Consider the following 224639-nt stretch of genomic DNA (forward strand, 5'->3'; position numbering starts at 1 on the left):
GCAAGCCGTATCGATTTCGCGCGACACGAATGTGAGATTCATATCGCGCGACAGATATTCGCGCGGTTGCCACAATCTTCTCGCGCCATATTTCTACCGAGAGCAGATCTGTCGCGAATTCCTGGTTCCTAGGATCACGAGCGCCGCTGTTTCGAAGCAATTGGAAGAATAAGCCACTGACTTCCGTTTACACAAAGAGCGCGACACAGATCCATGCGGAGGACGTCCGATGCATGCCGGCTTCCGAGGAAGCGTACTCGTAGCGGTGTTGGGCACCGTCATGGCAAGCTGCGCTGGCATTCCGGCGCAAAAAACCAGGGCAATAACCGGCTATGGCCCCAACCCCACTTTACCGAAACCAAGACCGACGCTGATCCCGACTGTTAACATCGCCGAGGCGAAAGGCTGGCAGAAAGAAGGTATGCCGACCCCGGCGAAGGGGCTGACGGTGAACGCCTTCGCTACAGGCCTCGACCATCCGCGCTGGCTACATGTGCTTCCGAACGGCGACGTGCTGGTTGCTGAAACCAATGCCCCTGCCAAGCATGATGAAGGCTTCAGTCTTAGAAAGGTCTTCATGGACCTGGCTATGAAGCGGGCTGGCGCCGCGACCAAAAGCGCCAACCGCATCACGCTCCTGCGCGACACCGATGGCGACGGCATTGCGGATGTGCGCACGACGTTCGCGGAAGGCCTCAATTCGCCCTTCGGCATGACGCTGTCCAAAGGCAAACTCTTTGTCGCGAATACCGACGCGCTCGTCGCTTTCCCCTACTCCAATGGCCAGACCCGAGTCAGCACGTCGCCGGAAAAGATCATCGACTTGCCGGCCGGGGACCTCAACCATCATTGGACCAAGGACGTGATCGCAACTCCGGATGGACGCAAGCTCTATGTCACCGTTGGTTCCAACAGCAACGTTGGAGAAAACGGCATAGCCGCGGAGAAGAACCGCGCCGCTGTCCTTGAAGTGGATCGGTCTACCCGCCGCACTCGGGTCTTCGCCTCGGGCCTGCGCAACCCGAACGGGCTCTCCTGGAATCCTGAGACTGGCCAGCTTTGGGTCGCCGTGAACGAGCGTGACGAGATCGGCGACGACCTTGTGCCGGATTATATGACCTCGGTTCGTGACGGCGCTTTCTACGGTTGGCCCTACAGCTACTACGGACAGAACGTCGACGAACGTGCCAAGCCGCAGCGCCCCGATCTCGTGGCGGCAGCGATCAAGCCCGATTACGCCCTGGGCTCTCATACCGCCTCGCTGGGACTGACCTTCTCCAAAGGCGCGCGGCTCGGTCCGGCCTACGGCAACGGCGCCTTCGTCGGCCAGCACGGCTCGTGGAATAGAAGCGTGCATAGCGGCTACAAGGTCATCTTCGTGCCGTTCCATGGTGGCAAACCGAGCGGTCCTCCGGAAGATGTGCTCACTGGCTTCATCGGGCGTAATGACGAGGCGATGGGCAGGCCGGTCGGCGTCGCTATCGATCAGACTGGCGCACTGCTCGTCGCCGACGACGTCGGTAATGTCATCTGGCGGGTCCGCCGGGCGAATGGCCGTTGAGCGCAGGTGGCCTTTCTGATTCCGATCTCACCAGCCTTCGGCTACATTCGGCGGAGGCGGATATCCTAAACAATTAGCTAGCAGCACGCCCGAAGATAGTCGTGTCAAACATGCTTGCGCCCGCCTGCCTCGCGGAACCAGCTGTCAGGATAGGGATACCACCAGCCCTGAATCTCCGGTCTGTGGTCGATGATGACCATCTTCGAGCGGCGGAATGCATCCAGACCCTGGCGGCCGAGCTCGCGGCCGAGGCCCGAAGCCTTCCAGCCCCCGAACGGCAACGCGTCATTGTCTATCAGCGGATTGTTGACCCAGACCATGCCGGCCTCGAGCCGCTCCGCGGCCTCATGCGCTTCGGCTAGATCGGTGGTGAAGACCGAGGCGCCGAGACCGAAGGGGCTGTCGTTGGCAAGCTCTATCGCCTGGTTGAAATCCTTGACCCGGCAGATTGCGGCGACCGGCCCGAAACACTCTTCGCGCACGATTGCCATATCGGCGGTGATGCCGGTCAGGATGGTCGGCTCGTAGAACCAGCCTACATTATGTGCCGGCGGAATGCGTCCGCCGGTGATCGCTTTGGCACCGCTGCGGATTGCATCGTCGACCAGCCGGATGACCTTCGCACGCGCGGCCTCGCTGACCAGCGGTCCGATCTCGGTTTTGTCGAGGCCGTTGCCGATACGCAGCGCGCGCGTTTTCTCGGCAAACAGATCGACGAAGCGGTCGTGAACGGCATCAACCACGAAGAACCGTTCGGCCGAAGTGCAGACCTGGCCAGTGAGATGGAAGGCAGCCGTGACGCTGCCGGCAGCCGCCACGTCCAGTGGGGCGTGTTGGCTGATGATCAGGGGATCGCTGCCGCCGGCCTCGATAACGCAAGGCTTCATGCGCTCTGCACATGCGACGGCGACAGCCTTGCCGGCGGCGACCGAACCGGTGAAAGCAACCGCATGCGTGCGGTCCGAGGCGATCAGCGCCTGCGCCGTTGCTGCTCCGCCTGGCATGCAGGAAACCAGGCCCTTCGGCAGGGAGCGGAACACGGTCATGTAATCCAGCGTCGACAATGTTGTCGCTTCGGCGGGCTTGATCACGCAGGCATTGCCGGCGGCAAGCGAGGCGGCGACGGTCCAGCACATCAACAGGATCGGAAAATTGTAAGGCATGATGTGCACCGACGTGCCGTAGGGCTCGTAGCGGGCATACTGGAACGAACCGGCCTGCGTCGTGCCGGCGATCTTGCCGGCGTCGTCACGCGCCATTTCGGCGTAATAGCGGAAGATCGGCGCGCAATTGGCGATCTCGCCGATCGCCTCCGGATAGGGTTTGCCCATCTCGCGCACCATCAGCTCGGCGCAGTGCGTGAAGTCGGCCGCCTCGATGGCGTTGGCGACGGCGTGCAGATGCCGGGCACGGCTCTTGGCGTCGAGCTTTTTCCAGGCCGTTTGCGCCTTGGTCGCTGCGGTGAGCACGGCGTCGATCTCGCCGTCGCTGGCTGCGGTGATCGCGCCGACGGTTTCGAGCGTCGCCGGATCGATCACCGGTTTTGCCGCACCGGTCATTGGCCGATAATCCGGATTGACGAAGAAGGTCGGCCGGTCAGGTGAAAAGTCCATTCTGTCCTCCCGTGTGCACGGAACCTTTTTGAGAATTCACCCTGCCGAGACAGGCGGCGTGGTTTTCGAGAACCGAAGCGGAGCGGAGATTAAAGTCCATGAGCATCGGAAGCGGAGAAAACGGCGTCAGGTGTCCGGTAGGGTAGAATTATCGTGAAGGTTCAGCGGATCATGTAGACTTTCTTGATGGTCTCGTGGACGGTGCAGACGCCTTTCCAGTCCTGCGGAAAGAACGCTGCGGTGTCCGGTTCGATCTCGATCACCTCGCCGGATTCGTGGACATAGGTGCAGCGTCCCTCGAGGAAATGGCAGAACTCATCGCGGGTGACGTGGCAGTGCCATTTGCCCGGCGTGCAGACCCACAGTCCGCATTCGGAGCGGCCCTCCGGCCCCTTGTGCAGCAGCTTGCCGGAACTGCGGGATTCGCCGTCGATCAGGGTGGGGATGACGCCCCAGTCGACCAGGTCGGTGAGGGCGAGCGGCGATTTCATGATCGGTGTCGGCATGCCGGGAGCTCCAGTGGCCGGCTTTAGGCCAGCATGTAAACGTTGCGGATGGTCTCGTGGACGGTGCATTCGCCGGTCCAACCGGCCGGGAACATGACAACCGTGGCGGCGGATACCTCGATCACCTCGCCGTCGACCGATCTGTAGGTCGCACGGCCGGCAACGAAATGGCACAATTCGTCGCGCGGAATCGCCAGCCGCCAGCGACCGGGCGTGCAGACCCAGATGCCGGATTCCGGCTGGTTGTTCGGCCCTTTGTGCACCAGCCTGCCCGTGGAGTGCGAAGCGCCTTCCAGCGCGTCGGGCTGGGTGCCCCAGTCGACGAGGTCGGTGCGGGTCGACGCTTGGTGGAGGTGTGGGGCAGAGATCACAGCAATTTCTCCAGCAAAGCAGCCGCTTTCTCCGGGCCGTTCTGCGACTGCATCTGTGCCGACGTCTTGGCCAGCTTGGCCTTGATTGCCGGGTCGGTCAGGCAGGTTTCGATCCTGGCGATGAGCTCGGCGTCGCTCCAGTCGTAGCGCGGCATGCCGAAGCCGTGGCCGGTTTCCTCGACCCGCGTGGCATTGTCGTGCCCGTCCCAGACGTAGGGCATGATGATCGCCGGCTTGCCGAAATACAGGCACTCGGTGAACGAGTTGTTGCCGCCATGATGGATCACCGCATCGACCTGCGGGATGACCGATGGCTGCGGGAACCAGCTCTCGACGATGACGTTTTCGGGCACTTGCGCGTACTGCTCCTTATAGCCGCCGACATTGACCAGCGCCCGGTAGCCCGTCTTGCCCAACATTGCGACGATGCGCTTCAGCAGATCGACATCGCCGGCGCCAAGGCTGCCGAAGGAAACATAGAGCAGCGGCCCGTCATTATTCTTCGCAAAAACCGGCACGGTGTAGGGCTTCTCCTGCCGCACGCAGCCTTCCAGATATTGGAATTTTGCCGGGTCAAGCGGATAGCGGCGCTTGAACTTCGCCGCCTCGGGATAGAGCAGCAGATTGAGGTACGGCGAGGCCTCGAAAAACTGGCCGATCGGATACGGCGCTTCGTTGTTCGCTTTCAAAAACGCATTGAAGTCGTCATGGATCGGCTTGATGACGGCGTTGAAACGGTCGCGGTAACGCCGATGGCAGGCGTGGTCGTTCTCGCCGCAGCCGGACAGATGTGGCGGGATGTCCTCGTCCTCGATCTCGTTTTCCGAGCAGGAGATGACGCGCACCCAGGGCTTGCCATACTGCTTGATCGCCGGGAACAGGATGACGTTGTCGACGCAGATGACGTCAGGCTTGATCGTCGCAAGCACGCCAGGCAGATCCTTCTCAGCCCATTTGGCGCTATCGACGATCGCCGTCCAGCAATCCTTCACGTAATTGTCGACCTGGTCGTAGGGCGATTTGCGGAAGTTCGGGATGTGGCCATTGATGAAGTCTTCCCAGAACTTGGCCATCTGTTCCGGCGGCATCGGCTCGGACAGGTTCACCGGATGAGCCTCGAAGCCGTAGCCCTTGTAGACGTCGACGAAACCGGGGTCCGACAGGAACACCGCTCTGTGGCCGCGCGCCTCGATCGCCTGGGCTATGCCGACGGAATTGAGCGCGGGGCCATAGGCGGCCTCCGGAAAGAACGCGATCGTCTTCTGCGCCATGAGAGGTTCTCCTTCGATCAATCCGCGAAAATTCTGACGTCAGCCGCATCCCAGCCGAGCTCGACTGTATCGCCCGACGAGACCGGGCGGCGGTCGGCGGCGTCGGCGGTGACGCGCACCAGGAACGGCTTTGGCGACAGGGCGGTGCGGACGTGCAGCTGCAGATCGAGTCCCTGATAGGCCAGCGCCTCGACCGCGCCGAAGATACGGTTGGCCGTTTCTGCCGACGGGAACAGCCGGATGCGTTCGGGCCGCACTGAAGCTACCGCCGCAGCGCCGGGCGAAATTGTTGCGGGAACATCGCCGGCGATCCGCATGCCGTTGCTTGCCAGCACGCCATCGCCGGCGGCTTTGCCCGGTACGAAATTCATGACGCCGATGAAGTCGGCGACGAAACGGTCCCCCGGATGCTCGTAGACCGCATGGGGTGTATCGCATTGCAGCAGCTTGCCGTCCCTGAGCACTGCCATACGGTCGGCCATGACGAGCGATTCCTCCTGATCATGGGTGACGATGACGAAGGTGATGCCGACCTCGTGCTGCAGCCGCTTCAGCTCGAGTTGCATGGCCCCGCGCAATTTCTTGTCGAGCGCACCGAGAGGCTCGTCGAGCAGAAGCAGCCGTGGTCGCTTGGCCAGCGCTCGGGCAAGCGCGACGCGCTGCTTCTGGCCGCCGGACAATTGCTCCGGCTTGCGGTCGGCGAAGGCAACGAGTTCGGTCGTCGCCAAAATGGCGTCGACACGGGAGCGGATTTCCTTTGCAGGCAAGCGTTCCATTTCGAGGCCGTAGGAAACATTGGCCCTGACGCTCATATGCGGAAACAGCGCATAGGACTGGAACATCAGATTGACTGGCCGCTTATTGGGCGGGGTCCTGGCGATGTCGCGGCCGTCGAGCAGGATGCGCCCGTGATTGGGCGTCTCAAAGCCGGCCAGCATGCGCAGCAGCGTTGTCTTGCCGCAGCCCGAAGGTCCAAGCAAAGCGAAGAACTCGTTCTCGCGGATATCCAGCGAAACGCCGTCGACCGCCGTCACCCGGCCGAACTTCTTCGACACGTTGTCGATCGCCAGCAGCGTGCGGGGCTCGTTCATTGGCCGATCACCCCACGGTTGAGCCGCTGCGACAGGGTCAGCGCGGTGATTGAGACCGCCATGACGATAGTCGCCAAGGCATTGATCTCCGGCGTGATGCCGAAGCGAATCATCGAATAGATCTGCATCGGCAGCGTGGTCGAGGCGCGGCCGGCGCCGGCGGTGAAGAAGGCGATGATGAATTCGTCGACCGAAAGGGTGAAGGCGAGCAGCGCGCCGGCGACGACGGCAGGCAGGATCACCGGCAACATCACCCGCCGAAATGTCGTGAGCGCGGAAGCACCGAGATCGGCAGAGGCCTCGACGATCGACCAGTCGAAGCTTTTCAGCCGCGCGCGCACCACGGAGCAGACGAAGGCGAGATTGAAGACGACATGGGCGAGGATGATGGTGTGCAGGCCCAAGGTGAGATCAAGCATCGAGAAGAAGCTGAGCAGCGCGATCGCCAGCACGATGTCGGGAATGATCATCGGCGCAAAGATCAGCGCCTCGAGACCTTTGCCGTATTGCCGGCGTATTTCGACGCCGATCGCCAGCAGCGTGCCGAGCAGCGTGGCGATGGCGGTCGAGACAAGCGCCACGATCAATGTGTTGAGCGCGGCAGAAAGGATTGCGGCGTTTCCGATTAGCGAGACATACCATTTCAGCGAAAAGCCCGACCAGACGGTCGGCAGCCCGCCTTGGTTGAACGACAGCGCCACCAGCACGGCGATCGGGATGTAGAGGAAGGCCAGGACCAGTGAAAGCACGAGCCAGAGCGCGCGCCTCGTGGCGAGGGAGCGCTCACCCATCGGCGCCTCCTCTCGCTTCGGCGGCACGGCCCGAGGCGCGATCAGCAGCCAAGGCCTGCGCCGTCAGCACCAGCAGCATGATGGCGATCAGCACCATTGCCAGTGCCGCACCGAAGGGCCAGTCATTGGCGGTCAGGAACTGCTCGTAGACGACATTGCCGATCATCTGGAAGCGCCCACCGCCGAGCAGAGCAGGGGTCACGAAATTGCCGATCGACAGCACGAAGACGAAAACAGCACCGGCGGCGATACCCGGCACGGTCACTGGCAGGATGACCCGGCGAAATGTGGTCACGGCCGACGCGCCGAGATCGCGCGAGGCCTCTGCGAGCTCCGGATTGAGCCGCGACAGCGGCGCGTAGCAGGCCAGGATGACGAAGGGCAGATAGTTGTAGACCAGACCGGCGATGACGGCGCCTTCGGTATAAAGCATCGACGGCGGCTCGCCGGTGTAGCCGAACCAGCGCAGCAGTTGTGTGATCAGCCCTTCGCGGTTGAGCAGCACGATCCAGGCATAGGTACGGATCAGGTAGTTGGACCAGAAGGGCAAGACGGCAAAGAACAGAAACACCGGCTGCAGTTGCCGGGGTGCTGCCGCGATCGCATAGGCGGCGGCATAACCGATCACCACCGCGACCAGGGTTGCCGTGCCGGCAATGCGCGCCGAATTGAGGAAGATGCCGGCATAGAGCGGGTCGAACACCAGCCCGAAATTCTCCAGCGTGAAAGTGTAATCGATGCCGCCATAGATGCCGCGCCGAAAGAAGGCGAGCGCCAGCACCAGCGCGCATGGCACGACCATCAAGGCGGTGAGCCAGGCCAGCGCCGGCGTCATCAGCAAGAATGAGCGAAGTCTTGTTTGGGACAAGATTGCGGTACCGCATTCAACGGTCGGCGGCGAAAACCCCGCCGTCGACCGGGATTTCTGATTTTGATGTCGGTTATTGCGCGGCCTTGATTTCGCTGACGATCTTCGAGTAGTCGCGTTGGGCATCGCCGACATCGCGCAACTGCTCGAACTTGACCAACTCTGCCACCGGCATGCTCATATTGGGAAATTTGGCGAGAAAATCCGCCGGCAGGCTTTCCATAGCCGGCTTGTTCGGTACCTTGTAGTCGATGTTCTGGGCCGCCCAGGCGTGGTTCTTGGCGTCCAGCATGAAGTTGATGAACTGGAAGGCGGCGTCCTTGTTGGCCGATGCCTTCATCACCACCATCGTATCGACCCAGAGATCCGAGCCTTCTTTCGGTATGGTGTATTTAATTTGTGGATTCTCGGCGATCCCGTAATTGCACCAGCCATCCCAGGCCTGAACCATCAGCGCCTCGCCCGAGACCAGCTTTGAATAAAAGGTCGTGTCGTCATAGGCCAGCAAGGTCTTCTTGGCCGAGATCAGCAGGTCCTTGACTTCGCCGAGCTTTGCCGGATCGGTCTCGTTCACCGAATAGCCCTTGGCGAGTTGGCCGGCGGCAAGCAGCCAGCGGTCGGTCGCCAGCATCGTCGTCTTGCCCTTGAGCGCATCGGACGGGGCGAGAAGGTCGTTCCAGCTCACCGGCTCCGCCTTCACCAGATCCGAACGGTAGCAAAGGCCGGTGGTGCCCCAAGTGTAGGGCACGGAAAAATTGTTGCCGGCGTCGTGCGGCAGCTTCGCCGCCTCGGGATAGAGATTGGCGAGGTTAGGGATCTTGGCATGGTCGATCGCCTCGATCAGGCCGAGCTTGTTCAGCACTTCGGCAAAGGGCGAGGAGACGAAGACCACGTCATAGCCCTTGCCGCCGGACGCGACGAGCTTGCCCATGATCTCCTCGTTAGTGGCGTGAACCACGACTTCACCGGAGACACCGGTCGCCGCCTTGAAAGCTTTCATGGCATCCGGCGCCATGTAGCCGTCCCAGTTGGAGATAACGAGGTCGGAGGCAGCCGCCGGCGCTGACAGCGCCAGGCCAAGGCCAAGTGCGATCAAGGATTTTCTTAACGGACGGTGCCGCAGGGTGGTGGTGGTCATGACAGACTCCCATTCTGGTTGATCATCGAACTTAGTCGTCGGACCAGCGCTTGCAGCCGTAGCCGCTTTGATCCTGTTCCCTATTGCCGATTGATCTCACAGTACTATTGCAGAAAAAAGTACGTCAATCCATAATTTGTCAAACTAACGGTGAATCCCGGCCGATCGCATCCGCAAGGGCAATCGGCCAAACCTCAGCCGCCAAATCCTTCACGAGAATTGCCATGCAAGTTGCAGCTCGACGTCCCCGCACCAACCATCTCGACCTTGCACAGCGCATTCTCGATGTGGCCCGGAAACGCGGCTTTGAACCCGGCGCTCATCTCCCGGAGCAGCAGATCGCTTCGCTCTGCAACGTATCCCGAACTCCGGTGCGGGCCGCGCTGCGTCTGCTCACTGAAAAAGGCGTGGTTCAATGGGAGGCTGAGTCCGGCTATCGCTTGGCGGTAGACCTCACGAGCCAGGCGACCGTCGCCGCCGACCTGCCGAGCGCCGAGGAGGATGAACTTGCCGACATGATCCTGCGAGACCGCTCGGCGCGCCGGCTGGACCAGACGGTCACCGTCGGAGCGCTGATGCGACGGTATAATGCCGAGCGCAGGACGGTACTAAAATCGCTGAAGAAACTGGCCGAGGAAAATCTTCTGGACCGCGCGCCGGGGCAGTCCTGGCTTTTCAGGAGAGCGCCGGACGATCTTGGCGCACAAGGGGAGAGCTATGAATTCCGGCTGTTGCTGGAACCCGCCGCCCTTCGGGCGCCTGGGTTCCGACTGGATGGGACGCGCGCGGCAGCCTTGCGACAGGGTATGGAAATGCTGCTGGCTCTTCCCGACGCGGCATTCGATTCCAGAGAGTTCCAACGGCTGGACATCGATTTTCACGGGATGATCGCCGGTGGCTCCGCCAACCGCTTCGTCGCCGAGGCGTTGGCCGATCATCTCCGGCTGCGCCGGCTGCCGGGAACGTATGCCGGCGTCAATGTCTTCCGGCTGAAGCAATCATTGCGCGAGCATCTGACCATACTCGACCATCTGGAGAGCCAGCAGTACGAGGTTGCAGCCGATCTGCTTCGGGTCCATCTGCGGCTTTCACGCAGCCAGCGACCGCAGGCGGCTAGTCGCGGGGCGCCCGCGCTGTTCGGCATGATCAGCCGGCCGGAATAACGAGGATCATGCGCAAAGGCAGCCCGACCATCGCACTGTTTCCGGAAGCGAGCTTCGGCGCTGCGCTGAATTGCGTTGGCATAGCGCAGGCCCTGCGCGCTCGTGGCGCCCGCCCGGTGTTCATCTGCCATGCCGGCTTTTCTGGCGTGTTCGCCGACTATGGGTTTCAGGAATACCAGTTGCCGACTGACGACCCGTTGACCGACAGCGAACGCCAGAGCTACTGGCAGGCCTTCGTGCGCCGTCATCTGCCGCATTTCAGGCTGAGCCCCATCGATCAGCTCGAAACCTACGTTGCCCCGACCTGGCAAGCAATTGTAGACACTGCGGTCAACGCCGAGGCGCCACTGCGCCAATTGCTGGCGCGGCTGAAGCCGGACGCCGTGGTGCTCGACAACGTCGTCATGTTCCCGGCATTGGCGACCGCCGGCTGCCCGTGGGTGCGCGTCGTCTCCTGCGCCGAAACTGAGCTTCCCGATGCCAATGTGCCACCCTATCTGTCCGGTCTCGCCGCCGACGACCCGAGCCGCGCGGCGTTCGAGGCGCGCTACCTGGCAGCGGTCGCTCCGGCCCATGACCGCTTCAATCGGCTTCGGACCGACGCCGGTCTTGCGCCCTTGCCGACGGGTCTTTTTCTGGAACCTTCGCCCGCCCTCAATCTGCTGCTGACCCCAACGATTGTGCGAAGGCAGCGCGCCGAGCCGCTCGACCCTGCCAGCTTCGTCTATCTCGAAGGCTGCGTTCGCTCGGAAGGGCCTTTCGACGTGCCGGTTTTTCCGCGCGATGGCGGACCGCTGGTTTATGTCAGTTTCGGTAGTCTTGGCGCCATGGATATCGGCCTGATCCAGCGGATGCTCGCCGTTTTCGACAGGCTGCCGGCCCGCTTCATTGTCAATGCCGGAGGTCTGCGCGACAGCTATCGCGCCGTTCCGGACAATGTCTATCTCGATGCCTGGTTTCCACAGCCTTCGGTCGTGGCGAAATGCGACCTCTTCATTCATCATGGTGGCAACAACAGCTTTTGCGAAGCACTACGTTTCGGTGTGCCGTCGCTGGTCATGCCATATTGCTGGGACGGGCATGACAATGCGCAACGTGCCGAGGAAACCGGCGTCGGGCGCCACATCAGCCGCGATGGCTGGACGGAAGACGAATTGGCGCGAAGCGTTCTTGGCCTGATGGCCGATGCCGCAATGCGCGCACGCCTCCGGGAGAATGCAGTGCATATGGCGCTGACACCCGGAACGGACGTGGCTGCCGAAGCCATTCTCGCTCTCGCAAGGATCCGACCTGATGCTTGACACCACAACAACGGATGCCTCGACCATGAACGGCACCAACGACCCGAAAGACTGGTTGGCCGCTCACGCTGTCAGCGAGGTCGAGTGCCTGGTGCCCGACATGAACGGCGTGCTGCGCGGCAAGGCCCTGCCAGCGGCCAAGTTCCTCAAGGCGATCGAGGACCGAGCACTCTATCTGCCGAGCAGCGCGTTCCTGGTCAGCATCGACGGCCGCTATTCCGGTTCCGTCGACGAGGGGTTCGCCTACCAGGACCCCGACATGCGGATGGTGCCGGACGTCGCAACACTCTGTCTGGCGCCCGGTGGCGGGCCAGGCAAGGCCTATGTCTTCGCCGATGCGTTCCACATGGACGACCGGCCGTGGATGGCTTCGCCGCGGCACGTGTTGCGGGCCGTGCTCGATCTATATCGCCAGCGCGGCTGGCGGGCGGTGGTGGCGCCGGAGCTTGAATTTTATCTCACCGCGCCCAATCCCGATCCCGACAGACCGGTGATGGCGCCGGTCGGGCGCAATGGCCGCTCCGAAAGCGTGCAGCATCCCTATGACATGGCGGCACTGGAGCAATTCGAGCCGGTGATCCGGCGCCTCTATGACTATGCTGCGGCAGCCGGACTGCCGCTCGACACGCTCATCCATGAATCGGGCACGGCCCAACTGGAGATCAATTTCCTGCATGGCGACGCGCTGCCGCTGGCAGACAAGGTGTTGCTGTTCAAGCGAATGACGCGCCAGGCCGCGCAGGAAGGTGGCATGCAGGCGACCTTCATGGCCAAACCGATAGCCGCACAAGCCGGCAGCTCAATGCATCTCCACATGTCTGTCGTCGACGAGGCGGGCAACACGCTGTTTGCCGGGCGCGACGGCGCCGACACCGAGATGTTCGGGCATTTCATCGGCGGCCTGCAGAAATACATTCCCGAGGTGATGCCGCTGTTTGCGCCGAACGTGAATTCGTTCCGCCGCATCCGGCCGAACCACAGTGCACCCGCCAACATCGAGTGGTCGCACGACAACCGCTCCTGCGGCCTGCGTGTGCCGGCCGGCGGGCCCACCGCGCGGCGCGTGGAAAATCGGCTGCCCGGCGCCGATGCCAATCCCTATCTGGCGATAGCCGGCTCGCTGCTTTGCGGTTATCTCGGCGTCGAGGAGAAGATCGCTCGTTCGACGGAAGCGTCGGGCAATGCCTATCGCAGCAGGAGCACGCTGCCCAAAACCATGGAAGAGGCGCTCGACCGCTTCGCTGCGTGCGATCCGCTTCGGGCGGTGCTCGGGGAGGATTTCTTCCAGACCTATTTGCGCGTCAAGAGCGTTGAGCTCGACCTGTTCCAGAGCGTCGTCACCTCTTGGGAACGCGACCATCTGCTGCTCAAGGTGTGATGATGGGCTTCAATTCTGGGGGCTTCAACTCCGGCCTGGATATCGGCAAATCCTACTATGTCGCGACGGCCAATCCGGCTCCGGACCATCCGGCGCTGCAGGGCGACGTCGACGCCGATCTGGTGGTGGTCGGCGGCGGTTGTACCGGCCTCTCCGCAGCCTTTCATGCAGCCGAACGCGGCCTGAAGGTGGTGCTGCTCGAAGGCGGCAAGATCGGCTGGGGGGCGTCGGGGCGCAATGGCGGCCAGATGATCCCCGGCCTGCGCAAGGGCGCCAAGGGGCTGGTCAAGCTATATGGGCCGGAACGGGGGAGGGCGCTGTTCGATCTCGCCTTCGAGGCGCGGGCCCTCGTGCTCGGTCTGATCGAGCGCCATGCCATCGATTGCGACCTCAGGCTCACCGGCCATCTGGCTGGTGCGGTCAACGGTTCCGACCTGCGCGACCTCGAAGAAGAGGCCGAGTGCCTTTCTACGGTGATGAACTTTCATGATGTCGAGATGCTGTCGGCAGCGCAGGCGCGCGGAATGGTGAACACACCTTATCACGGCGCGATGTACGAGAAGCTCGGTGGCCATATGCATCCGCTGAACTACACGCTCGGTCTTGCTCGCGCCGCGGCTGCGGCGGGCGTCACCATCCACGAGAATTCGGTGGCGCTGCGGCTGGAGCGGGAAGCTTCCCCCCGGGTTTCGACGGCCAAAGGCTCGGTCCGGGCCAGGCATGTCGTACTGGCCGGCGATGCGCTGCTCCACGGGCTTGAGCCGCGCGTCAACAGTCGCATTATGCCGGTCGGCAACTACATCATCGCCACCGAGCCGCTGGGCGACACGAGCGACGTCATCCCAAGCAATGTGGCCGTCTCCGACACGCGCTTCGTCGTCAATTACTACCGGCTGTCGGCGGATGGACGCCTGCTGTTCGGCGGCGGCGAGCGCTATACGCCGTCGCCGCCCGCCGACATTGCCGGCTTCGTGCGGCCGCACATGGAAAACACCTTTGCGCAATTGCGCGGCCGCCGCATCGATCACGCCTGGGGCGGGCTGGTCTCGGTGACGACATCGCGCCTGCCGCATGTCGGTCGCTATGGCGACGTCTATTTTGCGCATGGCTATTCGGGCAAGGGGGTGATCCTGTCGACGCTGTCGGGCAAGCTGCTCGCTGAGGCGATCACCGGTGATGCTTCGCGGCTCGATCTGTTTTCGACCCTAAGCCCGCTGCCGTTCCCCGGCGGCACGGCGCTGCGCGGCCCGCTCTATGTGCTCGGCATGCTTTGGTACGCAATGCGTGACCGCATCAAACATTGAGCGCAGGCATGCGTAATGAGGCTGAGCGCCGCCACCAAGCGATTAACGGCTGATTTCGCGGCGGCGTCCGACTTGATCGATGCTTGAATATCGTCCGCAGGCCATGGCCGCGAGTCGGTTCGTGCCCTGCTCCCGAAGCCTGAGCGCCGATAGAACTGCCTGTTATTTCCTCAGCTAATAGATCGATATGATTGCAGGATTGACAGTTTCATAGCCCAGGCGCGGCTCCGATTTGTCTTTCGAAATCGGGCTGGAGACAGTTCCGGTTGAACTGCAATCCAATTTTGTTTCCCTGTTTTTCTTGATCGTGCTGCCCGACAGGTCGGCACAGCACGACGTTACTGGTGTACTGACCACCCTCTTTTTCTCGTGTGCAACGGCGGCGGTGGATACGGCCATCACAATTGCCGCACAAATAATCGTCAATCTCATTGATTTCCCCCTTAGAGCACCGCAAAAATGTGGTCGACTGCCTTGAGACGCCGGCGAAGACGGTACTCGCGCTTAGCCGGCCCATGCAGCTTCCGACTGCACAAGATTGTAGCTACATTAGCTGCAGCGCAAGTAACCATTTCGGACTAGGGAACGGGTTCCCCTTCGATCGAAAGCGCTGGGCTGCCGGCGAAAAAAGCAGGCGTTTTAGCCGTCCTCGCCGCCGAGCGCCTTCCAATTTTGGGACAGAGGTTGGCTGATGCCCTTAAACTCCCGGCTACTCATCGGTTGGATCTATGCAGCGACAAGGCCAACCTCGGCAAAGCCTCTACATAGTCACCTTCGGGCAGTACCAGTCTTGGAATTCACGCCCTCAAGCAAGGCGAGCAGGCCTTTCAGAATTTCGATTGGCGGCGGCGGACAACCTGGAATGTGCAGATCGACGGGCAGGGCCTCGGACACTCCGCGCAGCACTGCATAGCTGCCGGAGAAACAGCCGCCATTGCCTGCGCAATCTCCCAGCGCGACCACCCATTTTGGGTTGGGTGTTGCGTCGTAGGTCCGCTTCAATGCCTCGCGCATGTTTTTTGTGACCGGCCCGGTGACGAGCAGTACATCGGCATGGCGCGGTGATGCGACGAACCGGATCCCAAAACGCTCGATGTCATAGAAGGCGTTGTTCAGCGCGTGCATCTCAAGTTCGCAGCCGTTGCAGGAACCGGCATCGACCGCCCGGATCGACAGGCTTCGCCCCAATCGTTTGTGAGCAGCCCCATCGAGCGCGCGTGCGAGTTCGTCGACTGCCGCGCTGCTTGCCAACGGCGGACGCTCGGTGAGAGGGGGGCGTATCAGGCTTTCAAAAAGAAGCTTGCGCATGACAGCGTGCCTTCAGAGATCATGGCCCGAATAAGAGCAGTTGAACGATTTGTTGCACAGCGGAAAGTCGGCAACGATGTTTCCTTCGATCGCCGCTTCAAGGAGCGGCCACTGAAACCATGACGGATCACGGAGGTGACAGCGCTCGACCAAGCCGCCCTTGCCAATGCGCAGCCAGGCCAGAATGTCGCCGCGAAAACCTTCGACGAGCGCCATGCCTTCATGCGATCGGTTTGTCTGCGCGAAATCGACGCGGATCGGTCCGTCTGGCAGTTGTCGCAGGACTTGTTCGATCAGGGACAGGCTCTGTTCGACCTCGTGGATACGAATCCATACACGGGCGTTCACATCGCCTTCCTGGAGGAGAGGTACATCGAAGGCGAGTTCGCCATAGGGTGGATAAGCGAGATTGCGTCGGGCATCGAAGTCCCGACCGGAGGCCCGGCCAACGTAGCCTCCGGCGCGATATTGACGAGCGAGTTCCACCTTCAGCCGGCCAGTTGCGACAGTCCGATCCTGCAGCGACGCCGTGTTGTCGTAGAGCTCGACCAGCGCGGGAAACCGCTGCCTGATCTCTGCGATCAGGGACCTGAGCGCTGTCGTGCCCTCATCGCTCAGGAAGCTTGCCACGCCTCCGGGCACGATGCAGTCGCGCATCAAACGGTGACCGAAGGCAGCATCGCTTGCCCGCAATACGCGCTCACGCAGCACCCCACAGTGGGCATGCATGAGCGCGAAGGCGGCATCATTGCAGATAGCGCCGATGTCGCCCAGATGATTGGCCAGGCGCTCCAACTCGGCCATGAGCGCTCGCAGCCAGACCGCGCGTGGGGGAACCTGGACACCCAGCGCCGCCTCGACCGCGCGGGCAAAAGCGAGGGAGTATGCCACGGTACTGTCGCCAGAGGTTCTGCCCGCCAATTTGGCTGCACGGTCGATGTCGGACCCCGCCATCAGGCCTTCTATACCCTTGTGCGCGTATCCGAGGCGCTGCTCCAGCCGGACGACCGTTTCACCGCTCGCCGTGAACCGGAAATGGCCCGGCTCGATGATGCCGGCATGCACGGGCCCGACTGGGATCTGATGCAGGCTCTCCCCCTCGGCAGGCAGGAAACTGTACGGGAAGGCAGTCGCAGCAGACGTCCGGACGCGGGTACTCAACGGATAGCTGACACCCCAGTGGCCATGATCAAGCCACCGTCTCATATCAGGCGCGCCTTGTGGCAGGAGCCCGAACAGGTCAGCAGCCGCACGTTCGAGCCGCAATGCGGGCGGATGCAGCCGGCCGACCGATGGGTAGCGGCCACTGGGGCATTCCAGGCTGACGACGCCGATGTCCCCGGCGCTTTCATCGAGAAGTGCCATGTGGACGGCGCCTGGCTCACCCCATAGGCCGAGCAAGCTCCAGTGGCCCTCGGCCAGTTGCTCGACGGCAAAGCCCCATTTTTTCGGAGTCACCACGGCGCGCGACCACGGGAAATGATTTTCGACACGTTGGCCAGCAAGGATGAGGTCGATCAGCGCGGGCATGCTCTTTCTCTCCTCTGCTCACCCCAGGATACTTGCGACGTGCTGGAACCATGTGACCAGCGGTGGCGGCAGATAGATGCCGGCGGCAAACACCAACGCCAAGTGGGAATACATCGGAATGTAGGACGCCTCGGCGGGTGCAGTGCTGCCGCGCGGTTCGCCGAAAGCGACGCCGGTCAGTCGAAGCAGCAGGGCGCCGAAAGCGAGCAGAATCCCGAAAACCAAGGGCATCGCCAAAAGAGGGTGTCTTGCAAATGTCGAACTCACGACCAGGAATTCGCTCATGAAGATACCGAGCGGAGGGAGGCCGGCAATGGCAACGACGCCGATGACGAGCGCCCAGCCAAGGGCAGGATGTGTTTCCGTCAGTCCCCGGATTTCGGCGATGTTCTGTGTCCCCTTGACCTGGGCAATGTGGCCGACCGTGAAAAAGATCGCCGACTTGGTCAGGCTGTGCATGACCATGTGCAGCAGCCCGGCAAAATTGGCGAGCGGGCCTCCTATGCCGAAGGCGAACACGATGATGCCCATGTGCTCGATCGAGGAGTACGCGAACAGGCGTTTGATGTCGCGGCGGCGGTAGAGCATGAAGGCCGCGAAGACAAGCGACGTCAGTCCCATCGTGATCATCAATGGCCCAGGTGCGATCGCTTCTGGGCTTGCCGCGAGCAATAGCTTGAAGCGCAGCACGGCATAGAGTGCGACGTTTAACAGCAAGCCCGACAGCACTGCGGAAATCGGCGTTGGACCCTCAGCATGCGCGTCTGGCAGCCAGGCATGTAAGGGCGCAAGGCCGACCTTCGTCCCGTAGCCGAGCAGCAGAAAGATGAAGGCGACATTGAGCAGAGCCGGATCGAAGCGCGCGGCGTGAGCGATGAGCACCGTCCAGACCATCGCATTCGTCCCCTCGCCAACAACCGGCTGTGCAGCCATGTAGACGAGGATGGTGCCGAACAGTGCGAGCGCGATGCCGACGCTGCCCAGAATGAAATATTTCCAGGCTGCCTCCAGCGCTTCGTGCGTGCGGTAGATGCCGACCATGAGCACGGTGGTCAGCGTGGCAAGCTCCACCGCCACCCACATCAAGCCAATATTGTTGGACACGAACGCCAGGTTCATGCCGAACATCATGACCTGGTACATTGCGTGATAAAACCGCAAGTTCGGGACTGTCAGCCGCCCGGTCTCCAGTTCGTGGGCAATGTAGGAAGCGCTGAAGACGCTGGTGGTGAAGCCGACGAATGTGTTGAGCACGATGAAGACGATATTGAGATCGTCGACGAGCAGATACTGCCCAGGCTGCGGGCGGTCGGTGACAAGAAGCGACAGTGCGGCGAGCAAGGTCAGCAAGCTCGCAGCGACATTGACGCCCGCCGATATCCGGTATTTCGGCAGCGCCGCCAGAAGTGCGGCCGCGAAGACCGGTATCAGCAAAATGGCGGCCACCGCATCAAGGGAAAACGCGGTCAACGGTGTTCTCCCCTGTAGTCGTCGAGCGCGCCGACATCCACCGAGTCGAACCTCTCGCGGATGCGGAACAGGAAGACTCCGATGACGATGAAGGCGATAAGGATCGAGAAGGCGACACTGATCTCGACGACCAGAGGCATGCCCTTGGCCCCCGTGGCGGCGAGGACCAGACCGTTCTCGAGCGACATGAATCCGACAACTTGGCTGACGGCGTTGCGGCGGGTGACCATCACCAGCAGCCCCAGCAAAATGATGGACAGCGCGAAAGCCAGGTCCTCGCGGGCGAGGGGATCAGCCTCGGGAGTGACGCGCAGCATCAGGACCATGGACAGGGTCACCAGGCCTATCCCCGCAAGCATCGTCGTACCGATGCCGACGGCGGTCTCGACGTCACGATGGATGCCGAGCCGCTGAATGATGCGATGAAGCCCGACAGGAATGACGATCGCCTTGAAGACGAGGGCGATTGCCGCCGTGACGTAGAGATGATGCGCGTCCTGAATGTATGCCTGCCAAGCTACGGACAGGGCCAGCACGATTGCATGAAGCGCAAAAACGTTGATCAGAGCAAAGAGGCGATCCTGATACAGCATCATGAAACTGACCAGCACCAGGCCGCCGGCGAGCAGGTGAGCGATGTCGAAGGTGAGGCCGTTCATCAGAGGCTCCGTGAGACGAACAGCAGGAGCGTGCCGAGCAGGGCCAGCATCAGCGCTGCCCCAAGGAAATCCGGGACGCGGAAGACGCGCATCTTGGCGATGGCAGTCTCAAACACCGCGAGGAGAACGCCACAGACGGCAAGCTTGCCGACATAGGCGACGACACCCGGAGCAAGGGATTCCAGTCCTGCACCGGCGCTCGCCAGTCCCCAAGGTAGGAAGACGCAGGAAATCAGCGACACATAGAGCAGAAGCTTGAGGAAGGCGGCAAACTCGATCATCGCCAGATGGCGACCGGAATATTCCAGCACCATCGCCTCATGAACCATGGTTAGTTCCAGATGGGTCGATGGGTTGTCCACGGGTATGCGGGCGTTTTCGGCGATCGCCACCATCACGAGGGCGATGAGCGACATCCCGAGCGACACCCGCAAGCCAACCTCCGGTGATCCCATGAAGGCGGCGACCGTTGAGAGTTGCGTAGCACCCGCGACGAGCGCCAGGCTGAACACGATGAGCAGCATGGCGGGTTCGGCCAGCGAAGCGATCATCACCTCGCGGCTCGAGCCGATGCCGCCGAAGCTCGTGCCGACGTCCATGCCTGCCAGCGCCAGGAAGAACCGGGCGCTTCCCAGCAGTGCGACAATGGCTATGAGATCGGCGGTCCAACTGAATGTGAGGCCGGCGGCGAATGTCGGGATGAGCGCCGCGCCGACCCAGGTGGTGGCAAAGATCAGATAGGGCGTCACGCGAAACAGCCAGGATGCGTTGTCCGCCAGAACGACTTCCTTGCGCATCAGCCGCAAGAGATCGCGGTAAGGTTGGATCAGGGAAGGACCCTGGCGGCGCAAGAGCCGTGCCTTCACCTTGCGCACGAATCCGGTCAGGAGCGGCGCCAGCAAAAGCACCAGCGCCATCTGTGCGCCTTGAACGGCCAACTCGAGAATCACGGCCATAGTGCGAGCACCAGGAGCAGGACAATGAGAAAGAGAAAGACGAGGGTCAGGTAGCGCCTGATCGTCAGGAACTGCAGATGGTTGAGGTGGTCGGTCGCAAAGTCGAGGGCCCGGCCGATAGGCAGGTACAGCGTCTCCCAGATCACATCGTGCATTTCGACATTCAGACGAGCCGGACCGGTCTCGCCAGGTGCCGGCATTTCGACGGTTTCCCTTGCACGGAATACGAACGTGCCGAAGACGCGGCGGATAGGCTGCGCGAAGCTGACGGCCGTGTACTGCGAGCTCGGGACCACATCCGGGAAGCCACAACCCCAGGCGGGACCCCGACGGAGTGCATGTGATGCAAAGCGATGGATCACATATGCCGCAGCGGATGCGGAAAAGGCGATGAACAGGAACACCAACAGGCCGTTGTAGGAACTGCGGCTCGCTGCAATCGGCACGATAGACAGCCAGGGCTGGGCCATCTGCACAGGCATTCGACTGCCGATCAGTGGCAGTGTCACCGATGAGAGGCCGTCTATCACAAGACCGGGCAGAATGCCGGCCAGGAGACAAAGGGCAGCGAGAATGAACATTGCCGCCAGCGAGTAGCGGTCGACCTCATACGCCAGTTCCACCGCGGCCGAGCGTGGCCGGCCGAGGAATGTAATCCCGAACGCCTTTACAAAGCAGGCCGCGGCCAGTGCCGCTGACAGCGCCAGCAGACCGCCAACGGCGGGCACCATGACCTTCAGTCCCCATTGTGGCAGATCGGGGCTCTGCAATATGGCCTGAAAGGCCAGCCATTCGGAGACGAAGCCGTTGAAGGGTGGAAGTGCCGAGATCGCGACGCAACCGACGAGAAAGGCAAAACTTGTAAAGGGCATGCGGTGGATGAGACCGCCCAGCTTCTCCATATCCCGCTCTCCGGTTGCCGTCAGCACGGCGCCTGCGCCGAAAAACAGCAGGCTCTTGAAAAAGGAGTGGTTGAGGACGTGGAACAGCGCGGCGGTGAGGGCCAGCGCTGCAGCCGATGGCATGGCGTTCGCCTTGAAAGCGAGCGCGAGACCAAGGCTTACGAAGATGACGCCGATGTTTTCAATGGTGCTATAGGCAAGTAGTCGCTTCAGGTCCTTTTCCATCAGCGCGTAGAGGATGCCGAGAACCGCCGTCAGGCCGCCAAGGAAAAGCACGGCAACGCCCGACCACCATGCCGGCTCACCGAGCAGATCGAAAATAACGCGTATGAAGCCATAGATTGCGACCTTGGTCATCACGCCGCTCATCAGAGCCGAGACGTGGCTTGGCGCGGCCGGATGGGCGAGTGGCAGCCAGACGTGCAGCGGGACGAGTCCGGCCTTGGAGCCGGCGCCCAGCAGCATGAGAACCAGGACGAAAGCAGCGGCGAACGGGGTGGGATCGCCGGCTCGCATCGCGTCGAATGTGTAGGTTCCATCGGATCCGGCGAGCAGGCCGAACGCAAGCAGCAGCGCGAGTGTGCCGAAGCTCGCCATCACGAGATAGATGTAGCCCGCCCGCGCATTGTCCTGCTTGCGATGGTGCGCCATGACGAGGGCCCAGGAGGCGAGCGACATGAATTCCCAGGAAAGCAGGAAAGTGAAGGCGTCGTCGGCCACCACGACAAGGTTCATTCCGGCTAGGAAAGCCGGGAAGAACGGCAGCACCCGATGCGGCGCAGACTCATGCCTGCCGTAGCCGAGGCCATAAAGACTGGCCATGGAGCCGCCGAAGTTGACGACGATGAGGAAGAAAGTCGACAGCGCATCCAAACGGAAATGAGCGCCAATCCATGGCAATCCAAGAGGCAACACCACAGTCGACGGGGTGACGGGATTGTCGGCGATGCGGCTCGCGAGAACCATGAGCACGGCCGCCGATATACCGAGCGTCAAGCCGTAGATCAGGCGTGTTCCCGAGTCGGATCTGCGGCTTTCCGCAATCGCAAGCACCGCAGTCCCCAGGAGCGCAGCGACGCCCCACAGGAGGACCGCGGCCCCCGAAATCACGCCACGCTCCTCACGGGGAGTTTGGCATCCGTATCGACTTCGCCAAGGATTTTGGCGGGGTCAAAATCCGCTTTCAGTCGCACGCCGCGCCCGCCGATTTGGCTGGAGGCGCCTTCAGCGATCAATTCCACGCCGGCGAGGTCAAGTGCCCCGATCAGCTTCATGAGAGAATCGACGTTACCCCGAATAATCGACTCGCTGGCTTCCATGCGTTGAATTGTCGGCACGGAAAGACCGGACAATTCGGCAAGCCTGCGCTGGTCGATGCCAAGGAGCGCCCTCGCGGCACGCAACTGTGGAGCAGTTATCACGGTCGCATCCCCCTTTTTGATCAGCTTTGAGATATTATCTCTACGTCTTGCAGCATATATTAAAATGCGGCGCATTCAATTAGTGATGCGTGACGCATCTGTCTTGAGGCTGTAGAAAACCGGGCGATACGCCCTGCCTCGAACCAAAGCCATGCGGCCATTCCCGTCACGGCCAGTCTTGTCGCCAGCCATCTCGGATTTGCGCGTGATGGGGCTGGCAATGGGCCCTTATCTCGGCCGGCCACTCGATTGGAGCCGCCGCGGGCGCGTCGGCTATCTCTTCGACCTCACTCTACGTTAAGAGTGGGTATGGCTGAGTTCGCTTGCTTTTGCCGTTGGGCCGGTCTCATCGTGTTCGTGCTTCAGGATCGGCCAAAACAGATAGCTGCCGAAATCCAGGAACAGCGCCTTCGCGAATGTGCTACCAAATCTGGCATGCGGCAAAGCTCTGCAGCGCTACTGCCAAAGCCGCCTCATGCGAACGGAGACGTCCTCCAGGACTGGCATGGAGGCCAGCACGAGGAGAATGGCCGCGAGAAACAACGTCGCCGCGAAGCCGACATGCTTGAAACCCACAGCGCCGACGACGCCGCCAGCAAAGAACAATGCTGGTCGTCACGCTCTCGCTTTATGCCATCCAGAACGCCCTGCTCAGCCGCAGCGGCGCCGGTCTGCGCTAGGAGGCCCGGATGTCCTCCCCGCGATCAACCACCACCAGCCGGCTTGGCCGCTTCGGCCTCGGGCTGACGGCCATGATGGTGCTGGCTTTCCTCATGGCGCCGCTGATCATCATCGTGCTGTTCTCGTTCAAGAGCAGCGGCGATTTCACCTTTCCCATCACCGGCTGGTCGCTGAAATGGTACCGCGAGTTCTTCTCGACGCAGACCTGGATGGATGCCCTGCGCAACAGCCTGGTTCTGGCTGTCTCGACGACACTTTTGGCGACGCCGCTAGGCACCATGGCCGCGCTCGGCCTCGCGGCGCCTAATCTGCCAGGTCGGCGCACGATCTCCGCCTTGCTGCTGGTGCCGATGATCGCGCCGGTGGTCATCGTCGGCGTCGGCATGTATTTCGTCTTCTCGATGGCCGGCCTGACCGCGACCCTTCCCGGCCTCATCCTCGGCCATACCTCGCTCGCCGTTCCCTTCGTCGTGGTGACCGTCTCGGCCGTTCTCACCGGTCTCGACAGGCGGCTGCTCTGGGCGGCCGCCAGCATGGGGGCGCCACCCTTCCTCACCTTCCGCAAAGTCACGCTTCCGGTCATTCTGCCGGGCATCGCGTCGGGCGCGCTGTTTGCCTTCGCCACCTCGCTCGACGAAGTCGTGGTGACGATGTTCCTCGCCGGTCCCGGACAACGCACCTTGCCGCGCGAGATGTTCACCATCGCGCGCGACACACTGACGCCGACCATCGCGGCTGCTGCCACAGTGCTGATCGCCGCCTCGATCGTTTTGCTGATTGCGTCCACAGCGCTCGGCCGCTCGAATCGATAGCGCCGGCCGTCCCGACAAGGAACCCCTCGGCTTCTGGCCACGGGTTTGTCGATCAAACGCATGTTGCCCAAAACTGCACAGCGGCTCGGGACAGCGGCTCGGATTGAAACAGGAGCGCAAAAGCGCGTCAGCGGATCGTGGTCTATCGCGTAATAAAGCCTTTCAGGAACGCGGCCAGCGATGGAAGTCGAGTTAATCCTGATCGTCCAGCAAAGCGATGGCATCGAACGGTTGTTCGCGCGGCACCCGGATTTCGGCGCCGATACTTTGAAGGCTGGCAAGGAGTGCCGACACCCTTTCGGGCTCTTCCGGTTCTGTTTCAGCACGCCGCCGGCAAGTCGGGTCAGCGGGCTATGGAGGAATTGCCGCTAGCGGGCAAAGGTGATGCGGATCGCTCCATAGGGTCCGAAATCGGCAGCGATAGTGTCACTGTGGCGACACTCCACGGGCCGGATGAACGAGCCCGACAGCACGACCTGTCCGGCGGATATCTGCATGCCGTACTGATGCAGCCGGTTGGCCAGCCAGGCGATGCCCTTCGCCGGATGATCGAGCACCCCGGCGCCGAGCCCGGTCTCTTCGACCTCGCCATTGCGCGACAGGATGGCGCCGATCCAGCGCAGGTCGGCCTCGCGCGGTCCGGCACGACGGCCGCCGACGACGACGCCGGCATTGGCGGCATTGTCGGAGATGGTGTCGAAGAAGGTCCGTATCCTGCCGCTCTCCTTGTTGACGCGCTCGATACGGGTGTCGAGGATCTCCAGCGCCGGCGTGATGTAGTCGGTGGCGTCGAGCACGTCGTCGATCGACACGTCCGGACCGGCCAGCGACGCCTTCATGACGAAGGCGATCTCGGCCTCGATGCGCGGCTGGATGAAGCGGCCGGCTGGAACAGTGCCGCCGTCATCGAAGAACATGTCGTCGAACAGCACACCGGAATCCGGAATGTCGATGGCGAGCGCCGACTGCATCGCCTTGGAGGTCAGGCCGATCTTCCAGCCTTTGATCGTCAGGCCCGAGGCCACTTTTCGTTTCACCAGCGCCGCCTGGACGAGATAGGCGTCATCCATCGTCGCCCCGGGGAAATCAAGGCTGAGCAGCCTGATCTGGCGACGGTCGCGCTCGGCCTCGAACAGCCTCGCGGCCGCGTCTTCGACCTGTTCCGGCGTCATCATCGGCCGGTCCCTTCGTCGACGACGCCGTTGCTGAGCAAGCCAATGCCGTCGGCCTCGACCTCGATCACGTCGCCCGGCTTCAGCCAGATTGGCGGGTCGAACCGGGCGCCAGCGCCGGTCGGCGTGCCGGTGACGATGACGTCGCCCGGCGCCAGCGTGGTGAAGGTCGAGATGTAGTTGATGATCTTGCGGAAGGAAAAGATCATGCGGCCGGTGCGGTCCTGCTGGCGAACCTCGCCATTGACGCGCGTGGTCAGCGCGATGTCAGCGATCTGTGCCTCGTCGGTGAACGGCACAAGCCAGGGGCCGATAGAGCCGGTCCGGTCGAAGTTCTTGCCCTGCGTGACGTTGAACTTGGCATGCCGCACCCAGTCGCGGATGGTCCCTTCGTTGCAGAGCGAAAGTGCTGCGATATGGCCCAGCGCATCCGCCTCGGCGATCCTGCGGCCGCCCTTGCCGATGACGATGACGATCTCGCCCTCATAATCGAGCTGCGGCGATTCCGACGGCCGCACCAGGGGCGTGCCATGGCCGACGAAGGAGCGCGGGAAGCGGATGAACAGCGACGGGTTCGAGGGTGCGGCCTGTCCGTCCTTGTACTCCTCGTTGCGGTCCGGATAGTTGACGCCGACGCAGATGATCTTTTCGGGCGAGGGGACGGGTATCTCGTAGGCGATGGCATCGAGCGGGAAATCGGCGGCGAAAGCGTCCGCCTCTTCCGCCAGCCGTCGCAGTGCGCCGGCCTCTATCACCTCGCGCAAACTCGGCCACTGTGCGTGTCGCGCCGACAGGTCGACGCCGCCCTTGTCGGTGATTGCGCCGTAGCGCGTTTTGCCGCCAACGGTGAAGGTGGCGAGACGTGCCGCGCTCATTTGTTTCCCCTGCAGTTAGCCGACGTCACGGCGCGACGATCGGCGAGGCCGCCAGATCGGACTTGCGCGGCTCGACGCCGGCAAAGGTGCTGCCTTCCTCGAACCAGCTCTTCGGCGCCGGTGCGCCCCACAGCGTCTGGCGCTGCGGGTCCTTGAGGTCCCATTTGATCGGCACTAGGTCGGGATCTACCGTCTGGTAGTCCGAGCAATAGATCTCGATGCGGTGATTGTCGGGATCACGGATATAGAGGAAGAAGGCGTTGGAGATGCCGTGCCGGCCGGGGCCGCGCTCGATGTTCGGCAGCCAGCCGGTGGTGGCCATCAGGTCGAGCAGATCGATGATGTTGAGCGGTGTCGGCACCCAGAAGGCGACGTGGTGCAGGCGTGGGCCAATGCCGTTGGTGAAGGCGATGTCGTGGACACCGCCCTTGCGGTGCGTCCATGCCGCCCAAAGTCTTCCGGTCGCGGCATCCTCCGTGTACTCGGTCACGCGGAAGCCGAGCTCGTTGTAGAACGCCACCGATTCGTCGACATTGGGCGAGAAGCAGTTGAAGTGGTCGATGCGCAGCGGCTTGACGCCCTTATACAGCGCATACTTCTGATGGATCGGCGGCAGCCGCTCCATTCTGGAATAGAATTCGAGCGGAATGCCGTGCGGGTCGCGGGTGCGGAAGGTACGCGACTGGTAGGGCCGCTCGACCCATTTCACAGGCAGACCCCTGGCTTTGAAGAAGTGCTCGGCCTTGTCGAGATCGTCGTCGGAAAACAGCTTGAAGCCGAGGTCGCGGGCTTCCGGCGCGGCACCTTTCCTGAGCACGATGCAATGGTGGCCGCGCTCTTCCATGGCGCGCAGATAGATGGCGTCCTTGGTCTCGTCGGTCACCTGCAGGCCGAGCGTGTCGACATAGAACGCGCGCGACTTACCGAGGTCCGTAACAGCCAGCTCGACGTGGCTGAGCCGCACGATGTTGAATGCCGGGTAGAGATTGGGTGTGGGCAAGGGCATCGTTGGGGTCTCCGGTCAGCCGCCGAGCTTCTGGATGGAATGCGGCGCCGTGGCGAACGCGATGTTCTTGGTTTCCATGTAGAAATCGAACGACCAGTCGCCGCCGTCGCGGCCGATGCCTGAGTTCTTGGCGCCGCCGAACGGCGTCGGCAGGTGGCGCACATTCTCCGAATTGACCCAGATCATGCCGGCGTCGAGCGCGTCGGTGAAGCGGAAGGCGCGGGTGACGTCCGAGGTCCAGAGATAGCCGGTCAGGCCGTATTGCGTGTCGTTGGCCACCGCCAGCGCCTCGGCCTCGTCCTTGAACGAGATGGCGGTCAGCACGGGTCCGAATATCTCTTCCTGGGCGATGCGCATCTTGTTGGTGGCGCCGACGAACAGCGTCGGGCTGACATAGCAGCCGCCGCCCGGACCGGCGAACTTGCCGCCGCCGGCGGCGACGACAGCGCCTTCCGACTTGCCGATCTCGATATAGGACAGCACCTTTTCCTCATGCGCCGGATGGATCAGTGGGCCAACCACGGTTTCGGGGTCGAGCGGATGGCCTATCCTGATGCGCTTGGCCTTCTCCGCCACCAGCGCGGTGAACTTGTCGTAGATGCTTTCCTCGACCAGCAGGCGTGAGGACGAGGTGCAGCGCTCGCCGTTCAGCGAATAGATCATGAAGACGGCAGCGTCGGCGGCCCGCTCCAGGTCGGCATCGGCAAAGACGATGACCGGGTTCTTGCCGCCGAGCTCGAAATGCACGCGCTTCAGCGTGTCGGCACCCTGCTTCATGATCATCGAGCCGGTGCGGCTTTCGCCGACGAAGCCGATCGCCTTGATGTCGGGGTGTTCGGTCAGCGCTCTGCCGGCGTCCTCGCCAAAGCCGTTGACGAGGTTCCACACGCCCTTCGGCAGGCCGGCCTCCTCGGCGATCTCGACCAATAGCCGTGCCGTCAGCGGCGAGAACTCGGCTGGCTTGTGGACGATCGTACAGCCGGCGGCGAGCGCCGGCGCGATCTTCCAGGTCGACAGCATGAAAGGTGTGTTCCACGGCGTGATCACGCCGACCGGGCCGACCGGCACGCGCGTCGTCATGTTGACCTGGTTCGGTGCGCGGATCGCGTGGCCGTCGCGGGCCTCCGGCGCGCGGTCGGCGTAGAAGCGGAAGTTCTCCGCGCCGCGCAGCGCTGCCTTGGCCATGAACTTCAATGACTGGCCGGTGTCCATGCATTCGACGAAAGCGATTTCCTCGGCCCGCGCGACGATGGCGTCGGCTATTTTGTGCAACTGCTTCTTGCGGGCGTCGCCTGATATCGCCGCCCAGTCGCGGAAGGCAGCCTTCGCCGCTTTGGCGGCGCGGTCGATGTCGGCGGCCTTGCCGCGTGCCACCTTGGCGATCGGCTTCAGGTCGATTGGCGACAGCGTCTCGTATGTCGAGCCGTCGGCGGCCGGCACGGCTTCGCCGCCGATCTGGTTGAGCACGCCAGCGCTTCTGAAGCGCTCGAGATAGGCCTCGGCCTTTCTCAGATTGTCGTCCAATGCCGCCATGATATGGGTTCCTGTCACTTGCCGCCCAGGCGCGGGTGGATGGCATTCTTCTTCCAGCTTAGTTCGGCATCGATCTCGCGGATCTCCAGCGACAGCGCGAAATGCGGCGTCGTGAACAGAGATGCGAGATGATCCGAAACAGTAGTGAAGATCGCCTCGCCGGTGCGTTTCTTTTCCTCGGCGCTGCGGCCCTTGCCGATGCGGAAGTTCATGTCGATGAACCCGTTCTCCGGGAGGCGATCGGCGATCGCGTATGCCTCGGCGCAGAAAGCGCGTACCCTCACCGCGCCATGTTCGAACAGGCCGGTTTCGAGGATGGTGCGAGCGACCAGCGTGCAAAGCGCGCTGATGTCGACCTTGGCGTCGAGATTCGCCGAATATTCGATCGCCATATGTGGCAAGGTTTCCTCCACCTTGTAATTAACATGTGAATTACATCTTGACGGCGGAATGTCAAGTGTCGTTCTCTATGCAGATACAGCTCCCGATGGTGGGATTGCCGCCCCCGGCGAAATCGCGGATATAGCTGCGTTCCGAGTCTCATTGTGTGGTGCGAGTCGTACCGGAATTGGAATTTTTTGGAGACCTGACCTTGCTACCGCCCAGCACCCGCCGCTCCCTGCCCATGGCTCTGCTTCGCGCCCGCGAAGTGATCATGGCGCATTTCCGGCCGATGCTTGCCCGCCACGACATCACTGAGCAGCAGTGGCGCGTGCTGCGTGTGCTTGCCGAAGCCGGGCCGCTCGAGGCAACCGAACTTGCCAATCGCGCCTCGATCCTTCCGCCCAGCCTGACCCGCATCATCAAGGCGATGGAGGAACGGCAGTTCATCACCCGCAACAAGGTCAAGGATGACGGTCGCCGGGCGCTGCTCGCAATCAGCCCGGCCGGGCTGGCGCTGATCGAGGATTTGTCGCCCGAGCGCATCGCCATCTACGATGCGATCGAGCAGCGCTACGGCGCCGAACAGCATGAGCACCTGCTCGACCTGCTCGAAAACCTGATCCAGTCGGAATCATCCGAAAACCAGACTTGACAGCCTCTACCCGCCAAAACTGCCGAGTGCACTCGGCTGCATGTAGTTGCGGCCGACATAGAGCAGCGCCGCCTCGTCGCTGCCGTGGCGGATGTCGACGACGCGGCCGAACATCACATTGTGCGTGCCAACCTTGTTCACGTCGCCGATCTCGCAATCGAAGCTGACGATGGCGTCGAGCAGCGCCGGCATGCCGGACGGCATGGTCTGCCATCTTGCCGCATTGTAGCGCTCGCTCATGTCGCGGATCGTGCCGGCGAACTTTGCCGCCAGATGGGTGTGTAACTGCGTCAGCACGTTGACGCAGAAACGCTGGTTGGCGAGGAACAGGCCGGTCTGCGCCGAGCGCTCGTTCATGCACACAAGCAGCGTCGGCGGATCGTCGGAAACGCTGCACATGGCGGTCGCAGTGAAGCCGCCGCGGCCGGCCGGACCATCAGTCGTGACGATGTTGACCGGCGCACAGACCCGCGCCATCGCCTCACGGAACTCCAGCCTTGCAACTTGTGGCTCCATGGCCGGGACCTCAGCTTGCGCCAGCCGGCAGCGGCGGCAGCCAGGTGTCGCCGGTCCAGCCCATTTCGTCGTAGTCGGCCATGCAGGTGTCGACCAGTTCCTCCATCGCCCTCAGGCGCCCGCCGCGCTCAGCGCCCTTCAGCACCTGCAGCCGCACCTCTTCCGGCGCACCGGCATAGTTGAGCTCATAGAGCGCGTGGCGGCCGCCGAACTCGGTGCCGGTCGCATCCCACAGCAGCTTCATGATCTTGATGCGTTCGACATGGCCCATGTCGTTGGAGCCGCGCACGTACTGGGCAAGGTACTTGTCGATCTCCGGATTGTCGAAATCCTTTGCCGAGGACGGCAGGTAGATCAGCCCCGAAGCGATGACTCGGCGCACCGTATCGATAACGCGCGGATAGGCCTCCGACATGAAAGTGCGATAGGCGAGCGCCGCCTCGAGATTGGGCAGCACGGCGCCGTTCGCCCATGGGATCGGTTTGTGCGCCATGGCGTTGGAAAAGCTCCAGAACATGTGGCGCAGCGCAATTACTTCGCCGAGCGCCGCCTGGTTGCCGCGGAAGGCATCCCCGCCCGTCGCGCGCAGCGCCTTCGCCAGCAGGCCTGCGAGGAAGTCGAGCTTGACGGCGAAGCGCGTGCAGCCCTGAAAACAATAGCCGTGCATGAAGCCCGACGCCGGGTGGAAGGAGAGGATCTTCTGCGCATCGCGCAGCACCAGCACGTCCTCCCAGGGGATGAAGACATTGTCCAGCACCAGGATCGCATCGTTCTCGTCGAAACGAGACGACAGCGGATAGTCGAAGGGATGGCCGACCGTGTTGGCCGTCTGCTCGTAAGAGACGCGGCAGAACATCTTTATCCCCGGCGCGTTCATAGGCACGATGAACATCACCGACAATGACGGGTCCTCGGTGACCGTCGCCGAGCTCTGCGCCAGGAAATTGTAATGGGTGAGCGCTGACGACGTCGCCACCACCTTGGCGCCGGACACCCAGATGCCGGCGTCGTTCTCCTTCGTGATGTGCACGAACACGTCCTTCACCTGCTCGGCCGGCTTGTGGCGGTCGATCGGCGGGTTGACGATGGCATGGTTCATGAACAGGGCCGCTTCCTGGGCGCGTTTGTGCCAGGCGAGTGCATTGTCCCTGAACGGGCCGTACCACTCGGCATTGGCGCCGAGCGTGTTCATAAGTGCTGCCTTGTAATCGGGCGTGCGCCCCATCCAGCCGTAGGACATGCGCGACCAGTCGGCGATGGCGGTCTGCTGTGCGGCGAGATCCGCGGCGGAATGGGCGACGCGGAAATATTTGTGCGTGTAGCCGCCAGAACCGGTGTCGGTCGGCGAGGTCAGCACCGCCTGCCGCGCCGGATCGTGCAAGGCATTGTAGAGGCGGGCCAGCGAGCGCGCCGAGTTGCGCATCGCCGGATGGGTGGTGACGTCGGCAATCCGCTCGCCATTGATATAGACCTCGCGCCCGTCGCGCAGGCTCTGCAAATATTCGGCACCGGTAAACGGCCGTTTCGTGTCGGCCCGGAAATCTTCCGATCGCATCATGATCCTCCTTTAACGCGTCAACTGTAGCAATCGTCGTGACAAAGGTTTATGGACGAAAGTATAGAACCACTTGGATTTTTTCGCCGTGATGAGCCAGACTGCCATTCCCGAATTCTTCGTCTACGGCGAACCGGCGCGTGCGCTCGACGTCGGATTCCTGCATGTCGAGACTGTTCTTGCGCGTGCCTCCGTGCATCGCGGCCAGGTTCTCGCGCACAAGCACCCGCAAATGGCGCAGATCACCTTCTGGACCGGCGGCAGCGGCATTTATCGGATCGAAGACGAGACCTGGAGTTTTTCGGCGCCGACGGTGAGCTTCATGCCGAGCGGCGTGGTCCACGGATTCAGCATCGAGACGGGCGCCGACGCCATCGTTGTCTCGGTCGCCGATGCTGCCCTTGCGGCGATCGCTGAGCAGTCCGCGCTGCCGCTCGACCAGCCGGTCTTCGTCACCGGACGCGGTGAAACGGCCCTCTGGGAAAGGTTGGGTGATACGGTTACGATGATCCAGGCGGAATATGCCGACAGGTTGCCCGGTATGGAGAAAATCCTGCCGCCGCTGATCGCCGTGGCATTGTCGGGCATCGCCCGCCTCGATGCGCAGTCGCATGCTGTCGCGGTGCCGGCGACGGTGGCGCTGGGCGGCCGGCTGCGGCGTCTGATCGACCGACACTTTCGCGACGACTGGCCGGTCGAGCGCTATGCCGCCGCGCTCGGCACCACGCGCCATCTGCTCGACAAGGCAGCGCGGCAGGTGCTCGGCGCGGGCGTACGCCAGGCGGTTGGTGAGCGGCGGCTGGTCGAGGCCAAGCGCCTGCTGCTGTTCACCGTGCGCCCGGTCGAGGACATCGCCTATGAGACCGGGTTCAACGACCCGGCTTATTTCTCGCGCTTCTTCCGCGCCGCCGTCGGCCTCTCGCCGGCGGCGTGGCGACGCCTGCGGCTCGGTCAGGACTGAGCGTCACCGTCGCTCAGGCGGCTGCCGTCAGTCCGGCGTCGAGAGCCTCGGCGATCTTTGCCACATCGGCGGACGAGATCACCAGCGGCGGCGACAGGATGATGGTGTTGCCGGAGACGCGCAGCATGACGCCGGCCTTGTAGGCGGCCTCTGCGGCGGCATTCATCGTCTTCTTGTCGGCCGGCTTCTTGGCGGCACGGTCGGAAACCAGTTCGAGCGCCGCCATCAGCCCTTGGTAGCGCACATCGCCAACCAAAGCGTGCTTCGCCTTCAGCGCCTCCAGCGCCTTGCCGAGCTCGACACCGCGCGCCGCCGCATTCTCGTTGACGGCAAGCCGCTTGGTCTCGGCGAGTGTGGCCAGCCCCGCCGCGCAGCCGACCGGATGGCCGGAATAGGTGTAGCCGTGCCCGATCGAGCCGAAGCTGGTCTTGTCGGCCTCGAAGACGTCGGCAACCTTGGCGCTGATCAGCGTGGCGCCGAGCGGGAAGTAGCCTGAGGTGATCGCCTTGGCGATGGTCATGAAATCCGGCTTCACTCCGGAGAGCCGCGAGCCCGACCAGGCGCCGGTGCGACCGAAGCCGGTCACCACCTCGTCGGCGATGAGCAGGATGTCGTGACGGTCGCAGATCGCCCGCACCATCGGCATGAAGCTCTCATGCGGAACGATCACACCGCCGGCGCCGAGCACTGGCTCCATGATGAAGGCGGCGATCGTGTCGGCGCCCTGGAAGGCGATCTCGTCTTCGATCGCCCGCGCGCAGAGTTTCGCCAGCTTCGCCGGATCGGTCTCGTCGAACGGATTGCGGTAGGTCCATGGCGCCGGTGTGTGGAAGACGCCGGGCAAAAGCGGCTCGTAGTTGCGCCGGAAATTGGCATTGCCGTTGACCGAGGCGCCGCCGAAATGCGTTCCGTGATAGCCCTTCTTCAGCGCCAGGAACTTCGTCCGGTCGCCCTGGCCCCTGATCTTCCAGTATTGCCGCGACAGCCGCAGTGCCGTCTCGACCGAGTCCGAGCCGCCGGAGGTGAAGAAGGTCCGTACCATGCCCTCGGGAGCGAACCAGTCGCACAGCTCATAGGCAAGCTCGATCGACGGTCCGGTCGAGGTGCCGCGAAAGCCGGAATAATAGGGCAGGGCGTCGAGTTGTGCTGCGATCGCCTTCTTGATCGGATCGCAGCTGTAGCCGAGGTTGACGTTCCACAGGCCCCCGACTGCATCGAGGACGGTGCGGCCTTCGGCATCGGTGACCGAGACGCCTTCGCCCTTCATGATGATCTTTGGCGGCGTCGCGCGCATCTCGGCCGGATGCGCCATCGGATGCCAGATCGGCTTGGCGTTGTTCTCGGTGAGGAAGTTGATGTCGCGCATCGGTGGGAACTCCGTTTCTTGAATTCTTAGGCCGCAACGCCGAAATGGCCGAGCGCCTCTGCATAGCCTTGCCCCGGTTGGGCGACGTCGAAATGCACGGCCAGCATGCCGGCGGCGACCGCGCCGTCGACGTTACGCTTCTGGTCGTCGACGAAGACGCAAGCCGCGGGCGGCAAGTGCAGTGCTTCGCTCACCATCGCATAAGCGCGCGGATCGGGTTTCAGGATGTGCGTGTAGGTGGCGTCGATGATGGTCTCGAACAGCGACAGCAGCGGCAGGCGCTCGCGAAAGCTGTTGCCGTAGAACAAGTCGAGCTCGTTGGAGAGGATGGCGAGCCGGATGCCAGCTTCATGCGCCGCACGGATCGCTCGTTCCGCCTCTGGCCGCACCACCGCTTGCGGGTCGGCGCCGCGCGCCCGCTGCACGAAAGTCGACATGTCGTCCCAGTCCTCGCCGACGAGACGGCCGACTTCACGCGTGCGCGTCTTCCAGTAGTCGCGCTCGCTGATCTCGTCGGCTTGCATGGAACGCCACAGCGGGTCGGATGCCGGATCGAACGGCCCGCGCCAGCCGAGCATGCCGGGCGTCAAGTCCAATGCGCGTTCGGTCAACGCGTGCGTTTCGAACAGCGTGCGGGTGACGACGCCGCCGAAATCAAGCACCAGCGCCTTTGGCGATGGCCCGCTCATGCAGCTTGAGTTCCTTCCGGCGCGCCCAGCGGCACAATGCCTTCGGCGACCCAGCGGTCGAAGATCTCCAGTGCCTTGGCGCTGAAGGCGGCGTCGTTGATGTGCCCTGATATCTCGTGCAACTCGGCATTGCCGGGCACGCTCGAGCGCATCTCCTCGACAAAGGCCGACAGCGCCTCCGGTTCGTGCAGCGGCTCGCCCTCCTGGTCCCATTGCTGGATGCCGCCTGCCGGCAGGATGAAGGCGGTCGGCCCGGTTGCGGCGGCGAGCTTCTCGCCGATGGCGCGCGCGATCTCCTTGCGGGTTTCGCCGTCTGATGTCACCGAGGCGAGCAGGCGGTTGTGCGCATGGTACGGCCGTTCGAAGAAACGGGCAGGCACTGCTTGCCAGGTCGGAAAATCCACCATGTCGACGGCGCCAGGTGCCACGATCTGAGGGATGCCTTGCCGACCAGCATTTTCCAGCCGGTCGGAGCCCGAATTCACCACCGAGCCGGTCAGCTGGTTGGCGAGTTCCTGAAGGCTGAAATCCATCACCGCGACGAAGCCGCGTTGCGCGGCGATCGCCTCAAGCGCCCGGCCGCCCATGCCGGTGGTGTGGAAGACGATGACTTCATAGCCGCGCTTCTCCAGCTCCGGCTTCAGCGTCACCATATAGTGCAGGCAGCTTTTTCCCAGCGAACTCATGCCTATCCTGGGCCGCGTCGCGTCCGGCTTAACGACGGCGCGCGCGGCACCCACCACCGCTCCGCAGGCCTGCGACAGCACCGCCTTGCAGGCACTGTTGAGGCCATAGAGACCGCCCGCCCACAGGATCATCATCAGGTCTGTGGCGATCCGTTCTGGTGGCAGCAGATGTGAATAGGCAATGGTCGAGATGACGAATTTCGGCACGCCGAGCGGCAGCGCCAGCGCGACGTCAAGCGCAAGGTCGGTGCCCATCGAGCCACCGAGCGCGATGAAACCGTGGATTTCGCCCTTGTCGCAGAGTGCGCGGGCAAGCCGCGAGGCGCCGAGCGCCATCAGCGTCATCGCCGAATTCTCGTCGCCGCTGGCGATGATCGCCTCGATGGTCGTGTCGGCAGCTTGAGCCACCGCATGCTTGTCATGCGCCGGCTGGTAGGGCGGATCGCCGAGCACGCTCACATCCATCATCACGGCGACACCGCCGACCGCCTCGATGCGCTCGCGCATGAAGAGCAATTCGTCGGCCTTGGTGTCACCGGTGCCTATAACCAGGATTCGGCGTGTCTCCTCCACAGTCAATCTCCTTGCAGGGGTATTTGTTGTCATGCTCGCTTGAGGCCCGGCTGGCCCTGCCGTCCGAAAAGCCGCTCGCTGATAACGCGCGCAGCCGCCGCCACACTGGCGCCATAGCGCTCGATCTCGCCCTTCTGGACCCGCACCTTAGGCGCCGCGACGGCGATGATGCCAATGGCAAAACCGTCGGCGCCGAGGATCGGCGCCGCGACGCTGAGCACGCCCTCCTCGAAGCCTTGCGAGCCGGTCGAGTGCCCGCGCGCGCGGGCGGCGGCGACATGCTCGGCAAGTGTTTTCGCGTCGCCTATTGTGTGGGGCGTGAAGGCCGGCAGCGGTCCGGCCAGAACAGCGTCTCGGATACGCTCTTCCGTGAACGCCAGGAACGCAATGCCAGAAGCCGTCGCATGCATCGGCAGCACCTCGCCGAGTTGCACGCTGACGCGATTGGCCCTGGTCGATTCGACGACATGGACTGTGATCAGGCCGCGCTTCGAATATTCCGACAGGTGCACCGTCTCATCGGTTTCCGCCGCCAGCGCCTCGACCACCGGCACCGCCATGCGCAGGAAGGGAAACTGGGCTTCGCGCATCAGCGCCAGCCGCGCGACACCGGCGCCCAGCCGGTAAAGACGCGTGGCTTCATCCTGCTCGACCAGCCCATGCGCTATCAGGGAGACCAGCAGCCGGCGCGTGGTTGCCTTGTCATGGCCGGCGCGCCGGGCGAGGTCAGCCAACGCCGTCTCGGGCTCGCCGCGACCGAGCATTTCCAGCAGCGTGATGGCCTTGCTCACCGTACCCATGCGTATCTGATCCTCCATCTGATACTTAACGTGCGAATTAACTTGACAGGAAGCCGGTTCCTTTGCAAGTCTATATTGGAAATGTCGTTGCAAATAATGAAACGACAAGGCGGCCCGAAACAGGGCCTCGACATTTCAGGGACACTTGGCTTCCGCAGCGCGGAATTGGAGGGAAAGATGACGACAATTGAAGCCGGCGAAGCGAACCGGCTGAGGAAGAACAGCCTTGGCGTTGGCGCCATCACCTTCATGGTGATCTCGGCAGCGGCGCCTCTGACGGCTGTGGCTGGCGGCACGCCGCTCGGCATGCTGATGGGCAATGGCGCGGGCTTTGCCGGCACCTATCTGATCGTGACGCTGCTGCTGCTGTTGTTCGCGGTCGGCTATGTCGCCATGTCGCGCCATGTCGGCAATGCAGGCGCCTTCTATGCGTATGCGGCGCGCGGGCTCGGCGGTCTCGCCGGCGGCGCCACGGCGCTGATCGCAATCCTGTCCTACAATGCCATGCAGATCGGCGTCATGGGCCTTCTCGGTGCCGCGACCGCCGGGCTGTTCGCCGGCTGGGGCATCAACTTGCCCTGGTGGGCGTGGAGTTTCATCGCCATCGCCATCGTCGCCGTGCTCGGCTACAGGCAGGTCGACCTGTCGGCCAAGATCCTGACCGTTCTGGTGCTTGCCGAATACGTCGTGGTGCTGATCCTCGACATGGCGATCGTCAAGACCGGAGGCGATAGTGGACTGTCAGCGGCGCCGTTCAGTTGGAGCCAGATCACCAGCGGCGCGCCGGCGATCGCCATCCTGTTCTGCTTTGCCGCGTTCATCGGCTTCGAGGCAACGACGATCTATGCCGAGGAGGCGCGCGACCCCAAGGTCACCATTCCGCGGGCGACATATTTCTCCGTCATCCTGATCGGCGTCTTCTACATGGTCACCGCATGGCTGATGGCGGTCGGTGCCGGCGTTGATAAGCTGCTGCCGGCGCTGCAGGGGCTTCAGGATCCGACCACGTTCCTGTTCGGCCTGTCCGACCGCTACGCCGGAACGATGCTCTCGCACGCCATGAGCATCCTGTTCGTGTCGAGCCTGTTTGCCGGCGTACTGGCGTTCCACAATGCGGTCGCCCGCTACATCTATGTTTCCGGCCGCGAGAAGCTCCTGCCGCGGACCATCGGCGTGACCCATTCGACGCACCAGAGCCCGCATGTCGCCTCGGTCATCCAGAGCGTGCTTGCCGCTGTCGTCGTCGGGCTCTTCGCCGTGCTTGGCCTTGACCCGGTGCTGGCGCTGTTTTCGTGGCTGACCAACGTTGCCACTCTCGGCGTCATCGTGATGATGGCGGTGGCCTCGCTCGCCGTCGTGATGTTCTTCCGTGCCAACCCGTCCAGTCAGGAGAACGCGGTGAAGACCACAATCCTGCCGGGGCTGACCTTCATCGCCTTCGTCATCATCATCTATCTGATCGTCATCAATTTCGGCGGCCTGTCCGGTGCTGGCGGGTTCCTCGGCGTGTTCCTGCCGGCGCTGGTGCTGATCGCGGCCGTGGTTGGCCTTGTGCTGGCGAGCGCGTTGAAGAGCCGGGATCCGGTGGCCTTCGCCGAGCTTGGACAGCCTTTGAAGGACTGAGATCAAGAGGGGCGGCGCATGACGCCGCCCCCTTCTTCACCCTAGGGGAGTAGCGGCGTTGAGCTTTGCCGAGAGCATCACCGTTGAGGCGCTGGAAGCCGATCCGTATCCGATCTATGCTGAACTGAGGCGCAACGCGCCGGTCGCTTTCGTGCCGGCGGTCAACCTCTGGTTCGTCACCCGCTGGAAGGATGTCGAAACGGTCGCGAAGTCGCCCGACATCTTCTCCGCGGTTGTCGGGACATCCCCGGTCGAACGCTCCTTCGGCAAGCCGACCATCCTGACCACCGACGGAGACGTCCACAAGGATCTGCGCCAGGGCGTCGACCCGAAATACCGGCCGCGCACCGTCGCTTCCTATGCCGGGGATCTCGTGCGCTCGATCGCCGGAGCCTATCTCGACCGGATCGCCGAGCAGGGTGCGGCGGAACTGATGGCCGAGTATTTCGAGCCGGTGTCGACGCTCAGCCTGGCGCGCTCGCTCGGGCTGGCCGACATCGACATGCCGACCTTGCGGCGCTGGTTCTATGGCCTTGCCCAGGGCGCCATCAATTTCGAGAACGATCCGAAGCGCCAGGAAATCGCCGATGCGATCAGCGCCGAGGTTGGCGCCGCCATCCTGCCGACGCTGGAGAGGCTTGTCCACGCGCCTGACGACTCCGCCCTGTCGCACATACTGCATGACGGCATGCCGCAGGGTGCGACCCGCGCCATCGACTTCGTGATGCCGAGCATCAAGGTCATCCTGCTCGGCGGCATGCAGGAGCCCGGCCATGGCGCCGGCTCCATACTTGCCGGCCTGCTTTCGCATCCCGAGCAGATGCGGCAGGTGCTGGACGATCTGGAAACCTTGGTGCCGAAGGCGGTCGACGAGGGTCTGCGATGGGTCGCGCCGATCGGCACGCAGACGCGCCAGACGACGCGCGCGGTCGAGCTCGGCGGCGTGACCATCCCGGCGGGCGCGCCAGTCGCCGCGCTCGTCTCCTCGGCCAGCCGCGACGAAATCCGGTTCTCCGATCCCGACCGTTTCGACATCCTTCGTGATGAAGGCAACCACGCTGCCTTCGGCTTTGGCCATCACTTCTGTTCGGGTCGGTTTTTTGCGCGCGAGCAGATGTGCCTCGCGGTAAGGCTTCTGCTGGAACGGTTTCCGGATCTGCGGCTGGTGCCAGGCAAGGAACCGGTGTTCCGGGGCTGGGAATTTCGCGCGCCAACCACCCTGCATGTCGCCTTCGGAGCCGGTACCCAATGATCAACCAGAACACCATCGATATGCTGCGCAAGGCCGAGGTCGGCGTGCGAAACCTCTTCATCGATGGTGCGCAGACCGCAGGTGCAAGTGGCGCCACGCTGCCCGTGATCTCGCCGATCGATGGCCGCCCGTTCGCCAGCATCGCCGACGGCAACGCCGTCGATGTCGATCGCGCCGTGGCGTCGGCGCGCAAGGCGTTTGAGAAGGGCTCGTGGTCGCGCGCCGCCCCCGCCTTCCGCAAGAAGATTCTGACGAAGTTAGCCGAGCTGGTCGAAAAGCATGTCGATGAACTGGCGGTGCTTGGCGTCCGCGACAACGGCACCGAGATCGGCATGGCCTACAAGGCCGAGCCGTTATCGGCCGCGGGCACCATCCGCTACTACGCGGAGGCTATCGACAAGGTCTATGGCGAGATCGCGCCGACGGCCGAGAATGTGCTCGGGCTGATCCACAAGGAGCCGCTCGGCGTTGTCAGCGTCATCGTACCCTGGAATTTCCCATTGATGATCGGCGCCTGGAAGATCGCGCCGGCGCTGGCTGCCGGCAATTCCATCGTCGTCAAGCCGCCCGAGGTCGCTTCGCTGACGCTTCTGCGGCTGGCTGAGCTCGCTGCCGAAGCCGGGCTTCCCGCCGGTGTGTTTAACGTCGTTACCGGCCGTGGCGCGGTTGCCGGCGAGGCGCTCGGCCTGCACATGGATGTCGACGCCATAGCCTTCACCGGCTCGGGGCCGGTCGGCCGGCATCTGCTTGAGTATGCGGCGCGTTCCAATCTGAAGCGCGTCTTCCTCGAACTCGGCGGCAAGTCGCCCAACATCGTCTTTGCCGACGCCCCGGACCTGAAACAGGCCGCAATCGTCTCGGCCAACGGCATTTTTCGCAATTCCGGCCAGGTCTGCGTTGCCGGCTCGCGCCTGCTCGTCCAGGCGTCGGTCTACGACCGCTTCATGGACGAGCTCCTCGCAGCGACCACGCGGCTGAAGGTCGGCGATCCGCTCAATCTGACGAGCGACGTCGGTGCGGTATCAAGCGCCGAGCAGCTGGACAAGAATCTCGGCTTCGTCGAACGGGCGACAGTTGAAGGCGCCCGTCTGGTCACCGGCGGCGGACGGATCCTGGCCGAAACCGGCGGCAGCTACATGGCGCCGACGATCTTCGAGAACGTGACGCAAGAGATGCAACTCGCCCGCGAGGAGGTGTTTGGGCCGGTGCTCGGCGTGATGCGCTTCGAGACCGAGGAAGAGGCGGTGCGGCTTGCCAATTCGACGGTCTATGGCCTTGCCTCGGCGGTGTGGACCGCCAACCTCTCCACGGCGCATCGTATGGTGCGCAACATCAATGCCGGCGTCGTCCACGTCAACACCTATGGCGGCGCCGACATCACCGTGCCGCTCGGCGGCGTCAAGCAGTCCGGCTTCGGTCGCGACAAGTCGATGCATGCGCTGGACAAATACACCGATCTCAAAACGGCCTGGATTTCTCTCGGCTGACCGTTTCTCGCTAAGCGCTGCCGAGGATGAAATCGGCACAGCGGTCGGCGATCATGATCACCGGCGCGTTGGTGTTGCCACTGATGAGCCTGGGCATGACCGAGGCATCGCAGATCCGCAGGCGCGGCACGCCGCGGACGCGCAACCGCGGATCGACCACGGCACTGTTGTCATTGCCCATCCGGCAGGTTCCCGATGGGTGGTAGACCGTCTTGGCGTGTTCGAGGATGTGGCCGACGATCGCCTGGTCAGGAAGATCCGCGGCCGCGCCCGGCGAAAGCTCCTCCGCCACCATGGCCTGCAGCGCCGGCTGGCGCAGGATGGTGCGGGCGATCTTCATGCCGGCCAGCAGCAAGGCGAGATCGTCCGGATCGGACAGGAAGCCGGTGGTGAAGCGGATCGGATCGGCCGCATCGCGCGAGCGCAGCCTGACCGTGCCGCGCGACTTCGGCCTGAGCACACAAGGATTGATCTCCATGCCGTGCCGCTCGATCGAGCCGTGTTCGGCGCTCTCGATCATCACCGGCAGGACGTGGAACTGGATATCGGGACGGCCATCGCCATCGGCGTCGAAGAAGCCGCCGCTCTCGACCACATTCGAGGTGAGCAGGCCGGTGCGGAACATGAGGTACTGCAGGCCGTGGCGCAGCGCCCGCAGGCCACGGTCCTCACCAAGCAGCGAGATCGGCTGGCGCGTCAGCGCATAGACGGGAGCCGCGACGTGATCCTGCAGGTCGCGGCCGACCGCGGGCATGTCGCGGATGACGGGAATGCCCAGTGCGGTCAGATGTTCGGCTGGCCCCAGTCCCGACAGCATCATCAGCTTCGGCGTCGCCAGCGCGCCTGATGTGAGGATCACTTCGGCTTCCGCCGTCGCTGTATGGGTCTGTCCGTCCGATGTGGTGTAGGCGAGGCCGCTTGCCGCACCGTTTTCCAATGTCACGCCGGTGACAAGCGCATCGGTGACGACGGTGAGATTGGCATTGCCTGCCAAGGGCTTCAGGAACACCTTTGCCGCCGATTGTCTTTCGCCATTCGCGGTCGTCGTCTGGTAAAAGCCGACGCCTTCCTGCCTGTCCCCGTTGAAGTCGTCATTGAAGGGATAGCCGGCCTGTTGCGCGGCCCTGACATAGGCCAGAGACAGCGGATGGCGATGGCGGGGATCGGAGACGGGCAGCGGTCCGGTGGTGCCGTGGCGATCGCCGGCCAGCCGCTCGTTGCGCTCCAGCCGCCTGAACACCGGCAGCACCTCGTCCCAGCCCCAGCCGGGACAGCCAAGGTCGCGCCAGTCATCATAGTCCTGCGGCTGGCCCCTGACATAGAGCATGGCATTGATCGACGACCCGCCGCCCAGCGTGCGGCCCTGCGGCACCGGTAGCCAGCGGCCGCCGACGCTGGGTTCGGGATCGGATTCGTAGATCCAGCTGCGCGCCGTGCCGATCACCTTGGCGAAGGTGGCGGGCATGTCGATGAAGCGCGAATTGTCGGCCGGCCCGGCTTCGACGATCAACACGCGCTGGCCGGTATTGACCAAGCGGTTGGCCAGCGTGCAGCCGGCCGAGCCGGCGCCGGCGATGATGTAGTCGTACGCAGCGTTCATGGCGTCAGGCGTAGCGCATGATGACGGTCTTGGTCTCGAGATAGCCGTCGATCGCCGCGCGGCCGTGTTCGCGGCCGATGCCGGACTGCTTGAAGCCGCCGAAGGGTGCCGCAGGGTCCAGCGTGTTATGCGAATTGACCCACACCGTGCCGGCCTTGAGGCCGTGGACGGCGGTCATCGCCTTGCCCATGTCGCGGGTCCAGATCGAGGCCGACAGGCCATAGCGCGTGTCGTTGGCGATATGGATCGCCTCGTCGAGATCGGCGACCGGCATCGCCGCCACCACCGGACCGAACACCTCCTCACGCGCGATCTCCATGTCGGGCCTGATATTGTGCAGGATGGTCGGCGCGACATAATGGCCCCTGGCCGGTACCGACCGCGCGCCGCTGACGCGTTCGCCGCCGGCCGCCAGGCTGCGCTCGACAAAGCCCTCGACGCTCCTTCGATGCTTGGCCGAGACCAGTGGGTTGATCTGGGCTTCGGCATCGCGGCCGGCGCCCAGTGTCATGCCATCGGCGATCTCGGCCAGCCGCGCCAGCGTGCGGTCATAGATAGACTTTTCGATCAGCAGCCGCGAGGCCGAGGTGCAGACCTGGCCCTGGTTGAAAAACATGCCGAGCCCGGCGACCAGGGGCTCAATGCCCTCTTCCATGTCGGCAAGCAGGATCATCGGCGATTTCGACCCGAGCTCCAGCGTGAAGCGGGCGACATGGTCGACGGCCGCGTGGCCGACGCGTTTTCCCACTTCCGTCGAACCGGTGAAGGTCAATTTGTCGATGCCGGGATGACGGATCAGCGCCTCGCCGGTGACGCTGCCGCTGCCGGTCACGATGTTGATGACGCCGGGCGGGAAGCCTGACGCCTTGATCAGTTCTGCGAGCCTGAGCAGGCCGAGCGGCGTCTCCTGCGGCGGCTTCAACACCACGGTGCAGCCGCAGGCGAGCGCCGGCGCGATCTTCCACATGCCGATCAGCAACGGGAAATTCCACGGCACGATGGCGCCGACGACGCCGACCGGTTCCATTATGGTCATCGCTTGATGCCTGGCGCCAGGCGGCACCGGAATGGACACCTGGAAGGTCGAGCCCTCGATCTTGGTCGCCCACCCGGCATAATAGCGCAGCCAGTCGACGCTGCCGCCGGCGCTAAGCATGCGGGCGACACCTAGCGACTTGCCGTTCTCGATGCTTTCGATCTCGGCCAAGAGATCGGCATCGGCCTCGATGGCGTCGGCGAGCTTCAGCATCAGGTTCTGGCGGTCGACCGGCCGCATTGAGGCCCACGGGCCTTCAAGGGCTGCACGCGCAGCACGCACCGCCTGGTCGACCAGTTCGGGACCGCTCTCGGGCACATGCGCGACGATCTCGCCGGAGGCGGAATCATCGACAGCGAGGCCATTTCCCGCCAAGCCGTCAACAAAGCGTCCATTGATGAAGGGCCGGTGCGGACGCGCCAGGAAAGCGGCGGCAGCAGTGCTGATCGGCGGCACGGTTCTCTCGTTCACGCCATCCTCCTCGATTGCTGGTGAACACGTTGCATCAGGGTTATGGAGCGTGTCGGCTGGCTTCAAGCGGCTGATGGTGCCAGTGCACGCTCAGTCAAAACAAAGTTCCCGCTTGGACAAGACGCCCCCGCAGTCGACTGGCCTAGACCAAAGTCGCATCGAGCAGCGTGTTTTGCGCAGGCTTCCCGGTTGTCAAAGAGGTGTCGACGATTGAGTGCGTTGCTGGGCAATCCGATGGTCACCACTGCTGCGCTGCCACTCGCGCTCGGCACGGTGATGGCGCTGTTGGCAAGGGTCGCACTGCCGGGATCAGTGCTTTCTCTGCTGTGGGCCGCTTTGATTTTGTTCTTCTATTGGGACACGCTCGGGCCGCCTGTGGTGCCGCCGGTCGCCGCCAGCCAGAAGCTGATCTATCTCGCCTCTGGCGGCATCGTCGTGGGCCTGTTGCCCGAACGCCTGTTGAGCGCTGCCGTTGCGGGCAAGCTTGTCGCCGCCGCGCTTGCGGTAGCCTTGCTGTGGCTTGGCTGGCGCCGCCTGGCCGGCGGTTCACTCGACCTGCAGATGGTCGCCGCCCTCATCGCCGGCCTGTTGGCGATCGTCGGCGCCGCGATGCTGCTGTCGGCGCGGTCCTCGCCATCGTCGTCCGCCGAAGCGCCGTTCCTGGTGCCGGCGGCGATGCTCGCTTTTTGCCTGGCCGGCGCCATCATCTCGGTGCTTGGCGCCTCGATCGTCACCGGGCAATTGCTGGGATCGCTTGCCGCGCTCGCCGGCGGCTGGTGTCTTGTCCAGTACATCACAGTGCTGCGCGGAGGCTCCGCCGTTGCCTGGAGCAAGGGCACTGAACTGCTGCTTATCTACGCCGCAGCCACCGTGCAGATCCAGGTCGCGCTGCTGGCGCCGAAGGCTAATCCGGTCGCGCTGGTGCTTTCATCCTTGCCGCTGATCGTGGCCATGCTGATGCCCGGTCCGCTGCGGGGCCTTGTTCCCGGCGTCCGGCCGTTGCGGCCGCCGATTGCCGGTCTGCTGATCGCCACACCGGCGATATTGGCCATCCTGACGGCGATCCTATGGGCGCCGCATGGAGCCGCCCTCGGCTTTTCCTGAGCCAAAGAACGACAACCAACAATGGGGAGAGTTACGTGACGATGAGAAAACTGACGGCCGCGTTGGCCTTTGCCTCGGTGTGCGCATTCGCATCGGCAGCACATGCCGACACCTACGAGATCGACGGCCAGCACGCCTGGATCACCTTCACCATAAAGCACGGCATCTACGGCATCGCGCATGGCCAGTTCGATGCGGTGAAGGGCGCCATCGTGATGGACAAGGCCGATCCATCGAAAAGCAGCGTCAAGGCCGAGATCGATGTCGGCTCGGTGCACACCGCCTATGACCAGCGCGACAGCGATTTGAAAGGCCCCGACTTCTTCAACGCCGCCGAATTCCCGGCGATCTCCTTCGAAAGCACCAAGGTAGAGAAGGTCAGCGACAAGACCGGCAAGGTCACCGGCAATCTCACCATCAGCGGTGTGTCCAAAGAGATCACCCTCGACGTGACGCTGATCAACGAGGCGCCGGCGCCGTGGGATGCGACGCTGACCAAGGCGGCGTTCAGCGCCACAGGCAAGGTCAGTACGGCCGACTTCCCGATGGCCAAGGCCGCGGCCGGCTTCGGCCTTGGACCGGATGTCGACATCGTCATGGATTTGGAAGCGGTGAAAAAGTAATCCGGCGAGAGAGTGCCGCGCGCAAGGTCGCGCGGCACTTCATCGGACAGGGCGCAAAGTGCGCACTCAGTCAAAACAAAGTTCTCGCTCGGACAAGACGCAGATTGGCCGGTGCCGCATTATTCCCAGCGAAGATCGGCACATAGCCGGCGCGCTTACCAATCGGGATGGAACAATGCGATTTTCGGGAAAGACGGCTTTCATTACCGGCGGCGGCACCGGGATCGGCGCGGCGGTGGCCAGGCGCATGGCGGCCGACGGCGCCAAGGTGGTCCTGATGGGCCGGCGGCGCGAGCCGCTGGAAGCTGTGACCAAGGATATTGGCGGTCTGGTGGTGCAGGGCGATGCCGCCGATCCGAAGGCGGTGCGTGCGGCGCTTGCCGAAGTGCATGAAAAAATCGGACCGGTCGACATCCTCGTCGCCAATGCCGGCGGCCATGGTGTCGGCCCGACGATTTCGATGAGCGACGAAACCTGGAGCCTGGCGACGCGCACCAATCTCGACACCGCTTTCGTCTGCGCCCGCGAATGCCTGCCGGACCTGATCGCGCGGAAGGGCAACATCGTCGTCGTTGCCTCGATCGCCGGCCTGTTTGCCGGCCCGGACGCCGCCGGCTACGTCACCATGAAGCATGCCTGCATCGGCTTCGGCAAATCGCTGGCGCGCGACTATGGCCGCAAGGGCGTGCGCACCAACATCATCTGCCCGGGTTGGGTCTCGACCGACATGGCCGACGAACAGATGGCGGTGATCGTCGAGAAGCACGGACTTGGCTCGATCGACGATGCCTACCGGCTGGTGACCAGGGACGTCCCGCTCGGCCGACCGGCGACACCGGAAGAGGTTTCCAACGTCGTCTGCTTCGTCGCTTCGAGCGAGGCGGCCATGATGAACGGTTCGATCCTGACCGTCGATGGCGGCGCCACCGTCGTCGACCTGCCGACATTAGCTTTTGTCGATTGATTGGGAGAGTGCGATGAACGACCAGAACAGGCCGGCGGACTGGAAGCATTTCGACGATTTCGCCGCCGGCATCGCCACCAACCGGCTGGCGACGACATCAGCGTTGCGCGGCCAGACCTTCAAGATCACGCTCGACACGGGGCGCACAATCGACCTTGCCTTCACGTCGCCCGACACGGTGGCGTGGAGCGAGGGCAGCGAGGCCGGCGCGGACTGGTACGAGGCGCTCGAAGTCGCCGCCAACGTGTTCTTCATCAACATGACTTTCGCCGCCCGGCCGACCGAGGATGAGGCCTACATCGTCAACACCAGCACGCGCCGCGTGCTGTCGGTGCGCGAACGGGTGCGTGAAGCAGGCGAAGCGCCCGGCGAGCCGCGCGTCGCGCAGACCTGGTCGGCCGGCGTGCTCGGGGATCCCAACAACGCGCCGACCGGTATCAAGCCGGCGCCGACCCGGGACCTGATCGGGCTCACCGCGCACTACACATACAGCCCCAACCACGTCTACGAGCACATCTATCTGAGCTCCGAGCGCTATGCCTGGCAGAACCTCGTCGGCATCCAGCGTGGCCATGGCGACGTCGACCTGGCGACCACCTGGAAGTTTGCCGACAACCAATATGTGTTCGGCTTCCGCGAGTTCATCATCCCGGTCGCCTCGCTGTTCTTCTACAATTGGGACGTCATGCGCTCGACCGGGAAATTCCTCGGCGTGACCATTCTGGGCAAGGTCGAGAACAAGCCGGCCGGCGCTCACATCGAGAAGAAATCCAGAACCGTCTACGACGAAGGCAAGGCGCCGGTCTGACCGCGCGGGAGAACGCGATGAACAAGAACTACGAAGCGATCAAGGCCCATTACGCCGGTTCCGATGCCAAGGACCTATCTGCGATGATGGCGCCAATCACCAGCCGCACCGCCTGGACCGAAATGGCGGGCTTCCCCTATGCCGGCACCTATGTCGGCCCCGACGCCATCATAGCGGGGGTCTTCAAGCGCATCGGCGAGGAGTGGGACGGCTACACGCTGACGCTCGAAAGACTGGTCGACGGCGGCGCCACCATCGTTGGCATCGGCACCTATTCGGGCACCTACAGGAAGACCGGCAAGCAAATGTCGGCGCGCGTCGTCCATGTCTGGGAGATGGACGACGGTAAAGCCGTGAGTTTCGAGCAGTTCACCGATACCAGGCTGGTCGCGGCAGCGACGGTCTGAGGCATGCGGGCGGGCGCCGATGCGTCCGGCCGATGAAACAACCTGGGAGGATGCAATGGGAAACAATCTGAAGGCAATGCTGGCGGGCCTGGTGCTGTCGACCGCACTTGCGGCCGGCGGCACAGGAGTCGCGAATGCCGCCGGCGACGAGATCGTCATCGGCGCTCCGATCTCCTTGACCGGGCCGCTGGCCGGCGACGGCAAGGAGCAGAAATGGGCCTATGAGCAAGCGGTGGCCGACATCAACAAGGCCGGCGGCATCATGCTCAAGTCGGCCGGCAAGAAGCTGCCGGTGCGCCTCGTCGTCGCCGACGACGAAAGCTCGGAAGGCAAGGTCGCCTCGGCGCTGGAAAACCTCATCAAGGTGCAGAAGGTCGACGCGCTGCTATCGACCCATTCCGGGCCGATGAACATCGCCGGTGCCATCGTCGCCGAGAAATACAAGAAGTTCTACATGATCACGACGGCGTTCCCGTTCGAGTGGCAGCCGTTGAAGCTCAAATACTCGGCCCTCTTCTTCTTCCACCCGGGGCCGGGCGCCGAGGTGCCATTCGAGATCTGGAACAAGCTGCCGGCCAATGAGAAGCCGAAGAACCCGGCACTTGTCACCGAGGATTCGCCCGACGGCAAGGGCTTTGGCGGCGCCTTCGAGGCGGCGGCCAAGAAATATGGCTACACTTTCGCGGTCGACGATCCCTGGGCGATCGGGGCCACCGACTATTCGGCGCTGATCACCAAGCTCAAGGCCGCCAATGTCGACGCCATGCTGGTGTTCGGCTCGCCGGCCGACACGGTGACGCTGCTGCGCCAGATGAAGGAGCTCGGCTTCTCCGTGCCTTATCTGCATGGCTGGAAGGGCACCTGGACGGGCGAGTTCCACGAAGCGCTCGGAGCGGATTCGGACTACATCATGACCGACGGTTTCTGGTCGTCGAGCTATCCCTATCGCGGCGCCAAGGAACTCGGCGATCGCTACGAGGCCGAATTCAAGAAGGACTCCGTCACAGTCGGCGCCTTCTACGCTAATGCGCAGGTGCTGGCGCAGGCGATCGAAAAGGCGGGAACCACCGATGCCGCCGCGCTGCATGACGCGGTCTTCAACCAGGAATTCAAGGACACCGTCGTCGGCGATCTCAAATTCGACCAGACCGGCTTTGCGCTGATCCCCAGCGTTGCCACGCAATGGTGGCAAGGCAAGCACCAGCTGATCTTCCCGAATGGCAACTGGACCTATAAGCCGGCGCCGGCCTGGGACAAGCGCTGAGCGGCGAGGGCACGGGCTCCGACGTTGCCGCCTGCCCTTCTCCCCGTCCTACTCGGGGAGAAGGCCGGCAGGGCGATGAGGGCGGCGCTGACCTCGATAGATTGCGCGGATAGCTTCCCCTCGAGAAACGGAAACACACGATGCAGCCTGACGAAACCTTGCTTCGCCTCGAGGCGATCCAGAAGCGGTTCGGCGGGCTTGTCGTGCTCAACAACATCGACATCGCCGTCGGAGCCAATGAGCTGATCGGGCTGATCGGTCCCAACGGCGCCGGCAAGTCGACACTGTTCAACGTAATTACCGCGCTCTACACCCCAACCCAGGGCCGTATCCGCTTCCGTGGCGAGGACATCACCGGCACGGCCCCGCATCGCATCTGCCGGCTCGGCATTGCCCGCACCTTCCAGCTGGTGCGCACGTTCCTGACCATGACGGCCTTCGAGAACATCATGGTAGGTGCCGTCTATGGCTCGGGCGGCCGCGTCAAGCATGCGACGGCAGCCGCCGAGGAGGCACTTGAACTGGTCGGGTTGACCGCCAAGCGCGATGTCCGCACCGCGCATATGACGTTGTCCGACCGGCGGCTGCTGGAGATCGCGCGAGCCGTTGCCTCCAGCCCGGGGCTGCTGTTGCTGGACGAACCGATGGCGGGGCTGAACCCGACCGAGATCCAGCGCACGGTCGATGTCATCCGCCGCGTGCGCACAGACAAGGGGGTCTCGATCCTGTGGGTAGAGCACAAGGTCGATGCCATCATGAAGGTATGCAGCCGGGTGATCGTGCTGGACCATGGCGAGAAGATCGCCGACGGCACGCCGCGCGAGATCGTCGCCAACCGCAAAGTGATAGAGGCCTATCTTGGCGAACCGGCTGCTTGACGTCACCAATCTGGAAGTCGCCTATGGCGACGTCGGAGCGCTGTGGGGCGTGTCGATCCACGTCGACGCCGGCAGCATCGTCGCCATTGTCGGCGCCAACGGCGCGGGCAAGACGACGCTGCTGAAGACCATCTCCGGTCTGCTGAAGCCGAAGCGCGGCGAGATCTTCCTCTCCGGCGCGCCGCTGGCCGGCAAGGCGCCGGAGGAGATCGCGGCGATGGGCATCGCGCATGTACCGGAAGGGCGCGGCCTGTTCCGGCAGATGACCGTGCTGGAAAACCTCGAGCTCGGCGCCTTCCAACCCAAGGTGCGGAAGCGCTTCAAGCAGTCGCTGGAGAAAGCCTACACGCTGTTTCCGCGGCTAAAGGAGCGGGCAGGGCAGAAGGCCGGTTCGCTCTCCGGCGGCGAGCAGCAGATGCTGGCGATCGCGCGCGCCACCATGTCGGACCCGTCGCTGCTCATCCTCGATGAGCCGTCGCTGGGGCTCAGCCCGATCGTGGTGCAGCAGATGTTCGCGCTGATCGAGACCTTGCACAAGCAGGGCGTCACCATCCTCCTGGTCGAGCAGAACATCCATCAGGCACTGAAGGTCGCCGACTACGCCTTCGTGCTGAAAACCGGCGAGCTTGCCATGCAAGGCACCGGTGCCGAGCTCATCGCCGATCCCGAAATCCAGAAGGCCTATATGGGCGTGTTGGAGGTGCAATGATGCAGAACATTCCGCCTCCCGAAATCCTGCTGCAGCTGTCGCTCAACGGCGCGCTGGGCGGCGCCATGTACGGCGTTGCGGCGGTGGGCCTCAGCCTCATCTTCGGCACCATGCGGCTGATCTTTCTGGCGCAGGGCGCGATGATCATCCTGTCCGCCTATTTCGTACGGGCGCTGTTCTACGGCGTCGGCATCGACCCTTTCGCGTCGCTTCTGATCGTCGTGCCCGTCGGGCTCGTCGTCGGCTGGCTGGTCTACCAAGGCCTGTTTCGCCGCGCGGCGGCAGCGGAGGACCGCAACATCTCACTCTTGATCGCGGTCGGTCTGATGTTCCTGATCCAGAACCTGATGACGGTTATCTGGGGCGGCAACACCGCGGCCATCGTCACCTCCTACACGGCGAGCGGCATCGAGATTTTGGGCGTGCGCACCTCCTTCACCCGCTCGATGGGCTTCGTGATTGCGCTCGCCGGTACCGGCCTGGTGGTGCTATTCCTGCGCAAGACATTGGTCGGTAAGGCGGTGCGCGCGGCCTCCGAGGACATGAAGGCGGCGATGCTGATGGGCATCAGACCGCACCGCGTCAACGCCATCGCCTTCGCGATCGGCATCGCACTCGCCGGAGCGGCCGGCGTCGCGGTGGCGACGACTTTCCCGTTCAACCCGTTCGCCGGCTTCATCTTCAGCCTCAAGGCGCTGGTGGCGCTGGCGCTGGGCGGGATCGGCAATGTCGCGGGCGCACTTGCCGGCGGCATCATCCTCGGCCTGATCGAAGCCTATGTGCAGTATTTCATCTCGGGCGGCTGGACCAACGCCATCGCCTACGGCGTGTTCCTGGCGGTGCTGATGTTCAAGCCGGAAGGCCTGTTCAGCCGGCCCTACAAGAAGGCTTGAGCGTCATGATGAAGAAAGCCTTGCCGGAACAATTCTGGATTGGGATCGCAATTGCCCTGGTCGCTGCCCTCGCGCTGGCGCCGCTCCTGCCCGGCGCGATCGATTCTTATGCCTTCTCGTTCCTGTTCTTCGTTTTCATCTACGCCACTATGGCGCAAGGCTGGAACCTCGTTGCCGGCTTCGGCGGCCAGATCAGCCTCGGCAACCATGCCTTCTTCGGGCTCGGCGCCTACACCACCGCCATTCTGTGGAGCGGCAATTATCTCTGGGGCACGTTCTATGACGCCTATCCGCGGATCTACTATTTCGACCCGGTGACGATGATGCTGGGTGGGCTGGTCGCGGCCGTCGCCGCCATCATCATCGGCCTGCCGCTGCTGTCAAAGCTGCGCGGCGACTATTTCGCGCTCGGCACGCTCGGCTTCGGCGAGATCATCAAGGTGATGTTCATCAATGGCGGTGATTTCACCGGCGGCGCCTTCGGCGTCGTGGCGCCCGCCGGCACCTTCGATACGCTCTTGCCGCACTATCTGGTCGGGCTCGGCCTGATGGTGGGCACGGCGCTTGCCATCCGCTTGCTGATGCGCTCGCGCTACGGCCTGGCGCTGATCGCCGTGCGCGACGACGAGATGGCGGCTTCGGCCAACGGCATCGACACGCTGAGGGTCAAGGTCGCCGCCTTTGCTGGCAGCGCCTTCATCGCCGGCGTCGCCGGCAGCCTCTACACCTACTACATCTTCCATGTCGGCCCTGACTCCGTCTTCGACCTCGACTGGATGCTTTTGCCGCTGATGATGACGGTGGTCGGCGGCACCGGCACCCTGCTCGGCCCGATCCTCGGCGCCTTCGTCATGTACGCGGTGTTCGACCTGGCGCGCATCGTGGTGCCGGATTACCACCCGGTGATTTCGGGGCTGACCATCATCTTGGCGATGCTGTTCTTGCCGAAGGGGCTGATGCGGAGTTTGCGGGCAGGGCGGACGGCTTGAGGTCTGGGTACAGCCCTGTTGAAGCGTCAGCGCTGCAAGTCGGGAGTGAGAGCCCTCGAAAAATTATGGAAGGTGAGGATACAATGTGCCTCATATGGGCGCAAAACAATTTGCTGTATCTGATAAAGGTACGGCTAACAGCACCTTCCTAATGCACCACCATACGCACTCGCTCCCGCAAATCTCTCGGCGCCACGTCATACTTGCTTCTGAACGCCCGCGAAAAATGTGCGCTCGAATTGAACCCGCAGGCAAACGCGATTTCCGAGATGGAGGCTGAGGCGCGGGCGGGCGACAGCAGCTCCTCCTTGCTGCGCTCCAGCCGCCTATCCCACACGAACCGCTCCAGTGTGGTGCCTTCGCCTTCGAAGGCGCGGTGCAGATAGCGGCGGGAGCAGCCCATGTGGCGGGCTATGTCCTCGGCCGACAGGTTTGAGCGCGCCAGGTTGGCGTCGATATAGGCGACGATGCGTTCGCGCAGCGCTTCCAGCGGCGAGCGGCGGAAGTCCGGCGCCGTCGGCTTTGCCTGGATCAGTCCGTTGACGAGTTGTATCAAGCTTTCTCCGACACGGCGGCAGCCGGCCTCGTCGAGCTTGTGAGCGGTGCCGATCGCCATCTGCATCAGACCGGAAACGATATGGGTGAGGCTGTCGTCGTTGCCGGGCAACGGCACCGGCGCCGAGAGCCGCGCCAGCGTCCCGTCGCCGAAGGTCGAGCGCGGCACCTGCAGGATGAGCTGGTCAACATCCGACAGGTTTTGCAGCGAATAGCTGCGCATTGGATCATAGATGATCGCAGCGCGTGGGCCGAGATCGACCGCGACCTCCTGCTGCTCGAAGCGGCTGTGACCGCTGAGCTGCATCAGGATCTTGATCGCGTCGGGATCGAAGCTGCGCCAGAAGGTACGGTCGCTGACGACCAGATGCGACTTGGCCTTGATCTCGGAAAGCCGGCAGGAGCCGAGATGCACGGAAACGAGCTTCGGCAGCGACGGCGCCTCGCCGCGTGAGAAACGCTGGGTGATCGGGCCGAACAGCATCCGCGACGCAGATAGGAAAGCCTCGCCGTCGGCGACGCTCACGTGGTGGGCGATCATAGTCTCCTCCACATTCTCGTTGTTCCCGTCTTGTCGCGGGATTGTGACGCAGCGGCAGCGCCACGCCATCCTTAACATGATAAGCATCTTTGCCGCAACGGCGGAGGTGCTTCACGCCGCGCCGGACGAAGTCGGCCGGCATCCTGGTGTCCGCGTTACTGAAGGGCCCCATGCCGCTGCCGTGCGGAAAGGCCCGATCTTGCGGTCGAGCCGTTTCAAAGGCCGGTACCCGGTCGCCGTCGGCGTGATAGCCGTGCACGCCAGCGCGGTAGCCGGTCCATTCGGCGGCCAAGCGCTGGAAGACGTCTTTCATAGGCGTTCCGCCTCGGTCTATTCGACTTCGGACGCGCGAGCACGGCGAGCAGATCGCCGCCGTTCTCCTCGGAGGACCTTCATAGGTCCTCCGGATCAGATCGAATTGGCGCTCATCTCAGCCCCACTTCATCTCGCCCTTCGCGACCTTCGAGCCGATGTCGAGGGCGACGCCCATGCCGAGGCCTGGGAAGCGGGCCTCCATCGCGCTCTTCAGCGCCGCGGCGTCCGCGGCCTTGGCGAGTTCCTGCTCGAAGGCCAGAAGATAGGTCTTGGTGTATTCGACAGCGGAGATGTCGACCGGCGACTCAGGCGTCATGTGCCCCGGCACGACGACGGTCGGTTTGCGCGCTGCGATCTTGTCGAGATTGGCAATCCAGACCGCGCGTGATTCCCTGGTCGGGGTGTCGGCGGTCCAAACATGAACGCCGGCGAAGACCAGGACGCCGCCAAACACCGCGTTCAGCGAGGGCGCCCAGAGATAGCGGCGATTAGCGAGGCCCTCGGCGGCGACGAACTCCACCGTCTCACCATCCACAGTCAGTGACGGACCGTCAAACGCATCGGGCAGGACGATGTCGGCCAGCGTCTGCGGACCGTTCTCCTTCAGTTGGGGTCCCCATACATCGAGCTTCTTCTTGACCGACGCCTTGATCGCGGCAACCGTGTCCGAGGCGGCGACGACCTTGGCCTCGGGGAATGCCTCACGCACCGGCTTCAGGCCGAAATAGTAGTCCGGGTCCGACTGGCTGACATAGATCGTGGTCAGTTTCTTGCCGCTGGCCTTGATCTCTTCGGCCAGCGCGCGGCCGTCCGGATAGGTGAAGCCGCCGTCGATCAGCAGCGCCTCGGTGGCGCCGGAAAGCAGGACGGGGGCGCGGAAAAAACCGTTTGGGCCGGCCGGGAAATGCTTCCAGGCAAGTCCGGTTCCAGCCGCACGGCCGATATCGGCAGGGGCGAAGACGGCAGCGGCGCTGATGGCAAATGTGGTTTTCATGACTTGTCTCCTCGTAAGCATGTGGGTGTCCTCTCGGATTGGATGGCGCTGAAGAAATCGGGGTGCGCGCGATATTGAGATCGAGTCGGCCGGGTCCAGCCGCCGGATAAATTCAGGAAGCTCAGATAGGGCCGAGTGATCGTGGTGTGGACGATACCGTTCTCGCAGTCCCCGACATGGACCCACGGTCGTCCCGGCAACCTCGGTCCAGACCATGAACACCCCTGGCCGAACTTCCAGCGCCCGGTCGCGGACGGCCTCCGCCTTGGCGAACTTGGCCGCCTCCGGAGGCAAGCGCATGAAGGTGCCTCGGCATCGAACTGCAGATGGAAGGCGAGGTCGCCGAAGCGAGCCTCGTAGACGTGGCCCATTGCGGGAAAAGCCTCGATCGTCACTCTGCTTTTCCTCCTGCGCGGACCCGGTTGCCCGACGCACAGAAGGATGGACCGTTTCGATTGGACGATAAATATCGATGAATTGGATTCAATGTGAGGTATAAGCGCACAATCGGAGCAGGCGAGCATGGAAGCGATCAACCTCAACAGACTGGCGTACTTCGCGGCCGTGGTGGACATGGGCTCGTTCACTCGCGCGGCCGATCGGCTAGGCGTCAACAAGACAGTCGTCAGCCAACAGGTTGCGCGGCTTGAAGCGGAATTGAAGACAAGCCTGCTGCTGCGCACGACGCGCAGGGTCGAGCCGACCGAGGCAGGCCGGCAGCTTCACGCGCGATGCGTGATGATCCTGAGCGAGGCAGAAGAGGCCTTCGCCGAACTTGCCCAGACCAATGCTCAGCCGTTGGGCGTACTGCGGATCACCGCGTCCAACGATTACGGCGCGATCACCGTCGCGCCACTGGCAGCCGAGTTCTGTCGAATCTATCCGGCATGCCGGGTCGATCTCATCCTCTCGGACGCCAGGATGGATCTGGTCGCCAACCAGATCGACCTCTCGATTCGCGTAGGTTGGCTTACCGACTCCAGCCTGCAGGCGCGCCGGATCAGCTCATTCCGGCAATTTCTGGTCGCCGCGCCCGACATAGCCGGAGACTTGTCCCCGAGCGAGCCCGAGGAACTGTCCGGCCTCCCCTTTGTCGCGAATGTCGCGCTGAAGGAGCCGCTGGTGTGGCGGTTTACCCGGGGGGATCATGAACTGCGGACAGTCCGCATGAAGCCCGGCATGACGATCAACAGCACCCCGGCCGTGCTGGAGGCAACCCTAGCGGGCGCCGGTATGTCGATCCTTCCCGATTTTCTTGTCGGCGATCATATGGCGGCTGGCCGGCTGGTGCCGATTCTGCCTGCCTGGACGCTGCCTACCGGCGGCATCCACGCCGTGTATCCGGCCGGCCGGTTCCGCCCGCCCAAGGTTGCACGGTTCGTCGAGATGCTTTCTCAGAACGGCAGGCAGCGGCCTCGAAACCTCTTCCGCAACGGCTGATGTCTGCTCGCGGGCGTCGTCTCGCCACCGTGTACAGCGAAGTCGCCCCGAGTTCCTCTTTCGAGAAAGTCCGTCCAACGCCCTGAGCGTGTTCCGACCAGCCGGTCGAACCGATCGGAAACTGATCTTTGGGCAGCAGAAATCTGACCGCCGGCTATATGAGCCGCTCGCGGCATTGCGCGAGCGTCTTCGCTCTGCGGATATCCGGGCGGAGGGCAGCCGCTCGTTCCGCCCGATTTTGCGAGATTATGGCGCAAGGGCATGCCCGATGCATCCGTCGCGGAGATGCAAGGCTAAGGTTCGCCGGTGAGACGCGCCGTGATCAACCGTGCTGCCTTGATTGCTGCCCTGCCCTGTGTGGCTGCGGTCGCGTCGTCGACGCGTGAGACGGGCGAAGCCACCGCCAAGGTGCCGATCGGCTGGCCGTCAGCGCCGAGGATCGCCGCGGCGATGCTGTGCACGCCTTCCTCATAGCCCTGTGCGCTGCGAGAGTAACCGCGCCTGGCGGCAAGCCGTATCGCCTCCACAACCTTGTCCGGCCGCGTCACCGTATGCCGGGTGAACACCTGCAGCGGCTTTTTGAAATAGGCGCCGACCACATCCGGGCTTGAAGCGGCCAGGAAGGCGACGCCGGACGCTGTGCCGTGCAGCGGCAGCACCTGGCCAACATCGACATTGACGCGGTTGGCCTTGGTGGAAAGCTCAACATGGACGGTCAGCAGCGCCCCGGCGCTGAATTCCGACAGATGCACGGTCTCGCCGGTTTCGAGCGAAAGCTCTCGCGCCACAGGCGCCGCGACGCGGACGAAAGGGAAATGTGCGTCGCGAATGCGGGCCAGCCGCGACAGGCCGGCGCCCAGCCGGTAGCGGCGACTCTTCGGCTCCTGCTCGATCAGCCGGTGGTTGGAAAGCGCTACCAGCAGGCGCCTTGCGGTGGCTTTGTCGAGACCGGCCTTGCGGGCGAGGTCGGAGAGGCCGATCTCCGGTTCACCCACCGTGAACAGCTCCAGCAGCGAAACCGCCTTGCCGACTGTGCTCATTATCGATTCTCCGAGATACTTCGCGTGTGAATTAACTTGACAGCAGCCAACCCGCCTTGCAGTCTATAACATACAAAATGCTGGTTCAAATAGTGAACCAGATTGGAACGCGCGCGCCCCAAAATAATCGCGCGGCAGGGAGAGTTAAGCGCTGTGATGGCTGCCAGCAGAAGCGATTCGCATTCAACGACCATTGGTGAGCTGCTCGACCGCGAGCAGGCGCGCTTCAGTGACACGCATCCGCGCTCAGCGGCGGCCTGGGAAGAGGGCAAGCAGCGTTTCCTCTATGGCGGACCCTCGCACTGGATGCGGCGCTGGGCCGGCGGCTTCCCGGTTTATGCCGCGTCGGCCAGCGGCGCCCATATAAGAGACATCGACGGTCACGACTATGTCGACTTCGCCCTTGGCGACACTGGCGGCATGTGCGGCCACGCGCCGGAGGCGGTGACTTGCGCCGCACTGCGCCAGTTGCAGAACGGCACAACGATGATGCTGCCCACGGAGGACAGCCTGTGGGTTGGCACTGAGCTGCATCGTCGCTTCGGACTGCCCTACTGGACGCTGACCACCTCGGCCACCGACGCCAATCGCGGCGCCATCCGCATCGCCCGCATGATCACCGGCCGCGACAAGGTGCTGGTTTTTTCCGGCTGCTATCACGGCAGCGTCGAGGAAGCGCATGTCGAGATCCGCGACGGCCGTGTCGGCCTGCGCAACATGATCCATCCCAACGGTGTCGACCATTCGGCCGTATCGAGGGTGGTCGAGTTCAACGATGTCGCTGCGCTCGGAACGGCACTCTCGGCTGGCGACGTCGCCTGCGTGCTGACCGAGCCGCTGATGACCAATTTCGGCATGATCCCGGTCGCCGACGGCTTTCATGACGCCCTGCGCGAGATCACCCGCCGCACCGGCACGGTCTTGATCATTGACGAGACGCATACGATCTCCAGCGGACCCGGCGGTTATTCGTCCGAGCATGGGCTGGAGCCGGACATTCTGGTCGCCGGGAAGGCCATCGCCGGCGGCATTCCGGCCGGCATCTTCGGCGTCTCGCAGGCGATCGCCGAGCGGTTGTGGGCCATCGTGCCGATGGTCAATCCGCGCGTGCGCCAGTCGGCGCATCTCGGCATCGGCGGCACGCTGGCCGGCAACGCACTCACCGTAGCCACGATGCGCGCTGTGCTGGAAGAGGTGCTCACGCCCGCCAACTTCGAAATCATGATCGGCAGAGCCTCGCGGCTGGCGGAGATGGCACGTGGCATCATAAACGCCAATAAGTTGCCGTGGCATGTGACGCAGATCGGCGCCCGCGCCGAGATCATGTTCATGCCCGATCCGCCGCGGAACGGCGCCGACGTCATCGCCGGCCGGCGCGGAGATCTCGAGACGCTGCTGCACGCCTTCTACATGAACGAGGGCATATTGGTGACGCCCTTCCACACCATGTTCCTGATGTGTCCGGCGACGACCGAGGCCGATGTCGACCGCCACGCCGAGGTCTTCACCCGTTTCATAGATCTTGTGCGTGGCGCCGGAGTCGTCTGAGCGATGGCGAAACCATTCGATCTCAGCGGCAAGGTGGCGCTGGTGACCGGCGGCGGACGCGGCATCGGTGCTGCGATCGTCACCCGCTTCGCCGAGGCCGGTGCTAGTGTCGTCATCGCCAATCGAACGTTCGATATGGCAAAAGCGCTGGCCGCCGAATTGTCCGCCCGCAAGCTTGATGTGCGTGCGGTTCCGCTTGCTGGGCTCGACCGCGCCAGGCTGCACGCACTGGTCGGCGACATCGTACGTCAGGCGAGCCGGCTCGACATCGTCGTCCACAATGCCGGCGGCTGTCCGTGGGCCTCGATTGAGGATCTTGACGAGGACAAGCTCGATGAAGCGCTGGCGCTTAACCTCAAGCCTTGCTTCTGGCTGGCGCAGGCAGCAATTCCGGTGATGCGCAAGAACGGCTTCGGCCGCATCCTTGTCACCTCTTCAGTGTCGGCGCGCTTGGCGATGGCCGGCGGCGCGCATTACTCGGCCGCCAAGGCCGGCGTCAACGCCTTCATTCGGGGTGCCGCCTTCGAATTCGCGCGCGACGGCATTACCGTCAACGGTGTCGAGCCGGGCTTCATAGCCAAGCCGGGCAGGGGCACGATGAGCGCGCCGGAAGTCGCCGGGCGCCTCGGCCAACACATACCCGTTGGCCATCTCGGCGAGGCGGACGACATTGCCTATGCCATGCTCTACCTCGCCTCGGAGCAGGCCAAATACACCACCGGCCAGACGATCGTCGTCGACGGCGGCTCAACGTTGCCGGAAACCGGCTTCGCCGTCGAGCGCCATTGGGGGCTGACATGAGCCGATGCCTCGAAGGCCGCAAGGCGCTGATCACCGGTGCTGCCACCGGAATGGGCCGCGCCACTGCCGAATTGTTCGGCCGGCACGGCGCCGAAATCATCGCCTTCGGCCTCGGCGGTGAGGGACTGGACGGCGCCGTCAAGGCGAGCGGCGGTGCCGCCGTGCTCGGCGACATCACCAGCGCAGGCGATGTCGCACGTGCTATCGACGCCTGCGGCGGGTGTCTTGATATCGTCGTTAACGCCGCCGGAGTGATCATCCTCGACGAGCCGGAGAGCCTGAGCGATGAGACCTGGGCGCGCAGCTTTGCGGTCAATGTGACGGGCGCCATGATGGTCTGCCGCGCCGCACTGCCGCTCATGAAAAAGCGCGGCGGCGCGATCGTCAACATCGCCTCCGTCGGCGCCTTCAACGCCAGCGGCCAAAATGCCGCCTATTCGGCCAGCAAGGCAGCACTCGTCTCCTACACCCGCTCGCTCGCCTTTGCACATGGCCCCGACGGCATCCGCGCCAACGCGTTGGCGCCTGGCTGGGTGCGCACGCCGATGAGCGTCTACGAAATGGAAGTGGCGGCAGCGGCCAACGGCTCGACGCCCGACGAGGAGTTCACCGCGCTCACCGGCCGTATTGCGCTCAGGCGTGTCGCCGAACCGTCTGAGATCGCCAACTGCTGTCTGTTCCTGGCTTCCGATGCCGCCTCCTTCGTCACCGGTGCTGTGCTCGTCGCCGACGGCGGCGGCCGTGCACCAACGCAAAACAGGGCAGTGTGATGCGACCTGACCAGTGAGGCTTGTCACAGGCGAATGGCCAGGATACCGGCGCTCTGATAAGCGGCGCCACTTGTCTCACGCTGCTGCCTCTACCGACATTCAGATAGGGAAGACCGCGTTGATTTGCCCCGCCGCGCTTTTGGCTGCAATTCAGGCAGCCACGATGGCGCCAACGGTCGAACAGGCCAGGACTTGCTTTACACCCGCGTTCATAAACACCCAGAACGCGCGGCGATGGCAGGAATGGTCGATATGGTCGCGCGGATTGCCGTGCGAATACATGCACAACGCGCGTTTCGCTTTGCCTTCCGCGGTAATCGAGGCATCTGAACAGAAAGCATATCCGACAATATTGCCGCGGACTGCCTTCCGGACGCCCACATAGGTGAACAAGTACGCTCCCGTGGTGAACCCGACCCAAAGCGCTTCTCCCACTGGCGAAGAGACTGCACCATCAAGGTCCGGTGTCAAACACCCAGTTTCGAACCGGCTCTCAGACCGCCTGCTGCTGGAGCCGCATGTTCTCGCGGTACAGGCTGATGTGGTCCTTGAAAATACCGCCGACACAATCCTGGAAGGTCGGCAGCGTCGCGATGTCGATGGCGACGCCCTTGGCAAACCAGGCGATGATCTCGTCGGATTCCGTCATATACTGTCCCGGCGTTAGCTCGACAGTTGGAAAGCCGACCTTGGGCAGGTGCGCGGCGAGCTTCTCTGTGATCTGGCACTTCTCTTTGCTGCCCTGTTCGACCAGCCGGATGTCGACCTGGTCGAGCAGTCTCGCCTCAAGCAGGAACACGCGAACCTTCATGCAGAACGGGCAGCCATGGAGCAGGTAGACGATGGGCTTGAACACGGTATTGGTCATGGCAAATGCCTTTTGCCGGATGCACTGCGGGTTGGCCGTGGGGCGGCTATGCGCGCTCGAATATGCCGCCGCATGACCCCGTTCGGCCGCCGGCGTTGCAAGCGCACCGGCAGGCCGATATTCAGACATGCGGAATGATCAAGCCAAAACAGCGATTTCCGCTGCGAAGTCGCGATAGGAGCGCAGCGGGCGACCCAGCATGCCGGTCAATCGATCAACATCCCCTGCCTCAGGGACCATGCCAACCACAAGGAAGCGCTCGGCCATGAGACGCATGTCGAGCGCCATCCAGCTCGGTGCGTAATTTCGGAGGTTTTGCTCGAACCCAGCGGTATCGTCGCCGCCATAGTGGATCGTCCGGCCAAGAACATTCGACCAGATGGCGGCGACATCGGCACCGGTCAGCGTGTCGGGACCAACGACATTGATCCGCTTGAGAGGAAGCGGCTCGCTTGCCTGCTCACGGCGAACCAGCTCGATGGCTGCGATCTCACCGAGATCGCGCGCGTCGACCATCGCGATGCCTTTGTCACCGATCGGCATCGGATAGACACCGTGACCGAGCACCACGTCCTTCACCGAATAGTCGTTGTTGATGAAGTATGCAGGCCGCAGGATGGTGGCGTTGAAGCCCAGCTGCTCCAGCATGCGTTCGACACTGAACTTACCGGCGAAATGCGGCACGTTCACGTAGATGTCGCTGTGAAGCACGGACAGATAGACGATCCGCTTGATCCCGGCCTCATGGGCCAGATTGAGGGCGATCAGCGCCTGGGTAAACTCGTCGGGCACCACGGCGTTGAGCAAGAACAGGGTGGACACGCCCGAGAAGGCCGTGCGCAGCGCATCGACGTCAAGCAGATCGCCTTCGGCGAGGGCAACGGCGGCTGGTAAATTGGCCTTCGAGGGATCGCGGACGAGCGCGCGCACATTAGCGCCGCGCTTGATGAGCTGATCGACGACATTGCGGCCGACGGTTCCGGTTGCACCGGTGACGAGGATAGTCATGTGGTCACTCCTGCTTTTATCAGATCGTTAGCGCTATTTAGGAGTCCACAAACGCACCGGAAGCTGCCATTTGTAGACACCCTGTCTCACTGGTGGAACACATGGACCTGCTCGCCCTAGCCGACTTCAATCTGGTTGCACGTCATGGTGGATTCGGGCGAGCCGCGCGCGCCACAGGGCGCCCCAAGGCGACGCTCTCGCGGCGCGCCGCAGAACTGGAGAATAGCTTGGGCCTACGCTTGTTCGAGCGCGGGGCGCGTGCCCTGAAGCTCACGCAGGAGGGAAAGGACCTGCATGAGCGAACCAGTCGCTTGCTGACGGAAGTGGAGGAGACGGCCGCAGCGATTGCGTCGGGAGACCGGGAACCGCGTGGAAATTTGCGGATCAGTGCACCGTTGCTCTTCTCTCAACTTGCGATGGGTAAGCTGGCGGCAGGCTTCTCGCTCAAATATCCCGACGTTATCCTTGAAGTCACGACCGAAGACCGTGCAGTCGACATGGTCGAAGAAGGGTATGACCTGGCCATTCGCGTCAATCCGCGTTCCGATGAAAGCCTGGTGGGACGGGTCTTCATGCGTGATCGGCTTGTGATCGTGGCGAGCCCGCAAGTGGCGAGACCGCGAGACGGAGACGCCGCTCCCGCTGTCGTGCGGAGCTCGGACAGAGGACTCTCGTTGTGGAATATCAAACCGGACACGGGGCCGACGACGATCGCGTTCACCCCGGTGCTCAGCCTGTCGTCGCTCATCATGGTTCGCGATGCGGTCGTCATGGGCGTGGGTGCGGCACGGTTGCCGGTATCGCTCGTGAGTCATGATCTGGCCGCCGGCACGTTGGTGCATTGGGGGGACGTGGATGGTCCGGATACGGCCCTGTGGACGCTCTACCCGTCGCGGCGCCTGTTGAATGCCCGCGTCTCCGCCTTTCTCGACCATCTGAGAGGAGCGTTCCCAAAAGGAACTCCCGACGAATTGGCAGCGTTCATTCGGATTTGAAGCCGCCACGGTTACCTTCTGTCGGCCAACGCCATCACCCACGTCGCGGGCCAGCTTGATCCAATAACGCAAGCGACGACCGCCAGAAGGTGGCTGCTGCAGTCCGATGAACTACAGCAGCCGACGCATCAGCCCGCAAGCCGCGGATAGTCCGTGTAGCCGGCCGCGCCACCGCCATAGAAGGTGGATGGATCGGGCTCGTTGACGGGCGCGCCCAATCGTAGACGCTCGACGAAGTCGGGATTGGCCAAAGCCCAACGGCCGATCGAGGTCATGTCTGCCTGGCCCGAGACGATGTCCTGGTCCAGGGCTTCGCGTGTGCGGCCAAGCCGCAGCACCATCAGGGTCGTGGGCCACGCACGGCGGATGTCGGCGAGGAACTCGTCGCCCCCGCCATACATCAGATGGAGATAGGCCAGTTTCAGTGGTGCCAGCGCGGCGACCAGTTCGCGATAGAGCGCAGGACTCTCCGGACCTTCATCAAGCCCGCCCAAAGGCAGGCCTGGCGAAAGGCGGATAGCGGTGCGATCGGCGCCGATCTCATCGGCGACAGCCTGCGCCACTTCGACAGCGAACCGAATGCGGTTAGCGATCGGCCCGCCATAGGCGTCGGTCCGGTGATTGGCGTTCGGCGCAAAGAACTGATGGACGATATAGCCGTTGGCGCCGTGAATCTCGACGCCGTCGGCGCCGGCATCGATAGCCAGCCGCGCGGCCCGCCGGAAGTCCTGCACCGTGGCGGCGACTTCCTCGGTCGTCAGCGCGCGCGGCTCGGGGATGGGCTGCATGCCGCTCGCAGTGAACATCTGCTCACCGGGCGCGACGGCCGATGGGGCGACGGGCTGACGGTGATGCGGCGTGTTGTCCGGGTGCGACATGCGGCCGACATGCATGAGCTGCAGGAAGATCTTCGCGCCTTTTGCGTGAACCGCATCGGTGACCTTGCGCCAGCCGGCGACATGTTCGGGTGCGTGGATCCCCGGCGTCGCGAAATAGCCCTGGCCATCGGCCGAGGGTTGCACACCCTCGGTTATCAGCAGGCCAAGGGAGGCGCGCTGGGCGTAGTATTCAGCGGCGTGCTCGCCCGGTACGCCGTTGAACTCGGCACGGCTGCGAGTCATCGGGGCCAAGGCCAGGCGGTGGGGCAGGTCCATTTGGCCCACGCGGACCGGACTCCAGATAGTCGTCATGATAAACTCCTTGAAAGTTGAAAACTTGGTGATCAGCGGGTGAAATCAGCGACGATCTTGCCGGGTGCGTGGCCGGTGCGATTGCGCTCGATTGCGGAAGCCAAATCATCGAAGCCCACCACGTCGGCGATCGTCGATCGCAGGGCGCCGACGGCGACCTGCTGGGCGATCGCGGTCAGGCGCGCGGTATCAGGTTTGTTCGATAAAAAGACGCCGCGGCGGCCTGGCGGCGTACGTGATGCGAGGTCCGTGGCGGCGATGCTTACGAGAAGGCCATCGGGCGACAGGACTGCCCAGGAGCGGTTCACGACCTCACCACCGACGAGGTCGACGACGAAATCGATGTCGCGCGCAAGCAGCTCGAAGTTCTGCTGCCGATATTCGATCACCTCGTCCGCGCCGAGCGCCCGGACATGTGGCAGGCTATTGGTCGAGGCCGTGGCAAAGACCGTCGCTCTGGCCGCCTTGGCGAACTGGACGGCAAAGCCGCCCACGCCGCCGGCTGCGCCATGGATCAGCACCCGCCGTCCGGAGAGGTCGAAATCCGCCGCCTGAATGACATGCCAGGCTGTCATCGCCGCGACCGGAATGGCCGCCGCCTCCACGTCGGACAGTGATGCCGGCGTCAGGACGAGCTTCTCGGCGTTGATGACCAGATGGTCGGCGTAGGCTCCGACGCCATCGATGGCGGCCATAACCCGATCCCCGGGCTTCACGCCTGTGACGCCGGGGCCGGTCCGAAGCACGACGCCGGCCATTTCGATGCCAAGCGTCGCGGGCAGGGTCAGCTTGAAGCGCTCGCGGAGGTAGCCTTCACGGATTTTCCAGTCGATACCGTTTACCGCGGCGGCCTTGACCGACACCAAGACCTCGCCCGGACCCGGCTCGGGCGCGGATACGCTATCGACTGTCAGCGATTCGGGGCCGCCATAGGCTTGAAGACGTAAGGCTCGGCCGGGGGCAAGCGGTTCGGATGTGGAGGCCCCGCGCTTGAGATCAGCGGATTGGATCATGTAGGTTCTCCTTCTTGGCAGAAGGTATGCGTTCGAAATCCGCGCCATAAGTCATCGAAATAAGACAGTCTGTCTCGCTGGAGAGACACCTAATGGCCTTCCGGCGTCTCCAATTTCGTATTTGTGGCCTTATCCGTACGGTGCTTTTCGGCCAGGCGGAAAAGCGGTCGGCCGACGGCGACCTTGTAGCGGCGCGTGATCGGGCTCGTCGATCATCAGCGCCAGGATCAGATGGGCCATGAGCCAGCTTCGGACGAGCCGCTCATCGCGTGCAGGAAGCTTATGGGTGCCCATGCCGCTCTTGAGCCGCTTGAAGGCGAGTTCTGCCAGTGTCTCGATCGAATACTAACCATAGCCTTCGGCCGGGTCCGCAGAGTGCACAGCCGCCGATCTCCATTGGCCGTCGGGCGCCCGTCCTCAGCCGGCGTGATATTCGAGCATGATGTCGATCAGCGCTCTGACTTTGCGTGGCGGGAAGTCGCCGGGAGGACGCACCACATAAAGCCCTGCCGCGACCACCGTGTGGTCGGCAAGCAGGGGGATGAGCGCACCGGAGGCGATGTGGGGCTCGATCAGGAAATCCGGCAGGGCCGCCACGCCGAGTCCGGCCAGCGCCGCCGAAAGCAGCGCTTCGCCGTTATCCGCCTTGAAACGACCGTGAGGATGGACCGCGATCGTTTTGCCTCCCTCGACGAACCGCCATGCTTCGGTCCCCTGCAACAGGCACTCGTGATCCGCGAGTTGACCAAGCGTTTGCGGTGCCCCATGCCCGGCGACATAGGCGGGGCTGGCGACAAGCATGCCGGATATGGGCCGAATGCGTCTGGCGATCAGGCTCGAGTCAGGCAGAAATCCCGCCCTGATTCCCGCGTCGAAGCCCTCGGAAATCAGATCCACGAAACGATCGCTGTAGGCTGCATGAACATGCAGCAAGGGATGGCGTCGAGCGAGTTCGGCAAGAACCGGGGCGACAAGCCTCGGCCCGCCAGACAGGGGCGCGGCGATACGCAGCAGCCCGCGCACCGCGCCATCGGGTGCTATTGCATCCTGTGCCGCCTCGAACTCGCCGAGGATGCGAGTGGCGTGGTCGCGGAACGTCGCGCCGGCCTCCGTCAAGGCGGCGCCGCGAGTCGTGCGAGAGAGCAACTGGCTTCCGAGCGTTTCCTCCAGCCGAGCCAGTCGGCGGCTGACGACGGATTTTGCGACGCCCAGCCGCCGCGCGGCAGGCGATATGCCTCGCCCCTCCGCGATCTCCACGAAAGTCCTGACGTCCTCAATCTCCATAGCGTTCCGCTTTCAGCAACAATCAATCGCAAAACCGGAGGCTATCTTAAGCCGACAAGGAACGCCATCCTTTGTGGGTCAGTTCATCCGGCATAGCCGCGCCGGACCAACCCCATGGAGAAATAGATGAGCGTGCAAGACGTGTGGAAATACGAAGAATCTGCGCTGGTGCTGATCGACTACCAGCCGGAAATGTTCAGCCAGATCCGATCCGAAACGCCGGCCAACCTGGTCGAGCTCAACGTGCGGCTACTGATCAGGGCTGCACGGGCTTTCGACATGCCCATTATTCTCTCGACGGTCGGTGCAAACATGGGTGTCAACGGCCCCACGGTTCCGGCGATCCTCGCCGAACTGCCCGGCATCGAGGTGATCGATCGCTCGACAATGAACTCGTGGGAAGATCCGGCCTTTCGCGCCGCGGTCGAGAAGACCGGCCGCAAACGGCTGATCATCGGCGCCCTCTGGACCGAGATCTGCCCTGCCTTCCCGGTCATCGATGCGCTCAAGGACGGCCATGACGTGGCTTTCCCGGTCGACGCCGTCGGCGGTCGGTCGCAGCTTGCCCACAGCACGGCGATCCAGCGGCTCACTCATGCCGGGGCGGTCCCCAGTACGGCCTTGGCTGTCGTTACCGAACTCTTCCGCGACTGGGCGGGGCCGGTGGCCGACAAGGCCCGCACGCTGGTGTACTGGTATTACGAGGAGCTTGCGAAGCTGCAGGGTCCGGCCGCAAAGGCCGCCTGAAGCGCCAGGCCGAGCACGGTTGGAGCGGCGGGGAAGCCTCTGACAGAGCCGATTTTTCCCGCCTGTTCTACCGGCAGCACCGGCGAGCCCCGCATAGTCGGCTCTCCCGCCGCCAATTTCCCTATTTTCGAAAAGGACGATCAAAATGAAAACTCAAACCGGCGCCGTTCGCGGCCCCATCAATCGTTGGAGCCTGGCGCTGTGGATCGCACAGGCGCTCCTGGCTCTCCTCTATCTGGCAGCCGGTGGCGCGAAACTGACACAGCCCATCGACGCGCTCGCCGCGAGCATGAGCTTCGTCACCCATGTACCGGAAGCCGTCACACGGCTGATCGGCACTCTCGAAGTGCTGGGCGCTGTCGGTCTCATCCTGCCGGCCGCGACGCGGATCAAGCCCTGGCTGACGCCGCTGGCGGCTGTCGGGCTTTCACTCATACAGGTGGGGGCGATCATCACGCATGCGCTGCTCGGCGAGACGGCCAAGATGCTGCCCATCAACCTGACGCTGCTCGCCTTGTCCTTGTTCATTGCCTGGGCCCGGCTGCGGAAAGCCAAGATCCCGGCTCGCTGAGCATGGCGAGTCACGAAGAGGGTAGGCCGGCCCGCCACTCGCGGATCACGACCCGTTGACGCAGACATCTACCGACATCGAGCCCCTGGAGCTTCAAAATGCAATTCGGAATCTTCTCTGTCAGCGACGTAACGCGCAACCCGATCACAGGCGTCACGCCGAGCGAGGCGCAGCGGATCGATGCGATCGTCAAGATCGCGAAGCGGGCGGACGAGGTCGGGCTCGATGTCTTCGCCATCGGCGAGCACCACAACCCACCCTTTTTCTCGTCCTCGCCGACGACTCTGCTCGCCCATATCGCCGCGCAGACGCAGCGCATCATCCTCACCACCGCCGTGACGCTCATCACGACCAATGACCCGGTGAAGATCGCGGAAGACTACGCGATGCTGCAGCATCTCTCGAAGGGGCGGATGGACCTGATGCTCGGCCGCGGGAATACAGTGCCGGTCTATCCCTGGTTTGGGAAGGATATGCGTGACGGCGTCGCACTGGCGCTCGAGAACTACAATCTGCTCCACAAGCTGTGGCGCGAGGACGTTGTCGATTGGCAAGGCAAATTCCGGACCCCGCTGCAAGGCTTCACGTCGATCCCGCGTCCGCTCGACGACGTTCCTCCCTTTGTCTGGCACGGCTCGATCCGCACTCCGGAGATCGCCGAGCAGGCGGCTTTTTACGGGAACGGCTATTTCGCCAACAACATCCTTGCGCCCAACCTGCACTTCCTGCCGCTGGTGAACTTCTACCGCGAGCGGTTCGAGCATTACGGACACGGCACCAAGGAGCAGGCCGTCGTCGGGCTTGGTGGCTATGCCTTCATCGCCAAGCGCTCGCAGGACGCATACGACCGATTCCGGCCCTATTTCGAAGGCAGCCCCATCTACGGAAAGACCTATCGGCTGGAAGAATATTCGCGCGATACGCCGCTCAGTGTTGGCAGCCCGCAGGAGGTCATCGACAGGACGCTGACTTTCAGGGAAGCCTTCGGTGACTACCAGCGGCAGCTCTGGGTTCTCGACGCCATGGGGCTGCCGCTGGAGATGGCTCTCGAGCAGGTCGAGCTGCTGGGCACTGAGGTGGTGCCCGTGCTCCGCAAGGAGATGGCGGCGCGACGCTCGCCGGGCGCCGCCATAGCCCCGACGCACCGGAGCCTGGTGGAAGTCAAGTATGGAGACCAGCCGCCGCGCCAGCCGAGCCCCAATGCCAATCGCGGAGACAACCTGACGGACGGCCGGCCGTATCACGATAACGACAAAAGCGAATCGGCCCGCTCTCCGCTGGTCGTGGGGCAGGCCGCCCGGTCCGGCAATGTCGCAAAGCGGTAGGCCCCCGGTGGTGTCTTCAGGGAAAGGATTAGAGAGATGACGAAGACCATCGAGAACAGGGGGAAGCCCATACGGCTCGTCGTGGTGAACGCAGGCGTAAATGATCCCTCCACAACGCGGATGCTGGCCGACCGCATCGCACAGAAGAGCATCGAACGTATCACTGGTACGGGAAAGACCGCCGTCCTTAGCGTCATCGACCTGGCTCCGCTTGCAGTCGATATTGCGCGTGCCGTGGTGGCTGGTTTTCCCGAGGCCAAGGTGCAGTCCGTAATCGAAACGCTTGCCGGCGCGGATGCCGTCGTTGCCGCCACGCCAGTCTACAAGGCCGGTGTCAGCGGGCTGTTCAAGTCGTTCATCGATATCCTCGACAACGACTTGCTCATTGCCAAACCGGTGATCCTCGCCGCGACTGCCGGCACCGCCCGCCATGCGATGGTCGCGGACGCGCAGATGCGCCCACTTTTCGCGTTTCTGCGCACTTTTCCCGTGCCAACGTCGATCTTTGCTGCCCCGGAAGATTGGGGGTCGCCGGAGCTCGGCGGTCGCATCGATCGAGCTGCTACCGAGCTCACCCAGTTCCTGTTGAGTGGCACCAGCCGATCCATCGCGGACGCGGCATGGAAAGGCTATCAACACCAGTTCGCAGGCAATGCGGCGCGCGCGGAGCGCAGCGCTGCCGATGTCAATTTCGACACCGATCTGATGAAGCTGGCCGCAGGAGGGACGGCTGTAGAGCGGATGATCGTCAGAGGCTGAGGGAGCTGAATTTCCTTGCCCAATCCTTTGGCCTGGCAATCCACCACCATATGGAAATGCTGTTCATGCAGCCGTGCTCTATTGGTTCCTCTCGATTGGGCTAGATCTCATCCAGCATCGGCTTGAAGTGAAACTCGGCTGTGGTTACAGGGCCGCCTAACCTCTCGATCACAGATGCTCAACGGACCTTGAACCATGACTGACGGCGGGATGGGCCGTCTCCTCGATCGGGGAACACCGAGAGTCTCGACGACGGCTTTGGCATTGCCCGAGGTGCAGCAGATGTCGGACTCAGCCGTCACGGCGGCGGAAATGTTGACGTAGGTGACAATTGGAATGCCGGATACCGCTGTCGCAGCAGGCGGATGTTGGCACCACCAGATAGCAGGCTCGGCCCTGAAATCATTGAGGATTTTTGGACAGGGCGCTACCAAAGTTTCAGTTTTTGTTGTTATTTCAATAGCTTATCCGTAGGGTGGTAGCGGGAGAGGGACTTAAATTATCAGTAAAAACAACGCCTTAGCTGGTATTAAATCAACATTATGGGCTGCGCGAGTCCACATTTTTGACCTTTGCCAAAGAATAAAGGAAACCTGATCGCTATCGGCGGCAGCCGTGCGTAAGTCATGATCCCATGGAGAGACGAACCGGCGGCGATCTCCGGTTGAAGCTACAAAACGCGGAAGCTTAGAAATTTAGGGTACCAATGTAATAATCACGGTCTGCCAAACCCTCGTCATCTAGCCAGTCTCTCATTTCGTAATCCGGATTAGAGACGTAGCAGTGCACCTTTTTCCCATCGGGAACGAATGTGATGTCCCAGGCGCGGGTTTGTGTGAGGGTGTTGTAGCCGGTGTAGTAGTGTAGATCGCGAGAAGGTGCCTCGCCTAGCACAACGATTTCAGGCTGAAGTTTGTCCAGCCAGCTATTCGGAAGCTTTCCCGAATAGCGTCCATGATGGGGTGCGAACACTACCGTGGTGCGCGGCAGCTCGATATCGTCGAGGATGTCTTCCATGAATTGGGTTTCCAAATCGCCAATCCACATGAAGCTTGCACTTTCCTCAATCGCGTAACGCGCGACCAAAGAGATATTGTTAAAGGCGGTTCCATCTGCTGCTTCCTGGAGGGCGGCTTTAAAATGCGCGTTTTCTCTGTTCGGCCAGTGAATCTGAATGCCTGATGTGCTCCGTTGCCCATCACCCAGATTCATCCATTTCCTGGAGCAGCCTTTATATACATAGAATGCTTTGTCACCATCGCGCAACTTACAGTAATGCTTAAATGATTCTGTTCTAATTTTCTTCGTGGCAGCGTTATGAGCCACATAAAAGTTGTAAATTGGCAACTTTTCATCGAGGTATTCAAGGCCCTGAATGTGATCTTCGTCAGGATGGGTAGAAATGAACCGAGTTATACCTCTACCGGATGACTCCTTTTTGAGCTCATCGGTGATACTTTCCTTGAATTCACCGAACAACTGACAGTCGATAATGGTGAAATTGTCGCTGTTGTGCCTTATATAAAACATATCGCCAACGCCTACGGCATAAGATTTCACGACAGCCATCGTCAGCCCTCCCGATTGTGATGTAGGATCCGCTTTTCTATAAACGCGGCCTGATTCCTGTATGAAAGAAGGAAGAGAACTGCGAGGAAAATAACCGTTCCTACCTCGACTGACCGCAAGGACCATCCATAACGAGCGGCTAGCAGTTTGACCCCATAGGCCAGCAGTGCAAGGAGCAAGACCGAGCAAATAGAGCGGTAGAGGTTGCTGGACTCCAACAGTACTGCCATTTTTGGATCTTTGGCTTCGGCGATAATAAATTGAGAGTAATCCCCATACTTAACGAAATTGATCTTTCGCAAAATTGGCTGCAATATTACTGATCCAACACGACTAACGACCATTCCAAGAAAGTAATACATTATTATATCAATTACAGTTGATGGCGATTGAAAATTGTATACATCCAATCGCTGCATTATGAAGGCAAATACAGCGCCGGGGATTAAATTAGTAAAAATATTATATGATGAGAGCTTTGATATTATATCGCCCATCCCAACCCACCCAGAACAAACCGAATTTTTATATACTGGTAAATTAGCTTCAACGGAAGCGCTGCATCGGTCTATTCACTGAGGAATTACCTTCCTCACTAGCCAGGAATGGCTATGCAGGTCGTTGTCGGGCGCGGCTCCACGCCACGCCTTCTATGGCGCGCTCTCATTGGGTGGGCTGGCGTACGCGCTTCCGCCTTAACCGGCTGAGTGCGTGTGTGCGCATTAACGCTAAGGGATCGAGTTAGCGCATCTCGCTTCTGCCTGATGGTGCAGCTGTTGGTGGGTTTCGGTCGTCAGGGGGTCCGATCCCGGAACTCTATTTGGTGCGCTTATTTTGCGGCGCGATTACTGATGCAAAAATGTGGACTCGAGCCGAGGGACGCATACCCACAAATGAGTCCGCACTAGCGGCTAAATCGATTTATGTCCCTATGCCGCAAGCGATCAACCCGTTGATTTCATTGGCCTTTTAGCCGTCGTTGAGAGGGCTGGTAGCGGGAGAGCGCTACCGCCTTTCCCCCCACTCATCGAGCTGCCAGTTCCGACTTCGCTGCAGCGGCTGATGAGGCCGTCCTGGCTACAAATCTGGCGCAAGGAGTGCCTTGCCCTCCGAAGGCTCGTGTCAAGCGGCTGTCTATTCCTGCGGGGTCGGACCGGCGCCCGCTACTGGCGAAGCCGACCCAGCCTGCCTCGTGCACCTCAGGCAATGTTATGCGATGCGTTTGTGACGTTCCTTCCGGTTCGAATCTGCTCTGTTGTGAAGCCTATAGCATTATAATAGCATAATTCTGATCGAAGGTGGGGAATGACGCATGCGATGCGATTTGAGAGGTAAGACAGCGCTGGTCACTGGTGCAGCGGGAGCGATCGGCAGCGCTATCGCCAAACGGCTGTCCGACAATGATGCTGCAATCGTTGTCGCCGATATCGACATGGAAGGCGCCGAGCGCGTAGCGGCAACCCTGAGCGGCGCGATGGCCTGTGCCGTCGATATCCGCGATCCCGCCTCGGTGGACGACGCGATCGCCGCCACCATGGCGCGCTACGGCCGCCTCGACATTCTCGTCAACAATGCCGGCGTCAACACACTGGCGCACCGCGTCACCATCGATGAATTCCCAGTCGAGGAATGGGATCGCATCACGGGCATCGATCTCGACGGCCTCTACATCATGAGCCGCGCGGCGCTTGTGCCGATGCTTGCCGCCGGCAGAGGCGGCCGCATCGTCAACATCGCCTCGGTGGTCGGCTTGGCGGCGATGCGCCTGCAGAGCCCGTTTGTCGCCGCCAAGGCCGGCATCATCCACCTGACGCGCTCGATGGCGATTGAACTGGGCGAAAAGGGCATCCTGACCAATGCGATCGCGCCGGGTTCAGTGATGACAGCGCTCACCGCCAAACTGTTCTATGGCGAGGACGGCAAGTTCGCCGGACGTACCGAGGAGTTCCTCGCCCATGTGCCGCTTGGCCGGCCCGCCCGGCCGGAGGAGATCGCCGAGGCGGTGCTGTTCCTTGCTTCCCCCATCGCCAGTTATATCAACGGCCAGGTGCTGGCCGTCGATGGCGGCTGGACAGCAGGATACATGATGTGAGTGCGGGCATGGAAATCGATCTCGAGGGCACTGCTTACGCAGTCGATGGCGACACAAATCCGGTGGCCGAGGCCGCACTTGCCGCGTTGCAGGCCAATGGCGGCCATCTGGTCGAGGGTTCCCATGCACGGGCCGCCGATATCCTGCTGATCTCCTGCGCGTTGTGGCCAGGATCGGCGACGCGCGATCCGCGGTCTCACTACGCCGATGCGCGCAAGGCTGCCGTGACCATGACCGAGCGCGGCAGCGGGCGCATCGTCTTCCTGCTGTCGGTGACCGCCGGCATGCCGATGCGCCGCCATCCGCGCTTTTCCATGGAGAACGCCTCGATCCTTGCCGGTATGCGCACGCTGGCCATGGAGTTCGGCCCTAAGGTGCTGGTCAATGCCGTCGGCGTCGGCGCGGTCGAAGATGAAACCATGGTTTCCGGCGACAAAGCGATGCTCAGCCACACGCCGGCCGGCCGCTCAGGCAGCATCGAGGAAGCGGTTGCGGCCGTGCTGTTCTTCTGCGATCCGCTCAACACCTACACGACGGGCCAGATGCTGAGCGTAGACGGTGGATGGACGGCAGGCTATGGGCGCAATTTCTGAATGGGTGAACATCGGATCGGGAGCGCTCGAAGTCGCCCTGGTGCCGCAGATCGGTGGCTCCGTGAGTTCGCTACGCTGGCGCGGCATCGACCTCATGCGCCGGCTCTCGGACGAGGAACGCGAGGCCGGCAATGTGCTTGGCGTCGCCATGTTCCCGATGACGCCCTATGCCAACCGCATCGCCGGAAATGCCTTTGAGTTCGGGGGAAAAAGCTGGCTGGTGCAACCCAACAATCCGCCCGAAAAATTCAACGTGCATGGCAGCGGCTGGCAACACGCCTGGACTGTCACCAAGGCAGGCGCCACCGACGCGACGCTGTCGCTGGACATCGCCGCGGGACCGGAGCCCTATTCCTACCGCGCGACGCAGGCTTTCGTAGTCTCCGAGGAGGGCCTTAGCGTGACCATGACACTGACCAATACTGGGCCGGTCGACATGCCGTTCGGCTTTGGCCTGCATCCCTGGTTCGATCGCAACCCGGACGTGACGCTGCAGTTCAAGGCCAGGCACTTCTATCTCGAAGGACCGGAGAGCATTTCCGGTGATCGGATCACGCTTCCACCCGAACTCGACTATGCCGAGACCCGGCCCTTGTCGGGCGGCTGGCGCAACAACGACTATGGCGGCTGGAGCGGCGAAGCGACCCTTCGCTTTCCGTCACGCGGCGTCGGGTTGCGGATCGCTGCGGATCCCGTCTTCAAGCATCTGATGCTTTATGCCGATCCCACAAAACCGTATTTCTGCGTCGAGCCGCAAACCAACACCTCCGGCGCATTCAACCGGGGCAGATGGGACGATCCGGACGAAGGCGTGATCGTGCTTGCCCCCGGCGAGAACGCTGCTGGCACAGTCTTGTTCATGCCCTTTGCGGTTAACACCTAGAGCAGCCGCGCCAACAGGCCGCCATCCACCTGCATGGCGCTGCCGGTCACGAAGGACGCGGCATCGGAGATCAGGAAGCCTATTGCCGTGGCGATCTCCGAAGGGTTGGCGATGCGCGCGATCCTGTTGGGCTCGAAGGACAGGCCCAGTGCTTCCGCACCGCCGGCCGCTTCCAGCCCGTCCAGCGTCATCCTCGTGGCGACGGAACCGACCAGCACGGCGTTGACGCGGATACGGTCGACGGCATAGTCAAGCGCCATCTGCCGCGACAGGCCGACGACCGCCGCCTTTGTCGCAGCATAGGCAGGCACGCCGGGAACCGTTGCGTCGGCATGCACGGAGGCGATGTTGACGATCGAGCCGCCGCCGGCCGCGCGCAGCAGCGGCAAGGTCGCGCGGCAGACGCGAAAGATGGCCGTCAAATTGACGGCGATGGTCCTGTCCCACTCCTCGTCGGAAAGCTTTTCAAGCCGCTTGCCGGTCGGATAGATGCCGGCGCAGTTGATGACCGCGTCGAGACCGCCAAACCGCCCTGTCGCTGCCGCCACGGCCGCCTGCACCTCGGCCTCGCGGGTGAGGTCGCTCTGGTGAAAGATCAGCTGGCTTCCGGTATAGCGACCGGCGAGCGCGTTTCCCTCTTCGCCATCCAGCCCTGCGCCAAAGACCTTGGCACCTTCGGCGGCAAGGTACTCCGCTGTCGCCCGGCCGATACCGGTCGCAGCCCCCGTGACGAAAACGCGTTTGCCGGCAAAGATCATGCAGAGACCTGTGAAGCTATCACGTGGCGTTCCGCTTGCGCTGCCGTCACCGAGCGCAGCACGCGGTCTTCGCCGCCTTCGCCGCGGCCGAATTCGTCGACGATGCGGCCATCGGCAACGACGAGGCAGCGGTCGCAAAGGCCGATCAGTTCTTCAAGCTCGGAAGCGACGATGAGCAAGGCCACGCCTTTCTCGGCGAGCTCAACCACAAGCCGGTAGATCTCGTGCCGGGTTGCCGCGTCGACGCCCTTGGTCGGCTCGTCGAGCAGCAGCACTTTCGGCGCCCGCATCAGCACGCGGGCAAACAGCAGCTTCTGCTGGTTGCCGCCCGAAAGATGGGTGACCGCGGTCTGCGGCGACGATGCCTTGACGTTGAGCGCGCGCATGGCGGCGAGAATCGAGCTGCGTTCCAGTCGGCCGCGCACCATGCCATGCCGCGATAGGGGCGCGAGATTGCCGATGGTGATGTTGGCGCCGACCGGCAGGTTGAACAGCAGGCCGTCGCGCTTGCGATCCTCGGTCAACAAGGCGATGCCGGCGGCGCGGGCATTGCTTGGCGATTTGATCGCTACAGGCTGATCAGCGACACGGATTTCGCCCTCGGCCGGCACCCGGCCATAGATGCCGTGCAGGATCTCGCTGCGGCCGGAACCGAGCAGCCCCGCCAGTCCAACGATCTCGCCGGCGGCCACCGAGAGGTTGATATCCTTCGCGCCATGAACAGCGCCGCTGTGGCCGGCGACAGTGAGACGGCGAACCTCCAGCGCGGTCGGCGCGCCGACAGGTGCAACATGCTCGGGAAACAGCCGATGCAGCCTTTGGCCCGACATCGAGAAGATGAAGGTCTCGGCATCGAAATCCTCCCTTGCGATGCGTACCGCCACTTGTCCGTCACGCAGCACGGTGGCGCGGTCGCAGATGGCGAGCACTTCGGGCAGGCGATGGGTGATGTAGATCATCGCCACGCCTTGCGCCTTCAGGCGCCGCAGTACGCTGAACAGCGCGTCGACTTCCGAGCCCGACAGCGAGGCCGTCGGCTCGTCCAGCATCAGCACGCGCGGCTTCAGCACGATGGCGCGCGCAATCATCACCAGATGGCGCTGCGCCGAGGTCAGCGACGCGACATAGGCCCGGGGATTGATGTCGATGCCAAGCTCGGCAAAGATCGCGCCGGCGCGCTGCTCGAGCTGGCGCTGGTGGACGAGCATGCCGTCACTGAGACCGGTCCGGCCGGCAAAGACGTTCTCGGCGACCGAAAGCTGCTCGAGCACCTCGATTTCCTGCGGCACATAGCCGACGCCGTTCGACCGCGCATCGGCAGGCGAGGCGAAACTGACCGGCCGGCCGTCAAGTTGGATGGCGCCGGTGTAGGAGCCGGCCGGATGCACACCGTTGAGGATTTTCACCAGGGTCGATTTGCCGGCGCCATTCTGCCCAAGCAGGGCATGGATTTCGCCCGATGTCACATCGAAGTCGACACCACGCAGTGCTTGCACGCCGCCAAAATTCTTGGCGATTGCGTGGGCCGAGAACAGAGGCGCTTGGGCGGTGTTGGACACGGCGATCCTCTCAAAAGGCACCGGGCCCGCGCAAGCGGACCCGGCGGGAGCTGTTACTGGCCGGCGCTGTCCAGCATCTTGTAGTAGGGGGCGAGGTCGGCTGATGTGATCACCTTGGCCGGCAGCGGATTGCTGTAGGGCACGGTCTTGCCCTGGGCCAGATCGCCCAGCAGCTCGGCGACCTTGGCGCTCTCTTCATAGAGCGGCTGCGCGACGATGCCGTAGGCGGCGCCCGATTTTACCAGATCGAGGTTCTGCCGAATATAATCCATGCCGATGATGACGACATCGCGCCCGGCCTTGCGGGCCGCCCCCGACCAGGTCTGGATGCTGTTGCCGGTAGTGCCGAAGGCGGCGGTCACGTCGGGATTGCCTTGCAGGATCGCCACCGCCTTGGCTTCCGCCGCCGAGGGTTCGAAGCCTTCCATCTGGGTGTCGAGCACCTTGATGCCGGGATATTTCGCGGCGATGGTCTTGCGGAAGGCATCCGACATGGCGTTTTCGGTGTCGTTGGAGGCGCCTTGCGTCAGTGCCACCGTGCCCTTGCCGCCGAGCTTGTCGCCGATGGCGATCGCGGCGTTGGTCCCGGCCTCGGCGATGTTCTCGCCCGTTGCCGCTTTCAGCCCGTTTACGGTCCCTTCGGGCGGCAGCACGTGCCAGGTGACGATCGGGAAGCCCTCCTTGGCCAGCTTGGAGATGTAGGTATAGATGGCCGGATCGGGACCGTAGACGCCGACGGCATCGTATTTGGTGCGGGCGAGGGCGGCTTCGGCAAGCGGCAGCGTCGCCGGAATATCCCAGTTGGTGGCGCTCGGGTCGCCGACGACCTCGCAGGTGTAGCCAAGCTCCTTGCACTTGTTGAGGAAACCGGCCTGCATCAGCCGGTGCACGGGATGATCCTTCATCGCCTGCACCCAGAGCAGGTGGATGTCCGCCGCCTGGGCAATGCTCGCTAAACCGAGCGATGTGGCTACTGCCGCCGCGCCAAGCGCGCTGCGTATCAGTCCGTTCTTCAGATTTATTCTCATGTCGTACCTCCCTTGGTTCTCCGGCATTTTTTTCCGGCTCAAATGTCCACTTCCCCGCGGTTTGCTCAGGCTCCGGCGATGAAGTAGCGGCGGCGCACGATGTCGAGGCCGACGGCCATGACCATGATCACCCCGACCGCGATCTGCTGCCAGTTGGAGTTGACGCCGATGACGACGAGGCCGCTCTGCACCACTTTCAGCATGAGAATGCCGACGACGCCGCCGGCCACCGTGCCGGCGCCGCCGAACAGGCTGACGCCGCCGACCACGACACCGGCGATGACCGTCAGTTCCCAGCCGCTGCCGATCGAAGTGCCGCCGCTGCCGAGATCGGCCATCACGAACATGCCGGCGATCGCCGACAGCGCGCCGACGGCGATGAAGGCGCCGATCTTGTAGGCGCTGGTGTTGATGCCGACGAGATGCGCCACTTCCTTGTTGCCGCCGGTGGCATACATGTTGCGCCCGAGAACGGTGCGCCGCAGCACGAAGTCGGCAAGGATGGCGGCGACGATGAAGAAGGCAAAGCTCCAGCCCAGCCCAAAGGCGAGATCGGTGCCGCCGATCGCGTTGATCGCCTCGGGCAGCGGATAGACGGGATAACCATCCGTCACCACCTGGATCAGGCCCTGGCCGATGAACAGCATGCCGAGCGTCTGGATGAAGGCGGGGATGCCGACCCTGACGACGATCAGGCCATTCAGCAGGCCGATCAGGGCACCGACGGCAACGCCGCCGAGAACGCCGACGGTCACCGGCAGGGCGGCCGCGGTCATCAGCTTGGCGGCGATCACGGCGGACAACCCGGCCACCGAGCCGACCGACAGGTCGAATTCGCCGGCGACCAGCAGGATGGTCTGGCCGATGGCGATGATGCCGACAAAGGAGACGACGTTGAGAATGGCGCGGATGTTGCGCTCCGACAGGAAAGCCGGTTCGATCAGCCAGAAGAAGGCGATCAGCAACGCCATGGCCGCCAGCACGCCGACTTCGCCGACGGCAATCAAGCCGATCAGTCGCCGCCGGAACGATCGCGCGTCCCGGAGCGGCGCGCTCACCTCAGCCGCGCTGTTCATCCTGACCTCCCTGGCGGTGCCTGTCGCCGGCTCTTGCGGCCGGCTCCATTCACCTGTGCCGATCCTCGGCGCACTCCTCTTGGCCATTAAGATTATAATATTATAACTTGTCAACGGCGAATTTCCTGGCAGTGCATAGCCAGCTCCATCGCTGGAATGCATTCGCGGCAACCGCTATGAATGGGTGTTTACGCCGCGATCCGCGGGACATTGCTGACGGATCGCGCTCTCTTGGAGCATGGTGATGGTCGACGAGCCGCCGGCGGGCGAGAAGAAGCGGCAGCGCCTTGGTGTCCGCGAGATCGCCAAGCGCGTTGGTGTCGCGCCGATGACGGTATCGCGGGCGCTGTCCAATCCCGACATGGTCTCGCCCGAGACGCGCGCGAAAGTGCTTGAGGCCATCGAGCAGGCCGGCTTCGTGCCCAACCGGCTGGCCTCCAGCATGCGCGGCAATGGCCGCATGATCGGCACGGTGGTGCCGCCGCTGATCAATTCGGGCATTGCCGAACAGGTGCAAGGCATGTCGGACGAATGCCATGAGAGCGGCTACTCGATGCTTCTGGTGCAAGGCGAATTCACGCAGGAGGCCGAGGAGAAATCGATCCGCAACCTGCTTGGCTGGCGCCCGGTCGGCATGATCCTGCAGAGCTTCGTACAAAGCGAGGCGGCGCGCGGGCTTCTGAAGAGCAGCGGTGCGCCGATCGTCGAGATTTCCGAAATCAAGGGCCGCAAGCCGATCGACATGGTGGTCGGCGTCTCCAACTTTGAGACGGCCTATGCCATGACCATGCATCTGGCCGCCAAGGGCTACAAGCGCATCGGCTTCGTCTCGACGCCGATCCATGGCAATGATCGCCTACAGCAGCGCCGCACCGGCTATCATGCCGCGCTCACCGAACTCGGCATCAAGAACCATGCCGACATGGAGGTCGAGGTGCCGATCACCGCGCAAGGCGGCGCCGAGGCGCTGGTGACGCTGACCTCCCGTCACAGGGATATCGATGCCATCTTCTTCTCCAGCGACACGCTGGCCGTCGGCGCCGTGCAGGAGTGCCACCGCCGGCGCTGGGCGGTGCCGGGCAGGATCGCGATTGCCGGCTATGGCGACATGGATCTGGCCGCGCAGCTCTATCCGCCGCTGACCACGGTAAAGGTCAACCGCTACGAGATGGGCCGGCGCGCCGTGCGGCAATTGCTGGCAAGGCTCGGCGGCGACACCAAGGTGCCGACCATCACCAGCCTCGGCTTCGAGATCGTCGACCGCGAAAGCGCCTGATCAGGGTTTCTTCCTGCCGGTCTCTTCATGTCGTCCGAGGCGCTTTTCCCAGCCTTCGGCGTGGACGTTGAGATAGGCATCGGGATCGTAGGGATGATCCTTGATCGCATCGATGTTGAGATCGATGCCGAGCCCCGGCGCGTCCGGCAACGACAGGTGGCCATTGTGGGAATTGACGGTTGGGTGCCAGGTCACCAGGTCGCGTGTCCACGGGTCGTTAAAGGCGTCGAAATGCTCCTGGATAAGGAAATTCGGCACCGCTGCCGCGAGCTGCAGGCACACCGCCGTAGCCACCGGTCCACCGCTCTGGTGCGGCGCGATATGGCTGCCATGCGCGAGCGCCAGATTGGCCACCTGCATCGACGGCCCGATGCCGCCGAGCGACATCGGCTCAGGCTGGAAGATGTTGACGCCGCCGCCGGCGGCCAGCGTGTAGAACTGGCCGACCGTGTCGTACATCTCGCCGGTCGCAACCGGGATCGGCGAGCGATGCGCCACTTCGTGCACGGTCTCCTGCCGGTCGCGCGAGGTCGGCTCCTCCCACCAGTAAATGTCGAGATCGGAAAATTTCTGGGCTGCCTGAAGCGCCGCGATCTCGGTGAAGCGGGCATGCACGTCGATCAGGATCAGCGTGTCCGTGGGCAAGCTGTCGCGCAGCATCCGGCAGATAGCGTAGGAGAGGTCCAATTCCTCGCGCGAAATAAACCCTTGCGCGGTGCCGAACGGGTCGAGTTTGAATGCCTTAAAACCCTTGGCCAAAACCGCTTTGGCGGCCTCGAGGAAGGCTTCCGGTGTGCGTTCGGTGCGGTACCAGCCATTGGCGTAGCCGAGCACGCTGTCGCGCACCTGGCCGCCGAGCAACTGGTGGATCGGCACGCAGAGGCTCTTGCCCAGGATATCCCAACAGGCGACCTCGATCGCCGCGATCACCGTGCGGTGGATATGGCCGCCATCGAGCGAAACGCTGTCCAGCAAGCGCTTGGCCAGCGCATTGATGCGGCGCGGGTCTTGGCCGATGGCGAGATGCTTGAGCTCGTGTACCCCGGCTTCGGTGGTCTTGATGAAGCCGTTCAGCGTGCCTTCGCCAACGCCGTGGATGCCTTCGTCGGTATGCACTTTGACGAACAGCCAGTTCTTCCAGCCCGCGCCGGCGGCAAAGGTCTCGATCTCTGTGATCTTCATGCGGCAGTCCTAATTCAGGGCGGCGATCGTTGCGATGACGGCCTCGGTCGTCAGGCCGTACTTCGCTTGCAAGGTCGGCACCGCGCCGCATTCGATATAGCGGTCGGGCAGGCCGACGCGCGTTACCTTCTTCGCGATGCTGGCATCGAACAAGGTCTCGACCACAAGGCTCGCCAAGCCGCCGACAACAACATGGTTTTCCGCCGTGACGATATGGTTGAAGCCGGTCGAAAATTCGGCCACCGCCTCGGCGTCGAACGGTTTTATCGTCGGCACGTGCAACACTCCGACGGAGATGCCTTGTTTGCGCAAGGCTTCCGCCGCGTCCAGCGCCCGCTCGGTCATCAAGCCGGTCGAGATGATGCCGACATCCGAGCCTTCGCGAAGCTGTCGCGCCCTGCCTATTTCGAAGCGATAGCCAGCTTCAAATACTACCGGCACGTTGCCACGCAGCAGCCGCATATAAACCGGACCACGATGCTCGGCGATCGCGTCGGTCGCAGCCTCGATCTCGGTCGCATCGCAGGGGTCGATGATGGTCAGGCCGGGGATCATGCGCATCAGCGCCAGGTCCTCAATCGCCTGATGCGTGCCGCCATAGCCGGTGGTCAATCCCGGCAGTCCGGCAACGATCTTGACGTCGAGGCTGGAGTGGGCGAGCGCGATGGCGACGAAATCATAGGCGCGCCGGGTCGCGAACACACCATAGGTGGTGGCGAAAGGCACCTTGCCGGTGCGCGCCAGTCCGGCGGCGACGGCGACCAGATTCTGCTCGGCCATGCCGACATTGAAAAAACGTTCCGGAAAGGCATCGCGGAACGGCAATATGTCGGTGTATTTGCCGAGGTCGGCGGTCAGCCCGACAATCTCGGGGCGGCTCTGGCCAAGCCGCGCCAAAGCCTTGCCGAACGGTGCCTCCACGCTCCGTTGGCCACCGCCGACCGCTTCGTCCTGGCCCATGGCCAGCGTGCGTCCGGGCTCAATCGCCGTGCTGCTCATTGGGTTGCTCCCACGGTCTTTTCGAACTCGGCGATGATGCCGTCCCACTGCGTCATGTCTATGCGGAAGAAATGCGATTTCTCGCTGGTCTCAATGCGCGGCACGCCCTTGCCCGGCAATGTGCGCAGCACGATCGCCTTCGGCTTGCCGTTGCGGTCGCGTGCGCCGGCCAGCGCACCGACCACCGCCTTCATGTTGTTGCCGTCAATCTCCGATGTCTGCCAGCCGAAGGCGCGCCATTTGTCGGCGACCGGTTCCATCTCGAGCACCGCCGGCCCATCGGCCTGTATGCCGTTGCAGTCTATCAGCGCCACCAGCCCGTCGAGCCTGAAATGGCTGGCCGACATCGCCGCTTCCCAGGTCGAGCCTTCCTGCATTTCGCCATCGGACAACTCGACGAAGACGCGCGCGTCGGATTTGTCGACGCGCAAGCCCAGCGCCTGGCCGACGCCTTGTCCCAGACCATGGCCGAGCGAACCGCCGATGACCTCGACGCCGGGCGTGGTGTCGAGTGTCGACATTTCCAGCCGGCTATTGTCGGCGCCGTAGGTGGTGAGTTCCTCGACCGGGATGATGCCGGCCTCGGCCAGCGCCGCCCACAGTGCAATGGAATAGTGTCCGGTAGACAGCAGGAAGCGGTCGCGATCGGGCCATACCAGATTCTGCGGATCGTAGCGCAGTTCGTGGAAGTAGAGCGCGGCCAGCACATCGGCGATGCCGAGGCCCTGGCCGATATAGCCTTGGCCCTGTCCGCGCGCCATGGTCAGCATGTGCCGGCGCAGCCGTGTCGCCTTGCGTTCGAGCGCGCCAATATCGGCACTGCCGGGTGGGGAATTTCGCAACATAAGGTCAGTCCTTGTCGAGCCCGCCCGACATGTTGAGGCGCTCAGCGGTCATGTATTTGGGCGAATCGAGGCAGAGCCAGACGACGGCCTCGGCGACTTCGGAAATCTCGGCGCGTCGGCCGAGCGGGATCCGTCGGGTGCGCTCGTCGAGGAAGGCTTGCAGGTCGTCGCGGCCATTGGCGCGGGCGAGGTCGACCTCGGTCGACCGCTGCATCTCGGTGTCCATCATGCCCGGCGCCAGGCTGTTGACCAGTACACCGTAGGGCGCCAATGCAACCGCCGCGGCGCGGGTGATGGAATCGACGCCGGCCTTGCTCGCCGTGTAGGCGGTGTAGTCGGGCAGCGCCATGCGCGAACCGGGTGAGGTGATGTTGATGATGCGCCCCGAACGCTGCTCGCGCATCACCCGGCCAGCCGCCTTGCAGGCCATGGCAAGTGCCGTGACATTGAGCGCCAGCGTGCGTGTCCAGGACTTGTAAGTGGCGTCGAGGAACGGCTCGATCACACCATAACCGGCATTGTTGACGAGGATGTCGATACCGCCCCAACGCGCGACCACCTTTTCGACAGCTGCCTCCGGCGCGCCTTCCCTGGTGAAGTCGCCGATGATCGTCTCGGCCTCGGAGCCTTTCTCCCGAACAAGGCGAGCGGTCTCGGTCGCGCCTTCGGCGTTGATGTCGGCGATGGCGACCGCGCATCGACGGGCCGCCAATTGTATCGCCACCTCGCGGCCGAGGCCGCCGGCGGCGCCCGTGACCAGCGCTCTGCGTGGCGTGGTATCGAGAATTTCGGCAGGCATGCGAGCACCCTCCCGGTGGCCATCTTGACGAAATTGATACCGGTACCATAAATGGCTGTCAACGGGGATGTGCTATTGTCCGCCGACCGAGCGGGCGGTCGGTACAGGGAGGAAAAAATGAAAGTCGTCGCGCTCGAAACGCTGCAACTGGCGGAGTTCCCGTTCCTGTTCTGGCTGCGCGTCCACACCGATGCCGGCCTCATCGGCACCGGCGAGACCTTCTGGGCGCCGGGGCCGGTCGCCTCCTACATCCACGACAATGTCGCCGCTTACCTTCTGGGCAAGGACCCGCGCGACATCGAACTGCATGACCGTACGTTGGGCAGCGTCTATGTCGGCGCGCGCGATTCCGGCGCCGAGGTGCGTGGCAATTCCGCCGTCAACATCGCACTCTGGGATATATATGGCCAGGCGCTCGGCGAGCCGGTCTGGCGGCTGCTTGGCGGCCGTACCCACAAGACCGTGCCGATCTACAACACTTGCGCCGGCTACAAACATGTCCGCGCCACGAAGAAGAACGCTCTGTTCGAGCGCGGCGAGGACTGGTCGCTCAAGGCAGGCGATTCGAACGAAGGCCCGTATGAGGATCTGCTCGCCTGGCGCCACAATGCCGGCGACCTCGCCAAAAGCCTGAAATTCGAAGGTATCAAGGCGATGAAGATATGGCCGTTCGACATTGCCGCCGAGGCCTCGAACGGTACGCGCATTTCGCTGGCCGACCTCGACAGCGCGCTGCAGCCGTTCCAGAAAATCCGCGACGCCGTCGGCCGCGACATGGAAATCATGGTCGAACTGCACGGCCTGTGGACCTTGCCGCCGGTGCTGCGCATCGCCGAGGCGCTGAAAGCCTACGACGTCGCCTGGCTGGAGGAGCCTATCCGCTACAACGAGCTCGACGCCATGGCCGAGCTTGCCCGCCATACCTCGATCCCGATCGCCGCCAGCGAGCGGCTCGCGTCGCGGCAGATGTTCAAGCAACTGATCGACAAGCGCGCCGCTTCGGTGATCATGATCGACCTCGCCTGGTGCGGTGGTCTGTCCGAGGCTCGCAAGATAGCCAACATGGCCGAAGCCAGCGAACTGCCGGTCACCTTGCACGACTGTACCGGGCCGATCGTCTATGCCGCCAGTTGCGCCCTGTCGGCGACCTTGACGAACGTCAATTATCAGGAAGCGGTGCGGGCCTATTTCACCGGCTGGTACACCGAGATCGTCGCCGACATTCCGCTGGTCAGCGACGGCCATGTCGTGCCGCTGGAGGGGCCGGGACTTGGCCTCAGCTTGCGGCCGGAGCTGTTCGAGCGTCCCGACGCCACGGTCCGGATCACCAAAATCTAGCGCCCGCGCGCCTCTGTTCAGTGTCGGTAGACATTATGCTATTATAATCTATTATGCGCCGAAGCGGGCGACCAACAAGCTCGCCGCCGGCGCTCTGCCGTCCGGCGTCAGACGTATTCAGGGAGGCTTTGGTGGCAATGTCTGCGGCGCGCACGCGCGAGGAGTCCAGGGGTGCGCCAAACCTCCCCGACCGCAAGATTCTGCTCGATCTGTTCGAACGCATGGTGCTGTTGCGCCGCTTCGAAAGCATCGCCCAAATCGCCTGCCGCAAGGGCGAAACGCCCGGCTTCCTGCATCTCTATATCGGCGAGGAGGCGACGGGCGTCGGCGTCTGCGCGCATCTCAGGCCGACCGACTGGGTCACATCAACCCATCGTGGCCATGGCCACGCGCTGGCCAAGGGCGCCAACCCCGGACGTGTGATGGCGGAGCTGTTCGGCAAGGTCGACGGCATTTGCGGCGGCCGTGGCGGCACTATGCATCTCTACGACCGTTCGGTCGGCCTGTTTGGCACCAATGGCATCGTCGCCGCCGGCATCGGCCATGCGGTCGGCATCGGTATGAGCGCCCGCCAGCAGGGCCGTGACGACATCGGCGTGGCCTTCTTCGGCGATGGCGCCGCCAATCATGGTGGCTTCCACGAGGCGCTTAACTTTGCCGCCGTGCAGCGCGCGCCGGCGGTGTTCGTCTGCGAGAACAATCTCTACGCCACCGCCACGCCGCTGAGATCCGTCACGCTCAATCCCGAAATCGCCACCAGGGCCGCGTCCTACGGCATGCCAGGCGTTGCCGTCGACGGCAACAACGTCTTCGCCGTCTGGCTCGCAATGAAGGAAGCGACTGAGCGCGCCCGCGCCGGCAAAGGTCCGACGCTGATCGAGGCCAAGACCTATCGCACCGTCGGCCACCATGAGGGCGATCCAGTCATCGGCACCTACCGCACGCAGGAAGAACTCGACGCCTGGATCAGGCGCGATCCGATCGACATGTTCCGCAAGAAGCTGGTCGAGGACTATGGCATCGCCGACACGGAAGCTCTCGCCGCCATCGAAACGCGGATCGACAAGGTGGTCGAGGAAGCGCTGAGCTTTGCCCGCAATTCGCCCGAGCCCGACCCGGCAACGGTGCGCCTGCATGTCTTTGCCGATCCGATCAACCCGCCGGCAGCGCTGCAGCCGCGCGCCGTCGGCGAGACGCGCACGCAAGGCTGGCTCGAGGCGGTACGCGACGGCATCGCCGAGGAAATGCGCGCCAATCCGGCAATCCTCTATTTTGGCGAAGGCATCGGCGAGCGTGGCGGCAGCTTCGCCCACACCAGAAACCTCTGGCAGGAGTTCGGCGCCGAGCGCATGGTCGATACGCCGATCTCCGAACAGGGCTTTACCGCCGCCGCCGTCGGCGCCTCGGCTACCGGCGCGCGCACGGTCTCCGACCTGATGTTTGCCGACTTCGCCTTCGAGACCGCCGGCCAGATTTTCCTGCAGGCCGCTAAGTTGCGCTACATGACCAGCGGACTGATGAGCGCGCCGATGGTGGTGCGCGTCGGCGCCGGCGCGCTGCGCAGTTCCGGCCCGCACCACAGCGGCATCTATCATCCGGTCTTCGCCCATATGCCGGGCCTCATCGTCTGCGTTCCCTCGAGCCCGGCCGATGCCAAGGGGCTGATGAAGACAGCGCTGAGGGCCGGCGATCCAGTCATCATGCTCGAACCCAAGGCGCTGTTCGCCTCCAAGGGCGAGGTGCCGCTTGGCGAACATTTTGTCCCGTTCGGCGTCGCACGCATCGCGCGGGCCGGCACCGACATCACCGTCGTTGCCGCAGGGCAGATGGTGCAGCGCGCGATTGGAGCGGCGGAGGCATTGGCGGCCGAAGGCATCGAAGCTGAGGTGATCGATCCGCGCACCATCATGCCGCTCGACATCGAGACGATCGTCGCCAGCGTGCGCAAGACCCATCGCCTGCTCATCGTCGACGAGGCCTGGGCGATGTGCGGCCTGGGTGGCGAGATCGCGCAAGCCATCAACGAACTTGCCTTCGATGAACTCGACGCTCCGCCCGGAAGGCTGCACACCGCGCCGACCTCACATCCCTTCGCGCCCGTACTGGAACGCGCCATGCTGGTCGACATGGCGCGCATCGTCCGGGGCGTGCGCGACGTCATCGCCGGCAAGCCGCCGATTCCCGATCACTGGTACACGGTCGGCCTGGAAAGTGCCGCACCGGCTAAATCGGCACCTGCTCCCGCCAAGGTTGCGCCCGCTGCGCCCCAGGCACCCGCCGCCGCCGGCGACGACGAGCCGGTGACGATGCCGTTCGGCGATCTCACCGTCAGCGAAGGCACCGTCATCAAATGGCGGAAAGCGGTCGGCGATGCGGTCAAGGAAGGCGAACTGGTCGCCGAGATCGAGACCGACAAGGCCGTGGTCGAGATCGAGGCGCCAGTCAGCGGCACGCTTGCCGTGATCGACCAGCCGGTCGGCGCCGTGGTGCCGATGGGTGGCCGCATTGGCGGCATCAAGAAATAGTCACCACTCTCCCTGTAAAATCCGAAGGGCAAGCATGAAGATCCTGTGCGCCAACTGGCAAGCCGCCGATGAAGCCGAACTCGAGCGCGAGCACTATCCCGACATCGAGTTCATCCTCGCCAGGTCGACCAATCACAAGCCAGCCATGCTCGATCCGTCGGCCTGCGAAACCGCCGATGCGGTCATCAACTATTCGCCGACGCACAATGTCGCTGCCGCTCCCACCGCGTTTCCCAAGGCCAGGATCGCGGTACGCTCCGGCGTCGGCTTCGACAACATCGACACGGCAGGCTGGGGCGCGCGCAAGATACCGGCCTGCAATGTGCCGGACTACGGTACAACCGAAGTCGCCGACCACGCCATCGGCCTGATGCTGGCGCTGACGCGCGGCACCTCCGCCTATGGCGCGGAACTCACCGGCAATGGCGCCGAAGGCTGGCATTTCTCCAAAGCGCCGCTGGTGCGCCGGCATAAGGGCGCCACCTTCGGCATTGTCGGACTTGGCCGCATCGGCCTCGCCACGGCCCGCCGCGCAGCCGCCTTCGACATGAAGGTGGTGTTCTACGATCCGCATCTGTCGTCCGGCGTCGACTTGTCGACAGGCTACGAGCGGGTCCATTCGTTGGCCGAGCTCATGGCGCGCGCGGATGTGGTGAGCGTCCACACGCCATTGAGCGAGGAAACCCGCAAGCTGCTTGGCGCGGCGGCCTTCGCCGCGGCCAGGCCCGGGCTTGTGCTGATCAACACCGCGCGCGGCCCGATCGTCGATCTCGACTTGCTCGAAGCAGCCATGCGCGCGGGTACCGTCACCGGCGCGGGGCTCGACGTGCTGCCAAGCGAACCCGGCGATCTCGAACATCCGCTGCTGGCGGCATGGCGACGCCGCGAAGCATGGATCGCCAACCGCCTGATCGTCACCCCCCACGCCGCCTTCTACAGCCCGGCATCGATGCGCGATCTCCGGCTGAAATCGATCGAGGTCGTGCACGCATATCTTGCGGAGGGGCGGCTGACCAACTGCGTCAATTCAGAGTATTTGAAATGAACGCAATGGCGGCGCAGGCAAGGCGTCTCGCCGTTTCCCCATATGCCCGCCGCCTGGCGCGCGAGCGTGCGCTGCCGCTCGAAGTCCTTCGCGGCAGCGGCCCCGGTGGCCGCATCCTCGCTGCCGATGTCACCGGCTACGTTCCGGCTGCCACGCTGGTCGTTTCGCCTGATATCGCCGCCCCAGCGGCGGAGCCTTCCACTGCTGCGCCCCGGATCGCTGCCTTTGCGACGTCCGTTGCCCTCCGCGCGCTGCGAGACCTGCTGGCGGCACTGGAGAGCTCTGGAAGGCTGTTCGACATTGACGACGTGCTGCTGCGCGCGGCGGGCAGAGCATTTGCCGAGATACCGGACGCCGCCAGGATCGGCACGGCATCCGTGGCGCTGGAACTGGCGGGCCGGCAAGCCGTGTTCGACATGATCCCCGAAATGTCTCTGACATCGCTGTGGGAGACGCGGCTCACTGCTTTGGCCGACAGTCGTGACGATGCGGAAAAACCTGCCGCGTTGTCCCTGCGGGTGTTGCCGGCAAGCGACGTCAGGCCGCTCATGATGCCGCTTCTGCCAGCCCGCGCCATGCGCTTGACCGTCTCGCTCGACACATCAGGCGATCACGCCGAGTGCCTGCTGATGGCGGATACGGGAAGCATTGACGAGGCAGCGGCGGCCTTATGGCTTTCGAGCCTGAAAGCCGCGATCGAGCATCCGCTTCGGCTCTTCGTCTGAGACGGTTGATGATCGTCGGGCTTGTTTTTTGATCCCAAAACCGGAGCCACTTTTGGGTGACATGCAATAGCCTCCGGCGCAGGAAGCTATTATAAAAGCTTCGACACAGGCGCGACGAGGCACATGGATCACTCCGTTCCCACCATCGACAGTCTTCCCAAGCGCACACTTGGTCGCGCCAACGGCCCGCTTTACCGCCAGCTCGCCGACATCCTGCGCGAGCCGATCGGCAACGGCACCTTTCCCGTCGGCGGCGAACTGCCGAAGGAGGCGACCATCGCCGAACATTTCGGCGTCAGCCTGATCACCGTACGGCAAGCGTTGCGTGACCTCGAGGCCGACGGGCTGATCAGGAAGCGGTCGGCCAAACCGGCTGTGGTCACGGCGCGCAGTCCATCGGTCAACCTGAGCTGGAAATTCAAGAACTTCGCCGACATGGCGGCCTTCACCAAGGACGCGCAACTGACGGTGAAATCCTATCGCAAGGAGGTCTCCCCAGTGCTCCAGCGCCATTTCGGCATGGGCAAGGACGAAGCGGGCTACTGCTTGCGCGGCATCCTGTCGGTGGGTGAGCAGAAGAAAGCTCAGATCACCAGCTATTTCCCGCCAACTGTCGGAGCGAAGCTGAAGCGGGAGGATTTTTCCGACGTGCTGATCTTTCGTTCGGTGCAACGGCATCTCGGCCTGCGGCTGGACGTCGCGCATGTCACGGTCCGCGCCGAGATCGCCGATGAGGTCATCGCGGACGACCTCGGCATCGCTCTCGGCAGTGCGGTGCTGAGTGTGGAGATGCTCTACCAGTCGGCCGACCAGCAGAGCATCGAGTTCACCATCGCGCGGCATCCGGCCGATCTCTTCAGCATCAGCTACGACGCGCCGAACGATCTGGCCTGAACCCGATCGGCGGCATTGGCGCGCGTCGATTTCCTGGTCCCGGTCATGGACAGCTTTATAAAATTATAATAGCATCATAGCTAGGATGGAGGCTGCGCCGGGAACCACGATCGAACGTGGATGCGCAGCCGCATCCGACGTCGAGCATTTGCCTGGTGCGTGTCGCCCGAGTGCACAGTGGTTCTGGGGTAGCGGCGTGCACAAAACAAAGTCTGTCCATAAGGGGGTGTGCGGCGAAGGCACTTGATAGGCAGCGGCGTTCGCGCGGCTGACACCAAACACGGGAGGAGGAAAATCATGAAAGCAGGCGCATTCTTCGCCGGCCTTGCGGTGATCGCGACGACTTTGCTGTCGATCGATACCGTGCCGGCCAACGCACAGGACAAGAAGCCCTACACCATCTATCTGTCCAACAATTTCGTCGGCAACGACTGGCGCCAGCAGATGCTGCGCAGCGCCGACATCGCGGTCACGAAGCCGCCGCTTGCCGGTCGCGTCGACCTCAAGGTCGAGGTGGTCGAGACCACGGTCCAGGCGCAGATCAATTCCCTCAACAACATCGTTCGCAACAAGCCCGACGCCATCGTCATCGACGCGGGCTCCGGCGAAGCGCTCAACCCGACGATCGAGAAGGCCTGCAAGGCCGGCATCGTGGTCATCGCCTTCGACCAGATCGTCAGCGCGCCCTGCGCTTACACGATGGAGTCCGACTGGGGCCGCGCACCGCGCGTGGAGGCCGAATGGCTGGTCAAGAAACTCGGCGGCAAGGGCAAGATCCTCGTTGATCGCGGACTTGCCGGTGCTCCGATCTCCGCCCAGCTGCAGGGTGGGTTCGAGGAAGTCATCAAGAAATATCCCGGCATTGAAGTGGTCGGTTATTTCAACGGCGACTATGCGCTGGGACCGGAACAAGCCGGCGTCGCCAGCCTGCTGGCGGCGCACCCGCAAGTCGACGCCATCTTCGTCCAGGGCTACGGCGCCGGAGCGATCAAGGCGCTGCAGGACGCCGGTCGTCCGATCGTTCCCATCACCGGCAGTCCGTTCAACCTGACGACGACGACCTGTGCGCAGACCCAGGGCGCCCAGTGCATCCTTGCACCCAACCCTGCCTATCTGTCGGCCGAGGCCTTGAAGCTGGCGGTTGAGATACTCGACGGCAAGAAGCCGGCGGAGAAAAAGATCCTGCTGCGCAACGCCTTCCTCACCACCGATCCGGTCCCGTCAGGATTGTATCCCGACGCGACCATGCAGAAGATAGAGGTCGGCAAGAATGCCTTTCCGGACATGGCGCCAGGCCTGTTTCTTCCCGTCAGCCCGGGCTGGGTTGAAATCACCCCTGCCGAGGCCGCCGGCGCCAAATGAACGACGTCTGCCGATCGGCGGCGAAATGGTCGCCTCGAGGCTCCTCCCCAATGCGCCTTGGCTTAAATTGACAAGGCGCATTGGTACCGGTATCAATTTATGTGCAGCACCCATCAAGATGGCGAAGTCCGTCACCGGCTGATGCAGGAAACACGAAGGAGGAGAGATCATGAAACTGAAGACAGTTTGCGGCGGATTGGCAGCTCTTGCCATGTCCGCAATCGCGGTGAGCACCGCGCCGAGCCACGCCGAGAACAAGAAGACCTACACCATCTATCTCTCGAACAATTTCGTCGGCAATGACTGGCGCCAGCAGATGGAGCGTGTCGCCAACGTTTCGGTGAACAAGGGGCCGCTGAAGGGCCGCGTCGACCTCAAGATCGAGAATGTCGAGAACACCGTCCAGGCGCAGATCAATTCGCTGAACAACATCATCCGCCAGAAGCCGGACGCCATCCTTGTCGATGCCGGTTCGGACTCGGCCTTGAATCCGACCATCAAGAAGGCCTGCGACGCCGGTATCGTCGTCATCAGCTTCGACCAGGTGGTGACCGAACCCTGCGCTTTTGCCGTCGCTTCCGACTGGGATCGCATTCCCTCGGTGATGGCCGAGTGGATGGCCACGCAGCTTGGCGGCAAGGGCAACATCATCCTCGACCGGGGCCTCGCCGGGGCGCCGATCTCGGCACAGCTGCAGGAAGGCTACGAAAAGGTGCTGGCCAAATATCCCGACATCAAGGTCGTCGGCTACTACAACGGCAACTACGCGCTCGGGCCGGAACAATCGGGGGTCGCGGCCCTGCTCGCGGCCAATCCGAAAATCGACGGCATCATGACACAAGGCTACGGCTCCGGCGCCATCCAGGCGCTGAAGGATGCCGGCCGGCCGATCGTCCCGGTCGTCGGCTTCTCCTACAATGTCGCCGCCGTTACTTGCGCGCAGACGCAAGGCGCCAAGTGCATCCTTGGCTCCAATCCTGCCTATCTCTCCTCGGAAGCGATCAAGCTCGCGGTCGACATTCTCGACACCGGCAAGAAGCCCGCCGAGCGCTCCGTCTCGGTCAAGGGTGATTTCGTCACCACCGATCCCTTCGAGTCCAAGCTTTACCCGGGCACCAAGATGATCAAGATCGCGATCGGCAAGAATGCATTTCCGGACCAGGCGCCCGGCCTGACGCTGCCGATCACGCCCGACTGGGTCGAGATCACCGCTGCGGAAGCCGCCGGTACCAAGTAAACTCCTGTCAAACGCCCCTGTCTCCCGGCGGCGCAAGGTGTCGGGAGAGCTTTTCGAAGGCGCATTCATGGACCTCGTCACCGTCAAAGGCTTGTCCAAACGCTATGGCGGCATCGTCGCGCTGAGCGAGGCGACGTTCAGTGCCCGCGCCGGCGAGGTGCACGCACTGCTCGGCGAGAATGGCGCCGGCAAAAGCACTTTCATCCAGATCCTGTCGGGCGCCGTGCAGCACGACGGCGGCTCGATCCTGGTCGATGGCCAGGACTATCGCCCGGCCAATCCAGACGCGGCCCAGGCGCTCGGCATCGCCGCCGTCTTCCAGGAACTGTCGCTGATCCCCGATCTCAGCGTCGAACAGAATATCTGGTTCCGTCACGAACCACGGACATTGCTGCGCATCGTCAACCGCGGCGAGATGCGCCGCAAGACGCTGGCGCTGCTCGACAAATATAGTTTTCCGGCATTGCGTCCCGACCAGGAATTGCGGCGGCTGACCCTGGCCGAACGGCAGATTGTCGAGATTGCCAAGGGCTTGGCCAAGGACCCGCGCATCCTGATCCTTGACGAAGCGACCTCGGCGCTGCCGGCGCGGGAGGCGGAGTGGATGCTCAATCTGACGCGGCAATTGGCGGCCGAAGGCCGGCTGGTGATCTTCATTTCGCACCGCATGGCCGAGGTGCGCGCCATCGCCGACCGGCTGACCATCTTTCGCAATGGCAGCACCGTCGCCGCGCACGAGGCGAACGCCGTGTCGGACAACGAGATCGTCACGCAGATGATCGGCCGCCATCTGGACAGGCTTTATCCGGAGCGTGTGTCCACAGCGACAGACCACATCGCGCTGAGGGTCAGGAACTTCTCCAGCGGCAGCCGGCTCTCCGGCGTCGACTTCACGCTGCGCGAAGGCGAGGTGCTGGGTGTTGGCGGCTTGCAGGGCCATGGCCAGCGCGACCTGTTCCAGGCGCTGTTCGGCGCCAGCAAGGCGAGCGGCACCCTCGAACTCTGGGGCAAGCCGGTCTCGATCGGCAATCCGCGCCAGGCGCTGACAGGCAAGGATGGCATTGCGCTGGTGCCGGAGGACCGGCGCGGGCAGGGCCTGCTCCTGACCAAGAGCGTGCGCGAGAACCTGACCCTGTCCGTTATCAGGCGTTTTACCGAAAATGGCTTGCTCAGCCGACAAAAGGAATTGGCTCTGGTCAAGGAAATGGTCGACTTCCTGCGCATCAAGGCAGGCACGCCGGAACAGCTCGCCGGCACGCTGTCCGGCGGTAACCAGCAGAAGGTGATCTTCGGCAAGATGCTGCTCACGCAGGCGCGCGTTTTGTTGCTGTACGATCCGACGCGCGGCGTCGATGTCGGCACAAAGGGCGAGATTTTTCAGCTGATGCGCGACCTCGCGGCCAAGGGCTATGCGATCCTGTTCCATTCCAGCGACATGCCGGAACTGGTCCATGTCGCCGACCGGGTGCTGGTGATGCGCAATGGCCGCATCGCGGCGACGCTCGAAGGCGACCGCATCTCGGAGGCGGGCATTTTGCGCGCCGCCATGCTCGAAAGCGAGGCGGCTTGAGGCATGGTGATGTCCGCGGAGCAAACTGTGGGGATGGCGCAACGACCTGCCGAAATGAAATGGACGAGGCCCGGCATCGACTGGCGCGGCCGCCTGCTCGACCGCGCGCCGTTCCTTGTCGCCTCCCTCATGCTGGCCTTGATCGTTGCCATCTATGGCAGCCTGCAGGCCGGCGTCTTTTCGCTGGACGAACTCAACCTCGACACGGCCGCGGCTATGACGCTGATGCTGGCGGCAACCGGCCAGACCATCGTGCTGGTGCGGGGCGGCATCGACCTGTCGATCGGCGGCATGATCAGCCTCGGCACGGTGATCGCGGCGACGCGCTTCACCGATGATCCGTCGGCCACGGCACTTTGGGCGCTGATCATCCTGGCACTCGGCTTCCTGATCGGCGCACTCAACGGCCTGCTGATCTCGCTGCTCAAGCTGCAGCCCTTCCTGGTGACGCTTGCCACCTGGTCGATCCTCAACGGCGTCGCCATGATCATCCTGCCGACCGATGGCGGCAGCGTTCCCGGCTGGTGGGTCGGCTTCGCCTCGGCACAGCTCGTCGGCCTGACGAGCCCGGTCTGGATGCTGCTGGCGCTGCTCGTTTTCTGGTGGTGGTTTCGCGCGACGCGTGTCGGCATAGCCATCCAGGCGACTGGTTCCAACGAGAAATCAGCCTTCCTGTCCGGTGTTTCGATCACCCGCGTCAACCTCGTCACCTACGGCCTGTCCGGCCTGTTCGCGGCCGGCGCGGCGCTGTTTCTGGTGACGCAGACCGGCGCCGGTTCGCCGACCATCGGCAAGGACTATATCCTGCCTTCGGTCGCGGCCGCGGTCATCGGCGGTGTCAGCCTGTTCGGCGGTCGCGGCCATCTTGCCGGCACGGTGATCGGCGCCTTCGTGCTCACCCTCATCGGCAATCTCGTCTTCGTCCTGCATGTGTCGAGCTACTGGCAGCCGGTCGCTTCCGGCATCATCCTCCTGCTCTCGGTGCTTGCCAGTTCCGTTGCCGAAAAAGCCGCAAGGAACCGTGTCCAATGAGCGCCTTCCTGGCCCGCAACCGCCTCATCGTACTCGCCTATGCCGGCATGGTTGTGCTGCTGCTGGTCACGGCTTTGTTCTCGCCGGGCTTCCTCTCAGTATCCAACATGCGCTCGACTGTCGTGCTGGCCGCCTTTGTCGGCATCGTCGCGCTCGGCCAGACCTTTGTCATCATAGGGGGCGGCATCGACCTGTCGGTGCCTTGGGTGCTCAACTCGGCGGCAATCGTCATGGCGCTGCTCTGCGGCGGTCGGGATCTGCCGCTGGTCTGGGTAATGCCGCTGCTGTTCGCCGGCGGCGCCTTGATCGGGCTGTTCAATGGCGTCGGCGTCGCCCGGTTCGGCGTGCCGCCGATCATCATGACACTCGCGACCAATGTCATCCTGCAAGGCCTGATCCTGGTGCTGACCGGGGGCTCGCCGACACCCTCGGCACCGGCCTTGATCCAGTTCCTGTCGGTCGGCCGCATCGGCGGCTTCCCGGTCATCGCGCTGATCTGGCTCGCGCTGACACTGGTGGCGACGCTGCTGCTGTCCAAGGCGGCATTCGGCCGCCATCTTTATGCGCTCGGCACCAGCGCCACGGTCGCTGAATTCTCCGGCGTGCCGACGGCGCGCACCACCATCCTGACCTTTGTCATCTCCGGCCTCACCGCCGCTTTCGCCGGCATGTTGCTCACCGGCTATTCCAGCCAGGCTTATCTCGGCATGGGTGACGCCTATCTGTTCACCTCGATCGCGGCAGTCGCCATCGGCGGCGCCTCGATCCTCGGCGGCAGCGGCCACTATCTCGGCACCGTCGCCGGCGCCATGGTGCTCACCATCCTCACCGGCCTGTTGCCGGCGCTCAACCTGTCGAGCGGAGCGCTGCTCATCGTCTATGGCGCGGTGATCCTGCTCACCGTGTCGATCGGCAGCGAGACCTTCGCCGGTCTCGGCGGCAAGATGCGCAGAAAGGAGAGCTGACCATGGTCGAAATCACCTGTGTCGTCGATGCCAGGGCCGAGCTCGGCGAAGGCACGCTCTGGGACCCCAAGGCCGGCGTGCTGTGGTGGATCGACATCTGGAAGAAGCTGATCCATCGCTACGATCCATCGACCGGCAAGGACGAGGTCTTCGAGACGCCGGAATATCTCGGCTGCCTTGGCCTGCGCGAGAAGGGCGGCCTGGTGCTGACCATGACAAACGGCTTCCATTTCTTCGACCCGGCAACCGGCAGGTTCGAGGCGATCGTCGACCCGGAAGCGCATATGCCGAAGACCCGCTTCAACGACGGCAAGCCGGACCGCCAGGGCCGCTTCTGGTCGGGCTCGATGTTCGAGGTGCCGGGCCAGCCGATCGAATTCATCGGCGCGCTCTACCGGCTCGATCCAGACCTTTCGGTCCACAAGATGATCGACGGCATCGGATGCTCCAACGGGCTCGCCTGGAGCCCGGATTCGAAAACCATGTATTTTTCCGACAGCCATGCCGGCGCGGTGTGGGCCTATGATTTCGATGCCGCCACCGGCGAGATCGAGAACCGCCGCACCTTCATCGACATGAGGGCGACCGGCGGCGTCGCCGACGGTGCCACCGTAGATGCCGAAGGCTGCTACTGGGTGACCATCCCAGTGACCGCCAAAGTCTGCCGCTATGATCCCGACGGCGAACTGATGGAAACCGTGATCTTGCCGACCGACCTGCCGACCTGCTGCGAATTCGGCGGCAAGGACCTCGATATCCTCTACGTCACCTCTGCCGTACTCCGGCGTCCGGCCAGTCACTTCGTCCGCCAGAAGCATCCGGGCGGATTGTTCGCGCTCGATGTCGGCGTCAAGGGCCTTATCTTGCCGGCGTTCAAGGGCTGACCCGCTTTGGCTAAACAGCCGGCATGACCAGCGGTGTCTCGAACTTGCGTATCAAAGGCGACATCAGGACATCTGCTTGGTAAAGACCGCTTACGGCGCCTCTGCGACGTTCGTTGGCACCACCAGATAGCAGGCTCGGCCCCTGAAATCATTGAAGATTTTTGGACAGGGCGCTACCAAAGTTTCAGTTTTTGTTGTTATTTCAACAGCTTATCCGTAGGGTGGTAGCGGGAGAGGGACTTGAACCCCCGACCCCAGGATTATGATTCCCGTGCTCTAACCAACTGAGCTACCCCGCCAGGGCGGCGAAGGCCCGAAATCCAGCTTAAATCGGCAGGCATATCGGCGCGTTCGCCAAGGTCGCGCGGATATAAGGTTGCGAGGCCAAGCCTGTCAAGCATCGAAGTGGCTGCCGCGCCGGCATATTGCTGGCGCCGAAAGCTTTGCCGGGCAGACATTTGGGCGCACAGGCCGGGGTTGAGTTCAGCGAGGCACGTCGCTATGTCTCGGCCACGAAAGTCATGGTCATGAATTGATGAAACCGCGCATTGCAGTCCTCGGTTGCGGATACTGGGGCAGCAACCACATCCGCACCCTAAAGGCGCTCGGCGCGCTGCATGCGGTTTCGGACGTCAACCCCGCGCGCGCGGAGGGTTTTGCCAGCGAGCAGGATTGCCTGGCGATAGAGCCGGAGGCGCTGTTTGCCCGCGACGATGTCGACGCCATCGTCATGGCGCTGCCGCCGCAGTTCCATGCCGACATGGCGGTGCGCGCCGTGCTCGGCGGCAAGGACGTGCTGGTGGAGAAGCCGATCGCGCTGACGGTGGCCGATGCCGAACGCTCGGTGCAGGCGGCCGCCGATAATGGCCGTGTCTTCATGGTCGGCCACGTGCTGCGCTTTCATCCCGCCTTCGAGACGCTGAAGGCGCTGATCGACAATGGCGAACTCGGCGAAGTCCGCTACATCCATTCGCATCGGCTCGGCCTCGGCAAGTTCCACACCGAAAACGACGCGCTATGGGATCTGGCGCCGCACGATCTGTCGATGATCCTGGCCATCACCGGCACCGAACCGGTCGAAGTGCGCGGCGAAGGCGCTGCTCTTCTCGACAATCTCAGCGACTTTGCGCATCTGCACATGCGCTTTCCCAACGGCCTGCGCGGCCATCTGTTCGCCTCGCGGCTCAACCCTTACCGCGAACGGCGGCTGACCGTTGTCGGCACCAAGGCGATGGCGGTGTTCGACGATGTCGAGCCGTGGGAGCGCAAGCTTGCCGTCTATCGCCACGCGGTGTGGCAGGACAGCGGCCAATGGGCGTTCACCGCCAACGAGCCGTCCTATGTCGCGGTCGGTGAGGGCATGCCGCTGACGCGCGAGTTGGAGCATTTCATCCACTGCATCGAGACGCGGGCCGAACCGCGCACCAGCGGCGAGGAGGCCATCCGCGTGCTGCGCATCCTGACCGCCGGCACCGTCGCCCATACAAGGCCCTAAGAGAAAACGCCGTCTATTCGGCGGGTACCCGCGCCGGCTGGACGGCAAGCCGCGTCAGCATCGCCTCGGCCTCGGCGCCGCGCTCGGAGCGCTCGATGAAGCCGCCGCCGAACACGCGCGCCTCGTTGCCATCGTCGGAATAGAGCACGCAAGCCTGACCGGGCGCGATGCCGGATTCGCCGTCTACCAGTTCCACCGAAGTGACACCGGCGCGGTGATGCAGCACGGCCGGGCGCGGCGGCCGCGTCGAGCGCACCTTGGCGAAAAGCTCAAGCCCGGCCGCCGGGATAGCGGTCAGCGGGCCATCGCCCAGCCAGTTCATGTTGCGCAAGAAGATCTTGTGGGTCTCCAGCGCCTCGCGAGGGCCGACGACGACGCGGGCCCGGTCGGCGTCGAGATGAACGACGTAGAGCGGCTCGCCCGAGGCGATGCCGATGCCGCGGCGCTGACCGACGGTGTAGCGCAAAATGCCCTCGTGGCGGCCAAGCACGCGCCCGTCTATATGGACGATGTCGCCCGGATTGGCGGCAGCCGGCTTCAGCTTGGCGATGATGTCGGAATACTTGCCCTGCGGCACGAAGCAGATGTCCTGGCTGTCCTGCTTGGCCGCAACCGTCAGTCCCATCTCCTCGGCGATGGCGCGAACCTCAGGCTTCGACAGGCCGCCGAGCGGAAAACGCAGATAGTCGATCTGTGCCTGGGTGGTGGCGAACAGGAAGTAGCTCTGGTCGCGGTCGGCGTCGACCGGCCGGTAAAGCGCGCGGTGGGCGCCATTGGCGCCGGAACGGATGTAGTGGCCGGTCGCCAGCGCGTCGGCGCCGAGTTCCTTGGCGGTCGCAAGAAGGTCGGCGAATTTCACCGTCTGATTGCAGGAAACGCAAGGGATCGGCGTTTCGCCGGCGACATAGCTCTCGGCGAACGGGTCGATCACCGCCTTGCGGAAGCGCTCCTCGTAATCGAGGACGTAATGCGGGATGGCGAGCGTCTCGGAGACGCGGCGGGCATCGTCGATGTCCTGGCCGGCGCAGCATGAGCCGGCCCGGTGCGTTGCCGCGCCGTGGTCATAAAGCTGCAGCGTGACACCGACGACGTCGTAGCCCTCGCGCTTCAGGAGGCCGGCAACGACCGACGAATCGACACCGCCCGACATGGCGACGACGACGCGGGTGTTTTCGGGGCGTCCGGGAAGATCGAGGCTGTTCATGGTTCTTTCGTTCTGCGCGGCGCTTCAATGCCAATGGCCGGAATATAGGTCAAGCGTCTCGGCTGCGCCAGCTTTGCCGGGCCGGCTCATTTTTCCTGCCGGGTTCAATGCGCTTGCCGGCAGATGTTTCAAATGCCGATGAAAAGGCTAACGCCGCGTTCATGATCCTTACCTAACCATTAGGGTCTGCTTAGGCAAATTTTAAAGCTGTGGCGGTAATGTGGTGGGGATTGGGTCTTTGAGTTTTTTGTAGAGAGTACGATGACCGATCTAATTAGACCGCGAGTCAAATATGTTATCGGGCCGGACGGTAGCCCACTTACCATCGCCGATCTGCCGCCGACGAACACACGTCGCTGGGTTATCCGGCGCAAGGCGGAAGTGGTGGCGGCGGTGCGTGGCGGGCTTTTGAGCCTCGAAGAGGCATGCCAGCGCTACAAGCTCACCACCGAGGAATTCCTGTCCTGGCAAGCGTCGATCGACGAATACGGCCTTGCCGGCCTGCGCACCACGCGCATCCAGCAATACCGGCATTAGGCCGATAAGGGCGCTGATCAGCGCCCTTACGTCTGCGAGGGTCGACGATCTGCAATTTCAGACCGTCAGCACCACCTTGCCGATCGGCCTGGTTGCGAGAAAGGCATGGGCGGCACCGGCCTGTTCGAGGGGAAACGCCTTTGCCACGTGGACGGCCAGCTTTTTCGCGTCGATCAATTTGCCGAGCTCCACCAGAGCGGCACGGTCGGGCACTACGGACATGCGCTCGACGTGGATGCCTCGCGTCCTGGCCTTTGCCTTGGTGGCATCGCTGACATCGAGCAGCGACACCAGAACGCCGCCGGCCGTGAGCACTTTCAGTGATTGCTCCGCATGCACGCCGCCGAACGGGTCCAGAACCAGATCGATGTCGCGGGCCTTCGCGGTGAAATCGTCCCTTGTGTAGTCGATCACCTCGCCGGCGCCGAGCGAGCGGACGAAATCGAGCTTTTCCGGGCTGGCGGTCGCGACGACGTAAGCGCCGTGCGCCTTGGCGATCTGCACCGCCAGGTGGCCGACGCCGCCGGCTCCGGCGTGGATCAGCACGCGCTTGCCAGAATCGAGCCGGCCATGGCGGACAAGGCCTTGCCAGGCCGTCAGGCCGGCCAGCGGCAGCGCGGCGGCTTGCGCGTGATCTATGCCTTCAGGTTTCGGCGCAAGCTCATCAGCCGGGACAGCGGCGAGTTCGGCGTAGGCTGCCGCCTGTTTGGGAAAGCGCGGCATGCCGAACACGGCATCGCCGACCTTGAGGCCGGAGACGCCGGAGCCCAGCGCCTCGACAGTCCCCGAAACATCCCAGCCAAGGACAAAAGGCGGCTCGCCAAGCAGCGGATAGTGGCCGCCGCGCACCGCACCATCGACCGGATTGATGCCGGCCGCTTCGATGCGGACGAGCACTTCGCCGGCTTCGGGTGATGGCGCGGGGCGATCGGCAATGACGAGGACATCGGGTCCGCCGAAGGAATTCTGGATAATGGCACGCATGGAAGGCTCTCCTGCTGGTTTTGATGTGCCACTATCATTTGGATAGTTATTTTCTCTTGTCTAGTATGTACCTTTTTGATATATATGCACCCCATGGATAGTGAAGATGTTTCCCCTTTTGGCTATGACGCCTTTCGGCGGTCGTGCCCGTCACACGCCGTGCTCGAGACGCTCGCCAGCAAATGGGTCTACCTGGTGATCTGTGCGCTGCGCCGGGGCCGGCTCCGCAACGGCGAATTGGCGCGCAAGCTCGAAGGCATCACGCCGAAAATGCTGACGCAGACGCTGCGTATCCTGGAACGCGACGGGCTTGTGCGGCGCGAGGTTTTCCCGGTCATTCCGCCGCGTGTCGAATATGAGCTGACCGAACTTGGCCAGAACCTGGCAGGACTGCTCAATCAGATCAGAGCCTGGTCGGAGCAGCATGTGCCCGACATCAAAAATGCGCGCGCACGGGCGGCGGAACAGCAAGTAGATCTGGATGCCTGAGGCGGGCACAGTCGGTGCGCAGCAATAGCGCACAAGCGCGACGCGCGTTAGAGTCTTGTTTTCAGCCGATCATGGCGCTGCGGCCGCCGGCTTCGGTGTCGCGCGCCTTGGTGTCGCGCGATTCCAGCATCTCGGCCTTGGAAAGCTCCGCTTCGGCTTCGCTCAGCAATGATTCGGCGACATTTCGCTGCTGGGCGAGGTCGCTTTGCGAATTTCTAAGGTTGTCGCGGCGCAGACGTGCCGCCTTGGCGAAGGTCGGATAAGCAAAGTGATTGATGTCGGTGATGCCGGCCTTCTTCTCTTCGGCAGCAATCTGAAGTTCCAGCTCGACGGCCATGCGCTCGAATTCGGCGATCATCATGTCGAGCTGCAGCAGCTGCCGCCGCTTCTCGCTCACCTGAAATTGCTTCAGCCGAACGAGGTTTTCACGTGACTTCATGATTCGGTACTCCCGGAAACGCACACCTGCACATATCGTCCAATTCACCCGGCAAGGCCCAGGCTTGACCCGTTTCCACCGGCTTTCCCCGAACTATGGGAAACAAACTCCTAAAGTTTTTTGCCGGCGGTAACCATTCGTTTACGGGCATTGTTAATCATACGGCTCAGGACTTAAGGGCGGGTAAAAATTCTGCTTCTCGTCGGGAAACCCGGCCAACGAGTCCGAAGAGTCACTTAGTCTGGCTTATTAATGTGCTGCATTAACGGTTTGGGTCTGTGATTCGTTATTGGATTCAACAAGGTGTAGAAAGGGGTTAAAAAATCTGATACCGTCATGGACGGGGAATTAGGTTTTATTAACCATTCGATGGCAGCCTCTGCTCAGGCAATCACTGCTCCGGTCCTGGACGGGTCGTGAAATGGTCCGGCAGCAGAAAAGGGGAATGAAATGCGCGTTCTGCTGATAGAAGACGACAGTGCAACCGCACAAAGCATCGAGCTGATGCTGAAATCGGAAAGTTTCAATGTCTATACGACCGACCTTGGCGAAGAGGGCGTCGATCTAGGCAAGCTTTACGATTACGACATCATTCTCCTCGACCTCAATCTCCCCGACATGTCGGGCTATGAAGTTTTGAGAACACTTCGCCTGTCCAAGGTGAAGACGCCGATCCTCATCCTCTCCGGCATGGCCGGCATCGAGGACAAGGTGCGCGGCCTCGGCTTCGGCGCCGACGATTACATGACCAAGCCCTTTCACAAGGACGAACTGGTCGCCCGCATCCATGCCATCGTGCGGCGTTCCAAGGGCCACGCCCAGTCGGTCATCACCACCGGCGACCTGGTGGTCAATCTCGATGCCAAGACCGTTGAGGTCGGTGGCCAGCGCGTGCATCTGACCGGCAAGGAATATCAGATGCTGGAACTGCTCTCGCTGCGCAAGGGCACCACGCTGACCAAGGAAATGTTCCTCAACCATCTCTATGGCGGCATGGATGAGCCGGAGCTGAAGATCATCGACGTCTTCATCTGCAAGCTGCGCAAGAAGCTTGACGCCGCGTCTGGCGGGCAGAATTACATCGAGACCGTCTGGGGCCGCGGCTATGTGCTGCGTGAGCCCGAAGATATCCGCGTCAGCGCCTGACCTAGGGGCGTGATCCCAAGGTGGGCGCCGATTTTTTCGGAAAAGAACCCGGCAAAACAACAAGATAGAGCCGATCCGATTTTCGTCGGAATGGAACAGCTCTGATCAGGCGGCAATCTTCAAGGCGCGGAAGCACTCGAGCAGTTGCGGCCGGTTGAACGGCTTCAGCAGGTAGCCCTGGGCGCCGGCTCGTTTTGCCCGCATGATCGCCCCGACATCGACCTCGACCAGCGAAATCAAAACCTGCGGCAATACCGGGCTTTCCATGGCGCGCAGGCGGCGGATGAGGTCCTGCGCCTGCATGTCCGGCAAGGCGCCGTCGACGACGATGATATCAGGCATGTCGGCCGCGCACATCTCGATCGCCTCGTGGCCGCTGGCGGCTTCGATCACCATCATGCCGGAACCGCCCAGGATACGCCTTGCGACCTTCCTGATGACGCTCGAATTGTCGACGAACATGCAGCGTTTCATTCCGGGACCCTCTTTGCCGTGCGGCGAACCGGCAGCGTCGTGGCATCTGCCGGGGAACATAGGCCGATCTGGTAAAGAAGCCGAAAAGCCGTTAGGTAAAATTTTCCTGAAGGTGTTTTAAGTGAAATCTTCTTTCGCAATGCTTCACGCAATCAATGCGCAAGCCCGCCTCACAGATGTTAGGAACAACGCCGCAAATATGACTTGAGAAAAATACTTTCCCCACTCTTTAGGAGAACTTCAGGCTGCCGAAAGGACGATCTCGTCGGCGGTCGCATGGATCGAAATCGTCATGTTGGCTTCGCGGGCCAGGAGCAGCGTGTAATAGGGCTGCACCGAATGCGCGTCGATCGGCTCTTCCGGCCTGTGGCCGGAATGCAATTCCAGGAATTTGGGCGGCACGCGGAGCATCGGGCCGCTCGCCGCGAGCGCAAAGCGCGGCTCGGTCTCGAGGTTCTCCAGCGTGACCACCAGCCTGCCGCCGCGCGGAATGGCGGCGTTAGCGACGAGGATGAGATTGAGCAGCAGCTTGACCTTGTTCTTGGGCAACAGTGCGCGGGTTCCGTTCCAGATCAGTTCCGGCTTCTCGTTCTTCAGGAAGGCGATGGCCACGGCCTCGGCGTCCCCGGTGTCGATCAGCATGCCGGCGGAACCGGCGGCGCCGAAGGCGATGCGGGCGAATTGCAGGCGGGCGGAGGCGTTTTTGGCGCTTTGGCGGATCAGCTTCATGGCGTCTTCGTCGGCGCCGCCTTCGTCGAGCAGCTCAAGCCCGTTGTTTATGGCGCCGACCGGCGAAATGATGTCGTGGCAGACCCGGCTGCACAGCAGCGCTGCCAGATCGGGTGCGGAAAGGGTGAAAAGCTCGGCCATCGGCAAAAATCCCTGCAAATTTCACAACACAATGACCGGGCGATCATGATCACGCCTGTCCACACGAATCACGCTCTCTCCCAAGCATTCTGAATACACAGCGCTTGTGCGTGCAGCAACAAATCCGAAATCATGATTGTCGAAAATGGCGTGTTCACGCAGCAGGGTGCTGCGCGGGCGATGTGAAAACAGCCTTCGAACCGCCATCTTCATGTGGGAGTTTAATGGTTGAAAAAGGATTACGGCATAGTTTGCCCCTAACAGTCATCCTTAACGGCCGCCAAAGAGCCGTACGGGTGCGAGGCGTCGGCGAAAGTGCTCCCTGACGGAGATTGGAAGCATGGTTTCCCGATTCTACGACCGGACTTTTTTCCGTGTCATCTCAATGACGATCGCGCTCATCGGCCTTGTCGCCTTTTCGGCATCGGCGGCGCGGGCGCAGGAATACACCGCGCAGGAGATCGTCGATTCCGGTCATAAATTCTTCGGCGCGACGTCGGGCGGGCTCGCCACCGTCGTCGAGAAGATTTTCGCCACCTATGGCCTGCCGAACGGCTATCTGCTCGGCGAAGAGGGGTCCGGGGCGCTGATCGGTGGCCTGACCTATGGCGAAGGCACGCTCTACACCAAGAATGCCGGCGACCACAAAGTGTTCTGGCAAGGCCCTTCGCTCGGCTGGGATTTCGGCGGCGAGGGCTCGCGCGTCATGATGCTGGTCTACAATCTCGACGATGTGAGCAGCCTCTATAATCGTTTTGGCGGCGTCGCCGGCTCCGCCTATGTCGTCGCCGGCGTCGGCTTCAACGTGCTGAAGAACAACAATGTGCTGCTCGTGCCGATCCGTACCGGCGTCGGCGCCCGTCTCGGCGTCAATCTCGGCTACCTCAAGCTCACCCAGCGCGCGACCTGGAATCCGTTCTGACACCTGCATGATGGCGCCACTGCGATTGGAGCTGTGATCCCACGGTCTGAGCTTTGCCGCGGCATACTCTTGCCGTGGCGCCGGATTTCCGTCATGCGAAGATGGCAAAGTCGACCTTTGGCGGTTGCCATGCACAACGGATAGTCATCTTGGTCCAGTCGATCCTGTTCTTTGTTCTCGGCTTTCTCTGCGCCGGCTTTCTGGCGCTGATGATTGCTCCGGCCGTGTGGCGGCGGGCGGTGGCGCTGACGCGCAAGCGCGTCGAGGGCTCGATGCCGTTGACGCTGGCCGAGATCCAGGCGGACAAGGATCGCATTCGCGCCGAGTTCGCGGTTTCGGTGCGCCGGCTTGAAATGACCGTCAAGTCATTGCGCGAGAAAGCCGCCGAACAGCTGGTCGAGATCGGCCGCGACCGCGAAGCCCTGAAGGAATTGGCGGCCGAGCGACAGGACAAGAACCGGGTCGTCGCCGATCTTACAGCCAGCGGCGAGGAGCTTCGCAAGCGCGATGAGCAACTGCAGCAGCTGTCGGAACGGCTTGCGGAGACCGAGCGCGCCCTCGAAAAGCGCGGGCTCGAACTGCGGAAACTGGAGCACATGTATGACGACGCCAGTTTTTCGTCCAGCAGCAGGCAGATCGAGCTGGTGGCGCGCGAATCCGAGCTGCAGAAGTTGGCAAGCGACATTTCGCTGCTGCGCGGCCAGCGCAAGGAGACGGACAGGCGCTGCCAGGAATTGGCAGCCGAAAGCAAGGTTTTGCGGGACGCGTTGAAGGCCGAGAAGAAAAGAACCGGCGACCTGGAAAAGAAGGTCGAACGCCTGCTCGCCTCGCTAGCCGATCGCGAGGACAGGCTGGAGCGCCGCGAGAAGGAACTGGTGCGCCTTCGCGAAAAGCCGAAAGGCGCTGAAAGGACGCTTGCGGTGGGTCTTGCCGGCGTGCCAGGCAGTCAGGTCAATGTGGCCGCCAACGGTGACATCGAAAAGACAACCGCCAAGCTCGACGCCGACCGCGAGCGGCTGGAGGCCAGGCTGACGTCGCTGGCACGCGAAAACAGACGGCTGAAGACAGATCTTGCTGCCGTCGAAACGCCGAAATCACAGGCCGGAGACGATACCGGCAGCGCCAGCGCCGCATTGCGCGAAGAGATGAACGATCTGGCGGCGCAAGTCGTGGCCTTGACGGCAAAGCTCGACGGGCCGGATTCGCCGATCGCCCAGGCGCTTGCAGCGCCTGAGGATACGCGGCAGGGGAGCGGCGGACGCAGCCTTGCCGATCGGGTGCGGGCGCTGCAGAAGGCCGCTTCGACCGACTGAGATTCCGCAAGCGCGAGCGGGACGCCCCGGCTCTAAATTAGGCTCCGGAAAAATGATGCAGCGCGATAGCTGACGCGGCGGCGACGTTCAGGCTGTCGAAACCCTGCGCCATACCGATCCGCAGCGTCTGCAGGCGGGCAAGCAGGCTTTCCGGCAGGCCTTCGCCCTCGGTGCCGAGATAGACCGCCAGCCGGCCGTTTCTCTTGGCATCGCGAATGTCGATCTGCCCGCGCGGCGACAAGGCGAATTGGCTGAAGCCTTGCCGGTCGAGCATTGCGGTGCAGCCGGCGGTATCGGCAAAGCAGGCGAAGGGGACTTTCAAGGCGGCGCCCACCGAGACGCGGATTGCCTTGCGGTACAGCGGATCGCAGCAGGTCGGATCGAGAAGCACGGCATCCGCGCCAAAGGCGGCGGCATTGCGGAAGATCGATCCCATATTGTCATGATTGGCGATGCCGACCAGCACCACGATCAGCGCGCGGGCGGGCAGTGCGCCGAGCAAAGCTTCAGCGGAGACGGCCGCGCCCTTGCGGCCGATCGCCAATATGCCGCGATGCATGTGGAATCCGGCAATCCTGTCCATGACTTCGCCGGATGCGACATAGATCGGAAGCCCGGCAGGCGCCTTGCGCAGGACGTCATCGAGGCCGGCCAGCCGGTTCTCGAGCACCAGCACCGATTCTGCCTCGAAGCGACGGGCGGCAAGCAGCGTGTCGAGCACCACCTTGCCTTCGGCGACGAAACGGCCCTGCCGGCCGGCAAGATCGCGTTCCCGGATGTCGAGATAGGCGGCGACGCGAGGATCCTGCGGGTCGTCTATGCGGATCGGATTCATGGCTTCCTCGGCGGACCCTGGCGTCGGCCGCGAATCGGGATTCGGATTCGGAAGGCATGATGCCGGATCCGAAGCTCTGACCGTATCTCAGCGTCCAAATGGATGCACGCCGTTCTAACGGTCAAATCCAATCACTAGGCGCCGGGCGGAGACGCCCTGCCTGGCCTCCTGGCGGCACGGCGATATTTGATTTCCGCGGCACGGCTCTTCGGCCAAGCCGCTTCAATGCAGAATCTCGATGGGCGAAGGAACCACACAGGGCCATGCCGCGTCATAGAGGCGGGCTCCTGCTGCGGTCCTGGGAGGACATCGATGATCAGGCTCCTCCTCGTCTTTGCCGCCACGCTTGCCCTCGCATGCGGCGTGGCTCGCGCGGCCAAGCTCGATCCAGCCACCGTCAATCAGGCCCAATTCACTATCGGCGAACCGAAGGGTGTCGATCCGATGCTGCTGAAGGCGCAGATCCTTCTGGATCGCGCCCGCTTCTCGCCGGGCCTCATCGACGGTCGCCTTTCCCAGAACTTCGCCAAGGCCGTCGCCGCGTTTCAGGCGGCAAACGGACTTCCGCCCGATGGCAAGCTCAGTCCACAAACCTGGAGCAAACTCATCGCAACCTCCGCCAAGCCGGTGCTGGTGACCTATAAGGTGATGCGCAAGGATGTGCGCGGACCTTTCACCAGGCGTATTCCGGCTCGCTTGGAGAGGATGGCCCGCTTGCGGCGGCTCGGCTATCGCAATGCGGTGGAGAGGTTGGCTGAGCGCTTCCACGTCAGCGAACAATTGCTGCGAATGCTCAATCCGGGCACCAGCCTCAGGAAACCAGGCAGGACGTTGGTGGTGCCTGATGTCAGCAGGGGCGACCCTCCCGCCGGCGTTGCCGTCGTCGAGGTCGACAAGGGCGCCCGCCTGGTGCGTGTGCTCGACCGTGCCGGCAAATGGCTGGCGGTCTACCCCGCCTCGATTGGGAGCGAGGAGAAGCCGGCGCCAAGCGGCATGGCGGAGGTCAGGCGCGTGGTGCACAACCCTACCTATCATTACGATCCGGACTTCGCTTTCAAGGGAGTCAAGACCAAGCGGCCCTTCACCATCGCTGCCGGGCCGAACAACCCCGTGGGATCGGTCTGGATCGATCTCTCGATCGAAAGCTACGGCATCCACGGCACGCCCGAACCGGGCAAGATCGGCACGACCTTTTCGCATGGCTGCATCCGGTTGACCAATTGGGATGCCGAAGACCTTGCCTCCATGGTGCAGCCGGGCACGAAGGTCGAGTTCAAGGACGAGATTGCGCAGGCCGCCGACGAGCGCGTTCAGTAGCAAAGCGGACTTGGCAGCAAAGCGGACTTGGCAGCAAAGCGGACTTGGCAGCAAAGCGGATTTGGCGGGGCATTCTCCGCCTCGGCCGCTCAGGTCCCGGCGCGACGCAGCCGGTGAGCCATCTGCGACAGTTCACCTTCGCCGAAAATGCCGTCCAGCATGTGCAGCAATTCGCGCACCGCCGCGGACTTGCAGGAATAATAGATCATTTGCCGGTCGCGGCGGGTCTCGACAAGGTCGGAAGCCCTGAGCTTGGCCAGATGCTGTGACAGGGCGGATTGGCTGAGCGATACCTTCTCGGCTATGGCGCCGACCGACATCTCGCCCTCGGCCAGATAGCTCATGATCAACAAACGTTTTTCGTTGCCCATCAGCGTCAGAAACGCAGCCGCGGTTCCGGCGTTGGCGACTAGTTTGTTCGAGACCATAGATCCCCCATGCCTTCTTGCTCATCCGCCGCTATGGGGGCAATAGCGTCGGATTCCATAGACTTTCCCTATAGATGCACGCCAGCCATTCAGCGTCACTCGCAAAGGTAGAACATTTCGCTCAAATCTCAAGGCTTGCTTTCCACGCAAGCCGATTAACTGTGCGGCTGTGATTAATTTGCCGATCGGGCAGCCTTGGCCATGTCAACCAGGACAGGCCTGAGGTCGCGCGCCGCTCTCAGCGGCTCGGGGAAAAAGACCCGGCAGACATTGTCGCCCGATACGAGATCCATCCCGTCGGCGTCGAACCCGGTGACGATCCAGCCGTCACTCTCGGCCCCGCCGAAATGACTTGCGTAGAGGGCAATCGCATCGAGATGGTCGGCGTTGATGTGGTCGAGCGCCGATTGCTCGCCGGCGGCAAGCTCTTCGACGATCGCTCCCGTCACGACCAGATCGGTGCGGTCGAGCAGATAGGCCTTGCCGAAGCCGCCGTTCAGGCTGGCGCGCTCCGGTTCGAGCCGGAAGATCGAGAAGTCGCCGAGCCCGGCATAGAGTTTTGCCTTAGGGTTGCGGTTGAGGTAGCGCCGCTCGGCGCGGGCGTGTTCGTTCGATCCGCGTTCGAGCGGCACGGCGCGGCAGACGAGCGTCAATCGCGGATGCGCCAGCGGATCGCCCCTGCCGGGTTCGCCGACGAGCAACGAGCAGCGCGGGTCGGCAAGGATGGCGCCGGTATGGGCGGACAGCATCGATACCAGGATCAATGGCGTGCCGTCGATGTCTGTGGCGACGCCGACCCGGCTGGCCAGCGGCGAACCGGTTCCTGGTTCGAGCACAGCCAACGCGCCGAAATGGGCGCTGCGGATCAGCGTCTTTGCCAGCCTGATCGCCTCGGTATCGGTCGCGCGGATCACGTCTTTCCTGGGTTCGTCCAAGGCATCACCGTCGCATTTATTTCGGCGCCATGCGGATGGCGCCGTCGAGGCGAATTGTCTCGCCGTTGAGCATCTGGTTCTCGATGATGTGCAAGGCAAGTGCCGCGTATTCCGAAGGCTCGCCCAAACGGGAAGGGAAGGGCACAGCGGCGCCGAGCGAATCCTGCACCTCCTGCGGCATGCCGGCCATCATCGGCGTCCTGAAGATGCCGGGTGCGATGGTGCAGACGCGAATGCCGGAGCGGGCGAGATCGCGCGCCACCGGCAGCGTCATGCCGACGACGCCGGCCTTGGACGCGGAATAGGCGGCCTGGCCGATCTGGCCGTCATAGGCCGCGACCGACGCGGTGTTGACGATGACACCGCGCTCGCCGCCCTGCAGCGGCTCGAGCCTGGCGGTCCGGTCGGCGACCAGGCGGATCATGTTGAAGGTGCCGATCAGATTGACCTCGATCAACTTGCGGTATTGATCGAGCGGATGCGGTCCGTCCTTGCCGATCGTCTTCATGCCGACAACGATGCCGGCGCAATTGACCAGGATGCGCGGTGCGCCGAGCGTCTCTGCCGCTTCCGCGACTGCGGCGGCACCGCTCTCGGCGTCGCTCACATCACATCGGACGGCGATGCCGCCGATGTCAGCCGCCACCTTGGCCGCACGCTCGATACCGAGATCGAGGACGGCAACCCTGGCGCCGCCGGCGGCAAGAGCGCGCGCCGTCGCCTCGCCAAGGCCGGAGCCGCCACCGGTGACGATCGCAATCTGGCCGTTCGGGTTCATCTCGACGTCCTCCTCCGTGTCCAGACTATGCCGCCAAGCCACCGTGCGACAGCGCCGGCACGGTCATGCCATCGCGGCGATGTGCGCGGCAATCCTTGCCTGGTCGGCGTGGCAAACCTCGCCCGCCAGCCTCGCCAACGCGCCCGGCACGATCTCGTGCGCCAAAAGCCGGTCGGGGTCGACCGGACGCGGCATCGAGATCTGCCCGCGCGGCAGCCTCCTGAAGCCGAGCGCGCCGTAGTAGGGTTCGTCGCCGACCAGCATCACCGCCGGCGCGCCGGCCTTGGCGGCGGCTTCCAGCGCGATTGCCACCAGCCGGCGGCCGATGCCGAAATTCTTGAAGGCCGGCCGCACAGCGAGCGGCCCGAGCATCAGCGCGCGGCCAGCGCCGGCGGCGATGCGCGTCATCCGTACCGAGGCGACGACGATTGTGCCATCGACGGCCACGAAGGACAAAGCCCGTTCATGCGGGCCACCTTGGCGGATCTTGTAGGCGGCGAGCACGAAACGACCTGGCCCGAAGGCCTCGTCATTGATGGCTTCGATTTCAGGATCGTGCGCCGGAGTTTCCGGCAGGTATTTCACGTCGGCCAGGTATTTCAAGTCGGCAAGGCTCATGGTCTTTGCGTTCCGGTATGCGAGGAAAGGTTTGCTGCAAGCGGCAGCGTTCGCCAGTCAGCGCTTCATCAAGCGCGGGCGCTCTTTCGTCGTCGGTCGAACCGGATCATGGCAAAGTCGAACATGCGGATGTCCGCTAGCACCAATTTTCAGCCGCCGCAATCGGCCCGCGCAGCCGACGCGCACTCGACGACGCAGCCGTTGACGATCTGTTCAGCATCGGGGATTTCCGCGGCGCCGCTTGGTGCCCTACATCGAGCAGGAACGCGAAAGGATATTGCATGGGATTGCTAGTCGAAGGCCAATGGCAGGACCGCTGGCACGATAGCGGGGAGAGCGGCGGCAGGTTCGTGCGGGCGCAGTCGCAGTGGCGCGACTGGGTGACCCGCGACGGCACGCCGGCCGAAGGGCGAAAACGCGGCTTCAAGGCCGAGCCCGGCCGCTATCACCTCTATGTCTCGCTCGCCTGCCCGTGGGCGCATCGGACGCTGATCTTTCGCGCGCTCAAAAAACTCGAGGACGTGATTTCCGTCTCGGTCGTCCATCATTTCATGGGCGCCGACGGCTGGACGTTCCTGGCCGAGGACGGCGCCACCGGCGACACGCTCTACGGCCTCGATTTCCTGCACCAGATCTACACCAGGGCCGATCCCGGCTATTCGGGCCGAGTCACCGTTCCGGTGCTGTGGGACAAACGCGAGCAGACCATCGTTTCCAACGAATCCTCCGAGATCATCCGCATGCTCAATTCGGCCTTCGACGAATGGGGCGATGCCAGGCTCGATTTTTATCCGCAACCGTTGCGCGGCGAGATCGATGCGATCAATGCGCTGGTCTATCCCGCGGTCAACAACGGCGTCTACCGTGCCGGCTTCGCCACCACGCAGGCAGCCTACGAGGAGGCATTCGGCGAATTGTTCTCGGCGCTCGACATGCTGGAGGACCGTCTGTCAAGGCAGCGCTATCTCGTCGGCGGCCGCATCACCGAGGCGGACTGGCGGCTGTTCACGACACTGGTGCGCTTCGACCCGGTCTATGTCGGCCATTTCAAGTGCAATCTGCGCCGCATCGCCGACTATCCGAACCTGTCGAATTACCTGCGCGATCTCTACCAGGTGCCGGGCGTCGCCGGCACGGTGAATTTGCACCACATCAAGGCGCATTATTACGGCAGCCACGAGACCATCAACCCGACGCGCATCGTGCCGGTCGGGCCGGAGCTGGACTACGGCGCGCCGCATGACCGGGACAGGTTCAGGAATGCGGCGTGAAATCAGCGATCTAGCGGAAGGTCTCGGAGTCCATCTTTGCCCTTCTAACGAGTTCAGCTTTCAATATGGTATTTCCAAATCGATTGGAGTAGCCGAGCGACGTTGCAAGGAACGCAACGATGCCGCTGATCATGACGATCACGACCGACATCTGGGGCGGGATTGCGCGTAACAATCCCGACGGCAGAAGCACAGCCATTCCCAAAATCATTTCTATCAGGGTTGAGAAGCCGACCATTTTCCAGAATTCAGTGCGAGTAAAAAGCTGAGCATGTCGCTTTATAAAAACGAAATATGTCACGAATGCCGCAACTAATTGTATTGTGAATTGGATGAATCTTCCAACTTTTGCTAACATGTATGGATCTATCCCAAGAACTATTGTCGAAATTAACGCTATAACGGAAAATGTTATCACATTAATTCCCGTGTAAAGTGATACATAGAGCGCGATTCTAAATCTATCGTTTTGGCTGTGTTGCATTTTTCTCCTCATCGCTCAGCATTTATCTCTCTGAGAACAATGAATGCTGCTGGCCTATACCGACGCAGCCAAAGCTGTTGAAGAGATGATCTACCAGTAAGGCGATGCCGAATTCCCCCCAAAAACTTCGGCAATCCGCCGCAGCGTCGCCGGTGTCGTGCCCTCGGGCAAGCGGTCGAGCGGGAAGAAGCCGGCTTCGGCGATCTCGCGGTCGGGCAGCTTGGGCGCTGTCTGGTTGAACTCCTCGACCAGATAGAGGCCGACATGGTCGCGGCGGCTGGCGCGGCGGTTGAAATGCAGCGACTTCAGCACCGGCGGTCCGGTCAGCGCGATGTTGCCTTCCTCGAAGACTTCGCGTGTCAGCGCTTCGATCATCGTCTCGCCCAACTCGACGCCACCGCCCGGAAGGTGCCAGCCCGGGACATAGGTGTGGCGGATGAGGAAGACGGAATTGGAGGGGCGGTCGTGGATCAAGCCGCGCACGCCGAGCGTCATCGGCCGCCGCAGTACGAAATACAGGTGAAACAGCCTTGCCCTGAAGCCCGGCCAGCCGGTCTGGCGCAGGGCTTGCTCGGGATCCGGCGTCATCGTCCGCGAAACCGTGAGTGGAAAGCGGCGCGCGGCTCGCCTATGAAGAAAAGATGTTCAGGCTCGCGCATATTTCCGATGTCCATCTGGGGCCGCTTCCCGATGTAACCTATCGCGATCTCGCCTCCAAGCGCGTGGTCGGTTACGTCAACTGGCAGCGCAACCGCCGCCGCTACATGCACGATGCCGTCATCGACACGATCGTCGCCGACATGAAGGCCAGCGGGCCGGACCATCTCACCATCACCGGCGACCTGGTCAATCTGGCGCTCGACGGTGAGCTCGAGATGGCCAAGCACTGGCTGGAGACGTTGGGCTCGCCCAATGACGTGTCGGTGGTGCCGGGAAACCATGATGCCTATGTGCCGGGCGCCTTCGACAAGACCTGCCGGTCCTGGGCGGCGTGGATGACCGGCGACGGCGTCAATACGCCGGTCGATCGCAACACCTTTCCCTATTTGCGCGTACGCGGCAATGTTGCGCTGGTCGGCGTCACGACGGCGCGCGCCACGGCTCCGTTCATGGCCAACGGCTTCTTTCTGGAGGGCCAGGCGGAAAGGCTGCGCGGCATCCTCGACGCCACGGGCAAGCGCGGCCTGTTCCGGGTGATCATGATCCACCATCCGCCGGTGCGCGGCGCGGTTTCGCAGAACAAGCGGCTGTTCGGCATCTCGCGCTTCCACAAGGTTCTTCACCGGCATGGTGCCGAGCTTGTGCTGCACGGCCATTCGCATGTGCCGTCGCTCTTCTTCGTCGGCGCCCGCAGGACCAAAATTCCGGTGGTCGGGGTCGCCGCCGCGGGGCAGGCGCCCGGCAGTTCGCATGCGCTGGCGCAATACAATCTGCTCGACATCGACGGTGAAAAGGACAAGTGGCGGATCAGGCTGACGCGCCGCGGCTTGACCGGGCCGGCATTGCCGCCCAGCGACCTGCAGACAATGGAGCTTGGCGTGGGGGCCGAGGCCACGCTTGCCGGGGCGCGGTGAACTCAGATGGGAGCGTCTCGCCGGTCGTCAGCCGCACTCGGCGACGCCAAGTGACATCCCTTGGCTGCAAATGCTTTAAAAGCTGATTTTCATCGCGACGATGCGGTCCCAGAACAGCACGAGCGAAATCGCCAGGCCGACCAGGGCGCCGGCGGCGATCAGGCCGAGGCCCGAGAAGAACGCCGACCAGCCGTTGCTGCGCCCAGCGACATGCAGCGGCGGCTCAGCCTCCGCCACCAGGGCGCGTTTCAGGCCGGCGACGGCTTGCTCGATGCCGCCTTCCATCATCCTCTGGCGTTCGACGACGCGCTCGGCGACATAGCGCGTCACCTGGTCGGCAACGACCTTCATCTCGGTCGACTCGGCGAGCACGACGCGGCCGATGCGCGTGTCCTTGAGAAAGCGGTAGGTGCGGCGGTCGCGTCCCATGGCGACATGGCTGATCGCGTCGATCCACAGCCGTGGCTGCAGGCCGGACGAGACGGCGAAGTCGAAACTGTCCATGTCGGTGGGTACGTCGCCGAAGACCGGCGCGAGTTCGGCGGCAAGCAGATCGAGCCGCATGCGATGCGCTTCGCGCATCTCGACGACGACGTCGTCGCGGTCGGCGAAGGCGTTCTTGACGTCGCGAATGGCATCGGACAGTTTTCGCGACTGATCGATCTGGGTGATGTTCTCGCCTGCGTCCTTCATCGGCGTTGCCTCGCGGGGTTTGGTTAACACCGAATTAACACAGCCGCCGGCAAATTGCACTTGCGAGATCGATGAGCGGGCAAGGGTTCGCTGGAGCAGCACCAGCGCCGCCGCCGTGCCTGCGCGAAGACCGATCAGCTCGCCGCAGCGGCGAATCCCCGACGAAGCCGCCTGCTGCGGCGTCGCATATTGCGACGGACGGCCTCGACGACCAGGCCGGGCGCTTCCTCGACCAGCATATGGCCGGCTTCCAGCACGTGGTGCAGATGAAAATGCTTCGGCACGCCGTCCGCCTGGCTGACCGGCAGCACCGCGTCGTCGGTTCCCCAAACCACCATGACCGGCATATTCAGCGTTTCCAGCCGTTCGCGCTGAATGACGCCTTGCCGATTATCCCTGGTCATGGCGGCTGCGAACTCGACAAGTGTACGCAACTGGCCGGGGCGCCGGCGCATCTCGTTGAGGAGTTCGACCCTATGCTGCGGCAGCCGGCTTTGCGGTCCCGACATGGCGGCAAGACAGGCGCGGATTTCATCCGTGCCGGCAGCGGCGGCGTAGCGACGCAGCAGCGGACCATTGATCTCAGGACCAAAACCGCCCGGCGACAGCAGCGTCAGCGAGGCCATCTTTTCCGGCTCGCTCAATGCCATCAGGGCGGCCACGGCGCCGCCCATCGAATGACCGACGAGATGAGCCCGCTTTATCCCGCGAGCGGAAAGATCGGCAAGGACGGCACTGGCTGCAATCCTGGCCGGACCGCCGCCCGGAAAATCGAGCGACAGCCCATGTCCCGGCAGATCATAGGCCAGGGTCCGCGCGCCGGGCGCCAGAGACTCGGCCACATCGCGCCAGTCGTCGTGGCAGCCACCGAAACCATGCAGGAAGGCGATCGTTGTCGGGCCGGCGCCCCGTTCGGCAGCGTAAAGGGATGGGGTCATGCAAACTTTATGGCTTGGTGCCGGAATCAATCAGGATGCCGGGGCGGTCTTATGCGAGGATCAGTCTTTGCGGGGGTCAGACTTATGTGGAGATCAGCCTATGCGGGATCAGACCTATGGGGGATCAGATTGGCCGGTTCAAATTGTGTCTGAATTGCGCTTTGGCCGTCCGGATGGCCAGTAAAATCTTCGCGATCACCTGACGTCGTGCACGCGCCGGGAGACGTCAGCTGGCGCCGCCAAGCCCGGCGGCACGCAGGGCCTCCACCAGCCGGTTGGTCAGATCGGCGGGATATCTTCGCTCGACGAAGGTTGTGCGCGGATCGGCTGCGAATTTCGGAAATTTGGTGGTCAGTTCCTGCAGCAGCCTGCTCGCCAGCTTCTCGCGGCCGGCAGCCTTGGCGCCGATCAGCCGCGCCGCCAGATAATGCGATTTCATTTCAGTCGTTCGCAAGCCGTCGCTGGCAAGCGTGGCCCTGTTCATGTCGCCCATCATGAACTCTCCGGCGAACAGCCCGTAATCCCACCATGTCGGATGGGCGCTGGCGATGTCCACCGCGTGAGCAAGGATCGGGGCGCCCTCGCTGTACTTGCCGGCGAAAACCAGCCCGTAGCCGTAGGCGGCGGCCATTGCGAGATCGTAGGGATTGAGCTCATAGGCCTTGCGCATCCAGCGGATCGATTCCGCGGAATCGCCCATGCGCGAATTGAGGTAACCAAGGGCGCGGTGCGCGTAGGGGCTGGTCGGGCCCATCTGGATGGCGCGATGGGCAAACGTCATGGCTTTGTCGATCGTCGCGTCGGCGGGGTAGGGATAGTGGTCGGTGACCGCTTCGAGATGCAAGGACGCGAGTTCCGAATAGACGAGCGACGACTTCGCCTCCCGGTTGGCAAGATCTTCGAGGCAGCGGTAGGCGGCTTCGTGCGTCTGGGCATTCTGGTCGAGATAATATTTGCCGTTGAGCACCAGACACGCCGTCAGCCCGGTCTGGATGCCGCTCTGCTCGATGTAGTTGTAGATCGTGCCCGAGGCGGGAAGAGCCGAGGTCAAAATGCCGGAGATCTGGTCCTCGATGGCGGTGTTCGCGCTGTCGCCGGCGGTCAGGTTGCGTGAGAGCAGCACGCGGCCGGTCGCCACGCTTTGCAGCTCGAGCATGATGTCGCCGCTACGCGGCCCGGGCAGGACATCGAATACGAAGCTGGCGGCGTCGGTTACTGGATCGGGCGGGCTGTCGGCATCACGGCCGATGAAATTGATGGTATCGAAGCCGCTGAGGCCGGCGCGCAGCGATGCGGCGACACGGCGAGCCAGGTCGCTGTCGGCCTTGATGGCGATGTAGACCTGGGGGAGGTTTTCAACCGGAGGCGCTGCTATGCTGCCGGTCGCCACCGCGGTCTCGACCGCCGTGTCGCCGCCGGTCAGCAATACCACGCTACCCTGGCGAAGGATCAGCACACCCAGCATGAGGATGACCAGCGCGATCGCCAGCCAGAAGAACTGCAAATGGCGTTGCAGCGAAGGAGCAGCAGGGGCGACGGCTGGAACGCTCAGCAATGCAGCCGGATGTGCCCGGTTGCGGGCATCTTCCGGCGATCCGGCCGGGGCGTTTGTCGCCTCCTCTGTCGCCGGCTGCGGCTTGCTCTCTGCCTCAGCCTCTGCCGGCAAGCGAATGGCGTTGAGTTCGTAGGACGGAACATAGCCGCCGCGCGGAATGGCGATGCGGACCGGTTCGGCAACGCCCTCATTGGCGAAATACTGCTGCAGAAGCTCGCGCAGCCTGCCGGCCTGCACCCGCACCACCGCATCGGTCGACGGATCGAAATCGCCGTCCTTGCCGAAGACGTCCATCGCGATGGAGAAGCCCTTGAGCCTGTCGGCTTCGCCTGCCTGCTCGCGCTCGACCAGGTAGCGGAGCAGCTTGCGCGCGCGCTCGGATCGTCCGAACGTTTCGCTGGCAAGCAATCGCTCCAGCGTTTCGCGCACTGCGGGGGCGGCAGGCGTGGTATGCTGCAAGTGTCGATCCCTTCGAATTCGGCACAGGTTGAGGTACAATCATATCGCGCTGGCGGCGCCTTACAAGCATGTGCTTATGGTGCGATAGCGTACCCACCGGATAAAATTTCCGGTGGGCTGATGCGCGGGCCTGGCAGTCCCGGCTAGCCGCCCTTTCGGCCGACGATGCGGTTGGCCGCCGAAACCACGGCTTCGAGCGACGCGGCGACGATGTTGGTGTTGATGCCGGCGCCGAACAGCTTGCCGCCCGGATGTTCCATCTCGACATAGGAAATGGCCGAGGCATTCGAGCCGCGCTGCATGGAATGCTCGGAATAATCGAGCACCGACATCGGCACCCCGACATGGCGCGACAGCGCATCGACGAAGCCGTCGATCGGGCCGGTGCCGGTGCCTGATATGGTCACCTCCTTGCCCCTGTCGAGGATCACCGCTTCAACCACGCGCCGGCCCTTGACCTCGGTGTCGGGGTAGGTGTGGTGGTCGAGGAACTTCAGCCGCGCGCCGGGCTGGTCGACATAGGTGTCGAGAAAGCGCTCGTAGATGCGCCTGGCCGGCACCTCCTTGCCTTCGGCATCGGTGATCGCCTGGATAGCCTGGCTGAACTCGATCTGCAGGTTGCGCGGCAGGTTGAGGCCGTAATCCGCATGCAGCACATAGGCGATGCCGCCCTTACCGGACTGCGAGTTGATGCGGATGATGGCTTCGTAGCTGCGGCCGACATCGGCCGGGTCGATCGGCAGATAGGGCACCTCCCAGTGCTGCGTGTTGGCCTTGCGCAGCGCCTTCATGCCCTTGTTGATAGCGTCCTGGTGCGAGCCGGAAAAGGCGGTGTAGACGAGCTCGCCGACATAGGGATGGCGCTCGGGGATCTTCAGCTGGTTGGAGTATTCGTAGACGTCCTTCATGCGGTTGATGTCGGAGCAGTCGAGCCCGGGATCGACGCCTTGCGTGTACATGTTGAGCGCCAGCGTCACGATGTCGACATTGCCGGTGCGCTCGCCGTTGCCGAACAGCGTGCCTTCGACGCGGTCGGCGCCCGCCATCAGGCCGAGTTCGGTGGTGGCGATGCCGGTGCCGCGGTCATTGTGCGGATGCAGCGAGATCAACAGGTTCTCGCGGTTGTCGAGATTGCGGCACATCCATTCGATGCGGTCGGCGTAGATGTTGGGCGTCGACATCTCGACCGTGGAGGGCAGGTTGATGATCAGCTTGTTCTCCGCCGTCGGCTTGACGATCTCGGTGACTGCGTTGCAGATCTCCAGCGCCACTTCGAGCTCGGTGCCGGTAAAGCTCTCCGGCGAATATTCGAAACGGTAGCCGCCGCCGGCCTTGGCCGCCATGTCGGTGATCATCTTGGCCGCATCGGTAGCGATGCGCTTGATGCCGGCGACGTCCTTCTCGAAGACGACGCGGCGCTGCAATTCGCTGGTCGAGTTATAGAAATGGACGATCGGGTTGGTGGCGCCCTTCAGCGCCTCGAAAGTGCGGGTGATCAGTTCGGGCCGGCACTGCACCAGCACCTGCAGCGAGACGTCGGCGGGCACGTTGCCTTGTTCGATGCACCAGCGGGCGAAATCGAAGTCGGTCTGCGAGGCCGACGGGAAGCCGATCTCGATCTCCTTGAAGCCCATGTCGAGCAGCAGGGCGAACATGCGCGCCTTGCGTTCCTGGCCCATCGGATCGATCAGCGCCTGGTTGCCGTCGCGCAGGTCGACCGAGCACCAGATCGGCGCCTTGTCGATCACTTTCGAGGGCCAGGTGCGATCGGCAAGACCGACGGTCGGATAGGGCTGGTACTTCCGGGCAGCATCCGGCATGCCCCTCGCGGGGCTGGCGGTTTCCTCTACATTCAGACGGATATCTTCTCGTGCGTTCATCGTCTTTTCTCCCGGCGGCTCGCGGATCCAGCTTCAGGCGGATTGGTGGCGAGCGGCGCCTTTACCAGAATTTCGTTCGCTTGATGTGACGTGCCAATTTTGTGACTGGCCAAGGAGCGTGCGCGTGAGCGGCGAATTCGACCGCCGGGCGCTCCTTCAGCGAACCCGGCGATCGCCGATAAGGCCGAGAAGCAGCAGGGTGGAGGCGAGCGCGCGAACGGTCTGGCCGGCAATGCCGGTCGGACGGGACGCAAAAGAGGTGGCGCGCGGGCTCATGGCGGATTTCATACAGGAGCGGGCAAAGCGAGGCAAGTGGGGGCCTCGCTGTCGCAGAAACTGCCGATCCAGCCTCAAGACCGGGGTTCCGCGCCGTCGCGAAACGGGAGAGAGGTGGTCGCCCACGGGTCTTGCCTTCGGCAACCCCGAAGACAGGCTCCGCGGCCGGAGAGGGGGCCTTCGCAGGGCGCAGTCCCCTCTCCGTCTCGGCTTCGCCGAGCCACCTATCCCGATTTTTCCTGATTACAGCAACTTTGTTCTTGCTTTGTGCCGGCAGCTATGCTACTAATTTGGGTATGGTGCTGACTGGCGCCGAGGACCCGCCGTCGAGGCGGGTTTTTTATTTCACGGTTTTGGCGTCACCTTTCGCGGACCCAGCCGCTCACCTGATCCAGTTGCTCTTCCCCGAGCCCGGCAAATGCGCCAGAGTCGATTGTCGGCGGGGGTGCAATGGCTCGCCGCCGGGAGGGATCGTCCATGAACTTCGTGTTCTTCTCGCCGCATTTTCCAGCCAATGGCGCCGATTTCTGCGACCGGCTGAAGAAGGCCGGCGCCACCGTGCTCGGCATTGGCGACGCGCCGTTCGATGCGCTGGACGGCAAATTGAAGGCAGCCCTTTCGGAATATTACCGCATCGACGACATGGAGGAGTACGAGCCGGTGTTCCGGGCGATCGGCCATTTCATCCACAAATGGGGCCGCGTCGACCGGTTCGAATCGCTCAACGAGCATTGGCTGGAGCTGGAAGCCAATATCCGCACCGACTTCAACATCTTCGGCACCAAGCTCGACTTCGTCAAGAATTTGAAACGCAAGAGCCGCATGCGGGCGTTCTTCCGCAAGAGCGGCGTCGAAACCATCCCGCAACGCAAGTGCTCCGACCGCGCCGGCGCCATGACCTTCATCCGCCGCGTCGGCTATCCCGTGGTGGTGAAGCCGGATTCCGGCTCCGGCGCCTCGAACACTTTCAAAATCTCCAACGCCGGCGAACTCGACAGCTTCTTCAGGGACAAGCCGGAAGGCGTCAGCTTCGTCATGGAGCAATTCATCGAAGGACTGGTGGTGACCTATGACGGGCTGGTCAACCGCGACGGCGAGGTGGTGCTGGCCGCCAGCCACCGCTACGACCAGAGCGTCATGGAGGTGGTCAACCGCGACCGCCATATGAGCTATGTCTGTTTTCCCGAGATCAGCCGGGCGGTCGAGGAGGCCGGCAGGAAAATCCTCAAGGCGTTCGACGTGCGCGAGCGCTTCTTCCACATCGAGCTGTTCGAAACCAGGGACGACCGGGTCATCGCGCTGGAGGTCAACATGCGGCCGCCTGGCGCCTGGATGACCGATGCCATCAATTACACCTTCGATATCGATGTCTATGCCGCATGGGCCGACATGGTGGTCAAGGACGCCGCCGGCGGCCCTTACAGGGGCAAGTATTTCACCGCCTATGCCAGCCGCAAGCGGCACCTCAACTATGTGCACAGCCACGCCGACGTGCTGGCCGCCCATGGCGACATGATCGTCCATCATCACGCCATCGAGGAGGTTTTCAGCCGCGCCATGGGAAACTACGCCTATCAGCTGCGCTCCACCGACCCGAAGGCGCTGCGCCGGGCGGTCGACTACATCCATGCGGAAAAGGCGTGAGGCGATGGACGTTTCCTACCACAAGGGTTTTGGCCGCAACCTCGGCCGCGACATGGAATACAAGCGCTACGGCCATGCCGGCCGACCCGTGGTTGTGTTCCCGACTTCGCAAGGGCGGTTCTACCAGTTCGAGGATTCCGGCGCCGTCTCGGCTCTCGCCGAGTTCGTCGACACCGGTCGCATCCAGTTGTTCACGCTGGACGGCATCGATGCGGAATCGTTCTTCGACCGCCATGCCGAGCCGGCCCATCGCATCGCCCGGCATGAAGCGTATTTCCGCTATGTGCGCGAGGAGGCGCTGCCGGAACTCCTGTCTGCCGCGGCCGAGGCCAATGGCGGGCGTACGCTGAAGCCGCTGTTTTGCGGCTGCTCGATGGGCGGCTACCATTCGTCGAATTTCGTCTTCCGCTTTCCGGAACTGGCCAGCGGCGTCATCGCGCTGTCGGGGGTTTACTCGACCCACGATTTCTTCGGCAGCGCGCTCGACGGACAAATTTTCTTCAACTCGCCGCTCGACTACCTGCCGGGTATCGTCGATCCGGGGCTGCTTGTCAGGCTGAAGGCGCTGCGGCTGATCTTCTGCTGCGGGCAGGGTGCCTGGGAGGAACGGATGCTGGCCGATACGCAGGCGCTGGAACAGATCCTGCGTGACAAGTCGATTCCGGCCTGGGTCGATTATTGGGGCGGCGATGTCGCCCATGACTGGCCGTGGTGGCACAAGCAACTGGTCTATTTCTTCGCCCGCTGGCTGGACGACGATCTGATGCACCGGCTGGATTAGGCCACCTGGAGGAAGGAAATGACCACGCCCGATGCCATCCGCCGCTTTGTCGAAGCTACCAACGCCGGCGACACCAAAGCTTTCCTCGAGACGTTCACGCCCGATGCCTTCCTGAGCGACTGGGGCCGGTCCTTCAAGGGCCGCGAGCAGATTGCGCGCTGGAACCAGTCGGACAATATCGGCGTGCAGTCCAAACTTAGCATCATTCGTATCGAACCGGCGGGCGATACCTACAAGGTGCGCATCGCTGTCACAGGCAACGGCTTCAACGGCGAGGGCGACATGGCGTTCACCCTGGACGGCGACCGCATCTCCAGCCTGGTGATCAGCTGAAGGATATTTTGAGGGCCCTTTAGGCCCACCTCGCCGCCACGGCCGCCGTTGCTCGCGCGGGACTCATTGGCTTGATACCAAAAACATGACTATGTTTATCATCTTTTAGTGGAAACGCCAGGCCGGCTGTGGCATGCCGCAAAGGCGCCGACGTCCAGGGCGTTCTCGAATTCAACGGCATCGAAAGGCTGAGCGATGGAGCAATTGAGTGCGCAAACCCGGATCAGCGGTGCCGCCATCCGGTCGGTGATGGACAGGCTGCGCGCCGAGCACGGCGAATCCGAGATCGATACCGGCTTTGCCGATCATTGGGAATTTCGCACGCACTACGGCTCGTTGAAGGCGACGCTCGGTGACGACAACGTGCTGATCCGCGTCGCGGCCGAGGATGAAACCTGCCTGTCCTACATGAAGATGGCGGTCGCCGGCCATTTCTCGCAACATCTCGGCACGACCAGGGGCATCGCTTGGCAGGGCGACGGCAGCGATGCTGGCACGCCGGTGTTCTTCCGCGAGATCACGGTGCTGTCCTCGACGCGGATTTCTCCGCATATGCAGCGCGTCCGCTTCACCGGCAACGATCTCGGCCGCTTTGGCCGTGGCGGCCTGCATGTGCGGCTGCTGCTGCCGCCGCGCGGCAGGCTGCCGGTGTGGCCGTCGATGGGCGCCGACGGCCTGATGGTCTGGCCGTCGGGCGAGGACGCGCTCGTCGTGCGGGTCTACACGATCCGGGCACTGGACGCCGCAAGCGGCTGGCTGGATGTCGATTTCGTCCTCCACCCCGGTATGGATACGCCGGCGGCCGCTTTCGCCGAAAAGGCAGTTGCCGGCGAGATCATCGGCATGATCGGACCGGGCGGAGGCGGCGTGCCCGAGGCGCAAAACCTGCTGCTGCTCGGCGACGACACCGCGCTTCCGGCGATCGGCAGGATCCTGGAGCAGCTTTCGCCGTCAACCCGCGCCGAAGCGTTCATCGAGGTCGGTGGTCCCGACGATCGGATGCCGCTGGCCGCGGGCGAGACCGTTGCCGTCACCTGGCTCTATCGGCATGGGCGCGAGGCCGGCACGGCCAGCCTGTTATCGGCCGTGCTGCGACAGCGGAGCCGGACCGCGCTTGCCGACAATCTCTATGTCTGGGCCGGATGCGAGTTCGGCGATTTCCGCGAGATCCGCAGGATCGTCCGCAAGGAATGGGGTGTGCCGCGCGACCGGCATCTGGTCACCGCCTACTGGCGCCGCGGGACGCAAGCGGCGGACGGCGGCGAAGAATAGCGCGCGACGATGCTCCGCGGTCAGCGGCGGTCGGATACGAAGGCGATCGCCGGGGCCGCCAGCATCGCGACGAGGCCGGCGCCTGCGAAGAACGCGCCATAGCCGAGACACTGCGCGGCGTAGCCGGCCGCGATCCCGCCGGCCATGCTCATCAGTGCGTCCATGCACTGGAACAGCGTGAAGTCGACGCCCGCCTGTCTTGGATCTGACCAGCGCATGAACTGCGCGTAAAGCGCGACGAAACCGAGAGCCATGAAGCCGGACGAGCTGAGCACCGCGATGGCCATCAAAGCGGTGGTCGAGAAGCCACCAAGAAAATCGAAGACCGAAAAGAAGAACAGCGATCCGGCCTGCAGGAAAAGCGCCAGGACGAGCACGTTGCGCGGGCCGAACCATTTGACGAGAGCGCCGCCGGCGAGTGCGGCAGCCAGGCCGACGAACATGCTGCCGACGCCGTTGACAAGTCCGACCATCGAGAGGTCGAGCCCGGCGTCGATCAGGAATGGTCCGAGCATGGCGAGTGCCGCCTTCTGGGCCAGGACATAGATGGCCGACGCTGCCAGGCCGCGCCGAATTTCGGGACGCTTCAACGCGTCGAGGAGGCCGGGAACATGCTCGCGCGTCTCCTCGCGCGCGCGGCCGGCCGCGCCGAGCAGGAAGGGGAGGCCGAGCGGCAGGAGCAGCAAGGCCATCGCCCAAACGGCGATGCGCCAGCCATAAGCGTCGACCAGAAGCAGAAACAGGCCGGCGCCGATGGCCGAGCCGAGATAGGCGCCGCCGACCTGCGCGGCATTGCCCCAGCCGTGGTTTTCCCTGGCCAGGCTCTGCACGGCGAAACCATCGCAGGCAATGTCGACCGTCGAGGCGGCGAAGGCGACGATGGTCAGGCAGGCCAGGACCGGCCACCAGGCCTCCGGGCCGAGCGCGCCGACGGCCCACAGCCCGGCGATGGACGCAAGTCCACCGGCGGCGACGATCGTGCCGGTGCGGTTCTTGCCGACCGGCGGCAGCCGATAGCGCTCGACGGCCGGCGCCCATAGAAACTTGAGCGCCCATGGCAGCGCGATCAGCGAAACCAGGCCGATCCGGTCGAGCGGCAGGCCCTGGTCGCGCATCACCGCCGGCAGCCCCGCCCAGGTGATGCCGCCGATCACACTCTGCGCGACGTAGAGCCCGCCGATCGCCAGGACGATCGCGACAGGCGTCGATGCCCGGCTGGAAACGGCGATCGACATCAGAAGCGGTAGCGCAGGCTGGCGAACAGCGAGCGGCCCTCGTCGCGGTAGCAATAGCCGGCCGAGCAGATGGGTTTTTGAGTGTCGAACAGGTTCTTGGCGTTGACCTGCAGCTTCACGCCCTCGAGCTTGGGGTTGCAGCCGAAATCGTAGGAGAGCGAGGCGTCGACGAAGGCGCGCGCGTCGTTCTTGAAGGTGTTGGTGTCGTCGCCATAGCTCGAGCCGGCAACGCGAACGCCGCTGCCCAGCCCGAGCCCCTGCAGCGTGCCGTCCTCGAACTGGTACTGCCCCCAGAGCGACAGGATGTGATTTGGCGTCGCCGACAGTTCCTTGCCTGCGGTTCCCGTGGCGCCGCGTTCGATTTTCACGCGCAGATAGGTGTAGGAGGCGAGTATGCTGAGGCCGTTGTCGAGCGAGGCGCTGGCTTCCAGTTCGACGCCGCGCGAGTTCAGGTCGAGCTGGCGCTGCTTGTTGATCCCGGTCGAGGCGTCGAAGACGACGCCATCCTTCTGGTCGATGTCGAACAGAGCGGCGCTGACGGCGGCGTTGTAATCGGCAAACTCGTATTTGACGCCGATTTCCTTTTGCGTCGCGATGGTCGGACGGGCGACGCGACCGATCGGACTGCTGACATCGTCATAGACGAAGCCGATATTGGGCGAGAACGACGTCGAATAGTTGACATAGGGCGTGATGCCCCATTCGGTCTGGTAGGACAGGCCGAGCCGGCCGGAAAGGGCACTGTCGTCCTGCTTGGACCTGGTGAAGTCGGCGGCGGTCGAGGTGGTGTCGGCCCAGTCGTAGCGACCGCTGGCGAACAGGGTGAAATCGTTCCACTCCATCTGGTCATGCAGATAAGCGCCGAGCTGGTTCATCTCCTGCCCGCCAGAGTAAGGAACCGGAGCGGCCTTGATGTCGTCGACGGAAACGTAGGAGATACCGCTGCCGGCGTCATAATTCGACCAGGCGTAGTCGATGCCGGCTACCGCCGTGTGCCTGACCTGGCCGGTATCGAATTCGAACTGCGCCATGTTGTCGACGACGAAGTTCTTCATGGTCTCGGTGTAGTGACCCCAATAGCGTTTCAGATCCACGCCGTCCGGGTAATGACCGCTATATTCGATGTCGCTGTCGACGGCGCTGTAGCGAAGGTTCTGCCGGACCGTCAGCACGTCGTTGAAACGGTGCTCGAACTCGTAGCCGATGCGGCCCTGGGTCTGGTCGAAGTCGTTCCAGGCGGGATCGCCCTCGTAGAGGTTCGTCAGAGCGCCGCCTGAATTGTAGAAGGCAGCGGTGCCGCCGGTGACGGATTTCGAATATTCGCCGAGGATGGTCAGCCTGGTATCCTCGTCCGGCTTGAAGCTGACGGCCGGCGCCAGATAGATCTTGTCGTCGGGATAACCGGGCAGGTCGGTGTCGCTGGTGCGGCCGAGGCTGGTGAAGCGGTAGAGAATGCTGCCGTCGTCGTTCACCGGGCCGGAAGCGTCGAGTGCGGCCTGGAAGCGATTGTGTTCGCCTAGCAGCATCTCGATTTCGCGGAACTGTTCTTCCTTGGGGCGCTTGGTGACCAGATTGACGATGCCACCCGGACCGCTGATGCCGTAAAGCGAGGAGGCCGGACCCTTCAGGATGGTGACGCCCTCGATGCCGTAGGGCTCGGTCTTGAACCAGGCCGAGGGGCCGTTGTACTGGCGCAGCCCGTCGCGGAACATGCCGTTGTAAAAGGCCTGGAAGCCGCGCAGGAAGAAGGCGTCGTAGCGGGTGTCGAAGCCGAAGCTGTTGGGATTGGCGCTTGCGACATAGCCGAGCGATTCGTTCAGCGTGCGTGGCTTCTGGTCCTCGATCTGCTTTTGCGTCACAACCGAAACGGCTTGCGGAATCTTGACCATCGGCGTGTCGGTCTTGGTGCCGATGCGGTCCTTCTTGGCGACATAGCCGTCCTGCACGAGGATCTCGTCGCTCTCGGCATCGACCTCGATCTTGTTGAGAACCGTGACGCCGCCCTGGTCCTGAGCGTGAGCCGGCCCGGACAGGCCGAGCAGGGCAACGCTGCCCGGCAGTGATAACCCCAGGAGCCATGTCATCGTCCGTTTCCGCATCAACTCGTCTCCACTCTTCCGTACATTGACGGAAGGGGCTCTCAAATCTGAGTATTTGAGTCAAGTTATTTTTTGAGCTCGTGCGGGTGCTGGCCCGATACGGTCGGCGACAGCAAAGTGCGACCGGTTTCAGGAAAACAGGCTACCAATCAGGGAGAGGCGAGCTGCTATGGTTTGAGGCTTCTCGCCACCAGCCGCGCCACGCTTGGGCCGACCAGAAGCACGATCAGGAAGCGTGCCGATTGCAGCGCCATGACGAAGGAGATGTCGACATGCTGCGCGGCGGCGGCGATGATGGCGACGCTGTCCATGCCGCCAGGGCTGGTTGCCAGATAGGCGGTCAGCGGATCGATGCCGAGCAGGCGGCTGATCAGGAAGGCGAGGCCGCCGCAAAAGACGATCAGGGCAATGATCGAGCCGACGATCTGCGGCAGCGCGCGGGCCGCGTGGCGCAAAATGGCCCTGGTGAAATTCAGGCCGATGCTCCAGCCGATCATCGTATAGCTCAAGGCGAGCAGCCAGGGCGGCAACTGCATGGTCACGCCGAGCCCGAGATGGATCACGGTGCCGAAAATGAAGGTGCCGAGGAATAACGGCGACGGCAGCCGGAAAAGCTTTCCGGCGAGGCCGCCAACCAGCGCCACGCCGAATGTTGCGGCCAAGCCTTGCGGGTCTATCGGCGGAAACCAGACGATGGCCGGCACCTCGATGCCCGAGGTGTCGACCCAGAGCTTGGCCACCAGGGCTGCCGTCATCGAGACGCAGATGACGCGCAGATATAGCATAAAGGCGACGAGGCGCTGGTCGGCGCCGAAGGCACCGGCCATCAGCACCATGGCGGTGGCCGCGCCCGGCGACGAGCCCCAGACCGCGGTGGTGCCGGGCAGGATGCGCCAGCGGCTGATCAGCCAGCCGAGCAGGCTGGATGCCGCGACCGTCGCCATCACGACGCCAAGGAACAGCGGCCATTCCCTGTAGAAGACGGGAAAGATATCGGCCGAGATGGAACTGGCGACCAGGCAGCCGACGACCGCCTGGGCTGAGCCGAACAGAACCCGCGGCACGCGCACCGTGGCGCCGTTGGTGCCGGCAGCTATGGCCGCCAGCATCGGTCCGATCAAGAGCGCGGCGGGCAGGGCTGCGAGTTCCAGCGCGCCGGCAAACAGCACCGAGACCACCACCAGGACCGGCCACTGCCAGGCCTTGTGGATCCGCGCCAGGTGCTCGATGGCCGGCGGGTTCGGGGAAGAATCCATAGATGGGCTCTTAGACCGGTCGCGAAAAAATGCGAACCCTTTTTGCGCGGAAAAGGGCTTGGATGGTAATGGCACCAACCATCCGCAGCGATCCTTCGCACCCCCCTCTGTCCTGCCGGCCTCTCCCTCTATCCCGCCTTCACCGCCGGCAAGCCGAACCCGCCAACAGGATGCGTCTCCACCTGGAACTCGAAGCCGGCGATGATCGGCCGTGCCTTGGCGATTGCCGCCTGGACTTCGGGCAGCTGCAGCGAAGCCTTGTGGCTTTCGGCATCGGTCCACACTTCGGTCACCCAGATCGCGTCGGCATCGGCCGGGTCGGTGGCGATGATGTAGTTCAGGCAGCCGGGCATGGCACCGGTGCTGGCGAGCAGGATATCCATCATTGCGTCACGCTGGCCGCGCATCGCCCGCATCTTGCCGATCAGTCCGTACATTCGCTTTGCTCCGTTGAGATGACGCAACCGGGAGTATGCAGTTCGCCGTCTACGGCATCAACTGCCCGCCATTGACCTCGATCACCTGGCCGATGATGTAGCCGCTCAACAGATCGGAGGAGAGGAACAGATAGGCGCCGACGCAGTCCTCGGCGGTGCCGGCGCGGCCCTGCGGGATGGTGGCGATCATGCCTTTCATCTGGTCGTCGGTCGAGTAGCGCTCGTGGAAAGGTGTCGCGATCGTGCCGGGCGCCACCGCGTTGACGCGGATGTTGAACCCGATCAGCTCCTTGGCCATGCCGCGCGTGACGTTGGAGACGAAGGCCTTGGCCGAGCCGTAAAGGCCGGCGCCGCCACCGGCGCCGTTGCGCGCGGCGATCGAGGAGGTGTTGACGATGAAGCCACCCTGCCGCTTCAGCCATGGGATTGCCTTGCGCGAAGCTGTCAGCACGGAACGCGCGTTGAGGTCCATCACCGCGTCGTAATGCGCCTCGGTCTGCTCGGCATAGGCCACGCGGCCGAGCATGCCGCCGGCATTGTTGACGAGGCCGTCGAGCCGGCCGAAATGTTGCGCACTGTCCTCGACGACGCGTTCGACATCGGCGGGGATCGAGAAATCGCCCTGGGCGAGGAACACGTCGCCGCCGCCGTTGCGAATGGTCGCGGCCAGGTTTTCGGCAGCCGCGCGGCTCGAATTGTAATGCAGCGCGACGCGGCATTTCTGCGCGGCATAGGCGAGCGCGAGCGCCGCGCCGATGCCGGTCGAGGCGCCGGTGACCAGGACCGCCTTTCCGGCAAGGTCGGGGATGACCAGAGAGGGGCTGACAAGGGTGGTGGTGGCTGGCACGTCTATTCCTCCGGGGACTCTGCCTGCTCTTCGTAGGCCCTCGCAGTCCTCGCGTTCAAGTCCGTAAAAGTTTAGAGCGGTTCACCGTTTCACGGAAACGGCGAACCGCTCCCTCTTTGTCTTGACGCAATTCCGGACGGAAAACCGTTTCACACTTTTCCTGGAATTGCCCTATGGCCTGAGATAGGCGTAGCCCTGGCGTTGCAATTCGGCGAGCTTGACGATGCCGCCCCTGTCGGCTGCATGGAAGCCGTCGAGCAGGTCGGCCAGGCCGATATCCATGCCGTGCATGGTGTTGGCGCAAGCGTGCGGGCTGAGCCCATCCTGGACAAGGCCGGCGAACCGCCCGGAAATGGCGGCCGATATGCCCTTCGACTTGAAGGCGGCAAGTGCCGGGCCGTGCACGACAAGCGCGATGTCGACCTTGCCGTCGGTGCCTTCGAAGTGGTTCTTGATGTTGCCGAGCACGAAATTGACCTTGTCGAGGTCGCTGAGGTGATAGGCGACCTTCTGCCTTTCCTCTTCGACGGCCTTGACTTCAATGGCTGCCGCCTTGGTGGGGCGCAGCCCGAAAAGCCCGGCGGCCCCGGCAAGACCGACGCGGAAAATATCGCGGCGTCGCATGGCTTTATCTCCATTTATCCGGCCGGCGCAAATTGCATGGCCTCGGCCTCGATCCTAGCATAAATTGAAGCCACGTCTTGTCGGGGCAGGGGGAGCCAGCATGATATCAAGGACCGTGATGGGCGCCGGAGTTGGGGTTGCCTTGCTCACCGCCGTCGCCGGCTCTGCTTTCGCCGATGACACGCTCAAACTCACCGAGCTCAGCCCCGACGGCAAGGACGCCTGCTTCGGCCGCGTCTATGACACCGCGCATCTCAAATCGCATCCGCAGCAGAAGGTGACGCGCATCTTCTTCTATTACGGCCGCGATCCGGTCAGCCGGCCGAACGAGGAGCCAAGCACCGGCGTCGATTCCTCCTACAATGGCTTCATGGCGACGACGGTGCGCGGCGCCGAGGCGCCTGAATGGCTTGGCGGCTGGTGCAGTCATGAGTCGGAGGACGGCAAGACCGGCCCGATCCGTTGCGGCATGGACTGCGACCGCACCATGGCTTCGCTGAAGGTCGACGACAAAGGCCGACTGATCGTCTCGGACGTGCAGCCCGACCTCTATCTCGACGCCGGCTCGGAAGACGAGCTCGGCAAGGCGGAGTACGAAAGGCAGGCGCTGGGCAAGGACGATAACGGCTTCAGGCTCGATCCGATGCCGGCCGCCACCTGCAAGGCGGAGTTCGCGCGCATCGACCCGATCGACCCGGCACTTGGCCCGCCATTGCGCGAGCGGCTGAAGCCGGACCAGCCCTTCTGCTACGGACGCGACTACGACGCCGGGCATCTCGGCTCGCATCCCGACCAGCTGACCCAGTCGATCAGGGTTTTCCGCGGAGCGGTCGAGCTGGCGTCTTTCGCCAAGGAGGGCGATCCGGCCAATTGGCCAAGCGGCGCCGATATCGCCGTTTCGGTTACCACGCGGCAGAAATCGGCCAAGGTCACGCAGGTCTATAATTGTCAGGGCGAGGGCGACCAGTGGCGCTGCGCGGCGAGCGCGAAGACGGGTGCTGCCTCCTGCGATATCGCGCAAAGGGAGGTCTTCCTTCGCCGCGGCGCCAACGGCACGATGATGCTGGCCAACCCGAACAGCGGCCTGCCGATCATCGATCTGTGCTCGAAAGCGGCGGAAGGCGACACCAGCTCCGACGACAAGATCTACCGGCTGGAGCCGATGCCGCAGGCTGCCTGCGGGCTGTAGCAGTTCAGAGACGCGATGCCGGCGGGACAGAGGGGGTGCTGTCCCGCCGACCTCAAGGTTTTGGATGGCGGCGTCCCGCTATCGCCTCACGCGAACGGCACGGCCGTCGTGCCCTTGGGCAGTTTCGCTTCGTCGTCGGGTTCGACATGGATGATGACCCGCACGGAAGGGATTTCGGCCTGCAGCGCGTCTTCGATGCGGTCGCAGATGACGTGGCTGGCGCCGACCGACATGTCGGCGTCGACGACCAGGTGGAACTCGATGAAGGTGGCGCGGCCGGCGATGCGCGTCTTCAGGTCGTGGACCTCGAGCGCGCCCTTGCAATTGGCCGAGATGATGTCGCGTATGCGGATATGTTCCTGGGTGTCGACGGCGCGGTCCATCAGCCCGTTCATCGACGAGCCGATGACGTGCCAGCCCTGCCACAGGATGTTCAGCGCCACGATCACCGCAAGAGCCGGATCGAGAACCTGCCAGCCGGTCAGTACGGCGCCGACCAGGCCGATGAACACACCGACCGAGGTCGCCACGTCGGTCATGATGTGCCTGCCGTCGGCAACGAGAGCCGGCGATTTTTCGCTTCGGCCGGTGCGGATCAGCGTCAAGGCCCAGACAGCGTTGATGACCGTTGCGACGCCATTGACGGCAAGGCCGGTCCATGGCTGTTCCAGCAGGGCGGGATGCTGCCAGGACCACCAGACCTCATTGAGGATCAGCAAGGCGGCAAGCACGATCAGCACGCCTTCGAGGACGGCCGAGAAATACTCGGCCTTGTGGTGACCGAACGGATGGTCCTGGTCGGCTGGCTTGTAGCTGACCTGGATCGCCCAATAGGCGGCGGCAGAGGCAATGACGTTGACGATCGATTCCAGCGCGTCCGAATAAAGCGCGACCGAACCGGTGACGTACCAGGCCACCAGCTTCAGGCCGAGCACGACGCAGGCGACGACGATCGACCAGAAGGCGAGGCTGGCGACCTTCTGCCTGGCGGCGGCTTTGATTTCCGCCGCGGTCACTGGGGAAAAGATCCCAACACTGAGCCCTCGAACTAAGCGGCCTTTTCCTTGGCCTTGCGCGGCAGGTGCGCGACGATGTTCTCGATGATGCGCATGCCGGCATTGTGGCCGAGCGTCATGATCGATTCCGGGTGGAACTGCACTGCGGCGATCGGCTCCTTGCGGTGCTCGAAGGCCATGATGATGCCGTCCTCGGTCTCGGCGGTGACGACAAAACCATCGGGCAGCCGCGCCGGATCTGCAAAGATCGAATGATAGCGGCCGACCGTCACCTCCTTGGGCAGGCCGGAGAAGATGATGCCCGGCTTCGACACGCGGATGCGCGACGGCTTGCCGTGCATCGGGATGTGCAATTGGCGCAGCTCGCCGCCATAGGCCTCGGCCAGCGCCTGCAGCCCGAGGCAGACGCCGAAGATCGGCAGGTCGCGCGCACGGGCCCGCTTGATGGTGGCGGCGCAGTCGAAGTCCTTCGGTGTGCCGGGGCCGGGCGACAGCACGACCAGGTTTGGCTTCAGCCGGTCGAAGATCTCGTCCGGCACCGGCGTGCGCACCGTCGAGACGTTGGCGCCGGTCTGGCGGAAATAGTTGGCGAGCGTATGGACGAAGGAGTCCTCGTGGTCGACCAGCAGGATGTTGACGCCGTCGCCGACACGCGCGGTGCTGCGTTCGGTGCTGGCGGCATTGCCTGATTTGGCGTCGCGGATGGCGGAGAGCATGGCGGATGCCTTCAGTTCGGTTTCGGCTTCTTCTTCCTCGGGAATGCTGTCGAAGAGCAGCGTGGCGCCGGCGCGCACCTCGGCGATGCCGTCCTTGATGCGAATGGTGCGAAGCGTCAGGCCGGTGTTCATGTCACCGTTGAAATTGACCATGCCGATCGCCCCGCCATACCAGGCGCGCGGGCTCTTCTCGTTCTGCTCGATGAAGCGCATGGCCCATAATTTCGGCGCGCCGGTGACGGTGACCGCCCAGGCATGCGACAGAAAGGCGTCGAAGGCGTCCATGCCTTCGCGCAGCCGCCCCTCGATGTGGTCGACGGTGTGGATCAGGCGGGAGTACATTTCGATCTGGCGGCGGCCGATGACGCGCACCGAGCCCGGCTCGCAGACCCTCGACTTGTCGTTGCGGTCGACGTCCGAGCACATGGTGAGTTCGGATTCGTCCTTCTTCGAATTGAGCAGCTTCAGGATCTGCTCGCTGTCGGAGATGGCGTCGTCGCCGCGCTTGATGGTACCGGAGATCGGGCAGGTCTCGACGCGGCGGCCGTTGACGCGCACGAACATTTCCGGCGAGGCGCCGATCAGATATTCGCCCTCGCCGAGATTGATGAAGAAGGAATAGGGCGAAGGGTTGATGCTCTTCAGCTTGCGGGAAATCTCGGAGGGCTGGGTTTCGCAGCGTTCGTAGAACATCTGCCCCGGCACCACTTCGAACAGGTCGCCGCGCTCGAAGCTCTTCATCGCCTTGCGCACCAGCTTGGCATATTCGCCGGGCTCGTGGTCGCCGCGCGGCGGGATGCGGTCGGCGGTCCTGAACGGCTCGACGATTTCGTCGCGCGGCAGGCCTTCGGTCGAGAAGCCATCGCCGGAATAGTCGTAGCGGTCGGTCCAGGCCTTGGTCGAATAGTGGTCGACGACGAGGATCTCGTCGGGCAGGAACAGCACGAGATCGCGCTGGCTTGGCTTGCGCTCGAGCTTGTAGTCGACCGGATCGAACTGGAAGGCGAGGTCATAGCCGAAGGCGCCATAGAGGCCGAGATTGGCGTCTTCCTCGGTCTTGAACAAAGCCGTGATGGCGCGCAGCACGGTGAAGACGGAGGGTACGCGGCTGCGTTCCTCCTCGGTGAAGACACGGCCGGGCTTGGCGACCTCGAGGCGGATGAGTTTCTGCGTTGTCTCCGCGATCGTTACGTCGTCAAGACCGGCAAGCGCCTTGCCGATCACCGGCAAAAGCACCTGGCCACGGCTGTTCAAGGCCTCGATGCGCATGGCGCGGCCGTGTGCCGAGATCACCAGCGGCGGATCGATGATGGCGGTGTCCCAGCGCGTATAGCGGCCGGGATATTCGTAATTCGAGGAAAACACGGCGCCGCGGCGCGAATTCAGGCCATCGACATAGCCGTCGATCGCCCCCTCGTAAGGCCGGTCATGGCGCTGGCGGGTAATCGCCACGCCACCCGCCGTGACGAAGCGCTCGGCGCCATTCTCCAGAATTTTCGTCGTCATTGCCGTCTCCATCAGCGTCTTTGGGGCAACGGACCCGGGAATGGCTTGAAAAAACAAATGGCCGCCCGGACATTCCGCTGCGGCCACCCTCTATTGTCACGCGAACGCGTTCGAACAGGCCGCTGTCAGCGAGCCCACCACCAAATGGTCTTGATCGAGCGCATGTTCATGGCGAAATCCATAGCCGCGAAAAGCGGTATGCGCAACAGGTTTGAAAGTCTGTGGGGTGGCTGCCGCTTTCGCAACCCAGCACATGGCCAAGACCGGCTGTCCTGCCTAGACTCTGCGTTGCCCTGGCGCATGTGCCGCCGCGCCAGAGGCTTGCCGAACTCGGCGTCGCCCGCGTGAGCCATGGTCCGGTGCCGTACCGGCAGATGGCCGAATGGCTGGAGGCCAAGGCGCGACAGGCGATTTCGGGGTAGCCTGGCGGGGTGCGTCAGTCCTCCAGCGTTCCCGACCTTGCATCGGCGCTCGTCCCGTCGCCGACCAGCTTCAAGAGGTCTTCGCCGGCGCGAATGATGCGGCGGGAACGCCGCGTCAGGATGAGGCCCGCCTGAGGCGCCAACACTTCCGTGCGGCCGTCGGGCTCGCCGGGCGCGTGGACGATGGTGGCAAGGCGCGCACCCTTGGTAACGCGGTCGCCCGGCTTCACGTCGTAGAGGATCGCGCCCGAACGGGGCGCCGGCATCATCTCGATGTTTTCGAGCGGCGCGACGAGCCCAACGAAGCTGCCAGGCGCGCGCAGCGCCTGGTCCTGGATTACGCCGCGCGCCACCAGCAGCCGGTAGAGCCCTTCGGCATCGGCGCCGGCGAGGGCGCCGTCGACATCGAGTATGCCGCGATATTCGACGGTGGTGGCGACGCGCCGGTCGAGGCACGCCACGTCGGCGGGAACGTTCTGATACGGCAAGATCGAGGCGCCTTCGAAGGTGCCGTCGGGGTCTTCGTGCCACAGCATCACCGCATCGACGCCCATGGCCGCTGCACAATCCGCCATGGCCGGCCACAGGCTGGTGTGGACGTAAAGATAGGCGAGGCCCTCATCGTCGCAATGCAGGTCGAGCACGATGTCGTGGCCGATGGAGAGCTGCAGCAGCCGCGTTTTCAGCCGCTGGTCGACCGTGCCGTGCGCCGGCAGCAGCGTGAGGTCGGGCGCGGCGAGCCGCGGAAAGCCGCGATTGAAATTGGTGCGCGTGCCCAGATGAAAGCGGCCCTGATGGTCGCCGTAAAGATATTGCGCGCGGCCGATCGGATTAGCCCAGGGCACGATGGTCATATTGCCGGTGATGCGGCCTTCGGCTTCCGCCTTGCTGAGCATCGGCATCAGCGTGTCGATGGCGACGACGCCCGGCAATTCGCCGGCATGAAGTGCCGCCTGCAGATAGGCGGAAGGCGCCGTCTTGTCCGTTCCGGCGAAGCGGAAGACGGGGAATTCGTAGGAAACGCCTTCGCTGTCGCCGGCGACGCGTTCGATGGACTTCTGCATGGGATGGCTCCGGGAGAAGAGGCGGAACACATGCCCTTTTGCCGTTGGGCTGTCGATTGGTCCAGTCGCTGCCGCTATGGGCGCACGATTCTACCCGGCCGTCACACCAGCGGCTTGAGTTCCTGGGCGATGGTCGGCAGAAGCTCCGAGACGTTCGGGTGGATGTGCACGGCGCGCGCCAGCGTGCTGACCGGCGCCTTGGCATACATCAGGTCGAGTACGCAGTGCACCGCCTCGTCGCCGCCCGGGCCGAGCACCGAACAGCCGAGGATCTCCTTGGTGTCGGCATCGACAAGGATCTTCATGAAGCCTTGCGTCTCACCTTTTTCGACTGCACGGCTGACGCGGGTCATTGGCCGCTGGCCGACCAGGGCGCGGCGGCCGGATTTCCTTACCGCGGCTTCGGTCATGCCGCAGCGGCCGAGTGGTGGGTCGATATAGAGCGCATAGGCCTCGATGCGGTCGCTGACCTTGCGCGGATCGTTGTCGAGCAGGTTGGCGGCGACGATCTCGTAATCGTTGTACGAGGTGTGGGTGAAGGCGCCCTTGCCGTTGCAGTCGCCCATCGCCCAGATGCCGGGCACGCTGGTGCGCAACTGGTCGTCGACGACGATGAAGCCGCGTTTGTCGACCTCGACGCCGGCTTTGTCGAGGCCGAGATCGTCGGTGTTTGGCGTGCGGCCGAGCGCCAGCAGCACATGCGAGCCGACCGCAGCCGCCTTGCCTGGCGAGAAGGTCACGGCGATTTCGTGGCCTCGCCTGGCGAAGCGGATGTCGTCGGCGCCGAGATGGACGGCAATGGCTTCGTTTTCGAGGATCGACAAAATGGCGTCCGAGACATCCTCGTCCTCGCGACCGATCAGACGCGGGCTTTTTTCGATGACCGTGACTTCGGAACCGAAGCGGCGGAACATCTGCGCGAATTCGAGCGAGACATAGCTGCCGCCGACGACGATGAGATGGCGCGGCAGCACGTCGAGATCCATCATCGAGGAATTGGTCAGGTAAGAGATGCCGTCGATGCCGGGCAGGTCGGGCACCGAGGCGCGCCCGCCGGTGTTGAGGAATATCTTTTCGGCGCTCAGCAGATCGTCGCCGACGCGCACCGTGTTGGCGCTTACGAAGCGCGCATGGCCGCGATAGAGCGTGCATTTGTCCATGCCGGCAATCCAGTCTTCGAGATTGCCGCGGGCGTCGTTGGAGACCTTGTCCTTGCGCGCCTTGATCGCCTTGTAGTTTACGCCGACGGGACCGGATAGCGTCACCCCGTAATCCGCGGCGGAGCGGGCGAGATGCGCGGCATAGGCGCTTGCCACCATCGTTTTGGTCGGCGTGCAGCCGGTGTTGACGCAAGTGCCGCCGACCAGCTTTCGCTCGATCAGCGCCACGCTCATGCCGGCCGCATTCAGCCTGCCGGCGAGCGGTGGGCCGGCCTGCCCGGCACCGACGATGATGGCGTCGAATGTCTTTGCCGTCATGCTGCCGCCACGATCAGAAGCCCGCCGACGATCGCCACCGCGTCCTCGATGAAGGCGGCGGGCGGGTCCTTGCCGAAGGCGGTGGCGAGGCGCTTGCGCGCCTCGGCACCGCCCAGCGTGCCGATCACCGCGCCGATGGCGCCGGCGATCAGGCCGCCGATGATGGCGCCACCGGTGGCGCCGATCACCGCGCCGGTGAAAGCGCCCAAGACGATGCGCGTGCCGAATTGCTGCGGCACCTTGCGGCTCGGCGCCGAGGGCAGCTGGTCAGTGACCAGTTCGGCGATGGCCAGGATGGTGAAGATGCCGACGGCGATCCAGTGGGCCATGAAGCTCGCCCAGGTGCCGGCGACCGGCAACCAGCCAAGCCAGGCGCCCCAGGCGACCGCGGCGGGCGCGGTCATGGCGCGAAGCCCGGCAACGATGCCAATCAGGAGGGCAAGAATGTACAGCATGATTGATCCCTCGATGGCCGGCTTGGGACATATCCGAGAGGGCAGGCTACCATAGGTCCGGTATTTGACCAGAGGTGGTGTCGCCGCCGGCGCTTCCGTATTTTCACCACTTGTGCTTTGGCAAAGTTGAAACTGGAGTTGCAGCCTTGGCCGGAAGCGAACGCATGAAAATGGCGGCGGGCGAGTGGTATTGCTGCCTTGATCCGGAACTGGAGGCGTTGCGCATCACGGCGCGGGACGCGGTGTTTGAGCACAACAGCCTGCCGCCCCGGCAGCGTCGCGACATCGGGCCTGGATTGCGGACGCTGCTCGGCGCTGCGGGCGAGGGCGCCCGGATCGAGGCGCAGTTCCACTGCGCTTATGGCTTCAACATCTTTCTCGGCGACCGCGTTTTTCTCAATGCCGGCTGCATCATTCTCGATACGGCGCCAGTGCGCATCGGTAAGGGAACGCTGCTCGGCCCGAATGTGCAGATCTATTGCGCCGAGCACCACAAGGAGGCTGCCGGGCGACGGGCAGGGCTGGAGATCGCCAAGCCGGTCGAGATCGGCGACAATGCCTGGATCGGCGGCAGTGCCATCATCCTCGGCGGGGTCAGGATCGGCGATGGCGCCATCGTCGGCGCCGGTGCTGTGGTGACGCGCGACGTGGCGGCGAACACCACGGTGGTTGGCAATCCGGCACGGATAATCAGCAACAGCTGAGCACCGTGCTTCTGTCGCCGGTCACGTCCTCGTTCTGATGGCCATGGGCGGCTGTGTCACTTGGCCGGAGGTGGATGCAACCGTGTGTCGAGTGCAAACGCCTCCTGGGTCTTCATGGCGTATGCCCCTCTGGCGAGGCTCGCGTCGAAGATCAGGTTCCAGCTACGCTGCGATACCGCGCTAGGAATCACCACGAACCGGTGCCGTTGCAGAAGATCGTCGCCAAACGCCTGTTGCCCGGAGCTCGGAATGCCCGGGCGCAACCAGTTGGGGTTGGGCACGGCGGCGGGGTCGACGATATGCACATCCGCGACATCGCTGACGATCGCTGCCGTCATGACATGCGCTATCGTGTCGAGCGCCCTGAAGCCCTTATGAACCGCAACCTCGAGGATCGCAGTCGACGGATCGATCGAGCAGTAGACGGCGCGCACGCCCTTGCTGTTCCAGCGTCCGCCCACCCTGTATGCGCCCTCGCCACTATCCCATGTAGATGCAAACGCGACTTGATCGAGGCGCCATCCGATGAGGTCGGAGCCACCAAGCGCCGCCGGCAGCGGCGTCATGCATAAACGCCATATTCAAGCCGTTCCAGGTAGTCTTCTACAAGCTCGATCCCCGCCGGCGTCGCCAGAAGGTCGATTGGACGACGCTGGTCGAGCCCAATCGCCGGCCGCTCCAGCCATTGCTCTGCCTCCGCCTGCGAACCGAACACGTCGGTCGCTTTCGACAGGATCTCCGCGAACTTCCAGGTTCGTCCGCTCTGGTCCTGACTGAGAGGCTTGGACGGAGCATCCTTGCGGCGCTGGTAGGTGCGCAGGCTCATGCCGATGGCCTTCTCCAGCGAATCGGTCTTCTGGATGAAGACGAGTTGCCCGATAAGATGGTCCAGCGCTGAAGCCGGCAGGCCGTGCAGAAGCAACTCGTGGGCATCCAAAGCGCTGCTGAGGCGCCTTGCCAGAATGCGGCTGCCGCCTAGCAATTTCGCCACCTTCTGAAGTTCATTGTTTTTTGCTGTTGGCGCAGCCTTTTCCAATGCCATCGCCACGGCGAGCCTCTTCGCGTCATCTGTCGCTTTAGTATATGACAGATGACGCAGAGCCTTTCAAGCACCACAGGATCGAGAGCAGGGCAATCGCTTCGAGAGAAAAGATAGCCGACTCGGGCCAGGTGGCAGTCCAACGTCGGCCTGAAGCGATTGCCCTGGAATCGAGCGCGAGCCGAATTTCACCTCGGCATGTGCGCCACGCGCTCCTCCTGAGCACTCCTCGAGAATTCGCGCCGGTACTGCGCCGGCGAGGTTCTGAGGCGCGCTGCGAAGTGCTGGCGCAGCGAGGTAGCGCTGCCGAAGCCGGCCTCGAAGGCAACCGTGTCCATCGATTTTTCCGTTGCTTCCAGCAGCCGCTGCGCCAGCTGGACGCGCTGGTCGGTCAGCCAGTCGCCGAAACTGGTGCCGATCGTTTTCTGGAAACGGCGCGTGAACGTCCGGCGGGTGAGGCCAGCGAGACCAGCAACGCTGTCCAGACTGTGCGGATCACCCAGGGTTTTGCGCACCGTTTCGAGAGCCTGGGTAAAGCGGTCCGCATTGCCGGTCCTGGCGATGGGACGTTCGATGAATTGCGCCTGCCCGCCCTGCCTATGCGGAGAAAGCACGATCTGCCGGGCAAGGCGAAGTGCCGCCTCGGCGCCGTAACGAGCCCGTACGACGTGCAGGCAGCAGTCGAGCCCGGCGGCGACGCCGGCGGATGTCACGACATCGCCATTGTCGATGTAGAGCACTTCCGGTTCGACGAGAATGTCGGGATAGAGTTCCTGCAGCTGATCCGCGTAGGCCCAGTGCGTCGCCGCTCGCCGCCCCGAAAGCAGTCCGGTCGCCGCAATAGCGAACGTTCCCAAGCACAGTCCGACGATCAGCGCGCCGCGCTCGTGCGCGCCAAGCAACGCGTCGATCAATGCGGCTGGAGGCGAGCTCCCGAGATCCTTCCAGCTTGGCACGATGACGATGTCGGCGTCATTGAGCGCGGAAAGCCCGTGCGGGACGCTGATGGTCAGCCCGGCATCGGTGCGGATCGGCCCGTCCTCAATCGCGCAGACCCGGAAGTCGAAGCGCGGCAGGCCGAGCTCCGTGCGATCCGCGCCGAACACGAGACACGGCACGGAGAGATGAAACGGGCTGATGCCATCGAAGGCGATGGCGGCAACGGCAGGATCGGTCATGGGAGCTCCGGCAACGGGTGAGGCCAATTGTCCCAATTCTTTCGAATAATGTCAATCGGGACACTTTTTGCAATCCGGTGCCGAGCTTATCGTCCACCCGTCAATGTCCAACGGGAAAGGAAAACCCCATGTCGCAACCAGCCAAAGGCAAAGCTCCACGCCGCGCCCTCATCGTCATCGATGTTCAAAACGACTATGACGGCGGCAACCTCGCCATCCAGCATCCGCCGTTCCGCGACAGCGTCGTCAATGTGGCGCGAGCGATGGATGCGGCCACCGAGGCAGGCGTCAAGGTTGTGGTCATCAAACAGTTGGCGCCGGAAACCTCACCAGTCTTCGCCAAGGGCAGCCATGGCGCCGAGTTGCACCCGGAAATCGCCAGGCGAGACCGCGACCACTACATCGAAAAGAACTTGCCCAGCGCCTTCACCGGCACGGACCTCGAGGAGTGGCTACGCGCCAACTCTATCGATACGATCACGGTCATCGGCTACATGACGCACAATTGCGACCTGTCGACGGTCATCCACGCCGTGCATATGGGCTTCGAGGTGGAGTTCCTGTCGGACGCAACGGGGTCGTTGCCGTACGCCAACAGCGCCGGCTACGCTTCGGGGGAGGAAATCCATCGCGTCGTGACGATCGTATTGCAGTCGCGCTTCGCGGCCGTTCTCAAAACCGCCGAGTGGATCGATTGTCTGAAGACCGGCGTGGTACCCCAGCACGACACACCCTATGCCTCCAACCAGCGCGCGCTGGCGCGAAGCGCGGCTTAGGGACGAGCTCGTCGCGAAGTCGCCAAAAGGGCGCCGCAGCGTTGCGGCGCCCTTTGCCGTTCAAGCGTTGATTATCCCTAAAACAGGCCTTCGATCTGGCCCATTTCGTTCAGGAAAATCTTTTCCGAGGATGGCGCTTTGGGCAGGCCGGGCATGGTCATCACCTCGCCGCAGATGATGACGACGAAGCCGGCGCCGGCAGACAGCCTGACCTCGCGCACCGGCACGGTGTGGCCGGTCGGCGCGCCGCGCAGATTCGGATCGGTGGAGAAGGAATATTGCGTCTTGGCCATGCAGACCGGCAAATGACCGTAGCCGGCGTGCTCCCAGGCGTGGAGCTGGTCGCGCACCGATTTGTCGGCGATCGCTTCGGAACCGCGATAGATGCGCTGGACGATGGTGTTGATCTTCTCGAACAGCGGCATGGCGTCGGGATAGAGCGGGGCAAATTGCGACGCGCCGGATTCGGCCAATGCCACGACTCTTTTGGCCAGTTCCTCGATGCCGGCCGATCCCTGAGCCCAGTGCTTGCACAGGATCGCCTCTTCGCCCATCGAGGCAACGTAGTCCTTCATCGCCTGGATCTCGGCCTCTGTGTCGGAGTAGAAATGGTTGATGGCGACCACAGCCGGCACACCGAACTGACGGATGTTCTCGATGTGGCGGCCGAGATTGGCGCAGCCCTTCTTGACCGCCTCGACGTTCTCCTTGCCGAGGTCCTCCTTCTTGACGCCGCCGTTCATCTTCATGGCGCGAACCGTGGCGACGATGACCGCCGCGGCGGGCCTCAGGCCGGCCTTGCGGCATTTGATGTCGAAGAACTTTTCGGCACCGAGATCGGCGCCGAAACCGGCTTCGGTGACGACGTAGTCGGCAAGCTTCAGCGCCGTCGTCGTGGCAACGACGGAGTTACAGCCATGCGCGATGTTGGCGAAGGGGCCGCCATGCACGAAGGCCGGGTTGTTCTCCAGCGTCTGCACGAGATTGGGCTGCATGGCGTCCTTCAAGAGTACGGCCATCGCACCGTCGGCCTTGAGGTCGCGGGCATAGACGGCCGACTTGTCGCGACGATAGGCGACGATGATGTCGCCGAGGCGCTTTTCCAGGTCCTTCAGGTCGGTCGACAGGCACAGGATGGCCATGACTTCCGAGGCGACTGTGATGTCGAAACCGGCCTCGCGCGGGAAACCGTTGGCGACGCCGCCGAGCGAACAGATGATCTCGCGCAGCGACCGGTCGTTCATGTCCATGACGCGGCGCCAGACGACACGGCGGGTGTCGATGCCGAGCTCGTTGCCCCAGTAGATGTGGTTGTCGATCAGCGCCGACAGCAGATTATGGGCGGTGGTGATGGCGTGGAAATCGCCGGTGAAGTGGAGGTTCATGTCCTCCATCGGCACAACCTGCGCGTAGCCACCGCCGGCGGCACCGCCCTTGACGCCGAAATTCGGTCCGAGTGAAGCCTCACGGATGCAGACGATGGCCTTCTTGCCGAGGCGGTTGAGGCCATCGCCCAAGCCCACCGTCGTCGTCGTCTTGCCTTCGCCGGCCGGTGTCGGGTTGATGGCGGTGACGAGGATCAGCTTGCCATCCTTGTTGCCCTTCACCGACCTGATGAACTCGGCCGAGATCTTCGCCTTGTCGTGGCCGTAGGGCAGAAGATGTTCGCTCGGAATGCCGATCTTCTGGCCGATCTCCTGGATCTGCTTCTTCCTGGCGCCGCGCGCGATCTCGATGTCGGACTTCACTTCGGCCATGGACGACTTCCCTCTGAATTGGACGGATTTGACTAGTGTGGTCGCACGAATAGCCCGGCATTGCAGGCGCGGGCATGTTCTACCCCTGTCGCTGCCGCGGCGTCAACTTTCATGCAACTATGTTTCCTGCGAAGAAAATACCTCTGCGGCCGGCTGCCCTGCTACAGGTTCTTTTCGCGCCGGTTGCCGCGCCGTATAGAAGCCAGAGCAGGCGCGGTTCCGCCGTCTCAAAACAGCCGCGTAATACGCGAAAAGCGACAGAAGCAACGGCGCAAATTCACCAGCGCCGGCTGTGCGGGACGATCCGCTACTGCGTCAGCACGTTGCTGATCTCGACCATGTTCGAGCGCACCCTGAGTATGTAAAAACCCATCGTCGTCAGATGTGTCGGCAACAGCCAGCCGTCCTCGCGGCCATTGGCGATGATGAAGGGCTGGATGCGCAGCGCCGAGACGAACTGCGCGTCCATCGTATCCCACAGGTTCTGCAGGTGCTTTTCCTTGATGACGTCCTCGAAGTCGGCCTGTGCGCCCTTCATCAGCCCGTAATAGGCATAGAGCTGGCCATAGGCGAACCAGAAGCGGTCGTCGGCGCGAGTGTCGAACCAGCCATTATTGTGGTTTTCGGCACGCTCCTTGAGGATCGCCGAGGTCGAACCGATGTCGGACGAGATGCGGTCGATATACTGCTTGAGATTGTCAGCGCGGGCATCGAACGTCGCCTGGCAGGCTGCGAGGCGGGCGTTGAAGGAACGCAGCTTGCGCACCGCGTCACGATAGTAGCTCGGCGTCGGCGTCTTGGGGCCGAACGGGTTCAAGCCGAAATACCAGGTTTCCTCGTCGAACTGCAGATTGCCGCGGGCATCCTGCAGGTCGGCGTCGATCTGCGAGGTGGTGCGGACGCGGCCGAGATTATCGGCAAGCTCGGTCGCCGTGCGCCGCACCGCCTGGTTGATGCCGCGCTGGAACGAAGCCTTGTTGTCCATGAACGGCGTGTGATCCCAGTCGATGCCGAACAGGCCGAGCTTGTAAAGAATCATCGACGACACCCAGGCATTCTGGTTGACGTTGAAGTCGGTCAGGTCGGCCGCAACCTGGGCAATGGCTGAATTTCCGCAGGTCTTGGCCGTGTCGGTGCCGGCGCCGGCGGAAACCTGTTCACCGGCGGAGCTGTTGCGTTTTTCGAACGTGTATTTGTCGACGTAATTCGGGTCGAAATTGTTCCACCACTGGGTGGCGTAGAAGAAGTTGACATAGAGACCGATCAGCACGAGCACAGCCAGGCCGAGCACCGCCTTCAGGATCCAGCCGCGTTGCGTGTACCAGCGCCCCGCCCACAGGAACGGCCACAGGATCGCGCCGATGAGCAGGCCGATGCCGCGGCCAATCCACTGGAAAATCCGGGTGAAGAAACTCACGATCGGATCAAGCATGGCGATGTCACCCCTCAGTCAGTCAAGCCGTAGAGGCGTGTGCGAAACGCCACCTTGTCCTTCAGATATGTGGTTTTCAGAACGTCCACAACATGCGATCGCCAGGCGTCGCTGAAGCCCTCATAGTCCCTGTAGAAGCCCGGCTTGTTGAAGACGTAACGCGAAACGAAGTCCTGCGGCACGAAGTCCGAGATCAGCTGGTTGGTCAGCCAGGCGTCGGGATGGTCCGGCTTGGCGCGGATGACCAGGAAGCGCTGCTGCGGGAACACGTCCTCGATCTTGAGATGGCCGAGCTGGGCGATCTCGCGCTTGGCGGCGTTGAGGAAGGGAAAATTGCCGTCCCTGGTGATCAGATCGGTATGGCCGTGGATCCAGGTCTGCAGCCAGACCTTGTCGACGTCGGTCAGATTGCGGTCGGGATCGGCGTCGCGGATCAGCGCGCGCACCACCATTTCGGCGCGATGCTCGAGATAACCGGAGGTTTCGATCCATGAGGCGCGCGGCAGCTCGATGCGGCCGGTCGAGGCGAGGAACTTGAACACCTTGTCGGCATCGTGGATCGAAAGGTAACTCACCTGCCACGGCCGCGAGCGGCGGAAACCGGGCGCTGCGGGGTCGCTGATCACCGTCGTCACGTCGGGATCGACGAACACATAGAGCCCGCCGAAATGGCTGGTCCAATAGGCATTGTGACGGAAGATCACCTGGTCCGGCACCAGCGCATTCTCGCGGATGTCGCCGCAGATCTTCGCCAGCTCGACCATGTGGGCCAGCATGGCGTTGTCGCGCCAGGCATCCGGCTCCTGCTTCAGCCGGTCGACCAGCTTGCCGAGCTCGGCGGCCTTGCCGAGCACATCCTCGGCCGACAGCACCTTGAACTCGACCTGGTTGATCGACAGCAGGTCCTCGATGTCGTCGACCTTGGGGACCGAATCCTCGATCTCGCCGTAGATGACGTCCTTGATCGTCAGCGCATCGATGGCGCGCTGATTCTTGGACATGAACTCGTACATCAGCAGCGAGGTGTTGGAGAACGCCGTGTGCACCACCGGCAGGTCGATCTGCGACGGCGTCAGGATAATGAAGCGGCGGTTGACCTCGTTCGGATCGAGGTAGCTGTAGTCGCCGCATTCCTCGGCGACCTGCGGCGAGAAGCCAGTGCGGTCGATCTCGAAGCTTTTCAGCTTGGTCGGCTTCAAGCCGAACGCGACCATCGCCTTGTTGTAGCGCTGGATCAGATGCGGCTCGTCGATCGTCAGCAGCCGGCCGTAGATCAGCTCGTTGTCGCGCAACAGATCGGGTTTCTTGGCCATTATTCCTTCTCCGCGTTCACGGGGAGACGGTGCCCGAAGGGCGGATGAGGGGCGCGAACGCTCCTTCTCCCCTTGTGGGAGAAGGTGGCCGAGCGAAGCTCGGTCGGATGAGGGGTGTTCCAGCTTGACGAATACCCCTCATCCGTCGCCTTCGACGCCACCTTCTCCCACAAGGGGAGAGCGACTGTCTTGGCTGTCAAGCTGTTTGCCACGGTTTTTGGTCCCGGACGATAGCGTTGAGAATGGTGAGAAGCTTGCGCATTGTGGCGACGACGGCGACGATCTTCGGCTTGCCGGCCTCGACCAGGCGGTCGCGGAAAGCCTTGAGCACGGGGTTGTGCCTGATGGCGACGAGGGCGGCCATGAAGAGGGCGGCGCGCACGTGGCTCCTGCCACCGCCAATGAAGCTCTTGCCACGCCATTTTCCGGACTGCCTCGTCCATGGCGCAAGGCCGGCGAGCGCGGCGATCTGGCGGCGGTCGAGGCTGCCCAGTTCCGGCATTTCGGCGATCAGGCTGCGGGCAACGACAGGACCGACACCCGGCACGGAGGAAAGCAGCTTTTCGTTGACCCGCCAGACTGGGGACTTGCGGATATGATCGTCCATGCCCGCATCGAGGCTTGCCAGCTCACGCCGAAGCGCGACGAGCAGCCGGTGGATGCTCTTTTGCGCCTGTTTCGCGATGACCGTGCGAGCACGGTTCTCCTCCGCCACGATCATCTGCACGATCTGACGCCGGCGGGCGACGAGCTCGGCCAGGGCCTCGGTTTCGGCGTCGCGCAATGGCCGCAATTGCGGCCTGGTCGCAGCGATGAAAGCGGCGATGACGGCGGCATCGATCGGGTCGGTCTTGGCCCGCTTGCCGAGTGCATTGGCATAGGCGCGCACCTGCGCCGGATTGACCACGACAATCGCCAGGCCGGCGCCTGCCAAGGCGGCGACCGCCAGTCTCTCGAAGCTGCCTGTCGACTCCAATCCGACAACGGCCGGCGAAAGGGCTGCCAGCCGCCGAACCAGATCCTCCACCCCGGCGTGGTCATTCTCCACCGAGAACGCCTCGCCCGACGGCAAAACATGCACGTCGAGCCGATCCTTGGAAACGTCGATGCCAACAATGATTTCCATCCTGTCCCATCCTTGCCTAATCGGGCTTCGCTTGCGGCCCAGGCGACTGTTCGGGTTCGATGGAACGGCGGACGAAGACCCTTGCTCTCCCACGGGCTCGATCACCCAAAGATGCTCCGGTCTCCCGTCCGCCACCGCACTGCCTTCATAGCAGAGTCGGCAAGAAACAAGTTACAAAGGTGGCGTCGGCGCATCTCACGCATTCCACAGCCCCTTTTTCTTCAACCCCTCGATCTCGCGGACGGCACGCTCCCGCAGACGGGTGTCGCGGATCATCTTGGTCACCGCCGCATCATCGGACTTGTCGGAATAGCGGAATTCGGAATCCGCATAGCGGTTGATCTCCTGCATGACCATGTCCATCGAGAATGGCCCGCGCAGCTCCTCGATCATCGCTTTCTTGTCGTCGTAACCCTTGTGCATGAAGGCTTCCGGCTTTTCGAACCACTCGTCCGGCAATTCGATGTCCATGGCGCGCATCTTGATGGCATCGGTAACGTTCTTGATGGCGCGGCCGGTAAAGCGCGGCTCGGCATCCTTGATCAAGTGCAGATAGGTGCCGATGTCAGCCATCGTCTTCGGCGCGCCGTTTTCCTTCATGTAGCGCTCATAGACCTTCATCAGCCCGTCTTCCTGCGGCTTTTCATGTTCCTCATAGGCCTCCATCACCGCGCGCTGGATCTCTTGCGCCGCATAGAGCTTGTGGTCGCCGAGCGGGATCTTGTGGTTCTTGCCGGCGAGCAGAACGAAGATGTCGATGTAGTCGTCGCGGCTCTGCGGGCCATCGACCAGCCAGCGCGCGCCGGCGCGCTGGCGTAGCGCGTCGTCGACGTTTTCGGGATAGTTGGAGAACATGCCGAACGAGCAGTTGCCGCGCACCACGGTCGCCGCACCTCCAAAGGCGTCCATCAGGACGCCGGTGATTTCCTGCTGGCCGGCCGAGGCGCGGTCGTCGGACCGGCGTGCCGCCACCTGGTCGATATCGTCGATGGTGCCAAAGCCGATGACGCGCGGGTTCAGCACATTGTTGATGAACTGGCGGCAGTTCTGGCCCGACTTGCCCTGGTAGGAGGAGATCTGGTCGACGCCGAAATTCTCGTAGGCGAAGGGATAGCCGGCGACCTGGCAATAACCATTGAGAAGACCAGCGATCATCTGGATCAAGGTTGTCTTGCCGGTGCCGGGCGCGCCATCGCCGATAAAGGTGAACAGGAAGCCGCCGAGTTCGACGAATGGGTTCAGCTCACGCTCGAAATCGTAGGCCATCAGCATCTTGGCAAGCTTGACCGACTGGTATTTGGCGATGTGGTTGCCGACGACCTCTTCCGGTTTTTTGAAGGTCATCACCAGCGGCTTTGCCCGCTTACCCGGCGCGACGTCGAAGCCGTCAAGGGTAAAATCGTCGACGTCGATGCGGATATGCGCGTTCTCGAACGGACCGATGCCGTCGAAGCGGCCCTTTCGCGCCAACAGCCCGTCGATGGCGACGCGGGCAAAGGCGCGGGCCCGGGTCATCAGGTCGGCATCGTCCTTCGAACCTGCTATCGCCCTGTCGAGCCCGGCCACGATCGACTTCACCGCATCCTGTGGCGTGTCGAACAGAAAGTCCGGCTCGGGCGTGTCGTTCGGCGCCTCGCCGTCGCTGTCGATCAGCTGGAACAAATAGGAGGCAAGGCTGAAGGCGGAGATGTAGGCAGAGGCCGACAGCAGCTTCTTGAAGGTGGCAGCTTCATCGCCTTCGAGCGGCGAGCGGGCGTTTTTCGCCTGCAGACTTTCGAGGTCCGAGCCCTCGGCGAAGACATCCGATATGGCCAGCGCTATCGCTGTGCCGCGCCGGGCGCGAAACAACAGCGTGTGCTGCGGGATGGTCAGCAACTGGTCGTCGGAATGGACGGCGGCGACGGTTTTGGAGAGCTCGACCTCGCGCGTGCGGCGCACCGAGCCGACCGAGACGGTAGAGACGAAGCGGCGGTTGGTGCCGGCAAGCGCGGTGCCGGACTCGCGCGATGGGTCCTCCAGCACGACGATGCGAGTGATGAAACTTTGCGCAGTGGCACGGTGCTTTTCAATTGCCGCTTCCGGGATAGTGGTCAGGCCGGTGTCCATGGAGGATGCTCCGCGATTTGACGGTCAGACGTCGCTGATGACCTGCCCTTTGGACAGGATGTGGACCTTGTAGCCCGAAAAGATCTTCTGCGCCTCGCCGGCGGCATAGAGCGCCTGATAGGCCTCGTGCGGAATCAGCGCATGGTTCTCGTAGCTCGACACGCCTTGCCGCGCGGCCTCGAGATCGTCGGTATTGATGAAGAATTCCTGTGTCGTCTTTTCGCTCGAAAACAGCCCCTTGCGGCCTGGCTTTTCGGCCTTGGAAAAGACCTCCTGGATGGTCCAGGTCAGCAGCCAGGCGTTTTCCGGCTTGCGCACCTTGGCCAGCACTTCGCTCACCGTCGAATTGTTGTCGGTAATCCCTGCAGAATAGAACGGGCCGAGCACGACGCGACGCAGCTGCTTGGGATGCAGCGGCTCGAAATCCTTGTCGAGGTTGACCGCGATGGTCGCCGGCGACAGCGCGTAGGCGGAATTCTTCTCGGTGAAATCGTCGAAACGATGGGCAAGCTCGGGATTGAGCAAGCCGTCGACCGGCAGCGGAATGTCGACCCTCTCATTAAGTTTGCCACCGGAGTCGACAAGCTGCCGGATCATGTCGTCCGAGGAATCCTCAACCGTCACCATATACACAAGCGGCAGGTTGGCGCTGCCGTCGAAGCAGGCCCAGTGAACCAGATAATAGGGCCGCAGCGTCTTCGGATTGACCGACACCTTGACCGTCTGCGCCAGCGTGAACGGGCCGAAGGTGGTCTCGCTCTTGACATCCTCGAGGTAAAGCCGCTCGGCCATCGACTTCTGCAGCGCTTCGGGGAATTCCTTGTGACGCAGGATGAAGTCGGCCATTTCCTCGCGCAGCTCGCTGGCCGAAGGGATGACGGCGAGACGGCCGTCAGCCTGGAGACGGTCGTTTTCCAGTTCGAGCAGGTTCTGGAAGACCGGAAAACCGCTCTCGGCGCGCGAGATGCGGAACGTCTCTGTGAAGCCCAGCCGGTTGCGCCAGCACGAGAACGACTTGTCGAGCCGCGCAATATATTCGGCGACGACCTTGGCAACGATGCCGTGCCGGTAGAGCGGCGAGCGATCGTCGCGCATGAACACTTCGAGGCCGCCAAGTGCCGCCGCGATCGCCGAGAAATAACGCGCCGCAGCTTCGTTTTCGGGGGTCATGCTGCCAGCCCTTGGGAGCAGTGCACGTGCAGCAATTACGACTGCACGTAATTTGCCGAATTGTGCTTCTTCATCACATCGTCGAAGCGGCGGGCGAAGGCATCGTCGGCAAGCTTCTTGCGGCGCTGGATGTCGGCGGTGGCGACCATGTTTTTCTCGTGCATTTCAAGCAGATCGCCGATGTGCTTTTGCGAGGCGGCACCAATGCCGGCCATGGTCTCTTCGGCGGTGTTGTCGACCTGGCTGCCCAGCGTGTTGATCTTGTGGGCGACATCCTGTTGGGCGGCGGTCTTCAGCGAATCTTCCAGCGCCTTGTACAGCACGATGCGCTGCTCGGTATCGATGGTCAGCTTGTTGATCAGCGTCGATTGCGCCGCGATCTGGTTGTTGAGCGAATCAACGAAGGTCTGGAACATCGAGGTGTAGCGCTCCAGCGTCTGGCTTTCGGCCAGCAATTCCTGCTCCTTGGCCTGCTTTTCGTTGTATTCCGTGGCCAGTTTCGAGCGTTCGCCTTCAAGCTGCGTGCGCTCCTTCTGGCTGGTCGAGGCGGCGATCTTGTTCTCGATGTCGAGCAGCATCGGGTTGAGTTCTTCGATGCGTTTCTGCACGGTCTCGAGATTGGACATGGTGGTCTTGCGGCGCTCGATCACCTGCGACAGGCTGGCCTCGGAGGTCTTGTAGCGCGTGTCGAGAACCTGCTTCTGCGCCTTGAGGATGCCGACGATGGTGTCGGATTTCGCCAGCAGCTCCTGCAGATTGCCGGCCAGCGACATGTTGCGGACGCGGTCGGTGCGCAGGCGCTGCTTGCGCTGGCTGGAGAAGACACCGACGAAATTTTCCCAGCCGGTGTAGTTCTTCATGCTCTCGAATTCGGCGCCGAAGACGTTGGTGGCGTCCTCGAGGCCGATAATCAGGTCGGCGATATTGCCTTCCATCACCTTCTGCTGCTTCAGCACGTCCTCGATGCGGGCATTCTCGATGTCGAAATTGGCGTCGCCGATCTTCTTGTCGGCGGTGGCGAGCGTGTCGAGCACAGTACCGGACTGCTCGATCTTGGTGCGCATGTCCTCAACGACCTGCTTGGTCTTGGCAATCTCGGCGTCGAAATTCTGCAATGTCGCCATTGGGGCCTCCCGCTTCGGCATCGGTTTCGTTTCGCAAACCGCCGCGAATATATGTGCCGGGTTTGGCGAATGAAAGACGGAAGACATGGGATTACAGGAAAACAAAAGAATTTCAGGAGGCCGACCGCAGGATAGTCAGGCAATGATTACGGTGTAACTGCCGTCCAATCAGACACCGCTTCAACCGCGGCTGGACTTTAGGTCGGGAGCGACGCTCAGGGCTTGGGATCGGCCTTGAGGTAGGCGATGACATTGGCGATGTCGTCGTCGCTGGTCAGGCCGGAGAAGGCCATTTTGTTGCCGGGGACCTTCTGCCGCGGCGCGCGCAGGTATTCGGCGAGGTTTGCTTCGTCCCAGACCAGGCCGGCGGCCTTCATCCCCTGCGAGTAGCGGCTGAGATAACTGTCCGCGGTGCCGGCGGTGCGGCCGACGACACCCAGCAGATGCGGGCCGACCTTGTCGTGGTCGCTCGTGGCCTCATGACAGGCCATGCATCTGTTGAAGACTTTCTTGCCGAGAGCGGCATCGCCGTCGGCATGCGCGGCAAGAGCGCCGGCGATGAGGAAAGCAGTTGCAGATGAGATGGCTCGAAGCATGGGAACTCCCCGACGGCTCTGGCTGTGAGGTTCTGAAATAGCAAGCAGGCCTTAAACAAGCGCCGCACGATGGCGCGATTGGCGAACGAATGTCGGCCGGGAGGTCGGATGAAGGCAATAGCGCTGGTCAGGTTCTGGTGAAGCCGATGAAATCGTCGGGCACGGCGCGGCCCATTTCCTCTTCCCAATGGCGGCGGCAGAGCGAGACATAGACATCCTTGCCGATCGCCACCTGTTCGCCCTGTTTCGCCACCTTGCCGTCGGCGCCGAGGCGCACCACCATCGTCGCCTTGCGGCCGCAACGGCAGATGGTGCGCACCTCGCGCAGGTCGTCGGCGATTGCCAGCAGGGTGCGCGATCCGGAAAACAGCTTGCCCTGGAAATCGGTGCGCAGGCCGTAGCACATGACCGGGATGTTCAGCCGGTCGGCGATGCGGGCGAGTTGCCAGACTTGCTCCTCTTCGAGGAACTGCGCCTCATCGATGAAGACGCAATGGACCGTGGCGTGGTCGTGATGCTCGGCGACCCGGGCGAACAGGTCGTCGCCGTCGCGGAACATCTCGGCTTCCGTCTCCAGGCCGATGCGCGACGAGATCAGCCCGGTATCGCCCTTGCGGTAGTGGCCGGCGATGAACAGCATCGTCGTCATGCCGCGCTCGCGGTAATTGTACGAGGCCTGCAACAGCATCGTCGTCTTGCCGGCATTCATCGTCGCATAATGGAAGTACAGCTTGGCCATACCGTCCTTTTAAGCCGAGTTGCAACAAAGCGGGGAGGGGGAGCGCCTACATTCCACCGGGAAAAGGCGACTTCCATCCGGAAAGCGGCGGGCGTGTCGCTGATCGGCCAGCCTGCGCCGTTGTTCGTGATTGCCTTAGTGCTTGAAACCGCAGCAGAATGATGTTTGGCTGACGGAACAAAGGCGGAGATAAACCGTCGCTTCGCTTCACCGAGAACTGAAATGGGAGAATTTTCATGTCGCGTATGAGTTCATTCGTCGCCGGCCTCGGCCTGGCGGCTTTTCTATCCACGACTGGGGCCTTCGCCGGCGATCCGGAAAGCTGCAAGACGGTGCGGCTGTCCGATGTCGGCTGGACCGACATCCAGGCGACCACCGGCGTCGCCTCGGTGCTGCTCACGGCGCTGGGCTACGAGCCGCAGGTGATCCAGCTTTCGGTGCCGGTGACCTATGCGTCGCTGAAGAACAAAGACCTCGACGTGTTCCTCGGAAACTGGATGCCGTCGATGACCAACGACATCAAGGACTATGCCGCCGAAGGCTCGGTCGAGACCGTCAGCGAAAATCTCAGCGGTGCCGGCTACGGCATCGTCGTTCCGACCTATGTCGCCGATGCCGGTGTCAAGACGCTGACCGATCTCGGCAAGTTCAAGGACAAGTTTGACGGCAAGATCTACGGCATCGAGGCCGGCAATGACGGCAACCGCATCATCCTCGACATGATCAAGGATCCGAAGACCAATCTTGAAGGCTTCGAACTGGTCGAATCTTCCGAGGCCGGCATGCTCACCCAGGCCGAGCAGTCGATGAAGAACAATGAATGGATCGCCTTCCTCGGCTGGACGCCGCATCCGGTGATGGGCGCCATGAAGATCACCTATCTCGAGGGGATGGGAGATAGCGGCTTTGGTGCTGCCACCGTGCATACCAACGTACGCAAGGGCTACATGAGCGAATGCCCGAACGCCGGCAAGTTCATCGCCAATCTGAAGTTCAACCTCGACATGGAAGGCGAGATGATGGACGCGATCCTGAAGGGCGGCGATGCCAATACGGTCGCGACCGACTGGCTGAAGAAGCACCCGGACGCGGTCGCTCCCTGGATCGCCGGCGTCACCACCTTCGACGGCGGCGATGCGGCGGCTGCGGTGAAAACGGCGCTCGGAAGCTGACCCGACCATCTGGCATGACGAGACAAAGGGCAGCCACGGTAGAAATGGCTGCCCTTTTTCATATCCTGTGACAAGATGACCGTCCGGCGAAGGACGGCGCCGGCAGAAGAGGGGCTAGATGGATCCGATCTCCAAATTCCTGGTCAGTTACAAGATTCCCATCGGGGCATGGGGGAAGGCGTTTTTCGGCTTTCTCACCGACAATTTCGACACCATCTTCAGGGCCTTTTCCAACAGCCTCAACTTCCTGCTCGACGGCATCGTCGACGGGCTGCTGTTGCTGCCGCCGGTTCTGCTGATCGCGCTGATCGCTCTGCTCGCCTATTTCCTGCAGCGCTCGAAAGGCCTGGCTTTGGCGGTATTCATCGGATTGCTGTTCATCCTCAACCAGAACCTGTGGAAGCAGACGGTGGAGACGCTGGTGCTGGTGGTCGCCGCCGCCGCCGTGTCGATGGCCATCGGCGTGCCGCTCGGCATCTGGGCCGCGCACAAGCCGAAGGTGTATCGCGTCATGCTGCCGGTGCTCGACCTGATGCAGACATTGCCGACCTTCGTCTACCTGATCCCGGTGCTGACCCTGTTCGGCCTCGGCAACGCGCCCGGCCTGATCGTCACCATCATCTTCGTCATCCCGACCTCGGTTCGGCTCACCCATCTCGGCGTCACCTCGGTGCCGAAATCGATCGTCGAGGCGGGCGAGGCATTCGGCGCCACCAAGCGCCAGCTGCTGTGGAAGGTCGAGCTGCCTTCAGCGCTGCCGACCATCATGGCTGGGCTGACCCAGTCGATCATGCTGTCGCTGTCGATGGTGGTGTTCGCCGCCCTGATCGGCGCCGGCGGCCTCGGTACGGAAATCAACCGGGCGCTCGGTTCGCGCAGGATCGACCTCGGGCTTGAGGCAGGGCTCGCCATCGTCGTGCTCGCCATCGTGCTCGACCGGATGACGCGCATCGGCGTGGGAGGCAAGAAATGACCGTCGCCGTCGATTTCAGGAATGTCGACATCGTCTTCGGCGCCGACCAGGCAGGCTCGCTGGCGCTGATCGACAGTGGTGCCACCCGAGCCGAGATCCTCGAAAAAACCGGCAACGTACTGGGCTGCGCCGGCGCCAGCCTCACCGTGAACGAGGGCGAGATCTCGGTGCTGATGGGGCTTTCCGGCTCCGGCAAATCGACGCTGCTCAGAGCCGTCAACCGGCTGAACGTCGTCTCGCGCGGCCAGGTGCTGGTCAAGGATGGCGACGGCACGGTCGACGTCGTCACCTGCGACGAGGCGACGCTTCGGCGGCTGCGGCAGAAACAGGTGGCGATGGTGTTCCAGCAGTTCGGCCTGCTGCCGTGGCGCACGGTGGAGGAGAATGTCGGCCTTGGCCTCGAGCTCGCCGGCGTACCCGAAGCCGAGCGCAAGGAGCGGGTGAACAGGCAACTGAAGCTGGTTCATCTCGACCAGTGGTCGAAGAAATATGCGCATGAGCTGTCCGGCGGCATGCAGCAGCGCGTCGGCCTGGCGCGCGCCTTTGCCACCGAGGCGCCGATCCTGCTCATGGACGAGCCGTTCTCGGCGCTCGATCCGCTGATCCGGACCAAGCTGCAGGACGAGTTGCTGCAGCTCCAGGCCGAGCTGAAGAAGACCATCATCTTCGTCAGCCACGACCTCGAGGAGGCGCTGAAGATCGGCACCCATATCACCATCATGGAAGGCGGGCGCATCGTGCAAACAGGCGCGCCGGAAGACATCGTGCTGCGGCCCGCCAACGACTATGTCCGCGACTTCATCGCCAATGTGAACCCGCTCTCGGTGCTGACCGCGTGGAACGTCATGCGCGACCGACGCGACCTCGAACATGGCGAGAACGGCTGGGTGTGGCTCGACCGGCGCAGGACGACGCGTTTCAAGATCGACGAGCATGGGCTGGTGGCGGCGGCCGAGCGCGACGGCAAGCCGGCGGTCTGGGTGTCCTGCGCCGATGTCGAAGCCCAGCCGGAGGAGACGGCTCAGGTATTCTGGGCCAATCCCGGCACCTCGCTGAAGACCGTGATGCTGGCCATGCATCGCTCGCAGACCGCACCCGTCGCGCTATTCGACGAGCAGTCGCGCTTCGTCGGCGCCATCGGCGTCAGGGATGTGTTGAGCGCGGTGCTGCGAAGATAGTTTTTCTCCTTGGGGAGAGAACCAAGACCAAACGCCGAGTTCTGTCGCGCCCCCCTCTGTCCTGTCGGACATCTCTCCCACTTGGGGGGAGATCGGCGGCTTCGCGGACGGCTCTCACATTCCAACGTTTGTAATTGGCGAAATCGGCGATGACGGCCAATCTCCCCACCTGTGGAGGAGGTGTCCAGCAGAACAGAGGGGGCGCGAAGGAACGCCGGCTTAGCCCGATACGCAAGCTAAACCGCCAGCGGCAGGCGCAGCTCCGTCATCAGGCCGCCATCGGGATGGTTGGACAGGCTGACTTCGCCGCCGGCGCTACGGGCGATGTTGCGGGCGATGGTCAAGCCGAGGCCGAGGCCGCCGGTCTGACGGCTGCGCGACTGTTCCAGGCGCACGAACGAGCCGAACACGGCGTCGAGCTCGGCTTGCGGGATGCCCGGACCCTCGTCATGGATCGCCAGCGTGATTGTCTTGCCTGATTGACGCAGGCTGAGATGCGCCCTCTTGCCATAGGTCACCGCGTTCTGGACGAGGTTGGTGACACAGCGCCGTAGCGCGACCGGCTGCGCGACGCAGATCAGGCCGCGCGAGCGCGTGTCCTCATTGTCGAAGGAGACCTCGTCGAAGCCGTCGGCGATCGATTCTACCAGCGACCAGAAATCGATCCTCTCGCTCTTCTCCTCGGTCACCTCGAAAGTGGCGAAGTCGATGACCGAGCTGGCGATGCCTTCAATGTCGGCGAGGTCGTGCGCCAGTGCGGCGCGCACGGACGAATTCCTCAGCAGTTCGAGGCGCAGCCGCATCCTGGTCAACGGCGTGCGCAGGTCGTGCGCCAGTGCGGCGGCAAGATGCTCGCGGTCCTCGACGTAGGCGCGCAGTCTTGCCTGCATGGCATTGACCGCCTTTGCCGCGGTACGCACCTCGCGGCTGCCGCTCTCGGCGATCGGCGGGCTCTTCAGGTCCTCGCCGATCCGCTTCACCGCGGTCTCCATCATCCGGTAGGGCGCCGTCAGCCGGCGCAGCGACCAGATCGAGGAAGCCACCACCAGCCCGGCGATCAAGGCATAGAGTGGCAGGCTATCGAAGCTCAATATCGGCCCGGCCGGCGTGTTCGGCTCGGTGAAGTTCAGCCATTGGCCGTCGGCAAAGCGAAGCGAAGCGGTCAGCTTGTCGCTCTGGGCGAAATCGGCCGCCAGCACCAGCAGGTCGCGCTCGACCTGGCCAATGTCGGGACCGGCGACCGTCCCGCCGGGAGCGTCGGCTTCGTGCGTTGCCGGGTCGCGGCGGACCCGCGCGTCGGTGATGCCGAACTTCGATAGCCGGCCGACCAATATGTCCTCCAGTTCGGCCAGCTCGTCGTCGCCGGCTATCGAGGAAGTAACGGCGGGCGTGTTGGAAACGGTGAGCGCATAAGTGGCGTTGAACAGGCCGGAGGCCGTCGCCTTGCGCTGTTCGGGGGTGGCGTCATGCATCAGCTGTACCAGCGAGAAGGCGCGGTCGTTCAGCCGGTAGAGATCGACGACGTCATTGGCGGCGGCACGGTCGCGCGAAACGATGTAGAGGGTCGCGATCTGGCTGATCAGCAGGCCGGCGATGACGATGAGCAGCACCCAGACCGGCAGCGTTTGCGGCAGAATGCGTCTCATTCGGCGGTCGTCTCAGGCAGGAACTGGTAGCCGCCGCTGCGCACCGTCAAGATCAGCTTCGGCGTTTTCGGGTCATCCTCCATCTTGCGCCGCAGCCGGCTGACCAGAATGTCGACGCTGCGATCGAAGCTGTAGCCGCTGTCGCCGCCGGACAGCTCGATCAGCTGCTCGCGGCTCAGTACGCGCTGCGCGCTCTTGACGAAGGTCTGCAGGAGATTGAATTCGGCCATCGTCAGCTCGATCCTGACGTCGCCGGGCGCCATCAGCCGGCGGCGCGAACAGTCCATCGTCCAGCCGGCGAAATGGTAGATCTGCCGCGAGGCGGCGCGTCGCGGTTCGGCGGCGCCATGGCGTCTCAAGACGGCACGAATACGTGCGAGCAGCTCGCGCGGATCGAAGGGTTTCGGTACGTAGTCGTCCGCGCCCATCTCCAGCCCAACCACGCGGTCGGTAGTTTCGGTAACCGCGGTCAGCATGATGATCGGCGTCGAATAATTGGCGCGCAACTCGCGGCAGAGCTCCAGCCCGCTCTTGCCGGGCAGCATGACGTCCAGGACGATCAGGTCGACCTGGGCGCGGCGTAGGATGGTCTCCATCTCGGTGCCGTCGGCGGCGACCGATGTATGCAGCCCTCGCTTCTGGAAAAATTCCTGAAGCAGGTCGCGAATGCCCTTGTCGTCGTCGACGATCAGTATGTGGGGGTCGGATTTCACAGGGAACCTGTCATTTGTGGATCGCCCAAGCGCTGCTTCGGCTGTCAGCCAGACGATAGAATTCAGGCCATAAGTTGGCCAGTGGAGATCGGCGGCCCGATCCGGGCTGCCCAGAAACAATCCAGAAACAAAATTCTACAATCCGGAAAAACTGCCGAAAAAAATCAAAGGCATAAGTGGTGCCGTGGCGGTCAGGTCATCGGCTGCGACACGCGTTACGGGATTACGGACAGACCAATGCAAAGGTTCTCGATCAGTCTGATGGGTGCGTTGCTTTCCATTTCGCTCGTCACGGTCGCGGTCGAACATGCCGATGCAAAACTGGCCGATGCGAAGGTGGCCAATGCAAAGGCGGCCGATGCAAAGGTGGCGACCACCCGCAGCGAGCGTTGCATCGATCTGAACCGCCAGTTTGACGAAGCCCTCGAAACCCATGCCGCGGCAACGCAGGTCACCGCGGCGAAAGCACTTCAAAGAAAGGGAAACCGGTTCTGCGCCAACAAGAAACAGGCACAGGGAATCCGGATGCTCGCGAACGCTTTGAAGCTGCTTGGAGTGACACCGATCGATCCCGTTCAGTGACACTCAATCCGATCTGCACAAAAAGGAAGTGAAGCCATGAAAAAGTCCCTCCTCTCCGCCCTCGGTCTCGCCATCGCGCTGGCCGTCTCGATGCCGGTTCTCGGCGCCAGCAGCGCCAATGCCGCGACCACCACCCCGGCTGCGACGACAACGACGACCGCTGCGCCGGCCAAGGCCGTGAAGAAGGTCGCTGCCAAGAAGACCGTCAAGAAGCACAAGAAGCACGCGGTCAAGGCAGCCCCGAAGGCCTGATCAAGCGACATCTTTCTACCCTATGAGAAGACCGCTCCAGTTGCGATTTGCCTGGAGCGGTCGTCTTTTTTGTTGCGTGCATACAATAGGGCCAGGCCCGGCCCACACCCCCGGTTGAACGCCAGACGGCAGTTCCCACATAGGCACGGACTTTGAACTGCGCCTGCCGGGAAGCCGATCGCGCGCGGTTGAATGGACGACCGCTTTTGCCCATGTCAAAATGACCGCAAAGCTGTCGTACGCAATTGCCGGTCCAATGCCTGAAATCACGACAAAACCCCGTACCAGCACGAAGCCGAAGGTCGAACGGCCGAAGCTCTACAAGGTCATCCTGGTCAATGACGATTTCACGCCGCGCGAGTTCGTCGTGACGGTGCTGAAGTCCGAGTTCAAGCTCAGCGAAGACCAGGCGCATAGGATAATGATCACCGCGCACCGGCGCGGCGTCTGCGTTGTCGCCGTCTTCACCAGGGATGTCGCCGAGACCAAGGCGGCGCGGGCAACCGATGCCGGCAAGGCCAAGGGCTACCCGCTGATGTTCACGACGGAGCCGGAGGAGTAGGGCGGTTCGCTTTCTTCCTCCTCCTCTTGTGGGAGAAGGTGGCCGAGCGAAGCTCGGTCGGATGAGGGGTGTTCCAGCTTGGCAAGGACGGCACTCCGTCCAGCACCCCTCAACCGTCTTGGCGCTGCGCGCCAATCCACCTTCTCCCACAAGGGGAGAAGGATAAACCGCGTTACCGCCCTTCGCGGTACCACATCGAGCCCATCGCCAGAAGCAGCAGGCCGAGGCCGAGGAAGCCGCCGAACAGCGGCACGCGCGAGACGGCCTTGAGTACGCTGTCGTCGGTGGTGCGCAGGCCGATCCAGTCATCGCCGGAGGCAGCGCCCGAGGAACGGACCGGGACTACGGATGGCAGCGTGACGGTGCTGGTGAGAGTGCCAAGTGCTGAGGCCGGCGCCAGCCGGCGAACGCTGCCGCCGGTTGCCTCAGCCGGTGGTTTCAGCCGGTTCTCGGTGGAGACGACGTCGGTGAATTCCGGGGCGTTGACCGGCCCGACATGGGCCAATGCCGTCAGGTCGCCATTGCCGACCTGATAGAGACCGATTTCGTTGGTCTCGACGCTGCCGAGGAAGACGCCTGGTTCGGATTTCTCGAGCCTGACGATCAGTGCCTTGCCGGACGGCGTGATGACTTGCGCCGGGCCGGGGTCGTCGCTCATCGTCTGGCGGCGGATTTCAAGCACCATGCCGCGGCCGTCGGCGGTCAGCCGCTCTTCCTCGAGTTCGGGCTCCTTCATCAGCCAGTGGGCGATGCGCCGGTAGAGCTGGACATGGGGGCCGCCGCCCTCGAAGCCGCGCGCCCACAGCCAGCCCTGGTCGGACAGAAGCATGCCGACGCGGCCTTCGCCCTTGCGATCGAGCAGCAGCAGCGGCCGGTTGTCGGCGCCCTTCATCACCACCTCGCCCTCGGGGTTCTCGACGCCGATGGTGCGGAACCAGCGGCTCCAGTGCGGCGGCTCGGTCGCGGAGCCGTCGAGCCCGCGCGTTACCGGATGACGCTGGCCGGTATCGGTGAGGCGCGGATAGAAGGCCTTGTCGATGACCTCGCCGGTCGGCATTGCCGGCAGCGCCGACATCAGCGGCGTGCGGGCGATCGAGCTTTCGCCGGCATATTCGGGGCCTGCCGCGATCAGCAGCGCGCCGCCCTTTTCGACATATTCGGAGATATAGTCGTAATAGAGGATCGGCAGTACGTCGCGGTGCTGATAGCGGTCGAAGATGATCAGGTCGAAATCCTTGATCTTCTCGACGAACAGCTCGCGCGTCGGGAAGGCGATCAGCGACAATTCGTTGATCGGCGTGCCGTCCTGCTTTTCCGGCGGGCGCAGGATGGTGAAGTGCACGAGGTCCACCGAAGCGTCGGATTTCAGCAAATTGCGCCAGGTGCGCTCGCCCGCATGCGGTTCGCCGGAAACGAGCAATACGCGCAGATTTTCGCGAATGCCGTCGATCAGCGCGATGGCGCGGTTGTTGGTGTCGGTGAGTTCGCCCGGCTCGTGGTTGATGGCGAGTTCGACAATGTTGCGCCCGGCGCTGGGAATGGTCACCTGCAGCGGCATCGCCTGGCCGATGTTGGCGTGCTCGACCGATACCTGCTCGCCATTGACCGATACGCGGACATCGACCGGGCCGGTTTCGTTGTTGGTGGCGATGACGCGATAGGTCATGTCGAGCGGCTTGCCGACGAGGCCGAAGCGCGGCGCATTCTCGAAGCGAATGCGACGGTCCTTTTCATGCTCGTTGCCGGTAATCAGCGCGTGCAGCGGGGCATTGAAATCGGGTGCGCCGGACGGCGCGTCATGCACCTCGCCATCGGTGATCATGATGGCGCCGCCGATGCGCGATGGCGGCACGTCGCGGAAAGCATTTTCGAGCGAGGAAAACAACCGCGTCTCGGTGCGCTCGTCAGCGGCTTCGGACTTGCCGGCTTCGACGACACGGACGTCGAACTGCTTGAAGCGGCCGAGACGCTGCTGAAGCCCGGCCAACGCCGCGTCAGTCTGCTTGGTGCGGTCGCCGATATCCTGGCTCTGGCTGCGATCGACGACGACGGCGACGATGCTTTTCAGCGGCTCGCGCTCTTCGTCGAGGAACACCGGATTGAGCAGCGCCGCAGCCAGCGCAATCAGGGCTGCCAGGCGGAAGACCGCGCCGCGCTGGCGAAACCAAAGGCCGGCGAGGGACAGCAGCAGCAGCGGCACCAGAACCACGGCGAGCAGCGGCCAGGTGATGAGCGGTTCGAAGGCGAGCGACCAGTTCATGGTCTATTGCCCCAGCCGTTCGAGCAGCACCGGGACGTGCACCTGATCGGATTTGTAGTTGCCGGTCAGCATGTACATCATAATGTTGACGCCGGCACGCAGCGCATAGATGCGCTGCATCGGATCCGAAGGCACCGTCGGCAATAGCGGGTCGCCATTCTCGTCGACGGCCCAAGCGCCGGCGAAATCATTGGCGGTGATCATGATCGGAGAAACGCCGTCGCCGGTGCGCACCGGGCGGTTCTCGGTGTTGCTGGCTTCGAGCGATGCCTCGACCCAAAGCGGGCTGCCGGCAAAACGGCCAGGAAACTCCGGAAGGATATAGAAGGATTTGGTCAGCACGTGGTCCGACGGCACCGGCTCCAGCGGTGGCACGTTGAGGTTGCCGAGGATGTCGCGCAGCCGCTCCGTCGCCGGGCTGGTCGAATCCGCACCAATGCCATTGGCGAACTGGTCGCGGGTGTCGAACAAGACCGTTCCGCCCTGCTGCATGTAGGCGTCGATGCGGGCGATGGCGGCCTCGCTGGGCATCGGGGCCGAGGGATCGATCGGCCAGTAGATCAGCGGATAGAAGGAAAGTTCGTCCTTCGAGATGTCGACGCCGGCCGGTGCTCCGGGTTCGAGCGCGGTTTTTTCGATAAGAAAGCGGGTCAGGCCTTCGAGCCCGGCGCGGCTGATCGAATCGACACCCGGCTCGCCGGTCAGCACATAGGCGATCCGGGTCTTTGAAATGTCCCCGATCGCCTCCGTATCTCCCGGTTTGGCGTCGTCGGCGCGCGCGACGTCCGCGTGGCCAATCAAAGCGCCGAGCGCAATCAGCAGGACGGCTGCCGTGGCCGCAGCGCCGGCACGGCGCGGCCGGCGCGACAACAGGCCGCCCATCCAGAATACGGCAAGCGTGTCGAGCACCATCAGCACCAGAGCGGCCGTGACAAGCGGACCTTTGAGGTTGTGCTGCTCGTCGAAGGCATACTGGATGGTGGTGACCGGCACCGTGATTTCAGGCCGGGCCAGCGGCGTGAATGCGCTGTCGCCACCGAGCAGATTGTGAGCGAACACTCCCGTCTCCGAGCCGTAGAGGCCGGGCGGGTTTTCCAGCGTCACCGGCAGCGGGCCGGCGCCGGGCACCAGCGGCCTGGCATCCGGCGTCGGCGGCACCAGCGTGCCGTCGGCGGCGATCATACGATAGGGTGCCAGCGACGTGGCGGCGGCCTCGGCATTGGCGACAGCCGCGCCCTGGTTGCGCGACAATTGCACGATGCGCCGCAGCATCTCGACGAAGCTGCCGGAGATCGGCAGGTTGGACCACGTCGCCTCGGGGGTGACGTGGAACAGTACGAGGGTGCCCTTCTCCTTCTTCATCCCGGTCACCAGCGGCGTACCGTCGGCAAGCGTGGCCCAGGTGCGCTCGACAATGTCGGGCGTCGGCTCGGCCAGCACCTGCCTGGTGACGGTGACCTCGGTGGGCGGCGCGAGGTCGGCGAAGGGACCGGTTTTCGGGAATTCGGTGACCGGCTGCGGCGCCGTCCATGATAGCGCGCCGCCAAGCGATCGCTCGCCGGTGCGCAGCCGGACCGGCAGCAGATCGTCGTCATTGCCGGCGGCGGCCAGCCGCGAACCGGCAAAACGCACCAGCGTGCCGCCCTTGTCGACCCAGTCGACCAGCCTCTGCCGCGCCTGTTCCGGAATGGTGCCGACATCGGCCATGACGATCATCGCCGGTTTCTGGTCGAGCAGTTGCGGGATGGCGTCGGCGAGATCGACGCTCGACGGCTCGACGAGATCGGCGAAGGGCTGCAGCGCGCGGCGAATGTAGTAGAGCGGCGACAGCAGCGGTTGCGCCTGATCAGCCTCGGACTGCGACAGCAGCCCGACGCGGCGGCGTTTTGAGCTCTCATCGAGCACGCGGACGGCACCGGCCTGGCGCTCGCCATCGAGCGCGATGTAGGCGAAGTCGTTGCGCAGTTCGAACGGCACCGCCATCGTGCCGGTTGCGGTGGTTCCGCCCGGGGCAAAGGTCAGCGTTGCGTCGGCAATGCGGCGGCCCTTGTCGTCGAACGCGCCGGCCGTCACCTGTGCAGGTGCCGGATCGCCCGGTGCGCGGATGGCGGTCAGGGCGAAGCCGTCGACCTGGTTGTCGGCGCCGGTCAGGCCGGTCAGCGACAGCCGGTCGGAGACGGCCCAGACGACACGTGCCGCGTTCTTTGACAACAACGTGTTGAAGGCGGCTTCGTCGCCTTGCGCCGCCAAGCCATCGGCGAGCACTGCGACGCTTGCGCCCGGCAGCGACTCCAGGGCTGACGCGACGCGGGCGTAGACGGCGGGGCGGTCGGTCGGGATCGGCCGCGGCTTTGCCGCGCGCAGCCGGTCGAGCGCGGCAGCGGCATCGAAGGGACCGATCTCGGCATTCGGCTTCTCGGCGGTGAAAGCGATGAGCACCGGCACGCCGTTCGAATTGGCATCGGCGATCAGCCGCTCGGCGGTGGCGACCCGCTTGCCCCAGTCGGCGGCACTTGCCCAGTCATTGTCGATCACCAGCGCCAGGGCGGCGCCCTCGGCCGGCAGCTTTTCGCGCGGGTTGAAGACGGGTTCGGCAAGTGCTGCCACGACAAGCGCGGCCATCAGCAGCCTGAGCAGCGTCAGCCACCAAGGGCTCTGCTGCGGCGTTTCTTCGCGCCTCAGCACGCGGGCGAGAATCCTGAGCGGCGGAAACACCTCGGCTTGCGGCCTGGGCGGGGTCAGCCGCAGAAGCCACCAGATCACCGGCAGCGCCAGCAGGCCCCACAGCACCATCGGCGCCCCGAAGGAGAGCGGCAGCCAACTCATGCGCGGGCCCTCCCGGCAAAGCTGCCTTCGGCGGTCATCGCCATGTGGATGCGCACCAGCGCCTCGGAGGCAAGGCGATCGGTATGATTGACGGTAAAGCTCCAGCCAAGCCGTTTGCACCAGGCGGCCAGTTCCTGGCGGCGGGCGGCATAAAGCAGGCGATATTCCTCGCCCAGCATTTCGGCGCGGCCGGCGGTCAGCTTGTCGCCGGTCTCAGGATCGGTGAATTCGGTGCGCCCGGCATAGGGGAAGCTTTCCTCGGCCGGATCGGCGACCTCGACCAGATGGGCGCGCACGCCGTGGCGGGCGGGAACGTCCAGCCACGCAATAGTGTCCTCGACGGGGTCGAGGAAATCGCTGACGAGGACGATGTCGCAGAACCGGCGAATGCCGGATAGATCGGGCTTTGCCGGCAGGTCGCCGGCGTGCATCAGTTGCGCCGCGATGCGCTCGGCGCCATTGCGGGCGGTGAACGGGTCGGTCAGGCCCGGCCAGGCAATACGCTCGCCGCTGCGCGACAAAAGCTCGGCCATGGCCAACGTCAGCACCAGGGCGCGCGATTCCTTGGAAACGCTGGCCCCGGTCGATTTGTAGAGCATGGAAGGCGAGGGATCGGCCCAAAGCCACACCGTGTGTGCAGCCTCCCATTCACGGTCGCGGACATAGGTGTGGTCGTCGCGGGCGGAACGGCGCCAGTCAATGCGCGAGGAATCGCCTTCGACATAGGGCCGGAACTGCCAGAAATTCTCGCCGATACCGCGCTTGCGGCGGCCATGCCAGCCGGCAATTACCGTATTGACGATGCGGCGCGCCTCGACCAGCAGATCCGGCACCAACGAAGCCCGCAACCGGCCTCTGGCGAGCGCATCGCGCGTCGCTGCCGGTGCCTGCGCTTCACCGATGCGCGCCATCAAATCCCTTTCGCGAGCTTCGCCACAACATCGCGAACCGTGGTGCCCTCGGCGCGGGCGGCGAAGGTCAGCGCCATGCGGTGCTGCAGCACCGGCTCGGCGAGCGCGCGGACGTCGTCGACCGACGGCGCCAGCCGGCCGTCATAGAGGGCGCGGGCGCGGGTGCACAGCGTCAGCGCCTGGCTGGCGCGCGGGCCTGGGCCCCAGGCGACGTGCTTGTCGGTATCGGCGTTGCCCTGGCCGGGGCGCGCTGAGCGCACCAGCTTGAGGATCGCCTCGACGACGCTTTCCGGCACCGGCATACGGCGGATGAGCGTCTGGATGTCCTTCAGCCGCGCCGGCTGCAGCACGTTTTCAGCCTTGGCATCCTCGATACCGGTGGTCTCCAGCAGGATGCGGCGCTCCGCCTCGATCTCGGGGTAGAGGATATCGACCTGCATCAGGAAGCGGTCGAGCTGCGCTTCCGGCAGCGGATAGGTGCCTTCCTGCTCCAGCGGGTTCTGCGTCGCCAGAACGTGGAACGGTGACGGCAGATCATGGCGCACGCCGGCAATGGTGACGTGGTATTCCTGCATCGACTGCAGCAGCGCCGACTGGGTGCGTGGCGAGGCGCGGTTGATCTCGTCTGCCATCAGCAGTTGCGCAAAGATCGGCCCGGAAATGAAGCGGAAGGAGCGCTTGCCGAATTCATCCTGCTCCATCACTTCCGAGCCGAGAATGTCGGATGGCATCAGGTCGGGCGTGAACTGGATGCGGCGCGAATCGAGGCCGAGCACGATGCCCAGCGTTTCGACCAGCTTGGTCTTGGCGAGGCCGGGCACGCCGACCAGCAGTGCATGGCCGCCGGCCAGCAATGCGACGAGCGTGCGCTCGACGACGCTTTCCTGGCCGAAAATGACCCGGCCGACGCCGTCACGGACCCTCGAAATGTCGGCCAGCGCTTTCTCGGCCTGCGCCACCATGTCCTTTTCGCTGATTGGGCTTTCCTTGATCATAACGCTCATGCAGCATCGATCCTTCTGTTGGAAACACCGCTTGGCACCTTGGTGCCGCAGAGAATGCCGCGATTCGGCTTCGCATGCGCCTGCAATGAACTTAAATCACAGACTTAGGCTGACAAGCGGAACAACAGTGACTATTTCGTGACCATGACGGAAGCCGCCGACCATCGTGAAGAGAGCCTGACGGCCGCGACCGAGGCGCGCGGGCTGGAAGCGCTGGTCTCGCGCGCGACGCGCGCCGGTAAGGGGCCGGCGCCGGTGGAACGCTGGAATCCGGCATTTTGCGGCGATCTCGACATGGAAATCAAGCAGGACGGCACCTGGTTCTATCTGGGAACGCCGATCGGCCGGATGCCGCTGGTGCAGCTTTTTTCCTCAGTGCTGCGCAAGGACGCGGACGGCAGGACTTACCTGGTGACGCCGGTGGAAAAGGTCGGCATCCGCGTCGCCGACGCGCCCTTCATTGCCGTCGAGATGGACGTGTCGGGCGTCGGCGACGGACAAATCATCACCTTTCGCACCAATGTCGGCGACGTGGTCGAGGCTGGGGCGGGACACCCGCTGCGCTTCGTCGATGAGGACGAGACAGGTGGCCTGAAGCCTTATGTGCTGGTGCGCGGGCGGCTGGAGGCGCTGGTGGCACGGCCGGTGATGTACGAGCTGGTCGAGCACGGCGAAGAGATCGACATCGGTGGCAAGAGGATGTTTGCCGTCCGTTCCAAAGGCGAGGTCTATCCAATCATGCCGGCTGAGAAACTGAAACGGCTGAGCGCATGATGGACCGCCTATGATGGATCAGGTGATGCCGTTGCCGTTTTCCGTTGCCGGGTTTCGCCAGCGCGTCGCGGCGCAGCCGCTGGCGCATGCCGGCGACGATTTTGGCGACCACCGCTTCAATCCGGGCCATCCCAGGCTGAAGCTGGCCAAGGCGCTGCGCGATGCCGCCGTGCTGATCCCGGTGGTCGATCATGGCCATGAAGCCACGGTCCTTTTGACCAGGCGGGCGGAAAAGCTGCGCAACCATTCGGGGCAGGTGGCTTTCCCCGGTGGTACCATCGATCAAACCGATGCGAGCCCGGAAGCGGCGGCGTTGCGCGAGACATTCGAGGAGATCGGTCTCGATAGGGATTACATCGAGATCGTCGGCCGTCTGCCGGACTACGTTTCCGGCAGCGGCTATCGCATCGCCCCGGTGCTCGGGATTGTGCGGCCCGGTTTCAGCCTGACGCTGAATTCCGACGAAGTCGATGCCGTCTTCGAGGTGCCGCTGGGCTTTCTGATGGACCCCGCCAACCACACCAGAGACAGTCGCATGTGGAACGACCTCGAATGGTTCTATTACGAGATTCCCTATGGCGACCAGCGCATCTGGGGCGTCACCGCGGGCATCATCCGTACGCTTTATGAAAGGCTCTATTCGTGAGCGATCCAGTGTCGATCGCGGACAAGGCCGGGTGGCTCGGCGAACGCCACCTGCAGCGCCTGCTCGCGGCGCTGACTGATGGCGGCGAGGAGGCGCGTGTCGCCGGCGGTGCGGTGCGCAACGCGCTCATCGGCCAGCCGGTCGCCGACATCGACATCGCCACCACCACGGTGCCCGAGGAAACCATCCGGCGCGCCGAGGCGGCAGGCTTCAAGACGGTACCGACCGGCATCGAGCATGGCACAGTCACCGCGGTCGGCCACGGCAAGGCCTATGAGGTCACCACGCTGCGTGCCGATATCGAAACCGACGGCCGGCGCGCCAAAGTGTCGTTCGGCCGCGACTGGAAAGCCGACGCTGAGCGGCGTGATTTCACCATCAATGCACTCTATGCCGAGGCCGATGGAACGGTCGTCGATCTGGTCGGCGGTATCGCCGATATCGAAGCGCGGAGGCTGCGATTCATCGGCGATCCGGAAGCCCGTATCCGCGAGGATTATCTGCGCATCCTGCGTTTCTTCCGTTTCTTCGCATGGTATGGCGACGGTAGGCCGGATGCCGAAGGGTTGAAGGCTTGTGCTCGGCTGAAGCAGGGGCTCGACCAGCTTTCGGTCGAGCGCGTCTGGTGGGAATTGAAGAAATTGCTGTCGGCGCCAGATCCGTCGCGGGCGCTGCTGTGGATGCGCCAGGCCGGCGTTCTGACCGCCGTTTTGCCGGAAAGCGAGAAATGGGGCATCGATGCCATCCACGGGCTGACCAAGACCGAGAAGGACCTGGCCTGGGCGCCGGACCCGCTGCTCAGGCTGGAATCCATCGTGCCGCCGGATGCCGCGCGCATGAAAACGCTTGCCGAGAGATTGAGGCTTTCCGTGAGCGAAGCAAGCCGGCTGCGGAATTGGGCGATCACGGCTGCCGTCGATCCGAAAACGACTGAAGGAGAGTTGGCGAAAAGGCTTTATTTTGGCGACCGCCAAGGCTTTGTCGACCGGTTGCGGCTGTTGCTCGCTTCCGCTCGATCCCGCGCGGTCGAAGACAATGACGCACTGCTCGAAGCCGGCGGCTTCTCGCGCCTGCTTGCCTTTGCTGCAAAATGGCAAAACCCTGTTTTTCCGGTCAAGGGCGCCGATCTGACGACGCTTGGCGCATCACCGGGGCCGAAGCTTGGTGCAACGTTGAAAAATCTCGAAAAGGAATGGGTCGAGTCCGGTTTTGCGCTTGATCGCGGCGCGCTGCTCAAGCGCGCCGCGGAGGCACTCGAATCCTGACTGTCACGCTGCGTCGCGGACCTTTTCGATGCGCGAGCGGATCGCCTCGATCATCGTCTCGCGGATCACCGTCTCGCCGTGCGTCTCGCGCAGATGCTCGACGGCACGGCGCATGACCTCAGCCTCCTCCTCGGCGCGTGTGTGCCACTCGCAGCCGGGTACGAGCGACCCGCAATGGAATTCCTTCATCGGCTTCTCCTCATCTCCTCCTTGGAGCGCCGCACAGCGCACTGACACGGAAGCTCCAGACCTTTGATTGCGCGATCCGGAAACCGCGTACGGAATCCGGGCTACACGCTGGCCAGCTAAGCATAACACGATCGAACCGTTTTGGTTGCCTTAGAGTGCCGTGCGTCCAAGCCGACACGCGGCCCTCTGGTGATCGGGTTGCGAAAAGGCGGAGCATCGCTGCTCCGCCCTCTTACGCCACCCAGGAGTAAGACCTCGTCTTGCTCCAGCGGGCCGGACATCACTTCACGATCTTGACTGCCTCGGCAATTTTATCCTTGCCGCTCATATCCCACGTGACGCGGACCTTTTCGCCGACCTTCAGGCCAGGATCCTTGAAGGTCTGGGGCAACGTAAAAGTGGCTCCGTTATCCAGAACTAGGCTCATCGCCGTTCCATCAAAGCTTTTGATCGTGCCGGTGGTGTGCTTGACCGCAGCGAATGCGGCAGTACCAGAGGCGAGAACGGCAGCGGCGGCTGCGGTCATAATAAGCTTGCGCATGGCATGCTCTCCTGGAAAATGCGGGCACCGCTTGGGAAAGGTGCCCCATTCAATCATGGGCCGTCCGGTCACGTCGGGTCGCGGCTCTCGGGAGTAAAGAACCGCCGGCGTTTCCCGGCCCGACGCGACAAATAGCCCAATCTTTACAATGATATATTAGACGAAAAAGATATTTTCTGGCGCGCCTTGCGCCACATTCGCCGTCAAATTCTGGGGATTTGGACCCGATTGCGGCTCACGTCGTGCTCACCGAGATTTTACGGCCATTTCGCTTCTGGCGGCAGGCTGGACAGGATCGAGGCGACATTGCCGCCGGTCTTCAGCCCGAAGATGGTGCCGCGATCGTGAAGCAAGTTGAATTCGACATAACGGCCGCGGCGGATGAGCTGCTCGTCACGGTCGCCATCGGTCCAGTTGTCATTGAAGTTGGCGCGCACCAGATGTCCGTAGACGACGAGAAAAGATCGCCCGACGTCCTGGACGAAGTTGAAATCGGCGTCCCAGCCGCCTTTGCCCTCATCCGAATGCAGCCAGTCGAAGAAGATACCGCCGGTACCGCGTGGCTCGTCGCGGTGCGGCAGGTAGAAGTACTCGTCGCACCAGGCTTTGAATTTCACGTAGTCGGCGATCGCCGCGTTCTTCTCGCAGGCAAATTGCATCGCTCTGTGGAAGGCGATCGTGTCGGGGTCGTCCTGGCTGCGGCGGCGGTCGAGCACCGGTGTCAGGTCGGCGCCGCCGCCGAACCACTGGCGCGAGGTGACGACCATGCGCGTGTTCATATGCACGGCCGGCACGTTGGGGTTCCACGGATGGGCGATCAGCGAAATGCCGCTTGCCCAGAAGGAGGGGTCCTCTTCGGCGCCCGGCATTTGCTTCCTGAATTCGGGCGAGAACTCGCCGTGGACGGTCGAGGTGTGGACGCCGACCTTCTCGAAGACGCGGCCGTGCATCATCGACATGATACCGCCGCCGCCCTTGCCGGCATCGCGTTGCCACGGCGTCTTTTCGAAGCGGCCGGGCGACCAGCTAGCCTGCGGCCCCTGCAGGTCCTGCTCGATCTGCTCGAAGCTGGCACAGATGCGCTCGCGCAACGTCTCGAACCACAGCCGTGCCTTCGTCTTCTTCTGTTCGATGTCGGCTGGCAGCCCCGCCGGTATCTCGGGTCGTTGCAAATCCTGTCTCCGGTTGCGGGCGCGCCCGACAAATGACTCGTCTTTTCCGGCCGCGATCCCTAATCTCTTGGGTGCAAGGGTCAAGTGTGAATGGCGTTCTTTCGTGCGCACCCCGGCAAGACCGCCGCTGGATGGCCTGAAGAAGAGGCTCGACCGTTCGCGCGCCGAGAACGCGCGCATGCCGCGCGACGGCTTCCTGCGCGAGACCTTCGTGCTGCCGCGCTCCGACGCTCGTCTCAAGGCGAAGGAATGGTTCGAGCGCTTTCCCAAGCAGGCCTATTGGACCGAGATCGAAAGCTGGTTCGAGCGGCCGGGCGACGTCATCGAGTTCACGATACGACGGTTGCCGGCAGCAGATTAAGGGATGTCACGACAAAAATAGATCGCGCAATTTTGGAGAATCTAGAATTAGGTTCTCACAAAGTAGCTTGCCGAATTTTTCGAAGCCCATTTTCTGCGCCTCATCGAAGCTCAAGGACGTATAGGGCGTTGGCATGCCGCCGGAATCGATCCGATAGATCACGATGAGCTGTGTCTCTTCTTCTGCTTGGATTAGATGTCCCAGCACTGAGGTTCCCTTCCGTATCGCACCATAATCGCACTGCTTCCATTTAGGATGCAACAATCAGCCGCCGCGCCCCGGTCCCCTCCCTTGCCAGCCGGTCGCCCTTGTTCCTCAACGGGCACTTGTCGATCGACATGCAGCCGCAGCCGATGCAGTCGGTCAGCCCGTCGCGCAGTTTCTTCAGCTGGGCGATCTTGTGGTCGAGCCCGTCGCGCCAGGCGGTCGATAGCAGGTTCCAGTCATCGCGCGTCGGCGTGCGGCCCTCGGGCAGTGACGCAAGGGCCGTGCCGATCTCGGCCAGTGAGATACCGACCTCCTGCGCTACCTTGATGATCGCGACACGGCGCAGCACGTCGCGGCCGTAGCGCCGCTGGTTGCCTGACGTCCGGTGGCTGCGGATCAGCCCGCGGGCCTCATAGAAATGTAGCGCCGACACCGCCACACCGCTGCGCATGGCCACTTGGCCGACCGTCAATTCCGTTACCGGTGCCATCCCTCTTTTTCCGTTCCGATTTTTTCGCTTGACCTAAAGTTAAGTTGAGCTTGTAGCGAAGAAACCCGGGATCTGCAAACCAAGGAGATGGTGATGTGCGCCTGGGCCAGGATGACGGGAGACGGAGTGCCGTTATCCGAGTTGCCGGATGGCTTCACCCGCCACCATGGCGACGGAAAGCGCGACGTTGATGCTGCGCGCAGCGTCTTGCATGGGAATGGTCAATTGGGCATCCGCCGCTTGATGGACAAGATCCGGAACGCCTGCGGATTCGCGGCCGAACAGAAGAATGTCGTCATCGCCGAAGGCGAAGCTGGTGTAAGGGGTCGTGGCTTTGGTCGACAGCAGCACCAGCCGCCGCTTGGCAAGCTTGCGCCAGTCCTCGAAGGCGTGCCAGTCGACATGGCGGGTGAGCGCCGCCATTTCGAGGTAGTCCATGCCGGCGCGTTTCAGCGCCCGGTCACCGAGCGGGAAGCCCGCCGGTTCGATGATGTCGACGCCGAGACCGAGGCAAGCGGCGAAGCGCAGGATTGTCCCGGTGTTGCCGGCGATATCAGGCTGGTAGAGCGCGATGCGGAGACGGTCGTTCATTTCCGCGTCTTTCTAATAAGTGGCAGATCAGCCACAGAGCTCTCGCGGTTTTGGAAATTCCTGGACTGGCGGGTGGTCATTTTCTGCGAAGTCGGTTATACGGCCAGCATTGTCAACCCGAACCGACGGAGGGGTAATTCATGATGGCCATGCACATCCACCACCCCTCTCGTGGGCTTACCAGCCCGACGGCGGTTTCGGTACGACGATTCTCCTGACCTTCTAGACTTCAATCGCACCGATTCCCGCCGAAACCTTTTTCGGCCTTTGAAGGAATCCTGCGATGTTTTTCAAGCTGTGGAAGGGGCTGAACGCCCCACCTGAACACGCTTCGACCGATGCCACCTTTGCCGCGCCGCGCGTGCCCGCGGCCTGGGTTGGTTCACCCTTCTACCTGCATCTTCAACTGGAGGACGGACCGATGTTCGATCCCTGTAGAATACCCGGCTCAAGAAGCCTGCACGAGCGGAAGACTGCGACCTGGGCGCTTTTGATCGGCGAGACCTACTCGTCGGCGGTTCACGCCGAGACCCGCCGGCGTCCGCATCGCGGTATGCTGCCGGACGTCGATTTCTCGCGCGCCGTTCCGGACTATAGCCGGCCGTCGCTGGTGCGCCGGATCATCAGGCTGATCCGGCCTGGTGCAAAAACCAGCGCGAAAATCCGGATCGTCAAAACGTCGTCAGCATCGTCAAACGAGACTGTCGGCGAAAGGCCCGCGACAACCTATATAGCGCGAAGCAGGACCGGCGAGGCGGACGATTCCGTATCGCCGGTCCTTGACGCCATGCGGTCTGGGCACCTCGTCCGTTCGCGTGCCGCGTGAGCGGAAACAGTATTGTGAGCATCTCTATGTTTAGCTGGTTTGAAAAAAGGCTCGATCCGTTCCCTGCCAAGGAGCCGGTCGAGCCGCCGCGGACACTGATCGCCTTCTGCGTGCATTATACGCGCGGCGCGTGGCCCTACATCGCTCTCGATGCGGTACTGGTGACGGCCATCGCCCTTGCCGAGGTGTGGATGTTCGGCTTCATGGGCCGGATCGTCGACTGGCTGTCCGGACAGAATCGCGAGACGTTCCTGCAGACCGAAGGCTTGAAGCTGGCCGGCATGGCCTTCATCGTGGTTTTCGCGCTGCCGGCGACGGTCTGGTTCCATTCGCTGCTCAACCAGCAGACGCTGATGGGTAATTATCCGATGCGTATCCGCTGGCAGGTGCATCGTTACCTGCTCAAGCAGTCGATGAGCTTCTATCAGGACGAGTTTGCCGGGCGCATCGCGACCAAGCTGATGCAGACCGCGCTCGCGGTGCGCGAGTGCGTCATCAAGCTCATCGATGTGCTCAACTATATCGTCGTCTATTTTCTCGGCATGCTGTTCATTGTCGGCTCGGCAGACTGGCGGCTGGCTGCGCCGCTTGCCGTCTGGCTTGCCGGATATGTCCTGCTGTTGCGCTATTTCATCCCGCGGCTGGGCAAGGTCGGCGAGGAGCAGGCTAATGCGCGCTCAACCATGACCGGCCGTGTCGTCGACAGCTACTCCAACATCCAGACGGTCAAGCTGTTCTCGCATGCGCGGCGCGAGGCATCCTTCGCCAAGGACGGTATGGCCGGCTTTCTCGATACAGTCTACCGGTCGATGCGGCTGGTGACACAGCTCTACGGCCTGCTCTACGTCCTGAATTCGCTGCTGTTGTTTTCGGTCACCGCAATCTCGCTATGGCTGTGGCTCGGCCAAGCCGTGACGATCGGCGCCGTCGCCCTGGTCATCGGCCTCGTGCTTCGGCTCTGGGGCATGTCGCAATGGATCATGTGGGAGATGTCCACGCTGTTCGAGAATATCGGCACGGTGCAGGACGGCATCGCCTCGATCTCGCTGCCGCGCCTCGTCGAAGACCGGCCTGGCGCCAAGGATATTGCCGTGACCAAGGGGGAGATCCGTTTTGAGGACATCCGCTTCCATTATGGCAAGCAGAAGGGCGTGATCGAAAGCCTGTCGCTGACGGTGAAGCCGGGCGAGAAGGTCGGCATCGTTGGCCGTTCGGGTGCCGGCAAGTCGACGCTGGTCAATCTTCTGTTGCGCTTCTATGACCTCGAAAGCGGCAAGGTCCTGATCGACGGCCAGGACATTGCGGCGGTGACGCAGGACTCGCTGCGCGCCCAGATCGGCATGGTCACGCAGGACACCTCGCTGCTGCATCGCTCGGTGCGCGAGAATATCCTCTATGGCCGGCCGGACGCCAGTGACCAGATGCTGATCGAGGCGGCGCGGCGCGCCGAGGCGCTGGATTTCATCGCCGGATTGTCGGATTCTAACGGTCGAAAGGGTTTCGACGCGCATGTCGGTGATCGCGGCGTCAAATTGTCCGGCGGCCAGCGGCAACGCATCGCCATAGCCCGTGTTATGCTGAAGGACGCACCAATCCTTATCCTCGACGAAGCGACCTCCGCCCTCGATTCCGAGGCCGAGGCGGCCATCCAGGAGAACCTCTACAGACTGATGCAAGGCAAGACCGTCATCGCCATTGCGCACCGGCTGTCGACGATCGCCGCCATGGACCGGCTCGTCGTCATGGACAAGGGCCGCGTCATCGAGGAAGGTTCGCATGAGGAACTGGTTGCCAGCGGCGGGCTCTACGCCCAGCTCTGGCAGCGCCAGTCGGGCGGCTTCCTGCTCGACGACGGCCCCTCCGCCAACGATGCAGCCGCCAACGATGCAATCGCCAAGGGTGAAGCCGCCGAATGATGACTGCCATCTACCGCTGGTTCGAGAACTGGGTCTATCCATTCCGCGAGCCTGCGGACCTTCGGCCACCTGCCGGCGTCAGGGGTTTCCTCTGGCATTATGTCGGGCAGGCGAAGATCGCCTTCTTCGCCATGCTGGTGATCGGCGGCATCGCGCCGCTGGTCGAAGCCGGACTGTTCTATTTCGTCGGGCGGCTGGTCGACATCCTCGACCAGCTTCCCGGTGAACGCAGCTGGCACGCTCTGTGGACTGCCGCCGGCCCGGAACTTGTCTTCATGATCGCGGTGGTGCTGGTCATCCGCACCATTGTCGTCGGCCTGTCGGCGCTGGTCGACGAGCAGACGATCACGCCGGGTTTCTATAATCTGGTGCGCTGGCAGGCGCATCGCCATGTCTCGCGCCAATCCTACGCCTTCTTCCAGAACGACTTTGCCGGGCGTATCGCGACCAAGGTCTGGCAGGCGGGACAGGCGACCGGCGATCTGATGGAAAGCTTCATCGAGGTGGTCTGGTTCATGGTCGTCTATACGGTGACGACGCTGGCGCTGGTCGCCGGGCTCGATCTCCGGCTGGCGGTGCTGGTGGTGATCTGGATTACCGCCTTCGGCTTTCTGGCCAGGCGCTATTTGCCGGCAATCCGCAAACATGCCGAAGCCACCGCCGAAGCCGGCTCGATGATCACCGGCCGCCTTGTCGATTCCTATTCGAACGTGCAGACGTTGAAACTGTTCTCGGCCGATGGCGACGACCGCTACATCAGGAACGGCTTCGACATCTATCTCGACGCGCTGCGCCCGTTCACCCGCAGGCTGACCGGCGTGCGCATGGCGCTGACGATGCTGTCGGGCATTATGATCACGGCGATCGCCTGCTTTGCCGTTTATCTCTGGGTCGAGGGTGCGATCACAGTCGGCGCCGTGGCTTTCACGCTGTCTTTGGTGCTGCGGCTGAACATGCTGCTCGGCCGGCTGATGATGCAGCTCAACGGCATCTTGCGGAACCTCGGCGTGCTGGAGAATTCCAAGGCGCTGATCTCACAGCCGCTCGGCCTGACCGATGCGCCGGACGCGAAAGAGCTTGTCGTCGGCGGCGGGCGTATCAACGTCAACAATGTCGAGTTCCACTACGGCAAGGGGTCCGGCGTGCTCAACGGCATCGACCTCGTCGTGCGGCCGGGCGAAAAGGTCGGCCTGGTCGGCCCGTCCGGCGCCGGCAAGACGACCTTGGTCAATCTGATCCTGCGCCTCTACGACCTCGAGAGCGGCAAGATCACCATTGACGGGCAGGACGTCTCCAGGGTCACGCAGAATTCGCTGCGCGCCAATATCGGCGTCGTCAGCCAGGATACGGCACTTTTCCACCGCTCGCTGCGCGACAACATCAAGCTCGGCATGCCGGAAGCGACCGACGCCGAGGTGGTCGCGGCAGCGAAGAAGGCCGAGGCGCACGAGTTCATCCTCGGTCTGCGCGACAATCGCGATCGTATCGGCTACGAGGCCTATGTCGGCGAGCGCGGCGTCAAGCTCTCCGGCGGCCAGCGCCAGCGCGTGGCGATCGCCCGCGTCTTCCTCAAGGATGCACCGATACTGGTGCTCGATGAGGCGACCTCGGCGCTCGATTCCGACATCGAGGCGGCGATCCAGGAAAATCTGGCAAGGCTGATGGAAGGCAAGACGGTCATCGCCATCGCGCATCGGCTGTCGACCATTGCGGCACTCGACCGGCTGGTGGTGCTCGACGAGGGCCGCATCGTCGAGCAAGGCACGCATGACGAGCTGGTCGGGCTCGACGGGCTCTATGCCAGGCTGTGGAAGCGGCAGTCCGGCGGTTTCCTGTTCAACGAGGAGAGCGCGCTGGCCGAGACCCGGCCGGCGGAGTAGTTTCTAAAGACCGGAGTAGACCATGATGGTGAGAATGCCATCGAATTTCGGACGGTCCGGCGCGCAGGAGAGCGCGTTGGACCTGCTTGGCCATGAAATCCTCGGCGAGAAGGCGGCCGCGCTCGGCCGCGCCGGCCGGCGCGTCGAGGAAACATTGACGAGGCTGCGCGAGAATTGCGACGATGTCGACCGCGCCCGGCTGCTCAGGGATGCAGCCGAAGCGGTGCACGGGTATTTCATCCAGCGCGAACTCTGCGGCCTGCGCAAGCACGACGCGGTGATCCGGGAATACAACATTCCCAAGGCCGTGCTGGCCAGGCTCGGCGCCAGCGCATGATCCGAACCGGAACTGGTTTGGGAAGCGTTATTCCAGCCACTCGGTGATGAAGCTGCCGTTCTCGTGTATGTCGGTGGTTTCCAGCGGGCCTGGCCCGAGATTGGTGAATTTGTGCGGCGTGTTCGGCGGTACGACCAGGATCTGGCCGGCGGTGGCCTCGATCTGCCGGTCGCCGATGGTGAACAGGCCGGTGCCGGTCCGGATGATAAAAATCTCGCAATAGGGATGGCTGTGCAGCCTGGGGCCGCCGCCGATGTCAGGCAGGTAGTTGAAGATCAGGCAGCTGCGGGAGCCGTAAGCTCCGCCTTGCAGCTCGCCCTGCCAGTGGTCGGGCCAGCGGTCGGGCGCTTCGGCCCATTTGCCGCGGTCTATGACATGCGCCATAGGCCGAGGATAAACCGGGCGAGCGCCAGATGTCGAGGCGAACGCAGCCATTTGGTTTTGCTGCTGTTTTCCAATCGTTCCGCCGTGCGAATTACGCCCCCGCGACAATCTGCCCTTGTGCCTTCACCCGTCTGGACAAAAACAGGCTTCACGCATAAACCCAAGTCCCAAATGCCGGAGGAATTCGCTAGCCTGTTCGCCATGCGCTGTCGGGCCGGCGCGATTGAGCGGGGAACAAGGCTCGGCCGCCGGCACGGAAGAGGCGAAAGGATCAGGCACCCGTGAGCGCAACCGACACCCAGGATCCCAACCGTCGTGATTTTCTCTACGTCGCCACCGGCATGGCCGCAGTGGTCGGCGCGGGCGCCGTTGCCTGGCCATTCATCGACCAGATGCGACCGGATGCCTCGACGCTGGCGCTCGCCTCGGTCGAGGTCGACGTCTCCTCGCTGACGCCGGGAATGTCGCTCGTCGTGAAGTGGCGCGGCAAGCCGGTTGTCGTGCGCAACCGCACCGAAAAAGAGATGAGGGACGCCGAGGCGGTCAATCTCGCCGAACTCAAGGATCCAATTGCCCGCAACGCCAACCTGCCGGCCGACGCGCCGGCAACCGACGCCAACCGGACCACGCCGGGCAAGGAAGCCTGGATGGTGATGGTCCAGGTCTGCACCCATCTTGGCTGCATCCCGCTCGGCCAGGAAGGCGATTTCGGCGGCTGGTTCTGCCCATGCCACGGTTCGCAATACGATACGGCCGGCCGCATCCGGAAGGGACCGGCGCCCGAGAACATGGCGGTGCCGGTGTTTCAATTCGTTTCCGACACCAAGATCCGTATCGGCTGAGGCAAGGGATATTTCGATGAGCGAGGGACACTCGACCTATACGCCCAAGACCGGCATCGGACGCTGGTTCGATTCGCGCATGCCGCTGCCGCGGCTGGTCTATGACAGCTTCATCGCCTATCCGGTGCCGCGCAACCTGAACTATGCCTGGACCTTCGGCGGCATCCTTGCGCTCATGCTGGCGGCGCAGATCCTGACCGGTATCGTGCTGGCCATGCACTATGCGGCCGACAGCACTCTCGCCTTCGATTCGGTCGAGAAGATCATGCGCGACGTGAATTCGGGCTGGCTGCTGCGCTACCTGCATTCGAACGGCGCGTCGTTCTTCTTCGTCGCCGTCTACATCCATATCTTCCGCGGGCTCTACTACGGCTCCTACAAGGCACCGCGCGAGTTGCTGTGGATACTCGGCTGCATCATCTACCTCTTGATGATGGCGACCGGGTTCATGGGCTACGTGCTGCCCTGGGGCCAGATGAGCTTCTGGGGCGCTACTGTCATCACCGGCTTCTTCACCGCCATCCCGTTGGTCGGCGACTGGATCCAGCAGCTTTTGCTCGGCGGCTTCGCGGTCGACAATCCGACGCTGAACCGCTTCTTTGCGCTGCATTACCTGCTGCCGTTCATGATCGCCGGCGTTGTCGTGCTGCACATCTGGGCGCTTCACGTCGTCGGCCAGAACAATCCGACCGGCATAGAGGTCAAATCGAAGACCGACACGCTCGCCTTCACGCCTTACGCGACCATAAAGGACGGGTTCGGCATGATCGTGTTCCTGTTCGTCTTCGCCTATTTCGTCTTTTATCTGCCGAACTATCTCGGTCATCCGGACAATTACACCGTTGCCAACCCCCTGAAGACGCCGGCCCACATTGTGCCGGAATGGTACTTCCTGCCGTTCTACGCGATCCTGCGCGCTATCACCTTCAATATCGGGCCCATCAACTCCAAGCTCGGCGGCGTGCTCTGCATGTTCGGCGCGATTGTCATGCTGTTCCTAGTGCCGTGGCTCGACACCTCGAAGGTGCGCTCGGCAGTCTACCGGCCCTGGTACAAGCTGTTCTTCTGGCTGTTCGTGGCCGACGCCATCCTGCTCGGCTGGCTGGGCTCGCAGCCGGCCGAGGGCAGCTATGTATTCATGGCGCAGATGGCGACGCTGTTCTACTTCGCCTTCTTCCTGGTAGCGCTGCCGGTGCTCGGGCTGATCGAAAAGCCGCGGCGGCTGCCGAACTCGATCACCGAGGCGGTGCTCGAGAAGAACAAGGGCGGCGGTGGACATCCTGCCGGCGCCACGACCGCGCCGGAAACCAAGGGCTGAGCATGATTCCGAAAAGTGGAAACCGGTACTCGGACAAGGTCATGCTCGAGACGGTGACGGCGCGTCAGAGAATCTCAAGGGGATTTGGCATGAAGAAGATTCTCTCCTCGCTGGCGCTGCTTGGCCTTTTGGCCGCGGGCATGGGTGCCGCAAGCACTGGAGCCAGCGCCCAGGAAGAGGCGCACAATGAGGCGGCGCCGACGCATTTCCCGATACACGAACCGGAGGAAATGGATTGGAGCTTCGCCGGGCCATTCGGCACCTACGACAAGGCCCAGCTGCAGCGCGGGCTGAAGGTCTACAAGGAAGTCTGCTCGGCCTGCCATTCGATGAATTTGGTGGCGTTCCGTACACTGGTGGGCCTTGGCTATTCGGATGCGCAGATCAAGACGCTGGCGGCCGAATATACGATCCATGACGGACCGAACGATGCCGGCGACATGTTCGATCGTCCCGGCAAGCCGTCCGACCATTTCCCGGCGCCGTTCCCCAATGTGGAGGCGGCGGCGGCGGCAAATGGCGGCGCAGCACCGCCCGACATGTCGCTGCTGGCAAAGGCGCGCGGGGTCGAACGCGGCTTCCCGCGCTTCGTCTTCGATATCTTTACCCAGTATGCCCAGGGCGGCCCCGACTACATCCACTCGCTGCTGACCGGCTACGACCAGCAGCCGCCGGCGGGCATGGTCATACCAGAAGGCACGTACTACAATCCGTACTTCCTGTCCGGCGTGTCGCTGAAGATGCCGAAGCCGCTCTCTGACGGCCAGGTAACCTATGATGACGGCGCGCCGCAGACGGTCGACCAGTATTCGCGTGACGTGTCGGCCTTCCTGATGTGGGCGGCCGAGCCACACCTCGAGGACCGCAAGAAGACCGGCTTTCGCGTACTGGTCTTCCTGCTGCTGTTCGGCGCACTGGTCTACCTGACCAAGCGCAAGGTGTGGGCCGGCGTGGCGCACTGAGCCCTGCGATCTACGAGAATGCGAGGGCGTCGAAAGACGCCCTTCTCATTGCAGGCATGTCGATTCATCGCTGCCGGCGCAGAGTGGCCCCTTTTGCCGGACAATTTTCCGTCAGGCGTCACATGGCGGTAGCCGGACTTAGCTGCACCGGGTTACGATTGGCCCATTCCCTTCACGTCTTCAGCCGAATCTGAAAGGCCCGGAGAGCCGCTTGATGAAATCCTCGCTCGAAGAGACGCTGCTTGCCGCGATCCGCACCATTCCGGATTATCCCAAGCCGGGCATCCTGTTTCGCGACATCACCACGCTGCTCGGCAATGCGCGGGCCTTCCGCCGCGCCATCGACGAACTGGTGCATCCCTATGCCGGCCTCAAGATCGACAAGATCGCCGGCATCGAGGCGCGCGGCTTCATCCTCGGCGGCGCCATCGCCCACCAGCTCTCGGCCGGCTTCGTGCCGATCCGCAAGAAGGGCAAGTTGCCTTCCGAGACGGTGCGCGTCGCCTACAGCCTGGAATACGGGCTGGACGAGATGGAGATGCACAAAGACGGTGTTTCTCCAGGCGAGAAGGTAATCCTCGTCGACGATTTGATCGCCACCGGCGGCACGGCCGAGGCGGCCGTCAAGCTATTGCGGCAGATCGGCGCCGACATCCTCGCCGCCTGCTTCGTCATCGACCTGCCGGACCTTGGCGGCCGCGAGAGGTTAGAGGCGCTCGGCGTACCGGTGAGGACGCTGATCGGGTTTGAGGGGCATTGAGCGTTTCTTCCTTCTCCCCTTCTTGTGGAGTAGGGAAGAACTCCGCTCACTCCACCTTCACCAGCACGGCACTTTCGAATTCGATGACCTTGTCGCCGGTCGAATCGAAGGCCTCCGAGCGGAGCGTCAGCAGCCGCCAGCCCGGTCGCGAGGCGATGGGGCGATGGGCCAGCGCGGTGCGGGTGAAAGTCACGGTTTCCCCGGCATAGACAGGTTTGGGCCATTTGAGGTTCTTGAAGCCGGGCGAGGGACCGAATTCCGGCACCGGCCCGGGACCGGGCCAGCGGGCGACCTCTGCCTCTATGCCAGCCTGGAGGTTCAATTTCATCCAGGTGGCGGCGGTGTGCCAGCCCGAGGCGCAGAGCCCGCCGAATATGCTGTTCCTCGCCGCCTCTTCGTCGATATGGAATATCTGCGGGTCGTATTTGCGGGCGAACGCCTTGACCGCCTCCGGTTCGAATCGATGTGAACCGAGCGTGACGGTGATACCGATGCAGAAGAATTCGTCGAGGCTCACGCACTGCCCTCGCGGGTGAGGAACATGACGGTGTTTTCGAGCTCGAAAACACCTTCGCCGCGCTGGTTGAACAACTCGCTGCGCATGGTCACCAGGCCAAGGCGGGGTTTCGATCTGGACAGTCGCTTGGCAAGGACGGTGGTGCTGCCGGTCAACAGGTCGCCGGCCAGGACCGGCCGTTTCCATTTGACCTGGTCGACGCCCGGCGCGCCTTGGGAGGTTGAGTCGAGCAGGAAGGCATCGCACAGCATGCGCATGAACATGGCGCAGGTGTGCCAGCCTGAAGCCGCCAGCCCGCCGAGGATGCTGGCCTTGCCCGCGGCCTCGTCGAGATGCATCGGCTGGGCATCGAACTCGTTGGCGAATTCTATGATTTCGGCGGCGCTTACCAACTTGGTGCCCAGGTCGAGCGAAGCGCCCTCGACAAAATCCTCATAAGCCCAGGTCTTTGCGGTCATGGTTTGGAAATCCTGTTCAGGATTGTACGATCGCTACGGGTCCGGGTCCCGGATGCAGGCAGGGCGGCATTTGGTCAAGCAATTTCTATTGCGCCAGCCCGCTGCGCCCAAGCCGCAGCGCGGTATTGACGACCCTATAGCCAGCCGCGGCGGCGGAAATACCAGAAGGGCAGGATTGCCGAAAGCACCATCATGCCGATGGCGAAGGGATAGCCAAAGTGCCATTTGAGCTCAGGGATGATGTCGAAATTCATGCCGTAGATCGAAGCGACAAGCGTCGGCGGCAGGAAGATGACAGCGGCGACGGAGAAGATCTTGATGATGGCGTTCTGCTCGATCGAGATCATGCCGAGCGTCGCGTCGAGCAGGAAGCTGATCTTCTGCGACAGGAACGTGGCGTGGTCGGCGAGCGACAGCACGTCGCGCGACAAGGTCTTGATGCGAGCGCGGATATCCTTGCTCATCCTGCTTTGGGTGGAGGCATGGGCGAGAAAGCCGGCAAGGCGCTGCAGCGAGATTAGGCTGTCGCGGATCGAGGAGGCGAGGTCTTCCTTGCGGCCAATGCCTTTCAACAGCTCCTGGAAGTCGCGGTTGCGCTTGGAAACCTTGGTCGAGCGTGCCTCGAAGATGTCGCGCGAGATCGCCTCGACGTCGCGGCCGGCGCGCTCCAGAATGTCGGCGAGGCGGTCGACGATCGCCTCCAGCAGTCCGATCAGGATGGTGTCGCCGCTGGTGCAGCCGGTCGCCACCTTCTCGGCGCGCAGCGGAAAGGTCTTGAACGCCTTCGGCTCGTGGTAACGCACGGTGATCAGCCTGCTTCCGGCGAGCACGAAGGTGACCGGCGACATCAAGGGATCGTTCACCTCGGTCTGCGCAGGCAGAATGGCGGTCATGAAGTAGGCGCCGTCCTCGACGTAGAGACGGCTCGAGATCTCGATCTCCTCCATCTCTTCCCGCGTCGGAACGGCGATGCCGAGCCAGGTCTCGATTGTCGTCTCTTCCTCCTTTGTCGGGTTGAAGAGGTCGACCCAGACGACAGTGTCGCTGTTTTGCACGAGATCGTCGACCAGGCGCAGGCGATCATTGTCGACGACGAAGGCCTTGATCATCGCCGGGTCTCCCTTGCTGTTGCCAAAGAGCGTTCGTTTGGAGGGGGCGCGTCAGTCACATCGCACGGACACGGGCAGGCGAGGCGCGAGGCCGGTGCAGAGGCCCCTTAGACCCCGCACGATGGCCCGTCAAGCAGCGCAAGAGCCACTGCGACGCCCTGCTTTGAAGTTTGTCATCGAGCGACGGCAATGGTGACCATTGGGCTCCCTCGCCGGCTCAGGTGTTGAACTTGAACAGCATGATGTCGCCGTCCTGGACGACATACTCCTTGCCTTCGTCGCGCGCCTTGCCGGCCTCCTTGGCCGCGACTTCGCCGCCCAGCCTGACGAAGTCCTCATAGGCGATGGTCTGGGCGCGGATGAAGCCGCGCTCGAAATCGGTGTGGATGACGCCTGCCGCCTGCGGCGCCTTGGCGCCCTTGTGCACGGTCCAGGCGCGTGTCTCCTTGGGGCCAACGGTAAAGTAGGTGATGAGCTGGAGCAGCTCGTAGCCGGCGCGGATGACCTTGTTCAGGCCGGGTTCGTCCAGACCGAGCGTTGCCAGGAATTCCATTTCCTCTTCGTCCGAGAGCTGGGCGACCTCGGCCTCGATCGCCGCGGAAATCACAACGGTGCGGGCACCTTGCGCGGCGGCCATCTTCTCGACCGCCCTGGTATGCGCGTTGCCGGTGGCGGCATCGGCTTCCGCGACGTTGCAGACGTAAAGCACCGGGTGTGAGGTCAAGAGATTCAGCCCCTGCAGGATGCGTAGATCCTCAGCCGAGATGCCGTTGAGCAGGATGCGGGCGGGCTTGCCGGCCTGCAGCAGTTCAAGCGCCGCTTCCATCATCGGAAGTGCGGTCGCTGCTTCCTTGTCCTTGCCGGCGGCACGCTTGCGGATCTGCACGATGCGGCGCTCAAGGCTGTCGAGGTCGGCAAGCATCAATTCGGTTTCGACGGTCTCGGCATCAGCGACAGGATCGATGCGGCCCTCGACATGGGTGACGTCGTCATCCTCGAAGCAGCGCAGCACATGGACGATGGCGTCGACCTCACGGATGTTGGCGAGGAATTGGTTGCCAAGCCCTTCGCCTTTGGAGGCGCCACGCACCAGGCCGGCAATGTCGACGAACGAGATGCGGGTCGGGATGATCTCCTTCGACTTGCCGATCGCGGCGATCTTCTGCAGGCGCGGGTCGGGCACCGCCACCTCGCCGGTATTCGGTTCGATGGTGCAGAACGGATAATTGGCGGCCTGCGCCGCCGCCGTCCTAGTCAACGCATTGAAGAGCGTCGACTTGCCGACATTGGGCAAGCCAACGATGCCGCATTTGAAACCCATTTTTGTCTGGTCCTATCGGGAAATCGAAATTTGATCAGGGCTATGGGCGAAAGCGCCGATGATCGTCAAGGCGCAATTCAATTCAGACGCTGCGCGATGTCATCGGTGCCTATCGCCAACGAATGAACGCCGGACCTGTTCAGTATTTGCAGAAGATGCCAGAACGCGTCGACCTCAGCGGTTCCGAAATCGATGGTCAGTTGCCCGTCGAGCAATTACGCACTGTGAATGACGTTTCCGACGGTCTCCGATGTTTCACGCTCGCCATCGATATCGAACCAGCCGCGAAACCATTCGTCGAAGAGATCGCCGTCGAGCTCATTTATAGGGAATTTAAAATGAATCTCATCCCACCTGAAAGGTGAGATGAGGACATCCATTCCACCCATCGCGGCGTGAATATCCGGAGAGAATTTCACATAGGAATCGCTGTTGATGAATTGCGGATTTGGCTGTCCGTCATTACTGACGAAATCAACCGCGATGAAATTTCGATAGAAGGAATCGACGTTCGAAAACTTGATTTCGGTCGCATGCGATCCTTGGCTGTTGCGAGCAAGTTCGCCGGCAGCGGTGACGAAATAATCAACATACTTCTGTCTGATGAGACGGACCAATTCCTGAATGTCATCCAGATCCATGGCTCAGTCCTTGCCGCCAAAAAGCTTCTTCAGCATGGCCGCCATCGGGCCGGTTTCGGGCAGCTTGGCCGCCGGCTGCTGCGGCCGCGCCTGGCGGACGTGGCTTTGCGCCTTTGGCGCCTTGGGCGGCGGGCGATCGTCGTCGTCCGTCGGCGTGAGCTTGTCGCGCAGCGCCAGCGTCACGCGGTTCATGAACGAATTGTCGTCGCCCTTGGCAAGCAATCCGGCACCATCGGCGATTGCGTCGAGCAGCACGTCCAGCCATTCGCGGTCGCCCTTGGCGAAATCGCCAAGCACATGGCCGTGCACCATTTCCTTGACGCCGGGATGGCCGACGCCGATGCGCACACGGCGAAAATCCTTGCCGACGTGCTGGTCGAGGGAGCGGATGCCGTTGTGGCCGCCGGAACCGCCACCGACCTTGACCCGCACCTTGCCGGCGGCAAGGTCGATCTCGTCATAAAAGACAGTCAGCGCCGAAGGGCCGAGCTTGTAGAAGCGCAAGGCTTCGCCGACCGCCTGGCCGGACAGGTTCATGAAGGTCTGCGGCTTGATCAGGATCACCTTTTCGCCGGCAAGCGTGCCTTCGGCAATCAGACCCTGGAATTTCTTCGACCAAGGCGAAAAGGAATGGCGGCGGGCGATCGCGTCCGCCGCCATGAAGCCGACATTGTGCCGGTTGTTGGCGTATTTCGCGCCCGGATTGCCGAGGCCTGCAAAGACAAGCATCGTCGCCTCCGGGCGGGAAGGGGTTACTTCTCTTCGGCGGCAGGAGCCGCTTCGGGCGCAGCCGCTTCAGTCGTCTCTTCCGCAGCCTCCGGCTTCATCGCCGAGGAGCCGGCAATGGTCGCGATGGTGAAGTCGCGGTCGGAGATCACCGGCTTGACGCCGGCCGGCAAGGTGACGGCCGAAATGTGGATCGAATCGCCGATATCGGTACCGGTGAGATCGACGGTGATGAAATCCGGGATCGCATTGGCCGGGCAGTGGAACTCGACCTCGTGGCGCACGATGTTGAGCACGCCGCCGCGTTTGATGCCGGGCGACTTGTCTTCATTGATGAAGTGCACGGGCACATCGACGTTGACTTCGGTATCCTTGCCGATGCGCAGGAAATCGACATGGACAGGGAAATCCTTGACCGGGTCGAGCTGAAAATCCTTGGGCAGAACCTGGATCTTGTTGCCGTCGACATCGATCGTGGCGACCGTGGTCAGAAACCCGCCGCCATGGATCTTGTAGTAGATGTCCTTGTAGGTCAGCGCAATCGCCAGGGGAGGCTGCTTGTCGCCGTAAATCACTGCAGGCACTTTACCGTTGCGGCGAACTGCACGGGCGGACCCCTTACCGACCTGTTCGCGCGCTTCGGCCTTGAGCTCGTAAGTATCGTGGCTCATGGCATTTCCTTTCGCGTTGTTCTGGAGCGTTCGCGGCCGGCAACGTGCCGGGGCCGTAAACGTCGAAAGCCGACATAGCTAACGCATGACCTGGTCCGAAAACCGGAATCCACTTTTCGGGATCATGCGGGAAGGCGGCCTTCCGCCGCGTTGCCTCCAAGGGTGTCTACGCGGGTGGCGGCTCTATAGCGGAAGGCGGCGCGAGGTGCAAGCGGGCGGAAGGGCGCCAAGGATGGACCGTGTCCCATCAGGCCGGAAGTAGCAATGCCGAAAGCGATGCTGCAACGTACAGCCCAACCCCGAAAGACAGATGGGCCATAAGGCTGGCAGGCGCGCAGTGCGCGGGTTGGGAACTTTCGAAGCCGCGATGCCGATCCCAAAAGCCGGTTGCATCACGAAGAACGGCGCGACGATGGTGCAGACGCCGACCAACAGGGCCGGAAGCACTGTCGGGTGCCGTGCCCAGTCGAGGCCCCACACTCCAATCAGCGCTGCGGCAAATACGATGCCGGTCGCGTAATGCGCACTCCATCCAATGGCGGTTTCGCCGCGAACGCGGGCAGCTTGTGCGATATTCGCATGTGCAAAACGTCCATGTGGAAAGTGCCCGATCCAGCGGCCGACCCAGGCGTAATCAAGGGTGGAATCGCGAACATTCGCTTCAGAAACCATCCCCAGAGGTCCATCAGGGCTGTCGCGCCGATTCCAACGACGGCCGCACGAACAACGAACTCCAACATTTTGGCATCTCTTGTTTCACCCGTGTCGCCTATTGTCGTGGAGTCCAGTGCGTTCTTTCGGCCGACGCCTTGGCAATCCTCAGGGCACGAGGCTGGGCCCCGCGCCGGTTCGAAGGCGGCTTCCCCGACTGGGTGGCTGCAGGCCTGGGGGTAGAGGCCGTGAATTACGAAAGCGGTTAACGGCCGCCAAAATCGGTGTCGCCGCCCAAGCCCGAACACAAATGGAAAGGGGAACCGCGGCGGGTGGAAAGGGGAACCGCGGCGGGGCAATGCCCACGGCGGGTGGACGGCGCGCGCCGGCAGCATGGAAGGGAGCCGATGAACACCTATTCGGAAACAAGCGGTGGAAGCGGCGTTGCGGAAAGGGGAGGTTTCCAGCGAGTGGCGAGAACGGTGCGATAAAGAGTTTCGCTCTACCTTCTATGGCTTCCGCTCGACCAGCATGTAGCCGATCCCACGAACTGTCTGAATGCTGGCCGATGCATCCGGCCCGAGCTTCGCACGCAGATAGCGAATGTATACCTCCACGATCTTCGTCCCGGGTTCGAAGCTGTATGACCAGACATTGTTGAGGATGCGCTCGCGGCTAACCACTTTCCCCGCGTTGAGCATGAGAAAATGCAGAAGGTCGAATTCACGTCGGGTAAGGCTGATTTCCCGGTCGCCGTCCGCAAAACGACGAGCGCTCGTGTCGAGATTGAGGCGGCTCACTCGAAGCAATTGTCGATCCACTGCACCCTGACGGCGTCGGCGCAGCGCGTCAATCCTGGCCACCAGTTCATCAAACGCAAACGGTTTCGTCAGGTAATCGTCGGCACCGCCCTTGAGCCCATCTACGCGATCCTGAATTGTCTCCTTCGCGGTCAGCATCAGGATGAGAACCGGCCACTGCTCCAATCGCACGATCCGGCACAGCTCAAGGCCGTCCAGGTAGGGAAGCAGACGGTCCAGGATCACGAGATCGAATGGATCCGTACGAATAATGGCTAGTCCCTCGCGACCGTCCTCCGCGACACTCACGTGGAAGCCTTCGGCCTCCAACCCCCGGCGGAGAAAGTCGGAGACACGCCGGTCGTCTTCAACGATCAGGATTCGAATCATGGGTGCGATGTACCAGCGGCAGTCTGATTCTGAGGAGGGTTCCCGAAGGCTCAATTCCTTCAAGGCCGATTGTGCCATTGTGCCCGTCTATAATCTCCTTGGCGATCGCGAGGCCAACACCAAGGCCGTCGGCTGCGGACCTCCCGCCGACACGCCCGCGATAATATCGGTCAAACACGAACGGGAGATCGTTGGCATCGATCCCTGAACCGTTGTCGCGGATGGCGATCTCAAGCATTCCATGACGCTCAGCCATCTCGACTGCTATTGTCTGATACGGCTTTGAGTACTTTATGGCGTTGTCGAAGCCGATCAGCAGCGCTTGCTTTAGGCGCTGGGCGTCACCCCGAATGAGGCAATGGTCTGGGTTGAGCGACAGGTCAACGGATATCTGCTTGGGACCTGCGAGTACGGAAGCCTCCTGAACGGCCGCCTTCACAACCTCACCGGTATCGATGTTGCGCAAGGAGAACCTGAAATTTTCAGCTTCGGAGCGGGCGAATGCCAGAAGGTCCCCCAGGTTGCGAGCCATATCTTCAGCGCAATTGCGGATTCGGCTCAGAGCTTCGCGGTAAGATCGAACACGCGGTTGGCCGCGGAGGGCAACGTCGGCCTCTCCGCGGAGAATCGTCAACGGCGTGCGGAGTTCGTGGCTTGCCTCCGCAAAAAATTGTGTGCGTCGGCTATCGATCGCTCTCAGTTGCTCATTGGCTTTCCGCAGTTCACGGGTGCGCAACTGAACCTCCGCCTCCAAGCGGTCCTGTACCGAAATCAGAGCAGCACGTTCGATCTCGAGAGCCTCGGCCATGCTGTTGAAACTTCGCGAGAGGGAAGCGAACTCGTCGCGTCCGGTCGCGGAAACGCGATGCTCGAGCTTGCCTGCAGCGATGGCTTTGGCGCTTTCGTTCAGTTCACGCACAGGTGTGGCGATTGATCGTCGCAGGACCAGGCCGAACCCCAGACTGCCCAGCATGAGCAACGCAGCGAAGCCGCCGGTCAGCAGCAGCAGCCGCCATTGTGCGCCACGGACGCCGGCGAGTTCCTCTCCAACCTCCCTGCGCTCATCGTGCAAAGCGGCTTCAATCATTTCTTCAAGATCGTTCTCTAATCGGTGCTCCACATCGTTGCGGAAGGCGTCTACGATGCCCTTTGGATCCCCCTTTGTTCGCTGGCTGAACAGTCGCTGGGCGGCCCGATCGATCGCCTCAAACAGCGCCTTGACGCGACCGACGAATCTGAGTTCGGCCTCCTCCTGGCGTCTATCGCTCCAATATCCGAGAGCACCGAGTTCCTCGCGAGTGGCGCCCTCCAGCTTGTAGAATCCGGATTTCACTGCTTCTCGCGCCGCTTCGAAATCCGGCATTTGCTCGGGCCCAAGCAGCAAGACTTCAGCGAGTTGCTCGGTGTAATTGTTGGCTTGCCCATTGAGTTCGGCGAGCGCCTCGAACCGCCCGTGGACGCTGTCGATTCGGCGGACGAATTCCTCTGTCAGCTGGAGTGTTGCGAATGCCAGTCCTGAAATCAGTCCGACAAGGGCGAGAATGACGATTTGAAATAGGAAGATGCGGCCTCGAACGGTCATGCGGTAATCCTGCCGGCGATCGGATAATGCCTCTCACCAAATTCTAACCGGAGCCCTCGCAAGCGTCTAATCGGAACCTCCTAAGTTCGAGCGGAGGGTGTGCGACGCCCTCATCGCCACGTTGGCGACGAACTAGACGAGGTTTCGGTTGGCACAAGTAGATTTTCGGACCGACAGTGACGCCACCCTTCGGGAAAGGACACCGCCGGTGCTCTGGCCGATATGGCGAGCCGCACTGATCGGAACCGGTGTATCCCTGTGTGTGGCCATCATTGAATTCGGCCTCTCCGCGCTCCCGTCCGACGCCCGGCGCGCGCTCGAGATCCTGCTTGTCGCGATCATCGGGTGGACCCTGACGCCGTTCGACGACACCTTCGTTGCGATCGCCGCCGGGCTGGCAATGGCGCTGCTGGTCAACCGTGATCCAGGCGCGCTGTTTCATGCGCTCGGCGATGAGTTGATCTGGCTATTGCTTGCCTCCTTCATGTTGGCGGCCACCTTCAAGGCGAGTGGGGTCGCAGATCGCGTTCTCGGCCTCGTGACGGGGCGCATGCGATCGGTTCGCGCAATCGCCTATTCCTTGACGGCCGTCATGATCGCCACAGCCTTCGTCATTCCGTCGACCTCAGGTCGCGCAGCTTTGATGATCCCCGCCTTTCAGGCGATCGCGGGACGCTGTGGAAGCGCCCGGTTGCGAAGGGCCTTCGCGCTGCTGTTCCCCACTGTTATCCTGCTCTCGGCCATTGCATCGCCCGTCGGCGCCGGTGCCCATCTACTGGCGATCGAAATGGTCGGCCGCCTCTCGGGTGTGAAAGTAAGCTATCTGGAATGGATCGCTTTCGGCCTGCCGTTTGCGGCCGTAAGCACCTTCCTTTCGGTCGAATGCCTGCTCCGGCTTTTCCTGTCGCCGGTCGAACGGCGGATGACCCTTTTGCAGCCAACGACGGTGACTAGTGGCGGTGCCGGATTGGCACGGCAGCCGATACTCTGGATCGCCGGCGGGGTTGTCATCGCGTGGCTGACCGAACCTGTCCACGGACTTGATGCCACCGTTGTCGCTCTTGGCGGCGCTCTCTTGGCCAACACTTCCTAGAGTAGGCTCCGTGGCGTTTGGCGATGCAATCAAGAGTGCGGAGTGGAAGCTGCTCTTGTTTCTGGCGGCGACGATCTGCTTGGCAGACGGCCTGACGGCATCAGGCCTCAATCGGTGGTTGATCGAGACGACTGTCGATCCGCTGCGCGGCACCGGCTTGGGCCCGTTGGCGCTTATCTCCTTATTAGCCTTGCTTGGGCTTTTCAGTCATCTCGTGATCCACAGTCGCACGGCGCGTGTCTCGGTGCTGCTGCCCCCGGCGCTGATGCTCGCATCGACAGCGCGGCTCGACCCTCTCCTGGCAATGTTTGTCCTCGTCTCGGCGACCGGCTTTTGCCAAACCCTCGCGATCTGCGCGAAACCGGTGGCGCTTTTCGCGGGGGTCGACGAGGAAGGCTACGGCCCGAAAGACCTCGCCTTGCTCAGCTCAATCCTGCTGCCGATGCAGTTCATCCTCATCGTCGTGTTCGCGGTCACCGTGTGGCCAGCCACCGGAGCCCTGCTCAACACGCTCCATCTGCAACTTGTTGGAGAGCCGTAGAATGTCGAAAAAGAAAGGATTGACGAAACGAAGACGGCTTCGAGTATTGGTCGCACCCTCCGGCTTTAAGGAGAGCCTCGGCGTTCGTGATGTCATCGCTGCATTGGCGCGCGGCGTTCGCAATGCCGTTCCGACAGCAAAGATCCTGGGCCTTCCAATGGTGGATGGCGGCGAGGATTTTACGCGGACCCTTGTTGAATTGTCTGATGGCGAGCTGCATTCCGTCACAGTGACGGGACCGGTGGGACAACCCGTGGCGGCCAATGTCGGTTTTCTCGGGCGAAGAAAGAAACGGACTGCAGTTCTGGAAATCGCGGCGGCTGCCGGGCTCCGGCTCGTCCCCACTGACATGCGTGACCCGACCCGCACTACAAGTTATGGGGTTGGTGAGTTGATTCGTTTTGCGCTCGATCTTGGCGCGGAAAGAATTCTGATCGGCTGCGGTGACTCGGGTGTCAACGATGCAGGAACCGGCATGGCCCAAGCATTAGGCGTGCGTCTGCTCGATGGCGGCGGCCGTCCCATTTCGGGGAGCGGCTCGGCCCTCTCATCGCTAGCTCGTGTCGATCTTTCCAGTCGTGATCATCGCCTTTCGAATGTTCGTGTCGACGTCGCGGTAAATCCCTACAACATGCTGCTCGGCGAGAGAGGCGTCGCTCGGGTGTTCGGCCCGCAAAAGGGTGCAACACCTGATCAGGTGGTTTTGCTCGAGCAGGGCATGGAAAATGTCGCTCACGTCGTTCGCCGCGACCTCGGCGTCGACGTGACGCCGCTTGTCGGCGGAGGAGCTTCCGGGGGACTCGGCGCCGGACTTCACGCCTTTGCTGGAGCCCGGCTGCATCCGCGCTTCGACCTGATCCTGCGGTATATGGATCTCGATCATCGGCTGTCAAACGCCGACATCGTCATGACAGCCGAGGGTGGCCTGGATGGTCAGACGAGCTTTGGAAAGATACCAGCCGAGATTGCCCGGCGCGCGAAACGTCACAATCTGCCCGTCATCGCCTTGGCCGGAACGATCGGAGCAGGTGCAGAGGCGACCCACGACATCGGCATCGATGCCTTCTTCAGCATTCTGTGCCGACCGTGTTCCCTCGAAGACGCGATCCGTGACGCCGACACGCTGCTGGCGAACGCTGCCGAGCAGGCATTCCGGCTGATGCGGGCGACGCGTGCTTTCAAGTTCAGATGACGGAGCGTGTCAGCCAATGGCCGCGATGTCGCCACGCTGCGGCCCTGACCGGCTCGAAGTCTATGTCGAGAACCGAATTTCGCGCTGCCCGGTGGGCGGGGAAGCCGAAGTCCAACCCAAACTTCACCCGATCGTGGTCCCCGCCTCCACCTTCCTCGCTTCCTTCATGTTAGGCAGGAGGACCGTCAGCAGCCCGAGCAGCGGCAAATACGAGCAGACCTGGAAGACGAAATCGATGCCCTTCATGTCGGCGACGACGCCAAGCACGGCGGCCGCGATGCCGCCCATGCCGAAGGCGAAGCCGAAAAAGATGCCGGCGATCATGCCGACCCGGCCGGGCACCAGTTCCTGCGCGAAGACGACGATGTTCGAGAAGGCCGAGGACAGGATCAGGCCGATCAGCATGGTGAGAACCATTGTCCACTCGAAATTGGCGTAGGGCAGGGCCAGGGTGAAGGGCAGCACGCCGACGATCGAGAACCAGATCATCGCCTTCTGTCCGTAGCGGTCGCCGAACGGGCCGCCGAGCAGGATGCCCAGGGCCGAGGCGCCGAGGAACAGGAACAGCATGACCTGCGACATCTGCACCGAAACGCCGAATTTATGGATGGCATAGAAGGTGTAGTAGCTGGACAGGCTGGCGATGTAGGCGTTCTTGGTCAATACCAGCAAGGTCAGCACCGCCAGCGCGCCCAGGACCTTGCGGCGCGGGAAAGGCGAAACGAAGCGTGCCGCCTTGCGGGTGCCCTGTGCGGCGCGCAGGCGGCTGTACCAGCCGCCAACCTGCCACAGCACGATGATGCCGATCAGCGAGCCGCCGGCAAACCAGGCGATGCTGGTCTGGCCGAAGGGCACGACGATGAAGGCTGCCAGCAGCGGCCCCATCGCTTGGCCGAAATTGCCGCCGACCTGGAACAGCGACTGCGCAAGACCGAACCGGCCACCGGAGGCGAAGCGGGCGATGCGTGAGGATTCCGGGTGGAAGATCGCTGAGCCGATGCCGATCAGCGAGGCGCCGATGAGGAGCAGCGAGTAATGTCCGGCATAGGCCAGCACGACCAGCCCGATCAGCGAAGAAGCCATGCCGTAGGGCAGCGAATAAGGCATCGGCCGCTTGTCGGTAATCATGCCGATCACCGGCTGCAGCAAGGATGCCGTCACCTGGAAGGTAAAAGTCAAAAGGCCGATCTGCCAGAAATCGAGACCGTAATTGTCCTTCAGCAGCGGATAGATCGCCGACAGCAGCGACTGCATGATATCGTTGATGCAATGGCAGAAGCTCACCGCCAGGATGACGGTGAAGGCCGTCGCCTGAGCTGAAATGTGGCTGGCCGCTGCCGGCTTGGCGTCGGCGGTTGCTGTGGTATCGGTCAAGGCAGGCTCCGTGGTCTTTTTGGCGGGCGCTCCCGCAGGCGGTCTTATAGGGCGCAGCCTTATACGTTGCTTGTCACGCGACTTCTTTCGTGGTTTGGTCCAATAGTTTCGCAAGTGGGCCATAGCTGATGCCGCATGGCAGGGAAATGTTCAGAGCGGGCGACACCGATCTCGGGCTGTTGCATGAGCGTCGCTGGCAATGGCTGGAGCAGGCCGTAGGGCCGGCAGTGGCGCTGCCGACCGAATATCCGGACGGCTACCATGTGCCACCGCACCATCATAGCCGCAGCCAGTTGCTGCACGCGCTGGTCGGTGTCGTGCTGGTGAAGACGCGGCATGGGCGCTGGATGGTGCCTCCGGACCACGCGATGTGGATCCCCGCCGGCACCGAACATTCCGTCGAGATGCTGGGCGACGTCAGCATGCGGTCCGTCTATGTGATGCCGGAGGCCATTCCCGGCCTGCCGGACGGGTTGCGTGTCGTCGGCATCACCGACCTGATGCACAGCCTGATCGTGGAATCGGAAAAGCTGCCGCAAGGCGCCGAGCTGAAGGGGCGGAGTGGACTGATCATGAAGCTCCTGCTGCACGAAATCCCGAACCTGCCGGAACGGCCGCTCGGCCTTCCGTTCCCGTCCGATGCAAGGTTGGCGACGCTGTGCCGGCGCTTCGTGTCGGCACCGTCACCGCATGCGACGATCGACGAGTGGGCTGCTATCGTCGGCATGAGCCGCCGCTCTTTCACCCGCGCGTTCCACCGCCAGACCGGATTGTCGCTGTCGACCTGGCGTCAGCAGGCCTGTCTGTTCGCGGCGCTGCCACGGCTGGCCGACGGCGAGCCGATCACGAGGGTGGCGCTTGATCTCGGCTATGACAGCGTGCCGGCGTTCATCACCATGTTCAAGCGCATGCTGGGAGCCTCGCCACGCGGTTACATGCGGGGCGCCCGTGATGCTGGCGAAGGTGTGCGACGAACAAGTGGTCCGGCTCGGCCTGAGGCGCAGCCCTGAAGGGCGTCGCGTTCGACCGGCCTCATGCGACGCGCTTTGGGTTCTTGTTGTATGCATGTCGTTATCGCAAAACCGCTGCACAGTTTTGCGCGACACGCATTAATCGAACAGGCTCGACACCGATTCCTCGGTCGCCGTGCGCGAGATCGCCTCGCCCATCAGTTCGGCGATGGAGATGACGCGGATATTGGCGGCGTCCAGCACTGCCTGGGTCGGCTGGATGGAATCGGTGATGACCAGTTCCTGCAGTTTCGAGGCGCCGATGCGGGCGATGGCGCCGCCGGACAAAACGCCATGGGTAGTATAGGCGGTCACACTGGTGGCGCCATCGGCAAGCAGCGCATCGGCCGCATTGCACAGCGTGCCGCCCGAATCGATGATGTCGTCGATCAACAGGCAATCCTTGCCGCGCACGTCACCGATGACGTTCATGACTTCCGATTCGCCGGGGCGCTCGCGGCGCTTGTCGACGATGGCAAGCTGGGCGTCGATGCGCTTGGCGAGCGCGCGGGCGCGGACCACGCCGCCGACGTCCGGCGACACCACCATGACATTGGCAAGCTGCTTGTATTTCGCCTTTACGTCGCGGGCCATGACCGGCACGGAAAACAGATTGTCGGTCGGGATGTCGAAGAAGCCTTGAATCTGGCCGGCATGGAGATCCAGGGTCAGCACCCGGTTGACGCCCGCCCTGGTGATCATGTTGGCGACCAGCTTGGCCGAGATCGGTGTGCGGCCCGAGGCACGGCGATCCTGCCTGGCATAGCCGAAATAAGGAATAACCGCAGTGATGCGCTTGGCCGAAGAGCGCATGAAGGCGTCGATCATGATGAGCAGTTCCATCAAATGATCGTTGGTCGGGAACGAGGTGGACTGCAGGATGAAGACGTCCTCGCCGCGCACATTCTCCTGGATCTCGACGAAGATTTCCTGGTCGGCGAAGCGCCTGACGCTGGCCTTGCCCAGCGGAATGTTGAGGTAGCGGGCGACTGATTCGGCCAGCACCCTGTTGGAATTGCCCGCGAAGAGCTTCATGCACCGTTCCTGGCGAAGGATTGAGAGACTCCGATAGCACTCCAGCCTCTTAGTCGGGCTTTTAGCGGCCCGCGCCGGTATTGCAAGCGTCGTGAATGGGAATCCGCCGGCTAATCTCAATAAACGCTTACGGCTTGACGATGCGGCGATAGGTCCACTTCGACGCCGACGGAATCGGCATAGCTCTATCTTTCAGTCTGAGTATGATCTTTTCCGAAAACCGGATTTCACTTTCGGAATTATGCTCCAGGTCAGCCGGCGCCGCCGCCAAGCCAGGTGGCGAACTGGTCGATTGTCTGGTCGGCAATTGCCTGCATGGTCGCAGGCGCGACCGCCGTCCAGCCTTCGCCGCCGCCAACAGACGGCGCCTTCTGCTGGCCGTTGATGCGATGCAGCCGGTTGCCGGCCGGGTCATAGATGTCCCAGACATAGATGACGGTAGTGTCCTTGCCTTCCGTCATGGTCGAGAAATAGCCCTTGAGCACATGTGTTGGGGTCTGGTCGGTGCTGCCGGCCAAGGTGATGCCGCGCTGCCTGGCGCGTGTCTGAAGCTCGGCGGTCAGCGGTGTCGCGGCTTCTACCGAGGCGCCGACGATCGGCGCCACCTGCAGCCGGGTCCGCGCAATGGCAGCCGCGCTTTTGGCGGGCGGCACGGCTGCTGCAGCGGAAGGCTGCGCCGTATCTGCAGTTTGCGCGGTGCCGGCAGGCTGAGCCGGAGTTGCGGGGGGCGTCGCGGCACCTCCGGCTCCGGAGAGGGATTGCGTCGATTGCGGGGCAATGGCCGAGGGTTCGAGAACGTCCTTCGCATTGGTGCAGGCCGCCAGTGCCAGCGCCACGAGCAATGACACGGTCGTCACATGCGATCGTCTCATTAGCCTGAAAACTCCTTGGCGACGAACGCCCCTCACACTCTCTCCATTATGGATTCACTGCACGATCAAGTCGAGATCATGGCGGGACAGCGGCTTCGGCTGGGATTCGGTGGTCAGATAGGTGCGGCCAAGCGTCATCGCGGTTTCGGTTTCGGAGTCCATGATGATCATATGGGCGAACAGCGTCATGTTCGGCGCAATCGGTTCGGGATTACCCTGATAGAACATCGGCATATCCATCCAGGACGGGGTGAAGCGGGCGCCGAGCGAATAGCCGCAGGCATTGAGCCGGTGCTTGGTCAAGTTGTGGGCTTCGAGGGTGCGGGCATGGGCGTCGAACACGTCGCCGAACGTATTACCGGGCGTCATCGCCTTCTCGACTGCAAGTAGCGCGGCGCGGGCGGCATCGAACAATTCCTGGTGGCGTTTCGATACCTTGCCGGTCAACACCGTGCGCATCATTGCCGCATGGTAGTGGTGGAAGACACCGGCCCATTCGAGCGTCAGCTGGTCGTTCTTGGTGAGCTTGCGGCGACCGGCCTTGTAGCGGCAAAGCAGGGCGTCGACTCCGGAGCCGATGATGAACTCGTTGGCCGGATAATCGCCGCCGCCGGCAAAGATCGCACCTTGCATGGCGGCGAGGATCAGCGCCTCATCGCCACCCTGCTTGATCAGCGGCAGTGCTGCGTCCAGCGCGTCGTCGGCCAGATTTGCGGCTTTTTCCGCCTTGGCGATTTCTGCCGGGCTCTTGAATAGCCGTAGCCGGCTGACAATGCCGGAGGCATCCGCGATCTGCCCGAAGGTCTGCAACTGCTCGTCGAGGCGCCGGCCATTATAGGCGGTCAGGCCGTGGGTGTCGTATTCGACGCCGATCCGGGCGCCGAGCAGGTCAAGCTCGTTGAGCAGATTGCGCAGATCTACCGCCGGATTGGCGCCGTTGCGGTCCGTCCACAAAACGATGTTGTCGATGATCGAGGTGTGGCGCGCCTGGCGCAAGTCGGCCGAACGCGTCAGCAGCACCATCGAGCCGTCGGCCTTGACCACCAGGCACTGGAAAAAGCAGAAGCCGAAGGTGTCGTAGCCGGTTAGCCAATACATGCTTTCCTGGGCAAACAGCAGGACGGCGTCGAGCTTCTTTTCGGCGATCTCGATCATCAGTCGATCGCGCCGCGCGTCGAATTCCGAGCGTTCGAAATGCAGCGCCATCAGTCAGCCTCCAAAACGATTGCCGAAACCTGCCGCCCGTAGTCGGGCTCGTTGCGATGCGTGCTGCGCCGATAGGAGTAGAAAAGCTCTTCCTCGGCATAGGTGCAGCGGCCAAGTCCTTCGGCATTGACGCCAGCCTTGGTCAGCCGGTCGACCGTGTAGCGGTTGAGATCGAACATCGCGTGTCCGGCATTTGCGGAGGGCGCGAAATAGCGGGCACTGCCGGCATCGGCGTCGACGAAACGGGCGACGAATTCCGGTCCGACTTCGTAATTCCGTGGGCCGATCGAAGGACCGAGCACTGCGACGATGCGGTCGCGCCGGGCGCCGAGGCTTTCCATTGCCGCGATGGTGTTTTCCAGCACTCCGGTGAAAGCGCCTTTCCAGCCGGCATGGGCGGCGCCGATAATGCGCGCCTCGGCGTCGGCGAAGAGGACCGGTCCGCAGTCGGCGGTCGAGGCACCGACGGCAATGCCCGGCCGGTCGGTGACAATTGCGTCGGCCTTGGGCCGCTCGCCGGCAAAAGGCTCCCTGGCAATGACGACGTCCGGCGAATGAACTTGGTGAGCGGTCAGCAGATGGTTTGCAGGCACGCCCATCCATTCGGCGACCCGGCGGCGATTCTCGCGCACCAGCGTCTGGTCGTCGTTCGACCCGGTGCCGATGTTGAGGCCCCGGTAGATGCCGCTGGAAATGCCGCCGACTCGCGTGAAGTAGCCGTGGCGGATGCCTTGCGCCGTTTCCAGCAAGGGCGACCGAACGGGATCCGGTTTGGTCTGATTCAGCATGGCGGCTTTGTTGTCCGTATGGGCGATTTCGTCAAGCGAGTTGAAGGGCGCAGTTGAAGGCTGGTCAGTTTAAGGCTGGCGCAGTTGATGTCGGCCGCTAGTCGGAGACGGAAGAGTGGGAGAGGCGGCAGCGAAAAGTCAATCCGTGCTTGGAAACGGCGGAACGGCAATGCCGGCGGGGAGGACGGCAAGCACCTTGAAGAGTTCGCCCATGGCCAGCGGGCCGGCGAGGCGCTCGACGTCGGCCGCGATCTTTTCGCGAGCTGCCTCATCGGCATTGGCGCCGAGCCGGCCAGCTCGTTCGAGAAGCCCCATCTTGAGCAGGAATTCACCTTGCGTTGAGAGGTGGGCATCGAGGCTGTGTGCCCGAACGGTTGCCGCGAGGGCAGCGAAATCGACATGGGCTGTGAGATCGGCCCGCCCCGGATTGGCCAGCACGTCCTCATAACGGTGCTTGCGCAAGGCCTGCAAGGTGTCGCCGATCCCGGGCTGGAGGTGACCGTAGTCGAGAAACAGGCCGGCGCCGCCAAATCCGGCAAGTCGCCCGGCGATGGCCGCCATCAGGGCGGCGCGGGCTGGCGCCACCTCGACGATCGCACCTTCCGGCGCATTCTCGGCACCCTCCGGCAGCAGCATCGGGTCGAGCGAGCCGGCGCCGACGAAAAAGCGCAGCCGGTTCGCATCGTCGAGACCGATCATCCGCTCGCGCCAGCCGGCTCCGGCGCGGACGAACTGGCGGATGGGCACCGCGTCAAACAGCTCATTACCAACAATCAGAAGCGGCGCCTGCGGTAGTGTGTCCACGGCCTCATGCCAGGCGACGGTGGCCGACGTCCCGGCAAGCGTTCGTTTCTGGACCTCGGTCAACCGCGGACTGGTCTCGATCAAGGCGAACGATGCGCTGGCGGTAAGCGTCGGATCGAGCCGCGAAAGCGTGCGCAGCATATCTCTCATCAGCGTGCCGCGGCCGGGGCCTATTTCGGCGATGGCGACCGGCGTCGGCCGGTCGATCGCCAGCCACGCCTGGTAGAGCCAGATGGCGACCAGTTCGCCAAACATCTGGCTGATCTCCGGCGCGGTGACGAAGTCGCCGGCGGCGCCGAACGGCTCGCGTGTCGTATAGTAGCCGTCCAGCGGATCGAACAGGCAGAGCGCCATGTATTCGCTGATGGGGATCGGTCCCACCGCACCGATCAGCTCGGCGATGCGGGTCTTCAGCCGCGTCATGCCGGCTGCGGTTTTGTCACCGGCTTGGCTGTAGCCATCGCCCAGATGCCGGCCAGCACCATCGGCAGTGACAGCACCATTCCCATGGTCAGCCAGCTCGTGCCAAGGAGGTAGCCAAGCTGCTGGTCGGGCTCGCGAAAGAATTCGACGAAGATGCGCGAGGCGCCATAGCCGGCGATGAAGGCGCCGCCGACGAAGCGCGGCGTCTTCAGCTTGAGCCGCGAATGGGTGAGGAAGCGCAGGATAAGGAACAACACCAGCCCTTCGAGCAGCGCCTCGTAGATCTGGCTCGGATGGCGTGCAAATGGACCGCCATTGGGGAATTCGAATGCCCATGGAACGTCGGTCGGCCGGCCCCATAGTTCGGAATTGATGAAGTTTGCCAGGCGAACGAGGCCAAGCCCCACCGGCACGCCGGCGGCAACCACGTCGAACAGCGACCATGTGCGGATGCCGCGAGACCGGGAAAACAGCGTCATTGCGAGAATGACGCCGATCAGGCCGCCATGAAACGACATGCCGCCCTGCCAGACGGCGACGATATCGAGCGGATTGGCGATGTAGCGCGGCAGGTCGTAGAACAGCACGTAGCCGGTGCGTCCGCCGAGCACCACACCGATGGCTGCCCAGACGATGAAGTCGTCGAGGTCGACGGGCTTCATCGGCAGGGTGCCGTCGGGCCACAGTTTTGGGTTGGTGACGAGGCGCTTGGCATACCACCAGGCGAACAGAATGCCGACGATGTAGCCGACGCCGTACCAATGCACCGCCAGCGGTCCGATCCGGACGATGACCGGGTCGATGTTGGGAAAGGGCAGGGCGGCCAGCGGCAGCAAATATTCGCTCAACAGGGTCTCCGGGTTCCCAATCAGGTTCGGGCGCGGACCATGCGGCAGGCTTTTGGCGGGGTCAAGGCAAGCATATGCTTGCATTCCGAATCGCGCGCCACTACGTCAATTCGACCAAGCGAGGATTTGCCATGGCGACCGGACCGAACCGCATTCTCGATGAATTCGCCAAGCTGATGACCGATGCAGCCGGTGCCGCGCAAGGCGTGCGGCGCGAGGTGGAGACCGCCTTCAGGGGCCAGGCCGAGCGCATACTCAACTCCATGGACGTGGTGCAGCGCGAGGAATTCGAGGCCGCTCGCGACATGGCGGCGAAGGCCAGGGAAGAAAACACCCGCCTCGCCGCTCGCATCGAGGCGCTCGAGGCCAGGCTTGCCGAATTGACCGGTCAACCAGCGCCTGCGGCTGCGTCAAAGCCGCGTGCAAAAAAATAACAAGAAATAAATCGTTAAACTTTTCCACAAAGCCGGATCGCAAAAAGCGCTTTGTCGTGAATCGCTTACCGGTACTGCGTGAATCTTTGTGACAGCGCCTTTCCACATGCGAATGACGCAGTGCGAAAAATTTGGCTGGTCACGCGACTCCCGATCAATAGACTGAATTTGTTGCATGATTCGGAGCAGGGTCATGCGCCGGGCGGTGGGGTCCGGTCCGGGGTCTTTGCGTTGACGAAGTCCTGGCCGTCCGAGTTCTAGGCAGAATTGTTCGAGTGTGCCTCTCCCGCGGAGCGTGTGGTGGCGCTCCCAGAACGACAGGAAGCATTTCATGGAACTTCTCGAACTCGAATTCTCCCGCGAAATCCATCCGGTGGATGTTATCGAGCAGGTGGCGCACAATAACGATTGGTCCTTCGAGCGGGCCGGCGACGACGAGATCTCGATCTCGGTTGCCGGAAGCTGGACCGACTACCACGTTTCATTCTCCTGGATGGAGGACTACGAGGCGCTGCACCTGGCCTGCGCCTTCGACATCAAGGTCCCGGAGGCGCGCGCGCTCGAGGTGATGCGGCTGCTTTCGCTGATCAACGAGCAGATGCTGTTTGGCCATTTCGATCTCTGGGAGCAGGAAGGCGCCATCATGTTCCGCCAGTCGCTGCTGCTGGCTGGTGGGGTCGAGCCGTCGAGCCAGCAGGTCGAGGTGCTGCTGTCGTCGGCGCTGGAGGCCTGCGAATGCTATTTCCAGGCGTTCCAGTTCGTCGTCTGGTCGGGAACTTCGGCCAAGGATGCGTTGGCCGGCGTGCTGTTCGAAACTTACGGAAACGCCTGACCGTCGATGGTTTCGAGCAACGCGCGAAAACCCGAGATCAGCTTTGCCGATTTCGACCGCGTCGACATCCGCGCCGGCACGATCGTCGAGGCAGAGCCTTTTCCCGAGGCGCGCAAGCCGGCGATCAAGTTGAAAATCGATTTCGGTCCCGTGATCGGAGTGAAGAAATCCTCGGCCCAGATCACGAAATACTATTTGCCCGAAGCCCTGATCGGCCGGCAGGTGTTCGCTGTGGTCAATTTCCCGCCGCGTCAGATCGGGCCGTTCATGTCGGAAGTGCTGACGCTTGGCTTTCCGGATGAGGAGGGCGCGGTTGTGCTAGGGGCAATCGAACGCAAAGTGCCGGACGGCGGCAGGTTGTTCTAGCTGCGCTGTTGTTCACGCAGCCAGTTTACGCGTGGTACCCAGCGCCTCTTCGACCGTTTCCATGAACATTTCCGCGCAGACCTTCCAGCTGTAGCGCATCGCGCGTTGCCGCGCCTCGGCGCGGTCGACGTGAAGGGCGGCGAGCGCTGCTTGCCGCAGGTCGTCCGACACCGCGCCGCCGATGCCGTCACCCACAATATCGATCGGTCCGGTGACTGGATAGGCTGCGACCGGCGTGCCGCTGGCCAGCGCCTCGATGATGACGTTGCCGAACGTGTCGGTGCGGCTGGGGAAGACGAAGGCATCGGCCGAGGCGTAGATCTCGGCCAGTTCGTCGTTCGGACGATGGCCAAGGAAATGGGCATCGGGATATTTGGGCTTCAGCTTCGCCAATTCCGGCCCTTCGCCTACGACCAACTTGCTGCCGGGCAGGTCGAGGTCTAGGAAGGCCGGCAGGTTCTTTTCGATCGCGACGCGGCCGACGCAGAGGAAGATCGGTCCGGGAAATCCCAGGTCCTTTCTTTTGTCCGGCCGAAAATGATCGGTGTCGACGCCGCGCGTCCACGGCCGGAGCTTGGTGAAGCCGCGCGCCGCAAGATCGTCGGCAAGCGACTGGGTGGCAACCAGCGTGCCCTGTCCTGAATTGTGGAAATCACGCAGCCAGCGATAGGCCCATGCTTCAGGCACCGGCAGGCGCGCGCTCAGATATTCCGGAAAACGTGTGTGATAGCTGGTCGTGAACGGGCGGCCGGCGTTGCGGCAGTAGCGCCGGGCCATAATGCCGAGCGGTCCTTCGGTGACGATATGGATGTGGTCCACCTTGCGTGCCTCGATCAGCTGCGCCACGCGGTGCGGCGTCGTCAGCGCCAGCCTGATATCGGGATAGGTCGGCAGAGGCAGGGTGCGAAAGATATTCGGCGTCAGGAAGTCCGTCTCGATATCGAAGGATTTCAGGGTCTCCGAGAGACGCTCCAGCGTGTGGACGACGCCGTTGACTTGCGGGCGCCAGGCGTCGGTGACCATCAGGATGCGCATGGCGGTCCCTTGGCGGCAAGCTTGATTGCCTCGCCGCGACGCCTGAGCGGCGACCACGCCGCAGCTCGGGCGTCGCACCAGCGCACCCGGGCAGGCGCGGGGTCGAAATGAGGCCGCAGGGCCGAATCAATCAGGATCGCGCGCTTCATTGGCGCTCTTCACCATGGTTTCATGACGGGCCGATGAAGGCCGGGTGTCGCTGCCGTCAAGCGGGGACCTTGATCACCGCCCGAAGGCCGCCGAGCGGGCTGCGTTCGAGGACAATGTCGCCGCCATGGCTGCGGGCAATGTCTCGTGCGATGGAGAGGCCAAGGCCGGTGCCGCTGGCGTCGAGGTTGCGGGCCTCGTCCAGCCGCACGAACGGCTTGAATACATCCTCTCGCTTTTCGGGCGGAATTCCCGGGCCGTCATCGTCGATGGTGACGAGCAGCGAACCGCGCCCATGATTGGCATTGATCTCCACCGTCTTGGCATAGCGGAATGCATTGCCGACGACGTTGGACAGCAGCCGCGCAAAGGCATTGGGGCGCACGTGCACATGCGGATCGCCGACAAGCACGGTCGACAGCTTGCGCTTGCGCAGCGCGGCTTCCTCGCGAAGCTTGTCGAAGAAGGCTTCGAGATCGAACTGACCGGCATCTTCCGAAGCTTCGCCGCGTGCAAAGGCAAGGTAGCCTTCCAGCATCGACTGCATGTCGTCGATGTCCTGGTCGAGTGCCTGGGTATCGGCCGCCTTGGTCCCGGCAAGCGCCAATTGCAGCTTGAAGCGGGTGAGGATGGTCCTCAGATCGTGGCTGACGCCGCTCAGCATGGCGGTACGCTGCTCGAGCTGGCGTTCGATGCGTTCGCGCATCTGGATGAAGGCAAAGCCGGCGCGGCGGACTTCCTCGGCGCCGCGCGGGCGAAAATCGCGCGGCATCGGCCGGCCCTTGCCGAAGCTCTCGGCCGCCTCGGCCAGCGTCAGAATCGGCCGGATCTGGTTGCGCAGGAAGGGAATGGCGATCATCAGCAGCACCAGCGAGGTGCCGACCATCCAGATCAGGAAAATATGGGTGTTCGATGCATAGGCCTGGCTGCGGCGCACGAAGACGCGCAGCACCTTGTTCTCGAGCTGGACGCGGACCTCGACGATATTGGAATTGCCGACCGTATCGATCCAGAACGGACGGTTGATCTGGCGGGTGATCTCGGACGAAAGGATCTCGTCGAGGATCGAGAAGAACGGCTTTGGCCCGGGAGGCGGCAGCGGGTCGGGCGGTAGGAGGTCGACTTTCAGCTGCATGCGATCCTGGGCGATGCGGATGACGTTGGCGTAGTCGGCGTCATGCGGATAGGTCTCTATCAGGTCGATGATGGCGGCGATGTCGCGCACCGTGGCCTGCGACAGGCGTTGCGTCACGGTCTGCCAGTGGCGCTCCATGAAGACAAAGGCGACGACCGACTGCAGCATGATCATTGGCGCGATGACGATGATCAGCGAGCGGGCATAGAGCCGCTTCGGCATGTAAAGCGACACCAGGCGCCAGAAACGGTTCCAGGCGCGCGGCACGGCCTTGAGCGCCCGCGTCGCGCGGGCGCTGAAGCCGCCATCTCCCGGCCGTTCGAGTTGCGTGGTCGCCATTCGTCCTTTCGCTCACCGGGACCCGGCAAAGGGCCGCTGTCGGCGGCATTCTATTCCACGCTGAGCCGATACCCAATACCGCGCACGGTCTGCAGCCAGACCGGATTGGACGGATCGCGTTCGATCTTGCGGCGCAGCCGGTTGATCTGGACGTCGATCGTGCGCTCGCCGACCTCGGATTCATCGCCGACAAGCTCATGCCGCGGTATCGTCTCGCCGGCACGCGCAGCGAAGATCGCCAGGATTTCCTGCTCGCGGTCGGTCAGCTTGAGCGCCTCGCCGCCGCGCTTCAGCTCACGCCTGGCGATCTGGAACGTATAGGGGCCAAAGACCAGCTGTTCGACCTTGGGCGTCGTCGCGGGGCCGCCGCGGCGCAGGATATTGTTGATGCGCAGGATCAGCTCGCGCGGGTCGAACGGTTTAGGCAGATAGTCGTCGGCACCGGCCTCGAGCCCGGTGATCCGGCTGTCGGTTTCGGACAGTGCGGTGAGCATCAGGATCGGCACGTTTTTCTCGGCCCGCAGCGCCTTGGTGAGATCGACGCCGCTTTCACCCGGCATCATGACGTCGAGCACGATCAGATCGAAGTCGAGGCCGGCGAGCTTGCGCCTCGCCTCGCCGGAATTTCCGGCGACGGTGACGCGAAAACCGTTTTCGGTCAGATACTGTTTCAGAAGATTGCGGATACGGGTGTCGTCGTCGACCACCAGCAGATGCGGCGCGTCGTCTTCCGGTGCTGTCGGATGATCAACCCTCTCAATGGTCTCCATGGTTTTTCCCTGACATCTTTGCGGGCACAATGTCGATCTGCGCCCTTAGTTCCGGATTTACCATCGCTTCAAGGAACCGTTCGATAACGGCGCGTTCGGTGGCTCCGGAATCTTCCAATGCAGCATGGATGCGGCGCGACTGTGGCCGCGCCAGTGCCAGCGCCAGAGCACGGCCCTTGGCCGTCGGATAAAGCTCGCGCTGGCGGCGGTCGCGGGGGCCCTGCAATTGCACGATATGGTCGGTGTCGATCAGTTGCTTGAGCACGCGCGCCAGGCTCTGCTTGGTGATCTTGAGCACATCGAGGAGCTCGGCGACCGTCAGGCCGGGCCGGCGATTGACAAAATGCAACACCCGATGATGGGCGCGGCCAAAACCGTAATCGGCCAGGATCTGGTCCGGATCGGAGGTAAAGTCGCGATAGGCGAAGAAGAACAACTCGATGATGGCGAAATCGATGCCGTCCTCGTCGGTGATCGCCGTCCTGATCGGCTCTGCGGCTGCGTGGCTCGTCATCTTTTCTCCGTGTGAAGCAGGAAATTATGTCAGCACTATTGACGTATTTTCCGCGCGATGGTAATTTTTGGCAAGCTTTTCGGCGGATTGCGAACGAAAAGGCAAGCGAAGCCGTTTTTTCCGGAACTTCCTGAGTTTGCCAGACCTTAAATATCCGCCTACGCTTTGAGACAATGGCCGCCCGCAGCGGCCGAGGCGAAACACGCAACGACACAATGATGTGCGGGCTGCCGCCCGCGGGAGGTTACCATGGCATCCGTTCCCTTCGACCAACTGGACGGCTTTATCTGGATGAACGGCGAATTCGTCAAATGGGCCGACGCCAAGATCCACGTCTTGACCCACGGGCTGCACTACGCCAGCGCGGTATTCGAGGGCGAGCGCGCTTATGGGGGCGAAATTTTCAAGCTGACCGACCACACCGAACGCCTGCATGAATCGGCGCGCCTGCTTGGCTTCAAGATACCCTACTCGGTCGCCGAGATCGACGACGCCTGCCGCACGCTGTTGAAGAAGCAAGGTTTCCAGGACGCCTATGTCCGGCCGATCGCGTGGCGCGGCAGCGAACAGATGGGCGTTTCCGCACAGAACAGTCGGATCAACTGCGCCATCGCCATCTGGCAGTGGCCAAGCTATTTCGACCCGGCGCAGAAGCTCAAGGGGATCCGCCTCGACATGGCCGAATGGCGCCGCCCCGACCCGCGCACCGCACCGTCGAAATCGAAGGCGGCCGGCCTCTACATGATCTGCACCATGTCCAAGCATGCCGCCGAGGCCAAGGGCTATGCCGACGCCATGATGCTCGACTGGCGTGGCCAGGTGGCGGAAGCGACAGGCGCCAATATCTTCTTCGTCAAGGACGGCAAGATCCATACGCCCAAGCCTGATTGCTTCCTCGACGGCATCACCCGCCGCACGGTTATCGGCCTTGCCAAGGACCGCGGTTTGGAGGTGATCGAGCGCGCCATCATGCCGGATGAGCTTGAAGGCTTCCAGCAGTGCTTCCTCACCGGGACGGCAGCCGAGGTGACGCCGGTTTCGGAGATCGGTCCATACCGATTCGAGGTCGGCGAAATCGCCAAGACGCTGATGAATGACTATTCTGCGGCCGTTCAGCCCAAGCACGCAATCGCTGCAGAATAACGAAAGTCACAGCTTTTTTAACTAGTAAGGGCGGTTTTCGGGCCGCCCCTTTTATTTAAGCGCTTCTGCATTTGACTTTCACACAATTCGGCGTCTCATGATGGGGTCGGCCCGGGAGGCTGGCAGCTATGGAGGGACTGGAAATATGGATATGAACACGCTTCTTCCGATCATTATTCAGGTGATTACGGGTATCATCGGTGGTCAGGCGGTTGGCGCGGCTATCAAGACTGCGGCGATGGGGCAGCTTACCAAAATCCTGGGCGGCGCTGTCGGCGGCGTCGGCGGTGCGGCCATCCTCAACAGTCTGCTGGGTGGCTCGGTCGATCCGGCAGCCGCCGCCACGGCGGCAGGGGCCGGCAGCGCGTTGAACATTTCAAATATCGTTGGCGGTGCCGGCGGCGGCGCCATCCTGACCGGCATCATCGGTGCGGTCATGAACGCGATGAAGAAATAAGCTTTGACGTTTCAGGTTTTCAAATGGGCGGCTTCGGCCGCCCATTTCGTTTGCCGTTTGTGGGAGCGGTGGACGCCGTTCGCGTGTGTCTCTACATCAGGGCCTGGTTCAAGGTTGGAGCTCTCCTGACGCGTTCGAGGGGACGCGCAGCGCTCCGACAGCGTGAAAGGACGAATATGGGTCAGCTCAACGCCGGCATCGTGCCGGTCACGCCGTTCCAGCAGAACTGCACCATCCTCTTCGACATGGACGACAGGCAAGGCGTTGTCGTCGATCCGGGCGGCGACATCGACAAGGTGCTGGCGGCGCTCGAGGACAATGCGATCACTGCCGGCGCGATCTGGATTACGCACGGCCATATCGACCATGCCGGCGGGGCCATGGAACTGAAGGAGGCGCTCGGTATCGAGATCATCGGTCCGCATGCCGCCGACCGGCCGCTGCTCGCCAATCTCGAGAACCAGGCAAAGCGCTACGGCATCACCGATCCCGTGCGCAACTGTGTCCCCGACCGGTTCCTTGCCGAAGGCGAGACCGTTTCGTTCGGCTCGCACGTGTTCGAGGTGCTCCATTGTCCGGGCCATGCACCCGGCCACGTCGTCTACTATAGCCGGGCTGCGAAGTTCGCCCATGTCGGCGACGTGCTGTTCCGCGGTTCGGTCGGCCGCACCGATCTGCCGGGCGGCAACCACGCCGCGCTGATCGCCTCGATCAAGGAGAAGCTTTTGCCGTTGGGCGACGACATCGGCTTTATCTGCGGCCATGGTCCCGGCGGCCGTTTTGGTGAGGAGCGGCGGAGCAATCCTTTTCTGGTCTGAAACCGCTTGCCGGAAACAAAAAGCGCGGCCTGTGCGACCGCGCTTTTTTCCGACGGGAAACTGCCTCAGCTAATTGGCGGTGCAGAAATGCTGTTCGCCGTCATAGCCGGTGAACGTGCCGGTACGGGCGTTGAAGCTCCGGTAGCGGTCCGAGCAGTATTCGTACCAGCCGCGGGTCCACGGCTCCGCATAGCTTTCGGCATAGGCCACTCGCGGCTGCACGTAATAACGGCGCACCGGGGCAGGCCTGTAGTATTCATCATCATAGGCCGGGTCGTAATAGCGGGGCTGCGGGCTGGCGAGCGCACCGCCGATCAGGGCACCGGCCGCAAGGCCGAGCACGCCGGCCGCAACGGCGTCGCCGTGGCCGTGGTGCCGGCGGTGATGGCGCCATTCGTCGGCATTGGCCGCGGGCAAGGTCGCAAGCGTGGTCGCAACGACCGCGGCGGACAGGATGGCAGTCTTGAAAATTCGGTTCATGTCAGTCTCCTTCGTGCCGGCCCGGGTCGTTTCGGGGGATGCGGTCCGGCTTTAACGAAGATTAATATGCGACCGTGGCTGAACGGGGGCTGAACGAAATTTGGCCAGGCGGTTCATCTAACTGGGCGGTTCAAGCGTGCGGCAAATACCGCAGGCCAGACCGGCCCACGTCCATTCTGCCCGGGGGTGGTTCAGCCGATCGACAGGTTGACGGCTTTCGGACCCTTGCCGCGCTTGTCCGGCTCGGTGTCGAATGTCACTTTCTGCCCATCCTCGAGACCGGGAAGACCCGACGCCTGCACGGCCGAAATATGGACGAAGACATCCTTTGCCCCGTCGTCCGGCGTGATGAAGCCGAAGCCCTTGGCGTGATTGAAGAATTTGACGGTGCCGGTCTGCGGCATGGGAAGCTCCTTTGATCCCACAAGTCCAGTCTCGGGCCGGCAAATGCCCGGACGGAAATTTGTCCTTTATTTTAGTGCCATCGGCAAGAGAAAGTTTTGCGGGTGCCGGCAAGCATCCCGGAACACAAAAGGCGCGACGAAAACCGCCGCGCCTTTACAGAATTCAAGTTCACTCAAAAGCCTTGCAGCATCCTCACACCCCGAAAGGACGCGCGGAACGCCGCCGTTCAGGCGGCGCGGAGATTGACCGCTTTCGGACCCTTGCCCATACGGTCGGGCTCGACATCGAAGGTGACCTTCTGACCGTCGACGAGCGTGCGCAGCCCGGAAGCCTCGATCGCCGAGATGTGGACGAACACATCCTTGGCGCCGCCATCGGGCGTGATGAAGCCGAAGCCTTTGGTAGCGTTGAAGAATTTAACGGTGCCGGTCTGGGCCATTGGGGAAACTCCTTCACCCGTGTCAGTCTTGGTGGTTCCGCCCGCCGCCTGGCGCCGTGGGCAAGTCCCGGTGGTTGCTTCGGCAGTCATGCATTGGCGCATGGGTAAAACCCCCCGCCGAAAACGGGGCTGTCAGAGATTCACAGTATCGGGGAAAGGTCGTCCAAAACGTTCCGCTCTCCGGGTCGCAAATGCCCGAACACAAAATTTATCGCACGGAAACGTGATGCTTGCAAGACACAGCCGCGGGCGGCCCCAACAGGCGCATCCCGACGCATCGCACCGATAGTCCCGGTTCTCTGCGCGGTCATCGGCCAGACTTCACCCAGGCATGGTCCAGCCAGCGGGGCAGGTGCTGTCTTGGCTTGCGCCGGCATACCGCCCTGGCTCGCCAGTTGCAAACAGGGGTTGCATCTGGCAGCGGAATGACGAGGATTGGCCTGACCCAGGCACCATTTGTGCGGGCAGGAGTTTCGAGGGAGAGAACATTCATGCGGTTTCTTGCGGCAATCTTTCCGCGGCAGGTTTTTTCCATCCTGTTCCTGTCGGCAATTCTCGCAGCCTGCACCGTCGTGGTGGATGATGAGGGGCCGGGGCCGCGCCCGCCACGGCCGGGGCCGCAATTCTGCACCAGGCAATATGACCCGGTCTGTGCCCGGCGCGGCGGCGACCGCCAGACCTTCGCCAATGCCTGCCTTGCCGAACGGGCCGGATACCGCATCATTCGCGAGGGCGAGTGCCGCGGCGGTGGTGGTGGCGGTGAGGAGCAGACATTCTGCACCCGCGAATACCGCCCAGTCTGTGCCCGTCGCCATGGCGAACTGCGCACATTCCCCAACGAATGCGAAGCCCGCGCGGCGGATTATCGCGTCGTCGATGACGGGCCCTGCTAGCGCACCGACCTACAGCCTGGCCGGATAAGCACCATCTGGGGGCCGGCGTAGAGCTCAGCGCCGTTCCCGTTGGAGATGCGGATCTGCGGCATTATCAGCATGTGAAGCAGCGTTGTGGCGCGTCGGCTCAGTTGGCCGGGTTGTCGACCGGTTCGAGATTGTCTTCCGTGGTGACCCGCTCATAGGTCTCCTGATCGCTGCGGATGCGATATTGCGGCGAGCCGTCCTTGACCGGCAGCCGGCTCTTGATCTGGAACAGCTCCGCGGTCTTTTGGGCAAGGCCGGTGCGGCTCTTCATGCGGACGGTCTGGCCGACGGTGAAGATATGCGCCGGCGTATCCGTGCGCCGCGCATTCTGCTGGAAGCGGATCATGTGACATTCTCCTGGTCGTGCCGAAGCGCTGCGTCGAGCTCGGCATGGTCAATGGCGACAAGCTGGCTGGTCGCGCTTTTCACTGTCCTTGCCGGCAGATGGATGAAAGTGGCGACGCGGCGCCAGGCAGGCCAGGACATGCCGTCGATCAGTTCTTCGTCGTGGTCGATGTCATAGTCGCCGGCCGGCTGCATGCCATCCAGCCCGCCAAGCACGAAAGGTGCCGCGAAATGCGCTATGGAATGGGTGGTGCGAGCAGACATTCTTGTGCGCCTCGAAGTTCTCGCTTGTGCCTTGAAGTTCTCGTGCCTTGAAGTTTCTTTCCGGCCTGCCCCGGAAGCGGAGCCTGCATTGCGGTACCAGGTGTCGGCGATTTGGATAAGTTTGGCGGGCCGAGAATCCCTGACACCGCGGGGCCAAGCATGACCCAAACGGTTTCATACCTCTAGTCTGAAAATACGACTTATTCAAGAAGTTTTCGGCCTCTTACCCCTACCAACGTCAAATTACTTTTCTATAGTTATCCGCAGAACGATGATACGGTCCCGGTGCACCTCAAAAATTGTTTGAAGAACTTCCGAAAAAATTCCTCCGGCATTTGTATTTATCTAGCAATGGAAGGAAGAGAGTCATGAACTCCGCAAGAACACCGGATGTCCCGACAGTTGCAGTCAGTCCTGTCGCAAAGCCGATAAAGGTCTTGTCGCCGCGTCTCACGATAAGAAGCGACGAGGCGGCAAGGCGAAGGATTGCCGACACCGACGGCACGGCGCGGCGGGCGCGCCAGCTTGCCGAAAGCAACCGCCTGATTTGACGCGCAAGCCATGACGCTCAATTTTCCCAATCCCAGCCGCTCCTATGACCCGGCGGCCAAGCGCATTCGTTTCGTCGGCCATGACGGCATGCTCGAAGTCCCGTTCTTTGTCGAGGTCGCGGCACTTTCGGCGGCAAACCCGGCAGCAAGCGGAGCCGAGGCCGAATTTCTCAGCGCCTTCGACGCCAAGCGTTCGTCGATCCACGAGATTGCGCGCCAAGCCTACTCGCACGGCCGCAGGAACATGTATGTGCTGACGCCGGCCGACTTTCGGTAGGCTCCCCCGGGTTCGAAGTTTTGCTTCGTAGCGACCGCCGTCTGCTCTTGCACGCGCCGCAGCGATGGCCTAGATCGCGGCAGGCGGACAACACGGCAGGTTTCCCATCAACAGAGATCCGAGACAACCGGCAGGCGCACGTTACGGCTCAGGCGGACAGCCGCCGCTGGGGCTCGACCAGCACGTGCAGCAGGCGCTGCAGCTGCACCAGGCCGGGCGCCGGCAGGAAGCCGAGGCGCTTTACCGACAGGTGCTGGCGCAAAAGGCCAACCACCCGGCTGCTGCGCATTTCCTCGGGCTTCTGCTGCACCAGACCGGGCGCAGCGCCGAGGGGCTGGCGCTGATCGAACAATCGGTGCGTCTGCAACCGAACAATCCGGATTTCCTCAACAATCTCGGCACCGTGCTGCGCGACCTCGGCCGGGTCGCGGCCGCCGCCGATCTCTTCCGCAAGGTGGTGGCGATTCGGCCGGACCAGCTGGCGGCGCGTGACAATCTCGGCTCGTCGCTGAAGCAGCTCGGCCAATTCGAAGGCGCCGAGGATATTTATCGCGGCACGATCGGCCGCAACCCGTTCCATGTCCGCGCCCGCGTCGGGCTTGCCGAAACGCTGCAGGAAGCGGGCCGGCTGGATGAGGCACTGGCTGTTTTTCGCGAGGCGCTGACGATCCGGCCGAAGGATGCCGATCTTTTGCACGGCCTGGGTGTCGGGCTGATGGAAAAGGGCAATCTCGACGAGGCTGCGGATCTTTTCAGGCAGGCGCTGGCTGTGGACCCCGGCATGGCGAGGGCCTGGCTGATGCTTACCCAGGTCAAGCGCCAAAAGGAGCGCGACGCCGAGCTTGCCCGCATGGAGGCGGAGCACGCCAAGGCGCCGCAAGGCAGCCTGGCGCGCATGCAGCTTTCCTTCGGTCTCGGCAAGGCCAATGACGACCTCAGGGAGTATGGCCGCGCCTTCGACTATTTCGCCGAAGGCAACGCGATCCGCCGCCAGGGCATCGACTACGACGCCAGCAAGACGCGCGGCGAGTTCGAGGCGATGAAGGCGGTGTTCGACAAGGCCTTTTTTGAAAGGCACAAGCCGAGCGAGATAGCCGAGGACACGCCGATCTTCGTCGTCGGCATGCCGCGTTCCGGCACCACGCTGGTCGAGCAGATCATCGCCAGCCATCCGCAGGTCTATGGCGCCGGCGAGCTCAGCATATTGAAGACGGCGGTCGGCAAGCAGTTTCCGCTCAGCATGAAGGGCGGCTTTCCCTGGGGCATCGCCGACATGCCCGACAAGGCCTATGCCGAGGCCGGCCAGGCCTATCTCGACATGCTGCACGCCCGCTATCCGGGTTCTCGACACGTCACCGACAAGATGCCCGGCAATTTCCTGTTGGTCGGTTTCATCCACATGATGCTGCCGCGGGCCAAGATCATCCATTGCGTGCGCGATGCGGCGGCGACCTGCCTGTCGATCTACAAGGTGCACTTCCGCGGCGACAGCCATCGCTACGGCTACGATCTCGACGAGCTCGCCGATTTCCACAATCTGTACACCGACATCATGGCGCACTGGCACGCCGTGCTGCCTGATGTCGTGCACGACGTTCGCTACGAGGATTTCGTCGCCGACCAGGAAGGCCGGTCGCGGGCGCTGATCGCCCATCTCGGCCTGCCGTGGGACGACGCCGTGCTGTCGTTCCACGAGACCGACCGGCCGGTGCGAACGGCGTCGGCTGCGCAAGTGCGCCAGCCGATGTATCAGGGCTCGGTCGACCTGTGGAAGCGCTATGGCGACCGGCTGAAGCCGCTGCACGACAAACTTGATCGAGGGGCGCCTACAGCTCGATGAAGGGCTGAAAACCGCCAAAGATCATGCGCTTGCCGTCGAATGGCATGGTCTCCCAGTCCGACTTGAGGCGCGGGTCGGCCATCACCTTGGCCATCACCGCGTCGCGGCTCTGGCGCGATTCGTAGACCACCCATGAGAAGATGACGACCTCGTCGTCCTTGGCCTGTACGGCGCGCGGGAACGAGGTGAGCTCGCCATAAGGGACGTCGTCGCCGACGCATTCGACGTAGGCAAGAGCACCGTGCTCCTTCCAGACGGCGCCGCCGGTTTCCGCCAGCTTCTTGTAAGCATCGAGCTTTGCCTTCGGTACGGCAAGTACGAAACCGTCGACATAGGACATCTGATTTCCTCCATGCGATCGTTTTCCTCTCCCTCTGGAGCGGGAGAGGTGATTTCAGACACAGCCTGTGTGGAATGCTAAGCTGCTTTCACCGGTGCGTTCATTGCCCATTCGACGCCGAACGGATCACGCATATTGCCCCAGCGATCACCCCAGAACATCACTTGCAACGGCACGACTTCCTCGCAGCCCGCCTCGATGGCCCGCTGCCACCAGGCGTCGATGTCGTCGCTGCCGAGATGGAGCTGCATGGTGTAGCCCTGCGGCTTCACAGCGGCCATTCCATGCTCGGGATAGAAGTCGGAAAGCATCAGGGTCGAACCGTTGATGTGGAGATGGATATGCATGGTACGGCCCTGTTCGTCCGGCGGATAGGCAAAGACCTGCTCGGCACCGAAGGCCTTTCGGTAAAATTCGGCGGCTTTGAAAGCGCCATCCAACTGAAGGTAGGGCGTCAATCCGCCAAGCACTTTGGCGGCGGGCTGGGTCTGCGGCTGGTCATTCATGTCATGCTCCTCTTTGCGTCTGGTTTGCCTTTGCGAACCACAGGACGAACGGAACGGCGACGATCCTACACGGCCGATGGTTTTTTGGATTCGAAATGGCGCCTGCCGCGACGGCCAACTGCCACCTTTCAACCTTCGATGCGAATCCGCGGGCTGTTTTGCGCGTCGACGACGATTTCCGGCCAGCCAATATCTTTGCGCAGCTCGATCGGCAATGAAAGGATGGCGCGTTCGCTGCGATAGCGGGCGCGAGCCGCCGAGTAACGCGTCACGGCGTGACCTATGGATGACAGAATAGACATGATGCTTTCTCCTCGATTGGCGCCGGCATCACCGTGTCGGCAACCCAAGGACGTGGCATGCGATCATCATCCGACAGAGCGCCGGAATTTTTTTCCGCAAGCCTTCAGCCGCCGGCTTCGGCAACCTCCCGGAAGAACTCCTCCGGGCTGTCGATCTCGGTCAATCGCCGTTTCTCGATCAGCCAGAAGCGGTTGCCAACCGCGCGGATGAAGGAGCGGTCGTGCGAGGCAAGCAGGCAGCTCGCCTGATGTTCCAGCAATTCCGCTTCCAGTGCTTCCTGACCATCGATATCGAGGTGATTGGTCGGCTCGTCGAGCAAATAGAAGTTGGGATTGGCGAGCCTCAGCGCCAGCATCATCAGCCGCGCCTTCTGTCCGCCCGACAGCACGCCGATCCTGTGCTCCTGCATGTCGATGCTGACGCCGGCGCCCGCCAGCAGCGAGCGGGCGCGCTGCTCGCCGACATCGAATCTGCGCGAGAGCATCGCCAGCGGCGTGTCGTCGCCGCCGATGCCCGACAATGCCTGGTCGCTATAGCCGAGCACCGTCGACGGCGTCACCTTCAGGCTTCGCGCCGCCGTTTCCGGCTCGACGATGGCGTTCCGGATCAGGCCGATCAGCCGTGACTTGCCGACGCCGTTACGGCCGAGCAGGACGATGCGGTCGCCTTGGCAGATGTGGCGTTTGCCGGTGCTGAACAGAACCGTGCCGTCAGGTGTTCCGACCACCAAATCGTCGAGCGTGATCAGTACCTTGGCATGGCTGCCGCGATTGGCGAGCTTGATCGCGCCCGCCGATCTTTCGCGGTGTGCCGGCGCTGCCGCTTCTTCCAGACGCTCTGCCCGCTGGTTGAGCTGCTTGGTCTTGACCGTCAAAAGGTCGCTGCCGGAATTGATGCCGATATTGTTGAGCTTGGCGGCCTGCCGGCGCAGCTGCTGCGCCACTTTCATGTCGCGCTGGAATTTGCGCTCGGTCGAGGCATCGACTTCGCTCAATGCGTCCCTGGCTCGTGAATAGGGCAGCGAGAATACCGGCGACTGTTCCGGGCGCAGGAACAGCGTCCGGTTGGTCGTAGCATCGAGAAAAGCGCGGTCGTGGCTGGCAATCACCAGCGGCACCTCACGTGGCAGCGCGTTCAGCCAGGTCTCGATCTGGCTGATCTTGCCGAGATCGAGGTGATTGGTCGGCTCGTCGAGAAGCAGGACGTCGGGGTCGGTGACCCAGACGCGGGCGATCAGCGCCAGCCTTTGCCAGCCGCCGCTCAAGGCACGCATCGGCCGCGCTCGCATCGGCTGCGGCACGTCGAGCGAGTCGAGAACCACGTCAACGCGCCATTGCTCGCTTTCGGCCTGCTCGGCCGGCAAGGCGTCGGCGGCCACCACCTCATGAAAGCTACGCCCGGCCAAGGCTGCCGGGACGACTTGCTCGACATAGCCGACGCGCAGGCCGCGCGTACGGGTGATGTCGCCTGATGTCGGCTCCATCTCGCCGGTCAGGCACTTCAGCAAAGTGGATTTGCCGCGCCCATTGGCGGCGACGATGCCGAGCCGGTCGCCGGTGCCGATGGTGAGGTCGAGGTTGGAAAACAGCGGCGCATTCAGGGTGACGCCGAGGGATTTGAGGCTGATCAGGGCCATTTTGATTTCTCTGGTCTTGCCGGAGCCCGGCTCAATGCACTTTGACGGTGCACGTGCCAGCCATTAGGCTCGGCATTGCGCACCACGAAGGGCAGACCAAAAAATCGAAGCGGGGAAAACCCGGACCGTCCCTGGTCAGCCCTGCAAGCTAGCTCGCAGGGCAAAAACAGGGCCGCGCTGACGGTGGTGAGAAAATAACACGCAGCCCTCCTTTCAAGACGTTCGAGTTGTAGAAACTGGCTACACCAAGGCTAGGGCCGATGGCAAGTGGCTAGGCTCCCCCTTCTCCACTTGTGGGAGAAGGTGGCCGCGAAGCGGTCGGGATGAGGGGTGCTCCAGCTTGGCACCGACGGCGATCCGTCCAGCACCCCTCAACCGTCTCGGCGCTGCGCGCCGATCCACCTTCTCCCCCAAGGGGAGAAGGGAAGCTCGCTAGCGTCCCGGGCGCCCCGTCTTGCCGGGGCGGCGCTTTTCACGGCGGGCGTCGGCCGGGTCTTCGTAGGAGCCGATACCACTGCGCTGGCGGACAATGGGTTTGGCGGAATCGTTGCGTTCCTTTGCGCCCCCCTCTGCCCTGCCGCGCATCTCCCCCACACGGGGGGAGATCGGCTGTGGTTTCGCTGGCACCTTTCCTTCGACCGGCTTTTCCGTCCGCCGCACGGTCATCTCGTCGAGCGAGTTCTTCTTGAATAGCGGCTTGGTCGGTTCGCCCGGGATGCCGAAGTCGGAGCCGTGCGCCTCTTCGGCCGACTGCTTCTTGAACAGCGAACGCGACACTGCGCCGGCCGGGGTCGGCATATCCGTGCCCGGCCCCATGGCGTCGAGCGAGGGCTTCGAAAACAGCGGCTTCTTCACCGGCACGGCGCCGTCGGCGCCCATCTCGTCGAGTGCCGGCTTGCGGAAGAGGTTGGGCCGGGCCGCCTCTTCGGCCGAACGTGCCTCGTCGAGCTTGCGGAAACGCTCCTGTTCCTCCGATGTACGGTGTTTGGCCACGCCCTTGTTGTGCTTGCCCTTTTCGCGGCCCGAGACCGGGCTTTCCATGTCGGCATATTTGGCCAGCGGATCGTCGGAGATGGACAGCTCCATCTCGCGCAGCCGCTTGATCTCGTCGCGGATACGGGCTGCCTTCTCGAAATCGAGATTGGCGGCGGCATCGCGCATCTGCTTGTCCAGGGCGTCGAGATGCGCTTTCAGATTGTTGCCCATCATCGCGCCGGCGCTGTCGGTGAACTGCGAGATATCGGCGCGGACATGATCTTTTTCGTAGACCGAGTCCAGGATGTCCGAAATGCGCGACTTGACCGATTCCGGGGTGATGCCGTTGGCCGCGTTCCACTCCATCTGCTTTTCGCGACGGCGGTTGGTCTCGGCCATTGCCCGCTCCATCGAGCCGGTGATCTGGTCGGCATAGAGGATGACCTTGCCGTCGACGTTTCTGGCGGCGCGGCCGATCGTCTGGATCAGCGATGTCTCGGAGCGCAGGAAACCTTCCTTGTCGGCATCGAGAATGGCGACGAAACCGCATTCGGGAATGTCGAGGCCTTCGCGCAACAGGTTGATGCCGACGAGCACGTCGAAGGCGCCGAGGCGCAGGTCGCGCAGGATCTCGATGCGCTCCAGCGTGTCGATGTCGGAGTGCATATAGCGCACGCGTATGCCTTGCTCATGCAGATATTCGGTCAAATCCTCGGCCATGCGCTTGGTCAGCACGGTCACCAGCGTGCGGTAGCCGGCCTTCGTGGTTTCGCGGATTTCGCCGACGACGTCGTCGACCTGCGTCTTGGCCGGGCGTACTTCGACCGGCGGGTCGATGAGGCCGGTCGGGCGGATGACCTGCTCGGCGAAGACGCCGCCGGACTGCTCCATCTCCCAGGCGCCGGGCGTCGCCGAAACCGCGACGGAGAGCGGGCGCATGGCGTCCCATTCCTCGAAGCGCAGCGGCCGGTTGTCCATGCAGGACGGCAGGCGGAAACCATACTCGGCCAGCGTCGCCTTGCGACGAAAGTCGCCGCGATACATGCCGCCGATCTGCGGTATGGTGACGTGACTTTCGTCGACGAAGACCAGCGCATTGTCGGGTATGTATTCGAACAAGGTTGGAGGCGGATCGCCCGGCTGGCGGCCGGTCAGATAGCGCGAATAGTTCTCGATGCCGGCGCAGGACCCGGTCGCCTCCAGCATCTCCAGGTCGAAGCGGGTGCGCTGCTCAAGCCGCTGCGCCTCAAGCAGGCGGCCAGCCTTTTCAAGCTCTTGCAGGCGATACTTCAGTTCTTCCTTGATCGACTTGATGGCTTGATTCAAGGTCGGCCGCGGCGTCACATAGTGCGAATTGGCGTAGATCTTGACGCTCTTCAGCTCGCCGGTCTTCTGGCCGGTCAGCGGATCGAACTCGGTGATCGCCTCGATCTCGTCGCCGAACAGCGAGATGCGCC

At 63.0% G+C, this 224639-nt stretch carries 225 protein-coding genes, 1 tRNA gene and 1 pseudogene (1 of these 227 only partly in view); 94 read left to right on the forward strand and 133 right to left on the reverse strand.

Annotated elements, in window-relative coordinates:
- The first annotated feature begins 229 nt into the window (after nt 1-229).
- On the forward strand, nt 230-1561 hold the full coding sequence (locus NKH99_RS04510; protein ID WP_353012853.1) for a PQQ-dependent sugar dehydrogenase: 1332 nt from the start codon (nt 230-232) through the stop codon (nt 1559-1561).
- A 104-nt stretch (nt 1562-1665) separates the two neighbouring features.
- Here NKH99_RS04510 and NKH99_RS04515 read toward each other — a convergent pair whose 3' ends face one another.
- The 8 genes from NKH99_RS04515 to NKH99_RS04550 all read right to left on the reverse strand — a co-directional run bounded on the left by NKH99_RS04515 (nt 1666) and on the right by NKH99_RS04550 (nt 9210).
- Nucleotides 1666-3174 carry an aldehyde dehydrogenase family protein gene (locus tag NKH99_RS04515; RefSeq protein WP_352767556.1) on the reverse strand — a complete coding sequence of 503 codons (1509 nt, stop codon included), beginning with the start codon at nt 3172-3174 and terminating at the stop codon, nt 1666-1668.
- Nucleotides 3175-3335: 161 nt separating this feature from the next.
- The gene (locus tag NKH99_RS04520) at nt 3336-3680 is read right to left on the reverse strand and encodes a cupin domain-containing protein (protein ID WP_352767554.1); all 345 of its coding nucleotides are present in this window, start codon (nt 3678-3680) and stop codon (nt 3336-3338) included.
- Between the two features lie 23 nt (nt 3681-3703).
- Nucleotides 3704-4051 (reverse strand): cupin domain-containing protein, encoded by a 348-nt coding sequence (locus NKH99_RS04525; RefSeq protein ID WP_352767552.1) that lies wholly within the window; start codon nt 4049-4051, stop codon nt 3704-3706.
- On the reverse strand, nt 4048-5322 hold the full coding sequence (locus NKH99_RS04530; RefSeq protein ID WP_353012856.1) for a glycosyltransferase: 1275 nt from the start codon (nt 5320-5322) through the stop codon (nt 4048-4050). Before NKH99_RS04530 ends, NKH99_RS04525 begins: the two co-directional genes overlap by 4 nt.
- A gap of 17 nt (nt 5323-5339) precedes the next feature.
- Nucleotides 5340-6413, reverse strand: a complete 1074-nt coding sequence (locus NKH99_RS04535) for an ABC transporter ATP-binding protein (protein WP_353012859.1) — start codon at nt 6411-6413, stop codon at nt 5340-5342.
- Nucleotides 6410-7204: an ABC transporter permease gene (locus NKH99_RS04540; RefSeq protein ID WP_352539290.1), complete on the reverse strand. Its 795-nt coding sequence runs from the start codon at nt 7202-7204 to the stop codon at nt 6410-6412. The genes NKH99_RS04535 and NKH99_RS04540 overlap by 4 nt, the downstream gene beginning before the upstream one ends.
- On the reverse strand, nt 7197-8039 hold the full coding sequence (locus NKH99_RS04545; protein ID WP_352926971.1) for an ABC transporter permease: 843 nt from the start codon (nt 8037-8039) through the stop codon (nt 7197-7199). Before NKH99_RS04545 ends, NKH99_RS04540 begins: the two co-directional genes overlap by 8 nt.
- 106 nt (nt 8040-8145) lie before the next feature.
- Nucleotides 8146-9210, reverse strand: coding sequence for a polyamine ABC transporter substrate-binding protein (locus NKH99_RS04550; RefSeq protein WP_352454155.1), 1065 nt, complete (start codon nt 9208-9210; stop codon nt 8146-8148).
- Between the two features lie 83 nt (nt 9211-9293).
- Here NKH99_RS04550 and NKH99_RS04555 point away from each other — a divergent pair, with 83 nt between their 5' ends.
- Genes NKH99_RS04555 through NKH99_RS04570 form a run of 4 tightly spaced genes read left to right on the forward strand, consistent with a single transcriptional unit; the run spans nt 9294 to nt 14356 of the window.
- On the forward strand, nt 9294-10373 hold the full coding sequence (locus tag NKH99_RS04555; protein ID WP_353012863.1) for a GntR family transcriptional regulator: 1080 nt from the start codon (nt 9294-9296) through the stop codon (nt 10371-10373).
- Between the two features lie 5 nt (nt 10374-10378).
- Nucleotides 10379-11674 (forward strand): nucleotide disphospho-sugar-binding domain-containing protein, encoded by a 1296-nt coding sequence (locus NKH99_RS04560; protein WP_353013117.1) that lies wholly within the window; start codon nt 10379-10381, stop codon nt 11672-11674.
- Entirely contained in the window at nt 11667-13052 is a 1386-nt protein-coding gene (locus tag NKH99_RS04565; RefSeq protein WP_353012866.1) for a glutamine synthetase family protein, read from the forward strand. The genes NKH99_RS04560 and NKH99_RS04565 overlap by 8 nt, the downstream gene beginning before the upstream one ends.
- Nucleotides 13052-14356 (forward strand): NAD(P)/FAD-dependent oxidoreductase, encoded by a 1305-nt coding sequence (locus NKH99_RS04570; protein WP_352682646.1) that lies wholly within the window; start codon nt 13052-13054, stop codon nt 14354-14356. The genes NKH99_RS04565 and NKH99_RS04570 overlap by 1 nt, the downstream gene beginning before the upstream one ends.
- A 174-nt stretch (nt 14357-14530) precedes the next feature.
- Here the strand turns inward: NKH99_RS04570 and NKH99_RS04575 are convergent, their stop codons facing one another.
- The 8 genes from NKH99_RS04575 to NKH99_RS04610 form a co-directional block, all read right to left on the reverse strand.
- The gene (locus NKH99_RS04575; protein WP_352682648.1) at nt 14531-14788 is read right to left on the reverse strand and encodes a hypothetical protein; all 258 of its coding nucleotides are present in this window, start codon (nt 14786-14788) and stop codon (nt 14531-14533) included.
- 336 nt (nt 14789-15124) lie between these two features.
- On the reverse strand, nt 15125-15664 hold the full coding sequence (locus NKH99_RS04580) for an NADH-quinone oxidoreductase subunit B family protein (protein ID WP_352685369.1): 540 nt from the start codon (nt 15662-15664) through the stop codon (nt 15125-15127).
- A gap of 12 nt (nt 15665-15676) precedes the next feature.
- The gene (locus tag NKH99_RS04585; RefSeq protein ID WP_352682058.1) at nt 15677-17194 is read right to left on the reverse strand and encodes a hydrogenase large subunit; all 1518 of its coding nucleotides are present in this window, start codon (nt 17192-17194) and stop codon (nt 15677-15679) included.
- Nucleotides 17195-17212: 18 nt separating this feature from the next.
- Nucleotides 17213-18664, reverse strand: coding sequence for a hydrogenase 4 subunit F (locus NKH99_RS04590; protein ID WP_352685371.1), 1452 nt, complete (start codon nt 18662-18664; stop codon nt 17213-17215).
- Nucleotides 18661-19323, reverse strand: coding sequence for a hydrogenase-4 component E (locus NKH99_RS04595; RefSeq protein ID WP_023675519.1), 663 nt, complete (start codon nt 19321-19323; stop codon nt 18661-18663). Before NKH99_RS04595 ends, NKH99_RS04590 begins: the two co-directional genes overlap by 4 nt.
- The gene (locus NKH99_RS04600; protein ID WP_023675520.1) at nt 19323-20279 is read right to left on the reverse strand and encodes a respiratory chain complex I subunit 1 family protein; all 957 of its coding nucleotides are present in this window, start codon (nt 20277-20279) and stop codon (nt 19323-19325) included. The genes NKH99_RS04595 and NKH99_RS04600 overlap by 1 nt, the downstream gene beginning before the upstream one ends.
- Nucleotides 20270-22291 carry a hydrogenase 4 subunit B gene (gene hyfB / locus NKH99_RS04605; RefSeq protein ID WP_502899998.1) on the reverse strand — a complete coding sequence of 674 codons (2022 nt, stop codon included), beginning with the start codon at nt 22289-22291 and terminating at the stop codon, nt 20270-20272. The genes NKH99_RS04600 and hyfB overlap by 10 nt, the downstream gene beginning before the upstream one ends.
- The gene (locus tag NKH99_RS04610) at nt 22288-22602 is read right to left on the reverse strand and encodes a helix-turn-helix domain-containing protein (protein ID WP_353013123.1); all 315 of its coding nucleotides are present in this window, start codon (nt 22600-22602) and stop codon (nt 22288-22290) included. The genes hyfB and NKH99_RS04610 overlap by 4 nt, the downstream gene beginning before the upstream one ends.
- A gap of 689 nt (nt 22603-23291) precedes the next feature.
- On the opposite strand from NKH99_RS04610, the gene NKH99_RS04615 reads away from it, so the two are divergent.
- Nucleotides 23292-24095, forward strand: a complete 804-nt coding sequence (locus NKH99_RS04615) for an ABC transporter permease (RefSeq protein WP_353012871.1) — start codon at nt 23292-23294, stop codon at nt 24093-24095.
- A gap of 368 nt (nt 24096-24463) precedes the next feature.
- Here NKH99_RS04615 and hpaH read toward each other — a convergent pair whose 3' ends face one another.
- Genes hpaH through NKH99_RS04640 form a run of 5 tightly spaced genes read right to left on the reverse strand, consistent with a single transcriptional unit; the run spans nt 24464 to nt 29082 of the window.
- Nucleotides 24464-25270, reverse strand: coding sequence for a 2-oxo-hept-4-ene-1,7-dioate hydratase (gene hpaH / locus NKH99_RS04620; protein ID WP_352469635.1), 807 nt, complete (start codon nt 25268-25270; stop codon nt 24464-24466).
- Entirely contained in the window at nt 25267-26142 is an 876-nt protein-coding gene (locus NKH99_RS04625) for a fumarylacetoacetate hydrolase family protein (protein ID WP_352469636.1), read from the reverse strand. Before NKH99_RS04625 ends, hpaH begins: the two co-directional genes overlap by 4 nt.
- Before the next feature lie 25 nt (nt 26143-26167).
- On the reverse strand, nt 26168-27148 hold the full coding sequence (hpaD, locus tag NKH99_RS04630; RefSeq protein WP_353012874.1) for a 3,4-dihydroxyphenylacetate 2,3-dioxygenase: 981 nt from the start codon (nt 27146-27148) through the stop codon (nt 26168-26170).
- A gap of 15 nt (nt 27149-27163) precedes the next feature.
- Entirely contained in the window at nt 27164-28681 is a 1518-nt protein-coding gene (hpaE, locus tag NKH99_RS04635; RefSeq protein ID WP_353012877.1) for a 5-carboxymethyl-2-hydroxymuconate semialdehyde dehydrogenase, read from the reverse strand.
- Nucleotides 28682-28695: 14 nt separating this feature from the next.
- A complete protein-coding gene (locus NKH99_RS04640; RefSeq protein ID WP_352817966.1) occupies nt 28696-29082 on the reverse strand; it encodes a 5-carboxymethyl-2-hydroxymuconate Delta-isomerase in 387 nt (128 codons plus the stop codon).
- A gap of 224 nt (nt 29083-29306) precedes the next feature.
- Between NKH99_RS04640 and hpaR the strand changes: the two genes are divergently transcribed.
- Nucleotides 29307-29717, forward strand: coding sequence for a homoprotocatechuate degradation operon regulator HpaR (gene hpaR, locus NKH99_RS04645; RefSeq protein ID WP_352767897.1), 411 nt, complete (start codon nt 29307-29309; stop codon nt 29715-29717).
- 6 nt (nt 29718-29723) lie between these two features.
- Here hpaR and NKH99_RS04650 read toward each other — a convergent pair whose 3' ends face one another.
- Together NKH99_RS04650 and NKH99_RS04655 are read right to left on the reverse strand one after the other, a co-directional pair.
- Nucleotides 29724-30233 (reverse strand): flavin reductase, encoded by a 510-nt coding sequence (locus NKH99_RS04650; RefSeq protein ID WP_352469640.1) that lies wholly within the window; start codon nt 30231-30233, stop codon nt 29724-29726.
- Between the two features lie 10 nt (nt 30234-30243).
- Entirely contained in the window at nt 30244-31788 is a 1545-nt protein-coding gene (locus tag NKH99_RS04655) for a 4-hydroxyphenylacetate 3-hydroxylase N-terminal domain-containing protein (protein ID WP_352469821.1), read from the reverse strand.
- Between the two features lie 91 nt (nt 31789-31879).
- On the opposite strand from NKH99_RS04655, the gene NKH99_RS04660 reads away from it, so the two are divergent.
- Nucleotides 31880-32749, forward strand: coding sequence for a helix-turn-helix domain-containing protein (locus NKH99_RS04660; RefSeq protein ID WP_352469641.1), 870 nt, complete (start codon nt 31880-31882; stop codon nt 32747-32749).
- A gap of 13 nt (nt 32750-32762) precedes the next feature.
- On the opposite strand, the gene NKH99_RS04665 is transcribed toward NKH99_RS04660, so the two are convergent.
- The 4 genes from NKH99_RS04665 to NKH99_RS04680 are packed head-to-tail and all read right to left on the reverse strand — an operon-like array spanning nt 32763 to nt 36863.
- Nucleotides 32763-34115, reverse strand: a complete 1353-nt coding sequence (locus NKH99_RS04665) for an aspartate aminotransferase family protein (RefSeq protein WP_352503133.1) — start codon at nt 34113-34115, stop codon at nt 32763-32765.
- A 26-nt stretch (nt 34116-34141) separates the two neighbouring features.
- Nucleotides 34142-34804, reverse strand: a complete 663-nt coding sequence (locus NKH99_RS04670; RefSeq protein WP_352685374.1) for an HAD family hydrolase — start codon at nt 34802-34804, stop codon at nt 34142-34144.
- Entirely contained in the window at nt 34801-36096 is a 1296-nt protein-coding gene (locus tag NKH99_RS04675) for a Tm-1-like ATP-binding domain-containing protein (RefSeq protein ID WP_352685375.1), read from the reverse strand. The genes NKH99_RS04670 and NKH99_RS04675 overlap by 4 nt, the downstream gene beginning before the upstream one ends.
- The gene (locus NKH99_RS04680) at nt 36093-36863 is read right to left on the reverse strand and encodes an IclR family transcriptional regulator (protein ID WP_352685376.1); all 771 of its coding nucleotides are present in this window, start codon (nt 36861-36863) and stop codon (nt 36093-36095) included. Before NKH99_RS04680 ends, NKH99_RS04675 begins: the two co-directional genes overlap by 4 nt.
- A 177-nt stretch (nt 36864-37040) precedes the next feature.
- On the opposite strand from NKH99_RS04680, the gene NKH99_RS04685 reads away from it, so the two are divergent.
- Genes NKH99_RS04685 through NKH99_RS04695 form a run of 3 tightly spaced genes read left to right on the forward strand, consistent with a single transcriptional unit; the run spans nt 37041 to nt 41225 of the window.
- Nucleotides 37041-38486, forward strand: coding sequence for an APC family permease (locus NKH99_RS04685; RefSeq protein ID WP_352685377.1), 1446 nt, complete (start codon nt 37041-37043; stop codon nt 38484-38486).
- Between the two features lie 58 nt (nt 38487-38544).
- Complete coding sequence (locus NKH99_RS04690) at nt 38545-39738, forward strand: cytochrome P450 (RefSeq protein ID WP_352685378.1); 1194 nt, start codon at nt 38545-38547, stop codon at nt 39736-39738.
- Nucleotides 39735-41225, forward strand: coding sequence for an aldehyde dehydrogenase (locus NKH99_RS04695; protein WP_353012883.1), 1491 nt, complete (start codon nt 39735-39737; stop codon nt 41223-41225). Before NKH99_RS04690 ends, NKH99_RS04695 begins: the two co-directional genes overlap by 4 nt.
- A gap of 10 nt (nt 41226-41235) precedes the next feature.
- Here the strand turns inward: NKH99_RS04695 and NKH99_RS04700 are convergent, their stop codons facing one another.
- Together NKH99_RS04700 and NKH99_RS04705 are read right to left on the reverse strand one after the other, a co-directional pair.
- Nucleotides 41236-42825 carry a GMC family oxidoreductase gene (locus NKH99_RS04700; RefSeq protein ID WP_353012886.1) on the reverse strand — a complete coding sequence of 530 codons (1590 nt, stop codon included), beginning with the start codon at nt 42823-42825 and terminating at the stop codon, nt 41236-41238.
- Between the two features lie 4 nt (nt 42826-42829).
- A complete protein-coding gene (locus tag NKH99_RS04705) occupies nt 42830-44332 on the reverse strand; it encodes an aldehyde dehydrogenase family protein (protein ID WP_353012889.1) in 1503 nt (500 codons plus the stop codon).
- 210 nt (nt 44333-44542) lie between these two features.
- Here NKH99_RS04705 and NKH99_RS04710 point away from each other — a divergent pair, with 210 nt between their 5' ends.
- The 10 genes from NKH99_RS04710 (at nt 44543) to NKH99_RS04755 (ending at nt 52971) form a co-directional block, all read left to right on the forward strand.
- The gene (locus NKH99_RS04710; protein ID WP_352469651.1) at nt 44543-45436 is read left to right on the forward strand and encodes a hypothetical protein; all 894 of its coding nucleotides are present in this window, start codon (nt 44543-44545) and stop codon (nt 45434-45436) included.
- Between the two features lie 41 nt (nt 45437-45477).
- The gene (locus NKH99_RS04715; RefSeq protein WP_352539477.1) at nt 45478-46059 is read left to right on the forward strand and encodes a YceI family protein; all 582 of its coding nucleotides are present in this window, start codon (nt 45478-45480) and stop codon (nt 46057-46059) included.
- 175 nt (nt 46060-46234) lie between these two features.
- Nucleotides 46235-47023: an SDR family NAD(P)-dependent oxidoreductase gene (locus NKH99_RS04720; RefSeq protein ID WP_352469653.1), complete on the forward strand. Its 789-nt coding sequence runs from the start codon at nt 46235-46237 to the stop codon at nt 47021-47023.
- Between the two features lie 13 nt (nt 47024-47036).
- Nucleotides 47037-47831, forward strand: a complete 795-nt coding sequence (locus NKH99_RS04725) for a MoaF C-terminal domain-containing protein (RefSeq protein WP_353012894.1) — start codon at nt 47037-47039, stop codon at nt 47829-47831.
- Nucleotides 47832-47848: 17 nt separating this feature from the next.
- On the forward strand, nt 47849-48238 hold the full coding sequence (locus NKH99_RS04730) for a nuclear transport factor 2 family protein (protein ID WP_353012897.1): 390 nt from the start codon (nt 47849-47851) through the stop codon (nt 48236-48238).
- A gap of 55 nt (nt 48239-48293) precedes the next feature.
- Entirely contained in the window at nt 48294-49502 is a 1209-nt protein-coding gene (locus NKH99_RS04735; RefSeq protein ID WP_352539272.1) for an amino acid ABC transporter substrate-binding protein, read from the forward strand.
- 140 nt (nt 49503-49642) lie between these two features.
- A complete protein-coding gene (locus NKH99_RS04740) occupies nt 49643-50380 on the forward strand; it encodes an ABC transporter ATP-binding protein (RefSeq protein WP_027027454.1) in 738 nt (245 codons plus the stop codon).
- Entirely contained in the window at nt 50361-51089 is a 729-nt protein-coding gene (locus tag NKH99_RS04745; protein ID WP_502893727.1) for an ABC transporter ATP-binding protein, read from the forward strand. Before NKH99_RS04740 ends, NKH99_RS04745 begins: the two co-directional genes overlap by 20 nt.
- Nucleotides 51086-51982 (forward strand): branched-chain amino acid ABC transporter permease, encoded by an 897-nt coding sequence (locus tag NKH99_RS04750; RefSeq protein ID WP_353012900.1) that lies wholly within the window; start codon nt 51086-51088, stop codon nt 51980-51982. The genes NKH99_RS04745 and NKH99_RS04750 overlap by 4 nt, the downstream gene beginning before the upstream one ends.
- A 5-nt stretch (nt 51983-51987) precedes the next feature.
- Nucleotides 51988-52971 (forward strand): branched-chain amino acid ABC transporter permease, encoded by a 984-nt coding sequence (locus NKH99_RS04755; protein ID WP_352767259.1) that lies wholly within the window; start codon nt 51988-51990, stop codon nt 52969-52971.
- Nucleotides 52972-53119: 148 nt separating this feature from the next.
- On the opposite strand, the gene NKH99_RS04760 is transcribed toward NKH99_RS04755, so the two are convergent.
- Together NKH99_RS04760 and NKH99_RS04765 are read right to left on the reverse strand one after the other, a co-directional pair.
- Nucleotides 53120-54067, reverse strand: a complete 948-nt coding sequence (locus tag NKH99_RS04760; protein ID WP_352767497.1) for a helix-turn-helix domain-containing protein — start codon at nt 54065-54067, stop codon at nt 53120-53122.
- Nucleotides 54068-54497: 430 nt separating this feature from the next.
- On the reverse strand, nt 54498-55397 hold the full coding sequence (locus NKH99_RS04765; RefSeq protein ID WP_352539269.1) for an MBL fold metallo-hydrolase: 900 nt from the start codon (nt 55395-55397) through the stop codon (nt 54498-54500).
- A 501-nt stretch (nt 55398-55898) separates the two neighbouring features.
- On the opposite strand from NKH99_RS04765, the gene NKH99_RS04770 reads away from it, so the two are divergent.
- Nucleotides 55899-56816 (forward strand): LysR family transcriptional regulator, encoded by a 918-nt coding sequence (locus NKH99_RS04770; protein ID WP_352469662.1) that lies wholly within the window; start codon nt 55899-55901, stop codon nt 56814-56816.
- Between the two features lie 293 nt (nt 56817-57109).
- Here the strand turns inward: NKH99_RS04770 and NKH99_RS04775 are convergent, their stop codons facing one another.
- Nucleotides 57110-57856, reverse strand: a complete 747-nt coding sequence (locus tag NKH99_RS04775) for an IclR family transcriptional regulator (protein ID WP_353012904.1) — start codon at nt 57854-57856, stop codon at nt 57110-57112.
- A 156-nt stretch (nt 57857-58012) separates the two neighbouring features.
- Here NKH99_RS04775 and NKH99_RS04780 point away from each other — a divergent pair, with 156 nt between their 5' ends.
- Genes NKH99_RS04780 through NKH99_RS04790 form a run of 3 tightly spaced genes read left to right on the forward strand, consistent with a single transcriptional unit; the run spans nt 58013 to nt 60975 of the window.
- Nucleotides 58013-59404 carry a transaminase gene (locus NKH99_RS04780; protein ID WP_352539266.1) on the forward strand — a complete coding sequence of 464 codons (1392 nt, stop codon included), beginning with the start codon at nt 58013-58015 and terminating at the stop codon, nt 59402-59404.
- Between the two features lie 3 nt (nt 59405-59407).
- A complete protein-coding gene (locus NKH99_RS04785) occupies nt 59408-60205 on the forward strand; it encodes an SDR family oxidoreductase (protein WP_353012907.1) in 798 nt (265 codons plus the stop codon).
- Nucleotides 60202-60975 carry an SDR family NAD(P)-dependent oxidoreductase gene (locus tag NKH99_RS04790; RefSeq protein ID WP_353012910.1) on the forward strand — a complete coding sequence of 258 codons (774 nt, stop codon included), beginning with the start codon at nt 60202-60204 and terminating at the stop codon, nt 60973-60975. The genes NKH99_RS04785 and NKH99_RS04790 overlap by 4 nt, the downstream gene beginning before the upstream one ends.
- Before the next feature lie 150 nt (nt 60976-61125).
- Here NKH99_RS04790 and NKH99_RS04795 read toward each other — a convergent pair whose 3' ends face one another.
- The 3 genes from NKH99_RS04795 to NKH99_RS04805 form a co-directional block, all read right to left on the reverse strand.
- Nucleotides 61126-61368 carry a hypothetical protein gene (locus NKH99_RS04795; protein ID WP_352469668.1) on the reverse strand — a complete coding sequence of 81 codons (243 nt, stop codon included), beginning with the start codon at nt 61366-61368 and terminating at the stop codon, nt 61126-61128.
- Nucleotides 61369-61468: 100 nt separating this feature from the next.
- Nucleotides 61469-61843, reverse strand: a complete 375-nt coding sequence (locus NKH99_RS04800; protein ID WP_352767270.1) for a glutathione S-transferase N-terminal domain-containing protein — start codon at nt 61841-61843, stop codon at nt 61469-61471.
- 138 nt (nt 61844-61981) lie between these two features.
- Nucleotides 61982-62851 carry an NmrA/HSCARG family protein gene (locus tag NKH99_RS04805; protein WP_352469670.1) on the reverse strand — a complete coding sequence of 290 codons (870 nt, stop codon included), beginning with the start codon at nt 62849-62851 and terminating at the stop codon, nt 61982-61984.
- 101 nt (nt 62852-62952) lie between these two features.
- Between NKH99_RS04805 and NKH99_RS04810 the strand changes: the two genes are divergently transcribed.
- Nucleotides 62953-63846: a LysR family transcriptional regulator gene (locus tag NKH99_RS04810; RefSeq protein WP_352767274.1), complete on the forward strand. Its 894-nt coding sequence runs from the start codon at nt 62953-62955 to the stop codon at nt 63844-63846.
- Between the two features lie 128 nt (nt 63847-63974).
- Here NKH99_RS04810 and NKH99_RS04815 read toward each other — a convergent pair whose 3' ends face one another.
- From NKH99_RS04815 to NKH99_RS04825, 3 genes are all read right to left on the reverse strand, one after another.
- Nucleotides 63975-65036, reverse strand: coding sequence for an alkene reductase (locus NKH99_RS04815; protein ID WP_352469672.1), 1062 nt, complete (start codon nt 65034-65036; stop codon nt 63975-63977).
- 32 nt (nt 65037-65068) lie between these two features.
- Nucleotides 65069-66049: an NADP-dependent oxidoreductase gene (locus NKH99_RS04820; RefSeq protein WP_353012914.1), complete on the reverse strand. Its 981-nt coding sequence runs from the start codon at nt 66047-66049 to the stop codon at nt 65069-65071.
- Nucleotides 66050-66466: 417 nt separating this feature from the next.
- On the reverse strand, nt 66467-67333 hold the full coding sequence (locus NKH99_RS04825; RefSeq protein WP_352539260.1) for a LysR family transcriptional regulator: 867 nt from the start codon (nt 67331-67333) through the stop codon (nt 66467-66469).
- Nucleotides 67334-67459: 126 nt separating this feature from the next.
- On the opposite strand from NKH99_RS04825, the gene NKH99_RS04830 reads away from it, so the two are divergent.
- The 4 genes from NKH99_RS04830 to NKH99_RS04845 all read left to right on the forward strand — a co-directional run bounded on the left by NKH99_RS04830 (nt 67460) and on the right by NKH99_RS04845 (nt 70735).
- Nucleotides 67460-68080 (forward strand): isochorismatase family protein, encoded by a 621-nt coding sequence (locus NKH99_RS04830; protein WP_353012917.1) that lies wholly within the window; start codon nt 67460-67462, stop codon nt 68078-68080.
- Between the two features lie 145 nt (nt 68081-68225).
- Entirely contained in the window at nt 68226-68651 is a 426-nt protein-coding gene (locus NKH99_RS04835) for a DoxX family protein (RefSeq protein ID WP_352767280.1), read from the forward strand.
- A gap of 98 nt (nt 68652-68749) precedes the next feature.
- Nucleotides 68750-69976, forward strand: a complete 1227-nt coding sequence (locus NKH99_RS04840; RefSeq protein ID WP_353012920.1) for an LLM class flavin-dependent oxidoreductase — start codon at nt 68750-68752, stop codon at nt 69974-69976.
- Between the two features lie 36 nt (nt 69977-70012).
- Nucleotides 70013-70735 carry a CE1759 family FMN reductase gene (locus NKH99_RS04845; RefSeq protein WP_352469679.1) on the forward strand — a complete coding sequence of 241 codons (723 nt, stop codon included), beginning with the start codon at nt 70013-70015 and terminating at the stop codon, nt 70733-70735.
- Nucleotides 70736-70962: 227 nt separating this feature from the next.
- On the opposite strand, the pseudogene nadA reads toward NKH99_RS04845, so the two are convergent.
- From nadA to NKH99_RS04860, 3 genes and pseudogenes are all read right to left on the reverse strand, one after another.
- A pseudogene (nadA, locus tag NKH99_RS04850) lies at nt 70963-71105 on the reverse strand (quinolinate synthase NadA); the annotation flags it as partial.
- Nucleotides 71106-71422: 317 nt separating this feature from the next.
- Nucleotides 71423-72304, reverse strand: coding sequence for a ComEC/Rec2 family competence protein (locus NKH99_RS04855; RefSeq protein ID WP_352817916.1), 882 nt, complete (start codon nt 72302-72304; stop codon nt 71423-71425).
- 2 nt (nt 72305-72306) lie between these two features.
- Nucleotides 72307-72666: a hypothetical protein gene (locus NKH99_RS04860; RefSeq protein ID WP_353012923.1), complete on the reverse strand. Its 360-nt coding sequence runs from the start codon at nt 72664-72666 to the stop codon at nt 72307-72309.
- A gap of 950 nt (nt 72667-73616) precedes the next feature.
- Between NKH99_RS04860 and NKH99_RS04865 the strand changes: the two genes are divergently transcribed.
- Genes NKH99_RS04865 through NKH99_RS04875 form a run of 3 tightly spaced genes read left to right on the forward strand, consistent with a single transcriptional unit; the run spans nt 73617 to nt 75872 of the window.
- Complete coding sequence (locus NKH99_RS04865; protein ID WP_353012926.1) at nt 73617-74396, forward strand: SDR family NAD(P)-dependent oxidoreductase; 780 nt, start codon at nt 73617-73619, stop codon at nt 74394-74396.
- Nucleotides 74397-74404: 8 nt separating this feature from the next.
- Nucleotides 74405-74989, forward strand: a complete 585-nt coding sequence (locus tag NKH99_RS04870; protein ID WP_352817910.1) for an SDR family NAD(P)-dependent oxidoreductase — start codon at nt 74405-74407, stop codon at nt 74987-74989.
- A complete protein-coding gene (locus tag NKH99_RS04875) occupies nt 74973-75872 on the forward strand; it encodes an aldose 1-epimerase (RefSeq protein ID WP_353012931.1) in 900 nt (299 codons plus the stop codon). The genes NKH99_RS04870 and NKH99_RS04875 overlap by 17 nt, the downstream gene beginning before the upstream one ends.
- On the opposite strand, the gene NKH99_RS04880 is transcribed toward NKH99_RS04875, so the two are convergent.
- The 4 genes from NKH99_RS04880 to NKH99_RS04895 all read right to left on the reverse strand — a co-directional run bounded on the left by NKH99_RS04880 (nt 75869) and on the right by NKH99_RS04895 (nt 80293).
- On the reverse strand, nt 75869-76630 hold the full coding sequence (locus NKH99_RS04880) for an SDR family NAD(P)-dependent oxidoreductase (RefSeq protein WP_352539251.1): 762 nt from the start codon (nt 76628-76630) through the stop codon (nt 75869-75871). The two genes, NKH99_RS04875 and NKH99_RS04880, sit on opposite strands and share 4 nt — an antisense overlap.
- Nucleotides 76627-78189 (reverse strand): sugar ABC transporter ATP-binding protein, encoded by a 1563-nt coding sequence (locus tag NKH99_RS04885; protein ID WP_353012934.1) that lies wholly within the window; start codon nt 78187-78189, stop codon nt 76627-76629. The genes NKH99_RS04880 and NKH99_RS04885 overlap by 4 nt, the downstream gene beginning before the upstream one ends.
- A 53-nt stretch (nt 78190-78242) precedes the next feature.
- Nucleotides 78243-79217, reverse strand: coding sequence for a sugar ABC transporter substrate-binding protein (locus NKH99_RS04890; protein ID WP_353012937.1), 975 nt, complete (start codon nt 79215-79217; stop codon nt 78243-78245).
- Nucleotides 79218-79282: 65 nt separating this feature from the next.
- The gene (locus NKH99_RS04895; protein WP_353012940.1) at nt 79283-80293 is read right to left on the reverse strand and encodes an ABC transporter permease; all 1011 of its coding nucleotides are present in this window, start codon (nt 80291-80293) and stop codon (nt 79283-79285) included.
- A gap of 244 nt (nt 80294-80537) precedes the next feature.
- On the opposite strand from NKH99_RS04895, the gene NKH99_RS04900 reads away from it, so the two are divergent.
- The gene (locus NKH99_RS04900; protein ID WP_353012943.1) at nt 80538-81569 is read left to right on the forward strand and encodes a LacI family DNA-binding transcriptional regulator; all 1032 of its coding nucleotides are present in this window, start codon (nt 80538-80540) and stop codon (nt 81567-81569) included.
- On the opposite strand, the gene NKH99_RS04905 is transcribed toward NKH99_RS04900, so the two are convergent.
- The 4 genes from NKH99_RS04905 to NKH99_RS04920 are packed head-to-tail and all read right to left on the reverse strand — an operon-like array spanning nt 81570 to nt 85394.
- Nucleotides 81570-82751: a mandelate racemase/muconate lactonizing enzyme family protein gene (locus tag NKH99_RS04905; RefSeq protein WP_353012946.1), complete on the reverse strand. Its 1182-nt coding sequence runs from the start codon at nt 82749-82751 to the stop codon at nt 81570-81572.
- Nucleotides 82752-82760: 9 nt separating this feature from the next.
- Complete coding sequence (locus tag NKH99_RS04910) at nt 82761-83750, reverse strand: transketolase family protein (protein ID WP_353012949.1); 990 nt, start codon at nt 83748-83750, stop codon at nt 82761-82763.
- Entirely contained in the window at nt 83747-84595 is an 849-nt protein-coding gene (locus NKH99_RS04915) for a transketolase (protein WP_352539244.1), read from the reverse strand. The genes NKH99_RS04910 and NKH99_RS04915 overlap by 4 nt, the downstream gene beginning before the upstream one ends.
- A 4-nt stretch (nt 84596-84599) precedes the next feature.
- A complete protein-coding gene (locus NKH99_RS04920) occupies nt 84600-85394 on the reverse strand; it encodes an SDR family NAD(P)-dependent oxidoreductase (RefSeq protein WP_352539243.1) in 795 nt (264 codons plus the stop codon).
- 117 nt (nt 85395-85511) lie between these two features.
- On the opposite strand from NKH99_RS04920, the gene NKH99_RS04925 reads away from it, so the two are divergent.
- The 11 genes from NKH99_RS04925 to NKH99_RS04975 all read left to right on the forward strand — a co-directional run bounded on the left by NKH99_RS04925 (nt 85512) and on the right by NKH99_RS04975 (nt 98971).
- Nucleotides 85512-86732: a mandelate racemase/muconate lactonizing enzyme family protein gene (locus NKH99_RS04925; RefSeq protein ID WP_352539242.1), complete on the forward strand. Its 1221-nt coding sequence runs from the start codon at nt 85512-85514 to the stop codon at nt 86730-86732.
- Nucleotides 86733-86869: 137 nt separating this feature from the next.
- Nucleotides 86870-89257 (forward strand): thiamine pyrophosphate-dependent enzyme, encoded by a 2388-nt coding sequence (locus NKH99_RS04930; RefSeq protein ID WP_353013127.1) that lies wholly within the window; start codon nt 86870-86872, stop codon nt 89255-89257.
- Between the two features lie 34 nt (nt 89258-89291).
- Nucleotides 89292-90302, forward strand: a complete 1011-nt coding sequence (locus tag NKH99_RS04935; protein ID WP_352685402.1) for a C-terminal binding protein — start codon at nt 89292-89294, stop codon at nt 90300-90302.
- On the forward strand, nt 90299-91027 hold the full coding sequence (locus tag NKH99_RS04940) for an E3 binding domain-containing protein (protein ID WP_352539240.1): 729 nt from the start codon (nt 90299-90301) through the stop codon (nt 91025-91027). The genes NKH99_RS04935 and NKH99_RS04940 overlap by 4 nt, the downstream gene beginning before the upstream one ends.
- Before the next feature lie 123 nt (nt 91028-91150).
- Nucleotides 91151-91921, forward strand: a complete 771-nt coding sequence (locus NKH99_RS04945; RefSeq protein WP_352539239.1) for a GntR family transcriptional regulator — start codon at nt 91151-91153, stop codon at nt 91919-91921.
- Nucleotides 91922-92218: 297 nt separating this feature from the next.
- Entirely contained in the window at nt 92219-93283 is a 1065-nt protein-coding gene (locus NKH99_RS04950) for a sugar ABC transporter substrate-binding protein (RefSeq protein WP_352539238.1), read from the forward strand.
- A gap of 169 nt (nt 93284-93452) precedes the next feature.
- A complete protein-coding gene (locus tag NKH99_RS04955) occupies nt 93453-94520 on the forward strand; it encodes a substrate-binding domain-containing protein (protein WP_352539237.1) in 1068 nt (355 codons plus the stop codon).
- Nucleotides 94521-94587: 67 nt separating this feature from the next.
- Nucleotides 94588-96090, forward strand: a complete 1503-nt coding sequence (locus NKH99_RS04960; RefSeq protein ID WP_352926958.1) for a sugar ABC transporter ATP-binding protein — start codon at nt 94588-94590, stop codon at nt 96088-96090.
- A gap of 54 nt (nt 96091-96144) precedes the next feature.
- The gene (locus NKH99_RS04965; RefSeq protein WP_353012956.1) at nt 96145-97122 is read left to right on the forward strand and encodes an ABC transporter permease; all 978 of its coding nucleotides are present in this window, start codon (nt 96145-96147) and stop codon (nt 97120-97122) included.
- Complete coding sequence (locus NKH99_RS04970) at nt 97119-98087, forward strand: ABC transporter permease (RefSeq protein WP_353012959.1); 969 nt, start codon at nt 97119-97121, stop codon at nt 98085-98087. Before NKH99_RS04965 ends, NKH99_RS04970 begins: the two co-directional genes overlap by 4 nt.
- A 2-nt stretch (nt 98088-98089) precedes the next feature.
- Entirely contained in the window at nt 98090-98971 is an 882-nt protein-coding gene (locus tag NKH99_RS04975) for an SMP-30/gluconolactonase/LRE family protein (protein ID WP_352539233.1), read from the forward strand.
- A 222-nt stretch (nt 98972-99193) separates the two neighbouring features.
- Here the strand turns inward: NKH99_RS04975 and NKH99_RS04980 are convergent.
- Nucleotides 99194-99270: transfer RNA gene (locus NKH99_RS04980), tRNA-Met, on the reverse strand.
- Between the two features lie 236 nt (nt 99271-99506).
- Here NKH99_RS04980 and NKH99_RS04985 point away from each other — a divergent pair.
- On the forward strand, nt 99507-100466 hold the full coding sequence (locus NKH99_RS04985; protein WP_352466761.1) for a Gfo/Idh/MocA family protein: 960 nt from the start codon (nt 99507-99509) through the stop codon (nt 100464-100466).
- Nucleotides 100467-100479: 13 nt separating this feature from the next.
- Here NKH99_RS04985 and mnmA read toward each other — a convergent pair whose 3' ends face one another.
- Complete coding sequence (mnmA, locus tag NKH99_RS04990; RefSeq protein ID WP_352456412.1) at nt 100480-101670, reverse strand: tRNA 2-thiouridine(34) synthase MnmA; 1191 nt, start codon at nt 101668-101670, stop codon at nt 100480-100482.
- A gap of 261 nt (nt 101671-101931) precedes the next feature.
- Here mnmA and sciP point away from each other — a divergent pair, with 261 nt between their 5' ends.
- Entirely contained in the window at nt 101932-102207 is a 276-nt protein-coding gene (sciP, locus tag NKH99_RS04995) for a CtrA inhibitor SciP (RefSeq protein WP_023679563.1), read from the forward strand.
- Between the two features lie 57 nt (nt 102208-102264).
- Here sciP and NKH99_RS05000 read toward each other — a convergent pair whose 3' ends face one another.
- Nucleotides 102265-103191: an NADP-dependent oxidoreductase gene (locus NKH99_RS05000; RefSeq protein WP_352743350.1), complete on the reverse strand. Its 927-nt coding sequence runs from the start codon at nt 103189-103191 to the stop codon at nt 102265-102267.
- Nucleotides 103192-103284: 93 nt separating this feature from the next.
- On the opposite strand from NKH99_RS05000, the gene NKH99_RS05005 reads away from it, so the two are divergent.
- On the forward strand, nt 103285-103680 hold the full coding sequence (locus NKH99_RS05005) for a winged helix-turn-helix transcriptional regulator (protein WP_352683855.1): 396 nt from the start codon (nt 103285-103287) through the stop codon (nt 103678-103680).
- 61 nt (nt 103681-103741) lie between these two features.
- On the opposite strand, the gene NKH99_RS05010 is transcribed toward NKH99_RS05005, so the two are convergent.
- Entirely contained in the window at nt 103742-104119 is a 378-nt protein-coding gene (locus tag NKH99_RS05010) for a flagellar export protein FliJ (protein WP_023719275.1), read from the reverse strand.
- 450 nt (nt 104120-104569) lie between these two features.
- On the opposite strand from NKH99_RS05010, the gene ctrA reads away from it, so the two are divergent.
- Nucleotides 104570-105265 (forward strand): response regulator transcription factor CtrA, encoded by a 696-nt coding sequence (gene ctrA, locus NKH99_RS05015; protein WP_006203583.1) that lies wholly within the window; start codon nt 104570-104572, stop codon nt 105263-105265.
- Between the two features lie 105 nt (nt 105266-105370).
- Here the strand turns inward: ctrA and NKH99_RS05020 are convergent, their stop codons facing one another.
- The 3 genes from NKH99_RS05020 to NKH99_RS05030 all read right to left on the reverse strand — a co-directional run bounded on the left by NKH99_RS05020 (nt 105371) and on the right by NKH99_RS05030 (nt 106822).
- The gene (locus NKH99_RS05020) at nt 105371-105739 is read right to left on the reverse strand and encodes a response regulator (protein WP_352452918.1); all 369 of its coding nucleotides are present in this window, start codon (nt 105737-105739) and stop codon (nt 105371-105373) included.
- Between the two features lie 240 nt (nt 105740-105979).
- On the reverse strand, nt 105980-106609 hold the full coding sequence (gene chpT, locus NKH99_RS05025) for a histidine phosphotransferase ChpT (protein ID WP_352452917.1): 630 nt from the start codon (nt 106607-106609) through the stop codon (nt 105980-105982).
- Between the two features lie 21 nt (nt 106610-106630).
- The gene (locus tag NKH99_RS05030; RefSeq protein WP_353012964.1) at nt 106631-106822 is read right to left on the reverse strand and encodes a hypothetical protein; all 192 of its coding nucleotides are present in this window, start codon (nt 106820-106822) and stop codon (nt 106631-106633) included.
- A gap of 127 nt (nt 106823-106949) precedes the next feature.
- Between NKH99_RS05030 and NKH99_RS05035 the strand changes: the two genes are divergently transcribed.
- Complete coding sequence (locus NKH99_RS05035; protein ID WP_023679557.1) at nt 106950-107531, forward strand: DUF1134 domain-containing protein; 582 nt, start codon at nt 106950-106952, stop codon at nt 107529-107531.
- Nucleotides 107532-107680: 149 nt separating this feature from the next.
- Complete coding sequence (locus NKH99_RS05040; protein ID WP_353013130.1) at nt 107681-108844, forward strand: coiled-coil domain-containing protein; 1164 nt, start codon at nt 107681-107683, stop codon at nt 108842-108844.
- A gap of 37 nt (nt 108845-108881) precedes the next feature.
- On the opposite strand, the gene NKH99_RS05045 is transcribed toward NKH99_RS05040, so the two are convergent.
- Nucleotides 108882-109679: a TrmH family RNA methyltransferase gene (locus NKH99_RS05045; RefSeq protein ID WP_352452915.1), complete on the reverse strand. Its 798-nt coding sequence runs from the start codon at nt 109677-109679 to the stop codon at nt 108882-108884.
- A 312-nt stretch (nt 109680-109991) separates the two neighbouring features.
- Between NKH99_RS05045 and NKH99_RS05050 the strand changes: the two genes are divergently transcribed.
- A complete protein-coding gene (locus NKH99_RS05050) occupies nt 109992-110996 on the forward strand; it encodes a L,D-transpeptidase (protein WP_353012968.1) in 1005 nt (334 codons plus the stop codon).
- Nucleotides 110997-111085: 89 nt separating this feature from the next.
- Here the strand turns inward: NKH99_RS05050 and NKH99_RS05055 are convergent, their stop codons facing one another.
- From NKH99_RS05055 to NKH99_RS05070, 4 genes are all read right to left on the reverse strand, one after another.
- Complete coding sequence (locus NKH99_RS05055; RefSeq protein ID WP_023679553.1) at nt 111086-111424, reverse strand: ArsR/SmtB family transcription factor; 339 nt, start codon at nt 111422-111424, stop codon at nt 111086-111088.
- Nucleotides 111425-111597: 173 nt separating this feature from the next.
- Nucleotides 111598-112359 (reverse strand): HugZ family pyridoxamine 5'-phosphate oxidase, encoded by a 762-nt coding sequence (locus tag NKH99_RS05060; protein ID WP_353012971.1) that lies wholly within the window; start codon nt 112357-112359, stop codon nt 111598-111600.
- Between the two features lie 16 nt (nt 112360-112375).
- Complete coding sequence (locus tag NKH99_RS05065) at nt 112376-113137, reverse strand: SDR family NAD(P)-dependent oxidoreductase (RefSeq protein WP_353012974.1); 762 nt, start codon at nt 113135-113137, stop codon at nt 112376-112378.
- 63 nt (nt 113138-113200) lie between these two features.
- Complete coding sequence (locus tag NKH99_RS05070) at nt 113201-113755, reverse strand: GNAT family N-acetyltransferase (protein WP_353012977.1); 555 nt, start codon at nt 113753-113755, stop codon at nt 113201-113203.
- A gap of 281 nt (nt 113756-114036) precedes the next feature.
- Between NKH99_RS05070 and NKH99_RS05075 the strand changes: the two genes are divergently transcribed.
- Both NKH99_RS05075 and NKH99_RS05080 read left to right on the forward strand, forming a co-directional pair.
- Entirely contained in the window at nt 114037-115026 is a 990-nt protein-coding gene (locus tag NKH99_RS05075; RefSeq protein WP_353012980.1) for a glutathione S-transferase family protein, read from the forward strand.
- A gap of 119 nt (nt 115027-115145) precedes the next feature.
- A complete protein-coding gene (locus NKH99_RS05080) occupies nt 115146-115295 on the forward strand; it encodes a hypothetical protein (RefSeq protein ID WP_352469691.1) in 150 nt (49 codons plus the stop codon).
- 305 nt (nt 115296-115600) lie between these two features.
- On the opposite strand, the gene NKH99_RS05085 is transcribed toward NKH99_RS05080, so the two are convergent.
- Complete coding sequence (locus NKH99_RS05085) at nt 115601-116098, reverse strand: NUDIX domain-containing protein (RefSeq protein ID WP_353012983.1); 498 nt, start codon at nt 116096-116098, stop codon at nt 115601-115603.
- Between the two features lie 53 nt (nt 116099-116151).
- Here NKH99_RS05085 and NKH99_RS05090 point away from each other — a divergent pair, with 53 nt between their 5' ends.
- Nucleotides 116152-117084, forward strand: a complete 933-nt coding sequence (locus NKH99_RS05090; RefSeq protein ID WP_353013133.1) for a metallophosphoesterase family protein — start codon at nt 116152-116154, stop codon at nt 117082-117084.
- A 75-nt stretch (nt 117085-117159) separates the two neighbouring features.
- Here NKH99_RS05090 and NKH99_RS05095 read toward each other — a convergent pair whose 3' ends face one another.
- From NKH99_RS05095 to leuA, 4 genes are all read right to left on the reverse strand, one after another.
- On the reverse strand, nt 117160-117777 hold the full coding sequence (locus NKH99_RS05095) for a hypothetical protein (protein ID WP_352998426.1): 618 nt from the start codon (nt 117775-117777) through the stop codon (nt 117160-117162).
- A gap of 134 nt (nt 117778-117911) precedes the next feature.
- Complete coding sequence (locus NKH99_RS05100; RefSeq protein WP_353012985.1) at nt 117912-118715, reverse strand: alpha/beta fold hydrolase; 804 nt, start codon at nt 118713-118715, stop codon at nt 117912-117914.
- A gap of 226 nt (nt 118716-118941) precedes the next feature.
- Entirely contained in the window at nt 118942-120729 is a 1788-nt protein-coding gene (locus tag NKH99_RS05105) for a tetratricopeptide repeat protein (protein WP_353012988.1), read from the reverse strand.
- 143 nt (nt 120730-120872) lie between these two features.
- Complete coding sequence (leuA, locus tag NKH99_RS05110; RefSeq protein ID WP_353012991.1) at nt 120873-122609, reverse strand: 2-isopropylmalate synthase; 1737 nt, start codon at nt 122607-122609, stop codon at nt 120873-120875.
- A 753-nt stretch (nt 122610-123362) separates the two neighbouring features.
- On the opposite strand from leuA, the gene NKH99_RS05115 reads away from it, so the two are divergent.
- From NKH99_RS05115 to NKH99_RS05130, 4 genes are all read left to right on the forward strand, one after another.
- Complete coding sequence (locus tag NKH99_RS05115; RefSeq protein ID WP_352540972.1) at nt 123363-124529, forward strand: ATP-grasp domain-containing protein; 1167 nt, start codon at nt 123363-123365, stop codon at nt 124527-124529.
- A gap of 4 nt (nt 124530-124533) precedes the next feature.
- Nucleotides 124534-125310: an esterase family protein gene (locus NKH99_RS05120; protein ID WP_353012995.1), complete on the forward strand. Its 777-nt coding sequence runs from the start codon at nt 124534-124536 to the stop codon at nt 125308-125310.
- A gap of 18 nt (nt 125311-125328) precedes the next feature.
- Entirely contained in the window at nt 125329-125643 is a 315-nt protein-coding gene (locus NKH99_RS05125; RefSeq protein WP_353012998.1) for a nuclear transport factor 2 family protein, read from the forward strand.
- Between the two features lie 195 nt (nt 125644-125838).
- A complete protein-coding gene (locus NKH99_RS05130) occupies nt 125839-126915 on the forward strand; it encodes a siderophore-interacting protein (RefSeq protein ID WP_353013001.1) in 1077 nt (358 codons plus the stop codon).
- Between the two features lie 20 nt (nt 126916-126935).
- Here the strand turns inward: NKH99_RS05130 and NKH99_RS05135 are convergent, their stop codons facing one another.
- The 6 genes from NKH99_RS05135 to NKH99_RS05160 all read right to left on the reverse strand — a co-directional run bounded on the left by NKH99_RS05135 (nt 126936) and on the right by NKH99_RS05160 (nt 133413).
- Complete coding sequence (locus NKH99_RS05135) at nt 126936-128150, reverse strand: MFS transporter (RefSeq protein ID WP_353013004.1); 1215 nt, start codon at nt 128148-128150, stop codon at nt 126936-126938.
- Nucleotides 128150-130234 carry a TonB-dependent siderophore receptor gene (locus NKH99_RS05140; RefSeq protein ID WP_353013007.1) on the reverse strand — a complete coding sequence of 695 codons (2085 nt, stop codon included), beginning with the start codon at nt 130232-130234 and terminating at the stop codon, nt 128150-128152. Before NKH99_RS05140 ends, NKH99_RS05135 begins: the two co-directional genes overlap by 1 nt.
- A gap of 182 nt (nt 130235-130416) precedes the next feature.
- Nucleotides 130417-131505 carry an AbrB family transcriptional regulator gene (locus NKH99_RS05145; protein ID WP_352638269.1) on the reverse strand — a complete coding sequence of 363 codons (1089 nt, stop codon included), beginning with the start codon at nt 131503-131505 and terminating at the stop codon, nt 130417-130419.
- A gap of 128 nt (nt 131506-131633) precedes the next feature.
- Nucleotides 131634-131942, reverse strand: a complete 309-nt coding sequence (locus NKH99_RS05150; RefSeq protein ID WP_352450553.1) for a putative quinol monooxygenase — start codon at nt 131940-131942, stop codon at nt 131634-131636.
- A 49-nt stretch (nt 131943-131991) separates the two neighbouring features.
- A complete protein-coding gene (locus NKH99_RS05155; RefSeq protein WP_353013010.1) occupies nt 131992-132789 on the reverse strand; it encodes an SDR family NAD(P)-dependent oxidoreductase in 798 nt (265 codons plus the stop codon).
- A 171-nt stretch (nt 132790-132960) separates the two neighbouring features.
- Nucleotides 132961-133413, reverse strand: a complete 453-nt coding sequence (locus NKH99_RS05160; RefSeq protein WP_353013013.1) for a DsrE family protein — start codon at nt 133411-133413, stop codon at nt 132961-132963.
- Between the two features lie 100 nt (nt 133414-133513).
- On the opposite strand from NKH99_RS05160, the gene NKH99_RS05165 reads away from it, so the two are divergent.
- Nucleotides 133514-134602, forward strand: coding sequence for a hypothetical protein (locus NKH99_RS05165; RefSeq protein WP_353013016.1), 1089 nt, complete (start codon nt 133514-133516; stop codon nt 134600-134602).
- Between the two features lie 86 nt (nt 134603-134688).
- Here NKH99_RS05165 and NKH99_RS05170 read toward each other — a convergent pair whose 3' ends face one another.
- From NKH99_RS05170 to NKH99_RS05190, 5 genes are all read right to left on the reverse strand, one after another.
- Entirely contained in the window at nt 134689-135618 is a 930-nt protein-coding gene (locus NKH99_RS05170) for a cation diffusion facilitator family transporter (RefSeq protein WP_502895031.1), read from the reverse strand.
- Nucleotides 135619-135650: 32 nt separating this feature from the next.
- A complete protein-coding gene (locus NKH99_RS05175) occupies nt 135651-137840 on the reverse strand; it encodes an anthranilate synthase (RefSeq protein WP_353013019.1) in 2190 nt (729 codons plus the stop codon).
- 436 nt (nt 137841-138276) lie between these two features.
- Nucleotides 138277-139326 (reverse strand): M14 family metallopeptidase, encoded by a 1050-nt coding sequence (locus NKH99_RS05180; protein WP_353013022.1) that lies wholly within the window; start codon nt 139324-139326, stop codon nt 138277-138279.
- Nucleotides 139327-139427: 101 nt separating this feature from the next.
- Nucleotides 139428-140804, reverse strand: coding sequence for an FAD-containing oxidoreductase (locus NKH99_RS05185; RefSeq protein WP_353013025.1), 1377 nt, complete (start codon nt 140802-140804; stop codon nt 139428-139430).
- Nucleotides 140801-141259 carry a DUF4126 domain-containing protein gene (locus tag NKH99_RS05190; RefSeq protein WP_353013028.1) on the reverse strand — a complete coding sequence of 153 codons (459 nt, stop codon included), beginning with the start codon at nt 141257-141259 and terminating at the stop codon, nt 140801-140803. Before NKH99_RS05190 ends, NKH99_RS05185 begins: the two co-directional genes overlap by 4 nt.
- 146 nt (nt 141260-141405) lie before the next feature.
- Here NKH99_RS05190 and NKH99_RS05195 point away from each other — a divergent pair, with 146 nt between their 5' ends.
- The gene (locus tag NKH99_RS05195; RefSeq protein ID WP_353013031.1) at nt 141406-141963 is read left to right on the forward strand and encodes a sugar O-acetyltransferase; all 558 of its coding nucleotides are present in this window, start codon (nt 141406-141408) and stop codon (nt 141961-141963) included.
- A 56-nt stretch (nt 141964-142019) separates the two neighbouring features.
- Here the strand turns inward: NKH99_RS05195 and NKH99_RS05200 are convergent, their stop codons facing one another.
- From NKH99_RS05200 to NKH99_RS05210, 3 genes are all read right to left on the reverse strand, one after another.
- Nucleotides 142020-142529, reverse strand: a complete 510-nt coding sequence (locus NKH99_RS05200; RefSeq protein WP_352819903.1) for an RES family NAD+ phosphorylase — start codon at nt 142527-142529, stop codon at nt 142020-142022.
- Complete coding sequence (gene parS / locus NKH99_RS05205) at nt 142526-143005, reverse strand: type II RES/Xre toxin-antitoxin system antitoxin (RefSeq protein ID WP_352819962.1); 480 nt, start codon at nt 143003-143005, stop codon at nt 142526-142528. The genes NKH99_RS05200 and parS overlap by 4 nt, the downstream gene beginning before the upstream one ends.
- Before the next feature lie 185 nt (nt 143006-143190).
- The gene (locus tag NKH99_RS05210; RefSeq protein ID WP_353013034.1) at nt 143191-144180 is read right to left on the reverse strand and encodes a helix-turn-helix domain-containing protein; all 990 of its coding nucleotides are present in this window, start codon (nt 144178-144180) and stop codon (nt 143191-143193) included.
- 128 nt (nt 144181-144308) lie between these two features.
- Between NKH99_RS05210 and NKH99_RS05215 the strand changes: the two genes are divergently transcribed.
- The gene (locus NKH99_RS05215; protein ID WP_352540986.1) at nt 144309-144956 is read left to right on the forward strand and encodes a cysteine hydrolase family protein; all 648 of its coding nucleotides are present in this window, start codon (nt 144309-144311) and stop codon (nt 144954-144956) included.
- Nucleotides 144957-145033: 77 nt separating this feature from the next.
- On the opposite strand, the gene NKH99_RS05220 is transcribed toward NKH99_RS05215, so the two are convergent.
- The 9 genes from NKH99_RS05220 to NKH99_RS05260 all read right to left on the reverse strand — a co-directional run bounded on the left by NKH99_RS05220 (nt 145034) and on the right by NKH99_RS05260 (nt 156319).
- A complete protein-coding gene (locus NKH99_RS05220; RefSeq protein WP_352469712.1) occupies nt 145034-146713 on the reverse strand; it encodes a formate--tetrahydrofolate ligase in 1680 nt (559 codons plus the stop codon).
- Between the two features lie 307 nt (nt 146714-147020).
- A complete protein-coding gene (locus NKH99_RS05225) occupies nt 147021-148145 on the reverse strand; it encodes a DUF2333 family protein (protein WP_352450540.1) in 1125 nt (374 codons plus the stop codon).
- 14 nt (nt 148146-148159) lie between these two features.
- Complete coding sequence (locus NKH99_RS05230; protein ID WP_352680874.1) at nt 148160-149458, reverse strand: DUF6638 family protein; 1299 nt, start codon at nt 149456-149458, stop codon at nt 148160-148162.
- A gap of 196 nt (nt 149459-149654) precedes the next feature.
- Nucleotides 149655-150584 carry an IS110 family RNA-guided transposase gene (locus tag NKH99_RS05235; RefSeq protein WP_352687259.1) on the reverse strand — a complete coding sequence of 310 codons (930 nt, stop codon included), beginning with the start codon at nt 150582-150584 and terminating at the stop codon, nt 149655-149657.
- A gap of 195 nt (nt 150585-150779) precedes the next feature.
- A complete protein-coding gene (locus NKH99_RS05240) occupies nt 150780-152690 on the reverse strand; it encodes an AAA family ATPase (protein WP_352744309.1) in 1911 nt (636 codons plus the stop codon).
- Nucleotides 152691-152714: 24 nt separating this feature from the next.
- Nucleotides 152715-153860, reverse strand: a complete 1146-nt coding sequence (locus tag NKH99_RS05245) for a hypothetical protein (protein ID WP_353013039.1) — start codon at nt 153858-153860, stop codon at nt 152715-152717.
- A gap of 35 nt (nt 153861-153895) precedes the next feature.
- Nucleotides 153896-154984 carry a hypothetical protein gene (locus NKH99_RS05250; protein ID WP_352450536.1) on the reverse strand — a complete coding sequence of 363 codons (1089 nt, stop codon included), beginning with the start codon at nt 154982-154984 and terminating at the stop codon, nt 153896-153898.
- 215 nt (nt 154985-155199) lie between these two features.
- Nucleotides 155200-155580, reverse strand: coding sequence for a c-type cytochrome (locus NKH99_RS05255; protein WP_352469717.1), 381 nt, complete (start codon nt 155578-155580; stop codon nt 155200-155202).
- 127 nt (nt 155581-155707) lie between these two features.
- Entirely contained in the window at nt 155708-156319 is a 612-nt protein-coding gene (locus tag NKH99_RS05260; protein ID WP_352770904.1) for a thymidine kinase, read from the reverse strand.
- Between the two features lie 236 nt (nt 156320-156555).
- Between NKH99_RS05260 and NKH99_RS05265 the strand changes: the two genes are divergently transcribed.
- From NKH99_RS05265 to choV, 3 genes are all read left to right on the forward strand, one after another.
- Nucleotides 156556-157491 carry a choline ABC transporter substrate-binding protein gene (locus NKH99_RS05265; RefSeq protein WP_292660734.1) on the forward strand — a complete coding sequence of 312 codons (936 nt, stop codon included), beginning with the start codon at nt 156556-156558 and terminating at the stop codon, nt 157489-157491.
- A gap of 118 nt (nt 157492-157609) precedes the next feature.
- Nucleotides 157610-158464 carry a choline ABC transporter permease subunit gene (gene choW / locus NKH99_RS05270; protein ID WP_254819158.1) on the forward strand — a complete coding sequence of 285 codons (855 nt, stop codon included), beginning with the start codon at nt 157610-157612 and terminating at the stop codon, nt 158462-158464.
- On the forward strand, nt 158461-159642 hold the full coding sequence (choV, locus tag NKH99_RS05275; RefSeq protein WP_352540993.1) for a choline ABC transporter ATP-binding protein: 1182 nt from the start codon (nt 158461-158463) through the stop codon (nt 159640-159642). Before choW ends, choV begins: the two co-directional genes overlap by 4 nt.
- A gap of 236 nt (nt 159643-159878) precedes the next feature.
- On the opposite strand, the gene NKH99_RS05280 is transcribed toward choV, so the two are convergent.
- Together NKH99_RS05280 and NKH99_RS05285 are read right to left on the reverse strand one after the other, a co-directional pair.
- A complete protein-coding gene (locus NKH99_RS05280) occupies nt 159879-161288 on the reverse strand; it encodes an ATP-binding protein (protein ID WP_353013043.1) in 1410 nt (469 codons plus the stop codon).
- The gene (locus NKH99_RS05285) at nt 161285-162001 is read right to left on the reverse strand and encodes a response regulator (RefSeq protein WP_352683911.1); all 717 of its coding nucleotides are present in this window, start codon (nt 161999-162001) and stop codon (nt 161285-161287) included. Before NKH99_RS05285 ends, NKH99_RS05280 begins: the two co-directional genes overlap by 4 nt.
- A gap of 237 nt (nt 162002-162238) precedes the next feature.
- On the opposite strand from NKH99_RS05285, the gene NKH99_RS05290 reads away from it, so the two are divergent.
- From NKH99_RS05290 to clpS, 3 genes are all read left to right on the forward strand, one after another.
- On the forward strand, nt 162239-162583 hold the full coding sequence (locus tag NKH99_RS05290) for a hypothetical protein (protein ID WP_352469825.1): 345 nt from the start codon (nt 162239-162241) through the stop codon (nt 162581-162583).
- A gap of 36 nt (nt 162584-162619) precedes the next feature.
- Nucleotides 162620-162835 (forward strand): hypothetical protein, encoded by a 216-nt coding sequence (locus NKH99_RS05295; RefSeq protein WP_352450529.1) that lies wholly within the window; start codon nt 162620-162622, stop codon nt 162833-162835.
- A 256-nt stretch (nt 162836-163091) separates the two neighbouring features.
- Nucleotides 163092-163397 (forward strand): ATP-dependent Clp protease adapter ClpS, encoded by a 306-nt coding sequence (gene clpS, locus NKH99_RS05300; protein ID WP_352540995.1) that lies wholly within the window; start codon nt 163092-163094, stop codon nt 163395-163397.
- Nucleotides 163398-163569: 172 nt separating this feature from the next.
- Here the strand turns inward: clpS and NKH99_RS05305 are convergent, their stop codons facing one another.
- The 4 genes from NKH99_RS05305 to NKH99_RS05320 are packed head-to-tail and all read right to left on the reverse strand — an operon-like array spanning nt 163570 to nt 170398.
- Entirely contained in the window at nt 163570-165657 is a 2088-nt protein-coding gene (locus tag NKH99_RS05305) for a hypothetical protein (RefSeq protein WP_352770908.1), read from the reverse strand.
- Between the two features lie 3 nt (nt 165658-165660).
- Nucleotides 165661-168483: a DUF4159 domain-containing protein gene (locus NKH99_RS05310; RefSeq protein ID WP_353013046.1), complete on the reverse strand. Its 2823-nt coding sequence runs from the start codon at nt 168481-168483 to the stop codon at nt 165661-165663.
- Nucleotides 168480-169394, reverse strand: a complete 915-nt coding sequence (locus tag NKH99_RS05315) for a DUF58 domain-containing protein (RefSeq protein WP_352540998.1) — start codon at nt 169392-169394, stop codon at nt 168480-168482. Before NKH99_RS05315 ends, NKH99_RS05310 begins: the two co-directional genes overlap by 4 nt.
- A complete protein-coding gene (locus NKH99_RS05320; RefSeq protein ID WP_352450525.1) occupies nt 169394-170398 on the reverse strand; it encodes an AAA family ATPase in 1005 nt (334 codons plus the stop codon). The genes NKH99_RS05315 and NKH99_RS05320 overlap by 1 nt, the downstream gene beginning before the upstream one ends.
- A 144-nt stretch (nt 170399-170542) precedes the next feature.
- Here NKH99_RS05320 and NKH99_RS05325 point away from each other — a divergent pair, with 144 nt between their 5' ends.
- Genes NKH99_RS05325 through NKH99_RS05335 form a run of 3 tightly spaced genes read left to right on the forward strand, consistent with a single transcriptional unit; the run spans nt 170543 to nt 173083 of the window.
- On the forward strand, nt 170543-171172 hold the full coding sequence (locus tag NKH99_RS05325; RefSeq protein WP_352469826.1) for a DUF1285 domain-containing protein: 630 nt from the start codon (nt 170543-170545) through the stop codon (nt 171170-171172).
- Between the two features lie 13 nt (nt 171173-171185).
- Nucleotides 171186-171818 carry a CoA pyrophosphatase gene (locus NKH99_RS05330; RefSeq protein ID WP_353013049.1) on the forward strand — a complete coding sequence of 211 codons (633 nt, stop codon included), beginning with the start codon at nt 171186-171188 and terminating at the stop codon, nt 171816-171818.
- On the forward strand, nt 171815-173083 hold the full coding sequence (locus tag NKH99_RS05335) for a CCA tRNA nucleotidyltransferase (protein ID WP_352469725.1): 1269 nt from the start codon (nt 171815-171817) through the stop codon (nt 173081-173083). Before NKH99_RS05330 ends, NKH99_RS05335 begins: the two co-directional genes overlap by 4 nt.
- Nucleotides 173084-173086: 3 nt before the next feature.
- Here NKH99_RS05335 and NKH99_RS05340 read toward each other — a convergent pair whose 3' ends face one another.
- From NKH99_RS05340 to hemF, 3 genes are all read right to left on the reverse strand, one after another.
- Complete coding sequence (locus tag NKH99_RS05340; RefSeq protein WP_023679490.1) at nt 173087-173272, reverse strand: DUF1059 domain-containing protein; 186 nt, start codon at nt 173270-173272, stop codon at nt 173087-173089.
- A 280-nt stretch (nt 173273-173552) separates the two neighbouring features.
- Nucleotides 173553-173813: a DUF1344 domain-containing protein gene (locus NKH99_RS05345; RefSeq protein ID WP_023679489.1), complete on the reverse strand. Its 261-nt coding sequence runs from the start codon at nt 173811-173813 to the stop codon at nt 173553-173555.
- A 257-nt stretch (nt 173814-174070) separates the two neighbouring features.
- Complete coding sequence (hemF, locus tag NKH99_RS05350) at nt 174071-174985, reverse strand: oxygen-dependent coproporphyrinogen oxidase (RefSeq protein ID WP_352683919.1); 915 nt, start codon at nt 174983-174985, stop codon at nt 174071-174073.
- Between the two features lie 103 nt (nt 174986-175088).
- On the opposite strand from hemF, the gene NKH99_RS05355 reads away from it, so the two are divergent.
- Nucleotides 175089-175346: a hypothetical protein gene (locus NKH99_RS05355; RefSeq protein ID WP_023679487.1), complete on the forward strand. Its 258-nt coding sequence runs from the start codon at nt 175089-175091 to the stop codon at nt 175344-175346.
- Between the two features lie 6 nt (nt 175347-175352).
- Here NKH99_RS05355 and NKH99_RS05360 read toward each other — a convergent pair whose 3' ends face one another.
- The 3 genes from NKH99_RS05360 to NKH99_RS05370 form a co-directional block, all read right to left on the reverse strand.
- On the reverse strand, nt 175353-175553 hold the full coding sequence (locus tag NKH99_RS05360; protein WP_352683920.1) for a hypothetical protein: 201 nt from the start codon (nt 175551-175553) through the stop codon (nt 175353-175355).
- A 43-nt stretch (nt 175554-175596) separates the two neighbouring features.
- Nucleotides 175597-176043, reverse strand: coding sequence for a redox-sensitive transcriptional activator SoxR (soxR, locus tag NKH99_RS05365; RefSeq protein ID WP_352683921.1), 447 nt, complete (start codon nt 176041-176043; stop codon nt 175597-175599).
- Between the two features lie 132 nt (nt 176044-176175).
- Complete coding sequence (locus tag NKH99_RS05370) at nt 176176-176634, reverse strand: tRNA (cytidine(34)-2'-O)-methyltransferase (protein WP_352683922.1); 459 nt, start codon at nt 176632-176634, stop codon at nt 176176-176178.
- Nucleotides 176635-176917: 283 nt separating this feature from the next.
- On the opposite strand from NKH99_RS05370, the gene NKH99_RS05375 reads away from it, so the two are divergent.
- The 4 genes from NKH99_RS05375 to NKH99_RS05390 are packed head-to-tail and all read left to right on the forward strand — an operon-like array spanning nt 176918 to nt 181593.
- Nucleotides 176918-177460, forward strand: coding sequence for a hypothetical protein (locus tag NKH99_RS05375; RefSeq protein ID WP_031212588.1), 543 nt, complete (start codon nt 176918-176920; stop codon nt 177458-177460).
- 26 nt (nt 177461-177486) lie between these two features.
- Nucleotides 177487-179376, forward strand: coding sequence for an ABC transporter ATP-binding protein (locus NKH99_RS05380; RefSeq protein WP_352541005.1), 1890 nt, complete (start codon nt 177487-177489; stop codon nt 179374-179376).
- The gene (locus NKH99_RS05385; RefSeq protein WP_352683923.1) at nt 179373-181256 is read left to right on the forward strand and encodes an ABC transporter ATP-binding protein; all 1884 of its coding nucleotides are present in this window, start codon (nt 179373-179375) and stop codon (nt 181254-181256) included. The genes NKH99_RS05380 and NKH99_RS05385 overlap by 4 nt, the downstream gene beginning before the upstream one ends.
- A gap of 22 nt (nt 181257-181278) precedes the next feature.
- A complete protein-coding gene (locus tag NKH99_RS05390; protein ID WP_352683924.1) occupies nt 181279-181593 on the forward strand; it encodes a DUF6665 family protein in 315 nt (104 codons plus the stop codon).
- Nucleotides 181594-181620: 27 nt separating this feature from the next.
- Here the strand turns inward: NKH99_RS05390 and NKH99_RS05395 are convergent, their stop codons facing one another.
- A complete protein-coding gene (locus NKH99_RS05395) occupies nt 181621-181977 on the reverse strand; it encodes a cupin domain-containing protein (RefSeq protein ID WP_352469828.1) in 357 nt (118 codons plus the stop codon).
- A 281-nt stretch (nt 181978-182258) separates the two neighbouring features.
- On the opposite strand from NKH99_RS05395, the gene petA reads away from it, so the two are divergent.
- From petA to NKH99_RS05415, 4 genes are all read left to right on the forward strand, one after another.
- Nucleotides 182259-182819: a ubiquinol-cytochrome c reductase iron-sulfur subunit gene (gene petA, locus NKH99_RS05400; protein WP_352469731.1), complete on the forward strand. Its 561-nt coding sequence runs from the start codon at nt 182259-182261 to the stop codon at nt 182817-182819.
- Nucleotides 182820-182835: 16 nt separating this feature from the next.
- Nucleotides 182836-184137 (forward strand): cytochrome b, encoded by a 1302-nt coding sequence (locus NKH99_RS05405; protein ID WP_352541008.1) that lies wholly within the window; start codon nt 182836-182838, stop codon nt 184135-184137.
- Between the two features lie 89 nt (nt 184138-184226).
- Entirely contained in the window at nt 184227-185099 is an 873-nt protein-coding gene (locus NKH99_RS05410) for a cytochrome c1 (RefSeq protein ID WP_352541009.1), read from the forward strand.
- A gap of 214 nt (nt 185100-185313) precedes the next feature.
- A complete protein-coding gene (locus tag NKH99_RS05415; protein WP_352469734.1) occupies nt 185314-185859 on the forward strand; it encodes an adenine phosphoribosyltransferase in 546 nt (181 codons plus the stop codon).
- Nucleotides 185860-185905: 46 nt separating this feature from the next.
- Here the strand turns inward: NKH99_RS05415 and NKH99_RS05420 are convergent, their stop codons facing one another.
- The 10 genes from NKH99_RS05420 to NKH99_RS05465 all read right to left on the reverse strand — a co-directional run bounded on the left by NKH99_RS05420 (nt 185906) and on the right by NKH99_RS05465 (nt 194725).
- Nucleotides 185906-186376, reverse strand: a complete 471-nt coding sequence (locus tag NKH99_RS05420) for a MaoC family dehydratase (protein ID WP_352772566.1) — start codon at nt 186374-186376, stop codon at nt 185906-185908.
- Nucleotides 186373-186834 carry a MaoC family dehydratase gene (locus NKH99_RS05425; RefSeq protein ID WP_352770919.1) on the reverse strand — a complete coding sequence of 154 codons (462 nt, stop codon included), beginning with the start codon at nt 186832-186834 and terminating at the stop codon, nt 186373-186375. The genes NKH99_RS05420 and NKH99_RS05425 overlap by 4 nt, the downstream gene beginning before the upstream one ends.
- Nucleotides 186835-186968: 134 nt before the next feature.
- Nucleotides 186969-187943 (reverse strand): magnesium/cobalt transporter CorA, encoded by a 975-nt coding sequence (gene corA / locus NKH99_RS05430; protein ID WP_352833425.1) that lies wholly within the window; start codon nt 187941-187943, stop codon nt 186969-186971.
- Nucleotides 187944-188160: 217 nt separating this feature from the next.
- Nucleotides 188161-189264: a redox-regulated ATPase YchF gene (gene ychF, locus NKH99_RS05435; protein WP_352469740.1), complete on the reverse strand. Its 1104-nt coding sequence runs from the start codon at nt 189262-189264 to the stop codon at nt 188161-188163.
- A 215-nt stretch (nt 189265-189479) separates the two neighbouring features.
- Complete coding sequence (locus NKH99_RS05440) at nt 189480-189905, reverse strand: hypothetical protein (protein WP_353013054.1); 426 nt, start codon at nt 189903-189905, stop codon at nt 189480-189482.
- A 3-nt stretch (nt 189906-189908) separates the two neighbouring features.
- Nucleotides 189909-190634 carry an aminoacyl-tRNA hydrolase gene (gene pth, locus NKH99_RS05445; protein ID WP_352850303.1) on the reverse strand — a complete coding sequence of 242 codons (726 nt, stop codon included), beginning with the start codon at nt 190632-190634 and terminating at the stop codon, nt 189909-189911.
- A gap of 23 nt (nt 190635-190657) precedes the next feature.
- Nucleotides 190658-191302 (reverse strand): 50S ribosomal protein L25/general stress protein Ctc, encoded by a 645-nt coding sequence (locus tag NKH99_RS05450; protein WP_352469743.1) that lies wholly within the window; start codon nt 191300-191302, stop codon nt 190658-190660.
- Nucleotides 191303-191485: 183 nt separating this feature from the next.
- Nucleotides 191486-191974, reverse strand: coding sequence for a DUF2938 family protein (locus NKH99_RS05455; protein ID WP_353013057.1), 489 nt, complete (start codon nt 191972-191974; stop codon nt 191486-191488).
- A gap of 488 nt (nt 191975-192462) precedes the next feature.
- Complete coding sequence (locus NKH99_RS05460; protein ID WP_352450507.1) at nt 192463-193143, reverse strand: response regulator transcription factor; 681 nt, start codon at nt 193141-193143, stop codon at nt 192463-192465.
- Entirely contained in the window at nt 193121-194725 is a 1605-nt protein-coding gene (locus tag NKH99_RS05465; RefSeq protein ID WP_353013060.1) for a sensor histidine kinase, read from the reverse strand. Before NKH99_RS05465 ends, NKH99_RS05460 begins: the two co-directional genes overlap by 23 nt.
- A 262-nt stretch (nt 194726-194987) precedes the next feature.
- On the opposite strand from NKH99_RS05465, the gene NKH99_RS05470 reads away from it, so the two are divergent.
- Genes NKH99_RS05470 through NKH99_RS05480 form a run of 3 tightly spaced genes read left to right on the forward strand, consistent with a single transcriptional unit; the run spans nt 194988 to nt 197551 of the window.
- On the forward strand, nt 194988-195818 hold the full coding sequence (locus NKH99_RS05470) for an SLC13 family permease (RefSeq protein WP_353013063.1): 831 nt from the start codon (nt 194988-194990) through the stop codon (nt 195816-195818).
- 10 nt (nt 195819-195828) lie between these two features.
- The gene (locus tag NKH99_RS05475) at nt 195829-196359 is read left to right on the forward strand and encodes an anion permease (protein ID WP_353013066.1); all 531 of its coding nucleotides are present in this window, start codon (nt 195829-195831) and stop codon (nt 196357-196359) included.
- A gap of 1 nt (nt 196360) precedes the next feature.
- The gene (locus tag NKH99_RS05480; protein WP_352927747.1) at nt 196361-197551 is read left to right on the forward strand and encodes a glycerate kinase family protein; all 1191 of its coding nucleotides are present in this window, start codon (nt 196361-196363) and stop codon (nt 197549-197551) included.
- A gap of 123 nt (nt 197552-197674) precedes the next feature.
- On the opposite strand, the gene NKH99_RS05485 is transcribed toward NKH99_RS05480, so the two are convergent.
- Complete coding sequence (locus NKH99_RS05485) at nt 197675-198925, reverse strand: MFS transporter (RefSeq protein ID WP_353013069.1); 1251 nt, start codon at nt 198923-198925, stop codon at nt 197675-197677.
- 128 nt (nt 198926-199053) lie between these two features.
- Here NKH99_RS05485 and NKH99_RS05490 point away from each other — a divergent pair, with 128 nt between their 5' ends.
- Entirely contained in the window at nt 199054-199935 is an 882-nt protein-coding gene (locus NKH99_RS05490; protein ID WP_352980389.1) for an AraC family transcriptional regulator, read from the forward strand.
- Nucleotides 199936-200034: 99 nt separating this feature from the next.
- On the opposite strand, the gene NKH99_RS05495 is transcribed toward NKH99_RS05490, so the two are convergent.
- The 6 genes from NKH99_RS05495 to lgt form a co-directional block, all read right to left on the reverse strand.
- Nucleotides 200035-200970 (reverse strand): ribose-phosphate pyrophosphokinase, encoded by a 936-nt coding sequence (locus tag NKH99_RS05495; RefSeq protein ID WP_023678427.1) that lies wholly within the window; start codon nt 200968-200970, stop codon nt 200035-200037.
- A 251-nt stretch (nt 200971-201221) separates the two neighbouring features.
- A complete protein-coding gene (locus NKH99_RS05500) occupies nt 201222-201842 on the reverse strand; it encodes a hypothetical protein (protein WP_023678426.1) in 621 nt (206 codons plus the stop codon).
- 54 nt (nt 201843-201896) lie between these two features.
- Nucleotides 201897-203048: a M24 family metallopeptidase gene (locus tag NKH99_RS05505; protein WP_023678425.1), complete on the reverse strand. Its 1152-nt coding sequence runs from the start codon at nt 203046-203048 to the stop codon at nt 201897-201899.
- Entirely contained in the window at nt 203048-203836 is a 789-nt protein-coding gene (gene pgeF, locus NKH99_RS05510; RefSeq protein WP_352833448.1) for a peptidoglycan editing factor PgeF, read from the reverse strand. The genes NKH99_RS05505 and pgeF overlap by 1 nt, the downstream gene beginning before the upstream one ends.
- 138 nt (nt 203837-203974) lie before the next feature.
- A complete protein-coding gene (locus NKH99_RS05515) occupies nt 203975-205063 on the reverse strand; it encodes a class I SAM-dependent methyltransferase (protein ID WP_353013074.1) in 1089 nt (362 codons plus the stop codon).
- Entirely contained in the window at nt 205060-205911 is an 852-nt protein-coding gene (gene lgt, locus NKH99_RS05520) for a prolipoprotein diacylglyceryl transferase (RefSeq protein ID WP_352772597.1), read from the reverse strand. The genes NKH99_RS05515 and lgt overlap by 4 nt, the downstream gene beginning before the upstream one ends.
- Before the next feature lie 131 nt (nt 205912-206042).
- On the opposite strand from lgt, the gene NKH99_RS05525 reads away from it, so the two are divergent.
- The 3 genes from NKH99_RS05525 to NKH99_RS05535 all read left to right on the forward strand — a co-directional run bounded on the left by NKH99_RS05525 (nt 206043) and on the right by NKH99_RS05535 (nt 207543).
- On the forward strand, nt 206043-206345 hold the full coding sequence (locus NKH99_RS05525) for an accessory factor UbiK family protein (RefSeq protein ID WP_352469829.1): 303 nt from the start codon (nt 206043-206045) through the stop codon (nt 206343-206345).
- Nucleotides 206346-206676: 331 nt separating this feature from the next.
- A complete protein-coding gene (locus NKH99_RS05530; RefSeq protein WP_023678420.1) occupies nt 206677-207177 on the forward strand; it encodes a type III secretion system chaperone family protein in 501 nt (166 codons plus the stop codon).
- Between the two features lie 6 nt (nt 207178-207183).
- A complete protein-coding gene (locus NKH99_RS05535) occupies nt 207184-207543 on the forward strand; it encodes a tRNA-binding protein (protein WP_352778020.1) in 360 nt (119 codons plus the stop codon).
- 12 nt (nt 207544-207555) lie between these two features.
- Here NKH99_RS05535 and NKH99_RS05540 read toward each other — a convergent pair whose 3' ends face one another.
- The 4 genes from NKH99_RS05540 to NKH99_RS05555 form a co-directional block, all read right to left on the reverse strand.
- Nucleotides 207556-208578: a glycosyltransferase family 4 protein gene (locus tag NKH99_RS05540; protein ID WP_353013078.1), complete on the reverse strand. Its 1023-nt coding sequence runs from the start codon at nt 208576-208578 to the stop codon at nt 207556-207558.
- Between the two features lie 205 nt (nt 208579-208783).
- A complete protein-coding gene (locus NKH99_RS05545; protein ID WP_352541020.1) occupies nt 208784-210199 on the reverse strand; it encodes an ATP-binding protein in 1416 nt (471 codons plus the stop codon).
- A gap of 50 nt (nt 210200-210249) precedes the next feature.
- Nucleotides 210250-210969, reverse strand: coding sequence for a response regulator (locus NKH99_RS05550; RefSeq protein WP_023678415.1), 720 nt, complete (start codon nt 210967-210969; stop codon nt 210250-210252).
- Nucleotides 210956-211483 (reverse strand): MarR family winged helix-turn-helix transcriptional regulator, encoded by a 528-nt coding sequence (locus tag NKH99_RS05555; RefSeq protein ID WP_352456926.1) that lies wholly within the window; start codon nt 211481-211483, stop codon nt 210956-210958. The genes NKH99_RS05550 and NKH99_RS05555 overlap by 14 nt, the downstream gene beginning before the upstream one ends.
- 249 nt (nt 211484-211732) lie before the next feature.
- Here NKH99_RS05555 and NKH99_RS05560 point away from each other — a divergent pair, with 249 nt between their 5' ends.
- The 3 genes from NKH99_RS05560 (at nt 211733) to NKH99_RS05570 (ending at nt 213901) form a co-directional block, all read left to right on the forward strand.
- Nucleotides 211733-212626: a branched-chain amino acid aminotransferase gene (locus NKH99_RS05560; RefSeq protein ID WP_352450493.1), complete on the forward strand. Its 894-nt coding sequence runs from the start codon at nt 211733-211735 to the stop codon at nt 212624-212626.
- A 145-nt stretch (nt 212627-212771) separates the two neighbouring features.
- Complete coding sequence (locus NKH99_RS05565) at nt 212772-213083, forward strand: hypothetical protein (RefSeq protein ID WP_352450492.1); 312 nt, start codon at nt 212772-212774, stop codon at nt 213081-213083.
- A 176-nt stretch (nt 213084-213259) separates the two neighbouring features.
- Nucleotides 213260-213901 carry an MBL fold metallo-hydrolase gene (locus NKH99_RS05570; protein WP_352450491.1) on the forward strand — a complete coding sequence of 214 codons (642 nt, stop codon included), beginning with the start codon at nt 213260-213262 and terminating at the stop codon, nt 213899-213901.
- Between the two features lie 69 nt (nt 213902-213970).
- Here NKH99_RS05570 and NKH99_RS05575 read toward each other — a convergent pair whose 3' ends face one another.
- The 3 genes from NKH99_RS05575 to NKH99_RS05585 form a co-directional block, all read right to left on the reverse strand.
- On the reverse strand, nt 213971-214381 hold the full coding sequence (locus NKH99_RS05575; protein WP_023678410.1) for a BA14K family protein: 411 nt from the start codon (nt 214379-214381) through the stop codon (nt 213971-213973).
- A gap of 191 nt (nt 214382-214572) precedes the next feature.
- Nucleotides 214573-214785: a cold-shock protein gene (locus NKH99_RS05580; protein ID WP_006202521.1), complete on the reverse strand. Its 213-nt coding sequence runs from the start codon at nt 214783-214785 to the stop codon at nt 214573-214575.
- 227 nt (nt 214786-215012) lie between these two features.
- Nucleotides 215013-215225, reverse strand: coding sequence for a cold-shock protein (locus NKH99_RS05585; protein ID WP_006202520.1), 213 nt, complete (start codon nt 215223-215225; stop codon nt 215013-215015).
- 491 nt (nt 215226-215716) lie between these two features.
- Between NKH99_RS05585 and NKH99_RS05590 the strand changes: the two genes are divergently transcribed.
- Entirely contained in the window at nt 215717-216118 is a 402-nt protein-coding gene (locus tag NKH99_RS05590; protein WP_023678409.1) for a Kazal-type serine protease inhibitor family protein, read from the forward strand.
- Nucleotides 216119-216245: 127 nt separating this feature from the next.
- Here NKH99_RS05590 and NKH99_RS05595 read toward each other — a convergent pair whose 3' ends face one another.
- Nucleotides 216246-216491, reverse strand: coding sequence for a hypothetical protein (locus tag NKH99_RS05595; RefSeq protein ID WP_023678408.1), 246 nt, complete (start codon nt 216489-216491; stop codon nt 216246-216248).
- On the reverse strand, nt 216488-216754 hold the full coding sequence (locus NKH99_RS05600) for a hypothetical protein (RefSeq protein WP_352469759.1): 267 nt from the start codon (nt 216752-216754) through the stop codon (nt 216488-216490). Before NKH99_RS05600 ends, NKH99_RS05595 begins: the two co-directional genes overlap by 4 nt.
- A gap of 368 nt (nt 216755-217122) precedes the next feature.
- Here NKH99_RS05600 and NKH99_RS05605 point away from each other — a divergent pair, with 368 nt between their 5' ends.
- The 3 genes from NKH99_RS05605 (at nt 217123) to NKH99_RS05615 (ending at nt 219422) form a co-directional block, all read left to right on the forward strand.
- Nucleotides 217123-217305, forward strand: a complete 183-nt coding sequence (locus tag NKH99_RS05605) for a hypothetical protein (protein WP_023678406.1) — start codon at nt 217123-217125, stop codon at nt 217303-217305.
- A gap of 10 nt (nt 217306-217315) precedes the next feature.
- On the forward strand, nt 217316-217582 hold the full coding sequence (locus NKH99_RS05610; RefSeq protein ID WP_352683477.1) for a DUF1488 family protein: 267 nt from the start codon (nt 217316-217318) through the stop codon (nt 217580-217582).
- Between the two features lie 184 nt (nt 217583-217766).
- A complete protein-coding gene (locus NKH99_RS05615) occupies nt 217767-219422 on the forward strand; it encodes a tetratricopeptide repeat-containing sulfotransferase family protein (RefSeq protein WP_353013081.1) in 1656 nt (551 codons plus the stop codon).
- Here the strand turns inward: NKH99_RS05615 and NKH99_RS05620 are convergent.
- From NKH99_RS05620 to uvrB, 5 genes are all read right to left on the reverse strand, one after another.
- Complete coding sequence (locus NKH99_RS05620) at nt 219409-219762, reverse strand: DUF1428 domain-containing protein (RefSeq protein WP_023678403.1); 354 nt, start codon at nt 219760-219762, stop codon at nt 219409-219411. The genes NKH99_RS05615 and NKH99_RS05620 overlap by 14 nt on opposite strands.
- 77 nt (nt 219763-219839) lie before the next feature.
- Entirely contained in the window at nt 219840-220268 is a 429-nt protein-coding gene (locus NKH99_RS05625) for a VOC family protein (protein ID WP_352541022.1), read from the reverse strand.
- A gap of 128 nt (nt 220269-220396) precedes the next feature.
- On the reverse strand, nt 220397-220570 hold the full coding sequence (locus NKH99_RS05630) for a hypothetical protein (RefSeq protein WP_023719167.1): 174 nt from the start codon (nt 220568-220570) through the stop codon (nt 220397-220399).
- A gap of 104 nt (nt 220571-220674) precedes the next feature.
- Nucleotides 220675-222207, reverse strand: a complete 1533-nt coding sequence (locus NKH99_RS05635; RefSeq protein ID WP_353013084.1) for an ABC-F family ATP-binding cassette domain-containing protein — start codon at nt 222205-222207, stop codon at nt 220675-220677.
- A gap of 432 nt (nt 222208-222639) precedes the next feature.
- Nucleotides 222640-224639: the 3' portion of an excinuclease ABC subunit UvrB gene (gene uvrB / locus NKH99_RS05640; RefSeq protein WP_353013087.1), read on the reverse strand. Its footprint extends 1285 nt past the window's final position; only the last 2000 of its 3285 coding nucleotides appear in the window; the start codon falls outside the window, past its right edge — the gene reads right to left on this strand; the stop codon is at nt 222640-222642.

The sequence above is a fragment of the Mesorhizobium sp. M0854 genome (genome assembly GCF_040319815.1).
Classification (GTDB): Bacteria; Pseudomonadota; Alphaproteobacteria; order Rhizobiales; family Rhizobiaceae; genus Mesorhizobium.

Coding starts and splice junctions, on each gene's coding strand:
- NKH99_RS04510 (WP_353012853.1), top strand. CDS start 230: ATGCATGCCGGCTTCCGAGGAAGCGTACTCGTAGCGGTGTTGGGCACC.
- NKH99_RS04515 (WP_352767556.1), bottom strand. CDS start 3,174: ATGGACTTTTCACCTGACCGGCCGACCTTCTTCGTCAATCCGGATTAT.
- NKH99_RS04520 (WP_352767554.1), bottom strand. CDS start 3,680: ATGCCGACACCGATCATGAAATCGCCGCTCGCCCTCACCGACCTGGTC.
- NKH99_RS04530 (WP_353012856.1), bottom strand. CDS start 5,322: ATGGCGCAGAAGACGATCGCGTTCTTTCCGGAGGCCGCCTATGGCCCC.
- NKH99_RS04535 (WP_353012859.1), bottom strand. CDS start 6,413: ATGAACGAGCCCCGCACGCTGCTGGCGATCGACAACGTGTCGAAGAAG.
- NKH99_RS04540 (WP_352539290.1), bottom strand. CDS start 7,204: ATGGGTGAGCGCTCCCTCGCCACGAGGCGCGCGCTCTGGCTCGTGCTT.
- NKH99_RS04545 (WP_352926971.1), bottom strand. CDS start 8,039: ATGACGCCGGCGCTGGCCTGGCTCACCGCCTTGATGGTCGTGCCATGC.
- NKH99_RS04550 (WP_352454155.1), bottom strand. CDS start 9,210: ATGACCACCACCACCCTGCGGCACCGTCCGTTAAGAAAATCCTTGATC.
- NKH99_RS04565 (WP_353012866.1), top strand. CDS start 11,667: ATGCTTGACACCACAACAACGGATGCCTCGACCATGAACGGCACCAAC.
- NKH99_RS04570 (WP_352682646.1), top strand. CDS start 13,052: ATGATGGGCTTCAATTCTGGGGGCTTCAACTCCGGCCTGGATATCGGC.
- NKH99_RS04575 (WP_352682648.1), bottom strand. CDS start 14,788: ATGAGATTGACGATTATTTGTGCGGCAATTGTGATGGCCGTATCCACC.
- NKH99_RS04580 (WP_352685369.1), bottom strand. CDS start 15,664: ATGCGCAAGCTTCTTTTTGAAAGCCTGATACGCCCCCCTCTCACCGAG.
- NKH99_RS04585 (WP_352682058.1), bottom strand. CDS start 17,194: ATGCCCGCGCTGATCGACCTCATCCTTGCTGGCCAACGTGTCGAAAAT.
- NKH99_RS04595 (WP_023675519.1), bottom strand. CDS start 19,323: ATGAACGGCCTCACCTTCGACATCGCTCACCTGCTCGCCGGCGGCCTG.
- NKH99_RS04600 (WP_023675520.1), bottom strand. CDS start 20,279: ATGGCCGTGATTCTCGAGTTGGCCGTTCAAGGCGCACAGATGGCGCTG.
- NKH99_RS04615 (WP_353012871.1), top strand. CDS start 23,292: ATGTCCTCCCCGCGATCAACCACCACCAGCCGGCTTGGCCGCTTCGGC.
- hpaH (WP_352469635.1), bottom strand. CDS start 25,270: ATGATGACGCCGGAACAGGTCGAAGACGCGGCCGCGAGGCTGTTCGAG.
- NKH99_RS04625 (WP_352469636.1), bottom strand. CDS start 26,142: ATGAGCGCGGCACGTCTCGCCACCTTCACCGTTGGCGGCAAAACGCGC.
- hpaD (WP_353012874.1), bottom strand. CDS start 27,148: ATGCCCTTGCCCACACCCAATCTCTACCCGGCATTCAACATCGTGCGG.
- hpaE (WP_353012877.1), bottom strand. CDS start 28,681: ATGGCGGCATTGGACGACAATCTGAGAAAGGCCGAGGCCTATCTCGAG.
- hpaR (WP_352767897.1), top strand. CDS start 29,307: ATGGCTCTGCTTCGCGCCCGCGAAGTGATCATGGCGCATTTCCGGCCG.
- NKH99_RS04650 (WP_352469640.1), bottom strand. CDS start 30,233: ATGGAGCCACAAGTTGCAAGGCTGGAGTTCCGTGAGGCGATGGCGCGG.
- NKH99_RS04655 (WP_352469821.1), bottom strand. CDS start 31,788: ATGCGATCGGAAGATTTCCGGGCCGACACGAAACGGCCGTTTACCGGT.
- NKH99_RS04660 (WP_352469641.1), top strand. CDS start 31,880: ATGAGCCAGACTGCCATTCCCGAATTCTTCGTCTACGGCGAACCGGCG.
- NKH99_RS04665 (WP_352503133.1), bottom strand. CDS start 34,115: ATGCGCGACATCAACTTCCTCACCGAGAACAACGCCAAGCCGATCTGG.
- NKH99_RS04670 (WP_352685374.1), bottom strand. CDS start 34,804: ATGAGCGGGCCATCGCCAAAGGCGCTGGTGCTTGATTTCGGCGGCGTC.
- NKH99_RS04675 (WP_352685375.1), bottom strand. CDS start 36,096: ATGACAACAAATACCCCTGCAAGGAGATTGACTGTGGAGGAGACACGC.
- NKH99_RS04680 (WP_352685376.1), bottom strand. CDS start 36,863: ATGGGTACGGTGAGCAAGGCCATCACGCTGCTGGAAATGCTCGGTCGC.
- NKH99_RS04685 (WP_352685377.1), top strand. CDS start 37,041: ATGACGACAATTGAAGCCGGCGAAGCGAACCGGCTGAGGAAGAACAGC.
- NKH99_RS04695 (WP_353012883.1), top strand. CDS start 39,735: ATGATCAACCAGAACACCATCGATATGCTGCGCAAGGCCGAGGTCGGC.
- NKH99_RS04700 (WP_353012886.1), bottom strand. CDS start 42,825: ATGAACGCTGCGTACGACTACATCATCGCCGGCGCCGGCTCGGCCGGC.
- NKH99_RS04715 (WP_352539477.1), top strand. CDS start 45,478: ATGAGAAAACTGACGGCCGCGTTGGCCTTTGCCTCGGTGTGCGCATTC.
- NKH99_RS04720 (WP_352469653.1), top strand. CDS start 46,235: ATGCGATTTTCGGGAAAGACGGCTTTCATTACCGGCGGCGGCACCGGG.
- NKH99_RS04725 (WP_353012894.1), top strand. CDS start 47,037: ATGAACGACCAGAACAGGCCGGCGGACTGGAAGCATTTCGACGATTTC.
- NKH99_RS04730 (WP_353012897.1), top strand. CDS start 47,849: ATGAACAAGAACTACGAAGCGATCAAGGCCCATTACGCCGGTTCCGAT.
- NKH99_RS04735 (WP_352539272.1), top strand. CDS start 48,294: ATGGGAAACAATCTGAAGGCAATGCTGGCGGGCCTGGTGCTGTCGACC.
- NKH99_RS04740 (WP_027027454.1), top strand. CDS start 49,643: ATGCAGCCTGACGAAACCTTGCTTCGCCTCGAGGCGATCCAGAAGCGG.
- NKH99_RS04750 (WP_353012900.1), top strand. CDS start 51,086: ATGATGCAGAACATTCCGCCTCCCGAAATCCTGCTGCAGCTGTCGCTC.
- NKH99_RS04755 (WP_352767259.1), top strand. CDS start 51,988: ATGATGAAGAAAGCCTTGCCGGAACAATTCTGGATTGGGATCGCAATT.
- NKH99_RS04760 (WP_352767497.1), bottom strand. CDS start 54,067: ATGATCGCCCACCACGTGAGCGTCGCCGACGGCGAGGCTTTCCTATCT.
- NKH99_RS04765 (WP_352539269.1), bottom strand. CDS start 55,397: ATGCTTACGAGGAGACAAGTCATGAAAACCACATTTGCCATCAGCGCC.
- NKH99_RS04770 (WP_352469662.1), top strand. CDS start 55,899: ATGGAAGCGATCAACCTCAACAGACTGGCGTACTTCGCGGCCGTGGTG.
- NKH99_RS04775 (WP_353012904.1), bottom strand. CDS start 57,856: ATGAGCACAGTCGGCAAGGCGGTTTCGCTGCTGGAGCTGTTCACGGTG.
- NKH99_RS04780 (WP_352539266.1), top strand. CDS start 58,013: ATGGCTGCCAGCAGAAGCGATTCGCATTCAACGACCATTGGTGAGCTG.
- NKH99_RS04785 (WP_353012907.1), top strand. CDS start 59,408: ATGGCGAAACCATTCGATCTCAGCGGCAAGGTGGCGCTGGTGACCGGC.
- NKH99_RS04790 (WP_353012910.1), top strand. CDS start 60,202: ATGAGCCGATGCCTCGAAGGCCGCAAGGCGCTGATCACCGGTGCTGCC.
- NKH99_RS04800 (WP_352767270.1), bottom strand. CDS start 61,843: ATGACCAATACCGTGTTCAAGCCCATCGTCTACCTGCTCCATGGCTGC.
- NKH99_RS04805 (WP_352469670.1), bottom strand. CDS start 62,851: ATGACTATCCTCGTCACCGGTGCAACCGGAACCGTCGGCCGCAATGTC.
- NKH99_RS04810 (WP_352767274.1), top strand. CDS start 62,953: ATGGACCTGCTCGCCCTAGCCGACTTCAATCTGGTTGCACGTCATGGT.
- NKH99_RS04815 (WP_352469672.1), bottom strand. CDS start 65,036: ATGACGACTATCTGGAGTCCGGTCCGCGTGGGCCAAATGGACCTGCCC.
- NKH99_RS04820 (WP_353012914.1), bottom strand. CDS start 66,049: ATGATCCAATCCGCTGATCTCAAGCGCGGGGCCTCCACATCCGAACCG.
- NKH99_RS04825 (WP_352539260.1), bottom strand. CDS start 67,333: ATGGAGATTGAGGACGTCAGGACTTTCGTGGAGATCGCGGAGGGGCGA.
- NKH99_RS04830 (WP_353012917.1), top strand. CDS start 67,460: ATGAGCGTGCAAGACGTGTGGAAATACGAAGAATCTGCGCTGGTGCTG.
- NKH99_RS04835 (WP_352767280.1), top strand. CDS start 68,226: ATGAAAACTCAAACCGGCGCCGTTCGCGGCCCCATCAATCGTTGGAGC.
- NKH99_RS04840 (WP_353012920.1), top strand. CDS start 68,750: ATGCAATTCGGAATCTTCTCTGTCAGCGACGTAACGCGCAACCCGATC.
- NKH99_RS04845 (WP_352469679.1), top strand. CDS start 70,013: ATGACGAAGACCATCGAGAACAGGGGGAAGCCCATACGGCTCGTCGTG.
- NKH99_RS04855 (WP_352817916.1), bottom strand. CDS start 72,304: ATGGCTGTCGTGAAATCTTATGCCGTAGGCGTTGGCGATATGTTTTAT.
- NKH99_RS04860 (WP_353012923.1), bottom strand. CDS start 72,666: ATGTATTACTTTCTTGGAATGGTCGTTAGTCGTGTTGGATCAGTAATA.
- NKH99_RS04865 (WP_353012926.1), top strand. CDS start 73,617: ATGCGATGCGATTTGAGAGGTAAGACAGCGCTGGTCACTGGTGCAGCG.
- NKH99_RS04870 (WP_352817910.1), top strand. CDS start 74,405: ATGGAAATCGATCTCGAGGGCACTGCTTACGCAGTCGATGGCGACACA.
- NKH99_RS04875 (WP_353012931.1), top strand. CDS start 74,973: ATGGGCGCAATTTCTGAATGGGTGAACATCGGATCGGGAGCGCTCGAA.
- NKH99_RS04880 (WP_352539251.1), bottom strand. CDS start 76,630: ATGATCTTTGCCGGCAAACGCGTTTTCGTCACGGGGGCTGCGACCGGT.
- NKH99_RS04890 (WP_353012937.1), bottom strand. CDS start 79,217: ATGAGAATAAATCTGAAGAACGGACTGATACGCAGCGCGCTTGGCGCG.
- NKH99_RS04895 (WP_353012940.1), bottom strand. CDS start 80,293: ATGAACAGCGCGGCTGAGGTGAGCGCGCCGCTCCGGGACGCGCGATCG.
- NKH99_RS04900 (WP_353012943.1), top strand. CDS start 80,538: ATGGTCGACGAGCCGCCGGCGGGCGAGAAGAAGCGGCAGCGCCTTGGT.
- NKH99_RS04905 (WP_353012946.1), bottom strand. CDS start 82,751: ATGAAGATCACAGAGATCGAGACCTTTGCCGCCGGCGCGGGCTGGAAG.
- NKH99_RS04910 (WP_353012949.1), bottom strand. CDS start 83,750: ATGAGCAGCACGGCGATTGAGCCCGGACGCACGCTGGCCATGGGCCAG.
- NKH99_RS04915 (WP_352539244.1), bottom strand. CDS start 84,595: ATGTTGCGAAATTCCCCACCCGGCAGTGCCGATATTGGCGCGCTCGAA.
- NKH99_RS04920 (WP_352539243.1), bottom strand. CDS start 85,394: ATGCCTGCCGAAATTCTCGATACCACGCCACGCAGAGCGCTGGTCACG.
- NKH99_RS04925 (WP_352539242.1), top strand. CDS start 85,512: ATGAAAGTCGTCGCGCTCGAAACGCTGCAACTGGCGGAGTTCCCGTTC.
- NKH99_RS04930 (WP_353013127.1), top strand. CDS start 86,870: ATGTCTGCGGCGCGCACGCGCGAGGAGTCCAGGGGTGCGCCAAACCTC.
- NKH99_RS04935 (WP_352685402.1), top strand. CDS start 89,292: ATGAAGATCCTGTGCGCCAACTGGCAAGCCGCCGATGAAGCCGAACTC.
- NKH99_RS04940 (WP_352539240.1), top strand. CDS start 90,299: ATGAACGCAATGGCGGCGCAGGCAAGGCGTCTCGCCGTTTCCCCATAT.
- NKH99_RS04945 (WP_352539239.1), top strand. CDS start 91,151: ATGGATCACTCCGTTCCCACCATCGACAGTCTTCCCAAGCGCACACTT.
- NKH99_RS04950 (WP_352539238.1), top strand. CDS start 92,219: ATGAAAGCAGGCGCATTCTTCGCCGGCCTTGCGGTGATCGCGACGACT.
- NKH99_RS04955 (WP_352539237.1), top strand. CDS start 93,453: ATGAAACTGAAGACAGTTTGCGGCGGATTGGCAGCTCTTGCCATGTCC.
- NKH99_RS04960 (WP_352926958.1), top strand. CDS start 94,588: ATGGACCTCGTCACCGTCAAAGGCTTGTCCAAACGCTATGGCGGCATC.
- NKH99_RS04965 (WP_353012956.1), top strand. CDS start 96,145: ATGAAATGGACGAGGCCCGGCATCGACTGGCGCGGCCGCCTGCTCGAC.
- NKH99_RS04970 (WP_353012959.1), top strand. CDS start 97,119: ATGAGCGCCTTCCTGGCCCGCAACCGCCTCATCGTACTCGCCTATGCC.
- NKH99_RS04975 (WP_352539233.1), top strand. CDS start 98,090: ATGGTCGAAATCACCTGTGTCGTCGATGCCAGGGCCGAGCTCGGCGAA.
- NKH99_RS04985 (WP_352466761.1), top strand. CDS start 99,507: ATGAAACCGCGCATTGCAGTCCTCGGTTGCGGATACTGGGGCAGCAAC.
- mnmA (WP_352456412.1), bottom strand. CDS start 101,670: ATGAACAGCCTCGATCTTCCCGGACGCCCCGAAAACACCCGCGTCGTC.
- sciP (WP_023679563.1), top strand. CDS start 101,932: ATGACCGATCTAATTAGACCGCGAGTCAAATATGTTATCGGGCCGGAC.
- NKH99_RS05000 (WP_352743350.1), bottom strand. CDS start 103,191: ATGCGTGCCATTATCCAGAATTCCTTCGGCGGACCCGATGTCCTCGTC.
- NKH99_RS05005 (WP_352683855.1), top strand. CDS start 103,285: ATGGATAGTGAAGATGTTTCCCCTTTTGGCTATGACGCCTTTCGGCGG.
- NKH99_RS05010 (WP_023719275.1), bottom strand. CDS start 104,119: ATGAAGTCACGTGAAAACCTCGTTCGGCTGAAGCAATTTCAGGTGAGC.
- ctrA (WP_006203583.1), top strand. CDS start 104,570: ATGCGCGTTCTGCTGATAGAAGACGACAGTGCAACCGCACAAAGCATC.
- NKH99_RS05020 (WP_352452918.1), bottom strand. CDS start 105,739: ATGAAACGCTGCATGTTCGTCGACAATTCGAGCGTCATCAGGAAGGTC.
- chpT (WP_352452917.1), bottom strand. CDS start 106,609: ATGGCCGAGCTTTTCACCCTTTCCGCACCCGATCTGGCAGCGCTGCTG.
- NKH99_RS05030 (WP_353012964.1), bottom strand. CDS start 106,822: ATGAAGATGGCGGTTCGAAGGCTGTTTTCACATCGCCCGCGCAGCACC.
- NKH99_RS05035 (WP_023679557.1), top strand. CDS start 106,950: ATGGTTTCCCGATTCTACGACCGGACTTTTTTCCGTGTCATCTCAATG.
- NKH99_RS05045 (WP_352452915.1), bottom strand. CDS start 109,679: ATGAATCCGATCCGCATAGACGACCCGCAGGATCCTCGCGTCGCCGCC.
- NKH99_RS05050 (WP_353012968.1), top strand. CDS start 109,992: ATGATCAGGCTCCTCCTCGTCTTTGCCGCCACGCTTGCCCTCGCATGC.
- NKH99_RS05055 (WP_023679553.1), bottom strand. CDS start 111,424: ATGGTCTCGAACAAACTAGTCGCCAACGCCGGAACCGCGGCTGCGTTT.
- NKH99_RS05065 (WP_353012974.1), bottom strand. CDS start 113,137: ATGAACCCGAACGGCCAGATTGCGATCGTCACCGGTGGCGGCTCCGGC.
- NKH99_RS05070 (WP_353012977.1), bottom strand. CDS start 113,755: ATGAGCCTTGCCGACTTGAAATACCTGGCCGACGTGAAATACCTGCCG.
- NKH99_RS05075 (WP_353012980.1), top strand. CDS start 114,037: ATGGGATTGCTAGTCGAAGGCCAATGGCAGGACCGCTGGCACGATAGC.
- NKH99_RS05080 (WP_352469691.1), top strand. CDS start 115,146: ATGCCGCTGATCATGACGATCACGACCGACATCTGGGGCGGGATTGCG.
- NKH99_RS05085 (WP_353012983.1), bottom strand. CDS start 116,098: ATGACGCCGGATCCCGAGCAAGCCCTGCGCCAGACCGGCTGGCCGGGC.
- NKH99_RS05090 (WP_353013133.1), top strand. CDS start 116,152: ATGTTCAGGCTCGCGCATATTTCCGATGTCCATCTGGGGCCGCTTCCC.
- NKH99_RS05095 (WP_352998426.1), bottom strand. CDS start 117,777: ATGAAGGACGCAGGCGAGAACATCACCCAGATCGATCAGTCGCGAAAA.
- NKH99_RS05100 (WP_353012985.1), bottom strand. CDS start 118,715: ATGACCCCATCCCTTTACGCTGCCGAACGGGGCGCCGGCCCGACAACG.
- leuA (WP_353012991.1), bottom strand. CDS start 122,609: ATGAACGCACGAGAAGATATCCGTCTGAATGTAGAGGAAACCGCCAGC.
- NKH99_RS05115 (WP_352540972.1), top strand. CDS start 123,363: ATGAACTTCGTGTTCTTCTCGCCGCATTTTCCAGCCAATGGCGCCGAT.
- NKH99_RS05120 (WP_353012995.1), top strand. CDS start 124,534: ATGGACGTTTCCTACCACAAGGGTTTTGGCCGCAACCTCGGCCGCGAC.
- NKH99_RS05125 (WP_353012998.1), top strand. CDS start 125,329: ATGACCACGCCCGATGCCATCCGCCGCTTTGTCGAAGCTACCAACGCC.
- NKH99_RS05130 (WP_353013001.1), top strand. CDS start 125,839: ATGGAGCAATTGAGTGCGCAAACCCGGATCAGCGGTGCCGCCATCCGG.
- NKH99_RS05135 (WP_353013004.1), bottom strand. CDS start 128,150: ATGTCGATCGCCGTTTCCAGCCGGGCATCGACGCCTGTCGCGATCGTC.
- NKH99_RS05140 (WP_353013007.1), bottom strand. CDS start 130,234: ATGACATGGCTCCTGGGGTTATCACTGCCGGGCAGCGTTGCCCTGCTC.
- NKH99_RS05145 (WP_352638269.1), bottom strand. CDS start 131,505: ATGGATTCTTCCCCGAACCCGCCGGCCATCGAGCACCTGGCGCGGATC.
- NKH99_RS05150 (WP_352450553.1), bottom strand. CDS start 131,942: ATGTACGGACTGATCGGCAAGATGCGGGCGATGCGCGGCCAGCGTGAC.
- NKH99_RS05160 (WP_353013013.1), bottom strand. CDS start 133,413: ATGCGACGCCGCGATATTTTCCGCGTCGGTCTTGCCGGGGCCGCCGGG.
- NKH99_RS05165 (WP_353013016.1), top strand. CDS start 133,514: ATGATATCAAGGACCGTGATGGGCGCCGGAGTTGGGGTTGCCTTGCTC.
- NKH99_RS05175 (WP_353013019.1), bottom strand. CDS start 137,840: ATGACGACGAAAATTCTGGAGAATGGCGCCGAGCGCTTCGTCACGGCG.
- NKH99_RS05180 (WP_353013022.1), bottom strand. CDS start 139,326: ATGCAGAAGTCCATCGAACGCGTCGCCGGCGACAGCGAAGGCGTTTCC.
- NKH99_RS05185 (WP_353013025.1), bottom strand. CDS start 140,804: ATGACGGCAAAGACATTCGACGCCATCATCGTCGGTGCCGGGCAGGCC.
- NKH99_RS05190 (WP_353013028.1), bottom strand. CDS start 141,259: ATGCTGTACATTCTTGCCCTCCTGATTGGCATCGTTGCCGGGCTTCGC.
- NKH99_RS05200 (WP_352819903.1), bottom strand. CDS start 142,529: ATGACGCCGCTGCCGGCGGCGCTTGGTGGCTCCGACCTCATCGGATGG.
- parS (WP_352819962.1), bottom strand. CDS start 143,005: ATGGCATTGGAAAAGGCTGCGCCAACAGCAAAAAACAATGAACTTCAG.
- NKH99_RS05210 (WP_353013034.1), bottom strand. CDS start 144,180: ATGACCGATCCTGCCGTTGCCGCCATCGCCTTCGATGGCATCAGCCCG.
- NKH99_RS05215 (WP_352540986.1), top strand. CDS start 144,309: ATGTCGCAACCAGCCAAAGGCAAAGCTCCACGCCGCGCCCTCATCGTC.
- NKH99_RS05220 (WP_352469712.1), bottom strand. CDS start 146,713: ATGGCCGAAGTGAAGTCCGACATCGAGATCGCGCGCGGCGCCAGGAAG.
- NKH99_RS05225 (WP_352450540.1), bottom strand. CDS start 148,145: ATGCTTGATCCGATCGTGAGTTTCTTCACCCGGATTTTCCAGTGGATT.
- NKH99_RS05230 (WP_352680874.1), bottom strand. CDS start 149,458: ATGGCCAAGAAACCCGATCTGTTGCGCGACAACGAGCTGATCTACGGC.
- NKH99_RS05235 (WP_352687259.1), bottom strand. CDS start 150,584: ATGGAAATCATTGTTGGCATCGACGTTTCCAAGGATCGGCTCGACGTG.
- NKH99_RS05240 (WP_352744309.1), bottom strand. CDS start 152,690: ATGGACACCGGCCTGACCACTATCCCGGAAGCGGCAATTGAAAAGCAC.
- NKH99_RS05245 (WP_353013039.1), bottom strand. CDS start 153,860: ATGACCCCCGAAAACGAAGCTGCGGCGCGTTATTTCTCGGCGATCGCG.
- NKH99_RS05250 (WP_352450536.1), bottom strand. CDS start 154,984: ATGGCGACATTGCAGAATTTCGACGCCGAGATTGCCAAGACCAAGCAG.
- NKH99_RS05255 (WP_352469717.1), bottom strand. CDS start 155,580: ATGCTTCGAGCCATCTCATCTGCAACTGCTTTCCTCATCGCCGGCGCT.
- NKH99_RS05260 (WP_352770904.1), bottom strand. CDS start 156,319: ATGGCCAAGCTGTACTTCCATTATGCGACGATGAATGCCGGCAAGACG.
- NKH99_RS05265 (WP_292660734.1), top strand. CDS start 156,556: ATGTCGCGTATGAGTTCATTCGTCGCCGGCCTCGGCCTGGCGGCTTTT.
- choW (WP_254819158.1), top strand. CDS start 157,610: ATGGATCCGATCTCCAAATTCCTGGTCAGTTACAAGATTCCCATCGGG.
- choV (WP_352540993.1), top strand. CDS start 158,461: ATGACCGTCGCCGTCGATTTCAGGAATGTCGACATCGTCTTCGGCGCC.
- NKH99_RS05280 (WP_353013043.1), bottom strand. CDS start 161,288: ATGAGACGCATTCTGCCGCAAACGCTGCCGGTCTGGGTGCTGCTCATC.
- NKH99_RS05290 (WP_352469825.1), top strand. CDS start 162,239: ATGCAAAGGTTCTCGATCAGTCTGATGGGTGCGTTGCTTTCCATTTCG.
- NKH99_RS05295 (WP_352450529.1), top strand. CDS start 162,620: ATGAAAAAGTCCCTCCTCTCCGCCCTCGGTCTCGCCATCGCGCTGGCC.
- clpS (WP_352540995.1), top strand. CDS start 163,092: ATGCCTGAAATCACGACAAAACCCCGTACCAGCACGAAGCCGAAGGTC.
- NKH99_RS05305 (WP_352770908.1), bottom strand. CDS start 165,657: ATGAACTGGTCGCTCGCCTTCGAACCGCTCATCACCTGGCCGCTGCTC.
- NKH99_RS05310 (WP_353013046.1), bottom strand. CDS start 168,483: ATGAGTTGGCTGCCGCTCTCCTTCGGGGCGCCGATGGTGCTGTGGGGC.
- NKH99_RS05315 (WP_352540998.1), bottom strand. CDS start 169,394: ATGGCGCGCATCGGTGAAGCGCAGGCACCGGCAGCGACGCGCGATGCG.
- NKH99_RS05320 (WP_352450525.1), bottom strand. CDS start 170,398: ATGAGCGTTATGATCAAGGAAAGCCCAATCAGCGAAAAGGACATGGTG.
- NKH99_RS05325 (WP_352469826.1), top strand. CDS start 170,543: ATGACGGAAGCCGCCGACCATCGTGAAGAGAGCCTGACGGCCGCGACC.
- NKH99_RS05330 (WP_353013049.1), top strand. CDS start 171,186: ATGGATCAGGTGATGCCGTTGCCGTTTTCCGTTGCCGGGTTTCGCCAG.
- NKH99_RS05340 (WP_023679490.1), bottom strand. CDS start 173,272: ATGAAGGAATTCCATTGCGGGTCGCTCGTACCCGGCTGCGAGTGGCAC.
- NKH99_RS05345 (WP_023679489.1), bottom strand. CDS start 173,813: ATGCGCAAGCTTATTATGACCGCAGCCGCCGCTGCCGTTCTCGCCTCT.
- soxR (WP_352683921.1), bottom strand. CDS start 176,043: ATGGCACCGGTAACGGAATTGACGGTCGGCCAAGTGGCCATGCGCAGC.
- NKH99_RS05370 (WP_352683922.1), bottom strand. CDS start 176,634: ATGAACGACCGTCTCCGCATCGCGCTCTACCAGCCTGATATCGCCGGC.
- NKH99_RS05375 (WP_031212588.1), top strand. CDS start 176,918: ATGTTTTTCAAGCTGTGGAAGGGGCTGAACGCCCCACCTGAACACGCT.
- NKH99_RS05380 (WP_352541005.1), top strand. CDS start 177,487: ATGTTTAGCTGGTTTGAAAAAAGGCTCGATCCGTTCCCTGCCAAGGAG.
- NKH99_RS05385 (WP_352683923.1), top strand. CDS start 179,373: ATGATGACTGCCATCTACCGCTGGTTCGAGAACTGGGTCTATCCATTC.
- NKH99_RS05390 (WP_352683924.1), top strand. CDS start 181,279: ATGATGGTGAGAATGCCATCGAATTTCGGACGGTCCGGCGCGCAGGAG.
- NKH99_RS05395 (WP_352469828.1), bottom strand. CDS start 181,977: ATGGCGCATGTCATAGACCGCGGCAAATGGGCCGAAGCGCCCGACCGC.
- NKH99_RS05405 (WP_352541008.1), top strand. CDS start 182,836: ATGAGCGAGGGACACTCGACCTATACGCCCAAGACCGGCATCGGACGC.
- NKH99_RS05410 (WP_352541009.1), top strand. CDS start 184,227: ATGAAGAAGATTCTCTCCTCGCTGGCGCTGCTTGGCCTTTTGGCCGCG.
- NKH99_RS05415 (WP_352469734.1), top strand. CDS start 185,314: ATGAAATCCTCGCTCGAAGAGACGCTGCTTGCCGCGATCCGCACCATT.
- NKH99_RS05425 (WP_352770919.1), bottom strand. CDS start 186,834: ATGACCGCAAAGACCTGGGCTTATGAGGATTTTGTCGAGGGCGCTTCG.
- corA (WP_352833425.1), bottom strand. CDS start 187,943: ATGATCAAGGCCTTCGTCGTCGACAATGATCGCCTGCGCCTGGTCGAC.
- ychF (WP_352469740.1), bottom strand. CDS start 189,264: ATGGGTTTCAAATGCGGCATCGTTGGCTTGCCCAATGTCGGCAAGTCG.
- NKH99_RS05440 (WP_353013054.1), bottom strand. CDS start 189,905: ATGGATCTGGATGACATTCAGGAATTGGTCCGTCTCATCAGACAGAAG.
- pth (WP_352850303.1), bottom strand. CDS start 190,634: ATGCTTGTCTTTGCAGGCCTCGGCAATCCGGGCGCGAAATACGCCAAC.
- NKH99_RS05450 (WP_352469743.1), bottom strand. CDS start 191,302: ATGAGCCACGATACTTACGAGCTCAAGGCCGAAGCGCGCGAACAGGTC.
- NKH99_RS05455 (WP_353013057.1), bottom strand. CDS start 191,974: ATGGTTTCTGAAGCGAATGTTCGCGATTCCACCCTTGATTACGCCTGG.
- NKH99_RS05460 (WP_352450507.1), bottom strand. CDS start 193,143: ATGATTCGAATCCTGATCGTTGAAGACGACCGGCGTGTCTCCGACTTT.
- NKH99_RS05465 (WP_353013060.1), bottom strand. CDS start 194,725: ATGACCGTTCGAGGCCGCATCTTCCTATTTCAAATCGTCATTCTCGCC.
- NKH99_RS05480 (WP_352927747.1), top strand. CDS start 196,361: ATGTCGAAAAAGAAAGGATTGACGAAACGAAGACGGCTTCGAGTATTG.
- NKH99_RS05490 (WP_352980389.1), top strand. CDS start 199,054: ATGCCGCATGGCAGGGAAATGTTCAGAGCGGGCGACACCGATCTCGGG.
- NKH99_RS05495 (WP_023678427.1), bottom strand. CDS start 200,970: ATGAAGCTCTTCGCGGGCAATTCCAACAGGGTGCTGGCCGAATCAGTC.
- NKH99_RS05500 (WP_023678426.1), bottom strand. CDS start 201,842: ATGAGACGATCGCATGTGACGACCGTGTCATTGCTCGTGGCGCTGGCA.
- NKH99_RS05505 (WP_023678425.1), bottom strand. CDS start 203,048: ATGGCGCTGCATTTCGAACGCTCGGAATTCGACGCGCGGCGCGATCGA.
- pgeF (WP_352833448.1), bottom strand. CDS start 203,836: ATGCTGAATCAGACCAAACCGGATCCCGTTCGGTCGCCCTTGCTGGAA.
- NKH99_RS05515 (WP_353013074.1), bottom strand. CDS start 205,063: ATGACGCGGCTGAAGACCCGCATCGCCGAGCTGATCGGTGCGGTGGGA.
- NKH99_RS05525 (WP_352469829.1), top strand. CDS start 206,043: ATGGCGACCGGACCGAACCGCATTCTCGATGAATTCGCCAAGCTGATG.
- NKH99_RS05530 (WP_023678420.1), top strand. CDS start 206,677: ATGGAACTTCTCGAACTCGAATTCTCCCGCGAAATCCATCCGGTGGAT.
- NKH99_RS05535 (WP_352778020.1), top strand. CDS start 207,184: ATGGTTTCGAGCAACGCGCGAAAACCCGAGATCAGCTTTGCCGATTTC.
- NKH99_RS05540 (WP_353013078.1), bottom strand. CDS start 208,578: ATGCGCATCCTGATGGTCACCGACGCCTGGCGCCCGCAAGTCAACGGC.
- NKH99_RS05545 (WP_352541020.1), bottom strand. CDS start 210,199: ATGGCGACCACGCAACTCGAACGGCCGGGAGATGGCGGCTTCAGCGCC.
- NKH99_RS05550 (WP_023678415.1), bottom strand. CDS start 210,969: ATGGAGACCATTGAGAGGGTTGATCATCCGACAGCACCGGAAGACGAC.
- NKH99_RS05555 (WP_352456926.1), bottom strand. CDS start 211,483: ATGACGAGCCACGCAGCCGCAGAGCCGATCAGGACGGCGATCACCGAC.
- NKH99_RS05560 (WP_352450493.1), top strand. CDS start 211,733: ATGGCATCCGTTCCCTTCGACCAACTGGACGGCTTTATCTGGATGAAC.
- NKH99_RS05565 (WP_352450492.1), top strand. CDS start 212,772: ATGGATATGAACACGCTTCTTCCGATCATTATTCAGGTGATTACGGGT.
- NKH99_RS05570 (WP_352450491.1), top strand. CDS start 213,260: ATGGGTCAGCTCAACGCCGGCATCGTGCCGGTCACGCCGTTCCAGCAG.
- NKH99_RS05575 (WP_023678410.1), bottom strand. CDS start 214,381: ATGAACCGAATTTTCAAGACTGCCATCCTGTCCGCCGCGGTCGTTGCG.
- NKH99_RS05580 (WP_006202521.1), bottom strand. CDS start 214,785: ATGCCGCAGACCGGCACCGTCAAATTCTTCAATCACGCCAAGGGCTTC.
- NKH99_RS05585 (WP_006202520.1), bottom strand. CDS start 215,225: ATGGCCCAGACCGGCACCGTTAAATTCTTCAACGCTACCAAAGGCTTC.
- NKH99_RS05590 (WP_023678409.1), top strand. CDS start 215,717: ATGCGGTTTCTTGCGGCAATCTTTCCGCGGCAGGTTTTTTCCATCCTG.
- NKH99_RS05595 (WP_023678408.1), bottom strand. CDS start 216,491: ATGATCCGCTTCCAGCAGAATGCGCGGCGCACGGATACGCCGGCGCAT.
- NKH99_RS05600 (WP_352469759.1), bottom strand. CDS start 216,754: ATGTCTGCTCGCACCACCCATTCCATAGCGCATTTCGCGGCACCTTTC.
- NKH99_RS05605 (WP_023678406.1), top strand. CDS start 217,123: ATGAACTCCGCAAGAACACCGGATGTCCCGACAGTTGCAGTCAGTCCT.
- NKH99_RS05610 (WP_352683477.1), top strand. CDS start 217,316: ATGACGCTCAATTTTCCCAATCCCAGCCGCTCCTATGACCCGGCGGCC.
- NKH99_RS05620 (WP_023678403.1), bottom strand. CDS start 219,762: ATGTCCTATGTCGACGGTTTCGTACTTGCCGTACCGAAGGCAAAGCTC.
- NKH99_RS05625 (WP_352541022.1), bottom strand. CDS start 220,268: ATGAATGACCAGCCGCAGACCCAGCCCGCCGCCAAAGTGCTTGGCGGA.
- NKH99_RS05630 (WP_023719167.1), bottom strand. CDS start 220,570: ATGTCTATTCTGTCATCCATAGGTCACGCCGTGACGCGTTACTCGGCG.
- NKH99_RS05635 (WP_353013084.1), bottom strand. CDS start 222,207: ATGGCCCTGATCAGCCTCAAATCCCTCGGCGTCACCCTGAATGCGCCG.